At 69.8% G+C, this 228,557-nt stretch carries 210 protein-coding genes, 5 pseudogenes and 1 riboswitch (1 of these 216 cut by a window edge); of the genes and pseudogenes, 69 read left to right on the top strand and 146 right to left on the bottom strand.

Annotated elements, in window-relative coordinates; translation table 11 throughout:
- The 5 genes in view from HDA39_RS06115 to priA are tightly spaced (at most 39 nt apart) and all read right to left on the bottom strand, a layout consistent with a single transcriptional unit that may run on beyond the window.
- Positions 1-461 carry the 5' portion of a lysophospholipid acyltransferase family protein gene (locus HDA39_RS06115; protein WP_184794264.1) on the bottom strand. Its footprint begins 472 nt before the window's first position, so the window shows 461 of its 933 coding nt (coding positions 1-461); the start codon lies at positions 459-461; its stop codon lies beyond the left edge, outside the window.
- Positions 461-2,041, bottom strand: coding sequence for an NPN-dependent hydroxyacid isomerase, LarAH14/15/16 family (gene larAH / locus HDA39_RS06110; protein ID WP_184794263.1), 1,581 nt, complete (start codon positions 2,039-2,041; stop codon positions 461-463). The genes HDA39_RS06115 and larAH overlap by 1 nt, the downstream gene beginning before the upstream one ends.
- Positions 2,042-2,080: 39 nt before the next feature.
- A complete protein-coding gene (locus tag HDA39_RS06105) occupies positions 2,081-3,280 on the bottom strand; it encodes a zinc-dependent alcohol dehydrogenase (protein ID WP_184794262.1) in 1,200 nt (399 codons plus the stop codon).
- Complete coding sequence (locus HDA39_RS06100) at positions 3,277-5,580, bottom strand: HAD-IB family hydrolase (protein WP_184794261.1); 2,304 nt, start codon at positions 5,578-5,580, stop codon at positions 3,277-3,279. Before HDA39_RS06100 ends, HDA39_RS06105 begins: the two co-directional genes overlap by 4 nt.
- A complete protein-coding gene (gene priA, locus HDA39_RS06095) occupies positions 5,577-6,314 on the bottom strand; it encodes a bifunctional 1-(5-phosphoribosyl)-5-((5-phosphoribosylamino)methylideneamino)imidazole-4-carboxamide isomerase/phosphoribosylanthranilate isomerase PriA (protein WP_184794260.1) in 738 nt (245 codons plus the stop codon). The genes HDA39_RS06100 and priA overlap by 4 nt, the downstream gene beginning before the upstream one ends.
- A 211-nt stretch (positions 6,315-6,525) precedes the next feature.
- On the opposite strand from priA, the gene HDA39_RS06090 reads away from it, so the two are divergent.
- From HDA39_RS06090 to HDA39_RS06075, 4 genes are read left to right on the top strand one after another with little or no spacing between them, the layout of a single operon-like run.
- Entirely contained in the window at positions 6,526-7,017 is a 492-nt protein-coding gene (locus HDA39_RS06090; protein WP_184794259.1) for a TIGR03618 family F420-dependent PPOX class oxidoreductase, read from the top strand.
- Complete coding sequence (locus HDA39_RS06085; RefSeq protein ID WP_184794258.1) at positions 7,014-7,712, top strand: DsbA family oxidoreductase; 699 nt, start codon at positions 7,014-7,016, stop codon at positions 7,710-7,712. Before HDA39_RS06090 ends, HDA39_RS06085 begins: the two co-directional genes overlap by 4 nt.
- 2 nt (positions 7,713-7,714) lie before the next feature.
- Positions 7,715-8,416, top strand: coding sequence for an MBL fold metallo-hydrolase (locus tag HDA39_RS06080; protein ID WP_184794257.1), 702 nt, complete (start codon positions 7,715-7,717; stop codon positions 8,414-8,416).
- Between the two features lie 42 nt (positions 8,417-8,458).
- Positions 8,459-9,577 (top strand): cytochrome P450, encoded by a 1,119-nt coding sequence (locus tag HDA39_RS06075; protein WP_184794256.1) that lies wholly within the window; start codon positions 8,459-8,461, stop codon positions 9,575-9,577.
- 22 nt (positions 9,578-9,599) lie between these two features.
- Here HDA39_RS06075 and HDA39_RS06070 read toward each other — a convergent pair whose 3' ends face one another.
- The 4 genes from HDA39_RS06070 to HDA39_RS06055 form a co-directional block, all read right to left on the bottom strand.
- A complete protein-coding gene (locus HDA39_RS06070; protein ID WP_184794255.1) occupies positions 9,600-10,106 on the bottom strand; it encodes a hypothetical protein in 507 nt (168 codons plus the stop codon).
- 81 nt (positions 10,107-10,187) lie between these two features.
- Positions 10,188-10,940, bottom strand: coding sequence for a class I SAM-dependent methyltransferase (locus HDA39_RS06065; RefSeq protein WP_184794254.1), 753 nt, complete (start codon positions 10,938-10,940; stop codon positions 10,188-10,190).
- Between the two features lie 2 nt (positions 10,941-10,942).
- Positions 10,943-11,455, bottom strand: coding sequence for a hypothetical protein (locus HDA39_RS06060; RefSeq protein WP_184794253.1), 513 nt, complete (start codon positions 11,453-11,455; stop codon positions 10,943-10,945).
- A 58-nt stretch (positions 11,456-11,513) separates the two neighbouring features.
- On the bottom strand, positions 11,514-12,287 hold the full coding sequence (locus tag HDA39_RS06055; protein WP_184794252.1) for a TSUP family transporter: 774 nt from the start codon (positions 12,285-12,287) through the stop codon (positions 11,514-11,516).
- A gap of 123 nt (positions 12,288-12,410) precedes the next feature.
- Here HDA39_RS06055 and HDA39_RS06050 point away from each other — a divergent pair, with 123 nt between their 5' ends.
- The gene (locus HDA39_RS06050) at positions 12,411-12,800 is read left to right on the top strand and encodes a YciI family protein (RefSeq protein WP_184794251.1); all 390 of its coding nucleotides are present in this window, start codon (positions 12,411-12,413) and stop codon (positions 12,798-12,800) included.
- Entirely contained in the window at positions 12,793-14,145 is a 1,353-nt protein-coding gene (locus tag HDA39_RS06045) for an RNA polymerase sigma factor (RefSeq protein WP_337925644.1), read from the top strand. Before HDA39_RS06050 ends, HDA39_RS06045 begins: the two co-directional genes overlap by 8 nt.
- A gap of 86 nt (positions 14,146-14,231) precedes the next feature.
- Here HDA39_RS06045 and HDA39_RS06040 read toward each other — a convergent pair whose 3' ends face one another.
- Positions 14,232-15,584: an FAD-binding oxidoreductase gene (locus HDA39_RS06040; RefSeq protein ID WP_184794250.1), complete on the bottom strand. Its 1,353-nt coding sequence runs from the start codon at positions 15,582-15,584 to the stop codon at positions 14,232-14,234.
- 151 nt (positions 15,585-15,735) lie between these two features.
- Here HDA39_RS06040 and HDA39_RS06035 point away from each other — a divergent pair, with 151 nt between their 5' ends.
- Positions 15,736-16,539, top strand: coding sequence for a GNAT family protein (locus HDA39_RS06035; RefSeq protein WP_184794249.1), 804 nt, complete (start codon positions 15,736-15,738; stop codon positions 16,537-16,539).
- A gap of 11 nt (positions 16,540-16,550) precedes the next feature.
- On the opposite strand, the gene HDA39_RS06030 is transcribed toward HDA39_RS06035, so the two are convergent.
- From HDA39_RS06030 to HDA39_RS05980, 11 genes are all read right to left on the bottom strand, one after another.
- Positions 16,551-17,030: an HIT family protein gene (locus HDA39_RS06030; RefSeq protein ID WP_337925643.1), complete on the bottom strand. Its 480-nt coding sequence runs from the start codon at positions 17,028-17,030 to the stop codon at positions 16,551-16,553.
- A gap of 126 nt (positions 17,031-17,156) precedes the next feature.
- Positions 17,157-18,920: a proline--tRNA ligase gene (locus HDA39_RS06025; RefSeq protein WP_184794247.1), complete on the bottom strand. Its 1,764-nt coding sequence runs from the start codon at positions 18,918-18,920 to the stop codon at positions 17,157-17,159.
- Between the two features lie 99 nt (positions 18,921-19,019).
- Positions 19,020-19,391, bottom strand: a complete 372-nt coding sequence (locus HDA39_RS06020; RefSeq protein ID WP_184794246.1) for a DoxX family protein — start codon at positions 19,389-19,391, stop codon at positions 19,020-19,022.
- A gap of 27 nt (positions 19,392-19,418) precedes the next feature.
- Positions 19,419-20,741, bottom strand: coding sequence for a M14 family zinc carboxypeptidase (locus tag HDA39_RS06015; RefSeq protein WP_184794245.1), 1,323 nt, complete (start codon positions 20,739-20,741; stop codon positions 19,419-19,421).
- Between the two features lie 82 nt (positions 20,742-20,823).
- Entirely contained in the window at positions 20,824-21,648 is an 825-nt protein-coding gene (locus tag HDA39_RS06010) for a GNAT family N-acetyltransferase (RefSeq protein ID WP_184794244.1), read from the bottom strand.
- A 48-nt stretch (positions 21,649-21,696) separates the two neighbouring features.
- Positions 21,697-22,965 carry an MFS transporter gene (locus HDA39_RS06005; protein WP_184794243.1) on the bottom strand — a complete coding sequence of 423 codons (1,269 nt, stop codon included), beginning with the start codon at positions 22,963-22,965 and terminating at the stop codon, positions 21,697-21,699.
- Positions 22,955-23,431 carry a GNAT family N-acetyltransferase gene (locus tag HDA39_RS06000; protein WP_184794242.1) on the bottom strand — a complete coding sequence of 159 codons (477 nt, stop codon included), beginning with the start codon at positions 23,429-23,431 and terminating at the stop codon, positions 22,955-22,957. The genes HDA39_RS06005 and HDA39_RS06000 overlap by 11 nt, the downstream gene beginning before the upstream one ends.
- Positions 23,428-24,072 (bottom strand): VOC family protein, encoded by a 645-nt coding sequence (locus tag HDA39_RS05995; protein ID WP_184794241.1) that lies wholly within the window; start codon positions 24,070-24,072, stop codon positions 23,428-23,430. The genes HDA39_RS06000 and HDA39_RS05995 overlap by 4 nt, the downstream gene beginning before the upstream one ends.
- Positions 24,069-24,230: a ribbon-helix-helix domain-containing protein gene (locus HDA39_RS05990; protein ID WP_184794240.1), complete on the bottom strand. Its 162-nt coding sequence runs from the start codon at positions 24,228-24,230 to the stop codon at positions 24,069-24,071. The genes HDA39_RS05995 and HDA39_RS05990 overlap by 4 nt, the downstream gene beginning before the upstream one ends.
- Before the next feature lie 79 nt (positions 24,231-24,309).
- Positions 24,310-24,645, bottom strand: a complete 336-nt coding sequence (trxA, locus tag HDA39_RS05985; RefSeq protein ID WP_184794239.1) for a thioredoxin — start codon at positions 24,643-24,645, stop codon at positions 24,310-24,312.
- A complete protein-coding gene (locus HDA39_RS05980; RefSeq protein ID WP_184794238.1) occupies positions 24,626-25,009 on the bottom strand; it encodes a MerR family transcriptional regulator in 384 nt (127 codons plus the stop codon). The genes trxA and HDA39_RS05980 overlap by 20 nt, the downstream gene beginning before the upstream one ends.
- Positions 25,010-25,118: 109 nt before the next feature.
- Between HDA39_RS05980 and HDA39_RS05975 the strand changes: the two genes are divergently transcribed.
- Positions 25,119-25,649, top strand: coding sequence for an NUDIX domain-containing protein (locus tag HDA39_RS05975; RefSeq protein WP_184794237.1), 531 nt, complete (start codon positions 25,119-25,121; stop codon positions 25,647-25,649).
- Here HDA39_RS05975 and HDA39_RS05970 read toward each other — a convergent pair.
- Complete coding sequence (locus HDA39_RS05970) at positions 25,570-26,781, bottom strand: MFS transporter (RefSeq protein ID WP_184794236.1); 1,212 nt, start codon at positions 26,779-26,781, stop codon at positions 25,570-25,572. The genes HDA39_RS05975 and HDA39_RS05970 overlap by 80 nt on opposite strands.
- A gap of 70 nt (positions 26,782-26,851) precedes the next feature.
- On the opposite strand from HDA39_RS05970, the gene HDA39_RS43625 reads away from it, so the two are divergent.
- A complete protein-coding gene (locus HDA39_RS43625) occupies positions 26,852-27,943 on the top strand; it encodes a helix-turn-helix domain-containing protein (RefSeq protein ID WP_184794235.1) in 1,092 nt (363 codons plus the stop codon).
- Here the strand turns inward: HDA39_RS43625 and HDA39_RS05960 are convergent.
- Together HDA39_RS05960 and HDA39_RS05955 are read right to left on the bottom strand one after the other, a co-directional pair.
- On the bottom strand, positions 27,940-28,494 hold the full coding sequence (locus tag HDA39_RS05960) for a nucleosidase (RefSeq protein ID WP_184794234.1): 555 nt from the start codon (positions 28,492-28,494) through the stop codon (positions 27,940-27,942). The two genes, HDA39_RS43625 and HDA39_RS05960, sit on opposite strands and share 4 nt — an antisense overlap.
- A gap of 106 nt (positions 28,495-28,600) precedes the next feature.
- A pseudogene (locus tag HDA39_RS05955) lies at positions 28,601-29,383 on the bottom strand (IS481 family transposase); the annotation flags it as partial.
- A gap of 71 nt (positions 29,384-29,454) precedes the next feature.
- On the opposite strand from HDA39_RS05955, the gene HDA39_RS05950 reads away from it, so the two are divergent.
- Positions 29,455-30,653, top strand: a protein-coding gene (locus tag HDA39_RS05950; protein WP_184805606.1) for an IS3 family transposase whose coding sequence is annotated in 2 segments (ribosomal slippage) — positions 29,455-29,719 and positions 29,719-30,653 — 1,200 coding nt in all. Because the reading frame shifts where the segments join, the coding sequence is not laid out codon by codon here.
- A 42-nt stretch (positions 30,654-30,695) separates the two neighbouring features.
- Here HDA39_RS05950 and HDA39_RS05945 read toward each other — a convergent pair.
- The 5 genes and pseudogenes from HDA39_RS05945 to HDA39_RS05925 all read right to left on the bottom strand — a co-directional run.
- Positions 30,696-30,908: pseudogene (locus HDA39_RS05945) on the bottom strand (leucine zipper domain-containing protein); the annotation flags it as partial.
- A gap of 124 nt (positions 30,909-31,032) precedes the next feature.
- Entirely contained in the window at positions 31,033-32,184 is a 1,152-nt protein-coding gene (ispG, locus tag HDA39_RS05940; protein WP_184794232.1) for a flavodoxin-dependent (E)-4-hydroxy-3-methylbut-2-enyl-diphosphate synthase, read from the bottom strand.
- A 24-nt stretch (positions 32,185-32,208) separates the two neighbouring features.
- Positions 32,209-33,519, bottom strand: coding sequence for a M50 family metallopeptidase (locus HDA39_RS05935; protein ID WP_184794231.1), 1,311 nt, complete (start codon positions 33,517-33,519; stop codon positions 32,209-32,211).
- Positions 33,516-34,742: a 1-deoxy-D-xylulose-5-phosphate reductoisomerase gene (gene dxr / locus HDA39_RS05930; protein WP_184794230.1), complete on the bottom strand. Its 1,227-nt coding sequence runs from the start codon at positions 34,740-34,742 to the stop codon at positions 33,516-33,518. The genes HDA39_RS05935 and dxr overlap by 4 nt, the downstream gene beginning before the upstream one ends.
- A gap of 66 nt (positions 34,743-34,808) precedes the next feature.
- Positions 34,809-35,240, bottom strand: coding sequence for a hypothetical protein (locus HDA39_RS05925; RefSeq protein ID WP_184794229.1), 432 nt, complete (start codon positions 35,238-35,240; stop codon positions 34,809-34,811).
- Positions 35,241-35,372: 132 nt separating this feature from the next.
- Here HDA39_RS05925 and HDA39_RS05920 point away from each other — a divergent pair, with 132 nt between their 5' ends.
- The 4 genes from HDA39_RS05920 (at position 35,373) to HDA39_RS05905 (ending at position 40,349) form a co-directional block, all read left to right on the top strand.
- Positions 35,373-38,048, top strand: coding sequence for an ATP-binding protein (locus HDA39_RS05920; protein WP_184794228.1), 2,676 nt, complete (start codon positions 35,373-35,375; stop codon positions 38,046-38,048).
- Between the two features lie 43 nt (positions 38,049-38,091).
- Positions 38,092-38,670 (top strand): DUF1707 SHOCT-like domain-containing protein, encoded by a 579-nt coding sequence (locus HDA39_RS05915; RefSeq protein WP_184794227.1) that lies wholly within the window; start codon positions 38,092-38,094, stop codon positions 38,668-38,670.
- Between the two features lie 93 nt (positions 38,671-38,763).
- Positions 38,764-39,927, top strand: a complete 1,164-nt coding sequence (locus HDA39_RS05910) for an acyl-CoA dehydrogenase family protein (protein ID WP_184794226.1) — start codon at positions 38,764-38,766, stop codon at positions 39,925-39,927.
- 119 nt (positions 39,928-40,046) lie between these two features.
- The gene (locus tag HDA39_RS05905; protein ID WP_184794225.1) at positions 40,047-40,349 is read left to right on the top strand and encodes a hypothetical protein; all 303 of its coding nucleotides are present in this window, start codon (positions 40,047-40,049) and stop codon (positions 40,347-40,349) included.
- A gap of 45 nt (positions 40,350-40,394) precedes the next feature.
- Here the strand turns inward: HDA39_RS05905 and HDA39_RS05900 are convergent, their stop codons facing one another.
- From HDA39_RS05900 to recA, 7 genes are all read right to left on the bottom strand, one after another.
- Positions 40,395-40,889: a GNAT family N-acetyltransferase gene (locus HDA39_RS05900; protein WP_184794224.1), complete on the bottom strand. Its 495-nt coding sequence runs from the start codon at positions 40,887-40,889 to the stop codon at positions 40,395-40,397.
- Positions 40,890-40,928: 39 nt separating this feature from the next.
- The gene (gene rny / locus HDA39_RS05895) at positions 40,929-42,740 is read right to left on the bottom strand and encodes a ribonuclease Y (protein ID WP_184794223.1); all 1,812 of its coding nucleotides are present in this window, start codon (positions 42,738-42,740) and stop codon (positions 40,929-40,931) included.
- A 405-nt stretch (positions 42,741-43,145) separates the two neighbouring features.
- Positions 43,146-43,637: a hypothetical protein gene (locus HDA39_RS05890; protein ID WP_184794222.1), complete on the bottom strand. Its 492-nt coding sequence runs from the start codon at positions 43,635-43,637 to the stop codon at positions 43,146-43,148.
- A 223-nt stretch (positions 43,638-43,860) separates the two neighbouring features.
- Positions 43,861-44,493: an antitoxin gene (locus HDA39_RS05885; RefSeq protein ID WP_184794221.1), complete on the bottom strand. Its 633-nt coding sequence runs from the start codon at positions 44,491-44,493 to the stop codon at positions 43,861-43,863.
- Positions 44,494-44,705: 212 nt separating this feature from the next.
- The gene (locus HDA39_RS05880) at positions 44,706-45,200 is read right to left on the bottom strand and encodes an NUDIX domain-containing protein (protein WP_184794220.1); all 495 of its coding nucleotides are present in this window, start codon (positions 45,198-45,200) and stop codon (positions 44,706-44,708) included.
- A gap of 1,130 nt (positions 45,201-46,330) precedes the next feature.
- Complete coding sequence (locus HDA39_RS44070) at positions 46,331-48,685, bottom strand: RecX family transcriptional regulator (RefSeq protein WP_420488711.1); 2,355 nt, start codon at positions 48,683-48,685, stop codon at positions 46,331-46,333.
- Positions 48,672-49,745 (bottom strand): recombinase RecA, encoded by a 1,074-nt coding sequence (recA, locus tag HDA39_RS05870; RefSeq protein WP_184794219.1) that lies wholly within the window; start codon positions 49,743-49,745, stop codon positions 48,672-48,674. Before recA ends, HDA39_RS44070 begins: the two co-directional genes overlap by 14 nt.
- A gap of 243 nt (positions 49,746-49,988) precedes the next feature.
- On the opposite strand from recA, the gene HDA39_RS05865 reads away from it, so the two are divergent.
- The 3 genes from HDA39_RS05865 to HDA39_RS05855 all read left to right on the top strand — a co-directional run bounded on the left by HDA39_RS05865 (position 49,989) and on the right by HDA39_RS05855 (position 53,632).
- Positions 49,989-50,780, top strand: a complete 792-nt coding sequence (locus HDA39_RS05865) for a hypothetical protein (protein WP_184794218.1) — start codon at positions 49,989-49,991, stop codon at positions 50,778-50,780.
- 37 nt (positions 50,781-50,817) lie between these two features.
- Positions 50,818-51,384 carry a GrpB family protein gene (locus tag HDA39_RS05860; RefSeq protein ID WP_184794217.1) on the top strand — a complete coding sequence of 189 codons (567 nt, stop codon included), beginning with the start codon at positions 50,818-50,820 and terminating at the stop codon, positions 51,382-51,384.
- Between the two features lie 130 nt (positions 51,385-51,514).
- On the top strand, positions 51,515-53,632 hold the full coding sequence (locus tag HDA39_RS05855; protein WP_184794216.1) for an MMPL family transporter: 2,118 nt from the start codon (positions 51,515-51,517) through the stop codon (positions 53,630-53,632).
- A 21-nt stretch (positions 53,633-53,653) separates the two neighbouring features.
- Here HDA39_RS05855 and HDA39_RS05850 read toward each other — a convergent pair whose 3' ends face one another.
- Positions 53,654-53,848: a DUF3046 domain-containing protein gene (locus HDA39_RS05850; protein ID WP_184794215.1), complete on the bottom strand. Its 195-nt coding sequence runs from the start codon at positions 53,846-53,848 to the stop codon at positions 53,654-53,656.
- Positions 53,845-54,939: an LppM family (lipo)protein gene (locus HDA39_RS05845; protein ID WP_184794214.1), complete on the bottom strand. Its 1,095-nt coding sequence runs from the start codon at positions 54,937-54,939 to the stop codon at positions 53,845-53,847. Before HDA39_RS05845 ends, HDA39_RS05850 begins: the two co-directional genes overlap by 4 nt.
- 90 nt (positions 54,940-55,029) lie before the next feature.
- On the opposite strand from HDA39_RS05845, the gene HDA39_RS05840 reads away from it, so the two are divergent.
- The 3 genes from HDA39_RS05840 to HDA39_RS05830 all read left to right on the top strand — a co-directional run bounded on the left by HDA39_RS05840 (position 55,030) and on the right by HDA39_RS05830 (position 60,999).
- A complete protein-coding gene (locus HDA39_RS05840) occupies positions 55,030-59,601 on the top strand; it encodes an ATP-dependent helicase (RefSeq protein WP_184794213.1) in 4,572 nt (1,523 codons plus the stop codon).
- A gap of 10 nt (positions 59,602-59,611) precedes the next feature.
- Complete coding sequence (locus tag HDA39_RS05835) at positions 59,612-60,397, top strand: Fpg/Nei family DNA glycosylase (protein WP_184794212.1); 786 nt, start codon at positions 59,612-59,614, stop codon at positions 60,395-60,397.
- Between the two features lie 92 nt (positions 60,398-60,489).
- Positions 60,490-60,999: a DUF4262 domain-containing protein gene (locus HDA39_RS05830; RefSeq protein ID WP_184794211.1), complete on the top strand. Its 510-nt coding sequence runs from the start codon at positions 60,490-60,492 to the stop codon at positions 60,997-60,999.
- A gap of 8 nt (positions 61,000-61,007) precedes the next feature.
- Here HDA39_RS05830 and HDA39_RS05825 read toward each other — a convergent pair whose 3' ends face one another.
- The 8 genes from HDA39_RS05825 to HDA39_RS05790 all read right to left on the bottom strand — a co-directional run bounded on the left by HDA39_RS05825 (position 61,008) and on the right by HDA39_RS05790 (position 70,418).
- Positions 61,008-61,292: a helix-turn-helix domain-containing protein gene (locus tag HDA39_RS05825; RefSeq protein ID WP_184794210.1), complete on the bottom strand. Its 285-nt coding sequence runs from the start codon at positions 61,290-61,292 to the stop codon at positions 61,008-61,010.
- A gap of 163 nt (positions 61,293-61,455) precedes the next feature.
- Positions 61,456-62,031 (bottom strand): CinA family protein, encoded by a 576-nt coding sequence (locus tag HDA39_RS05820; RefSeq protein WP_184794209.1) that lies wholly within the window; start codon positions 62,029-62,031, stop codon positions 61,456-61,458.
- Positions 62,028-62,651, bottom strand: coding sequence for a CDP-diacylglycerol--glycerol-3-phosphate 3-phosphatidyltransferase (pgsA, locus tag HDA39_RS05815; RefSeq protein WP_184794208.1), 624 nt, complete (start codon positions 62,649-62,651; stop codon positions 62,028-62,030). Before pgsA ends, HDA39_RS05820 begins: the two co-directional genes overlap by 4 nt.
- A complete protein-coding gene (gene rimO, locus HDA39_RS05810; RefSeq protein ID WP_238355986.1) occupies positions 62,648-64,306 on the bottom strand; it encodes a 30S ribosomal protein S12 methylthiotransferase RimO in 1,659 nt (552 codons plus the stop codon). The genes pgsA and rimO overlap by 4 nt, the downstream gene beginning before the upstream one ends.
- An 81-nt stretch (positions 64,307-64,387) precedes the next feature.
- Positions 64,388-65,275 carry a phosphotransferase gene (locus tag HDA39_RS05805; protein WP_184794206.1) on the bottom strand — a complete coding sequence of 296 codons (888 nt, stop codon included), beginning with the start codon at positions 65,273-65,275 and terminating at the stop codon, positions 64,388-64,390.
- Positions 65,276-65,626: 351 nt separating this feature from the next.
- Positions 65,627-66,388, bottom strand: a complete 762-nt coding sequence (locus HDA39_RS05800; protein ID WP_184794205.1) for a RodZ domain-containing protein — start codon at positions 66,386-66,388, stop codon at positions 65,627-65,629.
- An 86-nt stretch (positions 66,389-66,474) separates the two neighbouring features.
- Positions 66,475-67,149 carry a hypothetical protein gene (locus HDA39_RS05795; RefSeq protein WP_337925642.1) on the bottom strand — a complete coding sequence of 225 codons (675 nt, stop codon included), beginning with the start codon at positions 67,147-67,149 and terminating at the stop codon, positions 66,475-66,477.
- 848 nt (positions 67,150-67,997) lie between these two features.
- The gene (locus HDA39_RS05790) at positions 67,998-70,418 is read right to left on the bottom strand and encodes an FtsK/SpoIIIE family DNA translocase (protein WP_184805600.1); all 2,421 of its coding nucleotides are present in this window, start codon (positions 70,416-70,418) and stop codon (positions 67,998-68,000) included.
- A gap of 884 nt (positions 70,419-71,302) precedes the next feature.
- On the opposite strand from HDA39_RS05790, the gene HDA39_RS05785 reads away from it, so the two are divergent.
- Positions 71,303-72,418 (top strand): hypothetical protein, encoded by a 1,116-nt coding sequence (locus HDA39_RS05785; protein WP_184794204.1) that lies wholly within the window; start codon positions 71,303-71,305, stop codon positions 72,416-72,418.
- Here HDA39_RS05785 and HDA39_RS05780 read toward each other — a convergent pair whose 3' ends face one another.
- From HDA39_RS05780 to HDA39_RS05770, 3 genes are all read right to left on the bottom strand, one after another.
- Positions 72,419-73,186 (bottom strand): DUF4184 family protein, encoded by a 768-nt coding sequence (locus HDA39_RS05780; protein ID WP_184794203.1) that lies wholly within the window; start codon positions 73,184-73,186, stop codon positions 72,419-72,421.
- 63 nt (positions 73,187-73,249) lie between these two features.
- Positions 73,250-73,765: a DinB family protein gene (locus tag HDA39_RS05775; RefSeq protein ID WP_184794202.1), complete on the bottom strand. Its 516-nt coding sequence runs from the start codon at positions 73,763-73,765 to the stop codon at positions 73,250-73,252.
- 25 nt (positions 73,766-73,790) lie between these two features.
- A complete protein-coding gene (locus HDA39_RS05770; RefSeq protein ID WP_184794201.1) occupies positions 73,791-74,507 on the bottom strand; it encodes a hypothetical protein in 717 nt (238 codons plus the stop codon).
- Positions 74,508-74,639: 132 nt separating this feature from the next.
- A riboswitch (SAM riboswitch) is annotated at positions 74,640-74,753 on the top strand.
- Positions 74,754-74,768: 15 nt separating this feature from the next.
- Between HDA39_RS05770 and HDA39_RS05765 the strand changes: the two genes are divergently transcribed.
- On the top strand, positions 74,769-76,133 hold the full coding sequence (locus HDA39_RS05765) for an aminotransferase class V-fold PLP-dependent enzyme (protein WP_184794200.1): 1,365 nt from the start codon (positions 74,769-74,771) through the stop codon (positions 76,131-76,133).
- 89 nt (positions 76,134-76,222) lie between these two features.
- On the opposite strand, the gene HDA39_RS05760 is transcribed toward HDA39_RS05765, so the two are convergent.
- A complete protein-coding gene (locus HDA39_RS05760) occupies positions 76,223-78,274 on the bottom strand; it encodes a prolyl oligopeptidase family serine peptidase (RefSeq protein WP_184794199.1) in 2,052 nt (683 codons plus the stop codon).
- A gap of 140 nt (positions 78,275-78,414) precedes the next feature.
- On the bottom strand, positions 78,415-79,944 hold the full coding sequence (locus tag HDA39_RS05755) for an alkaline phosphatase D family protein (RefSeq protein WP_184794198.1): 1,530 nt from the start codon (positions 79,942-79,944) through the stop codon (positions 78,415-78,417).
- A 135-nt stretch (positions 79,945-80,079) separates the two neighbouring features.
- Between HDA39_RS05755 and HDA39_RS05750 the strand changes: the two genes are divergently transcribed.
- Both HDA39_RS05750 and HDA39_RS05745 read left to right on the top strand, forming a co-directional pair.
- A complete protein-coding gene (locus HDA39_RS05750; RefSeq protein WP_184794197.1) occupies positions 80,080-80,781 on the top strand; it encodes a GAF and ANTAR domain-containing protein in 702 nt (233 codons plus the stop codon).
- Between the two features lie 190 nt (positions 80,782-80,971).
- On the top strand, positions 80,972-81,979 hold the full coding sequence (locus HDA39_RS05745; RefSeq protein WP_337926118.1) for a fatty acid desaturase family protein: 1,008 nt from the start codon (positions 80,972-80,974) through the stop codon (positions 81,977-81,979).
- Here HDA39_RS05745 and HDA39_RS05740 read toward each other — a convergent pair.
- The 3 genes from HDA39_RS05740 to dapA all read right to left on the bottom strand — a co-directional run bounded on the left by HDA39_RS05740 (position 81,972) and on the right by dapA (position 85,697).
- Positions 81,972-83,000, bottom strand: a complete 1,029-nt coding sequence (locus tag HDA39_RS05740) for a LacI family DNA-binding transcriptional regulator (protein WP_337925641.1) — start codon at positions 82,998-83,000, stop codon at positions 81,972-81,974. The two genes, HDA39_RS05745 and HDA39_RS05740, sit on opposite strands and share 8 nt — an antisense overlap.
- A gap of 103 nt (positions 83,001-83,103) precedes the next feature.
- A complete protein-coding gene (locus HDA39_RS05735; RefSeq protein WP_184794195.1) occupies positions 83,104-84,798 on the bottom strand; it encodes a ribonuclease J in 1,695 nt (564 codons plus the stop codon).
- Complete coding sequence (gene dapA / locus HDA39_RS05730) at positions 84,795-85,697, bottom strand: 4-hydroxy-tetrahydrodipicolinate synthase (RefSeq protein ID WP_184794194.1); 903 nt, start codon at positions 85,695-85,697, stop codon at positions 84,795-84,797. The genes HDA39_RS05735 and dapA overlap by 4 nt, the downstream gene beginning before the upstream one ends.
- 275 nt (positions 85,698-85,972) lie before the next feature.
- On the opposite strand from dapA, the gene HDA39_RS05725 reads away from it, so the two are divergent.
- Positions 85,973-86,506, top strand: a complete 534-nt coding sequence (locus HDA39_RS05725; RefSeq protein ID WP_184794193.1) for a hypothetical protein — start codon at positions 85,973-85,975, stop codon at positions 86,504-86,506.
- On the opposite strand, the gene HDA39_RS05720 is transcribed toward HDA39_RS05725, so the two are convergent.
- From HDA39_RS05720 to paaA, 7 genes are all read right to left on the bottom strand, one after another.
- Positions 86,503-87,228, bottom strand: a complete 726-nt coding sequence (locus HDA39_RS05720) for a leucine-rich repeat domain-containing protein (protein WP_184794192.1) — start codon at positions 87,226-87,228, stop codon at positions 86,503-86,505. The two genes, HDA39_RS05725 and HDA39_RS05720, sit on opposite strands and share 4 nt — an antisense overlap.
- Positions 87,225-88,031, bottom strand: a complete 807-nt coding sequence (locus HDA39_RS05715; RefSeq protein ID WP_184794191.1) for a metal-dependent hydrolase — start codon at positions 88,029-88,031, stop codon at positions 87,225-87,227. Before HDA39_RS05715 ends, HDA39_RS05720 begins: the two co-directional genes overlap by 4 nt.
- A gap of 75 nt (positions 88,032-88,106) precedes the next feature.
- Positions 88,107-89,192 (bottom strand): 1,2-phenylacetyl-CoA epoxidase subunit PaaE, encoded by a 1,086-nt coding sequence (paaE, locus tag HDA39_RS05710; protein WP_184794190.1) that lies wholly within the window; start codon positions 89,190-89,192, stop codon positions 88,107-88,109.
- On the bottom strand, positions 89,192-89,671 hold the full coding sequence (gene paaD, locus HDA39_RS05705) for a 1,2-phenylacetyl-CoA epoxidase subunit PaaD (RefSeq protein WP_184794189.1): 480 nt from the start codon (positions 89,669-89,671) through the stop codon (positions 89,192-89,194). The genes paaE and paaD overlap by 1 nt, the downstream gene beginning before the upstream one ends.
- A complete protein-coding gene (paaC, locus tag HDA39_RS05700) occupies positions 89,665-90,408 on the bottom strand; it encodes a 1,2-phenylacetyl-CoA epoxidase subunit PaaC (protein WP_184794188.1) in 744 nt (247 codons plus the stop codon). The genes paaD and paaC overlap by 7 nt, the downstream gene beginning before the upstream one ends.
- The gene (gene paaB / locus HDA39_RS05695) at positions 90,405-90,683 is read right to left on the bottom strand and encodes a 1,2-phenylacetyl-CoA epoxidase subunit PaaB (RefSeq protein WP_184794187.1); all 279 of its coding nucleotides are present in this window, start codon (positions 90,681-90,683) and stop codon (positions 90,405-90,407) included. Before paaB ends, paaC begins: the two co-directional genes overlap by 4 nt.
- On the bottom strand, positions 90,680-91,603 hold the full coding sequence (paaA, locus tag HDA39_RS05690) for a 1,2-phenylacetyl-CoA epoxidase subunit PaaA (RefSeq protein WP_238355983.1): 924 nt from the start codon (positions 91,601-91,603) through the stop codon (positions 90,680-90,682). The genes paaB and paaA overlap by 4 nt, the downstream gene beginning before the upstream one ends.
- 187 nt (positions 91,604-91,790) lie before the next feature.
- Here paaA and HDA39_RS05685 point away from each other — a divergent pair, with 187 nt between their 5' ends.
- Both HDA39_RS05685 and HDA39_RS05680 read left to right on the top strand, forming a co-directional pair.
- On the top strand, positions 91,791-93,008 hold the full coding sequence (locus HDA39_RS05685; protein WP_337925640.1) for a DUF418 domain-containing protein: 1,218 nt from the start codon (positions 91,791-91,793) through the stop codon (positions 93,006-93,008).
- Between the two features lie 236 nt (positions 93,009-93,244).
- Positions 93,245-93,853, top strand: a complete 609-nt coding sequence (locus tag HDA39_RS05680; RefSeq protein WP_184794185.1) for a GNAT family N-acetyltransferase — start codon at positions 93,245-93,247, stop codon at positions 93,851-93,853.
- Here the strand turns inward: HDA39_RS05680 and HDA39_RS05675 are convergent.
- Both HDA39_RS05675 and HDA39_RS05670 read right to left on the bottom strand, forming a co-directional pair.
- Positions 93,850-94,728 (bottom strand): phosphotransferase, encoded by an 879-nt coding sequence (locus HDA39_RS05675; protein ID WP_184794184.1) that lies wholly within the window; start codon positions 94,726-94,728, stop codon positions 93,850-93,852. The two genes, HDA39_RS05680 and HDA39_RS05675, sit on opposite strands and share 4 nt — an antisense overlap.
- A gap of 70 nt (positions 94,729-94,798) precedes the next feature.
- Positions 94,799-95,734, bottom strand: a complete 936-nt coding sequence (locus HDA39_RS05670) for a GlxA family transcriptional regulator (protein ID WP_337925639.1) — start codon at positions 95,732-95,734, stop codon at positions 94,799-94,801.
- 211 nt (positions 95,735-95,945) lie between these two features.
- Between HDA39_RS05670 and HDA39_RS05665 the strand changes: the two genes are divergently transcribed.
- A complete protein-coding gene (locus HDA39_RS05665) occupies positions 95,946-96,341 on the top strand; it encodes a cupin domain-containing protein (protein WP_184794182.1) in 396 nt (131 codons plus the stop codon).
- On the opposite strand, the gene HDA39_RS05660 is transcribed toward HDA39_RS05665, so the two are convergent.
- A complete protein-coding gene (locus tag HDA39_RS05660) occupies positions 96,342-97,337 on the bottom strand; it encodes a GlxA family transcriptional regulator (protein ID WP_184794181.1) in 996 nt (331 codons plus the stop codon).
- 70 nt (positions 97,338-97,407) lie between these two features.
- Here HDA39_RS05660 and HDA39_RS05655 point away from each other — a divergent pair, with 70 nt between their 5' ends.
- A complete protein-coding gene (locus HDA39_RS05655; protein ID WP_184794180.1) occupies positions 97,408-98,370 on the top strand; it encodes an NADP-dependent oxidoreductase in 963 nt (320 codons plus the stop codon).
- On the opposite strand, the gene HDA39_RS05650 is transcribed toward HDA39_RS05655, so the two are convergent.
- From HDA39_RS05650 to HDA39_RS05640, 3 genes are read right to left on the bottom strand one after another with little or no spacing between them, the layout of a single operon-like run.
- Positions 98,348-98,935 (bottom strand): DinB family protein, encoded by a 588-nt coding sequence (locus HDA39_RS05650; protein WP_184794179.1) that lies wholly within the window; start codon positions 98,933-98,935, stop codon positions 98,348-98,350. The genes HDA39_RS05655 and HDA39_RS05650 overlap by 23 nt on opposite strands.
- 31 nt (positions 98,936-98,966) lie before the next feature.
- A complete protein-coding gene (locus tag HDA39_RS43620; protein WP_184794178.1) occupies positions 98,967-99,941 on the bottom strand; it encodes a VOC family protein in 975 nt (324 codons plus the stop codon).
- A gap of 20 nt (positions 99,942-99,961) precedes the next feature.
- Entirely contained in the window at positions 99,962-100,252 is a 291-nt protein-coding gene (locus HDA39_RS05640) for a hypothetical protein (RefSeq protein WP_184794177.1), read from the bottom strand.
- 55 nt (positions 100,253-100,307) lie between these two features.
- On the opposite strand from HDA39_RS05640, the gene HDA39_RS05635 reads away from it, so the two are divergent.
- Both HDA39_RS05635 and HDA39_RS05630 read left to right on the top strand, forming a co-directional pair.
- Positions 100,308-100,934, top strand: a complete 627-nt coding sequence (locus HDA39_RS05635) for a TetR/AcrR family transcriptional regulator (protein WP_184794176.1) — start codon at positions 100,308-100,310, stop codon at positions 100,932-100,934.
- 93 nt (positions 100,935-101,027) lie between these two features.
- Positions 101,028-102,737 (top strand): alpha/beta hydrolase, encoded by a 1,710-nt coding sequence (locus HDA39_RS05630; protein ID WP_184794175.1) that lies wholly within the window; start codon positions 101,028-101,030, stop codon positions 102,735-102,737.
- A 470-nt stretch (positions 102,738-103,207) separates the two neighbouring features.
- Here HDA39_RS05630 and HDA39_RS05625 read toward each other — a convergent pair whose 3' ends face one another.
- The 15 genes from HDA39_RS05625 to HDA39_RS05555 form a co-directional block, all read right to left on the bottom strand.
- Positions 103,208-104,785: a pectate lyase family protein gene (locus tag HDA39_RS05625; RefSeq protein WP_184794174.1), complete on the bottom strand. Its 1,578-nt coding sequence runs from the start codon at positions 104,783-104,785 to the stop codon at positions 103,208-103,210.
- Positions 104,786-104,930: 145 nt separating this feature from the next.
- Complete coding sequence (locus HDA39_RS05620; protein ID WP_184794173.1) at positions 104,931-107,423, bottom strand: tetratricopeptide repeat protein; 2,493 nt, start codon at positions 107,421-107,423, stop codon at positions 104,931-104,933.
- A gap of 186 nt (positions 107,424-107,609) precedes the next feature.
- Positions 107,610-108,050, bottom strand: a complete 441-nt coding sequence (locus HDA39_RS05615) for a hypothetical protein (protein WP_184794172.1) — start codon at positions 108,048-108,050, stop codon at positions 107,610-107,612.
- A gap of 70 nt (positions 108,051-108,120) precedes the next feature.
- Positions 108,121-108,867 carry a 4-hydroxy-tetrahydrodipicolinate reductase gene (gene dapB / locus HDA39_RS05610; protein ID WP_202892884.1) on the bottom strand — a complete coding sequence of 249 codons (747 nt, stop codon included), beginning with the start codon at positions 108,865-108,867 and terminating at the stop codon, positions 108,121-108,123.
- A 54-nt stretch (positions 108,868-108,921) separates the two neighbouring features.
- Positions 108,922-109,362, bottom strand: coding sequence for a GNAT family N-acetyltransferase (locus HDA39_RS05605; protein WP_184794170.1), 441 nt, complete (start codon positions 109,360-109,362; stop codon positions 108,922-108,924).
- 4 nt (positions 109,363-109,366) lie between these two features.
- On the bottom strand, positions 109,367-110,374 hold the full coding sequence (locus tag HDA39_RS05600) for an ABC transporter ATP-binding protein (protein WP_184794169.1): 1,008 nt from the start codon (positions 110,372-110,374) through the stop codon (positions 109,367-109,369).
- Positions 110,371-111,369, bottom strand: coding sequence for an ABC transporter ATP-binding protein (locus tag HDA39_RS05595; protein WP_184794168.1), 999 nt, complete (start codon positions 111,367-111,369; stop codon positions 110,371-110,373). The genes HDA39_RS05600 and HDA39_RS05595 overlap by 4 nt, the downstream gene beginning before the upstream one ends.
- A complete protein-coding gene (locus tag HDA39_RS05590) occupies positions 111,366-112,262 on the bottom strand; it encodes an ABC transporter permease (RefSeq protein WP_184794167.1) in 897 nt (298 codons plus the stop codon). The genes HDA39_RS05595 and HDA39_RS05590 overlap by 4 nt, the downstream gene beginning before the upstream one ends.
- A complete protein-coding gene (locus tag HDA39_RS05585; protein ID WP_238355982.1) occupies positions 112,255-113,157 on the bottom strand; it encodes an ABC transporter permease in 903 nt (300 codons plus the stop codon). Before HDA39_RS05585 ends, HDA39_RS05590 begins: the two co-directional genes overlap by 8 nt.
- A 20-nt stretch (positions 113,158-113,177) precedes the next feature.
- Entirely contained in the window at positions 113,178-114,773 is a 1,596-nt protein-coding gene (locus HDA39_RS05580; protein ID WP_337925638.1) for a peptide ABC transporter substrate-binding protein, read from the bottom strand.
- Positions 114,774-115,022: 249 nt separating this feature from the next.
- On the bottom strand, positions 115,023-116,771 hold the full coding sequence (locus HDA39_RS05575) for an ATP-binding cassette domain-containing protein (protein WP_184794164.1): 1,749 nt from the start codon (positions 116,769-116,771) through the stop codon (positions 115,023-115,025).
- Positions 116,772-116,913: 142 nt separating this feature from the next.
- A complete protein-coding gene (locus tag HDA39_RS05570) occupies positions 116,914-118,227 on the bottom strand; it encodes an insulinase family protein (protein WP_184794163.1) in 1,314 nt (437 codons plus the stop codon).
- Entirely contained in the window at positions 118,224-120,458 is a 2,235-nt protein-coding gene (locus HDA39_RS05565; RefSeq protein WP_184794162.1) for a polyribonucleotide nucleotidyltransferase, read from the bottom strand. The genes HDA39_RS05570 and HDA39_RS05565 overlap by 4 nt, the downstream gene beginning before the upstream one ends.
- A 271-nt stretch (positions 120,459-120,729) precedes the next feature.
- Positions 120,730-121,002, bottom strand: coding sequence for a 30S ribosomal protein S15 (gene rpsO, locus HDA39_RS05560; RefSeq protein WP_012920573.1), 273 nt, complete (start codon positions 121,000-121,002; stop codon positions 120,730-120,732).
- Positions 121,003-121,123: 121 nt separating this feature from the next.
- Entirely contained in the window at positions 121,124-122,095 is a 972-nt protein-coding gene (locus tag HDA39_RS05555; RefSeq protein ID WP_184794161.1) for a bifunctional riboflavin kinase/FAD synthetase, read from the bottom strand.
- A gap of 116 nt (positions 122,096-122,211) precedes the next feature.
- Here HDA39_RS05555 and HDA39_RS05550 point away from each other — a divergent pair, with 116 nt between their 5' ends.
- Complete coding sequence (locus HDA39_RS05550) at positions 122,212-123,255, top strand: GDSL-type esterase/lipase family protein (protein ID WP_184794160.1); 1,044 nt, start codon at positions 122,212-122,214, stop codon at positions 123,253-123,255.
- 97 nt (positions 123,256-123,352) lie between these two features.
- The gene (locus tag HDA39_RS05545; protein WP_184794159.1) at positions 123,353-124,039 is read left to right on the top strand and encodes a DUF998 domain-containing protein; all 687 of its coding nucleotides are present in this window, start codon (positions 123,353-123,355) and stop codon (positions 124,037-124,039) included.
- Here the strand turns inward: HDA39_RS05545 and HDA39_RS05540 are convergent.
- The 6 genes and pseudogenes from HDA39_RS05540 to HDA39_RS05515 all read right to left on the bottom strand — a co-directional run.
- Positions 123,954-124,694 (bottom strand): annotated as a pseudogene (locus HDA39_RS05540) (Sir2 family NAD-dependent protein deacetylase); the annotation flags it as partial. The gene HDA39_RS05545 and the pseudogene HDA39_RS05540 sit on opposite strands and share 86 nt — an antisense overlap.
- 79 nt (positions 124,695-124,773) lie before the next feature.
- On the bottom strand, positions 124,774-125,421 hold the full coding sequence (locus tag HDA39_RS05535; RefSeq protein ID WP_184794158.1) for a recombinase family protein: 648 nt from the start codon (positions 125,419-125,421) through the stop codon (positions 124,774-124,776).
- Positions 125,418-125,963, bottom strand: coding sequence for a hypothetical protein (locus HDA39_RS05530; RefSeq protein ID WP_184794157.1), 546 nt, complete (start codon positions 125,961-125,963; stop codon positions 125,418-125,420). The genes HDA39_RS05535 and HDA39_RS05530 overlap by 4 nt, the downstream gene beginning before the upstream one ends.
- Positions 125,960-126,199 carry a hypothetical protein gene (locus tag HDA39_RS05525; protein ID WP_238355981.1) on the bottom strand — a complete coding sequence of 80 codons (240 nt, stop codon included), beginning with the start codon at positions 126,197-126,199 and terminating at the stop codon, positions 125,960-125,962. The genes HDA39_RS05530 and HDA39_RS05525 overlap by 4 nt, the downstream gene beginning before the upstream one ends.
- Positions 126,196-126,546: a hypothetical protein gene (locus tag HDA39_RS05520; RefSeq protein ID WP_184794155.1), complete on the bottom strand. Its 351-nt coding sequence runs from the start codon at positions 126,544-126,546 to the stop codon at positions 126,196-126,198. The genes HDA39_RS05525 and HDA39_RS05520 overlap by 4 nt, the downstream gene beginning before the upstream one ends.
- Before the next feature lie 309 nt (positions 126,547-126,855).
- Positions 126,856-127,071 (bottom strand): hypothetical protein, encoded by a 216-nt coding sequence (locus tag HDA39_RS05515; protein WP_184794154.1) that lies wholly within the window; start codon positions 127,069-127,071, stop codon positions 126,856-126,858.
- 92 nt (positions 127,072-127,163) lie between these two features.
- On the opposite strand from HDA39_RS05515, the gene HDA39_RS05510 reads away from it, so the two are divergent.
- Positions 127,164-128,303 (top strand): NsdA family TPR-like regulatory protein, encoded by a 1,140-nt coding sequence (locus tag HDA39_RS05510; protein WP_184794153.1) that lies wholly within the window; start codon positions 127,164-127,166, stop codon positions 128,301-128,303.
- Positions 128,304-128,363: 60 nt separating this feature from the next.
- Here HDA39_RS05510 and HDA39_RS05505 read toward each other — a convergent pair whose 3' ends face one another.
- The 8 genes from HDA39_RS05505 to HDA39_RS05470 all read right to left on the bottom strand — a co-directional run bounded on the left by HDA39_RS05505 (position 128,364) and on the right by HDA39_RS05470 (position 134,446).
- Positions 128,364-128,939: a hypothetical protein gene (locus HDA39_RS05505; protein ID WP_184794152.1), complete on the bottom strand. Its 576-nt coding sequence runs from the start codon at positions 128,937-128,939 to the stop codon at positions 128,364-128,366.
- A 157-nt stretch (positions 128,940-129,096) separates the two neighbouring features.
- The gene (locus HDA39_RS05500) at positions 129,097-129,759 is read right to left on the bottom strand and encodes a hypothetical protein (RefSeq protein ID WP_184794151.1); all 663 of its coding nucleotides are present in this window, start codon (positions 129,757-129,759) and stop codon (positions 129,097-129,099) included.
- Entirely contained in the window at positions 129,756-130,052 is a 297-nt protein-coding gene (locus HDA39_RS05495) for a hypothetical protein (RefSeq protein ID WP_184794150.1), read from the bottom strand. The genes HDA39_RS05500 and HDA39_RS05495 overlap by 4 nt, the downstream gene beginning before the upstream one ends.
- 327 nt (positions 130,053-130,379) lie before the next feature.
- On the bottom strand, positions 130,380-131,177 hold the full coding sequence (locus tag HDA39_RS05490; RefSeq protein WP_184794149.1) for a helix-turn-helix domain-containing protein: 798 nt from the start codon (positions 131,175-131,177) through the stop codon (positions 130,380-130,382).
- A 78-nt stretch (positions 131,178-131,255) separates the two neighbouring features.
- Positions 131,256-131,567 (bottom strand): helix-turn-helix domain-containing protein, encoded by a 312-nt coding sequence (locus tag HDA39_RS05485; protein WP_184794148.1) that lies wholly within the window; start codon positions 131,565-131,567, stop codon positions 131,256-131,258.
- A 118-nt stretch (positions 131,568-131,685) separates the two neighbouring features.
- Positions 131,686-133,239: a recombinase family protein gene (locus tag HDA39_RS05480; protein WP_184794147.1), complete on the bottom strand. Its 1,554-nt coding sequence runs from the start codon at positions 133,237-133,239 to the stop codon at positions 131,686-131,688.
- A 215-nt stretch (positions 133,240-133,454) separates the two neighbouring features.
- On the bottom strand, positions 133,455-134,072 hold the full coding sequence (locus HDA39_RS05475) for a transcriptional regulator (RefSeq protein ID WP_184794146.1): 618 nt from the start codon (positions 134,070-134,072) through the stop codon (positions 133,455-133,457).
- The gene (locus HDA39_RS05470; protein ID WP_184794145.1) at positions 134,069-134,446 is read right to left on the bottom strand and encodes a DNA-binding protein; all 378 of its coding nucleotides are present in this window, start codon (positions 134,444-134,446) and stop codon (positions 134,069-134,071) included. Before HDA39_RS05470 ends, HDA39_RS05475 begins: the two co-directional genes overlap by 4 nt.
- A 40-nt stretch (positions 134,447-134,486) precedes the next feature.
- Here HDA39_RS05470 and HDA39_RS05465 point away from each other — a divergent pair, with 40 nt between their 5' ends.
- Positions 134,487-134,801 carry a PEP-utilizing enzyme gene (locus tag HDA39_RS05465; protein WP_184794144.1) on the top strand — a complete coding sequence of 105 codons (315 nt, stop codon included), beginning with the start codon at positions 134,487-134,489 and terminating at the stop codon, positions 134,799-134,801.
- An 87-nt stretch (positions 134,802-134,888) separates the two neighbouring features.
- On the opposite strand, the gene truB is transcribed toward HDA39_RS05465, so the two are convergent.
- The 6 genes from truB to rimP form a co-directional block, all read right to left on the bottom strand.
- Positions 134,889-135,791, bottom strand: coding sequence for a tRNA pseudouridine(55) synthase TruB (gene truB / locus HDA39_RS05460; RefSeq protein WP_184794143.1), 903 nt, complete (start codon positions 135,789-135,791; stop codon positions 134,889-134,891).
- A complete protein-coding gene (gene rbfA, locus HDA39_RS05455) occupies positions 135,775-136,209 on the bottom strand; it encodes a 30S ribosome-binding factor RbfA (RefSeq protein WP_184794142.1) in 435 nt (144 codons plus the stop codon). The genes truB and rbfA overlap by 17 nt, the downstream gene beginning before the upstream one ends.
- 119 nt (positions 136,210-136,328) lie before the next feature.
- Positions 136,329-139,583 (bottom strand): translation initiation factor IF-2, encoded by a 3,255-nt coding sequence (gene infB / locus HDA39_RS05450; RefSeq protein ID WP_184794141.1) that lies wholly within the window; start codon positions 139,581-139,583, stop codon positions 136,329-136,331.
- 176 nt (positions 139,584-139,759) lie between these two features.
- Positions 139,760-140,038 (bottom strand): DUF448 domain-containing protein, encoded by a 279-nt coding sequence (locus tag HDA39_RS05445; protein WP_184794140.1) that lies wholly within the window; start codon positions 140,036-140,038, stop codon positions 139,760-139,762.
- Positions 140,039-140,082: 44 nt separating this feature from the next.
- Positions 140,083-141,075, bottom strand: coding sequence for a transcription termination factor NusA (gene nusA / locus HDA39_RS05440; RefSeq protein WP_184794139.1), 993 nt, complete (start codon positions 141,073-141,075; stop codon positions 140,083-140,085).
- A complete protein-coding gene (gene rimP / locus HDA39_RS05435; protein WP_184794138.1) occupies positions 141,075-141,626 on the bottom strand; it encodes a ribosome maturation factor RimP in 552 nt (183 codons plus the stop codon). The genes nusA and rimP overlap by 1 nt, the downstream gene beginning before the upstream one ends.
- A gap of 133 nt (positions 141,627-141,759) precedes the next feature.
- Here rimP and HDA39_RS05430 point away from each other — a divergent pair, with 133 nt between their 5' ends.
- From HDA39_RS05430 to HDA39_RS05385, 10 genes are all read left to right on the top strand, one after another.
- Entirely contained in the window at positions 141,760-142,299 is a 540-nt protein-coding gene (locus HDA39_RS05430) for a cell division protein FtsK (protein ID WP_184794137.1), read from the top strand.
- The gene (locus tag HDA39_RS05425) at positions 142,296-142,706 is read left to right on the top strand and encodes a DUF4439 domain-containing protein (RefSeq protein ID WP_184794136.1); all 411 of its coding nucleotides are present in this window, start codon (positions 142,296-142,298) and stop codon (positions 142,704-142,706) included. The genes HDA39_RS05430 and HDA39_RS05425 overlap by 4 nt, the downstream gene beginning before the upstream one ends.
- Before the next feature lie 312 nt (positions 142,707-143,018).
- Entirely contained in the window at positions 143,019-143,417 is a 399-nt protein-coding gene (locus HDA39_RS05420; RefSeq protein WP_184794135.1) for a cupin domain-containing protein, read from the top strand.
- Complete coding sequence (locus HDA39_RS05415) at positions 143,410-144,774, top strand: class I tRNA ligase family protein (RefSeq protein WP_184794134.1); 1,365 nt, start codon at positions 143,410-143,412, stop codon at positions 144,772-144,774. Before HDA39_RS05420 ends, HDA39_RS05415 begins: the two co-directional genes overlap by 8 nt.
- Positions 144,775-144,777: 3 nt before the next feature.
- Positions 144,778-147,168 (top strand): FAD-dependent oxidoreductase, encoded by a 2,391-nt coding sequence (locus HDA39_RS05410; protein WP_184794133.1) that lies wholly within the window; start codon positions 144,778-144,780, stop codon positions 147,166-147,168.
- Positions 147,165-147,542: an avidin-fold protein gene (locus HDA39_RS05405; RefSeq protein WP_184794132.1), complete on the top strand. Its 378-nt coding sequence runs from the start codon at positions 147,165-147,167 to the stop codon at positions 147,540-147,542. The genes HDA39_RS05410 and HDA39_RS05405 overlap by 4 nt, the downstream gene beginning before the upstream one ends.
- Position 147,543: 1 nt before the next feature.
- Positions 147,544-148,809: an ATP-grasp domain-containing protein gene (locus HDA39_RS05400; protein ID WP_184794131.1), complete on the top strand. Its 1,266-nt coding sequence runs from the start codon at positions 147,544-147,546 to the stop codon at positions 148,807-148,809.
- The gene (locus tag HDA39_RS05395) at positions 148,806-150,095 is read left to right on the top strand and encodes an MFS transporter (RefSeq protein WP_184794130.1); all 1,290 of its coding nucleotides are present in this window, start codon (positions 148,806-148,808) and stop codon (positions 150,093-150,095) included. Before HDA39_RS05400 ends, HDA39_RS05395 begins: the two co-directional genes overlap by 4 nt.
- 10 nt (positions 150,096-150,105) lie before the next feature.
- Positions 150,106-151,344 carry an ATP-grasp domain-containing protein gene (locus HDA39_RS05390; protein ID WP_184794129.1) on the top strand — a complete coding sequence of 413 codons (1,239 nt, stop codon included), beginning with the start codon at positions 150,106-150,108 and terminating at the stop codon, positions 151,342-151,344.
- Between the two features lie 109 nt (positions 151,345-151,453).
- Positions 151,454-152,092, top strand: a complete 639-nt coding sequence (locus HDA39_RS05385; protein ID WP_184794128.1) for a lysoplasmalogenase family protein — start codon at positions 151,454-151,456, stop codon at positions 152,090-152,092.
- On the opposite strand, the gene HDA39_RS05380 is transcribed toward HDA39_RS05385, so the two are convergent.
- The 11 genes from HDA39_RS05380 to hisD form a co-directional block, all read right to left on the bottom strand.
- The gene (locus HDA39_RS05380; protein ID WP_184794127.1) at positions 152,056-153,453 is read right to left on the bottom strand and encodes an alkaline phosphatase PhoX; all 1,398 of its coding nucleotides are present in this window, start codon (positions 153,451-153,453) and stop codon (positions 152,056-152,058) included. The two genes, HDA39_RS05385 and HDA39_RS05380, sit on opposite strands and share 37 nt — an antisense overlap.
- Before the next feature lie 108 nt (positions 153,454-153,561).
- Positions 153,562-154,866: an ABC transporter substrate-binding protein gene (locus HDA39_RS05375; protein WP_184794126.1), complete on the bottom strand. Its 1,305-nt coding sequence runs from the start codon at positions 154,864-154,866 to the stop codon at positions 153,562-153,564.
- A gap of 40 nt (positions 154,867-154,906) precedes the next feature.
- Complete coding sequence (locus HDA39_RS05370; protein WP_184794125.1) at positions 154,907-156,013, bottom strand: branched-chain amino acid ABC transporter permease; 1,107 nt, start codon at positions 156,011-156,013, stop codon at positions 154,907-154,909.
- Positions 156,010-156,897 carry a branched-chain amino acid ABC transporter permease gene (locus HDA39_RS05365; protein WP_184794124.1) on the bottom strand — a complete coding sequence of 296 codons (888 nt, stop codon included), beginning with the start codon at positions 156,895-156,897 and terminating at the stop codon, positions 156,010-156,012. Before HDA39_RS05365 ends, HDA39_RS05370 begins: the two co-directional genes overlap by 4 nt.
- Complete coding sequence (locus tag HDA39_RS05360) at positions 156,894-158,726, bottom strand: AMP-dependent synthetase/ligase (protein WP_184794123.1); 1,833 nt, start codon at positions 158,724-158,726, stop codon at positions 156,894-156,896. The genes HDA39_RS05365 and HDA39_RS05360 overlap by 4 nt, the downstream gene beginning before the upstream one ends.
- On the bottom strand, positions 158,723-159,544 hold the full coding sequence (locus HDA39_RS05355) for an ABC transporter ATP-binding protein (protein WP_337925637.1): 822 nt from the start codon (positions 159,542-159,544) through the stop codon (positions 158,723-158,725). The genes HDA39_RS05360 and HDA39_RS05355 overlap by 4 nt, the downstream gene beginning before the upstream one ends.
- Positions 159,541-160,326: an ATP-binding cassette domain-containing protein gene (locus HDA39_RS05350; protein WP_184794121.1), complete on the bottom strand. Its 786-nt coding sequence runs from the start codon at positions 160,324-160,326 to the stop codon at positions 159,541-159,543. Before HDA39_RS05350 ends, HDA39_RS05355 begins: the two co-directional genes overlap by 4 nt.
- 289 nt (positions 160,327-160,615) lie before the next feature.
- Positions 160,616-161,257, bottom strand: a complete 642-nt coding sequence (gene hisH, locus HDA39_RS05345; protein ID WP_184794120.1) for an imidazole glycerol phosphate synthase subunit HisH — start codon at positions 161,255-161,257, stop codon at positions 160,616-160,618.
- 121 nt (positions 161,258-161,378) lie between these two features.
- Complete coding sequence (gene hisB, locus HDA39_RS05340) at positions 161,379-161,978, bottom strand: imidazoleglycerol-phosphate dehydratase HisB (protein WP_184794119.1); 600 nt, start codon at positions 161,976-161,978, stop codon at positions 161,379-161,381.
- A 76-nt stretch (positions 161,979-162,054) separates the two neighbouring features.
- Positions 162,055-163,173 (bottom strand): histidinol-phosphate transaminase, encoded by a 1,119-nt coding sequence (locus HDA39_RS05335; RefSeq protein WP_184794118.1) that lies wholly within the window; start codon positions 163,171-163,173, stop codon positions 162,055-162,057.
- Positions 163,173-164,561: a histidinol dehydrogenase gene (hisD, locus tag HDA39_RS05330; RefSeq protein WP_202892882.1), complete on the bottom strand. Its 1,389-nt coding sequence runs from the start codon at positions 164,559-164,561 to the stop codon at positions 163,173-163,175. Before hisD ends, HDA39_RS05335 begins: the two co-directional genes overlap by 1 nt.
- A gap of 77 nt (positions 164,562-164,638) precedes the next feature.
- On the opposite strand from hisD, the gene HDA39_RS05325 reads away from it, so the two are divergent.
- The 3 genes from HDA39_RS05325 to HDA39_RS05315 are packed head-to-tail and all read left to right on the top strand — an operon-like array spanning position 164,639 to position 165,892.
- Positions 164,639-165,307: an LON peptidase substrate-binding domain-containing protein gene (locus tag HDA39_RS05325; protein WP_184794117.1), complete on the top strand. Its 669-nt coding sequence runs from the start codon at positions 164,639-164,641 to the stop codon at positions 165,305-165,307.
- A 43-nt stretch (positions 165,308-165,350) separates the two neighbouring features.
- Positions 165,351-165,587, top strand: coding sequence for a ribbon-helix-helix domain-containing protein (locus tag HDA39_RS05320; protein ID WP_184794116.1), 237 nt, complete (start codon positions 165,351-165,353; stop codon positions 165,585-165,587).
- The gene (locus HDA39_RS05315; RefSeq protein ID WP_184794115.1) at positions 165,587-165,892 is read left to right on the top strand and encodes a type II toxin-antitoxin system PemK/MazF family toxin; all 306 of its coding nucleotides are present in this window, start codon (positions 165,587-165,589) and stop codon (positions 165,890-165,892) included. The genes HDA39_RS05320 and HDA39_RS05315 overlap by 1 nt, the downstream gene beginning before the upstream one ends.
- 1,840 nt (positions 165,893-167,732) lie before the next feature.
- On the opposite strand, the gene ilvD is transcribed toward HDA39_RS05315, so the two are convergent.
- Entirely contained in the window at positions 167,733-169,583 is a 1,851-nt protein-coding gene (gene ilvD / locus HDA39_RS05310) for a dihydroxy-acid dehydratase (RefSeq protein ID WP_184794114.1), read from the bottom strand.
- Positions 169,584-169,785: 202 nt separating this feature from the next.
- Here ilvD and HDA39_RS43615 point away from each other — a divergent pair, with 202 nt between their 5' ends.
- Genes HDA39_RS43615 through HDA39_RS05280 form a run of 6 tightly spaced genes read left to right on the top strand, consistent with a single transcriptional unit; the run spans position 169,786 to position 175,428 of the window.
- On the top strand, positions 169,786-170,832 hold the full coding sequence (locus HDA39_RS43615) for a methyltransferase domain-containing protein (RefSeq protein ID WP_184794113.1): 1,047 nt from the start codon (positions 169,786-169,788) through the stop codon (positions 170,830-170,832).
- A gap of 38 nt (positions 170,833-170,870) precedes the next feature.
- Entirely contained in the window at positions 170,871-171,713 is an 843-nt protein-coding gene (locus tag HDA39_RS05300; protein WP_184794112.1) for an AraC family transcriptional regulator, read from the top strand.
- Complete coding sequence (locus tag HDA39_RS05295; RefSeq protein ID WP_184794111.1) at positions 171,710-172,132, top strand: VOC family protein; 423 nt, start codon at positions 171,710-171,712, stop codon at positions 172,130-172,132. The genes HDA39_RS05300 and HDA39_RS05295 overlap by 4 nt, the downstream gene beginning before the upstream one ends.
- A gap of 47 nt (positions 172,133-172,179) precedes the next feature.
- A complete protein-coding gene (recQ, locus tag HDA39_RS05290) occupies positions 172,180-174,018 on the top strand; it encodes a DNA helicase RecQ (RefSeq protein WP_184794110.1) in 1,839 nt (612 codons plus the stop codon).
- Positions 174,019-174,072: 54 nt separating this feature from the next.
- On the top strand, positions 174,073-174,267 hold the full coding sequence (locus HDA39_RS05285) for a hypothetical protein (protein ID WP_184794109.1): 195 nt from the start codon (positions 174,073-174,075) through the stop codon (positions 174,265-174,267).
- 60 nt (positions 174,268-174,327) lie between these two features.
- The gene (locus tag HDA39_RS05280) at positions 174,328-175,428 is read left to right on the top strand and encodes a hypothetical protein (RefSeq protein ID WP_184794108.1); all 1,101 of its coding nucleotides are present in this window, start codon (positions 174,328-174,330) and stop codon (positions 175,426-175,428) included.
- Between the two features lie 415 nt (positions 175,429-175,843).
- Here the strand turns inward: HDA39_RS05280 and HDA39_RS05275 are convergent, their stop codons facing one another.
- Together HDA39_RS05275 and HDA39_RS05270 are read right to left on the bottom strand one after the other, a co-directional pair.
- Positions 175,844-176,215: a VOC family protein gene (locus HDA39_RS05275; RefSeq protein ID WP_184794107.1), complete on the bottom strand. Its 372-nt coding sequence runs from the start codon at positions 176,213-176,215 to the stop codon at positions 175,844-175,846.
- Between the two features lie 47 nt (positions 176,216-176,262).
- Positions 176,263-177,093: a helix-turn-helix transcriptional regulator gene (locus HDA39_RS05270; protein ID WP_184794106.1), complete on the bottom strand. Its 831-nt coding sequence runs from the start codon at positions 177,091-177,093 to the stop codon at positions 176,263-176,265.
- 78 nt (positions 177,094-177,171) lie between these two features.
- On the opposite strand from HDA39_RS05270, the gene HDA39_RS05265 reads away from it, so the two are divergent.
- Both HDA39_RS05265 and HDA39_RS05260 read left to right on the top strand, forming a co-directional pair.
- On the top strand, positions 177,172-178,359 hold the full coding sequence (locus HDA39_RS05265; RefSeq protein ID WP_184794105.1) for an MFS transporter: 1,188 nt from the start codon (positions 177,172-177,174) through the stop codon (positions 178,357-178,359).
- A 4-nt stretch (positions 178,360-178,363) separates the two neighbouring features.
- On the top strand, positions 178,364-179,146 hold the full coding sequence (locus tag HDA39_RS05260) for an alpha/beta fold hydrolase (RefSeq protein ID WP_337925636.1): 783 nt from the start codon (positions 178,364-178,366) through the stop codon (positions 179,144-179,146).
- On the opposite strand, the gene HDA39_RS05255 is transcribed toward HDA39_RS05260, so the two are convergent.
- The 3 genes from HDA39_RS05255 to dnaE form a co-directional block, all read right to left on the bottom strand.
- Complete coding sequence (locus tag HDA39_RS05255) at positions 179,121-180,935, bottom strand: DUF3352 domain-containing protein (RefSeq protein ID WP_184794103.1); 1,815 nt, start codon at positions 180,933-180,935, stop codon at positions 179,121-179,123. The genes HDA39_RS05260 and HDA39_RS05255 overlap by 26 nt on opposite strands.
- Before the next feature lie 46 nt (positions 180,936-180,981).
- Positions 180,982-181,488: a hypothetical protein gene (locus tag HDA39_RS05250; protein WP_238355979.1), complete on the bottom strand. Its 507-nt coding sequence runs from the start codon at positions 181,486-181,488 to the stop codon at positions 180,982-180,984.
- Between the two features lie 469 nt (positions 181,489-181,957).
- Positions 181,958-185,506 carry a DNA polymerase III subunit alpha gene (dnaE, locus tag HDA39_RS05245; protein WP_184794102.1) on the bottom strand — a complete coding sequence of 1,183 codons (3,549 nt, stop codon included), beginning with the start codon at positions 185,504-185,506 and terminating at the stop codon, positions 181,958-181,960.
- 168 nt (positions 185,507-185,674) lie between these two features.
- Here dnaE and HDA39_RS05240 point away from each other — a divergent pair, with 168 nt between their 5' ends.
- Both HDA39_RS05240 and HDA39_RS05235 read left to right on the top strand, forming a co-directional pair.
- The gene (locus tag HDA39_RS05240; protein ID WP_184794101.1) at positions 185,675-186,298 is read left to right on the top strand and encodes a DJ-1/PfpI family protein; all 624 of its coding nucleotides are present in this window, start codon (positions 185,675-185,677) and stop codon (positions 186,296-186,298) included.
- Between the two features lie 3 nt (positions 186,299-186,301).
- Positions 186,302-186,736, top strand: coding sequence for a MarR family transcriptional regulator (locus tag HDA39_RS05235; protein ID WP_184794100.1), 435 nt, complete (start codon positions 186,302-186,304; stop codon positions 186,734-186,736).
- On the opposite strand, the gene HDA39_RS05230 is transcribed toward HDA39_RS05235, so the two are convergent.
- Entirely contained in the window at positions 186,733-187,083 is a 351-nt protein-coding gene (locus tag HDA39_RS05230) for a RidA family protein (protein ID WP_238356422.1), read from the bottom strand. The genes HDA39_RS05235 and HDA39_RS05230 overlap by 4 nt on opposite strands.
- Positions 187,084-187,196: 113 nt before the next feature.
- On the opposite strand from HDA39_RS05230, the gene HDA39_RS05225 reads away from it, so the two are divergent.
- Positions 187,197-187,799, top strand: a complete 603-nt coding sequence (locus HDA39_RS05225; protein ID WP_184794099.1) for a TetR/AcrR family transcriptional regulator — start codon at positions 187,197-187,199, stop codon at positions 187,797-187,799.
- On the opposite strand, the gene HDA39_RS43050 is transcribed toward HDA39_RS05225, so the two are convergent.
- Genes HDA39_RS43050 through HDA39_RS05205 form a run of 4 tightly spaced genes read right to left on the bottom strand, consistent with a single transcriptional unit; the run spans position 187,796 to position 190,528 of the window.
- Complete coding sequence (locus HDA39_RS43050; RefSeq protein ID WP_184794098.1) at positions 187,796-188,401, bottom strand: Type 1 glutamine amidotransferase-like domain-containing protein; 606 nt, start codon at positions 188,399-188,401, stop codon at positions 187,796-187,798. The genes HDA39_RS05225 and HDA39_RS43050 overlap by 4 nt on opposite strands.
- On the bottom strand, positions 188,398-189,306 hold the full coding sequence (locus HDA39_RS05215) for an RluA family pseudouridine synthase (RefSeq protein WP_184805584.1): 909 nt from the start codon (positions 189,304-189,306) through the stop codon (positions 188,398-188,400). Before HDA39_RS05215 ends, HDA39_RS43050 begins: the two co-directional genes overlap by 4 nt.
- A 17-nt stretch (positions 189,307-189,323) precedes the next feature.
- Entirely contained in the window at positions 189,324-190,103 is a 780-nt protein-coding gene (gene lspA / locus HDA39_RS05210) for a signal peptidase II (protein WP_184794097.1), read from the bottom strand.
- Positions 190,076-190,528: a TraR/DksA family transcriptional regulator gene (locus HDA39_RS05205; RefSeq protein ID WP_184794096.1), complete on the bottom strand. Its 453-nt coding sequence runs from the start codon at positions 190,526-190,528 to the stop codon at positions 190,076-190,078. Before HDA39_RS05205 ends, lspA begins: the two co-directional genes overlap by 28 nt.
- 548 nt (positions 190,529-191,076) lie before the next feature.
- Between HDA39_RS05205 and ileS the strand changes: the two genes are divergently transcribed.
- Complete coding sequence (gene ileS, locus HDA39_RS05200; RefSeq protein ID WP_184794095.1) at positions 191,077-194,229, top strand: isoleucine--tRNA ligase; 3,153 nt, start codon at positions 191,077-191,079, stop codon at positions 194,227-194,229.
- 292 nt (positions 194,230-194,521) lie between these two features.
- Here the strand turns inward: ileS and HDA39_RS05195 are convergent, their stop codons facing one another.
- From HDA39_RS05195 to HDA39_RS05170, 6 genes are all read right to left on the bottom strand, one after another.
- Positions 194,522-195,286 (bottom strand): DivIVA domain-containing protein, encoded by a 765-nt coding sequence (locus HDA39_RS05195; protein WP_184794094.1) that lies wholly within the window; start codon positions 195,284-195,286, stop codon positions 194,522-194,524.
- 208 nt (positions 195,287-195,494) lie between these two features.
- Entirely contained in the window at positions 195,495-195,800 is a 306-nt protein-coding gene (locus HDA39_RS05190; protein ID WP_184794093.1) for a YggT family protein, read from the bottom strand.
- A 43-nt stretch (positions 195,801-195,843) separates the two neighbouring features.
- Positions 195,844-196,416, bottom strand: a complete 573-nt coding sequence (locus HDA39_RS05185; RefSeq protein WP_184794092.1) for a cell division protein SepF — start codon at positions 196,414-196,416, stop codon at positions 195,844-195,846.
- Positions 196,417-196,485: 69 nt separating this feature from the next.
- Complete coding sequence (locus HDA39_RS05180) at positions 196,486-197,226, bottom strand: YggS family pyridoxal phosphate-dependent enzyme (RefSeq protein WP_184794091.1); 741 nt, start codon at positions 197,224-197,226, stop codon at positions 196,486-196,488.
- Positions 197,223-197,954: a peptidoglycan editing factor PgeF gene (gene pgeF / locus HDA39_RS05175; RefSeq protein ID WP_184794090.1), complete on the bottom strand. Its 732-nt coding sequence runs from the start codon at positions 197,952-197,954 to the stop codon at positions 197,223-197,225. The genes HDA39_RS05180 and pgeF overlap by 4 nt, the downstream gene beginning before the upstream one ends.
- Before the next feature lie 103 nt (positions 197,955-198,057).
- Positions 198,058-199,020, bottom strand: a complete 963-nt coding sequence (locus tag HDA39_RS05170; RefSeq protein WP_184794089.1) for a S41 family peptidase — start codon at positions 199,018-199,020, stop codon at positions 198,058-198,060.
- Between the two features lie 58 nt (positions 199,021-199,078).
- On the opposite strand from HDA39_RS05170, the gene HDA39_RS05165 reads away from it, so the two are divergent.
- Positions 199,079-199,567 (top strand): ArsR/SmtB family transcription factor, encoded by a 489-nt coding sequence (locus HDA39_RS05165; RefSeq protein ID WP_184794088.1) that lies wholly within the window; start codon positions 199,079-199,081, stop codon positions 199,565-199,567.
- 859 nt (positions 199,568-200,426) lie between these two features.
- Here HDA39_RS05165 and ftsZ read toward each other — a convergent pair.
- The 13 genes and pseudogenes from ftsZ to mraZ all read right to left on the bottom strand — a co-directional run.
- A pseudogene (ftsZ, locus tag HDA39_RS42120) lies at positions 200,427-201,422 on the bottom strand (cell division protein FtsZ); the annotation flags it as partial.
- Between the two features lie 223 nt (positions 201,423-201,645).
- Complete coding sequence (locus HDA39_RS05155) at positions 201,646-202,386, bottom strand: cell division protein FtsQ/DivIB (RefSeq protein WP_184794086.1); 741 nt, start codon at positions 202,384-202,386, stop codon at positions 201,646-201,648.
- A gap of 19 nt (positions 202,387-202,405) precedes the next feature.
- Positions 202,406-203,845, bottom strand: coding sequence for a UDP-N-acetylmuramate--L-alanine ligase (gene murC / locus HDA39_RS05150; protein ID WP_184794085.1), 1,440 nt, complete (start codon positions 203,843-203,845; stop codon positions 202,406-202,408).
- On the bottom strand, positions 203,842-204,930 hold the full coding sequence (gene murG, locus HDA39_RS05145; RefSeq protein WP_184794084.1) for an undecaprenyldiphospho-muramoylpentapeptide beta-N-acetylglucosaminyltransferase: 1,089 nt from the start codon (positions 204,928-204,930) through the stop codon (positions 203,842-203,844). Before murG ends, murC begins: the two co-directional genes overlap by 4 nt.
- A 5-nt stretch (positions 204,931-204,935) precedes the next feature.
- Positions 204,936-206,225: a putative lipid II flippase FtsW gene (ftsW, locus tag HDA39_RS05140; protein ID WP_184794083.1), complete on the bottom strand. Its 1,290-nt coding sequence runs from the start codon at positions 206,223-206,225 to the stop codon at positions 204,936-204,938.
- A pseudogene (gene murD, locus HDA39_RS05135) lies at positions 206,222-207,680 on the bottom strand (UDP-N-acetylmuramoyl-L-alanine--D-glutamate ligase). The gene ftsW and the pseudogene murD overlap by 4 nt, the downstream one beginning before the upstream one ends.
- Positions 207,677-208,753 (bottom strand): phospho-N-acetylmuramoyl-pentapeptide-transferase, encoded by a 1,077-nt coding sequence (gene mraY, locus HDA39_RS05130; protein ID WP_184794081.1) that lies wholly within the window; start codon positions 208,751-208,753, stop codon positions 207,677-207,679. Before mraY ends, murD begins: the two are co-directional and overlap by 4 nt.
- Positions 208,750-210,144, bottom strand: coding sequence for a UDP-N-acetylmuramoyl-tripeptide--D-alanyl-D-alanine ligase (locus tag HDA39_RS05125; protein WP_184794080.1), 1,395 nt, complete (start codon positions 210,142-210,144; stop codon positions 208,750-208,752). Before HDA39_RS05125 ends, mraY begins: the two co-directional genes overlap by 4 nt.
- A complete protein-coding gene (locus HDA39_RS05120) occupies positions 210,141-211,667 on the bottom strand; it encodes a UDP-N-acetylmuramoyl-L-alanyl-D-glutamate--2,6-diaminopimelate ligase (protein WP_460658508.1) in 1,527 nt (508 codons plus the stop codon). Before HDA39_RS05120 ends, HDA39_RS05125 begins: the two co-directional genes overlap by 4 nt.
- Positions 211,668-211,720: 53 nt before the next feature.
- Positions 211,721-213,517 (bottom strand): peptidoglycan D,D-transpeptidase FtsI family protein, encoded by a 1,797-nt coding sequence (locus tag HDA39_RS05115; RefSeq protein ID WP_337925635.1) that lies wholly within the window; start codon positions 213,515-213,517, stop codon positions 211,721-211,723.
- Positions 213,518-213,920: 403 nt separating this feature from the next.
- A complete protein-coding gene (gene ftsL, locus HDA39_RS05110) occupies positions 213,921-214,541 on the bottom strand; it encodes a cell division protein FtsL (protein WP_184794079.1) in 621 nt (206 codons plus the stop codon).
- Positions 214,541-215,515 (bottom strand): 16S rRNA (cytosine(1402)-N(4))-methyltransferase RsmH, encoded by a 975-nt coding sequence (rsmH, locus tag HDA39_RS05105; RefSeq protein ID WP_184794078.1) that lies wholly within the window; start codon positions 215,513-215,515, stop codon positions 214,541-214,543. Before rsmH ends, ftsL begins: the two co-directional genes overlap by 1 nt.
- A 332-nt stretch (positions 215,516-215,847) precedes the next feature.
- Positions 215,848-216,279, bottom strand: coding sequence for a division/cell wall cluster transcriptional repressor MraZ (gene mraZ, locus HDA39_RS05100; RefSeq protein ID WP_184794077.1), 432 nt, complete (start codon positions 216,277-216,279; stop codon positions 215,848-215,850).
- A 339-nt stretch (positions 216,280-216,618) separates the two neighbouring features.
- Here mraZ and HDA39_RS05095 point away from each other — a divergent pair, with 339 nt between their 5' ends.
- Genes HDA39_RS05095 through HDA39_RS05085 form a run of 3 tightly spaced genes read left to right on the top strand, consistent with a single transcriptional unit; the run spans position 216,619 to position 221,207 of the window.
- On the top strand, positions 216,619-217,557 hold the full coding sequence (locus HDA39_RS05095) for an AAA family ATPase (RefSeq protein ID WP_420488794.1): 939 nt from the start codon (positions 216,619-216,621) through the stop codon (positions 217,555-217,557).
- A 3-nt stretch (positions 217,558-217,560) separates the two neighbouring features.
- A complete protein-coding gene (locus tag HDA39_RS05090) occupies positions 217,561-218,847 on the top strand; it encodes a DUF58 domain-containing protein (RefSeq protein WP_184794076.1) in 1,287 nt (428 codons plus the stop codon).
- A complete protein-coding gene (locus HDA39_RS05085; RefSeq protein ID WP_184794075.1) occupies positions 218,844-221,207 on the top strand; it encodes a transglutaminase TgpA family protein in 2,364 nt (787 codons plus the stop codon). Before HDA39_RS05090 ends, HDA39_RS05085 begins: the two co-directional genes overlap by 4 nt.
- Positions 221,208-221,596: 389 nt before the next feature.
- Here the strand turns inward: HDA39_RS05085 and HDA39_RS05080 are convergent, their stop codons facing one another.
- Together HDA39_RS05080 and HDA39_RS05075 are read right to left on the bottom strand one after the other, a co-directional pair.
- Positions 221,597-222,124 (bottom strand): DUF6458 family protein, encoded by a 528-nt coding sequence (locus HDA39_RS05080; protein WP_184794074.1) that lies wholly within the window; start codon positions 222,122-222,124, stop codon positions 221,597-221,599.
- A gap of 158 nt (positions 222,125-222,282) precedes the next feature.
- Positions 222,283-222,759, bottom strand: coding sequence for a DUF3040 domain-containing protein (locus HDA39_RS05075; protein ID WP_337925634.1), 477 nt, complete (start codon positions 222,757-222,759; stop codon positions 222,283-222,285).
- 169 nt (positions 222,760-222,928) lie between these two features.
- Between HDA39_RS05075 and HDA39_RS05070 the strand changes: the two genes are divergently transcribed.
- The 4 genes from HDA39_RS05070 to HDA39_RS05055 all read left to right on the top strand — a co-directional run bounded on the left by HDA39_RS05070 (position 222,929) and on the right by HDA39_RS05055 (position 226,596).
- Positions 222,929-223,579, top strand: a complete 651-nt coding sequence (locus HDA39_RS05070) for a TetR/AcrR family transcriptional regulator (protein ID WP_184794073.1) — start codon at positions 222,929-222,931, stop codon at positions 223,577-223,579.
- 333 nt (positions 223,580-223,912) lie between these two features.
- Positions 223,913-225,151: a cytochrome P450 gene (locus tag HDA39_RS05065; protein ID WP_184794072.1), complete on the top strand. Its 1,239-nt coding sequence runs from the start codon at positions 223,913-223,915 to the stop codon at positions 225,149-225,151.
- A 25-nt stretch (positions 225,152-225,176) separates the two neighbouring features.
- Entirely contained in the window at positions 225,177-226,388 is a 1,212-nt protein-coding gene (locus HDA39_RS05060) for a cytochrome P450 (protein WP_184794071.1), read from the top strand.
- 13 nt (positions 226,389-226,401) lie between these two features.
- Positions 226,402-226,596 (top strand): ferredoxin, encoded by a 195-nt coding sequence (locus HDA39_RS05055; protein ID WP_184794070.1) that lies wholly within the window; start codon positions 226,402-226,404, stop codon positions 226,594-226,596.
- A 536-nt stretch (positions 226,597-227,132) separates the two neighbouring features.
- Here HDA39_RS05055 and HDA39_RS05050 read toward each other — a convergent pair.
- Entirely contained in the window at positions 227,133-227,558 is a 426-nt protein-coding gene (locus HDA39_RS05050; protein WP_184794069.1) for a Rid family hydrolase, read from the bottom strand.
- A gap of 145 nt (positions 227,559-227,703) precedes the next feature.
- On the opposite strand from HDA39_RS05050, the gene HDA39_RS05045 reads away from it, so the two are divergent.
- The gene (locus tag HDA39_RS05045) at positions 227,704-228,183 is read left to right on the top strand and encodes a MarR family winged helix-turn-helix transcriptional regulator (protein WP_184794068.1); all 480 of its coding nucleotides are present in this window, start codon (positions 227,704-227,706) and stop codon (positions 228,181-228,183) included.
- The last annotated feature ends 374 nt before the right edge of the window (positions 228,184-228,557 follow it).

Here is a 228,557-nt window from a genome sequence, read left to right as displayed (position 1 = left end):
CCGCCGCGGCGCTCGATCGGGAACGTGTTGAACACGATCGCCGACGCGGTCGCGCGCCACCAGGTGTCGAAGAAGTAGTCCGCGGCCGCCGCGACGGCGGTCTTGCGGCGCATCCCGTCCGGCAGCGTGCAGAGCACCAGCGGGGTGTCCAGGTGCGACGAGTGGTTGGCCACGATCAGCGCCGGGCCGTCCAGCTTGGTCAGCGAGTCCAGGCCGCTGACCTGCGGGTTCACCTCGAACCGCAGGACCGAGTTGAGCGCGCCCTTCTGCAGCACCTCGCGGACCGCGATCGCGGCCGGCGTCCGGGCCCACTTGGTCGGGAAGACCGTGGACTCCTTCGGGATCACGTACGGCTCGGCCGAGCGCGGGACCTGCGTGCGCCGTCCCCACCGCCAGCCGCGCGCGACCTGCTTGACGTCGCGGGCGGTGTCCCGCCCGAACTTCACCAGGTTCGTCCCCATCAGCGAACGTCCGCGAGCAGGTGCGGCGGGTTGTGCAGGTAGGTGATCGACGGCGACCGGCCGACCGAGTGGCTGACCATCTCCAGCGCGTCCTGCAGCGTCGAGGCGGACCGGAAGCCCATCCGCTCGACGGTCTTGCGGTTCGCGCCGACCCAGACGATGTCGCCGCAGTGGTCGAGGGCGTGGCTGATCCAGTACCACATGTAGAACGGGTGTACGCCGTGGTACGCGTACGACGTCCGGTACAGGTGGATGTACCACGGGTCCTCGGCGTACTGCTTCTCGAACTTCGCCTCGATGGTGGCCGGGTCGGTCGACTCCGACAGCACCTCCTCGAAGAAGTCCACGTACGACGGGTGGTGCAGCTGGCTGAACTCGTAGTCGACCGGGTGGTACAGGATCACCGCGCCGTCCTTGCGGACGATCGGGTTGCCCCGGTAGGAGTTGAAGTAGTAGCCCAGGCCCATGCAGGCGGCCAGGATCGGGTTCATCACCGAGTTCACGTTGTACGGGCCGACGAACGGCACGCCCATGATCGCGACGTCGGACTGGCCCTGCACCTCGACCAGGTGCTGCTTGTGCACGTTCTCGATGGTCTTGTCGTGCACCGGCTCGATCTTGCCGGCGTGGATCCCGGTCAGCCCGTAGTTCGCCCGGACGTCCTGGAAGATCTTGCGCCGGGCCTTGGCCGGGGCCAGCGCGAGGCCGCGCTTGGCGCCGAGCATCGAGGCCTGGTCCTTGATCGACCACTCCCACTCGCGCTTCTGCAGGAACTCCAGCGGCCCGCCGAAGATGTCGTTGTTGAGCGTGGTCTCGATCTGGAAGACCTTGACGTGCTCGGTGAGGATCTCGCCCATCCGCCAGGCCGAGTGGTGCATCTTCGAGGCCTTGTGGTCCATGAACGACCGCGAGTGGATCATCGTGTGGCTGTTGTGGTGGTGCTTCAGCGACTTGTACGACGCCAGCCCGATCGACGTCGACTTGTGGCCGCCGTCCATCGCCACCAGGTTCACGTTCACGTAGACCAGCAGGTCGGACTCGGCCGCCCGCTTGGAGATCTCGACGTCCTCGCCGTGCCGGGTCTGCCCCAGGTGGGTCAGGTTCTCGGCGTCCTCGGCGTCGAAGTTGTACAGCTTGCCGTCGGGGAAGAACGACCGGAAGACCCGCTCGCCGACGATGTCGCGCAGCTCGTTCGGGGTGAGCCGGCGGTGCAGCGCGTTGGCCGAGATCAGCTCGACGTCGTCGACGCCGGCGTCGGCGGCCATCGTCAGCACGGCCTCGATGATGCGCTGGCGGATGTCGGGCTTCTTCATCGGCGGCAGCGGCAGCGAGATGTCGTCGAACGCGATCGTCAGCCGCATCCCGGGCCGCAGCAGCTCCGGCAGCGGCTCGGACTCCAGCGGGTGCAGCAGCGCGTTCTGGATCGCTTCCTCGACGTCGCGCACCGGCGGCAGCGCCTCCGGCGGGTACACCACCCGGGTGCCGAGCGGGAACCGCTCCAGCAGGAAGCCCTCACCGTTGTGCACGAGCAGCGGCGGCGTCCGGTCGTCCACCTCAAGCACAAACCCTGGCCGAGACATGTCAGAACCTCTCTCGTCGTACGTTCAGCAGCGGAGCCGTCATGAGGCCCTCACATCGAAGGCCACCTTCACGGTGCCCAGGCGGCCGGCGGACTGGGCGTGGTCCAACGCCTCACGCCACCGGTAGAGCGGGTACCGCGCGCCGACCACGCCGTCCAGCGGCGCCTTCGCGGCGATCTCCAGCGCGGTCTCGAAGGCGGGCCGGTCGTTCGGCTCCTCCCGCGAGGACGCGTACGTGCCGGTCAGCTCCAGCTCGCGGAACCACACCGGCGACAGGTCCGCACCCGTCGACGGCATCCCGGCCAGGACCACCCGGCCACCGGCCTTGGTGACCCGCAGCACGGTGTCGATCGAGTCCTTGCTGCCGACCGCGTCGACGGCGATGTCGACGCCGCCGAGCAGGAACTCCTTGGCGTTCAGCTCCGGCTTGAGCCGGAAGGCGCCCGTTGCCCGGCGTACGCCGCGGAAGACCTCGTCGGGCGCGACCACGTCGCTCGCGCCGAAGGCCTTCGCCAGCTCACGCTGCTTGGGATGCTTGGCGACGACCGTGATCCGGCCGGCCTGCGTCAGCTCGCGCAGCGCGAGGGTCGCGAACAGCCCGACCGCTCCGGCTCCGCTGACCAGGACCGACTGCCCCGGCTCGACCTTGGCGCGCAGGGCGGTGTGCACCGCACCCGCGAGCGGCTCGGTCAGGACGGCGCGCTCGTCCGACAGACCGTCCGGTACGGCGTACAGCTGGCTGCGGTGGGCGACCATCACGTTGCCCCAGCCACCGCCGGTGTCCTGGCAGAAGCCGGTCTGCAGACCCGGCGCGACGTGGCCGACGGTGATCCGGTCGCAGCGGTTGGTACGACCCGCGACGCAGCTCTCGCACGGCTCGACGCCACGGGCGGCACAGGTGAGCACGGAGTCCATCACCACGCGGGTGCCCTTGGGCAGGTCCTCGCAGTCCTCCAGCAGCTCGCCGACGATCTCGTGACCGGGCACGAACGGCATCGACACCAGCGCCGAGAAGTACAGCTTGGTGTGACCGGTGACCATGCCGAGGTCGGAGCCGCAGATACCCGACAGGATCGGCCGGATCCGGGCCCAGCCGTCGCGGTCGGCCTTCGGCTCGTTGATCGTGACGAGGCGCAGCGGCGCGGCCGGGCCGGTGAGCACGCCGGGGATCCGGCTGCCGACCGCCTTGGCCGCCAGGAACTTGGCCGGCGAGCGGTACATCTCGAGGGCGAGCATCATCGGGCGTTCACCCCAGGGATCTCCAGTCGGGAGGAAGTGGTGGGTGTCTTCCAGTCCACGATCTGCCAGCGCGCGGCCCGGGCGGCCCGGAACAGCGAGACGTCCGGCGAGACCGCGACCGGGTTGCCGACGGCGGCCAGCATCGGCAGGTCGGAGTGGCTGTCGGCGTAGGCGTACGACTTGGACAGGTCGATGTTCGTCCCGCGGGCGCGGTGCTTGATCCAGGCCGCCCGGGACTCGCCGACCAGCGGCGGGCCGGACAGGTACCCGGTGCAGCGGCCGCGGTCGTCGACGGCCAGCTCGGCCGCGACGATCTCGTCGAACAGCGGCTCGAGCGGCCGGGTCAGCGGCCGGACCGCGCCGGTGATCAGGATCGTCTTGTGCCCGGCCGCGCGGTGCTCGCGGATCCGCCGGACGGCGTCACCGCTGAGTCGCTCCAGCACGTGCTCGGCGAGCACCTCGTCGACGATCTGGTTCAGCTCTTCCAGGTCGGCGCCCTCGTACCGGCGGTAGATGGTCCGCAGGAACGTGCCGCGGTCCTTGCGCTCGGCCGAGATCAGCTTCGGCAGCTTGCGCAGCATCGCGCCGAGCTCGCCGACCCGCTGGTGGCTGTCCAGCTCGGGCAGCCGCATCCACAGGTAGGTCTCGATCACGTTCGACGACAGCAGCGTGCCGTCCATGTCGAAGGCCGCGATGATCTCGGCGTCCTCCGACGGCTGGACCTTCTTCAGGACGCCGGCGTTCTCGGCCAGCGCCTTGTTGCGCTTCTTCCGTACGACGTCCAGCCGGCGCATCGACTCGGTCACGCTCGGGCAGTGCAGTTCCTGCAAGTAGTACTGCCAGTCGACGACCGAGGTGTCGCAGGCGAACTTCTCCTGGTCGTCACCCTCGAGGGCGTTGTGCAGGGCGAGCACGTTGTCGTCGATGAACTGCAGCTCGGCCTGCGCGTACTCGGAGTACAGGTCCATGTAGCGGCGCAGGAAGTCGAGCCGGCGCTTCTGCACGTCGAGCTCGCGCGCGTACTTGCGGACCCGCTCGCTGCGCGGAACCGTGGTGATGATCTTGTCGGCGATCGTGTGCGCCTTCTCGCCGTAGCGCAGCATGGATTCGACCGAGTCGCCGCCGGGGAACTTCCAGACCGGCAGCCGGACCGCGCCGCGCTCGCCCAGGTCGAAGGGGTGCTTGGAGAAGTAGGCACGCACGCCGGCGTACAGCTGCTCGAAGGTCAGCGGGTTCCGGGCGCCGGAGCTGACGTGGTAGTACTCCGGCTTGCTCAGCTCGGGCTCGGTCGCCATCACCGCGCAGATCGCGCCGACGACGTGGTCGACCGGGATGATCTCGACGACGGAGTCGGGGCTGGCCGGGAACTCGGGCAGCTCGCCGCGGCCGTAGGCCAGGATCAGCGGCTCGGCCATCTTGAAGCCCTCGATCCAGCCCGGGTGCGGGCTCTGCACCGCGGACTCGATGATGGCCGGCCGGACGATCGAGGTCGGCAGCTTGGCGGCGAACTCCTCGACCACACGCTCGCCGAGTGCCTTGGTGAAGGTGTAGCAGTCGGTCCAGCCGAGGCTGCGGGCCCGCTCGGTGCCGGTCTCGACCAGCTTCTTCGCAACCCACTCGTTGCGGCGCCGCTCGGTGTCGGCGGCGGCGGTCAGGTGACCGGCGCGGCGGTGCAGCTTCTCGGAGTCCTTGCGGAACTTGGTCAGCATCGCGGCCGAGCGCGACATGCCCTCGATCCGGGACTTCATCTCCATCCCGGCCGCGGCCTCGCTGCGCCAGTCGACGGTGTGCTCGACCGGGGCCTCCGGGATCGCACCCCGCCGACGGCCGGCCGTGTACGCCGTGGAGATGTGCACGTAGTGGATCGAGTGGCCGTCGGCGGCCCGGCTCTCGTCGATCCGCTCGAGCAGGCTCTTGGTGCCGAGCACGTTGGTGGTGAACGCCTCGTGGATCGGCGGGTCGAAGCTGACGTCGCCGGCGCAGTGCACGACGATGTCGAGATCGGTCGGCAGTTCCGGGACGTCGGACAGATCGCCCTCGACGACCTGGACCCGGGCCGCGGTCAGCGCCTCGGCGTCGGCGTACGGGGTGCCCTCGCCGTAGAACGGCTTGAAGATGTCCTTACGCAGCAGCTGCGCCATCCGGTCGGTGCCCTTGAGCGAGCCCTTCGGCCGGATGATCGCGACCACGGTCGTGCCCGGCAGATCGCCGATCATGCGGTGCAGCAGTGCCTCACCGACGAACCCGGTCACACCGGTGACCAGGACCTTCTTGCCGTCCAGCTTGTCGGCAAGCCTCACTTGTCGCCTCCACGGGTGAGTTCGAGTGCCTCGGTCAGGGTGAACGCGCCGGCGTACAGGGCCTTGCCGACGATGACGCCCTCGACGCCGTCCTTCACGAGCGTGCTCAGTGCTTTCAGGTCGTCCAGGCTCGAGACGCCGCCGGAGGCGACGATCGGCCGGTCGGTGCGCGCGCACAGGTCGCGGTAGAGGTCCAGGTTCGGGCCCTGGAGCATGCCGTCCTTGGTCACGTCGGTGACGACGTACCGCTCGCAGCCGGCCTTCTCCAGGCGGTCGAGCACCTCGTAGAGGTCGCCGCCCTCCTTGGTCCAGCCGCGCGCGGCCAGCGTCCGGCCACGGACGTCCAGGCCGATCGCGACGCGGTCGCCGTACTGCGCGATGATCCGGTCGCACCACTCCGGGTTCTCCAGCGCGGCCGTGCCGATGTTGACCCGGCGGGCGCCGGTGGCCAGCGCCGCTTCCAGGGAGTCGTCGTCGCGGATCCCGCCGGACAGCTCCACCTGGACGTCGAGCTTGCCGGTGACGTCGGCGAGCAGTTCGCGGTTGCTGCCGCGACCGAACGCGGCGTCGAGGTCGACCAGGTGGATCCAGTCGGCGCCGGCCTCCTGCCACGCCAGCGCGGCGGACAGCGGGTCGCCGTACGAGGTCTCGCTGCCGGCCGCGCCCTGCACCAGCCGAACCGCCTGCCCGTCCGCCACGTCGACGGCAGGCAGCAGCACCAGGTTCTCAGACATGGCCCACACCCTAGATGCCCAAGGTTCTGGTTTCGTAACCCGCTGCCCCGCTGAGTCGTTGAGATCCGATCTGTCTCAGCAATACCAGTACGCCGAGTGGTATCAGCTCGTTCCGGCGATCGCGAAGCCCTGTCTTGACAATTCGGACCGCGGTCCGGATATTCTCCTTCCCTGAGAGCGGACCATGGTCCGATTCCGCCGAGGAGAGCTGATGACACGATCCGAAACGACCGCCGAAGGACTGGAGCTGGTCCGGGCCTATGGGTCCGCCGAGCACTGGCTCGCCGTCCTGGTGACGCTGCGCGCGTCGGTGGAACCGGCGACCAGCCTGGTGAACGCCGGCCTCCTCCCGCATCCGGTGACCGGCCGCCCGGTCGTCGCATTCGTTGCCCGAGGCAACACCGCGAAGCAGCGGAACCTGCGCCGGGACCCGCGCGCCACCCTGGTCTTCCGGGCCGGCTGGGAGTGGGTCTCCGTCGCGGGCGAGGCCGAGCTGGCCGGACCGGACGACCCTCTCGACGGAGTGGACAGCGAGGCCCTGCGCCGGCTGCTGCGCGACATCTACCACGCCGCGGGCGGCCGCCACGACGACCTCGACGAGTACGACCGGGAGATGGCGCGCGATCGGCGGACCGCCGTACTCGTGACTCCCCGGCGGTTCGGCACCAATCCGCGCGGCACCGAGCACCAGGAGCACGGATGACCACCACGAGCACCTCGGCCCGGCCCGCGACCGCGCCGCGCACGATCCAGATCTGGTCCGACCTGCTCTGCCCGTTCGCCCACGTCGCCGTCCACCGGTTGTGGCGGACCCGCACCGAGCTCGGGCTCGACGACGTGGTCCGGTTCGACCACCACGTCTTCCCGCTCGAGCTCTTCGACGGACCGCACCCGCGCCGGGGAACCGACACCGAAGCGGTCGGCCTCGGCCAGATCGAACCGGCGGCGGGCTTCCGGGTCTGGTCCGCGGCCGACGACCTCTACCCCCACACGGTGCTGCTCGCCGCCGAGGCCGTCCTGGCGGCGAAGGCGCAGAGCCTGTCCGCCGGCGAGCAGCTCGACCGGGCCCTGCGGATCGGCTTCTGGCTGCACAGCCGATCGATCAGCCATCGTGCGGTCGTGCTGGACCTCGCGACCGGCCTCGACCTCGATCACGCCCGGCTGACCACGGACCTGGACGACGGCACCTTCCGCCGTGCCGTGATGGACGACTTCGCCGTCAGCCAGGGCGACGAGATCACCGGCAGCCCGCACTTGTTCCTCCCCGACGGCTCGGCCGAACACAATCCGGGGATCACCGTTCACTGGGAAGGCCCCTGGGCAGCGGGCTACCCGGTCGTCGACCACGACCGCCCGGAGGTCTTCGCCGATCTCCTGGTCCGCGCCGCCGGGAACTGACCGTGGACCACGGCGTCGTACTGCGCAGAATCGTCACGGGTGCCCTGGCGACCAACACCTGGGTGGTTCACGCGAGCGACGGTTCGGACGCGGTGCTGGTCGACCCCGGCGACGAACCGGAGCGACTGGCCGCCGCCGTCCAGGACCTCAGGATCCGCGCGATCGTGCTGACCCACGCTCATTGGGACCACCACCTCGCTCTGCCGCTGCTCGCGCAACTGGTCGACGCTCCGGTGCTCGCTCACCGGGCCGCCGCTGAGGTTTGGGCCCACGAGCTACAGCAGGCTCGGGCGACCGGCCACTGGGATGCCGGTACGGCGACCGCGGACCTGCTGCCCAGCGGGAGGATCCAGCTCGACCCGGACCGCGAGCTCTGGACCGGCCGGATCGATCACGAGCTGGCCGACGGTGAGCTCGTCACAGCCGGCGAGCTCACCCTCCACGTACGGCACACCCCCGGCCACTCCCCCGACGGCATCACCCTCGCGATGCCCGGCCACCTGCTCACCGGCGACACCCTGTTTCCCGGTGGCCCGGGCCTGACCGGGTGGCCGCTGTCCGACTTCCCCACGATCATGACCTCGGTCGAGACCCTTCTCACCGGCTACGCCCCCACTACCTCGATCCATCCCGGCCACGGACCGTCGACGACGATCGCCGCCGAGGCTCCTTCCCTGCCGGACTGGCGGCGTCGCGGCTGGTGATCCGAACGAGTCGAGGTCAGGGCCGTCGTACGATCGAGGCCGATGGTGACCTTGGCGGAGTTGGAAGAGTCCCCGCACGCGGCGCTGGCGGCGGTGCGACCGGTCGGGTGGATGGACGCGCTCGACGGGTGGGTGGTCAGTGGGCGCGAGCTGGCCGTGCGGGTGCTGCGGGATCCCACGGTGTTCACCGTCGACGATCCGCGGTTCTCGACGGCGCAGGTGGTCGGGCCGTCGATGCTGTCGCTGGACGGTACGGCGCACTCGGCGCACCGGGCGCCGTTCGAGCACGCCTTCGGGCTGGCGGAGACGCGCGCCCGGTTCACCGAGCCGGTGAACGAGACGGTTTCGTCGCTGGTCGAGGCCTTTGTCCAGGACGGCGCGGCGGACCTGCGGCGCACTCTCGCCGGTCCGCTCTCCGTCGCGGTGGTGGCCTACTCGCTCGGGCTGCCGCCGGCGTCGGCCTCGACCGTGCTCGGCTGGTACGAGGCGATCTCGGACTCGGTGACCGGCGTCGCGGCCGGGCGGCGGGTGACCGCGGCCGGGGCCGAGGCGTTCGGGCGGCTGCACGCACATGTTGCCTCCGGCATCGAGTCGTCGGACTCGCTGGTCGCCGAGGCGGCGCACGCCGGGCTCGGCGTGGACGAGGTGGTGGCGAACGCGGCGGTACTGATGTTCGGCGGCATCGAGACCACCGAGGGCATGATCACCAACTGCCTGTGGCACCTGCTGACTTCTCGCGCGCAGCTCGACCAGGTGCTGGCCGACCCGTCGTTGCTGCCCAACGCGCTGGAGGAGTCGTTGCGGCTGGAGCCCGCGGCCGCTGTGGTCGACCGGTACGCGACCGAGGACATCGAGCTCGCCGGCTGCTCGATCCGTCGAGGGGACCTGGTCGTCGTCTCGCTGGCCGGCGCCGGTCGCGATCCTTCGGTCTTCGCGTCGCCGGACGAGTTCGACGTACGGCGTACGAACGCCCGGCGGCACCTGGCCTGGGCCAGTGGTCCGCACATCTGCCTCGGCATGCACCTGGCCCGGCTCGAGGCGCTCACCGCGCTGCGGGCCGCGTTGGCGTTGCCGGGGTTGCGGCTCGCGCCGTCGTCGCCTCCGCCGCGTGGGCTGGTCTTCCGCAAGCCTTCAGCGGTGAAGGCGCACTGGGACGTCTAGGGCTCCCTAGCGCTTGGTGCTGTCAGTGCTCTTGGTGCCAGTACGACGCGGTGGCCGAGGTCTGCTTGCGGATCACGTCCGGCGCCGGGGCGGCCGGCCAGAGCTGGAGCAGGTAGCGGTCGACGACCGGCTCGTCGTCGCTGACCACGTCGATCTCCTTGCCCTTGTCCATGTCGGCGGCGCAGTAGCGAGCCCGGTAGCTCACGACCGGCAGCTCGGTCTTCACGAACTGGCTCGAGTCGAGACCGTGCAGCAGCAGCGCCGGGCCCGCGGGCTCGAAGGACACCTCGACGATCTCCTCCCAGGTGTCGTCGAGCACGGGCTCCTCGTCCAGCCGCTCGACCCGGAGCCCTACTTCGCCGCTGTGCAGGCCGGTCGTCAGCAGCAACCGGCCGGGCTGGGCGGCGCCGAGCAGGCCGTTGACCTGGCCCCGGCGGGAGTCGTCGAAATCGGGCCAGTCCACCCCACCGGTCATCAGGTAGATCTGGCCGAACGTCAGGCCCATCCGCCCGTCGAAGATCGTCGTCATGTCGCGACCCTAGGTCGCCGGACGGACACGCAGTAGAGGATCTGCACGAACGGGCAAGGTGCCCGGCCGGGTTCGGGAGCGTCAGGCGACCCGGCGGAGCACCATCACCGTTGCCGGGATCACCGGTGTCGGCCGGTCCGGATCCGCTACGGCATCGCGGCGGAACTGCTCGAAGCCGGCGTCCATCTCGTCGGCCGGCAGGTGCTCGAACGTCGACAGCGCCCGCGTGCTCATCCGCTCGTACAGCGTCTCGAGGGTGCGCTGCCGCTCGGCCTCGACCACGCGCACCTCGTCGTCCGGAACGAGGTTCGCCGCCCGCGCCAGCCGCTCGGTCTCCTCGACCGTCCGGTACATCGCGGCGTCGACCGCTCGGGCCGACGGGAAGTACCGGTACCAGGGCAGGTCCGGCATCCGGTCGGCGAACTGGCTGCGCAGCAGCACGACGCCGCCGGGCCTCAGGACGCGATGCAGTTCGTGGAACGCCTGCTGCTGGTCGGTGAAGTGGTGGAAGGACAAGTACAGCAGCGCCACATCGCACGACGCGTCCGGCATCGGGATCGCCTCGGCGGATCCTTCGAGGTAGGTCACGCCGGGATGCGCCGGCGCCTGCTCGCGCATCCGGGCCGACGGCTCCACGCCGTACGCCGGTCCGCCGAACGTCTCGGCCAGCGCTCCCGTGAAGCGGCCGGTCCCCGAGCCGAGGTCGAGGACCGTCAGCGGGCGCTGCGGTGGGACGACTTCGGCGAACGCGTGCATCCAGGCGTCGATGGTCTCCTGGCCGATGGCCCGGCCGGCGGCGTAGACGCTGTGCAGGCGGTCGTCGTAATCGACCATGGCTAGTCCTTCCAGGCGTGGTGCCAGTACTCGGCGACTTCCGCGGTCTGCTTGAGGATCGCGTCGGGCTGCGGCGCGGCCGGCCAGAACTGGAGCAGGTAGCGGTCGATCGGCGCCTCGTCGTCCTTCACCGTGTCGGCCGCCGCGGCCGCGTCCATTCCGGTCGCGCAGTAGCGGACGCGGTAGTCGCCGATCGGCAGGTCGAGGAGGTGGACCGCTTCGCCGGCCCACTCGACCAGCGCGATCTCGTCCTCGACCGGGCGGAAGGACGCCTCGACGATCTCCTCCCAGGTGTCGTCGAGGGGCGGCTGGTCGGCGTACAGCTCGAGGGTGAAGTGGGTCTGCCCGGTGTGCAGGCCGGTGGTCAGGAACAGGGTTCCCGGCAGCGCGGCGCCGCAGAGTCCGTTGGCCTGGCCGTGGTTCGACTCCGCCGGGTCGCTCGCGAACGTCCCGCCGGACATCACGTAGATCTGGAAGTAGGAGACGTGCACCGGGCCGTCGTACAGGACCTTCATGCCGGAGACGGTAGTCCATCCGGAGCCGGTCCGGCGGCGCCGCCCGCGGATGGTTGCTTCAGGCAAAGATGTCGTAGCCGAGGCGGAGGATCAGGGCGCTGACCACGACCAGGAAGACGACCCGGACGAACTTGCTACCGCGGGCGACCGCCGTACGGGCTCCGAGCAGGCCGCCGACCATGTTGGCGGCGCCCATCGTCAGGCCTAGGCCCCACAGCGGGGCGCCGTGCGCGGCGAACACGGCGATCGCGCCGAGGTTCGTGGCGACGTTCGCGATCTTCGCCTTCGCGCTGGCGCGGAGGAAGTTGTAGCCGAGCAGGCCGACCAGCGCGAAGATCAGGAACGAACCGGTCCCGGGCCCGACCGCGCCGTCGTAGAAGCCGATCAGCAGGCCGACCGCGCCGGCGGCGACGTAGTGGCGCCGGCCGTCCCACCTGAGCGCGGTGCGGGCGCCGAGGGACGGTTTCAGCGCGGTGTAGATCGCGACGCCGATCAGCAGCACGAGCACGATCGGCTTGAACCAGCTCATCGGGATCTTCGTCGCGACCAGTGCCCCGCCGGCCGCGCCGAGGCCGGCCAGGATCGTCAACGGGATCACGGTCCGGCGGTCCGGGCGGACCTTCACCCCGAACGTGACCGCGCTGGTCGCCGTACCGCACAGCGAGGAGATCTTGTTGGTCGACAGGATCTGCGCGGGCGACGCGTTCGGCAGGCCGAGCAGCATCGCGGGGAGCTGGATCAGCCCGCCGCCGCCGACCACCGCGTCGATCCATCCGGCCGAGAAGGCCGCGACCACCAGGAACACGATCGTCCACAGGGAGATATCAGGCACAACGCCCCCGGAATGCACTCACGGTTCCATGATCAGGTCAGGACGTAGTACCGGTGAACCCTTACGTGACCGGCTCCACAGAAACCAGCGGACGTGGACCGCCTGGATCGCGACAATGGGGTGGTGAAGTTCTTGCTGCTGATCCACAACAATCCCGAGGCCCTGGAGGGCCTGACCGCCGAGCAGCGCCGCGCGCTGATCGGCGGCGACGACCTGGTCGACCGCATCGGCCGGCTGCGCTCCGCGGGCGAGCTGGTGCAGATCCTCGCGCTGGAGCTGCCGTCGGAGTCCAAGACCGTGCAGACCGTCGCCGGTACACCGGTGATCTCGGACCGCCCGTTCCTGGAGACCAAGGAGTTCCTCGCCGGTGCTCTGGTCGTCGAGGTCCCGTCGATCGACCGCGCCCTGGAGATCGCCGCCGACGTCCCGTACGCCGCCGTCCAGCGCATCGAGGTCCGCCCGATCCGCGACCTGGACGAAGCGGGCCTGGCGCAGCTGGACCCGGGTGAGTGATCCGGTACCTGTGATTCCCGGAGATCCCGACACCGCGCGCGATGCGACCCACTCCGCCGGAGCGGTCGCACCTGATGGGGAGCTCGAGGCGGCGATTCGGGCTGGGGCGCCGAAGGCGTTGGCGACGCTGGTGCGGCGGTACGGCGTGTTCGACCAGTGCGAGGACGCCGTCCAGGAGGCGCTGCTCGCGGCGTCCGCGCAGTGGCGCGAGCAAGGCGTACCCGTACAACCGGTTGGTTGGTTGATCAGCGTCGCTTCCCGTCGGCTGATGGACGGCTGGCGCCGCGACAACGCCCGGAGGCAGCGCGAGCTCACCGACTTCCTGCGCACCCCAGTCGTCGCCGAGACCGAGGACACCGACGACACCCTCCGCCTGCTGATCCTCTGCTGCCACCCAACCCTCAGCGCGGCCTCACAGATCGCACTGACCCTCCGCTCGGTCGGCGGCCTGACCACCGCCGAGGTCGCCGCCGCTTTGCTGGTCCCGGAGTCGACGGTCGCCCAGCGCATCAGCCGCGCCAAGCGCCTGATCAAGGAGGCCGGCGCCAGGTTCGAACTACCGACCGGCGACGAGTACGACGAACGCCTGCGCGCCGTCCTGCACGTCCTCTACCTGATCTTCAACGAAGGCCACACCGCCAGCTCCGGCCAGGACCTGCAACGCCTCGACCTGGCCGCCGAAGCGCTTCGCATCACCCGCATGCTCCACCAGTCCGTCGCCTCTGACCGCGACCCCGCCGACGCTCCCCCGGCCCAGCGCCACCCCGCTGCGCCAACAGGCGAGGTCGCCGGGCTGCTGGCGCTGATGGTCCTCACCCACGCACGCCGCGACGCCCGGACCGGCCCCGGCGGCGACCTCGTCCCGGCCGACCGCCAGGACCGCACCCGTTGGTACACCTCGGAGATCGCCGAAGGCACCACCCTCATCGAGGCAACCCTGCAGTCCGGCCGCGTCGGCCCGTACCAACTGGAAGCAGCAATCGCGGCCGTCCACAGCGAGGCCGACTCGGTCGAATCGACCGACTGGGAACAGATCGCCGGCCTCTACCGCATCCTCGCCGAGATCGACCCCGGCCCGATGGTCCGCCTCGGTCAGGCCGTGGCGGTCGCAATGACCGACGGCCCGGACGCCGGGATCGCGATCGTCGACGCCCTCGCCGACGACCGCCACCTCGGCGACCACCACCGCCGCCTGTCGGTCCTCGCCCACCTCCACGAACTCGCCGGCCGGTACGACGACGCCCGCGCCCAGTACGAGGCCGCCCTCGACCGCACCCGCAACACCGCCGAGCAGAACTACCTCCGCGACCGCCTCACCCACCTCCCCCCTGAATCACCCACCTAGGCCTTGACCACCGCGCTGTTCGACGACTGCTCCCTTGTTCGGCGACTGGCCCGATACATCGCGTCAGTGGTCGAACAACGCGTCAGTCAGGCGCTGCGCTCGGTCGGCGGCACCGTCAGCGCCGTACCGAAAACCCCCTGCGGATCCACCGCGTCCTTCAACGCCGCCAGCCGGTCCCGATGGGACTTCGGGAAGCACCGGTCGAGGTCGTCCGCCGTCGGATGCGACAGGAAGTTCCCGTACGCACGCTCCGGCGCCAGCCCCTTCCAGAGCTCCTCGAACTCGTCGACCTGACCGCCGTACATCTCAGTCGTGCCGAGCAGAACCGCGTTCACCATGAACCGCGCCCCGCGATGCGCGAACGCCGCCGCGTCCGCACCGACCGCGCCGTACGCACCCCCGAGCGCCCGAACGTCCACCGCCATCGCCGGCATCCGCCGACGGGCCTCGGCCAGCGTCTCCACCAGCTCAGGCGCCCACCGGTTGAACAGCCCGTTCCGCATCCGCAGCGTCCAGCCCGGCGGCATCTGCTCGGTGGTCAGGATGTCGCCGTACGGGATCTCCGCCACGGTGTCGGTGAGCACCGTGCCGAGAGCCCGCAGCGGCGCGAGCAACTGCTCGGCCTGCGCGAGATCACCCGAGACGCACACCATCACGGCGATCGGCGCCTGCCGGTCGGCGACCATCGTCGGCGGGAGCTGCACCGACGAGGACAACTCCACCGGCGCATCCGCCAGATACGCGGCCCAGCCGGTCACCACCTGCTCGAGCTGCGTCCACGGGAACAACAGACTCCCGAACAGCACCGTCGGCTGCTCCACCGCCACCACGTCGTACGACGTGACGACGCCCAGGCTCCCAGCGGAACCCCGAACACCCCAGAACAGCTCCGGCTCGTTCACCGCATCCACCCGGCGAGCGACTCCATCGGCGGTCACCACCTCGGCCCCGACCACGCTGTCGAGCGCCAGCCCGAGGCGCCGCACCATCCATCCGATCCCACCGCCACCGAGCAACCCGCCGACCCCCACCGCAGCCGTGTCACCCGACGAGATCGCCAGCCCCGAACTCCCCAGCTCCTTGGCCACTCGTCCCCAGGTTGCCCCGGTCCCGATCCGAACCGTCCGCCGATCCGGCAGCACCGACACCTCGTCCAGGAGGCCGACATCGATCACCAGTCCCCCGTCGTTCGTCCCGAACCCGGCCGGATGATGCCCGCCGCTCCGCACCGCCACCGGCAGCTGATGCTCCCCGGCGTACCGCAGCGCCGCCGCAATGTCCTCGGCACCCGCACACCGCACGACCACCGCCGGATACCCCTGCACGTTGAACGTCTTCCCCGCCACCTCGTACGCCGCATCGAGGTCCGTGAGCACCTCGCCTTGCACCGCCGCCCGCAGCCCGTCGACCCCGGACCGCGCTGCCGAACTTCCCGTCATGGTGTCCCACCCATTCAGTCCCCGGGCACCCCGTGATGGATGCCGCACCCCCTGATCGCAGCGACCCGACGATCCTCGACATCACTCGCAGAGAAATCTCCGGATATTTTCGTGCGACAGTGAATCGACGTCTGTCGAGGAGATGATCCGCATGAGCTCATCGATCCTGCCGCCGGAGGACGAACACCTCACGACCGGCTGGGAGCCGGAGGTCCCCGCCGACGATTCATTCGTCCGCCAGGCGGTCCTCGCCCACGCGTCCTGGGCCGTCGCGGCCGCCCGGCGGGCCGACCGTCCCTGGTACGACGGCGACACCTGGGCCGGCGGCATCCTCGGCGACCGCGGCCCGATCACCAACTGGATCGTCCCGAAACAACCGGTCGACCCCGCCGAAGTGATCGCATCCATCGACCGCGAACTCCCCCGCACCGTCCCGTACCTGTACGTCAGCGCCTGGCCGACCGGCGACCTCACGCCGTACGGCCTGGCCCTCGCAGGCCATCCCCCGCTGATGATGCGCTTCCCCGGTACGCCGATCACCCCGCCGACCACCGACCTCGAGATCCGCCAGGTCACCGACGATCCCACCCTCGCCGACGCCGAACGAGTCCTCATCGAGGGCTACCCACTCCCCGAACTCCAGCCGTACGAACCCGGTTCCCTCTACTCCCCGAGCTTCCTCGCCGACGACACGAGCGCCTGGGTGGCGTACGACGGCACCACCCCGCTCGCTACCTCAGTAGCCCACACCGCCCACGGCCTCACCGTCGTCGAGAACGTCGCCGTCCTCCCCCAAGCCCGAGGCCGAGGCGCCGGCGCCGCCATCACCTGGGCCGCCACCACCCATCATCCAACCCAACCGGCGACCCTCATCGCCAGCGACGCCGGCCAGCCCGTCTACCAACGCCTCACCTACCACCGCCTAGAACGCTGGACCGTCTGGGTCCGCCCCTGACGCAGCACCGATCAGACGCGCGGCTCCGTCAGCTGGTCATGCAAGTCGTCCAGCGCACCGCCGGCTTCTGTATCAGAGGTCCAGTCGTTCAGCCGGCGATCACCCGTCCACCGCGGGACGAGATGGAAGTGCAGGTGAAACACCTCCTGCCCAGCAGCAGCTCGGTTGGCCTGGAGGAGGCTCACCCCGTCAGCAGGCAAGCGCTCGAGGAGGAGCCGGGTCGTCCGCTGCAGAGCGGGACCGACCGCGGCGACGGCCTCGCCGGCGCCCTCAGCAGCCAGGTCGACCACGTGGACGCGCGGCACGACCAGCGTGTGCCCGCGGCGCAGCGGCCGGATGTCGAGGAACGCGATCGCGGAGTCGTCCTCGTACACCACCCGCGCCGGAAGACGACCCGTGGCGATCGCGCAGAAGGTGCAGACATCGTCGGCCGGCTGGCCGACGGGAGTCGGCTGGCCGACGGGAGTCGGCTGGCCGACGGGAGTCGGCACCAGGTTCACGCCCGAGACCGCGAGCCCACGGGCAACACCGGCTGGGCAACCATCGGGCTCCTTCCCTGGAAAGCACAGAAGCCCCTCGCCGGCTTCAGCGAGGGGGCTTCTGACGAGTGAAACAAACTAGCTGCGGACAGCCGCGACCAGGTGGGCGACGACCTCCGCGACCGGGACGTCGGTGCGTTCGCCCGAGCGGCGGTCCTTGACCTCGATGGTGCCGTCGGCGAGGCCCTTGCCGACCACGGCGATGGTGGGGACGCCGAGCAGTTCGGCGTCCTTGAACTTCACGCCCGGCGACACCTTCTCGCGGTCGTCGTACAGCACCGTGAGGCCCTGGGCCTCCAGCTCGGCGGCGATCTCGGCGGCCTTGGTGAAGACCTCGGCGTCCTTGCCGGTGGCGACCAGGTGGACGTCGGCGGGCGAGATCTCGCGCGGCCAGATCAGGCCGAGCTCGTCGTGGTTGCCCTCGGCGATCGCGGCGACGGCGCGGGTGACGCCGACGCCGTACGAGCCCATCGTGACCGTGACGAGCTTGCCGTTCTGGTCGAGCACCTTGAGGTCGAGCGCGTCGGCGTACTTCTGGCCGAGCTGGAAGATGTGTCCCATCTCGATCCCGCGGGCGGCCGACAGCGGACCCGAACCGTCCGGCGCGTCGTCGCCGTCGCGCACCTCGGCGGCCTGGATCGTGCCGTCGGCGGTGAAGTCGCGGCCGTGCACCAGGTTGATCACGTGGTACCCGGACTTGTCCGCGCCGGTGACCCACGCCGAGCCCTCGCCGACCCGCGGGTCGAGCAGGTACCGGATGCCGGAGCTGTTCTCCTGGCCGAGCACGCCCGGGCCGATGTACCCCTTGGCCAGCGCCGGGTTCTTGGCGAAGTCGCCGTCCTCGAACGCGGCCACCTCGGCCGGCTCGACCTGCGCGCCGAGGCGCTTCTCGTCGATCGCCCGGTCTCCCGGTACGCCGATCGCCAGCGGCTCGCGCGTCCCGTCCGGGTGCACCAGCATCACCAGCACGTTCTTCAACGTGTCCGCGGCCGTCCACTCCCGGCCGTCGGTGCGCGCGTGCTTCGCGTTCAGCGCGTCGACGAGCGTGTCGATGGTCGGCGTGTCCGGGGTGTCGACCACCTCGGACGCCGGTACGCCGGCGAAGTCCACCGCGGCGGTCTGCGGCACGACGACGGCCTCGACGTTGGCCGCGTACCCACCCGGGGAGCGGACGAAGGTGTCCTCGCCGTTCTCCGCGATCGCCAGGAACTCCTCCGAGGCCGACCCACCCATCGCGCCGGACATCGCCTGCACGATCACGTAGTCGAAGCCGAGCCGGTCGAAGATCGCGATGTACGCCTTGCGGTGCAGCTCGTACGACGCCTGCAGCCCGGCCTGGTCGATGTCGAAGGAGTAGGAGTCCTTCATCACGAACTCACGCCCGCGCAGCACGCCGGCCCGCGGCCGCGCCTCGTCGCGGTACTTGTTCTGGATCTGGTAGATCGACAGCGGCAGGTCCTTGTACGACGAGTAGAGGTCCTTCACCACCAGGGTGAACATCTCCTCGTGCGTCGGCCCGAGCAGCATGTCGGCGCCCTTGCGGTCCTTCAGCCGGAACAGGTTCGGCCCGTACTCGGTCCAGCGGCCGGTCGCCTCGTAGGGCTCGCGCGGCAGCAGCGCCGGGAAGACCAGTTCCTGCGCGCCGATCGCGTTCATCTCGTCGCGGACGATCTTCTCGACGTTGCGCAGCACCCGCAGGCCCAGCGGCAGCCAGGTGTAGATCCCGGGCGCGGTACGGCGGATGTAGCCGGCGCGGACGAGCAGCTTGTGGCTCGGGACCTCCGCGTCCGCCGGGTCCTCGCGAAGGGTGCGGAGGAACAACGACGACATACGCAGAATCACGGGAATCTCCAGGCAAGAACCAGTAGGACAGAAACTTCGGACACCAAGGAGGATATCCGTCTCCCGCATTCCGTCCGACCAGTTATCCCCAGGCGGGTCTCAGCCCACTTCGCGGGACGCCTTCAGCGCCGCCCGGATGAGCGGGATCTGCAGCGGCAGCCGCCCGAAGGCGATCGCCTTGGCGCGCCCGGATCCCTTCCGGTTCACGTCGAGCGCCATCTGCACGTTGGCCGGGAACACCGCCGCCAGCAGCGCCACGCTGGCCAGCCCGGCCGCCCGCCGCGTCCGCGGGTGGAGCAGCCCCGCGGCGCAGGCCAGTTCGGCCACCCCGGAGGCGTAGACCAGCTCCTTCTTGGCCGGCAACGCCTTCGGGACGATCCGTTCGAACGGTTTCGGCTTGACGAAGTGCAGCACGCCCATCACCGCGAACATGCCCGCCAGCCCCGTGGTGCTCCTGCTCCGTCGACTCATGGGCACACCTTATTACCTACGAGTACATTACGGCAGCGTGCCGTACGGCGTGGCCGCCGCCTTCGCGGCGTACAGGAACGCGCCCTTGTTCTTCGGCCAGAACGTCGAGTCCATGCACGAGTACGCCGGGAAGAACCCGCTGCAGCTCCCCGACCCGGCCCCGACCTCGAACGTGTACGACGGCACGCCGCGCGTCCCGTACAGCCAGTCGTCGGTCGCGCCCGGCGCGAAGTACCCGACCCCACCGTCCCCGGTCGACACCGGATACCCGTTGAACGCACCCATCTTATTGCCCAGAGCAACCAACGCCGCCCGGTTCGGCGCGGCCGTGTTGGTGTACCCGTACGGCGCCAGGATGTCGTTGCCGTAACTGTGCAGTGTCAGGAACACCCCGGTCGTGTCAGCAGCGGCCGGCGATCCGACGTCCCCCTTGGTGTCGCGGAACAGCTTGTCCAGCAGCCCCTGAACAGCAACGGTCTCCGGCTCGGACACCGCCTTCGTCCCCGGGTAGGTCTCGTCGCACGGCCCACCCTCCTGCGGATCCCACTGGAAGCTCGAGTTCCGGTTCAGGTCGATCCCGGCCGCCGCGGCCGGGCAACCGCCAGTGGTGTTGTTCACGTTCTTGCGCTGCATCACCGGCCGGCTCGGCGACGACGCCACGACGTCGACGCCGTCCGGGTTGGCCATCGGCACCACCCACAGCTCCCGCGTGTCCATCAACGACGTGATCTCCGCGTCCTTGCCGTACGACGACACCAGCAGGTCGATCCACTTGTACGCCAGCTCGCCGGTCGACAGTTCCCGCGCGTGGATCTGCGCGTGCAGCACGAACTTCGGCTTCTTGCCCGTACTGCTCAACGCGCAGTCGCCGGCCGCGAGCTTGGTGATGCACAGCGCCTGGATGTCGTGACCACCCTGGCCCTTCGTCTTCTTCCACGAGTCGCCGATGTCGTACAGCTTCACCAGGTCCGGGTGCGCCGACGCGACGGCCGCGTTGTGCTCCTCGTGCCCGGTCGACGTGTGATAGCCGCCGTAGAACGTGCCGGCGGCATCGACGCCCCGCGGGAGCGGCTGGTAGACGTCACCGATCTTGCCGAGCTCGACGCCACGCTCACGCAACTGCGACACCTCGGAAGGCGTCGCGACGACGACCGGGCGGGAGCCGTGGCCGTGACTGATGTCGTACCCGTCGCGGATCAGCCCGGCGACCGTCGTACCGGCCGGGAGCTTGAGCGAGTAGTACGCCGGCTCAGGAGCGGCGACCGGTGGGGCGGCGCTGCCCGAAGGGGCGACGACGACGGCAGCGGCGGCGAGTGCCAGGCAGGCCAGGGGGACAGTGATTTTCCGCATGGGGTTCCTTCCGCGGGGCGGGGCGGTTCGGAACAGCAAACCTCACCCGCGGTCGCCGTACCATCACAGCGAGCGCTCAGCCTCAGAACAGGATGGTCGCGAAGGTCTCGACGGTCCGGAAGCCGACCCGCTCGTACGCCGCCCGCGCGGGCGTGTTGAACGCGTTCACGTACAGCGTCACCACCGGCGCGATCTGCCGGGCCAGCTCGACCACGGCGGCCATCCCGGGCGCGGCCAGTCCCTGACCACGCCGCTCCGGATCGACCCAGACACCCTGGATCTGACAGACGCCCGAGCCGACCGAACCGACCTCGGCCTTGAACACGACCTTGCCGTCCTCGATCCGCGCGAACGCGCGCCCGGCGCGGATCAGCTCGGCCACGCGCGACCGGTAGAAGGTGCCGTCGGGTCCGGTCTGCGGCGGGACGCCGACCTCCTCGGTGTACATCGCGACGCAGGCCGGGTAGAGGATCCCGAGGTCGACCGGTTCGACCGCGCGGACCAGCGGATCGGGCTCGACCTGCGGCGGTCCGTCGATCACCATGAACGGCTGCTCGCCACGGATCTCGCGCGCCGGGCCCCAGTGCGGTTCGAGCGCCGTCCACAACTGGTCGACGGCGACGGCCGGTCCGAGGATCTGGAAACAGGTGCGCCCCCGACGCAGCGCGTACGCCGCGAAGGCGCGCAACGCGGCCTCTCCGGCGCCGACCGGAACCATGTTGCCGCCGGCATGGCACAGCGACTCGAGTACGCCCTTCTCGACGTATCCCCAGACCTCCGCCCCGCGGCGCGGATCGAGCCCGGACGCCTGCACGAGGCTGTCCACGAACACGTTCACGACAGGGTCGCGAGCGATGACGGCCCTCGCCGCTGAGAGGTCGCGAGGACCCAGAACCCGTACGCCCACGCGGAGAACCTAGCTGATTGTGGACGTTCTGGCGCGTAGCGGGTCGGTTCAGGCTTGCACCGGGTCGGCTCTGGATGCCAACTGCCGCAGGGGCGAGGTCCACGCGACCAGGACGCCGGTGAAGGCGAAGGCGCCGAGCACCAGCATCCCGGTGCGCACGCCGAGGTGGCTGCCGAGCAGACCACCGGCGACCGAGCCGAGCGTCCAGCCGACTCCCCACGACAGCATCCGGCCGGCGGTGTTGACGCGGCCGAGCAGGTGCTCGGGCGTGACCTGCTGGCGGTACGAGATCGAGTTGACGATCACCAGCACGTACGCCGAACCCCAGACCAGCAAGGCGATCGCGGCCAGCGGCCAGGTCGGCATCAACGGGGTCACCACCCCGAGCGCGGCCGAGGCCGGCAGCGCGTACAACGTGATCCCGGCGGGTTGCATCCGGCGCAGCAGCCGCGGCAGACCGGACGCCGCCGCGAGCGCACCGATCCCCCAGGCGCCGTACACGAGACCGAAGCGCAGGCCCGACGTACCGATGTGCAGGACACGATCGGTCCAGACCACCATCAGCGCCATGAAGCCACCGCCGGCGAAGGACTGGATGCTGCCGATGATCGTCATCGTGCGGACGCCGGGGTGCCGGACCAGGTACCGCACGCCCTCCGCGATGTCGGCGAACACCACCCGCGGCCGCATCGGCGCACGTCCGGCCCGTTGCTCCGACATCGCGCGGATGATGCCGCGGATCGCCAATGCCGACGCGGCGAAGCTCAACGCGTCGAGCGCGAGCAGGGTCGCCGGGTTGATCACCGCGAGCGCGAGGCCGGCCAGCGCCGGGACGAGCAGCTCGACCAGGCTGGACGCGGACCACACGGCCGCGTTCGCCTGCGCGACTTGAGCGCGCCCGACGAGGACCGGCAGGGCGCCGAAGTTGGCGCCGTCGAAGAAGGTGGCGACACCTTGGACGAGGAACGCGACCACCAGCACCTGCGCGACGGTCAATCCACCAAGCCAGTAAGCGATCGGCACGGAACTGATCAGCCCGGCGTTGACCAGATCCGCCGCCACCATGACGCGCTGGCGGTTCCATCGATCGGCCAGTGCGCCCGCGAACAACCCCGCCAGCAAGTACGGCGCGGCCTCGAGCGCGGTCACCAAGGCGGTCAGCAACGGCGATCCGCTCAACCGGTAGACAAGCACCGGCAGCGCGATCGCCGTCACCATCGACCCGGCCGTCGAGAGAACCCGGCCGAGCCAGTAGCGCCGGAAGTCCGGGTCGTCGCGCAGCCGGGCTGTAGCCGTCACCGGATCGTCAGAGGGCACGACTCATCCACATCAACTCGTCGCCGAGATCGCGGGACGGCGTCCGTGCCGCCGGGCCGAAGCCGTTGCGGCGGTAGAAGCCGATCGCCTTCTCGTTGCCTACCAGTACGTCGAGCAGCAGCTCGCTCGTCCCCGGCGGCAGCGCTGCGATCGCAGCGTCGAGCAGCGCCTTGCCGACACCGCTCCCCTGGTGATCGGGCAGCACGTAGAGCTTCCACATCACCCAGAAGCCTTCCTCCTGCCCGAGCCCGGTCATCCCGACGATCTCCCCCGCGGGACCTTCCGCAACCAGTGTGATGCCTCGCGCGATCCCCCGCTCGACCGCTTCGCGCGACCACCAGGCGGCCAGGCCGTCGGTGACGAACTCGGGCGACGCGAGGCCGTCGTACGCGACCGGCCAGGTCTTCAGCCCCACCTCGCGGACGGCGTCGACGTCGTCGAGGGTCGCCGGGCGGACGGCGATCATGCGTGCACCCGGACCGGCTGGCCGTCGGGGTCGGTGATCTCGATCGTGCCCTGAACCAGCTCGGCGGTGTACCCGGCTGCTTGCAGGCGGTCGGTCACGTCGGCCAACGGCTCAGTGGTGCGAAGCTCGAGCCGTACGGCGAAGTCGCCGGCCTGGTCGAAGGTGACGGGCTGCCGCACTCCGAGGAACTCCAGGAACGGCTTCCAATCCTCGACAGCACCGGAGAGATGTGGACTGACCGTCAGCCGGGGATCCGGCGGGGTCTGGTGGAGCTTGTAGCCGTACAGATCCTCGGAGCGCTCGTCGATCCAGATCACCAGCCCGCCGGGCGCGGTAACCGACAGGACCCGGCCGTACGCCTCGTCCCAGGTCGTCGCGTCCTCGTGGCCCGCGGCAACCAATCGTTCCTTCAGCCGATCGATGCCGTGGGTCTCGAACGACAGCCGGGTGTCACCGTGCTTGCCGCCGGTCGACGACGACTCCGCGTCGTGCAGCGCGACCATGCCGTCGCCCGCCACCAGGTCCACCCAGCTACCGTGCCTCCCTAGGATCCGCGGCGCCAGACCGAGCGTCTCCAGGAACCCCCGCATCGCCCCGACGTCCGCCGTGAACCGCAACGGCCGAATCACCACGTCGTTCATCCTCGCGCCTCCCCATGGTTGTCCAGGTACTCCGCCAGCGCCTGCTCGACCAGCGCGGACAGGCTGGCGCTCTCGTCGATCGCCTTGTGCTTGACCCGGCGAATCAGCTCGGGCGGCAGGTAGACGTTGAACTGCGCCTTCTTGGCATCTTCAGGCATGGATAGGATGCTAGCAAGCTATTCGACCGCGCACCAGTGGGCCCGCGACAGGCGGAGGACCTGCCGCGGGCCCCAGGGGTCAGACGGCCGTGGTGAGCAGTGCGTCGTCGAGGTTCTTCAGGAGCCAGGCCTTCGGGCGGGCGCCGACGACGGACCAGATCAGCTCGCCGTGGTGGAACAGCATCAGGGTCGGCATCGCCATCACCCGGTAGCGGGCGGGGATCTCCGGGTTCTCGTCGGCGTTGAGCTTGACCACGCTCAGCCGGTCGGCCCGCTCGACGGCGATCTGCTCCAGCACCGGCACGATCTGGTGGCACGGCGGGCACCACTGCGCCCAGAAATCCACCAGGACGGGCTTGCCGGCGTGCAGGACCAGCTCGTCGAAGTTGCCTTGGTCAACAACCTGCAGGGTCATGCGGTCTCCTTCTCCAGTTCTCGGCATCGGCGAGAAGGCCGGTGAGCTTGCCGCGCAGGTCGGTCAGCTCGGCGATCCGCCGATCCACCTCCGCGATCCGCAACCGGTACGCCGACAGCGACGCCGGGCACACGTCGGCCCGGTCGTTGCCGGCCCGCAGGCACTCGATGAACGGGTAGGTCTGCTCCGCGGTCAGCCCGAGACTCAGCAACGCCTTCACCTCGCGGACAATCACGACGTCCTCCGCGCTGTACCGGCGGTAGCCGTTCGGCTCCCGCTCGGGCTTCAGCAGTCCCTGCGCCTCGTAGTACCGCACCGCCTTGACCGTCACACCGGCCTCGGCCGCCAGGTCCCCGATCTGCATCCCGCCTCCTCGTCACCGACGCTAAACCCTGCCCCTGGGGTCAAGGTCAAGCCTACGGTCGCCGCAGCCTCTGGCAGCAGGCTCTCGCCGAGGCCCGAGAATGGTGCGCATGATGCTCGGGAGCTTTCGGCACGATCCGGATCTGGACCTGACGGGCCGGACGCTGCAGCGCACCGCCGTGCGGGGTGCGCTGTTTCGCGGGGACGAGCTGCTGATGCTCGGGTCGCGCCACGGTGATTACAAGTTCCCTGGCGGCGGGGTCGAGGCCGGCGAGGATCAGGCGGCGGCGTTGCAGCGGGAGTACGTCGAGGAGTGCGGGCTGGCCGGTGTCGAGGTCGGGTTGTCGTGCGGCAGCACGATCGAGTACCTGCGGCCGAACGAGCCGGAGTACCGGGTGTTCAAGATGACCTCGCACTACTTCTTCTGCTCGTCTCCTGCGTCGGGTTTCGCCGAGCAGCAGCTGGAGGGCTACGAGGCCGAGCTCGAGCTGACGCCTCGCTGGATCACCGTGGCCGACGCGCTGCGGGCCAACCGTGCCGTGCGGGAGCGAGGCGTCGGCGTCATGCGGTGGCTGGTGCGGGAGACAAAGGTGCTGGAGCATCTGCTGACTGCCGGGCCACCCGCGCCAGCGGCCGGGTGAGCGCCGCCGAAGCCAGCAGGGACAGTACGGCGAGGCCCGTCATCGCTGTGGCCGGGCCGACGAGGTCCGCTGTCGCACCGGCGATCACTGCGGTGACGCCGAACGTCGTCATGCGCAGGGCGGACTCCAGGCCCAGCACCTGACCGCGGAGCTCGACGGGAGTCGCATCGGTGAGCAGCTCCTGCTGAGCGAGCGAGGCGCCGTACCCGGTGCAGGCCACAGCGACGAGCGCAGCCAGTACGCCGAGCGGCAGGTGGAAGGCGAAGCCCAGGAACGGTGCGGCGAGCAGGAAGCGCAGGTACGCGCTCACCTTGCGCCGAGAGGTTCGGTTGAGGAAGCGGCCGACCACCAGGTCGCCGGTCATCATGCCGGCGGCACCTGCCGCCAGGAGCAGGCCGGCACCCGCACCGGCGTACGGGACGAAGAGGGCCTCGCAGCCGACGATCAGCCCGTTGGGGATGCACAGGGCGAGCAGGAGCGGGCGAGTGCTCGGCCGCTGCAGCAGGGCGCGGTTGCCGCGCCAGGTCTCGCGGAGGCTCGTCCGGGCGACCCTGCGCGGCGCGCGGTCCTGCAGGCCGAAGCGGAGGACCGGGATGGCCAGTGCGGCGAAGGCAGTTGCCAGCCAGAAGACCTGGTTGGGGTTGAAGACCTGGAGCAGCAGCCCGGCCGCGCCGAAGCCGGCGATCTGCATGGCGCCGACGGAGAGGTTCATCGCCGAGCGGCCGAGCACGAACTGGTCGGGCGCGACGACCTCGTTCAGCAGTCCCCAGCGGACGCCGGCGCCGATGCTCAGGCCGTACGCGACGGCCAGGGTGAGGATCACCCGGGCGGCCGACGAGAGCTCGAACGCCGCCTGGGCCGCGACGGCTGCCGTCGAGAGCATGGCGAGCAGGACCAGGATCCGCCGCGGGCGGGCGGTGTCGGCAGCGGACATCAGCGTGGACGCGCCGACCACCTGCGCCAGCGACGGGCCGAACATGACGAACGCGGTCAGCAACGCCGACCCGGTCTGGTTGTTCACCACGATGGCCAGGGTCAGGCTCGTCATCGTCGACGACGCGTTGCTCAGCGCGCTGCTCAGCCACAGGCTGCGGAACTCGGAGCGGCGGAAGATCTCGCGGTAGGTGCTCATGCGTTCAACCCTCGCGGTGCGACGGGTTCCGGCCTACAGTTTCGCCTGGAGCCGAAACCTCAGGAGGGTCGTGTCCGAGTTCCTCGTCGACGCCGACGTACTGGTGAACGCGCGCTTCGGCACCTCCCAGCTGACCGAGACGGTGTCGGCGCTGAAGATGCTCCGGCAGCCGTCCCAGCCCCGGTACCGGGCTTGGCGCGACTTGCATCTACCCGGTTGGGAGGCCGAGCTGGCCGCTCACCCGTTGGGCGCCGCCGTCATCGAGGCGTCGTTCGGACCTCGCTGGACCGCCGACTTCCTCACGGTCCCGCCACTCGCGCCCGACCTCACCTTCGAGGAGGAGATCGCCCCACTCGCCGCCACCACCGACGCCCACATCCGCGCCGACCTGCTGGTCACCCGCTCCCCCGACGAGTCCTCCTTCGCCGGCACCATCCGCAACGCCCGCGTACCTGTCGATCACGATGCCCGCCCACCCGCAGATTCAGGCACCACCGACACGAGCCGACCAGCACCGGACGTCCCCCCGCCCGACGGCCCAAGTCTGCTCCCCCGCTTGGTTGCCGAAGGCAATAACCTTGCGGCCGAAGTGGCCGGCCTCCTGCGCTGGATCTGGACGACGACGATCGAACCCGACTGGCCCCGGCGCTACCGCGTCCTCCAGGCCGACATCGTCTCCCGGACGTCGAGCCTGAGCGCGCGCGGCTGGTCCGGCGTCCTGCAGGGCCTCGGTCCGGACATCCGCTGGCTCGGCGACGGCCGCCTTCAGGTCAACCGCACGAACTTCCCGCCGACCGACGTCCGTGGGCACGACCTGATGTTCATCGCCACCCACGGCCTGCGCTCCAGCGTGACCTGGCGCCTGCCCGACCAGTTCGCGATCAACTACCCGGTCAGCGGGATCTTCGCCGCCGTCCAGCCACTCGCCGAACCGCTGGTCCGCCTCCTCGGCCGCAACCGTGCCCGAATCCTCGTCGAAGCCGCCGCCCCGGTCAGTACGACGTCGCTCGTCGCAACCACAGGCCTCTCGCTCGCCAGCGTCGCCGACCACCTCCGCGTCCTGTCCGACGCGGGCCTGCTCCACCGCCGCCGCTCCGGCCGCCAGGTCCTCTACTGGCAGACCACCACAGGCCGAGACATCAGCACGGGCCAGCCGGGCTAGGCGATCCCGGTCTCCTGCCGCACCCACTCCGCCAGGACCTTGGCAGCAGCATCGACCTGCGCAGGCCAGTCCAGCGCGCTGTCGTCGGCTGAGTCCGACACGTACTTCACCAACCGCACCGGTACGCCGAACTCCCGGCAGGCGAACACCACGCCGTACGCCTCCATGTCGACCAGGTGAGCCCGCTCGGCCAGCCGGCTCCGCACCACTGGATCGGTGACGAACACATCGCCGGAGGCCAGCACCGTCCCGTCGCCGCCCTCGATCGCCAGCGACTCCTTCGGGTCCAGCCCGATCGCCCGGACCGCGTCGGCGTTGACGTCGTGGTTGATCACCTCGCTGGGCAGGTACAGCCCGGCCAGCCCGTCGCGCAGGGCGCCCGTCGTACCGACGTTGAGGACGACGAGATCGGTGGCGTCCGTCGCCGCGAGCGCCTTCGCGGTGGCGACCGCGGCCGCCGTCTTGCCGACACCGGTCAGCACGACCGGAATCCCTTCGGGCACGTACTTCGCCTCGCCCGCGATCGCGCTGACCACCAGATACCGAGTCACGCCCCGAAGAGTACCGGCGCCGGGCAACGCGAAGGTGCCACGGACGGGACCGTGGCACCTTCACCACCAGCGTTCTGACTCCTCGGCCGCGCGGCCGGCGTACGGACTAGCTGTACTGCCCAGGCAGGTTGGTTAACCGGCTGATGGGTGGTTGGTTTCCGATGGCGGTGTGGAGTCGGTGGTGATTGTAGTAGTGGAGCCAGGGTGCGAGGGCTGAGTTGCGTTCTTGGTTGCTGGTGTAGAAGCGGTTGTAGGCCCAGCCGTCGGCGAGGGTGCGGTGGAAGCGTTCGATCTTGCCGTTGGTCTGGGGTCGGTAGGGCCGGGTTTTCTTGGGTGTGATGCCGAGTTCGGTGCAGGCGTCGTTCCAGGCGCGGGATCGGTAGGCCGAGCCGTTGTCGGACAGGACTCGTTCGGTAGTGATGCCGCGGGCGGCGAACCAGGCGACGGCTCGGTGCAGTACGCCGATCGCGGTGGCGGCTTTTTCGTCGGTGTGGATTTCGGCGTAGGCGACGCGGGAGTGGTCGTCGATGACGGTGTGGATGTGAGCTACTCCGACCAGCGCACGGTGGTTGTGTCCGCGTTGTCCGGTGCGGTGAGCTGTTGTGAGGCCGTTCTTCTTGCCTTGGGCTCGGCCGAGGTAGCGGTGGCCGCCGCCGTCGGGGATCTGACCGAACTTGGTGACATCGACGTGCAGCATCGCGCCCGGGTGCGGGTGTTCGTAGCGGCGGATCGGCTCGCCGGTGACGCGGTCGATGTGGCGTAACCGGTTGATCCGGCAGCGCACCAGTACGGCGTGAACGGTCGAGGATGCCATGGCCAGTCGGCCGGCGATCTGGACAGGGCCGAGCCGCATACGCCACCGCAACCGCACGATCTGTCGCACAGACGCCGGTGGTGAGGCGCCACGAACCTTCCGGACAGTGACCCAACTAAGATTGGGTTGTCTGGAAAGGGAAGATGTTGCCGCGTCCGAAAAAGAATTTCACTCCTGAGTATCGGGAGGAAGCCGTGAAGTCGGTGATCGAGACTTCACGTCCTGTCGCTCAGGTTGCCAGGGAGTTGGGCATCAACCCGGGAACCCTCAGTAACTGGGTGAGCGCCTATAAGCGTGACCATGCCGGCGAGGAACCGGCACTCAGTGTGAATGAGCGTGCCAGGCTCCGCGAGTTGGAGCGGGAGACGCGGGAACTCCGGATGGAGAACGAGTTCCTGAAAAAAGCCGCAGCATACTTCGCCAAGGATCATCGTTGAGCGACAAGTTCGAGTTCATCGACGCGGAATATGCAGACAGTCTGACCGGGAAGAACGAAGACGCGCCGTCGATTGTGAAGATGTGCCGATGGCTCGGGGTGAAGCGATCCAGTTTCAACGATTGGCGCAGCCGGCCGGCGTCGGCGACCGTGAAGCGCCAAGGCGAACTCAAGTTGATCATCGCCAAGTCATTCGAGGAGTCCGACGAGACCTACGGATACCGGCGCGTGCATGCTGACCTGATCGCGTGGGGCGTCGGCTGCGGGCTGGAGTTGGTGCGCAAACTCATGCGGGAACTGGGCCTGGAGCCGTGCCAGCCGCGGCCGTGGCGGCACAGCCTGACTGAGCAGGACGGCCAGGCCGGCCCGATCCCTGACCTGGTCGCGCGAGACTTCACCGCCGACGGGCCCGGCGTCAAGATGGTCGGTGACATCACCTATGTATCGACTTGGGAAGGCTGGTTGTATCTGGCGACTGTGATCGATTGCCACACCAAAGCCGTGATCGGGTGGGCGATGGGCGACAACTACAAGACCCCACTCATCGAAGCAGCCATCGAAATGGCTGCCCGGAATCAGGAGCTCTCCGACGGCGCGATCTTCCACTCCGACCGGGGAAGTAATTACACATCCGCCCAGTTCGCCGAGACATTGAAGAATAACAACATTCGTCAATCAGTCGGCCGGACTGGCATCTGCTACGACAATGCGATGGCGGAATCGTTCTTCGGAGCACTGAAGAACGAACGCACCCACCGCACCGAATACCCGACCCGGGAACAAGCACGCCGCGATATTGCCCGATACATCGAATTACGCTACAATACCAAACGTCGCCACTCGGGGCTCGGCTACAAGACCCCGCAGCAAGTCCACGAAGATTACCTCGAATTACAGTCTGCAGCGTGAACTAACCGTTAAAAGGCTGTCCGGAAAACGCGTGGCACCTCATGGTGTCTTGGCCGGACTGTGATGCGGTCGCGATGACCGGTCGGACATCGCGGTCGGACCCGCGGCGGCATAGCGGCTGGACCAGCGGTTCGCGGTCGGCCACGACACCTGGAACATCTTGGCGGCCATCGAAACCGACCAGCCCTCATCCACAACCAGACGCGCCAGCCGCAGGCGCGCGCGAGGGGTCAATGCAGCGTTAGCGTGGGACACGAAGGCCTCCTGGCCGTGAAGCGGTTACTCGACATCTCCACTTCACGCCGGGAGGCCTTCACCCATCAATCACATTCACAACGTGTCATCACAAAACTTCAACCAACCTGCCTGGGCAGTACAACTAGCCGACGGTGACCGTCGGCTCGCCGCCGTCGACGGACTCGCCCATCTCCTCGGCGATCCGCAGCGCTTCCTCGATCAGGGTCTCGACGATCTGCGACTCGGGAACGGTCTTGATCACCTCGCCCTTGACGAAGATCTGGCCCTTGCCGTTGCCGGAGGCAACACCGAGGTCGGCCTCACGCGCCTCGCCCGGACCGTTCACCACGCAGCCCATCACGGCAACCCGCAGCGGCACCTCCATGCCCTCGAGCCCGGCGGTGACCTGCTCGGCCAGCGTGTACACGTCGACCTGGGCGCGCCCGCAGGACGGGCAGGAGACGATCTCGAGCTTGCGCTCGCGCAGGTTCAGCGACTGCAGGATCTGCAGGCCGACCTTGACCTCCTCGACCGGCGGCGCGGACAGCGAGACGCGGATCGTGTCACCGATCCCCTTGGACAGCAGCGCGCCGAAGGCGACCGACGACTTGATCGTGCCCTGGAACGCCGGGCCGGCCTCGGTGACGCCGAGGTGCAGCGGCCAGTCGCCGCGCTCGGACAGCAGCTCGTAGGCCTTCACCATCACGACCGGGTCGTTGTGCTTGACCGAGATCTTGAAGTCGTGGAAGTCGTGCTCCTCGAACAGCGAGGCCTCCCAGACCGCGGACTCGACCAGCGCCTCCGGCGTGGCCTTGCCGTACTTCTCCAGCAGCCGCGGGTCCAGCGAGCCGGCGTTCACGCCGATCCGGATCGAGGTGCCGTGGTCCTTGGCGGCCTTGGCGATCTCCTTGACCTGGTCGTCGAACTTGCGGATGTTGCCCGGGTTGACCCGGACCGCCGCGCAGCCGGCCTCGATCGCCGCGAACACGTACTTGGGCTGGAAGTGGATGTCGGCGATCACCGGGAGCTGCGAGTGCTTGGCGATCTCCGGCAGGGCCTCGGCGTCGTCCTGCGAGGGGCAGGCGACCCGGACGATGTCGCAGCCGGCCGCGGTCAGTTCCGCGATCTGCTGCAGCGTGGTGTTGACGTCCGACGTCAGGGTCGTCGTCATCGACTGCACCGACACCGGCGCGTCGCCACCGACCAGCACCTTGCCCACCTTGATCTGGCGGGTCTTGCGGCGGGGGGCGAGGGTCGGCGGAGGCAGCGCGGGCATGCCCAGGGAGATGCTCATGTGTCCTTTAACCGTTGAGAAGGGTTATCCGTTGAAGAGCCGGATCGGGTTGACGATGTCGGCGATGACGAGCAGCACGCCCATCACCACGATCACGCTGGCCGCGACGTAGGCGATCGGCAGCAGCTTGGCGACGTCGACGTAGCCCGGGTCGGGCCGGCCGAGCAGCTTCGCGAAGCCGCGCTTGACGCCCTCCCAGATCGCGCCGAGCATGTGCCCGCCGTCCAGCGGCAGCAGCGGGATGAAGTTGAACAGGGCCAGGAACAGGTTCAGCGAGGCGAGCAGCGAGATCAGGAACGCGATCCGCGCGCCGCCGGTCAGGTCCTGGTTGGCCGCGACCTCGCCGGCCACCCGGCTGGCGCCGACGACGCTCATCGGGCTGTCCTGGTCGCGGTCGCCGCCGACGATCGACTTGGCCACCCCGACCAGCTTCTCGGGGAAGTTGCCGAGCGCCTTGACGGTGGCCACCGTCAGCTCGCCCATCTTGTCGACCACGAAGCCGAAGTCCTGCCGCTCGACCTTCTGCTCCGGCGAGACGCCGAGGAAGCCGACCTGGACGAACTTGTCGGAGTTCACGTCGTCGCGGACCTGGTTGATGATCGTGCTGGTGGTCAGCTCGGTCCGGGCCCCGTCGCGCTCGACGACGATCGTGGCCGGCTTGTCGGTGTTGGCGCGGATCAGCGGGGTCAACTGGTCCCAGCTGTCGATCGCCGTCCCGTTGAAGGCGACGATCTTGTCGCCGACCTGGAAGCCCGCCACCTTGGCCGGCGACTTCTGGTCGCCGTCCTGGCACTTGCGGTCGGCCGAGGCCTGGGAGGCCGGGATCACACAGTCGGTCACGGTCGCGACCGTGGTCTGCGCGACGTTCGCGCCGTACAGCATGAACAGGCCGCCGAACAGGACGAACGCGATCACGACGTTGACCAGCGGGCCCGACGCCATCACGATCAGCTTCTTCCACCACACCTTCTGGTAGAACAGCCGCCCGTCGTCGCTGGCCTCGATCGTCTCGTACTCCGCGGAGCGCGCGTTCTCGACCATCGACTGGATCGGCCCGGTGTTGGCCTTGCGGACCTTGGTCGGGTCCTGGCCCTTGGCCGGCGGCATCATGCCGATGATCCGGACGAACCCGCCGGCCGGGATCGCCTTGATCCCGTACTCGGTCTCGCCGCGCTTGACCGACCAGATCGTCCGGCCGAAGCCGACGAAGAACTGCGTCACCTTCATCCCGAACAACTTGGCCGGGACCATGTGACCGACCTCATGCAGGCCGACCGAGACGAGAATGCCCACGACGAACAGAACCACGCCGATGAGGGTCAGTAGAGCGGTCATGCCTGTGTGGTCTCCTGGCCGTTGTCGTTGCCGCCGACGGTCAGCTCGCGAGCCCGGGTCCGCGCCCAGGCGTCCGCGGCGAGCACGTCGTCGATGGACAGTTCCTCGTACGAGGGTACGTCGTGCTCGGTCACCACCCGGGCGACGGTGTCGACGATCGCCAGGAACGGCAGCCGGCCGTCCCGGAACGCCTGCACGCAGACCTCGTTCGCCGCGTTGAACACCGCCGGGGCGGTACCGCCCCGGGTCCCGGCCTCGCGGGCCAGCTGGACCGAGGGGAACGCCTCACCGTCGAGCGGCAGGAACTCCCAGCTGCTCGCCGTGGCGAAGTCCCATGGCGGCGATGCGTCCGGTATCCGGTCGGGCCAGCCGAGGCCGAGCGCGATCGGGACCGTCATCGTCGGCAGGCCGACCTGGGCGATCGTGGCGCCGTCGGTGAACTCGACCATCGAGTGCACCGCCTGCTGCGGGTGCACGACGACGTCGACCCGGTCGATCGGTACGCCGAAGAGCAGGTGCGCCTCGATCAGCTCGAGGCCCTTGTTGACCAGGGTGGCGGAGTTGATCGTGACGACCGGGCCCATCGCGAAGTTCGGGTGCGCCAGCGCCTGCTCGACGGTCACCTCGGCCAGCTCGGACCGGGCCTTGCCGAGGAACGGCCCGCCGCTCGCGGTGAGCACCAACCGGCGTACCTCGTCGCCACTGCCGCCGCGCAGGCACTGGGCGATCGCGCTGTGCTCGGAATCGACCGGCACGATCTGCCCCGGCTTGACCCGCCGGGTGACCAGCGGACCGCCGATGACCAGCGACTCCTTGTTGGCCAGGGCAAGCGTGTTGCCCGCGTCGAGCGCGGCCAGCGTCGGCCGCAGCCCGAGCGAACCGGTGATCCCGTTCAGCACGACGTCGCACGGCAGGGCGGCGAGCTCGCTGGACGCGTCCGGCCCGGTCAGGATCTTCGGGATCCGGAACTCGCCCTGCGCGTACCCCTTGCGCTGCGCCTCGGCGTAGAACGCGAGCTGCAGATCCTGCGCCACCGTCGCCTTGGCGACCGCCACCACGTCGACCTCGAACTCCAGCGCCTGCCGCGCCAGCAGGTCGACGTTGCCCCCACCCGCCGACAGCGCGCACACCCGGAACCGGTCTCGGTTACGCCCGATCAGCTCCAGGGCCTGAGTGCCGATGGAGCCGGTCGAGCCGAGAATGACGACGGTTCGCGGATTCACCCGGCCATTGTTTCAGGTCGGGCCCGCCGCCAGCGATTCGCCGTACGCCGTCCTGTGGACAACCCGTCACCGGGTGGCGTCGGCCAGTTGTCCCTCGGCCACCTCGGCGGTGCCGGAGCGGCGCCAGGTCAGCCAGCCCCGGCACAGGAAGTACGCCGCGAGCGTGGTCACCACCATGATCGTGTCGCTGACGGCGTTCCGGCTGGCGCCGTCGGTGTCGATCAGCACGAAGGCGAACACGGTCACGGCGATCTTCTGCGCCAGCACCAGCTCCCAGAGGCCGCGGAACTGCCGCGGCCGCCAGGCGAGCAGGGCCCACAGCCCGGCGAAGACCAGGTAGGCGGTCGTCACCCAGAACTCCATCTGGACCGTCGCGTCGGAGGCTTCGAGGACACGACCGATTCCGTAGGCGAAGGCGCCGACCGTGGCGACCGCGTCGAAGGCCAGCAGGGTGCGTCCGATCCGGTCCGCCCAGGGGGCGGGAGTGGCGACTGACATGGCACTGCCTTTCGTTGTGCACCGACCGGTGCGGTGAGGTTTTCGGCGCCTCGTCGAGACGTGCCACCACCTTCGCCCGGTGGGCCCTGCCATCGCCTCGGTGGAAACTACGTACATCGGTACCGTGGGCGCATGCTCCCGTCGCCGGCCCCGGCTCCGCTCACCGGCCGGCAAGAGCAGATCGGGTCGATCAAGGAGCTGATCGGCGCCGCGGCACAGAGCCGCGGCGGCGCACTCGTCCTGAGGGGCGAGGCGGGGATCGGCAAGAGCGCGTTGCTGGAGCACGCCCGGCAGACCGCGCCGGGCTTCCGGGTGATCCGGACCGCGGGGTCGGAGTTCGAGTCCGAACTGCCGTACGCCGCGCTGCACCAGCTGTGCCGGCCGTTGCTCTCGCCCGAAGGTCTGGGCGAGCTTCCGGCCCAGCACCGCGACGTCCTGCAGGTGGCGTTCGGGATCGCGATCGGTCAACCGGACTTCTTCCGGGTCGGTCTCGCCACGTTGGAACTCCTGGCGGTCGCGGCCCATGAGAGCCCCCTGCTGTGCCTGGTCGACGACGCGCACTGGCTCGATCCGGCGTCGCTCAAGGTGCTGACCTTCGTCGCCCGGCGGATCCCCGACGACTCCGTGGCCGTGCTGATCGCCGCCCGCACACCCGGTACGCCGGACGAGCTGGACACGCTGCCGGGGATCGAGCTCGGTGGCCTGGACGACGCCCAGGCGCGGTCCTTGCTGGCGGCGAACAGCCGGATCACGCTCGACGACCAGGTCCGCGACCGGCTGCTGGCCGAGGCGCGCGGCAACCCGCTGGCCCTGCTCCAACTCCCCCGGACCGACGGGTTCGCCGTACCGGACACGTCGTCGGTCCCGAGCCGGATCGAGCGGAGCTTCCAGGCCAGGCTGGCCGATCTGCCCGCCGGCGCGCGGTTGCTGCTGACCATCGCGAGCGCCGATCCGACCGGCGACCCCGCGCTCCTGTGGCCGGCCGCTCAACGCCTCGGCATCGACGTCCCCGCGGCCAGTACGACGGCGACCGTCTCGGGTCTGGCCGAGTTCGCGACGCGGGTACGGTTCTGCCACCCGTTGGCACGGTCGGCGGTCTATCTGGCCGCCGACGACACCCAGCGCCGGACAGCCCATCGGGTCCTGGCCGACGTCACGGACCCGGCGACAGACCCGGACCGGCACGCCTGGCACCGCGCCCGGGCCGGCGCCGGCCCCGACGAGGAGGTCGCCACCGAGCTGGAGCAGGCCGCGGCTCGCGCCCTGTCGCGCGGCGGAGTCATCGCCGCGGCCGACCTGATCGAGCGGTCGGCAGCGCTGTCGCTGGACCCGGCCAAGCGCATCGAGCGCACGCTGGCCGCCGTACAGGCCAAGCTCGACGCGGGAGTCCCGGACGCGGCCGCGGACCTGCTCGCCACGGTCGGGAACTCGGCGGCCCACGAGCCACGACTCGATCTCCTGCGCGGCCAGATCGCCTTCGCCCGTCGCGACGGCGGTGACGGGCCGATGTTCGTCATCCGGGCCGGCCAACGCCTGGCGACGCAGGACCCCGAGCAGTCCCGCCGGTGCTTCCTGGACGCGCTGGAGATGAGCCTGGCGGTCGGTCGTGCCCAGGGGGTGATGGGCAGAGTTCTGGAGGCTGCGGAGGCCGCTTCGACGGGTCGGCGTTCCCCGGACATCCTGGACGCGCTGACCGTGCTGACCACCGACGGGCATGCGGCCGCCGTACCGCTGATCCGGAAGATCCTCGAGGACGTCGCCGGGCCGCTGTGGACCGACCGGCCCGGGCTGACGGCGGTGCTCGCCGCCGAACTGTGGGACCTCGACACCCATGCGGCGCTGGTGACCTGGCTGATGAAGACCGGGCGTGCTTCGGGTTCGCCGCTCGTCCTGCGCCTCGGCCTGGCCCAGCTGGCATCCAACTCGGCGCTGACCGGCGACCTGGTCCGGGCGACGACCGCGATCGCCGAGGAGGAAGCGATCGCCGACGCGATCGGTGCTCCGCGGCTGGTCTACCACCGGCTGCACCTGGCCGCGATGCGCGGGCGCCGGGAAGAGGCGACCGAGCTGTTCGAGGCAGCCGCGGCCAGCGAGGAGCTGAGCGCCAACCTGCACTGGGCGGCCGCCGTACTGAACAACGGCCTGGCGGACTATCCGGCCGCCCTGGTCGCGGCGCGACTCGCTACCTCGCAGGACGAGATCGGCCTGGCCGGCTTCGCGCTCCCCGAACTGGTGGAGGCAGCCGTCCGCTGCGGCGAGGCTGCCGAAGCGGCCACCGCCCTGGAGGAGTTGACTGCCCGTACCGGGGCGAGTGGGACCGCCGTCGGCCTCGGCATTGCGGCGTACGCGCGCGGGCTGGTGACAGGAGTCGAGGAGCACTACCGCGAAGCGATCGACCGCCTGGAAGGCAGTCCGGCCCTCCCCTACCGTGCCCGTGCCCACCTCCTGTACGGCGAATGGCTGCGGCGCGAGGGCCGCCGGAAGGACTGCCGCGAGCACCTGGCCACGGCGTACGAACTGCTGAGCGGCGCGGGACTCGAGGCCTTCGCCCAGCGCGCCGCGGGGGAGCTTCGCGCCACTGGGGAGCGGGCGCGCCGGCGGACTGGCCACACGTACGACGAACTCACTCCGCAAGAGCTGCACATCGCTCGCCTGGTCAGCACCGGCGCGACCTCGAACGAGGTGGCCGCGCGCCTGTTCATCAGCCCGCGGACCGTCGACACCCACCTCGGCAACATCTACCGCAAGCTCGGCATCTCGTCGCGCCGCCAGCTGCGGGACCGGCCCGATCTCGTCGGCCCTTCCTGATCCCTCGAGGGCCGACGCCCTGCGCGGCGCTACCTTTGGACTTATGAGTCTGCAGCAGCCGCCACCTGAGCGCCGGGCCTCCGACCACGACCGCGAACGCGCCGCCTCGCTGGTGCAGGAAGCGCACAGTGACGGACGGCTCGATTTCGAGGAGCTCGACGAGCGGCTGAGCCAGATCTACTCGGCCAAGACCGAGGTGCAGCTGCGGACGGCGACGGCCGACCTGGCGCCGGCGACGCACGGCAGCAACGCGGCCGAACTGACCATCCGGGCCAAACACAGCGCGCAGAAGCGCGAAGGCCCTTGGCAGGTGCCGGAGCGGGTGATCGCGGTGGCGGAGCACGCGTCCGTCAAACTGGACTTCACCGACGCGTTGGTCCGATGGTCGGAGGTGCACGTGCACGCCCAGGCCAAGCACAGCTCCGTGGTGATGGTCGTGCCAGTGGGCTGGAGCATCGACCTGGACGAGGTCGAGGTCGTCCACGGCACCGCCGTGAACAAGGCCACCGCGCCGCGCTCCGGCGGTGTCCGGTTGCACGTGACCGGGCAGGCCAAGCACGGCAGCATCGTCGTACGGCATCCGCGCAAGCGGTACTGGTGGTGGCCGTTCTACAGCAAGTGAGGCGTTCTCCAGCCTGAGAGGTGAGGCAATCCACAACCAGCTGTGGGGTTCGCCGCAGGGACGACCGGCGCGGGTTGCGGATAGTTTGACGGCATGACCGTTTCCCTGGATCTCGTCGACGTCGACTCGCTGCTCACCGAGGAAGAGCTCGCCATCCGGGCGACCACCCGCCGGTTCGCCGACGAGCGCCTCCGGCCGTCGCTGCCCGAGTGGTTCGAGTCGGCGACGATCCCCGCGCGCGACCTGGCCAAGGAGCTCGGCGCGCTCGGGCTGCTCGGCATGCACCTCACCGGGTACGGGTGCGCCGGGCTGGGACCTGTCGCGTACGGGCTGGCCTGCCTGGAGATCGAGGCGGCCGACTCGGGGATGCGCTCGCTGGTGTCGGTGCAGGGCTCGCTGGCGATGTACGCGATCTGGAAGTACGGCAGCGAGGAGCAGAAGACCGAGTGGCTGCCGCGGATGGCGGCCGGTGAGGCGATCGGCTGCTTCGGGCTGACCGAGCCGGACTTCGGCTCCAACCCGGGCGGGATGCGGACCAACGCGCGACGCGACAGCGACGACTGGATCCTGAACGGGTCGAAGATGTGGATCACCAACGGTTCGGTGGCCGACGTCGCGGTGGTCTGGGCCCGGACCGACGACGGGGTGCGCGGCTTCGCCGTACCGACGGACACGCCGGGATTCTCCGCGCCCGAGATCACCCGCAAGCTGTCGCTGCGCGCCTCGGTGACGTCCGAGCTGATCCTGACCGACGTCCGGCTGCCGGCGTCGGCGATGCTGCCGGAGGCGCGCGGGCTGTCGGGTCCGCTCGGCTGCCTCAACGAGGCGCGGTTCGGGATCATCTTCGGCGCGATGGGCGCCGCCCGGGACTGTCTCGAGACGGCCGTCTCGTACGCCGGTGAGCGGCAGGTGTTCGACAAACCGCTGTCTGGGTACCAGTTGACGCAGGCGAAACTGGCCGACATGGCCGTCGAGCTGAACAAGGGCGTCCTGCTCGCGGTGCACCTCGGCCGGCTGAAGGAGAAGGGCACGTTGCGGCCCGAGCAGGTCAGCGTCGGTAAGCTCAACAACGTCCGCGAGGCGATCGCGATCGCCCGCGAGTGCCGCACGATCCTGGCCGCGAACGGGATCAGCGGGGAGTACCCGGTGCTGCGGCACGCCAACAACCTCGAGTCCGTGCTCACCTACGAGGGCACGTCCGAGGTGCACCAGCTCGTGATCGGCCAGGCGCTGACCGGGCAGTCGGCCTTCCGCTGACGGGCGGTGCATGGCAACTGGACCAGATGGGTACCAGGAGTGAGCAGAGGCAACGCAACGTCACCCTCATCCCCCGCCCAAGTGATCGGCCGCGCGCGGCCGGGAGACGGAGGCACAGGATGCGCATCGGCGTCGGAATCACCTTGGTCACGGCTGGCGCGATCATCGCGTTCGCGGTCCGCGACACCTCGGGCCCGATCAACTTCACCGTGGTCGGCGTCATCATCATGCTGGCCGGCCTCGCCGGGATGTGGCTGTCGTACCGGGTCGCGAACCGCAACCACCCCGAGCACGACGACGCGGCGATCATCAAACCCCGCGTCGAGGAGCAGTACCGCACCGACCCGCACGCTTACCCGCTCGAGCACGAGATCGACGTGACCCCGAGCGAGTACAAGGAGCGCCCGACCGAGCACCGCTGATCGTTCGGCGTACCGGGGACGTCTGGTTCAGCTCGTGTACGGCAACTACCGAGGCAGCGGTTTCAGCAGGTAGTCGCAGGGATCCCGGTGGGTGACGAGAACGGTGCCGTCGGCATCCACCTCGGTCCACTCGTCGATCACCCGAAACTGCGTGGGCTGGTACCCGAGCCGCGCGTACAGCCGCGCGGCACCCGGGTTCTCCAGCCCGACCCCGAGCCCGATCGCGTCTCGTCGCCAGGCGCGGGCAAGCTCCTCGGACGCCGCGATCAGCGCCGATCCGACGCCTGCGCCCTGGACGAAGGCGTGCAGCCCGTTGATCTCCGCCACATCGTGAGCCGCCGCGACCTCGGCGTACTTCGACGTCCGCAGCAGGCTGGTCTGCCCGACGATCCCGCCCTCGTCGTGGGCCAGCAGGAACACCGCATCATCCTGCTCCTGCTCGACCCACCGGCTCTCCAGGTGCGCCCGCCGAGCAGGCGAAGCGGCGACGTCGAGCAGCCGTTCGACGTCCTGGCGCGTTGCGGGTCTGATCTCGAGCACGCCACGACCGTAGCCAACGCCGCAGCCCGTTTCCACCGGTTACTTGGCGACCTCGGTCGCGCGGGACTCGCGGACGACGGTGACGCGGATCTGGCCAGGGTAGGTGAGTTCCTCCTCGACCTGCTTGGCGATGTCGCGCGCCATCACCTGGGCGGCGATGTCGTCGACCGCGTCCGGCAGCACCATCACGCGGATCTCGCGACCGGCCTGCATCGCGAACACCTTCTCGACGCCGTCGTGGTGCATCGCGATCTCCTCGAGCCGCTCGAGCCGCTGCACGTACGCCTCCAGCGACTCGCGCCGCGCGCCCGGCCGGCCACCGCTGACCGCGTCCGCCGCCTGGGTCAGCACCGCCTCGACGGTCCGGACCTCGACCTCGTTGTGGTGCGCCTCGATGCAGTGCACGACGTCGTCGTTCTCGCCGTACTTGCGTGCGAGGTCGGCGCCGACGATCGCGTGGCTGCCCTCGGATTCGTGCGTGAGCGCCTTGCCGACGTCGTGCAGGAACGCGCCGCGCTTGCACAGCTGCGGGTCCAGCCCGAGCTCGGCCGCCATCATCGACGCGATGTGCGCGGACTCGATCAGGTGCTTGAGCACGTTCTGCCCGTACGACGTCCGGTAGCGCAGCAGCCCCATCGTGCGCACCAGTTCCGGGTGCAGGTCGGTGATCCCGACCTCGGCCATCGCGTCCTCGGCCGCGCGCAGGCACAGCTCGGCGACCTCGCCCTTGCTGCGCTCGTAGATCTCCTCGATCCGGCTCGGGTGGATCCGGCCATCCAGCACCAGCGAGTCCAGGGTCAGCCGCGCGGTCTCCCGCCGTACCGGGTCGAAGCAGGACAGCAGTACCGCCTCGGGGGTGTCGTCGATGATCAGGTTGACGCCGGTGGTCTGCTCGAACGAGCGGATGTTGCGGCCCTCGCGGCCGATGATCCGGCCCTTCATGTCGTCGCTGGGCAGGTGCACGACCGAGACGACCGACTCGCTGGTCTGCTCGGACGCGAGCCGCTGGACCGCGCCGGTGATGATCTTGCGAGCCTTGATCTCGCCCTCGTCCTGGGCCTGGCGCTCGATGTCGCGCACGATCGTGTGCGCGTGCCGCTTCGCCTCGGCCTCGAGCGCGGCGACGAGCTCGGTCTTGGCCTGCTCGCTGGTCAGGTTCGCGACACCTTCGAGAATCCGCCGGCGCTCGTCCTCCAGATCCCGGATCTCGGCCCGCTGCCGGTCGAGCTCAGCGAGCTGACCGGTGAGCTCGTTCTGGCGTTCCTCGATCCCGCGCAGCTGCTCGTCGAGCCGCTCTTCGCGCTCGGTCAACCGGTGCTCGCGCCGCTCCATCTCGAGCCGCTGCTCCCGCAGGTCGTCGCGGATCGACTGCGCCTCGGTCTCGGCCTCCCGCCGTACGACGGACGCCCGCTGCTCGGCCTCCCGCCGGATCTCCGACGCGCGGTCCTCGGACTGGCGGCGCACCTCGTCGGCGCGCTGCTCGATCTCCTTCGCACGCCCCTCGGTCTGACGCCGCAGCTCCTCGGCCTGCTGCTCGGCCTGGCGGCGGACCTCCTCGGTCCGTTGCTCGGACTCCTTCGCGCGGGCCCTGATCACCGCGACCTCGTCCTCGGCCTCGCGCCGGATCCGGTCACCGACCGACTTCGCCTCGGCGACCGCGGTCGCGGCCTCCAGCTTCGCGTTCGCCTCCGCGGCGGCCACCTCGGCGCCCTTGCGCCGGGTCAACGTCACCCCGATCCAGCCCAGCAACCCGACCACGAGGAGACCGACGACCACCAGCCCGACGGACGTCGCCGTCAGCGTCGCGGCGTACGAGATCACGGCGTACGGCCCGGCCGAAAGCTGCGGCATCGGCGTCTCCCCTCATCGAGTCACGCTCGGGCGTGACCAGCTCTTGTCGAAGGGATCACCACACAGCGGCCCGAACGCCAGAAGACGGTACGCCGGAACGCGCCAACCGGGATTCCGCCGTCGGCCGAGTGCGCCGATCGCGATGCTCCCCGGTGGGCGCCGGGTCCGTTCCTATGCGGCGACAAACTGTGTGCCCGTCACCGGCAAGCTCGCAAGAGCTCTGGTCTCGTGTCCCCGGACCACGCCTGCGCGCACTCCGGCCCTCGGCCAACCGGCCGACCTCTGCTATGTCATCAACCGTCCGGGTGGACAGTCCCCTTACTGATTCCGAGGCTAAGCGCGCCTATCCACAGGGTCAAGACGGACACACTCCCACCACGACCTGATCCCCATCGGCCGTTCTGCTCACCCCGCGACAAAGTCGCGCGCCACCCCGACCACAGCCACGACCACTCCGACCAAGGCCAGCACCGCCATCAGCCGGTCGTACCCAGATCGCCGCTCCTTGGCCGACGCCATCGCGACCGCCGGGGTCCGTGGCTGGGGCTCAGCCCGGGTCGCCACCAGACCACCAAAGGTGTCCCGCGGCCACATGAAGGTCGGCAGTCCGGCAAAGCCTGCGCCTCGGACCAATCGCGGCAAGCCACGCTTGTAGCCCACGTGGTACCTGCAGGTCCCCGCCACTCCGCGAACCATCCAGCCGCACGGCCGGTGGGCTGTCGTCTCCACCCGGCATCTCGTCAGCCGGATCGCCGTACCGTAGAACGCCGCAATCGCGCCGATGACGATCGCCTCGGACCAGTAGCGTTCGGCGGCCATCCACACGATCAGGACGCTCAGGAGGAGTCCCCACGCCTGGAAGGGCGGTCTCCCGCCACGCCGCCGCCGTCGCCGCATGCCACCCCCTCAATGGGAGTCACAGTCTAGATTCGCTCGACTACTCTCCGCGACAGTCCGCGTGTCCGCTGATTCTTGGGCCCAGCAACTAGATCGTGCGAACGGCCGCACCCGCCAAAACGCCGGCACCCCGGCCCGGAGGCGCGTACGCCGTCCATGGACCGGGGTGCGGAGTCATTGTCCCGCCGGGTACGACGCACCCGGGGGCGTGCTGGGCCGTCGGCTATCTGGGCCCGGGGAGGCCGCCGTCCGACGTACCGGTCGCCGTACCGCCGGTCTCAGCGCCCTCGGTCCGCGAACCGGCCGAACTCGCGTCGCTCTCGCTCACATCTGGCGTTTGTCCACCGACAACCCCGCCGTCCGGGTCGCTGTTGCTGGAGTCGGCAGCATCCGAGTCGGGCGCGCCGGCATCGCTCGACGCGGAGTCGGTGGCGCTCGGGCCGGTGGCGCTCGAGTCGGTGGTGCTCGAGTTGGTGGCGCTCGAGTCGGTGGTGCTCGAGTTGGTGGCGCTCGAGTCGGTGGTGCTGGATTCGGCGGTGGAGTCCGTGTTGCTCGCGTCGCCCGCACTGGAATCAGCAGCGTCAGGCACCCGCGCATCCGGCGTCTGGGTCGGCGCGTCCGGCGCCCCGTCGTTCGGCCCGGTCGGCGGCGTACCCGCGGTCTGGTCGCCGGCCTGCTGCGAGTCGACATAGCCGCCGACCTTCTGCTGCACCGAGTCGACCTTCTCCGCGTACTTCCCGCCGGTCTGCTTGTCGATCAGGTCGCCGGCCTTCTCCACACCTGCCTTGATCTTGTCCGGGTTCTGCTTGACGACGTTCCGGAGCCAGTTCTTCGCCTGTTCCTGGAAATCGTTCATTGCACCCTCCAAAGAGGTGTCAGGGGCGGATCTCAACGAAAAATCCCAGCCTACGACCAGCGCCAAGCCGGTCTCTCCTTCGGATGACACACCCGTCACCGACACCCGTCAACATCCCTCGCCGTCCACCCCCCGCATTGCAACCCATCCCTCCACCACCCTTCAACCCCCGAAATCCCGCCCAGAACCGCCGAAAATCCCATCCCCAGCGCTCACCGCGCCTGGAACTGCCCGCTCTCCAGGTACGCCCGGTAAAGCCCCAGCACCACCTCGGTCTGCGGCTGCAACTCCCCCGGCGCCTCATCCACCGCCCAGAACCCCGCCTCACTCACCTCCTCCGGCTCCGCCCGCAGCTCCCCCTCCCAGATCCGAGCCTCGAAACACAACGCGAAACAGTGCATCCGATCCCCGTTCGGATACGTGATCTCGTGCACCTCCGGCTCGGACAACGATGCGAACGGCACCAATTCCTCCTCCCGCACCCGCAACCCCGCCTCCTCGAACAACTCCCGCGCCGCAGTCCCCCGAAAACTCAACCCCGGCTCCGCCGCCCCCGCCGGAATCTCCCACAACCCCGAATCCCGCCGCCGCTGAAACAACACCCGCTCCCCCTCCCCAACCACCACCACCTGAGCCCCCGGCATCAACAAGAGGTCACTCCCCACCCACCGCCGCAACCGCCACGTATAAGACCCCACGTATCCCATCCCCCCAGTCTGCAGCCCCACGAGCGAGCACTGCCCCTCCATCACGCCCCAGACCTACCGAGTGCGGGCACGACCTGCCCATCGGCCTCGCGCCAAACTGTTGCCACGGGCCACCGCCAACCCCAGTGACAACGCAATCCGTCACCCCGCAAGGCCGGCCCGCCCACGAAGTCGCCGTCGTCGCAGGACTGGCGATCTGGCCCGTTCCATCAACGGCACCAGCTGGCACCCGCATCCCGTTCGCCCCCAGCATCAGCGCCCCCCCCCCCCCCCACCGCTCACCGCTCACGGCTGACGTGGTCGGCGGCCGTGGTCTGCAATACCGGTCCGCCACGCCAGCGCCGAAGGGCGCGTCGTACCGACGAGCTACCACGCTCCCCCAGTCCACGGCACCGCCAAGTCCCTGGTCGAACTGCCGGTGCCGTTCACCGGCACCGGTCCGCGGTACCGGTCCAACACGCCGGTCCGCAGCACCTGTCCGCCACGTCGGTCCACCACGCCGGTCCACCGCGCCGGTCCACCACGCCGGTCCACGGCACCGGTCCGCGACGCCGGTCCACGGCACCGGTCCACGGCACCGGTCTGCAGTCTCGGTCCGCGGTACCCGCTCCGCCACGCCAGTGCGCGAGTCCAGTGCGCGACGCCGGTCTGCGGGCTCGGTCCGCGGCACCGGTCCGCGACGCCAGTCCGCAGCACCGGTCCGCGACGGCAGTCCATGGCACCGGTCCGCCACGCCAGTGCGCGACTCCAGTGCGCGACTCCAGTGCGCGACGCCGGTCTGCGGGCTCGGTCCGCGGCACCGGTCCGCGGCACCGGTCCGCATGCGGCGATCGAGCCCGCGAGTACGGCATGCGGACCGCGCTATCCAAAGGACGACCTCCGGGCAGAGTTGAACTCCCACAGCCGAACAGCCGACGAACGCGGCGACTGAGCAGGGCTCGATCGTCATCGACACGTCCTCGACCGCCTTGAAGTCGCGTGCTCACCGATGGCGCGCTGGGAGGCCGGTGGTGCAACATCGTGGCCGGGTGTCGACCCGGTCGAGCAGGCTGCGGGTGGGGCACTCGGAGCTGAACAGGTCGCCGCGGGAGGAGGAGAGCACCTCTGGGTGACCAGTCCGGGCTTGCGGGCTACTCGGCTTCGAGGCCCGAGTCGTTGAGGAGAGGAAGTTCCTCGTCGGAGGCGGCCAGTTCTTGTTTGACCACGGTCATGGCGAGGCCACCGGGATAGCCCTTGCGGGCGAGCATGCCGATCAGGCGGCGCATGGCGACCTGCCGGTCGAGCGAACGCATCGAGCGGAGCTTCTTGCGCACCAACTCCCGGGCGGTCTCTTCTTCCTGGCTCGAGTCGAGCTCTTCCAACGCATCGCGGGCCAACTCGTCGTCCACACCTCGGCGGCGCAACTCCTGGGCAAGGGCTCGCTTGCCGAGTCCGCGGCCTCGGTGCCTGGACTCGACCCAGGCGGTGGCGAACGCGGCGTCGTTGATCAGCCCGACCTCGGTGAACCGGTCGAGCACCTCATCGGCGACTTCGTCCGCGATCTCCCGATCAGCCAGTACGTCGGCCAACTCGGCCCGCGTCCGCGGTTGTCCCGTGAGCTTGTCCAACAGGATGGTCCGCGCCACTTGGTGCGGATCAGCATCGCGATCCAACGCCGGATCCGACGACGAACCAGGTTCGTCGCCCTCCCGCGAACCTCGCTTCGGACGCCCACCGAACCCCCGACTAGGCCGCCGCCCAGAACGTCCGCCCCGCGACGACCGCCCACTGGACTGCTGCTCTATACCCCTGCGCCCCACCGAGGGATCCACATCCCCAAGCCCTACCGACGAATCTGCAGAACCATGTCCCGCCAACGAAGATCCCACCGGATCCGCCAACGCACTCGCGTCTCCTGCACCGGTCGCGGCCCGCCCAGCAACCGCCGTACCGGCGGCATTCCCACGGCCCGCTGAAGCAACTCCTGCGGGATCCGCCGGCACGCCGCCGTCACCAGCAGCCACCTCGGCAGCTACTCGTCCAGCAGCCGTTTGACTGGCCGGATCCCCACGATCCGCCGAAGGATCGCCTGCCGAATCCGCCGAGGCATTGCCGTCGCCAACTGCCTCCTCAGCAACTACCCGTCCGCCAGCAGCCGTCCGACCGCCCGCAATCCCAAGACCCGCCGACGTATCTCCTGCCGAGTCTGCCGACCCCTCGACGTCACTAGCAGCCGCCTCAGCAACTTCCCGTCCGCCAGCGGCCGTCCGCCCAGCAGCCGTTCGACCGGCAGCATCCCCACGATCCGCCGAAGGATCGCCTGCCGAATCCGGCGACACCTCGCCGTCACCAGCAGCCGTTCGACCGGCTGCAATCCCACGATCCGCCGAAGCAACTCCCGCAGGATCCGCCTGCGCGCTGCCGTCAGCCGTCTCGGCGACTGTCCGACCGCCAGCGGCCGTCCGACCGGAGCGCCGATCCGAGGAGCGCACAGCACCCGGCGCATCCGCGGCCGATGCCGATGCCGATGGATCAGCTGCCGTGCGTCGATTTCGCGCCGCACGCACATCCGTGCCGACTTCGCCGCCGGACCCAGCGTCCTGGGCGGAAACGTTCGTCCTCGACTCATCGGCGGAAGCATCCGCGCCGGTCGCCGGCTGATTCGTCTGCCGGCCGGCCCTCGCCGTACCGCGTGCTGCGCGTCCCGCAGTCGTGCTGGGCCTCGCGCCCTTGGACCTGGCGCGGGTGTTTTTGGAGCCCGCGGCATCAAGTTGGTCCCACGGGTCAACCCCATCCGCTGCCGCCTGAGGTTTGGCGGAGCTGGTGTCGAGCGTGTCCCACGGGTCCGGCTCGTCGGAGTCCTGGCCCTGGCGGCCGGATGTCGGCGGTACCAGCGAATCCCACGGGTCGGGTTCCTCGGCCGCTGAAGCTTGGCGGGCTTTCTTGCGCCGGGCTTCGTCTTCGAGGGTGTCCCACGGGTCAGGAAGCTCGGGCGCGGTCGCACGGATGCCGGAAACGGCGCCGGAGCGGCCCTCGTCTTCCGCCCAGGTGGCGTCGTCCTCGTCGACAGCTCGCCGTACTGCGGACGATCGCCGCCGCCCCTCCGAGCTGCCGGGGCGAGACGCCGAGCCCCGACTGCCGGGACCCGACGACTTCGCCGGGCCGTCCAGCGAGGTCGTTGCCGCACCCCCGCGCCTTGCAGCGGAACCCCGACCAGCTTGCCGAGCCGGCGCTGCCTGGGCGGAGTCCTCCACCCAGGAGTCCTCCGCCCGAGAGGCGTCCGCTGGTGCGGGCCGGCCGTTAGCTCCAGCGTCTTCCCGTGCCTGAGAAGCATCAGCCGACGCAGGACCCGGCGAAGGAGAGCTGGACTCCCCCGCGGTGCTGTCGGCACCGTCGGGGGTCCAGAGGGTAGAGCCGGTTGGCCCGTCGGCGAGGAGCCGGCGGGCCAACGCCAGTCGCTCGGCCTGGGTCAGGCCGGTGGCGGGCTGGGGATCAGAAGTCGACATCGACCTCGACCGGCGGAGTCGCGTCGGCGGCGACCTTGTCCTGGCCGATGCCCATCTTCTCCTTGATCTTCTTCTCCAGCTCGTTGGCCAGGTCGGGGTTGTCGCGCAGGAAGTTGCGCGCGTTCTCCCGGCCCTGACCGAGCTGGTCGCTCTCGTAGGTGAACCAGGCGCCGGCCTTGCGGACGAAGCCCTGCTCGACACCGAGGTCCAGCAGGCTGCCCTCGCGGCTGATGCCCTGGCCGTAGATGATGTCGAACTCGGCCTGCTTGAACGGCGGGGCCACCTTGTTCTTCACGACCTTGACCCGGGTCCGGTTGCCGACGAAGTCGGTACCGTCCTTCAGCGACTCGATCCGGCGGACGTCCAGCCGCACCGAGGCGTAGAACTTCAGCGCCTTACCACCGGTCGTGGTCTCCGGGGAGCCGAACATCACGCCGATCTTCTCGCGCAGCTGGTTGATGAAGATCGCGGTGGTGTTGGTCCCGCTGACCGCACCGGTCATCTTGCGCAGCGCCTGGCTCATCAGCCGGGCCTGCAGACCGACGTGGCTGTCACCCATCTCGCCCTCGATCTCGGCCCGGGGCACCAGTGCGGCCACCGAGTCGATCACGACGATGTCGATCGCGCCGGAGCGGATCAGCATGTCGGCGATCTCCAGCGCCTGCTCACCGGAGTCGGGCTGGGAGACCAGCAGGGCGTCGGTGTCCACGCCGAGCTTCGCGGCGTAGTCCGGGTCGAGCGCGTGCTCGGCGTCGATGAAGGCGGCGATGCCGCCGGCCTTCTGGGCGTTGGCCACGGCGTGCAGCGCGACCGTCGTCTTACCCGACGACTCCGGACCGTAGATCTCCACCACGCGACCGCGCGGCAGACCACCGATCCCGAGTGCGATGTCGAGCGCGATCGACCCGGTCGGGATGACCTCGATCGGCGCCTTGCCCTGCTCACCCAGCCGCATCACGGAGCCCTTGCCGCACTGCCGCTCGATCTGCGTCAGCGCGGTCGCCAGCGCCTTCTCGCGATCCGCCGCGGCCCGCTCCGCACTCGCTGCTGCACCAGCCATCTGACTGCCACCTGACCCATCTAGTCGTTTCGGGCCGCTGTCCCAGCCGCCCGGAGGAATTTCGTTGTCGTCAGAGAAGGTATGGGTTTCCACCGACAATTTCCGGAGCCGTCCTGAATCTGTGGACAACCCGGGCCTGGCCCGGCGAATCCCGCACGCCACAAACTAACCCGAACAGGTGTTCGAACTGCAACTGACACGCCGACAACTCCCGAGAACCCGGCTGCACCTACCCTGACCAGGGTGACCGACCGTCCCGACATCCCCGACTCCGCCGTCGTCCTCGCGCTCAGCCGGGTCGAGTTCGGCATCGACTCGGTGCTCGACGCACTGCGCACCCAGGACCCGTTCGGCATCCGCACCACCCTGACCGAGTACTCCGCCCAGGAGCAACCCAACCTGGCCGAGAAGGCGCTCATCCTGGCCATCGACCGGCTGCTCAAGATGAAGGTCCCCGGGCACACCGAGTGGCCGACGCTCCCGCTGGCCGCCCGCTGCGACTGGTGGGTCGAACGCCTCGGCGGGTTCGCCGCCGTCGTCGCGGGACTCCCCCGGCTCAGCGGTGCGGCCGCCGACGCCCTGCCGATCAAGGACACGCTCGGCGCCGCCGTACAGGCGATGGTGATCGGTGCGGTCTGTCGCGAGTACGGCGTGGAGGCGCACGCCGACCGGACGGCGGTGATCGCTCGGGTCCTGACCAACCGGCCGATCACACCGGACGACGTACTCCGGTACGACGACCCGACCGAGGCCGGCCAGGACGTGGCCAAGCAGCTGGGTCTCGGCGACGAGTCGGAGGAGCGCGGCCTTCGCCACGGAGTCCGGCTCGTGTGGCGGATCTCCAAGCTGTTCGGTGGACTCGGTGAGGTCTTCGAGGACCGCCCGCGCGGCAGCCTCGGCGCGCGGGCCATCGGCAAGCTGCCGGGCGTCGGTCTTGTCGGCGGCTTCTTCGACGAGCGCAAGGGCATCCGCAAGGCCGCGTACGCCGCCGCCGACCTGCTCACCAACAGCTCGTTCAGGGTCAAGCCGGTCTGACCTGTGCGAGCAGCGCCCGCACTGGAATGATCAGGGCATGAGCTCGTCGATCACCATCGTTCGTCCGGACCCCACCTGGGCCGCGCAGTTCGAGAAGACGGCCGAAGCCGTACGCCGGATCGTCGGCGACACCGTGACCCGCGTCGACCACATCGGCTCGACCGCCGTGCCCGGTCTGGCCTCGAAGGACGTGCTCGACATCCAGGCCACGGTCGCCGGTGAGCCGCAACTGGACGACGCCGCCCAGCTGCTGGTCGGCGCCGACTGGGAGCTCAGGCCGCCGCGCCGCGACCACCCGGTACCGGGCCTGCCGGCCGAGGAACTGCAGTGGGTCAAGCGGCTGGTCGTCGAGCCGATGTACCGCCGCCGGGTGAACCTGCACATCCGTGTGGAGGGCCACGCCAACCAGAGGTACGCGCTGCTCTTCCGCGACTACCTACGGGCTCACCCCGACACGGCGGCGGCGTACGGCAACTTCAAGCAACGGGCAGCGGCCCTCCCGTTCGACAACGTGGGCGACTACGCGGACCTCAAGGATCCCGTCTGCGACCTGATCTACCTTCCTGCCGAGGAGTGGGCGGCCCGAACCGGCTGGGCGTCGTAGCGTGATCGCAGTACTACTCCGGGCTCGTTGACGCCTCCTACGGCAGCGAGGACGCTGAATCCGGGGGTGCCGTCGTCGTTGACCCGGCGTACGGCGGGCGGGCGGTTTCCCCCAGGAGGCGTGATCGCGGATGAGCGGAATCGGCCGGCTCGCGGCGTTGCCGTGCGGCAAGGTGTCCAAGTGGATCGTGCTGGTGCTGTGGATCGCCGCGATCGCGATGTCCTTCGGCCCGGCCGGCAAACTGACCGGTGCGCAGGATAACGACGCCGTGTCCTGGCTGCCAGGCAATGCGGAGTCCACCGAGGTGCTGCAGGCAACTGCCCGGTTCTCGTCGCCGGACGAGATCCCGGCCGTCCTGGTCTACGAGCGCTCGTCCGGCCTGACCCCTGCTGACCAGCAGGCCGTCGCGGCCGACGTCACGGCGTACGGCGAGCTGGAGGGCGTCGACCGGGAAGTGGTCGGCCCGATCCCGTCGGAGGACGGCCAGGCGCTGCAGGTGATCGTGCCGATCAACGCGGGCTCCGGTGGCTGGGAGGTCATCGGTGAGCGGGCCGCTGACCTCCGCCAGATCGCAGCCGACCGCCCTGACGGACTGAGCTTCCACATCACCGGGCCTGGCGGGACAGCTGCTGACTCGCAGGAGGCGTTCGAGGGCATCGACGGCAAGCTGCTCTACTCGGCGGGCGCGGTGGTCATCGTGATCCTGCTGCTGACCTACCGCAGTCCGGTGCTCTGGCTACTCCCCCTGCTCTCTGCCGGGACCGCCCTGTTCGCCGCACAGGCTGTGGTCTACCTCCTGGCGACCAGAGCCGACCTGACTGTGAACGCGCAGAGTGCAGGAATCCTTACAGTGCTGGTGTTCGGCGCCGGTACGGACTACGCCCTGCTGCTGGTCGCGCGCTATAGGGAAGAGCTCCGCCGCCATCAGGACCGCCACGAGGCCATGGTGTTCGCTCTGCAGCGCTCCGGCCCCGCGATCGTTGCCTCTGGCTCCACTGTGGTCGCCGGCATGCTCTGCTTGCTGCTGGCATCGATGAACTCGACCAGCGGGCTCGGTCCGGTCGCCGCGGTCGGCATCGTCATCGCCCTGCTCGCCATGCTGACCCTCCTGCCGGCTCTGCTCGTCATCTGCGGCCGCTGGGTCTTCTGGCCGCTGCGGCCGACGTACGGGTCCGACGACCACACCGAGACCAGCGTCTGGGGCCGGATCGGTCGCCGGATCTCTGTGAGGCCGCGGCTGACCTGGATCACCACCACTGTCCTGCTGGCCGCCGCAGCACTCGGCATGCTGTCGCTGAATCCGGACGGGCTCTCCAACGAGGAGTCCTTCACCGGCACGCCGGACTCGGTCATCGGCGAGCGGATCGTTGCCGCGCACTTCCCTGCCGGTGCCGGCAACCCGCTGGTCGTTGTCAGCAACGCCGATCAGGCCGCTGCCGTCAGTGCTGCCCTGAAGACCACACCTGGTGTCGCAGCGGTGGCCGAGCCGCAGGCGGCGGCCGGACTGGCCTACATCGAGGGGACTCTGCAGGACCCAGCAGACAGCCAGGCCGCGAAGGACACCGTCGACCGCGCGCGAGCCGCCGTCCACGCGGTGCCGGACGCCGATGCGCTGGTGGGTGGCGGTACGGCGATCCTGCTGGACACCCAGCGGGCTGCCGCGCACGACAACAAGGTGATCATCCCCGTCGTACTGGCTGTGGTGCTGCTGATCCTGGCGTTGCTCTTGCGGTCGCTGCTGGCCCCTGTACTGCTCGTGGCGACGGTCGTGCTGTCGTTCGGGGCCGCACTCGGGATCAGCTCGCTGGTCTTCCACCACGTGCTCGGCTTCGAGGGGGCGGACACGTCGCTGCCGCTGTTCGTGTTCGTCTTCCTGGTGGCGCTGGGCATCGACTACAACATCTTCCTGATGACCCGGGTGCACGAGGAGGCCAAGCAGCACGGGACCCGTCGTGGTGCCCTGATCGGAGTCGCGGCGACCGGTGGGGTGATCACGTCGGCCGGACTGGTGCTGGCGGGGACGTTCGCCGTACTGGCGACGCTGCCGCTGGTGGCGTTCGCGGAGATCGGGATCGCGGTGGCGCTCGGCGTGCTGCTGGACACGATCGTGGTCCGGTCGGTACTGGTGACCGCGCTCAACCTCGACATCGGCCGGCACCTGTGGTGGCCGAGCAAGCTGGCCCAGCAGCGTGATCCGGAGCCGGAGACCGTACGGCCCGAGCCGGAGACGACTCTGGCGAGCAGCTAGGTCTGCTGCCCGCCAGAGTTGTCAGCGTTCGCTGGGTGGTAGCTGGAGGTGTGCCCAGACGGCCCGCCAGACCGTCTTGGCGTGTTCACCTTGGGCGAGTGCTTCGGCGACCGTGCGGCCGCCGAGGCCGCTGATCACCTGCGTCTCGGCCCAGGTCCTCGAGTACGACGCGCCGAGCGCTTGGTCCATCCGATCCCAGAACTCGGTAAGCCTCATGCCCGCCCGTCGTCCTGCGGCGGGCGGCCCCAACCGCCCTGCTGCGGGGGCTGCCCCTGCTGGGGCGGCTGACCCTGCTGCGGAGGCTGGCCTTGCTGTGGCGGCTGCTGGCCCTGCTGCGGGGGCTGGTTCCAGCCGCCCTGCTGCGGAGGCTGCTGCTGGTTCGGCGGCTGACCCCAACCCTGTCCACCCTGCTGCGGCGGAGGCTGCTGACCGCCACCCCACTGACCAGGCTGACCCTGCTGCGGCTGACCGGGGTACTGCGGCTGGCCCGGGTACTGCTGACCAGGAGGCCCGTACTGCGGACCCTGCTGACCAGGCTGGCCGTACTGACCGGGCTGCTGCCCGTACTGACCGCCAGGGCCCTGCGGACCGCCGTACTGCGGCCCCTGCGGTCCCCACTGCTGCGGCTGGCCCGGGTACTGCCCGTACTGCCCACCGCCTGGGAACTGCTGCTTCTTGCGTCCGCGCAGGATGAAGAACACCACCGCGGCCGCGACCAGGAGCACCAGCACGACGATCAGGATGATCGCCCAGACCGGGAACGCGCTGCCGGCCTCGGAGGTCAGCGAGACCTTGCCGAGCTTGTCCAGGCTGTCGTACGTCGCCGTCCGGCCGCTGATCTGCGCGCCGTCGTCGTGCTCGAGGATCTTGCCCGGCATGGTGATCTTGAACTTGATCACCGGCTGCACGCTGTCCGGGATCTGGTTGCCCAGGTTGGTGTCCTTCACGCTGACGACGAACTTGTCGCCGTCCTTGCGGAAGCCGACCCCGCCGGCCGTCGACGTGCCCATGTCGCTGAACGGGACATTGTCGAAGGTGCAGTCCGAGCCGACGTACTTGTCGTCCTCGTACGGCTTGCAGTTGACGCCCGCGGTCTCGCTCTTCTTGATCTCGCCCTCGACCTGCTTACGGATGGCGTCGAGCGACTGCCCGCTGGACTCGACCAGCTGCTTGTCGACACCGATCTTCATGGTCCCCGACACCGTCTCGTCGGAGTTCACCTTCAGGTCGGCGTCGAGGTTCACGCACCCGGTCAGGCCGACCAGGCACGCCCCTACGACGAGCGCCATGCGCAAGCGGTTCTTCATGACACCGATCATTCCAGACCAAGGGGACAGAACGCGCCGGGGCGGGTACCTGAGGCGCCGGACCGGAAACTGTCGGAGGGACCCGGCAAGATGGGGAACGTGCAGAAGTCCACCGCGTTGAGCCGTTTCTCGCCCGCGACCCGGGCGTGGTTCGGCGACGTCTTCGAAGCGGCCACCCCGGCCCAGCTCAAGGCGTGGGACGCGATCACCGCGGGCCGGGACGCGCTGGTCGTCGCGCCCACGGGGTCGGGCAAGACGCTGGCCGCCTTTCTCTGGGCGCTGGACCGGTTGGCCACCACTCCCCCGCCGGACGACCCCAAGCTGCGCTGCCGGGTGCTCTACGTCTCACCGCTGAAGGCTCTCGCGGTCGATGTCGAGCGCAACCTGCGCGCCCCGCTGATCGGCATCCGGGAGACCGCGCGACGGCTCGGCGAGGCGCCGGTCGACGTCGAGGTGGCCGTGCGTTCCGGCGACACGCCGACCAGCGAGCGGCAGCGGTTCGCGCGCCGGCCTTCCGACGTACTGATCACGACGCCTGAGTCGCTGTTCCTGATGATGACCTCGCAGGCGCGCGAGTCGCTGCGCGGCGTCGAGACGGTGATCGTCGACGAGGTGCACGCGGTCGCGGGGACGAAGCGCGGCGCGCACATGGCGCTCACGCTGGAGCGGCTGGACGCGCTGCTGCCCAAGCCGGCCCAGCGGATCGGGCTGTCGGCGACGGTCCGGCCGGTCGACGAGGTCGCCCGGTTCCTCGGCGGCGAGCGGCCGGTGACGGTCGTCCAGCCCAAGTTCACCAAGCAGTGGGACCTGAGCGTCGTCGTACCGGTCGAGGACATGGCCGAGCTGGCCAGCACCGAGATCGAGACGTCGGGCTCGGCCGCCGGTCCGCCTCAGCACGCCTCGATCTGGCCGCACGTCGAGGAGCACGTCTTCGACCTGATCTCCTCGCACAGCTCGACGATCGTCTTCTCGAACTCGCGCCGCCTGGCCGAGCGCCTCACGGCCCGGCTCAACGAGATCGCCGCCGAGCGCGCCGAGCTGGAGCTGGCGGACACCGGTTCGCCCGCGCAGGTGATGGCGCAGTCCGGAGCGTCCTTCGCCGCGCCGCCCTTGATCGCGCGGGCGCACCACGGCTCGGTGAGCAAGGAGCAACGCGCGCTGATCGAGGCTGACCTGAAGTCCGGGCGGCTGCCGTGCGTGGTCGCGACGAGCAGTCTGGAGCTCGGCATCGACATGGGCGCCGTCGACCTGGTGATCCAGGTCGAGGCGCCGCCGTCGGTCGCCAGCGGGCTGCAGCGGGTCGGACGGGCCGGTCACCAGGTCGGCGCGACGTCCCGTGGCGTGCTGTTCCCGAAGTTCCGCGGCGACCTGGTCGACACGGCCGTCGTGGTGCAGCGGATGCGCGACGGGCTGATCGAGAGCCTGCACATCCCGGCGAACCCGCTCGATGTGCTCGCCCAGCAGATCGTCTCCATCGTCGCTCTCGACACGATCGACGTCGACGAGCTCTACACGCTTGTACGCCGGTGCGCGCCGTTCGCGACGCTGCCGCGTTCGGCGTACGACGGAGTGCTGGACATGCTGTCCGGGCGGTACCCGTCGGACGAGTTCGCCGAGCTGCGGCCCCGGATCGTGTTCGACCGGGTCAGCGGGGAGATCTCCGGCCGGCCGGGCGCGCAGCGGCTCGCCGTGACCAGCGGCGGCACGATCCCGGACCGCGGGCTGTTCGGCGTCTTCCTGGTCGGCGAGTCGACCAACCACCGGGTCGGCGAGCTGGACGAAGAGATGGTCTACGAGTCGCGCGTGGGCGATGTGTTCACACTCGGCGCGTCCAGCTGGCGAATCGAGGACATCACGCACGACCGGGTGCTGGTCTCGCCGGCGCCGGGCCAGCCCGGTCGGCTGCCGTTCTGGAAGGGTGACGCAGTCGGACGACCTGCCGAGCTCGGCGCGGCGACCGGCGCGTTCGTTCGAACGATGGCTGCGCTCTCGCCGGTGAAGGCGATCAAACGCGCTCGCGACGCGGGTCTGGACGAGTACGCGGCGAACAACCTGGTCGCGTACCTCGGCGAGCAACGCGAAGCGACCAGCCGGGTGCCGAACGACGTAACGATCCTGGTCGAGCGGTTCCGCGACGAGCTGGGCGACTGGCGGGTCTGCATCCACTCGCCGTACGGCGGGCAGGTGCACGGTCCGTGGGCGCTGGCGATCGCCGCGCGGCTGCGCGAGCGGTACGGGATGGACGCGCAGTCGGTCTCGGGCGACGACGGGATCGTGCTGCGGCTGCCGGAGACCGACGAGCCGCCGCCGGGGGCCGAGCTGGTGCTGTTCGACCCGGCCGAGATCGAGGATCTGGTGACGGCGGAGGTCGGCGGATCGGCCTTGTTCGCGGCCCGCTTCCGCGAGTGCGCCGCGCGGGCGCTGCTGCTGCCGCGACGCAATCCTGGGAAGCGATCGCCGCTGTGGCAGCAGCGCCAGCGGTCGGCTCAGCTGCTCAGCGTCGCCAGCAAGTACGGGTCGTTCCCGATCGTGCTGGAGACGCTGCGCGAGGTGCTGCAGGACGTCTACGACCTGAACGCGCTGAAGGATCTGCTGACCGGGATCGGTGAGCGGCGGATCTCCGTGGTCGAGGTGGAGACCACGGAGGCGTCGCCGTTCGCGAAGTCGCTGCTGTTCGGGTACGTGGGCGCCTTCATGTACGAGGGTGACGCGCCGCTGGCGGAGAAGCGGGCCGCCGCGCTCGCGCTCGATCAGAGTCTGCTGTCCGAGTTGCTCGGCCGCACCGAGCTGCGTGAGCTGCTCGATGCCGAGGTCGTGCTGCGGACCGAGGCCGAGTTGCAGCGGCTGGCGGAGGATCGCAGGGCGCGCGATGCGGAGGGGCTGTTCGACGTACTGCGGTTGGTTGGGCCGCTGTCGGTTCACGAGGCCGGACAGCGTTGTGTCGACGGGTCGGACGCCGAGGCCTGGTTGACGGATCTCGCGGCGGCTCGGCGGGTGGTTCGGGTTCGGATCGCGGGCGAGCATCGGTGGGCCGTGGTCGAGGATGTTGCTCGACTGCGCGATGCACTCGGCGTGCCGGTGCCGCCTGGAGTCGCGGAGGCGCATGCCGAGTCGGTCGCGGACCCGCTGGGCGACCTGGTGTCGCGCTACGCGCGGACGCACGGGCCGTTCCGGGCTGTGGATCTGGCGACGCATCTTGGGACGGGCGTCGCAGTCGTGACGGATGCGCTGCGAAGACTCGGTGCCGCGGGTCGCGTTGTCGAGGGCGAGTTCCTGCCTGGCGGCCTCGCGATGGAGTGGTGCGACAGCGAGATCCTTCGGATGCTGCGGCGGCGCTCTCTGGCTGCGCTGCGCAAGGAGGTCGAGCCGGTCGAGCCTGCCGCGTTGGCGCGGTTCCTCCCTGCTTGGCAGGGCATCACGAGCAGTCGCGGACGTGGGTACGACGTACTGCTGGGCGCGATCGAGCAGCTGGCTGGATGCGCTGTGCCTGGGTCGGCGCTGGAGTCGATCGTGCTGCCGGCGCGAGTGCCGGGCTATCAGCCGTCGATGCTGGATGAGCTGACCGCGACCGGTGAGGTGATCTGGGCGGGGTCCGGTTCGTTGCCGGGGACGGACGGCTGGGTTTCGCTGCACCTGGCGGACAACTGCGATCTGACGTTGCCGGATCCGGACTCCACGCTCGAGGTGGGCGAGACGCATCAGGCGGTGCTCGACGCGCTGGCCGGTGGGGGTGCGTTCTTCTTCCGTCAGCTCAGCGATGCGGTCGGCGCGGCGAGTGGCGTGGTCGATGACGAGACGATGGTCGGGGTCCTCTGGGATCTCGTCTGGGCTGGGTACCTGACGAACGATACCTTGGCGCCGGTGCGCTCGTTGGTCGGCGGCGGTCGCGGGAGTCATCGGACCCGACGGGCGACGCCGCGTGCGCGACCTGGGCGGGCGCCGCGGCCTGGGCGACCGGCGATGCCTGCCCGCAGTGGTCCGCCGACAGCCGGCGGGCGATGGTCGTTGCTGCCGGAGCGCAGTGAGGACGCGACGCGCAGGGCGCATGCGGCGGCCGAGACGCTCCTGGATCGCTACGGGATCGTCACGCGGGGCTCGGTGATCACCGAGCGGACTCCGGGCGGATTCGCGGCCGTGTACAAGGTTCTGAGCGCCTTCGAGGAGTCAGGGCGGTGCCGGCGTGGGTACTTCGTGGCTGGGCTGGGAGCGGCGCAGTTCGCGCTTCCTGGCGCGGTCGATCGGCTGCGAGCGCTGGCGGACGGCGCGCCTGGCGGTGGACGGGAGGATTCGGCCGCACGGGCCGTCGTACTGGCTGCTTCGGATCCTGCGAACCCGTACGGCGCTGCCCTCCCCTGGCCCGAACGGGAGAACGCCGGCGGACATCGGCCGGGCCGGAAGGCCGGCGCGCTGGTCATGCTCGTCGACGGGAAGCTGATCGTGTACGTCGAGCGCGGCGGGCGGACCGTCCTGAGCTTCACCGAGGATCCGGAGCTGCTGCAGCCGGCCGTTGACGCGCTCGCGCTCGCGATTCGGGACGGGCATCTGGGCAAGCTGAGCGTCGAGACCGCCGACGGCGAACAGGTGCGCCACACAGCCTTCGGGGACGCACTGGCCAAGGCGGGCTTCCACGCGACGCCGCGCGGGCTGCGGCTGCGCGTCTGAGGCTGCTGGCATGCCCGAAGGAGACACTGTCTGGCGCGCGACCAAGCGGCTCGACCAAGCGCTGGCCGGGAAGGTGCTGACGAAGACCGACTTCCGGGTGCCAACGCTGGCGACCACCGACTTGAGCGGCCGGACGATGATCAAGGTAGTGCCTCGCGGCAAGCATCTGCTGATGCGGCTCTCCGGCGAAACGACGATCCACAGCCATTTCCGGATGGACGGGAGCTGGCATCTCTACCGGCCCGGCGAGCGGTGGAAAGGCGGGCCTGACCACCAGGTTCGGGCGGTGCTGGAGACCGAGTCCTGGACCGCGGTGGGGTACCGGCTGCCGGTCCTGGAGTTGGTGGCGACCTCCGCGGAGGAGACCGTGGTCGGGCATCTCGGGCCGGATCTGCTGTCGCCGTCGTTCGACCGGGCGGTGGCGCTGGCCAACCTGGCGGCCGATCCCGAGCGGACGATCAGCGAGGCGTTGCTCGACCAGCGGAACCTGGCCGGCATCGGGAACTTCTACCGCACCGAGGTCTGCTTCCTGCTCGGGCTGCATCCTTGGCGTCCGGTCTCGACGGTCGAGGTCGGGGCTGCGGTCGACCTGAGCCGACGGCTGATGAAGGCGAATCTGGTTCACGCGGCGCAGGTCACCACCGGGGTTGATCGGCCGGGGCAGCGCAGTTGGGTTTTCGAGCGGCCAGGGAAGCCGTGCCGGCGGTGCCGCACGCTCATCCGGACAGCTCCGATCGGCGAACCGCCGCGGGCGCGGGTCAGCTACTGGTGCCCGCGCTGCCAGCCCGAGAACTGACCTGTGGACAACCCCGGCGACCGAACCGGAAACGGATACCTTCTCTGACAAGACGAGATCGAACATATGTTCGACTCGGAGAGGAGAAGGTCATGACGGAGATCTGCTACCGGCGCCCGGACGACGCGTACCCGCGGCAGGTGGCGCAACTGGTCCGCGACCAAGGCTGGGTCGTCGAGCACGATGCCAGGCCGGAATGGCCGGCTCCGGTCACGTCGACGATCGGTCTGTGCCGGCGCGCGCATCCGGAGTTCATGGTGTTCGGTTGCGACGCCCCGACGGGACTCGCGCTGCTGGAGCCGCTGGCGTTGGCCGTCCAGGACGGGCACCGTCTCCTCGACTGCGACCAGCCGAACCGCTTCTATCCCGGTGCCGAGCGCATCGAATTGATCTACTTCCCGCTCACGACGTCGTATCTGCCGACCGTCAACCAACTCTTCAGGCGCAACGGAACCGCACCGATCCCGGCTCAACTGCTGCTCAGGACCGACCTTCTGGAGGGGCCACTGACTGTAGCCCCGAGGCCTGTCAGGAAGACGACGTACCTGGTCAGCGAGTTCAACGCCCGCCACCACGCCGCCAAGGCGGGTGACGAGTCATGACGACCCGATCAGGCCGCGACGACCTCGGGCTCGATCGTCGTGTGCGCCAGCACCAGAGCCTCTTCGCGGGCCAGGTCCTCGCTCACCTCGGCGAAGATCATCGAGAGCGGTACGTCGAGGGCCGTGCAGATTGCTGCCAGCAACTCGCTCGAGGCTTCCTTCTGACCGCGCTCCACCTCGGAGAGGTAGCCCAGGCTCACCCGGGCCTCGGCGGACACCTCGCGCAGAGTGCGCCCCTGGCGCAGCCGCTTACGCCGCAGTACGTCGCCCAGCAGGCCACGAACCAGCACCATGAGGTTTCTCCCTTCCGCCTGTCGGACCGAATCTACTCGCACCGTAGCTCGGCCGTGGGAACCAACGGTACCCGTTGCCGGGTCACTACTGTTCGCAACGTCCAGCTTCGGTGCGCCGCTCCAGTCTGCCCTACCTCTGCCCATGCTGGTCCCAACACCCCGATCAGCCGAGATCTTCCGTCATCAAGTCGGCCCCGAGCCGCAGGACGGCCTCGACACTCCCCCAGCGGATGGCCGCACGATCTCCGGTCAGCGACAGCTTCCGGACCTCGACCTTGTGGGGTCCGGCCGCCGCGACGTACACCGTGCCGGCCTCGATCCCGGCCTGCGGATCCGGTCCGGCCACACCTGTCGTGGCAAGGCCGTAGGTGGCCCCCAGCCGCTCCCGGACGCCCGCCGCCAGCGCATGGGCCGTATCGGCGTGCACGGGCCCGACAGCGGCCAGCAGGTCCTCGGGAACGCCCGCGAGGGTCGCCTTCAGTTCGGTGGCGTAGACGATCACGCCGCCGCGGTAGACGGCAGAGATCCCCGCTACGTCGGTCAGCGTGGCGCCGACCAGACCGCCGGTCAGCGACTCCGCGGTGGCAACGGTGGCTTCGCGTTCCTTCAGGAGGTCCACGAAGCGGTCGAGCGCCGCGTCGAGGCTGCTGGGTTCGTGCGAAGCGGTGTGCCTGCCAGGGGCCGAGTTGGAGGACGGCGTGTTTGCGCCACCTTCGACGCCGGGCGTGTCGGCCGTCATGGAAGGGGACGTTTGGCGGCCGCGCGCAGACGGAGCGCCCGGCCGACGTAGTCGAGACCGGTCACGATCGTCACGATCACGGCCGCGGCCATGAAGGCGACAGCGGTCCAGTGCAGGACCGCCACCGAGTGCCAAGGAAGGAGGTAGAGACCGAGTGCGATCGCCTGCAGGACCGTTTTCAGCTTGCCGCCGCGGCTGGCCGGCATCACCCCGTGCCGAATCACCCAGAACCGGAGCGCGGTCACCCCCCACTCGCGGACCATCACCACGACGGTGACCCACCACGGCAGGTCGCCGAGCAGGGACAGTCCGATGAACGCGGCACCGGTGAGCGCCTTGTCCGCGATCGGGTCGGCGATCTTGCCGAAGTTCGTGACCATGTTCCAGCGGCGGGCGATGTCGCCGTCGAACCGGTCGGTGACGATCGCGACCACGAAGGCGGCCGTCGCCAGCAGCCGGTTCCCGTCGTCGGCCCCACCGTCGCGCAGCAGCAGCCAGACGAACAACGGCACCAGGACGAGCCGCAGCACCGTCAGCGCGTTCGCCACGTTCCAGGCGCTCGGCGCGCTGATCGGACCGGTGGCCGCGTGCGGCACCGGATTCGTCGGCGGGTTCGTCACGCGGTCAGATTAGCTGCCTGGACGACTTCCTGCGGCTGCACGTGCGCGGCGTACTGCGCGACGAGGTCGACTCCTTCGCTCGCCACCACGGTGGCGACGACGAGATCTCCTAGCGCCAGACCGTCGGGCAGATCGGTCAGCGTGGTGGAGCCGTCGACCTCGGGGCCCTGGTGGGCGGCACGGCCTTCGGCGGTGTCGCCGTCCAGGGATTCCACCAGCACCTCGAGCGTCTCACCGATCCGCGCCTCGGCGCGGGCCGAGGTCAGGTCCTCGGCCAGCCTGGTGACGCGGTCGAGCCGGGCCGCGATGGTGTCCTCGTCCAGCTTGCCGTCGTAGGTCTCGGCCTCGGTGCCGTCCTCGTCGGAATACCCGAACACCCCGATCGCGTCGAGCCCGGCGCGGGAAAGGAAGTCGCAGAGAATGTCCACGTCCTCCTCGGTCTCCCCCGGGAACCCGACGATCACGTTGCTCCGGATGCCCGCGGTCGGCGCCTGGGCACGGACCTGCTCGATCAGCTCGAGGAACCGCTCCGCGTCACCGAACCGGCGCATCCGGCGCAGCAACGGGCCGGACGCGTGCTGGAACGACAGGTCGAAGTACGGCACGACGCCAGGCGTCGACGTCATCGCGCTGATCAGGGTCGGGCGCATCTCGGCCGGCTGCAGGTACGAAACGCGGACCCGCGTCAGACCCGGCACCGCCGCGATCTCGCCGACGAGCGTCTCCAGCAGCCGCAGGTCGCCCAGATCCTTGCCGTACGACGTCGAGTTCTCCGAGACGAGGAAGACCTCGCGGACGCCGTTCTCGGCGAGCCAGTGGGCTTCGCCGAGCACCTCGGTCGGACGCCGCGACACGAACGCGCCACGGAACGCCGGGATCGCGCAGAAGGCGCAACGTCGGTCGCAGCCCGACGCCAGCTTCAGCGGCGCCATCGGGCCGCCGTCCAGCCGCCGTCGCATCACGCGCGGTCCGCTGGCCGGCGCGCTCATGAGGTCCGGCGCGTCGATGGTCAATTCAGCGGGGTCGGACGGCTTGACCGCGCGCCCCTTCAGCTCGGCCGTCGCGCCGGCCGCCAGAGCGTCGACATCGCCGTTCGTGGGCTTCAGAGAGGCGGGGATATGAGAGGCGTGCGCTCCCGCGGCAGCGTGCACGGAGACCGCGCTGCCGTTGTCAGATGCCGCGTCGCCGTGGCCAGGGACTGCGACGCCCTGGGCGCCGGCGCGGTCGGCCGGCGCGAGCGGCAGCAGCTTGCGGCGGTCCCGCGGGACGTGCGACTGGTGCTTGGTCCCGGACAGGATCGAGCGCAGCTTGTCGGAGATGTCCGCGTAGTCGTCGAAGCCGAGCACCGCGTCGGTCTCCGGCAGCGCCTCGGCCAACTGCTCGCCGTAACGCTCAGCCAGGCATCCGACCGCGACGACCGCCTGGGTCCGGCCCGAGTCCTTGTAGTCGGACGCGGCCAGCAACGTGTCGACCGAGTCCTTCTTGGCCGCCTCGACGAATCCGCAGGTGTTCACCACCACGGTGTCCGCCTCGGACGCGTCCTCCACCAGCCGGAACCCGCCGGCTTCCAACCGACCGGCCAGTTCTTCGGAGTCCACATCATTACGAGCACAGCCCAGCGTGACCAGGGCGACAGTCGTGGGGTTCGTAGTCATCACCCCGAGTATGACTGCTGCCACCCCAACGCCCATAACCAACCACCTCGCCGACAGCCGACGCGCGTGCTGGTCGTCCGCTCAAAGGCCGCCGCAGAACGGCCGGAACCGAGCAAGGTCGTCGTCCAGCCTGGCCAGACGATCGAAGCCCCACATCTGCACGCCTGGGCGGTCGACCTCGCCCAGGACACGGGCGGTCAGGTCGCCCAGTGCGCGGGACAGGAGTGTGCACTCGAGATGATCGAGGCTCAGGTCCCGCGCGCCGTACTCGGTGAGGTAGTCCTCCAGCTGTCGAGTTTCCGCCGCGACCCAGAGGTCGTGCTCGCGGGGAGCCAGCACCGCCTGATCCCAGTCGAGGATCGCGGCGAGCTGGTCATCGCTGTCCACGAGCAGATTGAGGGTGATGAAGTCGGTGTGACAGAGGACGCGACGGGCAGGTACCTGATCCGCGCGCTGTACGGCGTTGTGCAGGCGGTCGATCGCCGCGGCGATCTCGTCTCTGCGATCCGCTATCCACGGGTGATCCAGGTTTGCTGCCAGCAGTTGAACGTAGGACTCGTCGAGCGTGCCGACCGGCAGCGTGAGACCACCGCTCGCCGGTTGGGTGTCGTGGACCCGACGAAGCGCGCGAGCCGACAAGCGCCAGTCGTCATCGGTGGCGGGGCGACCGTGGACGAAGGGAAAGACGGCGTACGGTCGTCCGTTCCAGGTCGCGTGAAGACTGCCCGACAACGTCGGCACGGCAGCCGGCACCGGGAGACCGAGCGCCTGGAGCTCGCCAAGGATCGCCAGCCTGCCCGGTGCTGCGGTTGGCGAGATCTCGTCCCGCCAGACCTTGATGAACCAGGTGTCGTCGGCGACCCAGCACTCACTCTCGAATCCGCCCGCGTGCGGGGTGAATACGGAAGCTCTGATGCCGTAATCCCGCGTGAGGTCACCCGAGCTGGGCCCTTCTCCTTCCGCTGCCACGCCAGAAGGCTGGCACGGACCAGTCAGCGAACGCGAAGGATTAACGCTGGCCGGCTGTCTGAGCAGATCCTCGTCTGCTGCAGCTGGGCGGCAGACGTGCTGAGCGTACGACGGTTTACCGCCATGTCGCTCGGCCCCGAGACGGGCGACCACGAACCGGGCGGCCACGAGCCGGGCGATCAAGTCGGCGCTACGCGATCCGGACCGCCTCCAGGTCGCGCGATGCTCGCCCGGTCGAGCTTCGTCAGCAGCGTCCGGTCGCCGCACGCCGCGGCCAGCGCCACCGCCGTTGTTCCGCCGCCTCATCGCTGGTTCCCGTCACACGGGGCGGGAGTGCGGGGCCGACTGCGGTTACGGGGCCTTTTGGATGGTGCCGGTGGGGGTGATGGTGAAGCGTCTGGTGGTGGGGACGGCCTTCTTGCCGTTGATGGTGACGGTGAGGTTCTTGAGGGCGCCGGCCGAGACTCGGATGGAGCCGGGGTAGGTCACCGTCTGGGTGGAGCCGGTGCCGAGGCGGCCCTGGAAGAGAACCTCGCCGTAGTAGTTGCGAAGGGTTACGTAGGTGCCCTCGCCGGTGGATTTGAGGACCACTACGACCTTGGTGGCGGGCTTCGGCTTGGCGGGGGTGCTGGGCTTCGGGGGCGGCGGCTTCGTCGCACTCGGTTTGGGGGCGACAGGCGTGGTGACGGCCGGGGTGGGGCTGGCGCTGCGGGAGGCGTTCGCCTCGACGTCGCTGGGGAGGGTGAACAGGCGGACCATGCCCCAGCCCATCAGGCCGACCAGGATCGCGCCGACAACGACCGCCCAGCGGGGGCGGACCGGGTGCAGGCGGGGTTTGCGGGGCTCGATGCGTTCGTCGCGGCGGGCGCGATCGGGTTCGCTCGGCGGGTAGGCCTCATCGAACGCCGCGAGCAGCGGCGCCGGGTCGGCCTTGACCACGCGGGCGATCGAACGGATGTGGCCGCGGGCGTAGAAGTTTCCGCCGCACCGGGAGAAGTCGTCGTCCTCCATCGCGACCAGCAGACCTGTTCTGATCCGGGTGGCCGCGCTCAGCTGCTCGATGGACAGGTCCGCCCGTTCGCGGGCCGCCGTGAGCTCGCTGCCGATGGTCACGTTCCCACCGCCTCTCCACCGCCCGTGTACTTACCGATCCGCCGACATCAAGTCAACGGCCTTGGCCCGACGGGGTCACGGCAGAGTCAGATTTGTTCCCTGACCGGACATCTCGCGTCCGCCAGCATGTGCAGAGCCTGTACCACTTCCCCGTTCGACGGCCGTGCCGTCAACCCGAACGGTACCGCGAGAGAGGTCCCGGTCAGGCGACGGTTGGCGTCAGTGGTCCTGCGCGTCGCGGCCGGCATGGCTGCCAGCATCGGTCCGGGGTCGAGGAGGTGGACCGCGATCCGGCCGTCGTCGAGCGGGTGCCGGCGACGCAGGACGGTGACCTCCTCGATCTCTTCCCAGCGGGTGCCGATCCACTCGGAGCCGATCCGCAGGCGGATCCCGACGCGGTCGGCAACCAGCATGTCCCCGACGGTCAGGGCGCGGGCGCAGATCACCGCGAGGGCGGCGAAGGCGGCCGCGGCGAACCATCGGAGGACGCCTGTCGGTGAGGTCGATGCCGAGGTGGCGAAACCGATGGCCACCAGCACGGCGCCGACGGCGATGCCGCCGTGAACCTTTTGCGAGGAGCGGACCGTGAACTCCTGAAGCAACTCGTCGGGCTCGACGTCGAACTCCTCGACGTCGAACTGCGTGTCGTGCACCGATTCCTCGCCCTCGTACGCCGGGTCGTTGCCCGGACCGTCCAACTGCTCGTGCTGCACCGGTTCCGCCGACCGGGCGTCGACCGGAGTTTCGTTGCGTACCTGCACCGGACCTCCTCGCGAGCCGCTCGATGCTTGTGCACCGACCAAGGTGAGGCTCGGAGCCTCGCTGACCGCAAAGCCGGCCGGGACTTCAACAGAAGAGGAAGTCCGCCGGGTGTCACGTGGTGCGGAAACCTGGGCTCCTTGCCGGGTGCGGCTTGGCGTGGAGACCTGGGTGTCCGTGGCCGGGGAACCTCGGCGCGAGCTGCGCCGGGACGGCGAGAGGTTCGCCTCGACCGGCACCGGCCGCAGAGGAGCCGGTGAGCCGAAGACGGTCGCAGGCACGGGGTTGAGGGCGGCGTCGGAGGCGGCGACGCCCTCGGCCGTTTGAGAGCCTGGCCGGCCGTCGGCACGCGGAGAGCCCGACCGGGTGTCGGCACGCGCGGACGCCTGCTCGGTGCTGCGGGCCGTGGACGCCTGCTGGGCGGCGCGGTCCGGAGAAGTCTGCTGGGCGGCGCGGTCCGGAGAAGTCTGCTGGGTGCTGCTGGCCGTGGAAGCCTGCTGGGCGGCGGGCTCCGCGGAAGCCTGCTGGGCGCTGCGGCCCGTGGGCAGTTGCTGAGCGCCACGGCTCGCGGGCCCCTGCTCAGCGCCACGGCTCGCGGGCGGCTGATCGCTGCTTCGGCTGGCGGAGGGGTGTTGGGTGGCTCGGGTTGACGGGCCTGGGCGGACTCCGCGGCGGGGTGGGGCTTCGGTGGGGGTGTGGGTCGGCGGTGCCGGGGTGGTGGTGCTGCGCTTGGGGGCCTGGGGAATGGGCTGGGCGCTGCGGGCTTGGGGGTGGGTGGTGGGGAGTTCCGGGGCGGCGGGGGTGGTGGGGTCGGACGGCTCACGGGGGATGGTGGTTGGGGCCGGCACGGTCACTCTCCTCGCAGGGTGGCGACGAAGTCCTCTAGGTCATCGGGTTTGACCAGGACGTCTCGGGCCTTGGAGCCCTCGCTCGGCCCGACCACTCCCCGGCTCTCCAGGATGTCCATCAGGCGGCCCGCCTTGGCGAAACCGACCCGGAGCTTGCGCTGCAGCATCGACGTGGAACCGAACTGGGTGGAGACGATCAGCTCGGCGGCCTGGACGACCAGGTCGAGGTCGTCGCCGATCTCGTCGTCGAGGTCCTTGCTCGGACCGGCCACGGCCGTGACGTCCTCGCGGTACGTCGGCTGCAGCTGCTCCTTGCAGTGCTCCACGACGGCCTGGATCTCGTGCTCGGTGACCCAGGCGCCCTGGATCCGCATCGGCTTGCTCGCGCCCATCGGCAGGAACAGACCGTCACCCTGGCCGACCAGCTTCTCCGCGCCGGGCTGGTCCAGGATGACCCGGCTGTCGGCCAGCGACGAGGTCGCGAAGGCCAGCCGGGACGGCACGTTGGCCTTGATCAGACCGGTCACGACGTCCACCGACGGGCGCTGGGTCGCCAGCACCAGGTGAATACCGGCCGCGCGGGCCAGCTGGGTGATGCGGACGATCGAGTCCTCGACGTCGCGCGGGGCGACCATCATCAGGTCGGCGAGCTCGTCGACGATCACCAGCAGGTACGGGTACGGCGTGAGGACGCGCTCGCTGCCCGGCGGTGGCTTCACCTTGCCGGCGCGGACCGCCTTGTTGAAGTCGTCGACGTGCCGGTACCCGAAGGCCGCGAGGTCGTCGTACCGCATGTCCATCTCGCGGACGACCCACTGCAGCGCCTCGGCGGCCTTCTTGGCGTTGGTGATGATCGGCGTGATCAGGTGCGGGATGCCCTCGTAGCTGTTCAGCTCGACCCGCTTGGGGTCGACCAGGATCATCCGCACCTCGTCGGGCGTGGACCGCATCAGGACCGAGGTGATCAGCGAGTTCACGAACACCGACTTGCCGGAGCCGGTCGCACCGGCGACCAGCAGGTGCGGCATCTTGGCCATGTTCGCGACCACGAAGCCGCCCTCGACGTCCTTGCCCAGGCCGGCCACCATCGGGTGGTGGTCGTTGCGCGCGCTCGCCGAGCGGATCACATCGCCGAGGCTGACGATCTCCTTGTCGGTGTTCGGGATCTCGATACCGATCGCGGACTTGCCGGGGATCGGGGACAGGATCCGTACGTCGGCCGAGGCGACGGCGTACGCGATGTTCTTCGACAGCGCGGTGACCTTCTCGACCTTCACCGCGGAGCCGAGCTCGACCTCGTACCGGGTGACGGTCGGGCCGCGGGTGTAGCCGGTGACCTGGGCGTCGATGCCGAACTGGTCGAACACCTCGGTGAGCCGATCGACGACCGCGTCGGAGGCCTTGGTCCGGGCCTTGTGCACCGAACCGGGCTTCAGCATCTGGCCGTCGGGCAGCGTGTACGTGATGTCGCCAGACAGGCTGAGCTGCTCGACGCGCTGCGGCAGGGGCGTGTGGGGCGGCGGCTCGGGTGCGGAGTCGCCCTTGCCCGACTTCGCCGGGGCGGCGGCCGCGGCGGTCGAGGCGGCGATCGGATCCGCGGCGTCGCCGTCGACGTCGTACGGGTCCTCTTCGACCGGCGGCTTGGACTTGCGGCCGCGTTTGGAGAGCTCGCGGCCCTCGAGCACCGGCGAGTCGTACGGCTTGATCGTCGGGTCGCCGTCGTCGTCGAGCGCGGCCTTGGCGCGGCGCTCCTTGCGGGTCAGCCGCACGGTGTCGTCGGTGGCCGGCTGCGCGGAGGGCGCGTCGGCGGGGATCTCGGTCCGGCCGAGCAGTACGTCGAACGCGGCGCGGACGCGGAGCGGGATGGCGTAGATCGGCGTGCCGGTGACCACCAGGGCGCCGAAGATCGCGAGCAGGACCAGCAGCGGCGAGGCGACGTACGACGTCAGCAGGTCGGACAGCAGCGAGGAGACGACGTACCCGATCGCGCCGCCGGCTTCCTGCAGCGGCAGGTCGCCGTCCTGGCTCGGCCGCGGGATGCCGTGGGCGATGTGGACCAGGCCGAGGATGCCGAGGGCGATCGCCGTCCAGCCGATCACCTGGCGACCGGCCGGGCCGTTGCGGTCCGGGTGGCGCAGGGTGCGCAGCGCGATGAACAGGAGCATCAGCGGGACGGCCCAGCCGAGCATGCCGACGCTGCCGCTGACCACCGTGCGGATCCCGTCGCCGACCGCGCCGGGCAGGGTCCACCAGATCGCGGCCGCGACGATCACGGCCAGACCGATCAGGCCGAGGCCGGCGCCGTCGCGGCGGTGCGCGGGGTCGAGGTCGCGGGCGCCTTTGCCGACACCGCGGACGATGCTGCCGAGCAGGTGCGCGAAGCCGAGCCACAGCTTCACCAGCCCGCGGCCGACGGCGATCATCGCGGCCGCGAACGGCCCCGCTCCCCCGCCGGATTTGGGCGTACTGGTCCGCGCGGCGGTGCTACCACCGCGCTTCGCGCTCTGCCCACGCTTCTGGGCGCCTGACGGACGGGAGCGTCCACCGGCCGCCGAACGCGCCGTACTCGGGCGCTTGGCTGCCGACTTCTGCGCCCGCGCCGGGGAAGACGTGCGGGTCGCCATGTCTAGCAGGCTACCCCGAGGACCACTCGAGTCACACGTGTCACACGCCGGTCACGCTGCCCCATCCGTCGCGTCACAGCGTGGGCCTCCGCCCAGGCGGGGGGAGAGAGGAGGGAGCCCGGCGCCCTACCGCGCAAGCGGCTGCGCCCCTGCCGGCCGATGTCCCGCCGCGAAAGCGGCTGCACCGCCTTCTGGCCGCTGCACCGCTGGGCCTTCCCAGCCGCTGCCCCGCGGTGTGGGCGGCTGTGCGCCTCCCAGCCGGTGTCCCGCGCGAGAAGCCTGCGCCGCCTCCCCGGCCGCCGCGCCGCCGCGCAAGAAACTGCACCGCTGCACCGCCTCTCAGCCGGTGTGCCGCCGCGCAGGAGGTTGCCCCGCGACGCCGCTTCCCACCCACTGCCCCGCTGTGCGAGCGGCTGCGCCCTCCCAGCCCCCGCCTCGCTAGAAGCCGCGTCGCTGCGCCCGCTCCCGGCCGGTGTCCCGCCGCGCGGCGGGACGCCCCTACCGGCCACTGAACCGCCCCGCCGCGCACCCGGTTGTGCCGCTGGGCCACAGCTCGGTCGGTGTAGCGTCGTTTGTCGGGGCTGATCACGCCCAGTTCCCGATGAAAGGCGAGCTGAGGCCAACCAAAAGGGCGCGGCCGGCATCCGACCTACTGGGGTCGAGACGAAGGTGGGCGTACCGAGGTGAAGAACGTGCGAGTCCGGCTGATCGTGTTGGTGGCCGGGCTGACGGTGGCTGCGGTGACGGCCGGGGCGACGTTGGCGGTTCGGAGGGTTCCGCATGACAGTCTCGACGCGGCCGGACCGCTGAGTGGGACGCCGTCGGCGGCGGCCTCGGGGACGGCGTCGGTTCCCGCTGATGTGAAGGTCGATCTCGCCAAGCTCCCTCAAGGGCAGGGGCCGCAGATGGCTTTTCTGGTTGACCGGGTTGTCCGCGGTGGGACCGGGCCGGTGGCCAGTGTTCCGGGCAAGCAGCCGATCGAGCAGGTGGTTCGGTTCGGTGGTGGTCTGCTCACGATTCTTTCCACCGGCGACGTGACGACCGAGCTCCGGAGGATCGAGCCGTACGCCGAGGCGTTCAGCCCCGGTCGGGTTGCCGGTGTGAGCAGCCTGGTGGCGTCGGCCGAGGAGGACCTCGCCGCGTACGCCGTGGACGGCCAGAGCGCGGTCTACTGGCTCGACTCGCGGGACACCGAGCTGGTTCAGCGGTCGCTGAAGCGGCCCGAGTACGGGCGTACGCAGGTGCTGGCCGTGCGTGGCGACCTCGTCTACTTCAGTGCCGAGGGCAAGGGGTACCCGGCGCCGGAGACGTACTACCGGTGGGACTCCAAGTCCGGGAAGGTGACGGCGGTGACGACCGTCCGCGGGTTCGAAGGACTCAACACGGCCGGCACCGCGGCGGCCGACTTCATCAGTGGCGCGGCCCAGACCTTCTGCAGTGCGGTCACCGAGCTCGACACCGGGAAGCGCAAGTTCCGGACCTGCAAGTACTCGCTGGACGGGTTCACTCCCGACGACCAGACCGTCGTGGCCAGCGAGGACTTCCGCGGCGGCGGCGCCGAGGCCTTCACTGCCGCGCTGGACGCGAACAACGGCCACGTACGGCGGCAGTGGGTCGGTGTCCAGTTCGTGATGGCCGTGGCCGAGGACGACGACCACATCCTGATGGTGGTCGACACCGGCGAGGACACTCCGGTCGGGATCATCCGGTGCAGCATCGGGGATGGGACCTGCGAGACGGCGCTACCTAGAGACCGGTACGGCCGCGGCAACGTGCAGCTGCTCGGCGCCCGGACCTGATCAGGTACGCCGAAGCCTGAGCACCTGCCAGACGAGCACGTACAGGACCAGCGCCGCGACGGCACCGGACGCCAGACCGCTGAGCGCGAACCGTACGACGGCCTCACCGACCAGGTCGTCGGAGTCGGCGGCAGCACGACGTACCGAGACGACGGCGAAGGCCAGCGCGAGAATGCAGGCCGCGGCCAGTACGCCGTACCGGGCAGCCGGTGCGAGCCCGTCCCCCACCGGCCGAGCGGTCGTGCGGCGCCACCAGAAGACCAGGTAGATGGCGATGGCCAGTACGCCGCCGATGCTGCTGACGTACTGGAGCACCCGGTTGACGTCCCACGCCGGTGTGATCGAAGTACTCAGGAACGACCAGTGCTGGACGAAGTAGCCGTCGCCGTGGGTGAAGGAGTCCCACACCACGTGGGTCAGGCCGCCGAGGAACAGCGACACGACGGTCCACAGCACGCTCGGCCGCTCAGCAACAGCGAATCGGCCGGCCAGCGACGGCGGAGCCAGGGCCACCAGCGGACGCCGGAGGATCAGCTGGTAGACCAGCAGGGCCAGGAGCGCCAGCAGCGGGTCCAGCCAGAACGCCGAGCTGAACTCGTGGGTGAGAGTCAGCGTCAGGTTCCCGTTGATGTGCCGCGTGGCGAAGGTGTAGAGCGGCCCGATGTACAGCAGATCGGGCGCGAGCGCGCCGGCCACCAGCGCCGACGGCACGAACGGATGCCGCAGCAGCGGGAGGACGGCGGCCGGGTGGGCGAGCGGGAAAGGCACGGCCGCAGCGTAAGTGCTTAGGGGCTCGGAGCAACTGTCGGGGTCGCCGTGACGAGCCCCGGCTCAGGCCCCGGTGACCCCGTCCAGGTGCTCCCGCAGGAGGTCGGCGTGCCCGCAGTGGCGGGCGTACTCCCCGATCAGGTGGATGTAGATCATCCGCAGCGAGGACTCCTCCCCCGAGAACGTGAACCGATCGTCCAGCGACCGCCCGGCGGCCGCCTCGTCGGACAGCTTCCACTCCTCGATCAGGGCCTCGTACGACGCCTGCGCGTCGGCCGCGTCGATCAGCTCGAAGTCCGCGTCCTTGCCGAGCGCCGGGTCGAAGACCGGCGACGCCGGTACGTCGGCGAAGTGGATCCGGAACCAGATCCGCTCGACCTTCCGCGCGTGCCGGATCAGCCCGAGCAGCGACAGCGTCGACGGCGGAGCACTCCGCTCGGCCAGCTGCTCACCACGAAGACCCGCGCACTTGTAGAGCAGGGTGTGACGGTAGAAGTCCAGGTAGCCGGCGAGCAGCTCGCGCTCGGGAGCCACGAGCGATCCGGTCGGCCGGTCGACGGCAGGGGCGGTCCAGGTCATCCGCGCATCCTCCCCCGCCGGCACCTCAGTCCGCATCCAGATATCTGAGGCCCTGCTTCAGGTAAGTCCGAGGATTCGTGTCGAGCCGCGAGGCCCAGGCCGGATCGGTCTCGCCGCGCAGCCACGCGTACCGCGCCAGCGCGTACCCGTACATCGCCTCGGTCAGGTACCCGAGCCGGCTGGTCCGCCACCCGGTCGTCGACCGGCTGTACTCGAAAGCGGCATTCGCGCTGAACACACCGAAGCCGAAGAAGACCGTGAACAGATCGGTCATCGGCTCGTCGTCGCGCAGATCCGGATCGCGCCGCCCCTCGCCCAGCAGCCGCTCGTGCCCCAACTCGTGCGCGATCGTCGCCACCAGCGCGACCGGCTCCCGCGCCTTGGCCATCTCGACCGTGATCACCGACACACCCTCACGCCGCCGCCAGTGCGCCGCGGCTCCACGCGACCGCATCTCCACCGGCAGCCCGTCGATCAGGTCGTCCATCGCGTCGTCCGGCTCGAGCTCCAGCACCACCCGCTCGACCGGTACGCCGACCAGCCCCGCGACGGTCGCGTAGACGGCGCGCACATCCGCCTCGGACCCGGCGTACCCAGGCGGGAAGAACGACGCCGAAGGCAGCACCACCGGACGCTCCAGCACGTTGGATCCGAACGACTCGACGAGCCAGTCGAGCGACTCCTCGATCCACACCTGCTCCTCGGCCCGGACCGGGCATTTCGGCCGTCCCCACCAAGCCATCCGACACCACCCCCTGCCCCTCAGATGCCCCAGACCCGCCGCGAGGTTCCCATCTCACGATATGGCGGAGAATCTCAAAATCCGGGATAGCTGCTAGCGCATCCACCGGTCCGTTGCTTATCGTCGTCGGCAGGTCATGAGAGCCAGCGACAAGCCCCGGCTAGCTGGACGGCAACCCTCCACCGCGGTGGGGTGCCCCGGGTGAGGACCAGGCCGTGCGGACACCCCGTTCGGCAAGTGCGGACATCCGGGAGCAGCAGCATGTCGATCCTCTCCATCCTCGAGCCGGCCAACACCACGGCGACCCGCCAGGCCGTCACCCGGCTCACCACCGGCAGCATCCCCGCCACCGTCGGCGCCGACCTCCTGGTCCCGCTGGCCGACGGCCGGGTCACCGACTACGCGAACTTCGACCACGGCGCCAGCGCGCCCTGTCTGGAGTCGGTACGCCGTGCGGTCGAGGCCGCGCTGCCGTCGTACGCGTCGGTGCACCGCGGCAACGGGTACGCCTCCCGGATCACCACGCAGTGGTACGAGCGGGCCCGCGCCGAGGTGCACTCGTTCGTCGGCGCTCGCGAGGACGACCAGGTGATCTTCACCCGGCAGACCACCGACGCGCTCAACCTGCTCGCCAAGGCGCTGCCCGCCGACGCGACCGTGATCGTCTTCGAGTCCGAGCACCACGCCGCCCTCCTCCCCTGGCCGGCCGAGCGGACCGTCCGGCTCGCGGCTCCGTCCACCACCACCGGTGCGGTCACTGCTGTCGCCGACGCACTGCGCCAAGCGCCCGAGGGCCCGCGGCTGGTCGTCGTGACTGGTGCGAGCAACGTGACCGGCGAGATCTTCCCGATCGCTGAGCTGGCCGCCGTGGCCCGTGCGCACGGCGCCCGGATCTGTCTGGACGCCGCGCAGCTCGCACCGCACCGTGAGGTCGACATCGCCGAGCTGGACGTCGACTGGGTCGCCCTTTCCGGCCACAAGCTCTACGCCCCGTACGGCGCCGGCGCGCTGATCGGCCGGGCCGACTGGCTCAACGCGGCCGACCCCTACCTGTACGGCGGCGGCGCGACCGCCTCCGTCACCACCGAGGCCACGGTCTGGAACGAAGGCCCGGCCCGGCACGAGGGTGGCTCCCCCAACGTCATCGGCGCGATCGCCCTGGCCGCCGCGTGCGCCGCGATCAGCCAGCACCGCGAGGCGATCGAGCAGCACGAGCGCAGCTTGCTCGCGCGGCTGCGCACCGGCCTGGCGCAGATCGCCGGCGTCACGACGTACGACATCTTCGGCGCCGACGCCGACCGCGTGGGCACGGTCTGCTTCACCGTCGCCGGGATCAGCTCGACCATCACGAGCGCGGCGCTCTCGGCCGAGTACGGCATCGGCGTCCGCGACGGGAAGTTCTGCGCGCACCCGCTGGTCGGCCACCTGCTGCAGGACTCGCCGGAGCACGGTACGGCGGTGCGCGCGAGCCTCGGCCTCGGCACGAGCCGCGAGCACGTCGACCGCCTGGTCAGCGCGGTCCGCACGCTCGCGACCAAGGGCCTGAGCCGCAGCTACGAGGAGTCCGCGCACGGCTGCCAGCCGGCCGACGACCCGCGCGACCTCGAGGCCCCGCAGATCTGGTGAACCTCCACCACTCACCAACCCGCCGACGAAGGCCGATCCACCGCTCGGCGAGGCCATCGAAGGCGACCCAGCCAGCGGGTTGGTGAGTGCTACAGCTCCGGTGAAAGACCTGTGTGGTGAGCGGCGAACGCCAGCAGGTCGGCCCACTCCGAGGCGACCATGGCGGCGGGTTTCCCGAATCCGTGGCCGGTGTCGACCTCGATCCTGGTCAGCACCGGAGCGTCCCCCGCCTGCGCGTGCTGCAGCGCGGCGATGAACTTGTGGCTGTGCAGCGGCACCACCCGGTCGTCGTGGTCACCGGTGACCACGAGCGTCGCCGGGTACGTCGTACCGTCCCGCAGGTTGTGCAGGGGTGAGTAGGCCAGCAGGTCCTCGAACTGGGCCGGGTCGTCGGGCAGACCGTAGTCCGACGCCCAGCCTGCTCCCACGGTGAACAGGTGGAAGCGCAGCATGTCCAGTACGCCGACGCCCGGCAGTGCGACGGCGAAGAGGTCCGGCCGCTGCGCCATCACCGCTCCGACCAGCAGGCCGCCGTTGCTGCGTCCGTGGATCGCCAGCTGTGCCGGTGTGGTCACTCCACTGGAGAACAGGTGCTCGGCAACCGCGATGAAGTCGTCGAACACGTTCTGCTTGTTCGCCAGCCGCCCGGCGTCGTGCCACTCGCTGCCGAACTCGCCGCCGCCCCGCAGGTTGGTGACCACCAGCACTCCCCCAGCCGCCAGCCAGGCCGCCCAGCCCGGCCGGTAGTCGGCGAACACCGGGATGCGGAAGCCGCCGTACCCCCACTGCAGCGTCGGCCGCGGCGCATCGAACCCAAGGTCGCTACGGCTGATCAAGTAGTAGGGCACCGAACGGCCCGGCTCCACGCGGCGCTCCACGACAACAGCAGGAGGCGTGTAGGTCGCCCCCGCCGGGACCAGCTCGGGCAGTGCTCGCGCGGCCCCGTCGAGCACGAGATAAGCAACAGTCGGCTCGACAGAGGTCGAGAACCCGACGAACACCTCGTCAGACTTCACCGAAGAATTCAGCCCCACCAACCCACCAGCACCCACCTCGACCACCCGCGCGTCCCCACCGGAGACGTCGTACAGCGTCACCACCGGCTGCGCGTCGACCAGCGACACCGTCACCAGCCCACCAGCGGTCCCCCGCACCTCAACGAGCGTCGCCGCACTCTCCGGAATCACGTCCACGAACGACCCGGACAGATCACTCGACACCACCCGCCCGCGCGGCGCGTCCCGATCGGTCCGCAGGATCAGCCGGTCGCCGGACATCCGCACGAACAGCGCCTCGAAGGCGAACTCGTCGATCACCTTCACCGGCTCACCGAGCCCGCCGTCGACCAGCGGGTAAAGCCACAGCCGGGTCCGCGGGTCGGTCCCCTCGAAGATGTGCAGGACGACGTACCGGTCGTCCTCGGTGACGTCGACGTCGAAGTACAACCGTTCGTTCGGCAGCCGCAGGACCAGCTCGTCCTCGCTCTGCGGCGTGCCGATCCGGTGCAGCTTGAGCTCGCCGGCGCCGAGCGCCCGCGTCTCCGTCCCCTCGCTGCGACCGCCCGACGGGTAGTGCACGTACAAGTACGCCGAGGAGTCCGGCAGCCAGGTCGCCTCGCTGAACTTGGCCTCGCTCACCACGTCGTCGACCGGCGACCCGGTGGCGATGTCGAGCAGCCGGAACGTGATCCAGTCGCTGCCGCTCTCGTTGATGCCGTACGCGAAGTACTTGCCGTCCGGGCTGACCGTGAAGGTGCCGAGCGAGTCGGTGCCGTCGTCGGACAGCGTGTTCGGGTCGATCAGCACCCGGCCGCCGGCGAGCAGCTCGTCGAGCGACTCCGCGACGTACACCACGTCCTGCGCCTGGGTGCCGTCGTTGCGGCCGACGAAGTACCAGCCGGCCTTGCGCACCGGAACGCCGGCCCGCGGCCGCGCCAGGATCGCGCTCATCGTCTCCTGGAACCACGGCCGTTCGCCGTACGACGACAGCTCGGCCTCGGTGAACGCGTTCTGCCGCGTCACCCACTCCTTGGTCCCGGCCGAGTCCGGGTCCTCCAGCCAGCGGTACGGATCGGCGATCGGTTGGCCGTTCAAGGTCTCGACGACGTCGTCGCGGCGGCTCGACGGGTAAGCGGCGGTCATGCGGTCAAACCTAGCCCGCCGCCCGCGGCAACCGCCGACGGTTTTCCCTAGCAACCGTCCCACCCGATCCGGACCGCCGGCTGGCGGCACCCCGCGCAGGCGCCGGGCCCCGGATCGGGTGGAACGTCCCCAGAGGTGGCCTAGTGGCGACGCGCCGGCGGCAGGTCCTTGCGCCAGAGCACCTTGCCGTACAGGTCCCGCAGCGAGACCGTGAACACCTCGCTGCGCGGGTCGATCTCGACGTGCCCGAAGAACTGGTTGCCGCCGCTCGGCGGCTGGTTCGGGAAGTCGGCCGCCTTGACGAACTCCAGCTGCGGCCCGAACGTCGGGTCCAGCGCGTTCGGCCCGAAGGTGCCGGCGTTGACCGGCCCGGCGACGATCTCCCAGAACGGGTCGAAGTCGGTGAACGTCGCTTTCGCCGGGTCGTAGCGGTGCGCGGCGCAGTAGTGCACGTCCGCGGTCAGCCAGACCGTGTTCTTCACCTTGCGACGCTTGAACTGGCTCAGCACCCACGCGATCTCGTGCTCCCGACCACCGGGCGCGCCGGCGACGCCGTTCGCGACGGCCTCGATCAGGTCGCCGTCCGGAACCAGTACGCCGAGCGGCATGTCGCTCGCGATCACCTTCCAGGCCGCCTTCGACGACGCCACCTCGCGGACCAGCCAGGCGGCCTGCTCGGCGCCCAGCATCGCGACCGGACCGGTCTCGCCCGGCGCCGGGTTCGCGCCGCGGTAGGTCCGCATGTCCAGGCAGAACACGTCGAGCAGCGGGCCGTGGCTGACCTTGCGGTAGATCCGCTCCTGGCCGCCCTGGTGCGCGATCGGCAGGTACTCCAGGAACGCCTTCTTGGCGCGCCGGGCGAGCACGTTCACCCGCTTCTCGGTGTACCGGTCGTCGGTCAGGATCTCGCCGGGGTACCAGTTGTTCACGGTCTCGTGGTCGTCCCACTGGCTGACGATCGGTACGTCGGCGTACAGGTCGCGGACGTTGTGGTCGAGCAGGTTGTACTTGTACCGGCCGCGGTACTCCGCCAGCGTCTCGGCGACCTTCGCGACCTCCTCGGTCACCACGTTCTTCCAGACCGTGCCGTCGGCCAGCGTCACCGACGCCTCGATCGGCCCGTCGGCGTAGATGTTGTCGCCGGAGTGCAGGAAGAAGTCCGGGTCGGTGCGGTGCATCGCGCGGTAGGCGACCATGCCGCCGAAGTCCGGGTTGATGCCCCAGCCCTGGCCGACGGTGTCGCCGGTCCAGACGAAGCTGACGCCGCGGTTGCGGCCCGGCGTACTGAACGATCCCTCGAGGCTCTCGCCGCGACGGCCGTACGCGTCCTCGAAGGACACCCGGTAGTCGTAGCGCTGGCCCGGCCGCAGGCCCTTCAGCGGCAGCTGGGCGGTGAAGTCGTCGTCCGGCCCGGTCACCGGGCCCCGCAGCCGGATCGCCCGGTCGAACCGGCCGTGGCTGGTCAGGTCGACGACGAGGCGCGACCGGCGGTCGGTGCGCGACCACACGACGGCGGAGTTCGCGGTGACGTCCCCGCTCATCAGGCCCGACGGGAGGGCCGGGCGGTCCCGGCGGACGACGGACGGTACGGCGGAAGCGACACCCGGTACGGCGAGCGAGGCGCCCGCCACGGAGGATGCGGCCAAGAGCTGGCGGCGGCTCAGGTTCATGGGTCCGAAGGTGCTCCTCGCGGGTGACCGCCGTGTGACCGCGAGGCGAACTGACTGACAACTCAGCGACGCTGGTCCGGGGCTTGTGGCAGGCCCGATGATGGAGGCACCGACCGGAGAAGGGACGATCAGCGCATGAGCAGGGAACGCCGCCTCGCGCAGATCTTCGTCCTCCTCGCCGACACCCTGGTCGACGAGTTCGACCTGGTCGACTTCCTGGGCGTGCTCGCCGAGGTCAGCGTCGAGCTGCTCGCGGTCGACGCGGCCGGGCTGATGCTGGCCGACGACCACGGCGTACTGCATGTGATGGCCTCGTCGGACGACCGGGCCGAGGTGCTCGAGCTGGTCGAGCAGCAGCACGAGGAAGGGCCCTGCCTGGAGTGCTTCCGGACCGGGCAGGCGGTGATCGACGCCGACATCAGCCGCTGGCCGGAGCTCGCGAGCTCCGGCGGCTACCTGTCGGCCCACGCCCTGCCGCTGCGCCTGCGCGGCCAGGTGATCGGGGTGATGAACCTCTACCGCTGCGACCCGGCGCCGCTCGGCCAGGAGGACGCCGCCCTCGGGCAGGCGCTCGCCGACATGGCGACCATCGGCCTGCTGCACGAGCGCGAGATGCGCGGGTACGTCGAGCTGACCAGCCAGCTCCAGCACGCGCTGGACAGCCGCGTGCAGATCGAGCAGGCCAAGGGCATGCTCGCCGAACGGGCCGGTCTGACCCTGGCCGCCGCCTTCACCGCGATGCGCTCCTACGCCCGCGGCAGCGGCCAGGGCCTGACCACGGTCGCACAGGGAGTGTTGGAAGGATCACTCAGGACGTCCACGCTGCTGGCCCATTAGTTGCGTGTCGCCTCGGGGCGTGGTTCCGTTGAGCCTAGACAGCCACTTACTCGTGGCGCTGCCCCGGACCCGGTAGCGCATCGACTGATGCACTCCAGGGAACGAGGCGTTTTCTTTGTCGCAGACCGTCATTGACGATTCGACTCCTCAGCAGCGCTACACCAGCCTGTACAGCGACCTGTTGCACACTGTGCGCGACCTGGGTCTGCTGCGCCGCCGGTACGCCTACTACTGGACCCGGATCGGTTTGGTACTGCTTTCGCTCGGCGGGATCATCACCGGATTCATCCTGCTCGGCAACTCCTGGTTCCAGCTCCTGATGGCGGCCGCGCTGGCGCTGGTGCTGACCCAGGTCGCCTTCCTGAGTCACGACAGCGCCCACCGGCAGATCTTCGACTCCGCCGCCTGGAACGACTGGACCGCACGCGTCCTGGCCGGCGGGATCGCCGGGATGAGCATCAGCTGGTGGCGCAACAAGCACAGCAAGCACCACAACGCCCCGAACCAGATCAGCAAGGACCCTGACATCGGCCCCGGCGTCCTGGCTTTCAGCCCCGAGTACGCCGAGTCGCGCACCGGCTTCGCCAAGTGGTTCACCGACCGGCAGGGCTGGCTGTTCTTCCCGCTGCTGACCCTCGAGGGCATCAGCCTGCACGTCTCGAGCCTGCAGCACCAGTTGCGCAAGGGCGCGACCAGGATGGAGCGCATCGAGGCCGCGGTCGTCGTGTCCCGCCTCGGCGGCTACGTCACCGTCCTGTTCCTGCTGCTCCCGCCCGGCAAGGCCGCGGCCTTCCTCGGCCTGCAGCTGGCCCTGTTCGGCGTCTTCCTCGGTGCGTCGTTCGCCCCGAACCACAAGGGCATGCCGCTGGTGCCCGCCACGATGAAGGTCGACTTCCTGCGCCGCCAGGTGCTGATGTCGCGCAACATCCGCGGCGGTATCGTCGTCGACTTCCTGCTCGGCGGCCTGAACTACCAGATCGAGCACCACCTGTTCCCGAGCATGCCGCGGCCGACCCTGCGCCGGGTGCGTCCGATCGTGCGCGAGTACTGCGCGAAGCACAAGGTGAAGTACACCGAGGTCGGGCTGTTCGAGTCCTACGGGATCGTCATCGACTACCTGAACAACGTCGGCCTGCGCGCCCGCGACCCGTTCCAGTGCCCGCTGACCGCGGCCATGCGCGCACCCGCTACTAACTAGGCGGGATCTCGCCCGATCCGCGGATCGTGAGCTTGACCGGGACGCGCACCGTGCGTCCCGGTCGGTGCGGTTCGGGCAGCCGTTCAGTCATCAGCTGGATGGCTGTCCGGGCCATCACGTCGGCCGACTGGGCCACCGCGGTCAGGCCCGGGCTGAGCAGATCGCCCAGCGCCAGGTCGTCGAAGGAGACCAGGGCGACCCGGTCCCGGCGGCCGGCCATGCCGCGGAGGACCTCGGCGGTGGTCATGTTGTTGGCCGACAGCAGCGCGGTCGCGGCCTCCGGCCGATCCAGTACGGCGGACAGCGTGATCCCGATGCCCTCGGTGGTCGGCTCGGACAGGTGGACCAGGTCCTCGTCGACCTCGATCCGGTGCCGGGCCATCGCCGCGCGGTAGGCCACGACGCGTTCGCGGGCGGTGAAGATCCGCTCGTCGTCACCGAGGTACGCGATCCGGCGGTGGCCCTGCCGGACCAGGTGGTCGATCGCCTGGTCGATGCCGCCGGCGTTGTCGGCCAGGACGGCGTCCGCCTCGATGCCGTGCGCGGGCCGGTCGATCGTCACGACCGCCATCCCGGCGTCGACGTGCGGGGCCAGGTACTCCTGGGTCTCCCCGATCGGCGCCATGATCAGCGCGTCCGGGCGCCGGGCCACGAACTCCAGGCAGACGTCCCGCTCGCGTTCGGGGTCCTCGTCGGTCAGGCCGATCATCACGACCGAGCCGCTGGAGCGCGCCCACAGCTCGACCGCGCGGCCGAGCGAGGCGAAGAACGGGTCACCGATGTCGCGGATCACCACGGCGATCGTGCCGGTCCGGCCGCGGCGCAGCATCCGGGCCGACTCGTTCGGCGTGTAGTTCAGGTCCTTGATCGCGGCCTGGACCTTGGCGGTCAGCTCGGGGCTGACGTTCGGCTCCTCGTTCACCACCCGGGAGACGGTCTTCAGCGCGACGCCGGCCCGCGCGGCGACCTCTTTCATGGTGGGCCGGCGCTGCCCCGCTCCGTTGACACCGGTGATACTCACAGGCGTCCTCGCTTCGCTGCGGGCGCCTGTGAGTATTTACTGCTCTGCTGATTGGTTCGTTCGCTTCGCTCACTCACACGCCCACCCCTCAGATAAGAAGCCCTTAGCTTTCCACGACGACGGGGATGATCATCGGCCGGCGACGGTGCGTGTCGCTGACCCACTTGCCGACCACGCGGCGGATCACCTGCTGCAACTGGTACATGTCGTCCACCCCGCTCCCGATCGCCTTCTCGATCTCCGCCTCGATCTTCGGCTTCAGGTCGTCGAAGACGGTGTCGTCCTCGGCGAAGCCCCGGGCCTGGATCTCCGGCCCGGCCGTCAGTTTGCCGGTCACGGAGTCCATCACGGCGATCACCGAGATGAAACCCTCGTCGCCGAGGATCCGCCGGTCCTTCAGCGAGGTCTCGGTGATGTCGCCGACCGTCGACCCGTCGACGAACACGTACCCGCACTCGACCTTGCCCGCGACGACCGCCCGGCCCTCGACCAGGTCGACGACCACGCCGTCCTCGACGACCACGACGTTCTCCGCCGGTACGCCGGTCTGCCGCGCCAGCTCCGCGTTCGCGTGCAGGTGCCGGATCTCGCCGTGCACCGGCATCACGTTGCGCGGCTTGACGATGTTGTAGCAGTAGAGCAGCTCACCGGCCGACGCGTGCCCGGACACGTGCACCAGCGCGTTGCCCTTGTGGATCACGTTCGCGCCGTGCCGGGTCAGGCCGTTGATCACCCGGTAGACCGAGTTCTCGTTGCCGGGGATCAGGGAGGACGCCAGGACGACGGTGTCGCCGGGCTGGATGTGCACGACGTGGTGGTCGTTGGCCGCGATCCGCGACAGCGCCGACATCGGCTCGCCCTGCGAACCGGTCGACACGAGGACGACCTGCTCCGGCGGGTAGTCGTCCAGCTCGCGCATGTCGATCAGGGTGTCGCCGGGCACCTTCAGGAAGCCGAGGTCCCGGGCGACGGCCATGTTGCGGACCATCGAGCGGCCGACGTACGCGACCTTGCGGCGGTGCTTGACCGCCGCGTCCATCACCTGCTGGACGCGGTGCACGTGGCTGGCGAAGCAGGCGACGATGATGCGCTGGTTCTTCGCGTTGGTGAAGACGCCGTCGAGCACCGGCGCGATGTCGCGCTCGTGGGTGGTGAACCCGGGCACCTCGGAGTTGGTGGAGTCGACGCAGAACAGGTCGACGCCCTCGTCACCGAGGCGGGCGAACGCGTTCAGGTCGGTGATGCGGTGGTCCAGCGGCAGCTGGTCCATCTTGAAGTCGCCGGTGTGCAGCACCAGGCCGGCCGGTGTCCGGATCGCCACGGCCAGCGCGTCCGGGATGGAGTGGTTGACCGCGACGAACTCGCACTCGAACGGCCCGAGCCGGACCGTCTCGCCCTCGGCCACGACCTGCTGCGGCACGTTGCGGTGCCGGTGCTCCTTGAGCTTGCCCTCCAGCAGCGCCAGCGTCAGCTGGGACCCGAGCACCGGGATGTCGCCGCGCTCGCGCAGCAGGTACGGCAGGCCGCCGATGTGGTCCTCGTGGCCGTGCGTCAGAACGACCGCCACGATGTCGTCCAAACGCTCCCGGATCGGCTGGAAGTCCGGGAGGATCAGGTCGACACCGGGCTGGTTCTCGTCCGGGAAGAGCACGCCGCAGTCGACGATCAGCAGCTTGCCGTCGTACTCGAAGACGGTCATGTTGCGACCGACCTCGCCGAGGCCGCCGAGCGGGATCACCCGCAGGGCGCCGGGGGCCAGTGGTTCGGGGGCGGACAGGTCGGGGTGGGGATGACTCATGCAACCAGTCCTGACGTCCTGAGATCCGTGGTCAGCGCATCGACCTGCGCGGGGGTGGCCTCGATCAGCGGAAGCCGTACGGCGGCGTGCTCGATCACGCCGAGCAGCTGGAGCGCCGCCTTCACCATGATCGCGCCCTGGGTCCGGGTCATGATCGCCTCGACGGCCGGGATCAGCCGCCGGTCGATCGCGCGGGCGGCAACCAGGTCCTGTGCGACGACGGCGTCGATCAGCTGCCGGTACTGCGGGCTGGCGGCGTGCGCGACGACGCTCGCGATCCCGACCGCACCGATCGACAGCCAGGCGAGGTTGAGCTCGTCGGCGCCGCAGTAGTACGCGAGGTCGGTGTTCGCGAGCACCTTGGTGGCCGCCGCGACGTCGCCCTTGGCGTCCTTGACCGCGACGATCCGCGGGTGGTCGGCCAGCGCGATCAGCGTCTCGGTCTTCACCTCGACCCCGGCCCGGCCGGGAATGTCGTACAGCAGGTTCGGCAGGCCGGTCGCGTCGGCGACGGCGGTGAAGTGGGCCTTCAGGCCTTCCTGCGGGGGCTTGTTGTAGTACGGCGTGACGACGAGCAGGCCGTGCGCGCCGGCGGCTTCGGCCGCCTTGGCCAGCTCGATCGTGTGGGCGGTGTCGTTGGTGCCGACCCCGGCGATCACCTGCGCGCGGTCGCCGACGGCTTCCAGGACGGCGCGGACCAACTGGTCCTTCTCGGCGTCGGAGGTGGTCGGCGCTTCGCCGGTCGTACCGTTGATGATCAGCGCGTCGTTGCCCTGGTCGGCCAGGTAGCCGGCGACCTTCTGCGCAGCGTCGACATCGAGCGAGCCGTCCGGCCGGAACGGGGTGATCATCGCGGTGGTCAGCCGGCCGAAAGGCGGCGACGTTGCTGCTGAGGACATGGGGGTCAGATTACCGCTCCGAACGCCTCAGGAAATGAGTAGGCCTGGTGGCTGTCCGCTCGGGGGTCCGGGCAGCCACCAGGCTCACTCGTCCTATCGGGCCGCGCCCAGCAGTCGTTACAGCTTCCGGCCAGAAATTCAGAAAAAGTTTCTGTGCGCACCTGGTGTGACGAGACGACTACTTTCCGTCGACCGGACAGGGGTTTTCAGCGGCACAAGCATGTCAGCGTCAGCGTACTGCCACGCTGGATCGACCAGGAGATAGCGTTCTCTCCGTGTCGAACCCGTTGAACGCAACCCGCCCTGCCGCCGCGGCCTCGCTGACCCTGGTGGTCCGCACGATGCTGATGGCCGTTCCGCTGCTGGTGCTCGTGCTCTGGTTCGTGCTCGCCGAGGACGGGCTCGGCCCGTTCCCCGCGGTCTGGGCGCCGCTGGTCGTCCTGGCCGCCGCCGTCGGGGCCTACGCGATCTGCGAACTGGTCGGCTTCCGCACCGCTCCCCTCCCGTACGGCGGCCGCCCGGCCGACGTACAGGCCGAGTCGTGGCGGCGTTTCACCTCGTCGACCTTCGTCCGCTTCGCGCTGTGCGAGGCGACCTTCCTGGTCTCGATCGCGCTGGGCTTCGTCGCCGACAGCTTCTGGGTCGTGCTGGTCGGCGCGGTGCTGGCGATCCCGCTGATCGTGCTGGAGGTCCTCCCCGGCACGCGGAACCAGCAGCGGTTCGCCGCCGCGCTCGAAGCCGGCGGCGCGCCGTCGTACTTGCTGGGTCGTCCGCAGGACCTGGCCGATCGCCCGCAGGACTACCGCTAGGCAGCAGTCCGGTAGACCAGGCAGCCGCGGCGTTCCAGCGCGTGCACCCACTCGGGGACGACCGGTAGGTCCAGCCAGCGCAGGTCGAGCTTCTCGAGCACCGGGAACGCGTCAGGTCCGAGGTCGGGCAACCAGGTGATCCGGTTGGCTCGCAGGTCCAGGTGCCGCAGTCGCGGCAACCGACTCAGCGCCACCGGGAACTCCGTCAGCGCCGTACCGCGCAGACTCATCACGCGCAGCTCGGTCAGCTGGTCGAACGTCCCCGGCACACCGGCCAGTGGGTTCCGGTCGAGGTGCAACTCGCGCAGCGAGCTCAGCTCGCCGTACGAGTCCGGCAGCACGGTCAGCTGGTTCCCGTAGAGCCGCAGCTCGACGAGTTCGCGCAAGCGCCCCAGGGATTCCGGTACGACGGGCAGGTTGTTGTCGGTCGCCCCGAGGTACCGCAGCGAGCCCAACTCACCCAGCGAATCGGGCAGGGCCCGGACGGCGAGATCGCTGACGTACAGGAACTCCAGGCTGGTCAGCTGCCCGAGTGAGTCCGGCAGCGCGCCTAGCGGCTGGTGACTGAGGTCGAGGATCCGCAGCTCGCGGAAGTCGCCGAGCCAGTCGGGCAGCCCCGTCAGCTGGTTGTCGTGGAGGTACAGCTCGCGCAGCCCGGTGTGCTCCTGGAGCGGCGGCACCTCGCTCAGCGCCTGGCCGCCGAGGTTCATCGTGCGCTTCATCCGCCCGCGATCCAGACCGAGGTCGTCGACCAGATCGTCGCGGCGAGATCGGCGGCGACGGCCAGTGCACCTGGCAGCAGCAGGAACGAGCCGACGACGAGCGCCGGCGCGATCAGCAGGTTCTCCACCGGGCCGTTGGTGCGGAAGCGCAGCAGCTTCGGCAGACGGATCTCGTACCAGGTCTCGCCCCGGATCGGCAGCGGCCACAGCCACGGGCAACCGGATCGCGTCAGGCTGTCGCCGAGGCAGTGCACGAACATGCCGAGGGCAACGGCCACGCCGATCCAGCTGCCGATCCCGTCCAGCCCGCCGCGCAGCGCCTCGACCGCCGACGTACCGGGCAGCCAGCCGCCGATGATCGTCCAGCCGCCGGCCGCGATCACGACCAGCAGCACCCAGTCCCCCAGGACGTCGGCCGCGAGGACCAGTCCGAGCAACGCGATCGCGAGAACCGTCCGCCACCCGCCGGCCGCACCGGCGCTCGACGTCGCGAAGCCGAGCAGGACGGCCGCGACCACCGTGTGGCTGAAGTGCCGGTGCTGACCCGTGCTGTCCTCGTCGCGCGGTCCCTTGGTCAGCGAGTAGAGCAACGCGGAGAACGCCCGGATCACGTTCGACACGAACCCCGTCAACGGGCCGAGCAGCCGCGACGCGCTCGCGCCCGGGTGATCGAGGTCGGGCAGCAGCGCGTACCCCGCGGTCGCGGCCGCGAACGGCACCACCTCGGCCACCGAGGTCAGACCTACCACCGGCGCGACGGCCAGCCCCGCGCACCAGCCGGACAACGCATGCGAACGCCCCATCACGGCGCCCCACCCCCTCTGTCGTGAGCCGCCGATTCTTTCAGCGCCCACCGACAGAACCGGGGACCGCAACGCTCAGGCGTCGAAGTCGAGTGTGACCTTCGCGGACGTCGGGTGCGATTGACAGGTGAGCACGTACCCGGCCCGGATCTCGTCCGGTTCGAGCGCCCAGTTCGTGTCCATCCGGACCGTGCCGTCGACGACCTTCGCGCGGCACGTCCCGCACACGCCGCCCTTGCAGGCGAACGGCGCGTCGGACCGTACGGCGAGCGTCGCGTCGAGCACCGCCTTCGCGTGCTCGCCGAGCGGGAACGTCGAGCGCCGTCCGTCGAGGATCACGGTCACCTCGGCCGCGTCCTCGTCGACCACGGTCTCCTCGACCCGTGCGACCGGAGCCTCGTCGCCGACGTGGAACAGCTCGGCGTGCACCTGTTCGCGCGCGACGCCCTGCTCCAGCAGCAGCTCCTGCGCGCCGACGACCATCGCGTACGGCCCGCAGAGGAACCACTCGTCGACGGTCTTGGCCGGCAGGATCGTGTCGAGCATCCGGCGCAACCGGTCGCTGTCGATCCGGCCGCTGAACAGCTCGACCTCGGTCGACTCGCGCGACAGGACGTGCACCAGGTGCAGGCGTTCGGCGTACCGGTCCTTGAGGTCGGCCAGCTCGTCGGCGAACATCACCGAGCCCGCAGTGCGGTTGCCGTACAGCAACGTGACGCGGCTCAGCGGCTCGACCTGCAGGATCGTCGCCACCAGGGACAGCACCGGCGTGATCCCGCTGCCGGCCGCGACGAACGCGTAGTGCTTGTCGTGCACCGGGTCGAGCGTCGTCCCGAACCGGCCGAGCGGCGTCATCACGTCGATGGTGTCGCCGGGCTTCAGCACGTTCGCGGCGTACGACGAGAAGTCGCCGCCGGGGATCTTCTTCACGCCGATCCGCAGCACGCCGGAGCCGGCCGGCGAGCAGATCGAGTAGCTGCGCCGGACGTCCTCGCCGGTCCGCCGTACGGTCAGGTGCTGGCCGGCGGTGAACTCGTACTCGCTGGCCAGCTCGGCCGGGACGGTGAAGGTGATCGCGACCGAGTCGTCGGTGATCGCGTCGATCGCCTGGACGGTCAGCGGGTGGAAGGTCGCGCGGCGACGGGGCTGCACAGTACTCATCAGATCGCCTTGAAGTGATCGAAGGGTTCGCGGCAGGAGTTGCACCGCCACAGCGACTTGCAGGACGTGGACCCGAAGCGGCTCAGCTCGGAGGTGTCGGGCGATCCACAGAGCGGACAGCGGATCGTCAGTGACACGCTGACCGGTCCACCGACCGCACGCGTCCCGGTCGGCGGGGCGATCCCGTACTCGGTCAGCTTCGCCTTGCCCGACTCGCTCATCCAGTCCGTCGTCCAGGCCGGCGACAGCACGGTCTCGACGCGGCCCTTCAGGTGCAGCGAGTCCAGCGTCAGCTCGACCTCGTGCCGGATCAGGTCCATCGCCGGGCAGCCCGAGTACGTCGGGGTGATCGTCACGACCACCTCGTCGCCCTCGTGCCGGACGTCACGCAGTACGCCGAGGTCGGCGATCGTCAGCACCGGCACCTCGGGATCGGCCACCTCGCCGACGGCGTCCCAGATCGCCGTGTCGGTCACCATGTCGCCCCCGGGTGCGAACGCGCGACGTGCTGCAGCTCGGCGAGCAGGTAGCCCAGGTGCTCGGTGTGCTTGCCGTCGCGACCACCGGTGTGCTGGTACGGCGACGTGGGCCGCTCGCAGGTCGACTCGTCGATGACGCGCGTCACCCGGCGGACCCACTCCTCCTCGAGCGTCGACGCGTCGACGGCCACGCCCGGCAGCCGCCGTACGAGGTCGTCGGTCTCGAACAGCTCGGCCATGTAGGGCCACAGCGCGTCGAGCCCGGCCTGCATGCGCCGGTGACTTTCCTCGGTCCCGTCGCCGAGCCGCAGCACCCACTGGGTCGCGTGATCGACGTGGTAGGCGACCTCCTTGACCGCCTTGCCGGCCACGCCCGCGAGCGTCTCGTCGGTCGAGGTGAGCAGCTGCTCGTACAGAAGGTGCTGGTACGTCGCGAAGTACAGCAGCCGCGCCATCGCGTGCCCGAAGTCGCCGTTCGGGAGCTCGCAGAGCTGCAGGTTCACGAAGTCGCGCTCGTCGCGGAAGTAGGCGAGGTCGTCCTCGGTCCGGCCGGCGCCCTCCACCTGCCCGGCGTACTGGAGCAGCGAGCGGGCCTGGCCGAGCTGATCGAGCCCGATGTTGCCGAGGGCAACGTCCTCCTCGAGCTGCGGGGCGGCCGCGATCCACTCTGCGGTGCGCTGCGCCGCGATCAGCGCGTCGTCACCGAGCCGGAGCGTGTAGGCGAAGAGGTCGCTCACAGGTGGTCGACGCCTTCCGGGACGGTGTAGAACGTCGGGTGCCGGTAGACCTTGTCACCCGCCGGGTCGAAGAACTCGTCCTTCTCGTCCGGGCTGGACGCGGTGATGTCGGCGGCGGGCACGACCCAGATCGAGACACCCTCCTGACGGCGGGTGTAGACGTCGCGGGCGTTGCGCAGGGCCATCGTCGCGTCGGGCGCGTGCAGGCTGCCGACGTGCGTGTGCGACAGGCCGCGGCGCGACCGGACGAAGACCTCCCAGAGCGGCTCGATCATGCGGCGTTCTCCTTCTGTGCTTTCTTGTCCGCGTACGCCGCGGCCGCCTCACGGACCCAGGCGCCGTCCTCGTGCGCCTTGACCCGGTGGGCCAGGCGCTCCTGGTTGCACGGACCGTTGCCCTTGACAACCTCGTACAGCTCGGCGAAGTCCGGCTCGGTGAAGCGGTAGTGACCGGTCTCCTCGTTCAGGCGCAGGCCGTCGTCGGGAACCCGCAGACCCAGTACGTCGGCCTGCGGCACGGTCATGTCGACGAACCGCTGCCGCAGCTCGTCGTTGCTGTGCCGCTTGATCCCCCAGGCCATCGACTGCTCGGAGTGCGTCGAACTGGCGTCCGGCGGGCCGAACATCATCAGGCTCGGCCACCACCAGCGGTCGAGCGCGTCCTGCGCCATCGCCTTCTGGCCCTCGGTGCCGTTGCACAGCGTGTGCAGGATCTCGAAGCCCTGCCGCTGGTGGAACGACTCCTCCTTGCAGACCCGGACCATCGCCCGCGCGTACGGCCCGTACGAGCAGCGGCACAGCGGGACCTGGTTGACGATCGCGGCGCCGTCGACCAGCCAGCCGATCGCGCCGATGTCGGCCCAGGTCAGCGTCGGGTAGTTGAAGATGCTGGAGTACTTCTGCCGGCCGCTGTGCAGCAGGTCGAGCAGGTCGGCCCGGTCGACGCCGAGCGTCTCGGCGGCGGCGTACAGGTAGAGACCGTGGCCGGCCTCGTCCTGGACCTTGGCCATCAGGATCGCCTTGCGGCGCAGCGAGGGCGCGCGGCTGATCCAGTTGCCCTCGGGCTGCATGCCGATGATCTCGGAGTGCGCGTGCTGGGCGATCTGCCGGATCAGGGTCTTGCGGTACCCCTCCGGCATCGCGTCCCGCGGCTCGATCCGGCCGTCGGCGTCGATGGTGGCCTGGAAGCTGTCCATGCTCGTCAGCATAGCCCAGTTGTGACACTTGTTCGCCACTTCGGACGAAAAGTGTCACAAGAGCGGACGGGGTGGTGGTAGCACCACCTCTTCTGGGGTGTCAGGCCGCTGGGAGCACGCCGTGCGCGGCGGCAGGATTCAGGTAACAGTTCAAAGCCTGCACAGTTTCCTGGAAGGACGTCCCGCCGTGGCACCCACAGCGACTCCCCCGGCCGTCGATCACCGCGGCCCCGTCACCGGGCGGGAACGCGCACTCGCCCCCGACCTGATCCGCGGCGCGATGCTGCTGCTGATCGCCCTGGCCAACGCCGCCAACGTCGCCTTCGCCGGCGCGCCTGGCGTGAACGGCAGTCCGCACGGTCTCGAGCGGATCTTCAACCTCCTCAAGCTGACGCTCGTCGACGCCCGGGCGTACCCGGTCTTCGGCGTGATGTTCGGGTACGGGCTGGTCCAGCTCGCCCGGCGGCAGCGGAACTCCGGCGCTTCGGTGGGCGCCGTGCGTTCGATCCTGCTGAAGCGGCACCTGTGGATGATCGTCTTCGGCGTGGTGCACGCGACCTTGCTGTACTTCGGTGACTTCCTCGGCGCCTACGGCATCATCGGCGTCGCCTGCACCTTGCTGCTGCTGAACCGGGGCGACAAGTTCCACCGGATCATCGTGGTCATCTGGGCGCTGCAGCTGGTCTACGTGGTCGTCACGGGTGCGATTGCCCTGATCGCCGCACTGAACTCGTCCGGCCCGGCCGCGACGATCGTCAACAGCCCGAACCCGTCGCTCGCCGCCGACAGCTGGGGCTCGGCTCTGGTCGACCGGCTGCACGAGTACCCGGCGCACACCGCGTTCGTCACCGGGCTGATCGTGGTTGTCTGGCTGGGCATGTGGGCCGCGCGCCGGCAGATCCTGGAGCGCCCGGAAGCCCACAAGACCCTGCTGACCCGCGTCGCGGTCGTCGGCCTCAGCGTGACCGTCCTCGGCGGGCTGCCGCTCGGCCTGGTCGGCGCCGGCTGGCTGCACGTCGATGGGGACGCTCTGGGTACCTTCGAGTTCCTGGCCCAGATCAGCGGGCAGTTCGGCGGACCCGGGTACGTCGCCCTCTTCGGCCTGATCGTCGCCAAGCTCCTGAAAACCCGCCGCACCGACCAGCTCGGCACCCCACTCACCGCGATCTCCGCCCTAGGCCAGCGCTCGATGAGCGGCTACCTCTTCCAGTCGATCTGCTGGACCCTCCTGCTCGCGCCGTACGGACCCCACCTCGCCAACCACCTGGGCAGCCCCGCCCTCGCCGCCGCCACCAGCGCCGTCGCGGTCTGGACCATCTCAGTCATCGCCGCCTACGCCATGAAACAAAACACCTACCGAGGCCCCGCCGAAACCCTCCTCCGCCGCCTGGTCTACGGCCGCTAACCCCCAGCCGACCCACCTACCCACTCCGACGAACGCCCGCCGGCCCCTCCGCCAGCGGGCGTTCGCCACGCCCACCTCAAGCCCACCCCCACCTCGCGACCACCCGTACGCCCCTCTCATATCTCTTCCCGGCCGCAGCAACCTCAGCCCCCACCAACCTCCCCGGCCGCATCACCACCAACCCTCCAGGGGCACCTCCCCTCTTCTCCTCTGAAGTCCTTTGGGAGGATGGACAGATGAGCAGCGAGTTCGGCGTACCAGAACCAGAAAACCTGGCAGCAATGCACGGAGATTCGCCGATCGCGGAGACCAGCGTGCGCCTCGCCCTCCCCGCCGAGGCGAACGCGATCGGCGAGGTCCAGGTAGCAGCCTGGCGCCGCGCGTACGACGGCCTCCTCCCGCCCGACGTACTGCTCGACCTCAGCCCCGCCCAGTTCGCCGCCCAGTGGCGCGCCGCGCTCCTGGCCCCCGGCGAGGCCCGCAACCGCGTCATGGTCGCCCTCGCCGGCCGCGACCTGGTCGGCTTCGCCGCGATCACCCCCTCGGACGACCCCGACGGCGACCCCCGCCACGACGCCCTGATCGCCGAGCTCGCGGTCGACCCCGAAGCCACCCGCGCCGGCCACGGCTCCCGCCTCCTCAACGCGGTCGTCGACACCGTCCGCGCCGACGGCTTCACCCGCATCACCGTCTGGGTCAACGCCACCGACGACGTCCTCCGCGCCTTCTACACCGAGTCCGGCTGGGCCCCCGACGGCGCCCACCGCGAACTCGACCTGTACGGCGACGCCTCCGTCCGCATCAAACAAATCCGCCTCCACGCCGCCCCCGGCACCGACGACTAACCCCACCGCCGCTGCAGCCACTCCACGGTCGCCCGCCCCGACCGCACCTGCCGTGGACGGATCCACGCACTCGCCTCGTCAGCCGGCCGGCTCCCCGCATGCCGCCAGTACGACGCCAACGCCACCAGGAACGCATCCACCGCGGCTTGATCAGCCGCTGCCCCACGCGCCGTCTGCCGGAACAGCACCTCCGCATCGAGCGCCCCGATCGACGACTCCAGCAACAGACACACCGCATCAACCCACCCCGGCCCCCGGCAGGACCGACCCCAGTCGAGCACCCAGACCCGCCCGTCGTCGCCCAGCCGCAGGTTGTCGTGCCGAAGGTCGAAGTGCAGCAGCTGATCCCCGGCAACCAGCCGCTCCCACTCCCCCTCGACCTGAGCCAACCGCCTGAGATTGAGGCGCTCCCACGCCGACAGTTGCCCGACACTCAACCGATCCCGTACGCCGTACTCCGCAAGCACCCACCAGGTGCTGCACCGCCCCCGCATCCGATCGACCACCGTCGGCAGCACACCCGTCGCCGTTGCCTCAAGGCGATCGGTAGTGGCGAGGACCCGACGAAGATCGGCTTCAGGCCAGGGCTCAGTCGGCTCTCGCCCCGGCGCGACGTCGAAGGCGAGGACGAGGTGGCCGGCGTACTCGGCCGTCCATCGCAAGCGGGGCGAGTGCGGGCTGGTCACCGACGCCTCGACTCGGCAGTCGGCCAGCCATGGGGACGAGAGTGGGACGGCCTTGAGGAAGTACTGGTCGTTGGTCGTCCGAACGATTCCTTTGATGCCGCCAGAGCCGCCTGACGCCGGCTCGAAGGCGAGCACCGGTTCGCCGCTGCGCCGCTCGAGGTCGGCTCGGATGTTCGCCCAGTCGTCCACCACTCCAGCCAACCCCGGCCCGCACCCGCGGCGCCAACTGTTTATGAAGCGCCGGCGGGGCGGCTGATTGTCAGGCGAGCGTGAAGCGACGCCGGTACGTCGTCGGGGTCAAACCCGTGGTGCGTTTGAGTTGGAGGCGGAGGTTGGTGGCGGTACCCAGGCCGGACTGGCGGGCGATGCGGTCGAGTCCCGGGGTACCGCGTTCGAGGAGGCGGCAGGCCAGGGCGACTCGTTCGGTGGTGAGCCAAGCCAGTGGGGTTGTGCCGAGTTCGGACTGGAAGCGGCGGTGGAGGGTGGCGGGGCTGACTGCTGCTCGGTCGGCTAGGTCGGTGATGGTCAGCGGGTCGGCGAGATGGGAGCGAGCCCAGGCGAGGAGCGGTGCGAGGGAAGTGTCTGCGACGGCAGGGACGGGCTGGTCGATGAACTGGCGTTGGCCGCCGTCGCGGTGGGCTGTGAAGACGAGGCGCCGGCTGACGGCGTTCGCGATCTCGGCGCCGTGGTCGGTGCGGATCAGGTGCAGGCCGAGATCCAGGGCCGCGGCACTCCCGGCCGCCGTGTAGACGTTGCCGTCAGCAACGAAGAGGACGTCGGGCTGGAGACCCACCGCAGGAAACCTGCGCTCGAACGACGCCGCCCAGCGCCAGTGCGTGGTCGCCCGCCGGCCGTCCAGTACGCCGGCCGCCGCCAGCGTGAAGGCGCCGGTGCAGAAGCTGACCAACCGGGCGCCGCGCGCGGCAGCACGTCGTACGGCGTCCAGAACCGCGGGCGAGACCGGCTCCTCAGGGTCGGGCCGGTTGGGGACGATCACCGTGTCGGCGGTGTCGACCTCGCTCAGGTCGCCGACGCCGCTCAGCGTGAAGAACCCCAGATGCATCGGCACCTCGGGCGACGGCGTACAGAGCGCGAGTTCGTACCACGGCACGCCGAGCTCAGGTCGCCGCAGTCCGAACAACTCGGTCGCCACCCCGAGCTCGAACGGGTTGGACCCCGCGTCGACGATCACCACGACCCGATGCACAGGGGGCGCCGGGTCCGCGGAGGGCGACCGCGCGGAGGCCGTCAGGCGGGACGCTCGACGGCCCGCGTCCTCCGGCGCGCCGCCGCGCTCGCCTCCGTGACGGTCGGCCGGCGGACGATCGCGGTGTTGCGAGGATTCTTTCGGCACACGCCATTTCTAGCACTCACCCCACACCCGGCGTACCGCTGAGGCTGGACCCATGAACGAACCAGTCGACCTGCACGCCGTCCTGAAGACCTTCGACGACCTCTGGAGCCCGCGGATCGCGGCCCGGCTGAACGACTACGACGTCCGGGTGACGAAGGTGGCCGGCTCCTACATCTGGCACCTGCACGAGACCACCGACGAGCTGTTCCTGGTGCTCGACGGCGAGCTCGGTATCGCCCTCCGCGACCCGGACGAGCGCACCGTCACGCTCTCCCCCGGCTCGGTCTTCGTCGTGCCCCGCGGCGTCGAGCACCGCCCGTTCTCCGACGGCGGCGCGTCGATCGTCGTGATCGAGCCCGCCGGTATCCCCACCACCGGCGACCGCCATGAGCCGATCCCTGACCACATCCGGACCCACACAGGGATCCCACTGACGAAGAATCCGTGACTACGCCTCCGCCAGCTCTTCGCTGCGGAACATCCGCCGATAGGTCGTAGGCGACACCCCAGCGGTTTCGCGCAGCTGCTGGCGCAGGTTCGTCCCCGTGCCCAGCCCGGCGCGGTCGGCGATCTGGTCGACGGTCAGCTCCGTGTCCTCCAGCAACTGGCGGGCATAGTCGAGCCGCTGCATCGCCAGCCAGCTCCCGGGGCTCACCCCGGTCTCGGCGCGAAATCGCCGGGTGAAGGTCCGGACACTCATCCGCGCGTGCTCGGCAAGCTCGACGAGGCTGAGCGGCCGGCCGAGCTGCTCGACCGCCCACGCGCGGGTGCCCGCCGTACCGCCGTCTCGTGCGGGCGGGATCGGGCGGCGGACGTACTGCGCCTGGCCGCCGTCCCGTCGAGGCGGTACGACGCAAGCGCGGGCCACCGAACTGGCGACGGCGCTCCCGTGGTCACGGCGTACGACGTGGAGACACAAGTCGATCCCCGCGGCCGCGCCGGCGGAGGTCAGCACGTCGCCGTCGTCGATGTAGAGCACTATCGGATCGACCGCGACAGCGGGGAACAGCTGCTGGAGTTGCTCGGCCCCGGCCCAGTGCGTCGCAGCCGGCCGGCCATCGAGCAGACCGGCCGCGGCCAGCACGAACGCGCCCGTGCAGATCGCCAGCAGTCGCGTCCCTGGGCGGATCTGCTCGAGCGCACGCAGTACAGCAGGATCGAGCTGACCCGCGGAGTCGAGGATCTTCTGGAGCTGATGCGAGGGCGGGATCACGACGGAGTCGGCGGTGGCGAGCACCGAGGCGTCGTACTGGACGGTGATCGAGTAGCCGTCGACGGTCTCCACGGGAGCGCCGTCGAGCGTGCAGGTGAGCACGTCGTACAGCGGATCGTCAGCGGCGAAGGCGCCGCCGAAGATCCGCGCCGGGATGGCGAGCTCGAAGGGGACGACGCCGGGCAGCGCGAGTACGGCGACGCGGTGCGGGCGGGCCGGGCGAACAGACATGGCCCGATAGTTTCACATGATGTCCATCAGGCCAGTGGGCACGGGGGCGGCGCCGCGAAAGACTCGGGGCATGACAGCGAACGAGAAGACGATGCGGGCCGTGGTCGCCAAAGGCGCCGGCGGGCCCGAGGTCCTGCACCTGGAGGAAGTCCGGCGGCCGAGCCCCGGGGCGACCGAGATCCTGGTCCGGGTGCATGCGGCGGCGATCAACCCGACGGACTGGAAGGGCCGCGCGGAGGGCGGGCGCGGGAGCGATCCGGTGATCCTGGGGTTCGACGTGGCCGGCGTCGTCGAGGAGGTCGGCGTCGGCGTGACCTGGGTGCAGGTGGGCGACGAGGTGCTGGGGATGCCGAAGTTCCCGGTGCTGCCGGGCGCGTACGCCGAGTACGTCGTTGCCCCGTCGCGGCAGTTCGTCCGCAAGCCGGAGGCGCTGAGCTTCGAGCAGGCCGCCGGCCTGCCGCTCGCCGCACTGACCGCTTGGCAAGGCCTTGTCGAGACCGGCGGGCTGCGCTCGGGGCAGCGCGTGCTGGTGCATGCGGCCGCGGGCGGGGTGGGTCACCTGGCGGTGCAGATCGCGAAGAGCTTCGGCGCGTACGTTATCGGTACGGCGAGCGCGGCCAAGCACGAGTTCGTCCGATCGCTCGGGGCCGACGAGGTCATCGACTACCGCACCGCCGACTTCGCCGACGTACTGCGGGCGCAGCCGGTCGACCTGGTCTTCGACCCGATCTCGGGTGACACCGGTCGGCGGTCGCTCGACGTACTGAAGGACGACGGTTCGTACGTGTCCATCCTCCCGGTCGACGAGCCGACCGCACAGGAGGGCAGGCGGCGGGGGATCCGCGCCGAGTTCACGCTGGTCGAGCCCGACCGCCGCGCGCTCACCGCGATCACCGACCTCGTTGCCCAAGGCAAGCTCCGGGTCGAGATCGACTCGGTCTTCCCACTGGCCGAGGCCGCCGCGGCCCACCGCCGCGGCGAGACCAACCAGGCCACCGGCAAGATCGTCCTCAGCGTGGCCCCGGCGAACTGATCCCGGCCGCCCTCGAGCCGCGGGCGCGGTACAGGTCTCTGAGCAGCGAGATCTCGGCGCCGTGGTGGATGGTCTCGCGGTTGAGGTGCGTGATCAGCGCGAGCATCGAGTCCTCGGCGTACGGGCCGCCCTTGGGACCCAGCGGCCGGGCGAGCCCTTCCTCGTCCAGCGAGCGGATGCCGTCGTGCCACCGCGCGTACCAGTGATCCAGAAACGCCAAGCCCTCGGCAGCGGTCAGCGGAAGCTCCGCCGGCATCTGCCGAGGGTCGAACATGCCCGCGTCCGCCGGGGTCGTCCCGTCGTTGAAGAACGTGTTCGCCCGGATCGCGAAGCACCCGACCGCGATGTGCACCAGCCGCCAGGCGATCGTCGTCACCGGCGGCGGCTCCGGCGCCGGGTCCTCGATGTCGAACACCACCCGCCCGGCGCCGTCCCGCCGTACCGACCAACTCGGCTGTGCCGGCTCCCACAGGTACTCCTCGTCGCTCAACCCCTCGAGCCGAGGCCGCAGATGCACGTCCCAGTAGAACTCCAACTGCCCGATCAGTTGTTCGCCAGTTCCCATTGTCCGACCCTAGATCCGACCGCCGACAGAACTACTCCCCCGTCATACACAGACAGAACGGATGCCCCGCCGGATCGGCGTACACGGGACAGCTCCCACCCTGCGGCGGCACCTTCACCGCTCCCAGCCGCAGAGCGAGCCGCTCCCGCTCCTCCCGGTCGTCGAAGAAGACGTCAAGATGCAGCTGCGCCGGAAACTCCGGATCCGGCCACCGTGGCGGCTGGTAGTCCTCCACTCGCTGCAGCGCGATCATCGGCGGCCGCCGGTCCGGCCGGGCGATCACGATCCGGTCCGCCGTCTCCTCGACCCGCTCCGGCATCCCCAGCAGGCCGGACCAGAAATCCGCCAGCACCAAGGGATCCGGGCAGTCGATCACCACCCGCGCCAACTCCCGGGCCTCACCGGGATAGAGACAGAACGGATGTCCCGCCGGATCCGCGTACACCCGGAAGTCCCCTGAGTCCCGCAGCTTCGTCGCGCCGGCAGCCAGTACGTCGGCCTCAGCAGCCTCCAGGTCGGGAACGGCAACGTCGAGATGCAACTGCTGCGGGTACGCCGGATCAGGCCACCGCGGCGCAGCACCGAACCCGTCACCGAAGCTGAGCGGCGCCTCGACCAGCCGCTCCCAGAACGCCCGAAGCTCGTCCTGCTGCTCGCCGGAACACCCGATGCAGATCCCGAACCTCCAGTCCCGGAGCTCCGCGGCGACATCCAGCCCGACGAGCCCCTCCGCGTCCAGCAGCACGGTCACGAAGGCCTCGCCACCGTCACCTTCGAGCCGAAAGCGAGCCATCTCGTCGTGCACCTTCCACCCCGCGACCAGGCGGCGACCGGACCCGGCCGCCGCCTGCAGACGCGCGGCCCAGACGTCCCGCATCCACGGCCCCGGCTCCCAGCCCGCAAGCCGCGACGACCGAGCCGCGGCAACGCCCTCGACGTCGTCCCGTTCCAGCGCCTCGACCACAAGCCGCGCCCGCTCCACCAGATCAGCCGAGTTGTCCACCATGCCGAACAACTCAACCAGCCCTACCGCTCGTCCACCAGGTCGTAGCGCTCGACCTGCGCGTCCCGTACGACGGCGAACGCGGCCTGGGCCTCAGGGAGGGCGGGGGCCGTGGCCGCGACCCGGTCGAGGGTCTCGCCGGAGTCCCAGCGCCACACGTCCAGCCAGGTTTCCTCGTCGACGCGGGCCAGTTTGGTGTCGGTCAGTCCGTCGGTCGTCCGCCGGACCGCCTCGATCAGGGCGGCCCGGCGGACCAGCATCTCGTCCGCCCGGGCGGCGTCCACGGTCAGCCGAGTCAGTCGCAGAACACTCATCGCAAACTCCTTGTAGTTGAACTCTAGTAATTAACTCTAGAGATAGACTACAAACATGAGCCAGGTCAAGAAGGTCGACGGCAGAACCGAGAAGTCGCGGATCACCCGCGCCAAGGTGCTGGACGCGGCCGCCGAACTGTTCGTCCGGGACGGGTACGGCGCGACCGCCCTGCAGGACATCGCTCAGGCCGCCGGCGTCGCCGTCCAGACCATCTACTACGGCTTCGGCAACAAGCAGACCGTGCTGAAGCAGGTGGTCGACCGCTCGATCGCCGGCGACGACGAACCGGTCGCGACGATGGACCGGCCGTGGTTCCGAGAGGCGCAAGCGAGCACGACGGCCGACCAGCACCTCCGAGCCCACGTCGTCGGCACCACGGAGGTGCTCAGCAGGGTCGCCCCGATCATGAAGATGCTCGAAGCGGCAGCCGCTTCGGACGCCGCCGTCGCCGATCTCTGGCCGAACGCAGACCCCCGCCTCATCGTCCAGAACGAGACAGCGCGAAGCCTGCTCACCAAGCCCGGCGCCCAGAAGAGCGTCACCACCGGGCACGCCGCCGACATCCTGTACGCCGTACTCAGCACCGAGCTCTACCTCCTCCTCGTCACCACCCGCGGCTGGACGAGCGAGCAGTTCGCCGACTGGGCCTACGACGTCCTCAGGCCGCAGCTCTGCACGTAGCAGACGGCCGGCCGTCGACGGGCCGGGGGTGGTGTTCGACCGCGGACCGTTGACGTGACAGATTGCGACGGTCCCGTCACGCATGGAGGATGTATGAAGTTCCGTACCCTGGCCACGCTCGGCCTCGGTATCAGTGTTCCCGCCCTGCTCGTCGTCCCTGGCTCCGGCGCGACCGCCGCCATCGAGCCGGCGCCGGTGGTGAAGAGACCCGGCTACGTCGCCAACCGCTACCTTGACCAGAAGCCTGTCTGGAAGACCTGCGGCGATCCCGCGCTCCGCGTCAGCTGCGCGAAGATCACCGCGCCCCGCGACTGGTGGCACCAGGGCAACAAGGCGGATGACATCCAGATCGCGGTCAGCAAGGTCGCACCGGTCAAGGGCAAGCCCAGCCGCGTCGTCTTCGGCAACCCGGGCGGACCGGGCGGCGCCGGCCTCGGCATGGCGCCGTTCCTGGCCGGCCGGGCCGCGCTCGCGAAGGACCACCTGGCCGTCGGCTTCGACCCGCGTGGCACCGGCGACAGCTCCAACGTCAGCTGCCAGGGCGCGCCCGGCTACACGATGGACGCCCGCGACCGCGACCCCGCGAACCTGGACCTGATCGCCGAGGCCACCGAGCTCACCCGCCCGTACTGCGACCAGCAGTCCCGCGGCCTGCTCCCGTACGTCGACACCGCGCAGACCGTGCAGGACATGGACCTGATCCGGCACCTGCTCGGCTACGCCACGATCGACTACGTCGGCTACTCGGCCGGCACCTGGCTCGGCGCGTACTACCAGACCTTCTTCCCCGAGCACGTCGGCCGCTTCGTGCTCGACTCGAACACCGACTTCACCCGCCCGTGGATCAACACCTTCGAGGCCCAGCCGCAGGCCTTCGAGCGCCGCTTCCGCGAGGACTTCGCGCCCTGGGCGGCCAGGTACGACCGCGAGCTGAAACTCGGTAACACTCCGCGACTGGTGATCCGTACCTACGACAAGCTGCGCGCGGAGCTGAAGAAACAACCGGCGGTCGAGGAATACCTCGACGGTTCGGTCAAGATCACCTACGACCAGAACACCCTCGACAACCTCGTCGTCGGCGATATGTATACAAAAGCGGACTTCTTCAGCCTCGCCACCGATCTCGCCTTTCTCCGCGACCTGTCCAAGGCCCAGACCGCCGGCGGTCCACGGGCCGCGCAACGCAAGGTCGACGCCCTGTCGGTCGAGCGCCAGCGCCAGCTCGTCCGGCGCGCGACGAAGCCGGCCATCGGCCTCAGCCCGTTCGGCCGGCCGTTCGCGGACGACGCCCAGCAGGCGACCTTCACCGCCGTCACCTGCAACGACAGCGAGTGGCCACAGGGCCGCGAGTACGGCGACATCCTGTCCGCCCGGCTCGGCCCGCACTACCCGCTGCTCGGCTGGGGCATGAACGAGAACCCCTGTCTGTCCTGGGATCGCCCGCGGCGCACGCTGCCGACCCCCACCGGCGCCGGGCTGCCGACGACGCTGATGGTCCAGTCGGTGCACGACCCCGCGACCAACCTGTCGCTGGCCCAGTCCGCCCATCGCCGGTACGCCGGTTCGCGGCTGATCACGATCGCCCGCGAAGGCGACCACGGCATCTACGGCGGCGTGAACAAGTGCGCCGACCAGCTGGTCGACGCGTTCCTCAGCTCCGGCCGCGCGCCGGCCAAGGACACCACCTGCCAGGGCGAGGGGTTGCCCGGACCGACGATGACTCCCCCGGAAGGCGCGGAAGGAACACCACTGCACCGGATCGCGGGAATGACCCGCGACCTTTCCGGCTATCTGCACGAATAACGCCACTCGCCCCGGCAAATCACCGCAATTTCCGGCACGGACCGCCAGCTTTCCGTCACAATCCGCGAAATCCGGACCGGGCTTTCGTTGTCAGAACCGCTTTGTCAGGGCGATGTCAGGGTTGCGTCCCTGTGCGACGCAGCGTGACCGCGACAACCTTGAGTCAACGCGGGAAACCCGAAGGCCGACCGGGAGGGCTCGACCGGAGGGGGACACCGCCGACGTGGCTTCGGCCGGCTGTGAGGGTGGGGGGACTGCCTGGGGGGTCAGACAGAGAACCACAGCCGGCCGGGCTTCGTACGTGCGGCGTCCGTCCCGTGTTGCGAGTCCCTCGCGGGGTACCTTCGATCCCCCAGGTCGTGGTGCCTCGCGAGGCCAGGTGTCGGAGACGGCGGGGCGGTCGTCTCCGATCCACCGGCCCGGGTGGTGCGCCCTGGTGGACGCACCAGCCGGGATCCGGCTGTCACACCTCAGCGCTGCCGGTCCAGGTACTGCGCCTGGTAGAGCGACCGCGGGAACAACCCCGGCCGGTTCGCTCCCTCGATGTATCCGGCGGGCTGCTCGAACGGCCCGTCCCCGGTGATCACACCCCGGCACCCGATCGCGTAGTTCTGCGCCGTCGGCGGTTTCTGTACGACGAGTTGCGCGGCCCCGGTATCGCAGTTCCAGCCCACCGAGTGCGACGTCGCCCATCCGTGACCGGTCCCGTAGTCGCCGCGGTTGTAGATCCCGAGCACCAGGTCGACCTTCGGCTCGCGGTCGACGAAGTTGTCCCACAGCAGCCCCTGGCTCCACCGCCGGTGCCCCTCGCTCGACGCGAGCGCACCGACCGACGTACCGCGCAGGAACACGATCCCCGACGCGCTGCTCGCGCCGTTCGAGATGAACGCGTGCCGCGCCTTCGTCGCGTGACAGTCCACGAACAGCACCTGCTGCGAGAACGCCTCGCAGTTGAAGTTGTAGCGCAGCCCGCCGGTCACGACCGACGCCGGATCGAGCGCGCTGCAGTCCCGCACGGTCACCCGCGTCGCCTCGGTGGTCTCGACGCCGGCCTTCGCGAAGTGCAGGAACGTGCTGTCCCGCACCCAGGCGTCCTCGACCTGCCGGACCTTGACCGCGACCCACGCGTGCGCCTCGTCGACATCCGGATCACCCGCGAACTGGATGTCGATCCGCAGCTTCTCCACGCCGACCTCGGTCACCAGCCCGGCCCGGTCCCAGACGTACAGGTACGACTGCGCGCGATCGCGCCGCAGGTGCTCGAACACCGGCACGTCGACAGTGACCGTGGTCCCGCGGATCCCGGTGATCCGGCGGTTGTAGGTGATCGGCTGGCTGTCGACGGTCCAGCCCGCGTCGGTCGCCGTCCCGCCGTGGTCGACCGCGGCCAGCCAGGCCTCGGTGCACGGATGGATCATGACGATGTTGTCGCCGCGCCGCAGCCCGCTCGCGTCGGCGACCTCGAACGAGCGCGCCCCGACCTTCACCCAGTCCGAGGTGATGTCGGTCCGCGTCCCGGGCACCTCACCGCGCCAACCACCCGCCGGTCCTCCACCACCCAGTACGACGACGTCGCGCGCCACCGGCGTGTTGCCGGTCGCCTGGATGATCGTGTCCCGGCGCGGGTCGGCGCCGTCACCAGAACCGCGCAGCACCACCCCGGACCGGTTCACCCGGAGCGTGCCGGCCACCGGATAATTGCCTGGAGCAAGCAGTACGGCGCCGCGGCGCGCGAGCGGCAGGGCGCCGACCTCGTCCAGGGCAGCCTGGAGGTGGGCGGTGTTGTCACCCTCGACCGGTCGCACGGTCTTGACGGTCCGGACGTGCGGGATCGGGCGGTCGCCGTGGTGGTAGCCGGCATGGCTGAAGTCGGGGATGCGGTTGCCTTCGCCGTCCTCGCGGTAGACCAGGCGGTAGCGCGCGTCGTACCGGACCAGGTCGGACTGCCAGAGGCCGGTCGCCTCGGCGCTGCGGGTTCCCAGCGCCACTCCCCCGACGATGGCGCCTCCGGCGCCGAGCACGCTGCGCCGGCTGAACTGTCTCGTCATCGAACACCTTCCTGATGGGCGGATCAGGAGGCACAGTCTGAGGTCATCCACAGAAGCTTGGCAAGCGTTTGCCGAGTCGCTGGAACAAAATCCCGTCGGGTGGAACTACTTGAGAGAAACTGGCGAGGTGCGGATCGACGACAGGCTAGAGCCGGGTCGAGCGGTCCGGGGCTGCTGATGGGCCTGGGTAGCCGTCGGCGACCGCCGACAGCGGGGTCGCCCGGCCCGCGGCCCAGGCCGCGCGGAACGCTCGCCGGTCGAGCGTCTCCTCGATCGCGCGCCGGGTGGCCGCGCGGTCGGCCTTCTCGATCTCCGGGATCGGCGCTCCGATCACCTCACGGATCCCGTCGGCCGCGCCGAGCAGGAACGCGGCGTACTCCGTGCGCTTCCGCTCCTGCGCGACTGTTGCCAGCTCCTCCAGCACACTCGCCGACCGCCAGCGGTCCCCCAGGTCGCGATGCTCGGCCAGGCTCTCGTCGAGCAGATGAACCGCCCGCTCGGTCAGGCCGCGCCGCCGTTCCACGATGCCGAGCTGGTTGAGCGACCAGGCGACGCCCTCGCGATAGCCGAGTCGTTGCGACAGCGCCAGGCTCTCCTGCAGCAGTTCCTCGGCCTCGACCAGCTTGCCGCCGTACTGCGCGATCGTGCCGAGGCTGATCAGCGACCAGGCCAGCCCTTCGCCGTCGCCGACCGTCCGGAAGCTGTCCCGCGCCCGCTTGCAGCGCCGGGCCGCGATCTCGAGGTCGCCGCGCAGCCAGGCGACGAAGCCGAGCTGGTTGTGCGCCCACGCCATCCCGGCACGATCGCCGAGACTCTCGAACAGGTCGTAGCTCTGGCAGTGCAGGTTCTCGGCGGTCAGGTAGTCGCCCCGCTCGCGCGCGACCCCGCCGAGCCGCTGCATCACCAGCGCCGTACCGGCGGTGTCGTCGAGCTTCTTGTACTGCGCGAGCGACGACTCCAGGCGCGCGGTCGCGACGTCGTACTCGCACTGGAGGAAGGCCAGCATGCCCGCGCCGAGCTCTGCTTTCGCCTTCGCGGCCTGCAGCTCGGGCTCGCCGTCGACCAGGGCGAGCGCGCGTTCCAGCCAGCCGCCGCCTTCGGCGTAGTGACCGCGCAGGTAGCAGAACAGCCAGAGCCCGCCGGCCAGCCGGATCGCCTCGGCGCTCGACTCCGTCCGCAGCGACCAGCTCATCGCGGCGCGCAGGTTGTCCAGCTCGCCTTCGAGACGGTCGAGCCAGGCGCCCTGGTTCGCGCCGCGCAGGTTGGTCTCGGCCTCCTCGGCCAGGCTGAGGTAGAACGTCGCGTGGTTGCGCGCGACCTCCTCGGCCCGCCCGCTCGCCGCGAGCCGGTCGGCGGCGTACTCGCGGATCACCGCGAGCATGTCGTACCGCCCGATCCCGCCGTCGCGGCTGACCCGGATCAGCGACTTGTCGACCAGGCGACTGATCAGGTCGAGCGTCTCGGCGCGCTCCCGCGGACCGGGCGTCGTCGTACCGGTCAGAACGGCGGCGGCCGCGTTGAGCGTCCAGCCGCCGACGAAGACCGACAGCTCGGCGAACAGTTCGCGCTCCGGCGCGGTCAGCAGCTCGTAGCTCCAGCCGATCGCACCCTCCAGCGACTGCTGCCGCGGTCCCGCCGTACTGGCACCGCCGGCCAGGATGCCGAACGACGTCTCCAGCTCGGTCGCCAGCTCCTCGACGGTCAGCACGTTGGTCCGGGCCGCGGCCAGCTCGATCGCGAGCGGCATGCCCTCCAGCCGGCGGACCACCCTCGCCACCTGCTCGATCTGCTCCCGCGGTGCGTTGCCGCGGGCCGTGGCCCGGTCGACGAACAACCGGACGGCCGGCGACGCGTCGGGCTGCTGCTCCAGCTCCGGCAGGGCCAGCGGCGGTACGACGTACACGCTCTCGCCGGGAACCCGGAGCAGCTCGCGACTGGTCGCGAGGATCGACAGGTTCGGGCAGGACTCCAGCAGGACGCCGCAGACCTGCGCCGCGTCGGCGACGACGTGCTCGCAGTTGTCCAGGACGAGCAGGATCTTGCGCCGCCCGACCAGCTCGGCGATCTCGTCGACCAGGCGCGCGCCGTCGAGCGGGTGCAGCCCGGTCGCGGTCGCGACGGTCGGGGCGACCGCGGCCGGATCGGCGATCGGCGCCAGCGGCACCCAGCACACGCCGTCCTCGAACTTGTGCCCGATCCCACCGGCCAGCGCGAGCGCGAGCTGGGTCTTGCCGACACCGCCCGGCCCACTCAGCGTGAGCAGCCGGGTCACCCGCTCGCCTACCAGACGGCCGGTCTCGGTCAGCTCGGTGGAACGGCCGATCAGCTGGTTCGCCGGGACCGGCGGGGGCCGCAGCGTCGAGCGCGGGCTGTCGCCGTCGCGTCGGGCCGCCGCTGCGAGCTGGGCCCGATCGGGCGCGCCGAGCTGGAGAGCGTCCCCGAGCAACCTCAGCGTGTGCGGCCTGGGCGCCCGGCGACGACCTCTTTCGAGGGCCGCGATCGCGTCGACACTCACCCCCGCGAGCTCCGCCAGCCCCTCCTGCGACAGCCCGGCCTCTCGCCGGTGCCGGCGCAACAGATCACCGAAACCCGTGGTGCGAACGTCGTCCGAGCCGCGGCGAGACCCGTCAGACGGCACAGGACGGCTCCACCCAGTCTCCGACCCGTACGCGGCGGTTACCGCGCACCCCCTGAAAATAGCCGCATCGCGGGTGGGTTGTCGCCCACTACAGCCAGTTCCCAGCCAACTCCCAGGTACCAGCCAGTTCAAACACCTGCTTGTTCTGTGCTTTTGGCCTCGCCTCCGGCTCGGCGGGTGCTCCGGTCACGTGTGGTCATAATGAGCGATGGCCGTGCGCATGGCGGCGCGGGCTCTGCGGCGGTCTCCCGCCGCGTCGTACGCCGTCGACAGCCGGAACCACGTGCGCCAATCGGCCGGTGCGGCCTCGACCTCGGACTGGTACTGCGCGAACGCGGCGTCCGCGGCCGAGCGCTCGATCCGGCCGGACGGGCGGCGCGGGAGGTCGTCGACCGGGAGGCCGCCTTCGAGGTCGAGCTCCTGGGCCAGCGCCTCCGTACGACGACCGAACTGCAGCTCCCGCCAGACCAGGTACAGCCCGACCAGCGGGATCACCAGCACGGCGATCCCCAGGCCGACCGCGATGGGGTCGCCGGTGCCGATCAGCAGCACGCCGCGCCAGCCGAGCAGCACGGCGTACGCGACGAAGACGACCGCGATCACGACCACGACCCGCTTGGCGGTCATCGGGCGACCGCTCCGCCGGCCGAGGCGCCAGGCCCCACCGTCCAACGAGGTGTTGTCATCACCCGACGACTCAGTCGAGCTCGAGGAAGTGCTCGAGGCCGATCGTCAGCCCCGGGGTGTCGACGATCCGCCGGACGCCGAGCAGCACGCCGGCCATGAACGACTCCCGGTGGATCGAGTCGTGCCGGATCGTCAGGTTCTCGCCGACGTTCCCGAGCAGGACCTCCTGGTGCGCGACCAGGCCGCGCAGCCGGATCCCGTGCACGTGGATCCCCTCGACCTCGGCGCCGCGGGCGCCGTCGAGCCCGGTCGTGGTGGCGTCCGGGATCGCGCCGGACCCGGCCTCGCGGCGGGCCGCGGCGATCAGTTCCGCCGTACGGCGGGCGGTGCCCGACGGCGCGTCGACCTTGTCCGGGTGGTGCAGCTCGACGATCTCGACCGACTCGTAGTACTTGGCCGCCTGCGCGGCGAACTGCATCATCAGCACCGCGCCGATCGAGAAGTTCGCGGCGATCAGCACGCCGGTCCCGGGGCTCTTCTCCAGCTGCCCGCGCAGCGTCGCCAGCCGCTCCTCGTCGAACCCGGTCGTCCCGACCACCGCGTTGATGCCGTTGGCGATGCACCAGGCCAGGTTGTCCATCACGACCTCGGGCCGGGTGAAGTCGACGACCACCTGAGCACCGGCCTTCGCCAGCTCCTCCAGCTCGTCCCCCTGATCAAGCCGGGCCACCAGCTCCAGCCCGTCCGCGCCCTCGACCGCCAGACACGTCTCGGCGCCCATCTTGCCCTTGGCCCCCAAAACCCCGACCTTGATCATCCGCACCCTTTCCACACCAGTCGTCCGGCCAAGGATCTCATTGGCCGTCGCGCGTCAGTTCAGCGACTTGGCGTAACACAGAGCCGTGGGCTCGTGGACGTACTTCCCGTACGCCGGGGCCGGCCGGTAGTTCAGCGACTCGTACAAGCGGATCGCCTCGGGCTGACGGCTCCCGGTGGCGAGCCGGAGCGAGCTCGCGCCGCGGTGCCGGGCCAGGGCCTCGGCCGAGCCGAGCAGCCAGCGGGCGATGCCCTGGCCGCGCTGGTCGGGGCGGACGTACATGCGTTTGATCTCGCCGACCCCGGCGACCACCGGCAGCAGACCGATGCAGCCGACCGCGTCACCCTTGTGGTCGGCAACCAAGAAGGACGTGGCGGGATCGACCGGGTGCGACGTACTCGCCGGGTAGCGGGTGAAGAGCTCCTTCAGCGCCAGGTCGAGCAGCAGCACCAGCCCCAGGTCGTCCCGCGGTCGCGGCTCGATCAGCACTCGCACGCGGTCAGGATGCCACGCCCGCGGCGAAACTCGCCTGCGCTTTTTCGGCGAAGTGGCACGCCACGTGCTGACTCGACTCGATCACCCGCAACTCCGGTACGTCGACCGAGCACTTCGCCTCGGCCTGCAGGCACCGCGTGTGGAACCGGCACCCGGACGGCGGCGACACCGGCGACGGCGGGTCGCCGGCGAGCACGATCCGCCGGCGTCCACCGGCCCGGGCCAGACCGGGCTCGGCCGACAGAAGCGCTTGTGTGTAAGGGTGCGCCGGTACGTCGTACACCTCGTGGTGCTGCCCCAGCTCGGCGACCTTGCCGAGGTACATCACGGCCACCCGGTCGGACACGTGCCGGACCACCGACAGGTCGTGCGCCACGAAGATGATGCTCAGCCCGAGCTCACGCTGCAGCCGCATCAGCAGGTTGACCACTTGCGCCTGGACGGAAAGGTCGAGCGCCGACACGGGTTCGTCGCAGAGCAGTACGTCGGGGTTGAGCGCGATCGCGCGCGCGATCCCGATCCGTTGCCGCTGGCCCCCGGAGAACTGGTGCGGGAACTTCGTCTCGTCCTCGGCCCGCAGACCGACCAGCTCCAGCAGTTCGCGGACCCGTTTGCGGATGTCCAGGCCCTTGGAGACGTCAGGGTGGACCTCAAGCGGCTCGGCGACGATCTCGCCGACGCGCATCCGCGGGTTCAGGCTCGAGTACGGGTCCTGGAAGACGACCTGGACGTTGCGTCGCCAGCGCCGCAGCGCGCGGCCCTTCAGCCCGGCGACGTCGACTCCGTCGTACCGGAGTTCACCCTCGGTCGGTTTCTCCAGGGCGGCCAGCAGCCGGACCAGCGTCGACTTGCCGCAGCCGGACTCGCCGACGATGCCGAGCGACTCGCCCTTGCGCAGTACGAGATCCACACCGTCGACCGCCCGGACCAGCGTCTTGGTCCCGAAGGACAACGCCGGACTGATGTCGTAGTGCTTCACCAGATTCGTTGCTACGAGCAACTCGTCGCTCATCCGACGGCCTCCTTCAACACAGTACGGCGGATGCAGGCCGCGTCGCGGCCGGGCGCGACGGTCAGCAGCGGTGGGACCTCGTGCGAGCACTCGTCGATCGCGATTTTGCATCGCGTCCGGAACGCGCAGCCGGACGGGATCGCGCGCAGCGACGGCGGCGTACCGGGAATCGTCGGCAACTCTTGGCCCTTGAGGTCCGCCGACGGCATCGAGCCGAGCAGTCCCTCGGTGTACGGGTGCATCGGCTGCTCGAGCGCGGCGGCCGTCGCGGCCCGCTCGACCACGTGGCCGGCGTACATCACCACGACGTTGTCGGCGACGTCCGCGACCACGCCGAGGTCGTGGGTGATCAGGACGACGCCCATGTCGCGCTCGGCCTGCAGCTCCGCGATCAGCTCCAGGATCTGCGCCTGCACGGTGACGTCGAGCGCCGTCGTCGGCTCGTCCGCGATCAGCACGTCGGGGTCGAGCGCGAGCGCCATCGCGAGCATCACACGCTGCCGCATGCCGCCGGAGAACTCGTGCGGGTAGTCGTTGACCCGCTTGGCCGCGGCCGGGATCCGCACCTGGTCGAGCATCCGCGCGGCCTGCTTCATCGCGTCGCTCCTGGACATCCCGCGGTGCACCCGGTAGCACTCGGCGATCTGCCGGCCGACCGACTGCACCGGGTTGAGCGCGGACAGCGAGTCCTGGAAGACCATCGTGATCCGGTCGCCGACGATCCTGCGGCGCTCCTTCACCGACATCGCGATCAGGTCCTCACCGCGGTACTTCGCCGTACCGGACACGATCCGCCCCGGCGGCATCTCCAGGATCCCGGTCAGTGCCTGCGTCGAGACCGACTTCCCCGACCCCGACTCCCCCAGGATCGCGAGCGTCTCCCCCGCATGCACCTCCCACGACACCCCGTCGACCGCCCGCACGGTCCCCTGCGGAGTGTCGAACTCGACACTCAGATCCTCCACCTGCAACAGCACTTCGCCCGTGCTCTTCATCGCATCAACTTCGGGTCGAGGGCGTCGCGGATCGAGTCGCCGATGATCATGAACGAGATCGTCATCGTCGAGATGAACAGCGCCGGCCAGATGAACAGGTGCGGGGTGTCGCGGTAGGAGGCCGCGACACCGAACTGCGATCCCCAGGAGATCGACGGTGGCTGCAGTCCCACCCCGAGGAAGGTCAAGGCCGCCTCGAGCCCGACCATGCCGCCGATGCCGAGCGTGGTCATCGCCAGCAGCGGTGCCATGGCGTTCGGGAACACGTGCCGGCGCAGAATCCGCAGCGGTGGTACGCCGACCGAACGCGCGGCCAGCACGTACTCCCGGTTGCGCACGGAGAACACCGTCGAGCGCATCAGCCGCATGCCGCCCGGCCAGCCGATCAGCAGGATGACGCCGACGATGATCCAGATGCTCCGGTTCGGCACCGAGTTCAGGATGACGATCAGCAGCACCAGACCGGGGACAGCGAACAGCACGTCGGCGGTGCGGGAGATCAGACCGTCGATGAATCCGGGGAAGTAGCCGGCGAGCAGACCGAACGTCCCGGCCAGCAGGAAGACCCCGAGACTCGCGACGATGCTGACCAGCACCGACGGGCGCGCGCCGTAGACGACGTTGGCGAAGTAGTCGCAGCCCTGGATGTCGAACCCGAACGGATGGCCGCCGGTCCGTGGCTGGCGGCTCTTGGCCAGTTCACACAAGCGTGGGTCCACCGACGTGAACAACCGCGGGAGTGCCGCCATCGTGAAGAACACCAGCAGGATCAGGGAGCACAGTACGAACTGCGGTTTGCGCAGCAGAGCCCGTAGCAGCTCCCGGTTCGACAGGGTCCGGCCGTCACCGAGGTCCTGCGTCTCCGCACCGACGACCGCTTGCACCTCAGACATTGCGCACCCGCGGGTCGAGGATGCCGTACAGGATGTCGACGGCGAGGTTGATCACGATGTAGGAGACGAACGCCAGGGTCGACAGCAGCACCACGACACCACCTTCCTTCAGCTTGATCGCCTGGAACATGAACTGACCGAGCCCCGGCAGGTTGAAGATCGACTCGGTGATGATCGCGCCGCCGAACATGCCCGCCAGGTCGAGCCCGATGAAGGTGACGACCGGCAGCAGAGCGTTGGGCAGGATGTGCCGCCACAGCACGCGCTGCTCCCCCAGCCCCTTGGCCCGGGCGGTCTTGACGAAGTCCGCGTTGACCGTCTCGACGATCGACGTGCGCATCAGCCGCGCCAGCCCGGCGAATCCGAGCAGGCCGATCACCAGCGCCGGCAGCAGGTACGAGCGAGGGAAACCCTCCAGCACACCGGAGACCGGGAACCACTTCAGCTGCACGCCGAACAGGAACTGTGCGGCGAAGTAGGCCACCAGCCCCGGCACCGCCAGCAGAACCAGGGTGATCAGCAGCAGCGAGCGGTCGACCAGTCCGTTGCGCCGGAACCCCGCGTAGATGCCGAACAGCAGACCGAGCGTCCACTGGAAGGCGTTCGCCAGCAGCGTCAGCTTCAGGGTCACCGGGATCCGCAGCTTCAGCTGGGCGGCGATGTCGCCGCCGGCGAACGTCGTACCGAAGTTGCCGGTCAGGATGTCCTTCATCGACAGCAGGTACTGGACGATGAACGGCTGGTCGAGGTGGAACTGCGCACGCTTCGCGGCCAGAACCGCGGCCGGGATGGGTTTGTCACCGGCCAGTTCCCGCAGGGGGTCTCCGGGCATCGCGAAGACGAGCGCGAAGACCCCCAGCGTGACGATCAGACCGATCGGGACGGCCGCCAGCATGCGACGGAGTACGAACCGGATCATTGGAACGTCGAGTAGAGCGCCTGGACTCCGGTGTACTTCGACACCCGGGGCTCGATCTTGGCCGAGTGCAGGTAGGCGTTCTGCTTGGCGTACAAGGGAATCAGCGGCATGTCCTCGAGGGCGATGTCCTCGGCCTGCTGGTACAGCTTGATCGCCTTGTCCTGGTCCGGCTCGGCGTCGCCCTTGGCCAGGATCTGGTCGAGCGCGGGGTTGGTGTAGCCGGAGAAGTTCGCGTCGCCGGAGGACTTGAACATCGGCGTCAGGTAGTCCTCGATCGACGGGTAGTCGTGACCCCACCCGGAGAACCGCAGGCCGTCGAGCTTGCGGGTGTCCGCGAGTTCGGTGATCTCGGATCCCTGCTTGCCGGTGTACTTGACCTCCAGCCCGAGGTTCTGGCGCAGCATGTTGCCGATCGCCTCGGCGAAGACCTGCCCGGTGGCCGAGGTGGTGCTGTAGCTGATGTTCACCGCGCCGGAGAACCCGCCGGCCTCTTGGAGCAGGGTCTTGGCTTTGGCCGCGTCGAAATCACAGTACTTGCAGGCGTTCTCGCGGTACCCGCTGATGTCCGGCGCGATCAGGCCACTGGCCGGAGTGGCCAGGCCGACCAGGTTCGACAGCGACTTGCGGTCGATCGCCATCGAGAACGCGTGCCGCAGCTTGGGATTCTTGTACCGGGCGTCCCAGGCCGGCAGGGTCAGGTAGTTCGCCCCCGAGCTCTCCGAGGTCACCCACTGATCGGGCGCGTCGGTCTTGAACGACTGGATCTTGGTGGACGGGACGTCGACGAAGTCGACCGTGCCGGCCAGGAACTCGTTGTACGCCGTGTCGGCGTTCGAGATGAAGCGGTAGGTGAGCGCGTCGGCCTCGGGGGCGTTCGGGCCCTTGTAGCCGTCCCACTTGACCAGCTTGATGTCGTCGCCGGGGTTCCAGGTGCCGTCCAGCTTGAACGGGCCGTTGCCGATCGGCTTGCGCTTGTACGCGTCGGGGTCCTTGCGGACCTCCTCCGGCAGCGGCGCCAGGCCGAGGTACTGCAGGGTCAGGCCGAACTGGGAGAACGGCACCTTGAGCTTCACCGAGAAGGTCAGGTCGTCGAGCTGCTTCAGGCCGCTGAGCGCCTTGACCGAGGTCGGCTTCGGCGTGGCGCCGTCCGGCGTCGGCGGGTTCAGCGCCTCGTAGCCCTCGACCTTGGAGAAGAACCCGTTGTTCTTCCACGCGGTCGAGCCCTGGGCGGTCAGGTTCCAGCTGTCGACGTAGTCCTTGGCGGTCAGCTTCTGGCCGTTCTGGAACGTGTTGCCCGGCTTCAGCTTGATCGTCCAGGTCTGGCTGGTCTTGTCCGGTGTGACCGAGTCGGCCAGCACGTTGACCGTCTTGCCCGTGCCCGGATCGGTCGCCACCAGTGGCGCGAACATCGCCTGCGCGATCTGGATCCCGGGGCTGCCGTTCTCGTTCAGCGGGTTGATGTACTCCAGCGGGTCGGCGGCGATCGCGATCACCGCACTCTTCGCGCCACCTCCCGCGCCGCCGTCCCCACTGCCGCTGTTGCCGTCACCGCAGGCGCCGAGCACCAGGGCGAGCCCCAGCGTGACCCCCACAACACCAGTCGTACGTCGCACGGTCGAACCAACTTCCTCGGCGGAGGGCCGCTAGGGCGGGCGGAATGTGGTCGCCATGTTGGCTGGTCGTTACTGCGCATGTCAACGTTGTCAGCAACAAAAACGGCTGACGTAACAAGGAAGTTACTCGGAGACACGGTCAGTGAAGACCTCAGAGCACCCGGCCACTTCACAGGCCTCCGCCTCGACCATAGCCCGCCCACCGACCCGAAGTCATCAGATGACAGCTCACTTTTTCATCTGGTCCCGAAACATCTCCGCGAACCGTCCGCCGTCCGCTGCGAGCAGTTCGTCGTACCGGCCCTCCTGGACCACGACGCCCTCGTCGAGCACGTAGATCCGGTCCAGCTCCCGCAGCGTCCAGGCCCGGTGCGACACCACGACGGTGATCCGCTCGTGCCGGGTCCGGCGCAGTTCGGAGAAGATCTCCCGCTCCGCCTCGGCGTCGATCGCCGAGGTCGGTTCGTCGAGGATCCAGACGCCGGCGCCGCGCAGGTAGATCCGGGCCAGCGCGAGGCGCTGCCACTGGCCGCCGGAGACTCCCGTTCCGCCCCACTGCTGACCGAGCTGGGTGCCGAGGCCGTCCGGCATCCGTCCGGTGAAGGTCTGCGCCTCGGCCGACTCCAGCGCACGTCGTACGGCGTCGTCGGTGACCGGGCCCGGCGCACCGAGCGCGACGATGTCCCGCAGGCCGAACTCGAACTTGCCGAACTCCTGCACCAGCAGGCCGAAGTGGCCGAGCCGCTCCGGCTCGGTCAGGGCGGCGGCGTCGCGGCCGTCGAGCAGCACGCGGCCGGTGGACGGCGTCAGCATCCCGACGAGCGTGTTGACCGCGGTCGTCTTCCCGGCGCCGTTGACGCCGACCAGCGCGATCATCTCGCCGCGCTCCGCCCGGATCGAGACGTCGCGCAGCGCCGGCCGATCGGCGCCGGGATAGGTGAAGCTCACGCTGTCGAGCTCGAGCGATCCGACGTCGCGGACCACGAGCTGCGGTGCGGCCGGCGGGACCGAGGCGACGAACCGCCGGTAGATCCGCGCCTGCGGGGACGCCGTGATGATCGTGCCGAACGCGTACCCACACAGGCGGATCGCGTTCAGGCCGGAGATCGTGCCGGCCACCGCGGCCGCGGTGCCGGCTCCTGATGCTCCACCCCGCACGAGTGCGACCAGCGCTCCGCCGAAGAGCGCAGCGGTCGCCAGAGCCGCCGCGAACTCCCACAGCATCGCCGAGCCGATCATCCGGTCCAGAACCTTGGTCGCCTCGGTCCGTCGCCCGGCGATCAACTCCGCGACTTTCCCGCCCGTGCCCAGCACCGCCAGTTCGGTCCCTGGGCGTTGCTGGACGAGTTGCTCGGTCGCGTACGCCGCCCGCCGGTCGGCAGTGGCGACCAGCGGCCACCCGCGGGCCTCCATCCGTGAGATACCGGTGAACGCGAGCACGGTCGGCACCAGCGCGGCGAGAACCAGAAGACCGGACACCGGGTTGATCTCCCACACCACGGCGCACAGCACCACCGAGGTCACACCGGCCCCGAGCACCTGCAAGGTCCTGCCCGCCACCACGTCCATCACGGCGGTGGCCGCCTGGCTGGCTTCCAGGTCCGTCGTCACATCGGCCCGGGCCAACCGGCTCGGCGCCAGCCGAGCGGCTGCGTGCGCGAGATCCACGCGGTACCGCAGCCGGAGCCGCAGAGCCATGCGCTGTGTCGCCGCCAGCCCGATTTGCCCGAGCGGGTACATCGCGCCGACCACCGCCGTCAGGCCCAGCAACGGCCCCCACGACGGCTGGCCGGCCGACAGACTGTCGACCAGTCGCTCGAGGAACACCACCTGCGCCGCGGGCAGCGCGGCCTGCGCGAGCAGCAGCGCCGCCGACACGGCCAGCCAGCCGCGCGCCCAGCGGGCGGCGTCCTCGAGTGATTCAGCAGCAGTACGAGCAGAGTCCCGGAGGGCTTCACGGGTCGACAGTCCGGACATGCAGGTCCTCTTTCATCGCAGGCCGAAGTCCCAGCCGGCTCAGCCGGCGGGACACGAAGGCCGCTAAGTGCGATGTGATTCTGTTCAGCGAATCCAGAGGCAGATAACGAGTGACGTATCGCTGGGAGCGACGATACGCCACTCAGAGGTCGAACTGGTGGGTGTCCTCGTCGAACGGGCCCATCACGGTGAGGGCCGGCGTCCCGGCGTACAGCTCGGTGGCGAGCTGGTGGACGTCGTCCAGGGTGACCGCGTCGATGCGGTCGAGGATCTCGTCGACGGTCGGCAGTTCGCCGTACACGAGCTCGGCCTTGGCGATCCGGGTCATCTTGGCCCCGGTGTCCTCCATGCCCATCACGACCGAGCCACGCATCTGGCCCTTGCCGCGGAGCAGCTCGTCGGGCGTGATGCCCCCGGCCGCGAGCGTGCTCAGCTCGGACCGGACGACCTCCAGCACCTCCGGCGCCTTCTTCGGCAGGCAGCCCGCGTAGACCCCGACCATGCCGGTGTCCGCGTACGCCGAACCGAAGGTGAACACCGAGTAGGCCAGGCCGCGCTTCTCGCGGACCTCCTGGAACAACCGCGACGACATCCCGCCGCCGACGATCCCGTGCAGTACGCCGGCGACGTACCGCCGCTCGTCGTTGCGCACGAGCCCCGGCATGCCGAGCACCAGGTGCGCCTGCTCGACGTCGCGGTGGTGGACCTGCACTCCCCCGTACGTCGGGAGGCGGCGCCCCGATCCCTTGCGCACCGGTGCGGGCTCGGCCTCGCCGGTCGCCCAGTGCCGCTCGAACGCCTTGCGGACCAGGCGAACGACGTCGGCGTGCTCCACGTTGCCGGCCACCGAGACGACGATGTTCTCCGGGCGGTAGCGGCGCCGGTACCAGCCGATCACCTGACGGCGGGTCAGCCCGGCGACCGACTCCGGCGTACCGGTGATGGAGCGGCCGAGCGGCGTCGGGCCCCACAGCTGCTCGGCGAACAGGTCGTGGATGTGGTCGGAGGTCTCGTCGGCGTGCATCGCGATCTCTTCGTCGATCACGTCCCGCTCGGACTCGACGTCGGCCGGCGTCAGCGTCGCCGAGGTGATCATGTCGCAGATCACGTCGACGGCCAGCGGGAGGTCGGAGTCCAGCACCCGCGCGTAGTAGCAGGTGTACTCCTTGCCGGTGAAGGCGTTCATCTCCCCACCGACGGCGTCCAGCGACGCGGAGATCTCCAGCGCGTCACGGCGCTCGGTGCCCTTGAACAGCAGGTGCTCGAGGAAGTGCGTGGCGCCGGACAGCTGCACCGGTTCGTCGCGCGAACCGACCCCGACCCACACGCCGAAGGTGACCGAGCGGAAGCCCGGTACGGACTGGGAGAGCACGCGGAGCCCGGAGGGCAGGACGGTCCGTTTGACGGGACCGCCCTGCTCCGGGCTCAGCAACGTGCTGGTGGTAGCTCGACTCACTCGGCGGCAGCGACCTCTGCGTCGTCGGCCTTCTCGTCAGCCTTGTCGCCCTCTTCGCCCTCGATGACGGGGATCAGCGACAGCTTGCCCCGGTCGTCGATCTCGGCGATCTCGACCTGCAGCTTCTGGCCGACGGACAGCAGGTCCTCGACCGCCTCGACGCGCTTGCCACCGGCCAGCGGGCGCAGCTTCGAGATGTGCAGCAGACCGTCCTTGCCCGGCAGCAGGCTGATGAACGCCCCGAAGTTGGTCGTCTTCACGACCGTGCCCAGGTAGCGCTCGCCCTTCTCCGGCATGGTCGGGTTGGCGATCGCGTTGATCATCGCGCGCGCCGCGTCGGCCGAGGGGCCGTCCGTCGCACCGATGTACACCGTGCCGTCGTCCTCGATGGAGATGTCGGCACCGGTCTCGTCGGTGATCTGGTTGATCATCTTGCCCTTCGGGCCGATGACCTCCCCGATCTTGTCGACAGGGACCTTCACCGAGATGACCCGCGGCGCGAACTCGCTCATCTCACCCGGCGCGTCGATGGCCTTCGACATCACGTCCAGGATGGTCAGGCGGGCTTCCTTGGCCTGGGTCAGCGCACCGGCCAGGACGCTGGCCGGGATGCCGTCCAGCTTGGTGTCCAGCTGCAGGGCGGTGACGAAGTCCTTCGTGCCGGCGACCTTGAAGTCCATGTCGCCGAACGCGTCCTCCGCGCCCAGGATGTCGGTCAGCGCGACGTACTCGGTCTCGCCGTTGACCTCACCGGAGATGAGGCCCATCGCGATGCCCGCGACCGGCGCCTTCAGCGGCACACCGGCCGACAGCAGCGACAGCGTCGAGGCGCAGACCGAACCCATCGAGGTGGAGCCGTTCGAGCCGAGCGCCTCGGAGACCTGGCGCAGCGCGTACGGGAAGTCCTCGCGCGACGGCAGCACCGGCACGAGGGCGCGCTCGGCGAGCGCACCGTGACCGATCTCGCGACGCTTGGGCGAACCCACCCGGCCGGTCTCACCGGTCGAGTACGGCGGGAAGTTGTAGTTGTGCATGTAGCGCTTGCGCGTCTCCGGCGACAGCGTGTCCAGCTGCTGCTCCATCCGGAGCATGTTCAGCGTGGTGACACCCATGATCTGGGTCTCGCCGCGCTCGAAGATCGCTGAGCCGTGCACCCGCGGCAGCACCTTGACCTGCGCCTTGAGCGGGCGGATGTCGGCCAGACCGCGACCGTCCATCCGGATCTTCTCGGTCAGCACGCGGTTGCGGACGAGCTTCTTGGTCAGCGAGCGGAAGGCCGCGGACAGCTCCTTCTCACGTCCCTCGAAGGACTCGGCCAGCTTGGCGACCACGGCGGCCTTGACGGCGTCGGTGGCGTCGTCGCGGTCGTGCTTGCCGGTGATCGCGAGGGCCTGGGTCAGCTCCTCGGTCGCCTCGGCCTCGACGGCGGCGAACGCGTCGTCCTGGTAGTCCGGGAAGACCGGGAACTCACCGGTCGGCTTGGACGCGGCGGCGGCCAGCGCGGCCTGCGCCTCGACCAGCGTCTTGATGAAGCCCTTCGAGGCCTCGAGGCCCTCGGCCACGATCTCCTCGGTCGGCGCCTGCTTGCCGGCGGCAACGGCGTCGAAGGTGCCCGGCGTGGACTCGGCCTCGACCATCATGATCGCGACGTCACCGGTGTCGGTGACGCGACCGGCGACCACCATGTCGAAGACGGCGTCCTCGAGCTCGGTGTGCGTCGGGAACGCGACCCACTGCTTGTCGATCAGCGCGACGCGGGTGGCGCCGATCGGGCCCGAGAACGGCAGCCCGGCGATCTGGGTGGACATCGACGCGGCGTTGATCGCCAGGACGTCGTACAGCTTGTCCGGGTTCAGCGCCAGGACGGTGATGACGACCTGGATCTCGTTACGCAGGCCGGAGACGAACGACGGCCGCAGCGGGCGGTCGATCAGCCGGCAGGTCAGGATGGCTTCCTCGGAGGGGCGACCCTCGCGACGGAAGAACGAGCCCGGGATGCGGCCGGCGGCGTACATCCGCTCCTCGACGTCCACCGTCAGCGGGAAGAAGTCGAACTGGTCCTTGGGCTTCTTGCTGGCCGTGGTGGCCGAGAGCACCATCGTGTCGCCGTCGAGGTAGGCGGCGGCCGAGCCGGCCGCCTGCTGGGCCAGACGGCCCGTCTCGAAGCGGATGGTGCGGGTGCCGAAGCTGCCGTTGTCGATCACGGCTTCGGCGTACTGTGCGCCCTCCATGGGCGCGTTGGTGGATCCCGACACGGGATACCCCTCTCTCACTCTGAGACGACGTGAGGCGCGGGCTCCGGGGGTGTGCCGGTCTTCGATCGAGGCCCGCGGGACGGTCCGTCCCGAAGGCCACTACCGAGGACCGGTCGTCGTCCCGGTACGCGGGTCGCGTCGTCTCGTTGTCGTTTTAGCTATTCAGTTTGTTCCATGCCCTTTCGAACACTTGGGCACGGATACGCGAGAAGCGGCCACCGGGGTGCGGTGGCCGCTTCTCACGACGTCATCGGCGCAGACCCAGCCGCTCGATCAGGGACCGGTAGCGGTTGATGTCCTTCTTCGCCAGGTAGTTCAGCAGCCGGCGGCGCTGACCGACCAGGAGCAGCAGGCCACGACGGCTGTGGTGGTCGTGCTTGTGCTCCTTCAGGTGCTCGGTCAGGTCGGCGATGCGGTGCGTGAGCAGCGCGACCTGGACCTCGGGGGAACCGGTGTCGCCCTCGGTCAGGGCGTACTCGCCGATGATCTTCTTCTTCGCCTCAGGATTGGCAGACGACACTATTGATCCTCTCGATGTCCGTTGCGCGGCGCACCGGGGCTTTTGTCACCCGGGCACTCTCGATCCGCGGCCGTTCAGACGGCAGCAGCCAGGGTATCAGCCTGTGGACAGGCCGCCCTAATCACCCTGGGGTGTCCCCCGTCAGCAGGCGCCGCGCCTGGTCGACGTCGGTCTTCATCTGGACCAGCAGCGCCTCGATCGTGTCGAAGCGGATCTGCGAGCCACGCAGCCGGGCCACGAAGTCCACCGCGACCCGCGAGCCGTACAGCTCCAGGTCGTCGCGGTCCAGCACGTACGACTCGACCCGGCGGTCGATCCCGTCGAACGTCGGGTTGCTGCCGACGCTGATCGCGGCCGGGAAGGCATCGCCGTACGCCGGAGCGCCGGGCGCCGGCTCGAGCACGCGCAGCCATCCGGCGTACACGCCGTCGAGCGGGATCGCGGACCCGGACTCGGCCGGGATGTTCGCGGTCGGGTAGCCGAGCTCGCGGCCGCGCTTGTCGCCCTCGACCACCGTGCCGACGACCCGCAACGGGCGGCCCAGCGCGACCGCGACCTTCTCGACGTCGCCGGCCGCGATCAGCTCCCGGACGTACGTCGACGACCAGGGCTGGCCCTCACCGCGCAGCGCGAGGCCCTCGACCTCGAACCCGGCCGCGGCCCCCGCCTCGACCAGGGTGTCGACGTGCCCGGCCGCCTTGTGGCCGAACCGGAAGTTCTCGCCGACGACGACGGCCTGGACGTGCAGGGTGCCGACCAGGACGCGGTCGATGAACTCCTGGGGCGACCAGTTCGACGTCTCCTTGTCGAACGGCAGGATGAGCACCGCGTCGGCCCCGGCGTCGCCGAGCAGCTTGGCCCGCTCCTCCGGCTCGCTGATCGTCGCGGGCGCCTTGTCGGGGCGCAGCACGGCCATCGGGTGCGGGTCGAAGGTGAGCGCGACCACCGGCAGACCACCGAGCTGCTCGGCCCGCGCGCGGGCGTGCGCCAGCACCTCCTGGTGGCCGCGGTGCACGCCGTCGAAGTTGCCGATGGTGACGACCGACGGACCGTAGTCAGGGCCCACTTCGTCCAAACCGTGCCAGACACGCATAGGCAGAAGGATTCCACGAAAGCTCCGGGCCTGTTGCACCAGGTCCCCGGTCACCCCTTGTAATCGGCCGGTGACTCAACTTACTGTGGGCCGCACTGTCACTTCCCGGAGGTCAAGTGAAGCTTTCCCGTGCAGTCGCCGTGTTCACCACGCTGGCCACCCTCGGCGCGGTGTCGGTCACCGGCCCCGCCCAGGCCACCGCGCCGGACCGGTCCCCGGTCACCCCGAAGGCGTCGTACAGCAAGTACGTCGCGCTCGGTGACTCCTACACCTCCGCACCGCTGGTGCCGCTGCCGGAGCTGCTCTCGCTGGGCTGCCTGCGCTCGACCAGCAACTACCCCAAGCTGCTCGCGGGCATGCTGCACATCTACCGCTTCACCGACGTCAGCTGCGGCGGCGCCGACACCACCCACATGACCACGCCGCAGAGCACGCCGCTGGGCGTCGCCGCGCCGCAGTTCGACGCGCTGACACCGGACACCGACCTGGTCACGCTCGGGATCGGCGGCAACGACTTCGGCGTGTTCGGCCGCATCATCGACACCTGCCCGAAGCTGCGCGACAGCGACCCCGCGGGCGCGCCCTGCAAGGAGCGCTTCACCGTCGACGGCGTCGACACCCTGAAGGCCGACATCGCCAAGACCCAGGGCCGGATCACCGAGGTCGCCAAGGCGATCAAGGTGCGCTCGCCGAAGGCGACCGTGGTCCTGATCGGGTACCCGAAGATCGCGCCGGAGAAGGGCACCTGCCCGGACATCCTGCCGTTCGCCGACGGCGACTACGGCTATCTGTACTCGATCGAGCAGGAGCTCAACAAGGCGGTCTCGAACGCCGCGAAGGCGGCCGGGGCGCAGTACCTCGACACCTTCGGGCCGTCGACCGGCCACGACGCCTGCGCCCCCGACGGCCAGGCGTGGATCCAGGGCAAGGACGTCAACCTGCTGCGGGCGTTCAACTACCACCCGCGGTTCGAGGGTCAGGCCGGCGTCGCGTCGCTGACCTACAAGAAGCTGTCCGGCGCACCGGAGACGGTGACGGCGGACGAACAGGCCAGGTTCGCGCGGCAGGCCCGCGAGCTGAGCAGCAAGGCCGCGAAGACCAGCCTGCCGGAGGCCTACCGGGCCCACGTGGACCGCCTACGGACCGGCGCGCAACGCTGACCCTTTCCAATCCGTACGGCGGACGCCGGGCCGGCCCACTTCACGCGTGGACCGGCCCGGCGCTTTTCTGGTCCCCCGTGCGGGGTACGGGGTTCGCATGAGACCTGAGGGATCGCTCCTGGCCGGCCGCGCGATCTGGCTGGTCGTCCCGCCGGCCTACTTCGGCCTGCAGTTGGCCGTCGTCGCCGCCTGGCCCGTGCCGTACGAGTTCCTGCACCACACGGTCAGCGACCTGGGCTGGACGACCTGCACCACCGAGCAGCGGCCGGGCGGAGTCCTTCGGTCGTGCTCGCCCCGCCACGCCTGGTTCAACTCCGGCGGGATCGTGCTCTACCTGCTGCTCGCGCTCGGCGCGGTCCTACTGCGCGGCCTGTCCACCCGCCCGCGCTGGTTCGTCGCGCTCTGGGCCGTGATCGCGGTCTTCGGGATCGCGACCTCGCTGGTCCCGGGGGACGTCTCGATCGAGCTCCACTCGCTGCTCGCCGTACCGCTGTTCCTGGCGACACTCGCCGTGCTGGTCCTCAGCGCGGCGACGATGCGCGGAACCTTCGCGGGCCGTGCCGCGGCCGTCACGGCGGTGATCTCGGTGATCGGGCTGGCCGGGCTGGTCCTGGCGCTCGGCGGCCGGGGGCCGGTCGGGCTGATGGAACGGCTGGCCGCGGAGACGGTCTATCTGTGGGTGTTCACCGTCGCCGTCGTCAGCCGAGGGCGGTCGTCAGCTCGGTCAGCGCCTCACCCAGTGGAAGGTCGATCCGGTGGGTCGCGAGCGGGTCTCCCCTGGTGATGCCGTGGTTGATGATCAGCACCGCCTTGCCGGCCTTCGCGGCGTACCGGACGAAGCGGAAGCCTGACATCACGGTCAGGGACGAGCCCAGGACCAGCATCGACGCGGCCTCGTCGATCAGCCGGTAGCAGCGGTCGACGCGCGGTTTCGGCACGTTCTCGCCGAAGAAGACCACGTCCGGCTTGAGCAGCGGCGACCCACAGGCGCGGCACGCCACCAGGCCGAACTCGCGGACCGTCTCCTCGGGCAGGTCGACGTCACCGTCCGGATTGATCCGCAGGGCCTCTCCCTCGAAGTCCGGGTTGGCGACGCGGAACCGGCGGTCGAGCTCCTCGCGCGGGCTGGTGTCGCCGCAGGCCAGGCAGATCACGCGATCCAGGTTCCCGTGCAGCTCGATCACGTCGCGCGCGCCGGCCGCCTGGTGCAGGCCGTCGACGTTCTGCGTGATCACGCCGCTCAGGTAGCCGCGCGCCTGCAGGGTCGCGACGGCGCGGTGGCCGTCGTTGGGGTCGGCCCGCGCGATGGTCCGCCAGCCGAGGTGGCTCCGCGCCCAGTACCGCTGCCGTCCCGCCTCGCTGCCGACGAAGTCGCCGTACGTCATCGGGGTGTGCGTCCGCAGACTCCCGGTCGCGCCCCGGTAGTCCGGGATCCCCGACTCGGTTGAGAGAGCCCTCGATGCCCAGAGTTCTCAGGGCCGCCCGCCTGCAGTGTGGGAGGGGTAGCTGTACGCGCCGTCACAGCAGGCCCGCCAACCGGTCGTTGGCCCGGGCCTGCAGCACGCTCCGGATCGTAGACGCGTACCAGGTCGCGCACCCGGTCGACGTTGGCACCTGCTCGGCGGTCAGCAACTCCGCGATCGCTGTCATCGCCCGGCCCGAGCAGTGCAGCGCCTCGATCCGCTCCTGGACCTCGACCGGGAGGCGTGACCGGCTGCCGAACCGCTTCCCGTTCGCCTTCATCGCCGCCATCGCGTCCCGGGTGCGGTCACCGATCAACCGCCGCTCCATCCGCGCGAAGCCCGCAAGGATCGTCGCGACGAACTCGCCCTGCGGTGTCGAGAGATCGAGGCCCAGGTCCAGCGCGATGATCGACCAGCCCTCACGCTGCGACCGCTCCATCAGGGTCGCGAAGTCGACCAGCGACCGGCTCACCCGGTCGACCTTGCTGGTCACCAGCACGTCCCCGCGCGCGATCTCCGACAGCAGCCGCGTCATGTCCGGCCGCTCCAGGTCCTTGCCGGACTCGCCGCCGTCCACGTACCACTCGACCTCGCCCCAGTCCCGGTACGCCGCCTCGCGGGTGATCGCGTCCCGCTGCGCTGCCAGGCCCGCGCCTGAGTCGGCCTGCTCGACCGTCGACACCCTCGTGTACGCCCGGATCATGAGTGACCGCCGCGGGGATGGTGCTGGTCGGCGCCGGACGCCCCGGAGACGGTCGAACCGGCGTCGCCGGGGATGGCGGTGTGTCCCGGCACGGGGAAGTCCAGAACGCTCGCGTTGTCTTCCAGTCCGCTGACGCCCAGCTCCGGCACCGTCAGCCCGTGATGCTCGCCGAACCACGCCGCAGCCCAGCGCCGGTGACAGGTCGAGACCCACTCCGCGACGGTGACTCCGCGCCCGGCCGGGGGACGGGTGCACCAGCACAGCAGCACCAACGGCCGCCCGGGGTACGCCGTACTGAGCTGGTCCAATCGGGTCTCGATCACCGCTGCCTGCTGGTGCAGCCTGCTCCAGTACGCGGCGCGCTGTTCATCGATCGGCCGGTCGTCCATCTTCCCGAAGATCCCGAACGGCGCGAGCGCACCGATCCACGCGATGTCGGGGTACGCCGGGTGCGGGCCGACGCTGGTCCGGACCGGCACGCCCATGCCGGGCTCGTACTCCGCGTAGGAGCAGGTCGCGAGCCTCCAACCGCCGGGGATCATCGGTTCTGCTCCGGGTCGTCGTGACGCTCCCAGGCAGTGCCGTCGTCCGGCAGCTCGATAACCGCGTCTGCGAACTCGATCCATCCGCGCCTGTCCTTGCGGACCTCGCGCGGCTCAGGCTCCGGCTCCAGCAACTGCCGGATCGCGTGCACCACGTAGTCCGCGTTGTACGGGCCCGCCATGATCTCGCGGATCGCCTGCATCAGCTCTTCGTCGCTGCGGGCCGGGGCCATCACTGGTCGCTCCCGATCCGGATGCCACGCTGTGCGGCGAGCCGACGCCCGCAGGCCATCGCGGTCTTCTCGTTCTCGTGCAGGTACCTCGTGTGCGGGCACTCCAGCAGCTCGGTGCTCTCGCTGCCGTCGGCGTTCGTCGTCAGGACCCGCACGACCGGCCTGTAGTACGGCACCGGCACCGACTCGCTGTCGACCAGCGCGTACGGCTGCGGAAGCTCCTTCGGCTCGGTCTTCGGTGCCGCTGCGGGCACCTTCGGGTTCGGCACCTGCGGGTTCGGGTTCGCCGGTGCCGCCTCGGTCGCTGCCTTGCTGGCGGTGGTCCGGGGTTTGCGTAGGCTGTTGCTCATGGTCTCGGTCCTCTCTGAAGGTCCGTGATCTAGGCCCTCGGCCGGTGCTCGAACACCGCCGGGGGCCGCTCTAATCGCCCGTATTCGGGCAATTTGTGCTACATCAAAATTCTATGTCACCGCACTTCCGCTAGCCATTGTTGGCGTCCTTTATCGCGCGGTTTCGACATGTATTTCTGACCGTTTTCCACTCACTAATTCGCGGAACGCGCAGCGACCCCGATCCCCTCGTCAGGGTCCGGGGCCGGGACAGTTAGTGGAAGGCGGGGCGGGCGCGGATGCAGGGGTCGGCACGCACGCCCCGCCGATCTAGAGGCCGTTGTCCAGCCACTCCGCGCCAGTGTCGTCGCGGTGCTCGCCGACGTGACGGCCAACGACGCAGCGGTGCCGGTTGGCCGGGTTCACCGAATCGCACGCCTGGTGCAGGATCGGCCAGCCGTGGGCGTCGCGCTCCAGCTCGGGCGAGTCTTCGTCCGGCCGCCCGACCCACTCGACGCCTGTCCGCTGCCCCGTGTCTGCTCTCATGCCTGAAGCTTGTGGCTCACCGTGCGCGAGCGGTACTACCGCCGTGGTGACTACGCTGGACAGTCACCAGTCACCACGAGAGGTCACCAGCCGTGTTCGAGTTCGGCGTGCGTGCCCGCGAGTTGCTGCACGTTCGCGGCCTGTCCCTCCGGGCTGCCGCGCGCTCTCTGTACGTCGACCACGCCTACCTGTCGCGGGTCCTGTCCGGTCGACAGAAGCCGTCAGCGGACCTTGTCGAGCGCCTGGACGAACTCCTGCGCGCGGACGGTGTGCTGCTCGCCCTGATGCCTGACCCGGAGCCAGCCGACGAGGTCGAGCGGATCTCCGGTGCTCTCGGCAACCGGTACCGCCCCGACGACGCCGTAGCCGACTGGGTGGCCCGCTGCCTGGTTGAACACCGCCTGGTCGAGGACCGGATCGGGGGCGCCGCGATCCTGCCGGTGGTCAAGGCTCAGCTCGCCACCGTCGACCAGCTGCGCGGCGACGCCGACGGGCACGTACGGGACCGGCTGCTCCAGCTCGGCTCGGAGTACGGCCAGTTTCTCGGCTGGGTCTACGAAGATGCCCGCGACTTCACCAACGCCACCCGCTGGTACGACCTCACCGGCGAACTGGCGATCGAGGCAGGCAATCCGAACATGGCCGCAACGGTCCGGTCGATGAAGGCGCACGCCGCGTGGCTCCAGAACGACGGCTTCCGCACCGTCCGGCTGGCCGAAGCGGCGCTCTGGCACGACGGCCGCGTCGCCCCGGGGGTCGATGCGCTCAGCCTCGCCCAACTCGCCCGCGGACACGCGATGCAGAACGACCCCGACGCCGCGCACCGGGCCCTCGACCGGGCACGCGAACGCTGGGACGCCTCAGCCGCCGACCCCGACAGCGAACCACCCTGGGTCTACTTCTCCGGCCCGACCTGGTACCTACACCAGCAGGCTCTCGTTGAGATCGAGCTGGGCCGAGGTGATGCAGCGGTGAGTCTCCTGGACGACGCGGTGAAGGCGCTGCCCGAGAGCTATCACCGCGACCGGGTCCGGTTCCTTGCGTTCAAGGCGCGCGCCCTGGTGCTCACCGGCGAGCTGGCTGCTGCCGCTGACCTGGCCGAAGGGCTCGCACCCGACGCTGTCGCTCTGAACGGGTCCGCGGTGCACGACCTCCGTGGGGTCGCCACAACGATCAGCGGCCAGCTCCCGGTACGAGGCAGAGAACTGGCCGCCGTGCTGAAGGCTGGCTGAGCCGACTTACTCAGCAGACGGTCACTGAGAGTGCCTACCGTGAGGGGTGGGTAGCTGTACCTACTCCTCCGGATCGATCGCCCGCGGCACACCGGCGTGCAGCAGGCGCGCCAGAGCCGCTTCCTGCTCCGGCGGTAGCCCGAACACATCGGCCAGGCTCTCCGCCGGGCCCTGCTGCGGCCGGTCGCCCTCCGACGTACCGGGCAGATCGGAGCCGTTCGCGGCCCGCTCCACTCGAACCGCAGACTCAAACCAGCGCGCGGCTTCGGAAGACGACAACCCGCTCGGGCTCTGGGTCATCAGCCACTCGACCACCTTCGACTGCGCGAGCCGCGCCATCCGCCGATGCCTGTCGTGCATCTCGCGTCGGAACCGCACCTGATCCTTCAGGTCGGCTTCAGCCATGAACAGGTCGTACTCGTACGCCCGGTATCCCCACGACCACTCGGCGGACCACCGGAACGCGGAGCCGCCCTGATCGCTCACCTTCCGCTCGGTGCTGTCGCGGAACTTCACGAACGCCGCGTACGCCCGGCTCGACTCTCCAGGCTGCCGGTCGAACGGCCGCTGATCGGCATTCAGATGGCGAGCGTTCTTGCCCGTCGGTTCGGTGCTCTCCGCACTGCCTGACGTCACGGGTTCCTCCAGGTTCAGGGGGCGAAGGCTGGGTTGTGGCTGGGACCGGCTGGACGGGCCGCATTCGGCCAATCAGGGGTCGACGGGGAGTGGGGTGGGTGGAGCAGCCGGGCGCCCGCGGAGCGGTGGCAGACGCGGACGCCCGGCACGCAGCGCGTCAGCGTGTCAAGCCGCCGACGCGTTGCGGTTCAGGTGGGAGCGGGGGCTCCCATGCGGTGGCCGTCGAGCCTCCCCAGCTCCCCGTCTGGCCGAGCTTCCTCTCCGGCTGGACAGCGAGCAGGTCCCGGCCGGACACAGCGGCATCGACCAGACCCGCCACGTCCACGCTCCGGATCGGCTCCAGCTCCCGGCGCCCCTTCCGCGGGTCCTTGGCATCCAACTCGTTCTGAGCGGTCGCCATGGTGTGCACCGCGACCTGCAGCGACCGCACCTCGGTCAGGATCCGCGACAGGGCCTCCACGTGCTCGCGGACCGTCGAGATCGCGTCGTCGTACCGTGCCCGGGCCACCTGGACCAGCTCTTCCCGCAGCGCCGCCACCGTCCGGAAACGCTCCATGTCCAGCATCGCCCGCTCCGTGCGGAACCGGTCGAGCCGGGCGTCACAATCCTCCGTCGGCGAATCGGCCGGCCGCTGGCCCTCGAACCGGCGACCAGACTGCACCGCGGCTTCCTTCGCGGCCTCGTACGCCTCGACCTCCTGCCGGTGAGCCTCGACCTCGTGTGCCATCCACTCCCGGTACGCAGCCTCGGCCGCGTCGATCTTGGCGCGCCGTTCCTCGATCTCCACGACCGCGGGGTGCTCATCGATCAGCGTCTTCACTCCGCCAACCCCGCCTTCCGGAGCGCGCGGTCGACGGCCTTGTCGACCAGCGCGTCGACATCGATCTCGTCCTCCGCGGTCTGCTCGCTCGCTCCTTCGATCTTGGGTCCACCGGTGATGTGGTCGATGCGGGCGCGGTCCAACTCGTCGCCCCGCAGCCGGTACGCCGCCAACCGCCCGCGGTCCATCGGTGTCAGCTTCCGGCGGCCGCCCTCCATCGTCGCGATGAACGCCCGCTCGTCCTCCGTCAGCTGTCGGCCGCCGAAGCTCCGCACGTCTGGGGTGTAGACCATCTGCCCGCTCCTTACTCGTAGTTGATGCGGCCTCGAACAGCCGCTCTCGTCGTTGCGTCTGGCATCGGCTTGACCTGGCTTCTGGCCACAGATCCGGCGATCATCACGCCCGCCAGCCGTCCTCCGGTTACTCGGTTGCTCAGGTCGTACGTCACGCACCCAGTCCCATCGCTCGTTGTGTCCGGCCGCGGTGATACCGCGACAGCGCTTCGATTCGCCGACAGGCCCGGCAGCGCCGCCACGAGTGGTCCGGCCCCTCGAACCGGAGGTTCCGGCCGCTGAGGCAATGTCCATGGCCGCAGTGCTGGTGCGCGTGCTCGGCAGCCATCACGACGCCACCGCCAACGACCTCTTCGCCTGTTCGATCGCTGCGCGCACACGACCAGCCATCATCGGGCCGGGCTTCGGGACATGGTCGGGTGTGTTCCAGTCCTCCAGCAGGTACAGCGCCAGCTCTCTCACGTCCACTGGCTCCGTGGCCAGCAACACGTACAGGCCCACCTTCTCCGCCCGCGTCAGCTTCACACCTGCCCGCGCGCATGCTGTCTCGACGCCTTCGACGGCGTCGGTCCCGATCGTGCTCTCCGCGCGTTCGCGCTCGTGCCGCCGCTCGGCCTCTTCCTCCGTCTCGCTGATCATCAGCGACTCGGCCGTCGGCGTCTCCTGCTTCGTCGGCTTGCCCTTGCGTCGCAGCGCGCTCGGCAACGCCGAGCCATCTGCAGCGCGAGCTGCAGCCGTAGTTACTGGTTCTCGTTCCCGTGGTTCTCGTTCGTCGGTCCCTGTGACTGAGGGGGTCGGTCCCTGTGACCGGGGGGCTCGCAGTCCCGCGCCGTACAGGTCGAGCCGGTAGCGGTTCGACGTCTGCGCGCCGTTCTCGCGGCTGCGGGACTGCCACACCACCAACCCCAACTCCTGCAGCCGCTTCAGAGCGCGCTGGACGGTCGACACCGAACATCCGGCCTCCTCCGCGATCGTTGCGTGCGACGGGAACGATCCGCCCTCGGCGTCCGTCCGCCATGACAGCGCCACGTACACGGCGATCTCGTTCGCCTTCAACTTGCCCCGGAGGTGACGCGGGACGATTCCAAACCCCGCGCTGTCCGTGGTCCCTGCTACCTTGGTCATCGACTGCTCCTTCGTGTCCGCGCTGGTCGGTCATCAGGACCCCGGCTCCACCCGAGCCGGGGTTCTTCACGTCTCGGGTCAGGACGCCATCTGCTCCGATCGGTCGCGGAACAACTCGTCCTCGGGCAGTTCCAGGAACGCCGACATCCGCCGCTTGAACTTCGGGCCCGGCACCATGCGGCCGTTCAACACGGCGCCGACGTAGTTCCGGTCGTAGTCGGTCTGGGCGGCTGCGTGCCGGATTGTGATGCCGCGCAGAACCAGAACGGCCTTCGCGGGCTGGACGCCTCGCGGTGTTGCGATCACTTCCACCACCTCCATAGCGGGTACTTCTTCTCCGAGTCGCCTTCGCGAGCCGGGTTTTTCCTCCGCCAGGGGGTTGTGCTGCATTGCCTATCTTAGCCGCAGAAGCCGTCTGGGGCGCAGTTTGCGTCTGACACAAACCGGCCCGGATCCCTTGCGACTGAAGGGATCCGGGCCAGCCAGTGTCAAGAGTTGGCGTCGCGTTTCACGCCTCCACGGTGGCCCGCCAACGCAGCCGATTCACGTCACGCCACACGATCTTGACGGACGACTCGTCGAACCGGTTACCGCGCATCTTCGTCGGGTGGATCACGATCCGCTGGACGTACATCCGGATCGCTGACCGCTGCTCCTCGATCGCCTGCGACTTGTTCGGGTCGTCGTTCGGCAGCAGCGACGCCGACTCGGCGAGCATCTCGGACATGTCGAAGCTGGCCCACCGGACACCGGTCTCGAACTCCAGCATGTCCAGGCGCTCGGCCTTCAGCGTCTGCAACTGCGCATCGAGGGTGGCCGTCATCCGGGCCAGCCGTGCAGCGTCGCCGCCGTGCTGGAGGAACTGATCCTCCAGGTTGCTCAGCTGCCGCTCGACGCGCTCGATCTCAACGGACAGGTCGGCGCGCTCGGCCCGCTCCCACGATGTCACCTCGATCGGGTTCTCGTCAGCGCGCTTGATCACCGCCGCCAAGACGATCCGGTCCACGTGGTCACGGTTCCGCGACACGTGCCCGCGGTGCCGGTACGCGTACGCCCCGCCCGTCTGCTGATCGGGCAGCAACCGTTGACCACACCCCTCAAACCCGCAGCGGAGAAGCGTCCCGGACAGCAGGTGGCGCCGCTCCCCCGTCCACGCATCCGAAACCTGCCGACGGGCCGCGATCGCAGCCTGCAGCCGGTCGAAGACGTCCGGCTCCAGGATCGGTTCCCACTGCGCCTTGACCGGCTGCCCATCCGGGCCGAGCACCACCTTGCCGCGGTGCTCCACCCGCCCAGCGTGCCGCTCGTTCGACAGCACATCCGACAGCTTCCGCACGTCCCACGGAATCACCGGCGGCAACTGCAGCGGCCCCGCGTCCGGGTCGGACTTCCGCTGTTCGGCCAACTCCTGCTCGGCTTTTCGGAGCCGGTCGGTCCACCCCGCCGTCCGGATACCTCGGCGGTTCAGGTCTTTGGCCACCGACGTCAGCGACTCGCCGTCGATGAGCCGTGCCGCAGCATCCCGGATGATCTCCGCCTCTTCCAAGACGTGCTGAGTCCTGGTCGAGTCCCACCCGAACGGTCGCGACCCGCCGTTCGCATTCCGGCCAGCGTTCACCGACTGCAGCGCCTTCCGCTCCAACCGATCCCGCAGGTTCTCAATCTCGATCGCCGCCAGCACGCCCCACAACATCGCGTTCGACCGGCCGGTCGGCGTCGTCAGGTCCAGCTCGCCGGACACCGTCGTCACCAGCACGTTCCGCCGCTTCGCCACGTCCCACAGCCGCACCATGTCATCCAGACGACGCATCAACCGGTCGACCTTGAACGCGAGGACCGCCTGCACCTGCCCTGACTCCATGCCCTTCAGCAGCCGCTCGAACAGCGGACGCGGGCTCTTCACGGCAGAGACATCGTTCTCGTTCAGGATCCACGCGTCGTCGATCTCCCAGCCCTTCGCGGCCGCCATGTCCCGGCACGCCTGAAGCTGCCGCGCGACTCCCAGTCCTTCACCCTGGCTGTCGCGCGAGATCCGCACGTACACCGCCGCTTTGATCGGCACCCTGACCACCTCCCCCGGCCGCCGACTGCGGCTCTCTACCTAGTGTGGGGGGTCCGGCTTCTCTTAGTCGAGATCCCCGCGCCGGACAGCACGACCGCCCCGCCCGCGGCCACCGCGTCGATCACCGGCGCGAGGTCCGCCGTACCGGGTGCAAGCGCCAGCACCTCAGGACCAGGGGTCCAGCTCAACGTAGGTCGGGAACGCACCCCTCCAGCCTACTGACCGCGCTCGACCCCAAGCGTGGCGATCAGGTCCTCGTGCAGCTCGAACCAGACCGTGTGACAGGAGTCCTTGCCCGACCCGTCCACCCACGTGTGGTCGCGTGGCACCCGACCGAGCGCGCCGGCGAAGCGCTGGTCGTACCCACCCATCCGATCCAGTACGCCGGACAACCGCGCAACCAGCTCGTCCAGGCGCAGGCTCAACGCGGTCAGCGTCTTCACGACGCGGGCGTCCCACGCCGGATCGGTGTGGTCGTTGAACGCCATCGGATCGTCCGGCGACGGCCGCAGCTGCCACTCCGTGCACGCCTGCTGGAGCCGCGCGTTGAGCGGCAGGAACTCCTGATAGACCTCACGCAGTACGGCGTCGCCCACTTCCTGGCGCTCGACGGCCAGCCGCCGCTCGTTCTCCGCGCGTCCGGCCGGCGTGAGCGACCAACCGCCCGTCCCGGCGAACTCGCTCCACGTCACCCAGCCGTAGGCCTGGTAGTCGAGCAGGAACTCCCGCGCCACGGCCGGATCGAGCGCGAACCTCGCGGCGATGGTCCGCTCCTCGCCCATCCCCTTCAGCCGTACGGCGTGCAGTACGAGCAGGTCCGGCGACGACTTCATGCGTCGCCCTGACGCGCGGTGAGCCGGTCGAGGCGCTGCTGGCAGGCCTGTGGCGAGTTCAGCCCGAGGGCCTGGGCCATCTGCGCCCAGGTCAGGCCGAGACCGCGGGCCGCGAACAGCAGCCCGGTCTCCAACTGGTCGATCTCCGCCCGGGCCGCCGGCATCAGCTTCAGTGCGGCGAGCGCGTCCTCCTGGTCGGCGCCCTTCCACAGGAAGAACTGGATCAGGTCCACGGCCGACGGCGGCACCGGACCCGGCTGCCACGGGCGCCGGTCGAGCGCGTCGGCACCCAGGTCGAGAAGCTGCTGCCGCGCCTGGCGTTCCCGCTCGGCGTCGGCGTGATCGTTGCTTTGCACCCCCGAACGGTCCATCATCAACAGATCGTTGTCAACATTCTGTTGAAGGAGTGGTGCAGTGCTGCACGGAAGACCCGCCAGCGCCGGTACGGCGTCCGGCCCGGCCCGGATCGTCCGGGGTCCCGAGGACTTCGGCCGCGTCCGCCGCGGCGACGTCCTCGTCTGCCGCTTCACCGACCCGACCTGGACGCCGCTGTTCGGCGTCGTCGCGGCCGTCGTCACCGAGGTCGGCGGTCAGCTGTCCCACGCCGCCATCGTCGCCCGCGAACAGCGGATCCCCGCGGTCCTCGGCGTCACCGATGCGACCAGCGTCCTCACGGACGGATCCCGCACGACCGTCGACGGGACCGCCGGAACCGTCCGCCACGACTGATCCCGTATGCGACGACTGCTCCGTTGTACCGGGGCAGTCGTCGAAATCCGCGTCAGTCGTCGACAACGGAAGCAGCCGGGCGCGAGGTCAGCCGACGAAGACCGCACTCGGCTTGGCGAGCGGGCCGTGCGGCGCGTACAGCGCCAGGAAGGTCCCGTCCGGCGCGAACATCGCCGTCTCGCCCTCGGTCAGCTTCAGACCGGCCAGCGGCCGCCCGGTGCGGATCGCGACCTCTTGGTCGGCGTCCGCGTCGAAGCGCGGGAACGTCTCCGCCGCCACCTCGGCGATCGGCAGCAGCACGAACTTGTCCCCCAGCGCTTCCAGCGTGTGCGCCGCGGACAGGTCGAACCCACCCACCCGCGTACGCCGCAACGCCGTCAGGTGCCCACCGACGCCCAGTTGGGCCCCGAGATCGCGCGCCAGCGCGCGGATGTACGTCCCGCTCGAGCAGTCCACGGAGATGTCGATCTCGAGGCCCTGCTCGACCCGCCGGACCGCCAGGACGTCGTACCGGCTGATCGTGACGCTGCGGGCCTTGAGTTCGATCTCCTCGCCGGCCCGGACCCGCTCGTAGGCGCGTTTGCCGTCGACCTTGATCGCGGACACCTTCGACGGGATCTGCGAGATCTCACCGCGGTAGTCCTCGACCGCCACCGCGATCGCCTCGTCGCTCACCGCGGCCACCGCCTCGGGGGACGCCGTGGTGACTAGCGACCCCTCGGCGTCGTCGGTGGTCGTGGTCGACCCGAGCAGCAGCGTCGCGTCGTACGACTTGTCGGCCAGCTGCAGGTGCCCGAGCAACCGGGTCGCCCGGTTGACCCCGACCACCAGGACCCCGGTGGCCATCGGGTCGAGCGTGCCGGCGTGCCCGACCTTGCGGGTGCCGGCCAGCCGCCGGACGCGGGCGACCACGGTGTGCGAGGTCAGCCCGGCCGGCTTGTCGACGACAACGATGCCGTCGGCAACGATCGGTTCACTCGTCGTCGTCATCGTCCTCGCGGTGCTTGTACGGGTCGGCGTCACCGGCCGGCTTGGCACCCGCGGCGGACTTGGCCACCTCGGCGTCGGCCTGCCGGGCCTTGGCCAGCAGCTCCTCGATCTGGCCGGCGTTCTCCGGGATCGCGTCCAGGAAGAACGCCAGGCTCGGCGTCCGCCGTAGTCCCAGTGCCTTGCCGACCTCGCTGCGGATCAGCCCGCGGGCCGACTCCAGCGCGGCCGCCGTGGACGCCCGCTCCTGCTCGTCGCCGTACACCGTGTAGAAGACGCTGGCCTCGCCGAGGTCGGCGGTCAGCTTGGCGTCCGTCACCGTCACGAAGCCCAGCCGCGGGTCCTTGACCCGGCGCTCGAGCAGTTCCGCGACCAGGACCTGGATCCGGTCGGCCAGCTGCTTCGCCCTTGCTTCACCCATCCGGGCTCACTCCCTCATTCATGCGTAACGTCCGGAGCGGCGGCTGTGACACCGCCGCTCCGGACGTTACTCCGCGAACCTGCCGCCGGGATCGATGGATCCCGGCGTACGGCCCTGTGTCAGCTGCGCGGCTTCTCGCGCAGTTCGAACGACTCGACGATGTCGCCGATCTTGATGTCGTTGAAGTTGTTGACCGTCAGACCACACTCGAAGCCCTCGCGGACCTCGGACGCGTCGTCCTTGAACCTCTTCAGCGACGACAGCTCGCCGTTGTCGACGATCACCGCACCGTCGCGGATCAGCCGGATCTTGCCGTTGCGGCGGACCAGCCCACTGGTCACCCAGCAACCGGCGATGTTTCCGACCTTCGAGGAGCGGAAGATCTCGCGGATCTCCGCCTGGCCCAGCACGACCTCTTCGTAGATCGGCTTGAGCATGCCCTTCAGGGCCGCCTCGATGTCGTCGATCGCGGAGTAGATCACCGAGTAGTACCGGATGTCGACGCCCTCGCGGTCGGCGACGTCGCCGGCCTTGCCCGCCGGCCGCACGTTGAAGCCGATGATGACGGCGTTGGAGGCCATCGCCAGGTTGATGTCGTTCTCGTTGATCGCACCGACGCCGCGGTCGATGACGCGCAGGTTGACCTCGTCGTCGACCTCGATCCGGACCAGGGCGTCTTCCAGCGCCTCGACCGAACCGGACACGTCGCCCTTCAGGATGAGCAGCAGTTCCTGCGTCTCGCCCTTCTCCATCGAGGCCATGAAGTCCTCGAGGGTACGACGCGCGCGCCGCTTGGCGTTGGCCGCCGCACGAGCCCGGGCCTCACGCTTCTCGGCGATCTGGCGAGCCATCCGGTCGTCGTCGACGACCAGGAACTTGTCACCGGCGCCCGGCACCGCGGTCAGACCGAGGACCAGGACCGGACGCGCCGGCGTGGCCTCCTCGACCGCGTTGCCGTGCTCGTCCAGCATCAGCCGCACGCGGCCGTACGCCGGACCGGCCACCATCGAGTCGCCGACCCGCAGCGTTCCGCGCTGCACCAGCACGGTCGCCACCGGACCACGGCCCTTGTCGAGGTTGGCCTCGATCGCGATGCCCTGGGCCGGCATGTTCGGGTTGGCCCGCAGGTCGAGCGCCGCGTCCGCGGTCAGCACGACACTTTCGAGCAGCCCGTCGATGTTGATCCGGGACTTCGCCGAGACGTCGACGAACATCGTGTCGCCGCCGTACTCCTCGGGGACCAGGCCGTACTCGGTCAGCTGACCGCGCACCTTGGTCGGGTCCGCGCTCGGGACGTCGATCTTGTTGACCGCGACCACGATCGGCACACCGGCCGCGCGGGCGTGGTTCAGCGCCTCGATCGTCTGCGGCATCACGCCGTCGTCGGCCGCGACCACCAGGATGACGATGTCGGTGGCCTGCGCACCACGAGCACGCATGGCGGTGAACGCCTCGTGACCCGGGGTGTCGACGAAGGTGATGGCGCGCTCGACGCCGTCGACCTCGGTGGTGACCTGGTAGGCACCGATGTGCTGGGTGATGCCACCGGCCTCCTTGGCGACCACGTTCGCCTCGCGGACCGCGTCCAGCAGCTTGGTCTTACCGTGGTCGACGTGACCCATCACGGTCACGACCGGCGGCCGCTTGACCAGGTCGGTCTCGTCGCCCTCGTTGGTGCCGAAGTCGATGTCGAACGACTGCAGCAGCTCGCGGTCCTCGTCCTCCGGCGACACGATCTGGACGTCGTACTCCAGCTCGGTGGCCAGCAGCTGCAGGGTCTCCTCGTTGACCGACTGGGTCGCGGTCACCATCTCACCGAGGTGGAACAGCACCTGCACCAGCGACGCCGGATCCGCGCCGACCTTCTCGGCGAAGTCCGTCAGCGAGGCACCGCGGGCGAGCTTGACGACCTCGCCGTTACCGTGCCGGACGCGAACGCCACCGACGGCCGGAGCCTGCATGTTGTCGAATTCCTGGCGCTTGGCGCGCTTGGACTTGCGACCACGACGAGCCGGACCACCCGGACGCCCGAAGGCACCCTGTGTCCCGCCCCGGCCCCGGTTGCCCGGTCCCGGACGACCGCCGCCACCACCGGGGGGACCGCTCGGGCCACCACCGGGACGGAAACCGCCACCGCCGCCACCGCCGCCACCGCGCGGACCGGCGCTCGGTCCACCCGGACCGCCACCGCCACCGGGACGGCCACGGCCGCCACCGCCGCCACCCGCCGGAGCGGACGGACGGCCGGTGAAGGTCCCGGCGGACGACTTCGGCATCATCGCCGGGTTCGGCCGGGGAGCACCCGGTACGCCGCCCGACCGCGGACGGTCGTTGCCGCCACCGCTGCGGGCCTGCGGCGGGCGCGGGGGCATGCCGGCCGGGCTCGCGCCCGCCGGTGCCTGCGAACCGCCACCACCCTGACCCGGGCGGGCGCCACCGCGCTGCATGCCCTGGGTCGAGCTGAACGGGTTGTTGCCCGGACGCGGGGCACCCGGACGGGGACCGCCGGATCCACCGGCCGCGGGTCCACCCGGACGACCGCCACCGGGACGCGGAGCGCCACCCGGACGGGGAGCACCACCGGGACGCGGCGCGGAGCTCGAGCCACCCGGACGGGGAGCCGAACCCGGGCGCGGACCGGAGCCCGGCGTACCGGGACGGGGTGCCGGACGGGAGTCCTCACGCGGCGCGCGAGCGGCCGGAGCCTCGGCGGCCGCCGGACGCTCCTGCGCCGGGGCCGACTGGGTCGGCTGGCCGGCGGCAGCCTGCTCGGCAGGTGCCTGAGCGTCGGTCGCTGCCGGCGCACTGGCCTGACCCGTGCTCGCGGCCGGGGCCTCGAACGCGGGGGTGGCCGCCGGAGCGGGCTCGGTCCGCGGACCAGGCCGCGGGCCGGGACGAGGACCAGGGCGCGCCGCACCGCCCGGTGCGGGCGTCGCCGGGGAGGCGGCGCGCGCGGCGGGCTCGGCCGCCTTGGCCGGAGCCTCGGTGACCGGAGCGGCCGGAGCCTCAGCCGCGGGGGCGGAGACCTCGGGAGCCTTCGGTGCTGCCGGGGCCGGAGCGGCCTCGGCGGCCGGCGCGGTGGCGCGCTCGGCGGGTGCCGCGGGGGCAGGGGTTGCCTTCGGCGCGGCGGGCTCCGCAGGGGTGACCGGAGCGGTCGCCTGCGGCGCTGCGGACGTGCTGGCGGCGGCCTTCTTGGCCGCACGCTTCTTCGGCGGGTTCTTCTCGAACTCCTCCGCCAATCTGCGGACTACGGGTGCCTCGATCGTCGAAGACGCCGATCGGACGAACTCTCCCATGTCGTTCAGCCTGGTCAGGACGACCTTGCTGGTAACTCCGAGCTCTTTCGCGAGCTCGTAGACCCGGACCTTTGCCACTACTCTCCCTCTGGTCCGAGCCTGGGGGCGCGGACCGTTAGTTGACGTACATGCTCATCGCATTGCACTCATCGTTCGACACTCATCGAGTGGTCATGAGTCGATGACCCGCCTTCATGTCGTCGCGGCTCATGCCGCGGGCGGCCGGGCGGCCGCACTTGGTGGTGCTCTTGGTGCTACTGCTTCTCGACCTGTGCCCTGACGAGGCTCAGATCAAGCGGTCCCGGGACCTTGAAGGCCCTGGGAAACGCTTTGCGCCGCTCGGCGAGGTCGAGACACCCGGTCACCGGGTGCAAGTGCGCCCCACGGCCGGGTGCTCGATGCGCGGGATCCGGGAGGACACGTCCTCCGGACACCGTCATCCGCAGCAAGCCGGTCGGACTGTCCCGTTTCCGACACCCGATGCAAGTGCGCTCCCGAACCTTCTCAGGGCGCGCCTCTGCAGTCTCTGTCACAGTTCCTCAGGGTGTGGTGACGACTCAGTCGACCGACCGAGAAGTCAGTCTACCTTCTCGTCCCCACGAGTCACATCGGTATCCGGCCGGATGTCGATCCGCCACCCGGTGAGCCGGGCGGCCAGGCGGGCGTTCTGCCCCTCCTTGCCGATCGCCAGCGACAGCTGGTAGTCCGGTACGACGACCCGCGCGGCGCGCGCGGCCGCGTCGACGACCTCCACCGAGGAGACCTGCGCCGGTGACAGCGCGTTCCCGACGAAGGTCGCCGGGTCGTCGCTGTGGTCGATGATGTCGATCTTCTCACCGTGCAGCTCGTGCATGATGTTGCGCACCCGCTGGCCCATCGGGCCGATGCAGGCGCCCTTGCCGTTCACCGAGGGGTTCAGCGTGCGGACCGCGATCTTGGTCCGGTGGCCGGCCTCCCGGGCGATCGCGGTGATCTCGACGGTGCCGTCGGCGATCTCCGGCACCTCCAGCGCGAACAGCTTCTTGACCAGGTTCGGGTGCGTGCGCGAGACGGTGATCTGCGGGCCCTTGAACCCCTTGCGGACCCCGACCACGTAGACCCGCAGCCGCGAACCGTGCTCGTACTTCTCCCCCGGCACCTGCTCCGGGGCCGGCAGCACGGCCTCGATCTTGCCCAGGTCGACCATCACCGACCGCGGGTCGCGGCCCTGCTGGACGATGCCGGACACGATGTCGCCCTCCTTGCCGGAGAACTCGCCGTAGCGCACCTCGTCCTCGGCGTCGCGCAGCCGCTGCAGGATCACCTGCTTGGCGGTGGTCGCCGCGATCCGGCCGAAGTCGGCCGGGGTGTCGTCGAACTCGCGGACGAGGTTGCCCTCGTCGTCCAGCTCGCGGGCCATCACCAGGACGTGCCCGGTCTTGCGGTCCAGCTCCGCGCGGGCGTGCTGCTGGGCGCCCTCGGTCCGGTGGTACGCGACCAGCAGGGCCTGCTCGATCGCCTCCACCACGACGTCGAAGGCGATGTCCTTCTCGCGTTCCAGCGAGCGCAGGACGGCCATGTCGATGTCCATCAGTTCTCCTCCACCGTGCCGTCAGCAGCGCCGGCGTCGTCTTCTTCGTGGTCTTCCGGGACTTCTTCTTCGTCTTTGCCGGCCGGCCGGTTGAACTCGATCTGGACCTTGGCCTTGACCACGTCGGCGAACTTCACCGTGCGGGTGCGGCCCTTGACGTCCAGCTCGGCGGTCTCGTCGGTCACCGAGGTGACCCGTCCGGTGACCTTGTCACCGCTGTCCAGCGTGACCGCGACCAGGCGGGTCAGGTTGCGCCGCCAGTGCCGCGGCTGCGTGAGCGGCCGGTCGACGCCGGGGCTGGAGACCTCCAGGGTGTACGCGCCGCCGCCCATGATGTCGTCGGCGTCCAGCGCCTTGGAGATCGCGCGGGTGACGTCGGCGACGTCGTCCAGGCTGATCCCGCCGTCGCGGTCGACCAGCACCCGCAGCAGCCGGCGCTTGCCGGCCGGCGCGATCTCGGCGTCCTCCAGGTCGCAGCCGAACTGCGCGACGATCGGCCGGAGGAAGTTCTCGAGGCTCGTGGTGTCCGTGTGGTCAGTCTTTCGGCTCACAGGTAAACCTGCCTCTCTCCAGTTGTGCACCCGTTCTGCCCCGATCCGCAGGGCAGTAGCCCACCTTATCCGGCCCGCGAGGTTGTCCTGACCAACGGCTCGACCGGACTGGGGAGCCGATAAGGTTTCGGCCATGCCGGAGGCCCCCATCCACTTGTCCCGCCGCGCCGCCCTGGTGGTGGCGGGTGCCGTCGTACTGGTCAGTGGGTGCGACGACGACAAGCCGGCCACCGGTACGCCGGGAGCCTCGGGAGGTCCGGACGGGACGGTCCAGCCGCCCGAGGCGAGCACCGACCCGAAGGTCGTCGCCGCGCTGACCGCCGCGGCCACCCAGATCGCGCAACTCGCGCTGCGGGTGAGCGCCGCCGGCCAGGCCCTGCCCGCCCTGCGCGGTCAGCTGGCCCTCGCCTTCCAGAGCCACGCCGCGCACGCCGCCAAGCTCAAGGAGCTGAGCGGTACGGCGCCGCCGCAGCCCGGCAAGCTCCCGCCGCTGCCGAAGGCGTCGGCCGCCGTACTGGCTGATCTCGCCGCCCGGGAGCAGAAGCTGTCGGTCGCCCACGCCACCGCGGCCGGCAAGCTCGCCGGCCCGCCTGCCCGGGTCCTCGCGATGATCGCCGCCTCCGAGAGCCAGCTCGCCGCGACCCTGACCCCGAAGAAGAAGGCGAGCGCGTGACCGAGCTCGAAGCCCTCCAAGCGGCGATCGCCGGTGAGCACGCGGCCCTGTACGGCGTGGGCGTGGCCGGCGGGAAGCTCAGCGGTGCCCGGTTCAGAGCGGCGACCACGCTCTACGAGCGGCACCGGTCCCGTCGCGACCAGCTCGCCGAGCTGCTGATCGAGGGCGGCCTGACCCCGGCCGCGGCCGCACCGGCGTACGACCTGCCGCAGCCGGTGACCACCGCGGCCACGGCGGTCGCCCTCGTGCTCGGCCTCGAACGCCGGCTGACGGCCGTGTACGGCGACCTGGTCGAGGCCGCCGAGCAGGACCGGACCCGGACCTTCGCGATCCAGGCGCTGATCGCGACGTCGCGTGAGCAGCTGGCCTGGGGCGGCAGGCCGGCCGCCTTCCCCGGGCAGGTCTGACCAAGTTCAACCAACCGATCGCTTTGCGTGCCTGAACCGGCACGGAATGCGGTCGGCGGATGTGCGCAACGAATGATTTCCGGTGCGGTTACGCCTTTTAGGGAATTCGTTGCGTACTCCCCTTTACTCCGAGCGTGACCTTCCCTATATTTTCGGCCACGGAGACTGGGGGGTCGCCGGGTTTCGCCCACGTCGTACGCCGCCGCGTGCTGCTGGGCGCTCATCCAAGGCTGAATACGCGTCTTGTCCGTACCTTCATTTCCGCACACTTCTCGAGCCGCGCGCACACGCGGCTACGGAGGGTAGTGAAGCATGCGTACATTCGATGTGGTCACCGGCGAGAGCCTCTTCGTGAACGATCTTCGCGTGGTCCGCTGGGAGCAGTACGGCCTCGGGTCCACGCTGCCGTTCCAGGCGATGTGGTACTCGGTGCCCCCGGGCGACGAGAGCCCGATCGACCAGCACCCCGAGCTCGAACTGTCGATCGTCGTGGCCGGTACGGCGCACGTCCTGGTCGGCGGCACCGAGACCGTGGTCCCGCACGGCAACGCCTTCCTGCTGGACAGCAAGGAAGCGCACGTCGTCCAGAACCGGTCGGCCGACGAGGCCCTGATGGTCTTCAGCGCCTACTGGTACCCCGAGGCCGCCACCGGCGCGGCCGCCGCGCTGGCCGCCAGACCGGCCGAGACCGTGGCAGTCGGCCATGACTGATCCGGTCGCAGAACCAGTCACCGTCTACACCTTTCCCCAGCCCACCGTGAACGGGCCGCTGCACGTCGGCCACCTGTCCGGTCCCTACGTCGCGGCCGACATCGCCGCCCGGGCCGCGCGGGCCCGGGGCGAGCACGTCGTCGTCACCAGCGGGCTGGACGTCCACCAGAACTACGTCCTGACCCGGGCCGAGCTCGAGGGCGTCGAGGTCGGCGTGATGATGGCCGACTTCCGCGCCGGCATGCAGGAGACCTACCAGCAGGCGCGCATCGGCTACGACCGCTTCAGCGACCCGCTGTCCGACGGGTACGCGCCGGTCATCCGCGACCTGGTGAACCACCTCGTCACGAGCGGCGCGGCACCGCTGCGCGAAGTGACGCTGTACGCCTGCGCGGACTGCGACCGGACCTTGCACGAGTCCTACCTGAGCGGGCTCTGCGGCGGCTGTCACTCGCCGGCCGCCGGTGGCGCGTGCGAGGTGTGCGGTGGCTTCACCCAGGTCGACACCATGGTCGATCCGGTCTGCGGCCGCTGTGGTGGAGCGCCTCGCCCGTTCCAGGCGAACGTGCCCGTCCTGCGGATGGAGGACTACCGCGAAGCCCTGACCTCGGTCTGGCTGAGGGCGCAACTGCCACCCGCCGTACGGGCTCTGATCGGCCGGCAGCTGGCGACCGGGCTGCCGGAGATCGCGCTGGCCTACCCGACCAACTGGGGTATCGAGGGCGACCGGGCGCTGACCGGCCTGCGGATCGGGGCGTACACGGAGGTCGCGCTGGCCGACCTCGCGAACATCGCCCGGGCCGTCGACCCGGTGGCCACCGACCTGCCCGGGTACCTGGCCGCGCTCGGCCGGGTGGACTCGCTGTGGCACTTCCTCGGTCTCGACAACGCCTACTGGTACGCGGTCTACTGGCAGGCCCTGTGGGCGGCCTGCGGAATGACCGAGCTGCCGCTTTCCGGTCTGGTCGTGAACGAGTTCTACACCCTGGACGGCGCGAAGTTCTCGACCAGCCGCAATCATGCGATCTGGGCGAACGAACTGCTGCACAAGGAAGACCCGTCAATCGTTCGTTTGTATCTCGCCTGGGACCGCCCGGACCGCTACCGCAGCGATTTCACCTGGCATTCTTTTCAGGCCTTCGCCGACCGGGTGAAACCATTGCTGGCCGACGGAGCCGATGCTCCGGTAACGCTCGATCCGGCCCTTGCCGCGCGGGAGGTGGCCCGTGGTGAGGCCGCCCTGCGCCCGGTGGGATTCGACCCGGCGCTTGCCGCGCGCAGCCTGATCGGTCTACTCGAGGCGGGCGTCCGGGACACCGGTCACCTGCTGACGGCGCTGACCGGGATCGGTGAGTAGCCGATGCGGATCTGCGTGATCGGAGCCGGCATCGCCGGCACGTTGCTCGCCTGGCGGCTCCGGTCCTCCCCGGCGGTCGAGGTCGACCTCGTCACCGGCGTACCGGGACCGGACGCCACAGCTGCGTCCGGTGGCGGTGTCCGCGGCTTCGAGACCCATCCGGAGCAGCGCAGGCTCGCGGTCGAGAGTCTGGCCGAGTTGTTCGAGACGCCCGGCCTGCTGGACCAGGCCGGTTACACCGAGACCGGTTCGACGTACCTGATGACCGGGTACGACGGGCTGGAGGACGCCGTCGCCGAGGTGGAGCACGTGCACCCCGGTTCCACCGAGGTCGTCGACGGGAGCACGCTGCGCCGCCTCGGCTGGCACGGGCTCCCGGACGGGACGGTCGGCGTACTGGAGAAGCGGGCCGGGTTCATCCGGCCCGACCAACTGCGGGCCCTGGTGATCGACCAGCTGGCCCGCTCGGAGAACAGCAGGGTCGTCACCGGCCCTGTGCTCGGGCTGGTTCCGCACCCCGACGGCTCGGTCACCTGCCGCACACCCGGCGGCAGTGACCGGTACGACGTCGTCGTGGTGGCGGCCGGCCCGTGGACGCCCGGGCTGCTCACCGGCAATGCCTTGCCGGCCGACCAGTACCGGACGAAGGCGATCCAGGTCGCCGTGCACCGCGTGGCGGGAGCCCTCCCGACCATGTTCGTCGACGAGACCAGCGACCTGTACGGGCGCCCGACGGCAGACGGCGGTCTGCTGCTGGGCGTCGACACGCACCGCTGGTCCGTCCCGCCCGGCAGCAGCGCACCGATCCACGACCTGACGGCCCAGGCCGTCCGGCTCGCCGGTGAGCGGCTGCCACACCTTCGGCTCTCGGAGACCGCGCACACGGTCACCAACGCCGACTGCTACGCCGATCCGCCGGTCCTGACCCTCTGGTCGGTACTCGGCAGCACCCATCGGCTCTTCACCTTCACCGGTGGGTCCGGCGGCAGCGTGAAAACCGCGCTGGCCGCCAGCCGGACGGCAGCGAACACGCTGCTCGGCACCGGTACGAACACGCGCACCACCACTTCGCGGACGGAGAACAAGCGCATGACCATCATGGAACCAGGCACCAGACGAGCCACCGACACCACCAGCCTGACCCGGTACCACACGATCGGGATCGGAGCCGGGCCGTCGAACCTCTCGCTGGCCGCCCTCTACAAGAACGTCACCACGGAGAAGCTGGCCCTGTTCGACTCCCGGCCGGTGGCCGGCTGGCACACGCCTCTGCTCTACCCGGGCGTCCGGATGCAGACCGGATGGATGAAGGACCTGGTGTCCCTGGTCGACCCCCGGCACGAACTGACGTTCCTGAACTACCTGGTCACTTCCGGGCGGCTCTACGCGCTGATCAACTCCCAGTTCGACTCGCTCCCCCGGATCGAGTACGAGCGCTACCTGGCCTGGGCCACCGAGCGCCTGGGCGTGGTGAACTTCAGCTCGCGGGTGGACTCGATCGCGATCACCGACGACGGCTTCGAGGTGTCCGTCGACGGTACGCCGGTCGCGGTCTCCGAGCACCTGGTCCTCGGTCTGGGCACCCGGCCGGTCTGGCCGGAGTACGTCCGCAACCTGCCGTCCGGACGGGCCTTCATCGCCGACGAGCTCGGCGTCCGGATGCCTGATCTCGAGCCGCACAAGGCCGACCCGATCGCGGTCGTCGGCGGCGGCCAGACCGGGCTCGAGTGCGTACTGCGCCTGCTCGGCTCGGGCTTCACCGACATCCGGTGGCTCGGCCGCAACCAGTGGTTCCGAAGCATCGACGACTCCCCGATGGCCAACGAGCTGTACCGCCCGTCGCACATCGAGTTCCTGCAGGGCCTGAACCGCAGCAAGCGGCGCGAGATGATCGTCGACTCCCGCTACAGCGGCGACGCGATCACTCCTGGTGGGCTCCGGGCGCTCTACCAGGGCAACTACGACGGCCTGCTGACGCTGGGCCGGTTCCCCGTCACCCTGCTGCCGGGCCGCGACGTGATGTCGTCCGAGCTGCTCGCCGACGGCCTGCTGCGGCTGAACTGCTCGACCACGGTCACCCCCGAGCACCACGACGTACGGCACGTCGTGGTCGCCGCCGGCCGCGAGCACGTGCAGGCGCCGTTCAGCGACGACCTGCGCGAGCGGATTGACTACGACGACGACGGCGAGATGCTGGTCGAGCCGGACTACTCGGTGCGCTGGAAGGGCATGAACGGCCACCGGATCTACTCGTTCAACGCCAGCCGGTACAGCCACGGCCTGACCAACGCCGGCCTGACCCAGCTGCCGGTCCGGGCCGCGATCGTGCTGAACTCGATGTTCGACCGGGAGATCTACCCGATCTCCGACGAGCTGTGCGCGGTGCAGTGGTGACCGCCGCGGCTTCCGAGCACCCGGTGGTCCCGGACGTCGACGGCGTCTGGTTCCGGCTGGTGGTCGACGACCCGGCCGGCGGCGCGCCGTACGGGCAGTACCACCGCGACAACGACCTGGTCTGGGCCGAGTTCTACGCCGGCGGCACGCTGCGCAGCGGCCGGCTGGTCGGGCACCTGGAGGACGACGGCTCGATCCGGGCCGCGTACTGCCTGCTCACCGCGGCCGGTGAGGTGGTCAGCGGCGAGTGCGTGAGCATCCCCGAGTTCGATGCCCGGGGCAACATCCGGATCGCCGACCACTTCCGCCGCAGCGACGGCAGCAGCGGTGTCACCTACATCGAGCAGATCCCTGCTCCGGTCCGGGAGGCCTGAGATGAACCCCAGCAACGAACGCCCGCACCTGCTCGTGGTGGCGACCGGGATGCGCCTGTTCCGCGAGTACATCCTGCGCTCGGTCGCGCCGCAGTACCGGATCCACATGTTCCTGCACGCGGAGCCGACCTGGGAGAAGGAGTACATCGAGGCCTGGACCGTGCTCGAGACCACGCTCGACGCCGAGGCGCTGGTCGCCGCGGCCCGCAAGCTCGACGCCGAGCAGCCGATCGACGGTGTGCTCTGCTGGGACGAGGCGCGGATCCTGCAGACCGCCCACGTCGCCGAGGCGCTCGGCCTGCCGGGCGGTGACGTGGCGATGATCAACCGGTGCCGTGACAAGCACCTGACCCGTACGGCGCTCGCCGCGCAGGGCGTCCCGCAGCCGGAGTCCGTGCTCGTGGACACCGTCGACGAGGCGCTCGTCACCGCCGACAAGCTCGGCTACCCGGTGATCCTCAAGCCGCGCGCGCTGGCCGCCAGCCTCGGCGTGGTGAAGGTGAACTCGGCCGAGGAGCTCAGCGCGAACTGGGCCTTCGCGCACGACACGACCGTTCCGGAGGCGCCGCACTACGACGTCAAGGTGCTGGTCGAGGAGTTCGCCGACGGCTACGAGATCAGCATCGACGCGGCCGTGTTCCAGGGCCAGGTGACACCGTTCTGCCTGGCCCGCAAGGAGATCGGCTACCCGCCGTACGCCGAGGAGATCGGGCACTTCGTCGACGCGGCCGACCCGCTGCTGGCCGACGAGCACCTGTTCCAGGTGCTGGCCGACGCGCACGCCGCGATCGAGTTCACCGACGGGGTCACGCACACCGAGATCATGATGACCGCCGACGGGCCGAAGGTGATCGAGATCAACGCCCGGATCGGCGGCGACATGATCCCGTACCTCGGGCTGCAGGCGACCGGCGCCGACCCGGGGCTGGCGGCGGCCGCCGTCGCGACCGGGCGCTCCCCGGAGCTGGTCCCGGACCGGACGATGGTCGGCGGGGTGCGGTTCTTCTACGTCGACGAGAACGACACCGTGCTGGACTCGGTCGCCTTCGAGGAGGCCGATCTGCCGGCGACGATCGACCAGCTGGTCCCGCTGATGGAGGCCGGCCAGACCACCAGTCCCCCGCCGGAAGGCACCCTGTGGGGCCGGATCGCGTACGCGACCGTGGTGGCGACGTCGACGGACGACTGCCGGGCCGGGCTGGACGCCGCCGAGAAGGCGCTGCGCTGGTCGGGCAAGGTCAAGGAGCCAGAGGAGCCGACGTCATGACCGAGACCACGGAGGACACCGGCGTCTGGGTGACCATCCGGGAGGCGCCGGTCGCGGTCAAGGCCCTGCTGATCGGCAACTTCGTCAACAAGCTCGGCTGGTTCCTGCAGGTCTTCCTGGTGCTCTTCCTGACCACCTCGAAGGGCTTCACCGACGTCCAGGCCGGTACGGCGCTCGGCGTGTACGGCGGTGGCACGGTCGTCGGTCTGATCATCGGCGGCTCGCTGTCGGACAAGATCGGGCCCCGGGCCGCCGTACTGATCAGCATGTTCGGCATGGCCGGGTTCGTGCTGGCGATCGCGTACGTGCCGAGCTACACGGCCGTTCTGATCGTGGTCGCGCTGGCCGGTGCGGTCGGGCAGTTCTACCGGCCCGCGTCGGCGGCGTTGCTGACCGAACTGACCCCGAAGCACCGCCAGGTGATGATCTTCGCGGTCTACCGGTTGACGATGAACGTCGGCGCCACGGCCGCACCGCTCGTCGGTGCGGCGCTGGTGGCCGTCTCGTGGGACCTGCTGTTCATCGGTGAGGCCCTGGCCGCGCTGGCGTACGCGGCAGTCGCGATCATCGCGCTGCCGAAGCGGCGGTCCACGGCCGCGGCGGACGACGGCGCGGTGCAGGACGTACCGGCCGAACCCGCTGCCGCCGGCAACTACCTGACCGTGCTGCGGGACTACAAGTACGTGCTGTTCCTGGTCTGCATGTTCATCAACGCCGCGATCTACATGCAGTACCTGGCGGTACTTCCGCTGCACATGAAGGCCGACGGGTTGTCGACGTGGTGGTTCAGCGCGGTCGTCGCGCTGAACGGGTTCATCGTCATCACCTGCGAGCTGCTGGTCACCAAGGTGGTCCAGCACTGGGCACCCAAGCTCGTCGTGATCGCGGGCTTCGTCCTGCTCGGCGGCGGTCTGGCGTTCTACGCGCTCCCCGGCGGAGTGGCGATCTTCGTGATCGGCACGCTGCTGTGGACGCTGGCCGAGATCATCGCCGGTCCGACCATGTTCGCCTATCCCGGCATGGCCGCGCCGCCGCAACTGCTCGGCCGGTACGTCGGGTCGGCGCACGCCATGTTCGGCCTGGGCTCCGCGCTCGGCCCGTTCCTGGGGGTGTGGATCTGGAACAACTCCGGGACCGACGTGTGGCTGTACTGCGGACTCGCCGGCCTGATCGGCATCGTCCTGGCGTCCATCGGGATGCCCGGCAAGCCCCTCGCCGCCACCGAGGAACCAGCAGTGGACATGACCCCGGCCACCGAGCCGCTGCCGAGCGAGACTTCGTCGTAGGAGAACCCTGATGTCCAAATACACGATCATCGTGGACCCCTTGTCCACCGGGCAGGAATATCCTGCCGCCTTCAAGGAGGCCGGGCAGACTCCGGTCGCCGTACTGAGTGGGCTCGTGCCGCCGCCGGCGTTCACGGGAAGCTGGCACCCGGAGGAGTTCGAGCACATCCACTACTTCACCGGGGACGTCGCCGCGCTGGCCGAGGAGCTTCGGCAGTACGAGCCGGAGTACCTGTTCCCCGGTGCCGAGAGCGGGACCGAGCTGTGCGACCAGCTGATCGAGATCCTGGTCCCGGGCACCGGCAACGTGCCGGAGCTCGCGTCCGCGCGGCGGGACAAGTGGGACATGGCCGAGGCCCTGCGCCTCGCGGGCGTGCCCCGGCTGCGGCAGATCCGGACCGCCGACCCGGTCGAGGCGGAGCGCTGGCTGAAGGAGAACGACCTGCTCGGACGGCGGCTGGTGATCAAGCCGCCGAAGAGCGCCGCCGGTGACGAGGTGTACGTCGTCTTCGAGGACGGCGACTGGCGCGAGCGGTTCGACCGGGTGCTCGGGCGGACCAACAAGATGGGCCTGGTCAACGACGCCGTCCTGATCCAGGAGTACGCCGAAGGCACCGAGTACCTGGTCGACAGCTACACCGTCGACGGCAAGCACTCACTGGTCGACGTCTGTCGCTACACGAAGATCAGCCGCGGCGACAAGATCGGCATCTACCACCGGATCGACTTCCTCGCCGAGGACGACCCGGAGGTCCAGGCGCTCTGGCCGTACACCCAGCAGGTGCTGGACGCGGTCGGCATCCGGATCGGGTGCGGGCACGCCGAGGTGATGATGACCGCGGACGGCCCCCGGCTGATCGAGGTCGCGGCCCGGCCCGCCGGTGGCGGTCACCAGATGGTCAGCGAGCTGGCCACCGGTGACAACCACATCAAGCGGACCGTCGCGCACCGGGTGCGCGGCGAGGTGCGGGACGGGTTCGACCTGGTTCAGCATCTGCGCGGGATCTTCGTCTCGGCGTACCGGGACGGGTACTTCCGCAACCGCGAGGTCTTCGACGGCATCGAGTCGCTGAAGTCGTTCCACTGGATGAAGATCCTGCACGACGAGGACGCGGTCGTCCCGGAGACGGTCGACCTGTTCACCTGCCTGGCCTGGGTGATCCTGATCCACAGCGACGCCCAGACCCTCGACGACGACTACCGCCGCGTGCTGGAGATGGAGGCCGCGATCGTCATCGACGAACCCTGACAGACCCGCTCAGCCCGACCCCCCAGTCACTCGGCTGAGCAGCCCGGGCACGGATCCTCCGTGCCCGGGCTTTCTGTTCTGTTCATCTCGAGTCGGCACACTCGACCGCATGAGCCTGAGCAAGCTGATCGCCGGAAGGAAGCACTCAGCTGTTTACTGGACCGCTTCGGTGGTGCACGTAGCAGCGGTCGCCTTCGACGTGAAGATCCTCCGGCAGGCCAGCAAAGCCACTCTCATGCCCTTGCTCCTCGCCTGGTCGCGCACCCGCGAAGCCCCTCCACTGCTCCAGGCGGCCTTGCTCGCGTCGGCCGCCGGCGATCTCCTGCTGGAGACCGAGCTCCAGTCAGCCGGCATCGCCGCCTTCGCCGCGGCCCACGCCTGCTACCTGGCGCTCATGCTCCCGGAATCCACCCAGCGCTCGTGGCGCGTCCTCGCGGCGTACGGCGCGCTCTGGGCCGCGCTCGTCGCGGTCCTCTCGCGCGGGCTCGGCTCCCAGCGCGTCCCGGTCGCGGCGTACGCGTTGTTGCTCACGGCAACCGCTGTGGTCTCCCGCTGGCACAACCCGCGCAGCGGCGCCGGCGGCGCGCTGTTCCTGGTCTCGGACGCGCTGATCGCACTCCGGCTGGCCGGGCACGACTTCCCGGGCCGGAGCGCGCTCACGATGGCGACGTACGCCGGAGGCCAGTACCTGCTGACCTCCGGCGTCACGAATCAGCGCCTGCGCCGCCAGGGGCCCGTGATCGCGTAGGTGATCCCGGGCGTGTAGACGTTGAAGAACATCGTCCGGCCGTCGGCGGAGAAGCCCGCGCCGGCCAGCTCGCCGTACTCCGGCTCTTCCGGCGTCCCGTTGTTCACCCGGTTCCGCGCGAACTTGAAGACCTCGCCGTCCTCCGTGGTGCCGAGGATGTGCTGCTCGCCGAGGCCGTCCTCGCACATCATCAGCCCGCCGTACGGCGACATCGTGATGTTGTCCGGGGCATCGAACTCGGGGTCGTCCGAGCCGGGCGACGGGCGGGTGAAGATCACCATCAGCCGCAGCGTCCGGCGCCGCGGGTCGTAGCGCCAGACCTGTCCGTCGTGGTCGACCTTCGGGCCGAGCTCGGTCCGCGCGAACGACGAGACGAAGTACACGCAGCGGTCCAGCGAACCCCACCAGCAGCCTTCGAGCTTGTACCCGCCGGTGATCGGCTTGGCGTAGTCCTGGGCCCGGACCGACTCCGACGTCGCCAGCGGGTCGGGCACCTTGACCCACCGCACGCCGCGGAACTCCGTGCCCGGCTCCTGCACCACCGACAGGTCCGGCAGGTCCGGGATGTGCATCGCCTGCAGCTCACCACCGGCCCGCAGGCTGCCCCAGCCGCCGCGCGGACGGTTCGGGAGGAAGCGGTAGAACCCGCCGAGCGGCGCGACGAAGGCGTCCTCGGTCTCGTACACGATGCCGGTCGACGGGTCGATCGCGACGGCTTCGTGCTGGAACCGGCCCATCTGCTTCAGCGGCGTCGGGTGCACGTTGCGGCGGTCGTCGTACGGGTCGACCTCGAAGATGAAGCCGTGGTCCTTGGTGTAGCCGCTCTCGCCGGCCTTGAGCTCGGTCTCCTCGCAGGTCAGCCAGGTGCGCCACGGGGTGATGCCGCCGGAGCAGTTGATCGCCGTACCGCCGAGGCTGGTGAACTCCTTGGTGGAGTGGTTGTGCCGGTCGACCACCAGCGTGCTGGTGCCGCCGAAGCCCATCGGGTCGTAGGTCCGCTCCGGCGGCGCCTTCACGCCGATCGTCGCGGTCGGGCTGCACTCGTGGTTGCGGACCAGCCGGTTGCCGCCGTGCCGGTCCGGGAAGGTCCCCATCCCGTCGAACCGGCTCGGCGTCTTCAGCCCGTCCTTGCGGACGGCGCCTTCCCGCGAGAGCACCTGGTAGCTGAACCCGCGGGGCAGGTCGAGCATCCCCTTGGGGTCCTCGATCAACGGCCCGTACCCGATCTTCGGCCCGGACGTGCCCAGCGCCGGCTGAGCGGTGTAGAGCGCGTCGACGGACCCCACCACACTGACCGCGACTCCGGCCGCGGCCGCTCGGGCGACGAACTGACGCCTGGACAGGGGATTTGTTGCGGTCACGGCGGGCCTCCTTGTGCGTACAAGCAGTTGTCGCCAGTGAACGTACGGTAAACAACAACCCAACAGCAAGAGAACGAGTGTCAGGCACTCACCGTGACCGCAGTGAATCTACTGGTAGCAGGGCTTGGTGAAGTCGTAGTCGGCAGCAGTCTTGCCGGTGAAGAAGTCCTTCTCCACGGCCACGCCCGTCGGTGAGGGCGCGTCGACCTTGGAGATCAGGCTCTGCCGGAAGACGCGGTCGTTGGGCTCGCCGCCGTACTTGCCGGCTTCGGCGGGCAGCATGCCTTCGTAGTCGACCGTGGTGAGCGACTTGACCGCGGCCAGCAGGCCGGGGCGGGTCAGGTCCTTGCTCTCGACGGCCTTCTCCAGCGCGGCCTTCATCGGGTACGACCAGACCCAGCCGGCCGTGTAGCCGTCACTCGGCGCGGCCTTGAACGCGGCGTCGCCGACCGACTCGCGAAGCGCCTTGTGCCCAGGCGTGTCCGTGCCGTACGGCGCCCACGGGCCGGACTGCAGGTACAGCGCCGTCAGCGCCGGCGCCGCCGGGCTCTTCAGCAACGCCGGGTTCCAGGTCGGGCTGACCCCGATGAACTTGCCCTTGAAGCCGGCCTGCGCGGCACCGCCGACGATCGTGGCGGCCTCGGTCGGACCGGTCGCGAGAACGACCACGTCCGGCTTCGCGGCCACCAGCTTGGTGATCGCGGCGCCCTGGTTCTCCTGCCCGGCCGCCGTCGGGATGTCGGTGAACGTCAGCCCGTTCCCGGTCGCCGCGAGCTTCGCCCCGGCCGCGGCGTCGTCGCCGTAGTCGCCCGGGAAGTGCACGGCGGCGACGGACTTCGCCTTCAGCGTCTCCACGCCGTAGTCGACCGAGTTCATCGACTCGAAGCAGTAGTTCGTCCCGGACTCCAGGATCACGTCCTCGAACGCCCACGCCGACGTCCACGAGGCCGGTACGGCGATCACGTTGCTCGACTTCAGATCGGCCAGGATCGCCGCGGTCGGAGGCGAGCCGAGGGTCTGCGCGAGCCCGAGCACGTTCGGCTTGATCTCGGCGTACACCTCGTTGTGGACCTGCGGGTTGTACTTGTTGTCCTTGGTGTACTTGACCACGTCGACCTCGTAGCCACCGATCCCGCCGGCCGCGTTGACGCGCTTCCAGAACGCCTTCTGCCCCTCGGTCACCGGGACCCCGAGCGCCTTGAACGGCCCTTCGGTCAGGTCCGAGATGACGCCGAGGTAGATGCAGCCCTTGGCCTGGTCGACCGCGCTCGGGCACGGTTCCTTGGTCACCCCGACGTCGAACTTGACGCCCTCGCTGCCTTCCTGCGTCTCGGGTGCGTCGTTGCGGCACCCGGCAACGGCCAGTACGGCGGCCACCAGACCCACCGCGACCGTCCTGCGACTTCTGTTCATCGCTCTTCCTCCTCAGCCTCCCCAGCTCCGCCCTGGCGGGTCAGTGCGAGAACGGCCACGACTTCCAGTAGGTGCGGATGCGGATCCAGATCCCGAACAGCCCTCGCGGTTCGAAGATCAGGAAGCCGATGATCAACAGGCCGTAGAGGATCGCCTCGACCTGGAAGACCGTGATGCCCCCGGCGGTGGAACTGCTGCTGACGAACGGCAGCACCGCCGGCAGTTCGCGGGTGACCCGCGGCAACAGCGTGATGAACAGCGCGCCCAGCACCGATCCCGAGATGGTCGCCACGCCGCCGACCAGGATCATCGCGATGTACTGCACCGACAGCGCGAGGTTGAACGACCCCGGCTCGACGAAACCGATCATCACGTACAGCAGCGCCCCCGCGACCCCGGCGTAGAACGACGACACCGCGAAGGCGACCATCTTGTACCGGGTCACGTCGACCCCGATCACCTCGGCGGCCAGGTCCCGGTCGCGGACCGCGGCCAGCGCCCGGCCGATCCGCGAGCGGACCAGGTTCCGGGCCAGCACACCGAAGATCACCAGCAGCACGAACATCAACAGGTACAGCTTCTGCGCCTTGGTGAAGAACGCCCCGTCGACGGCGAACTGCAAGCCGAACAGCTCCGGTACGGCGGCCGGCCGCCCGACGCCCACTCCCCCGGTCAGCTCCCGCCAGTGCTTGAACAAGTGCTCCCCGATGAACACCAGCCCGAGCGTCACCACCGCCAGGTACAACCCCCTGAGGCGCGCGGCCAACGGCGCGACGATCAACCCGGCCAGCCCGGCGACCAGCCCGGCCGCCAGCAACCAGATCGGCAACGACGTGATCCCGAACCCGATCAGCCGGGTGCTGTCCGGATCCCCCGACAGCGCCGCTGCCGTGTAGGCCCCGATCGCCAGGAAGAACGCGTGCCCGAGCGACACCTGCCCGGCGTACCCGGTGACGAGGTTGAGCCCGATCGCGCCGATCGCCGCGACAAAAGCAGTCGCCAGTACGACGAGCAGATCGTCCTCGAGCATGAACGGCAGGGTGATCGCGGCGAGGGCGAGGACCAGCGTCCACCACCGCTTGCCCGGCGTGTTGAGCAACGCCATGTCCTGCCCGTACGCGGTGTAGAGCAGTGGGCGCCCTCTCATATCCGCTCCACCTCTCGCGTTCCGAAGAGTCCGTACGGTCTGACCAGGAGGACGAGCAGCATCAGCAGGTACGGCACCACGAGGAAGAAGTCGCCACCGAAGACCGGGCTGACCGAGCCGCCGTAGTTGCCGACCAGCGCCTCGACCACGCCGATGGACAGGCCCGCGACGACCGCGCCACCGAGCGAGTCGAGGCCGCCGAGGATGATCACCGGCAACGCCTTGAGCGCGGTCAGCCAGAGGTTCTGCTCCAGCCCGATGCCGGTCGAGAGGAACACTCCGGCGAGCCCGGCCAGCATCGCCGCCAGCGCCCAGGACAACGAGAACACGCCGCCGACCGAGACGCCCTGGGCCTGCGCGACCTCCTGGTCCGACGACGCGGCGCGCATCGCGAGGCCGGTCCGGGACCAGCGGTAGAAGGCGAACAGGGCCGCGACGACGACCAAGGTGGTGACGAGGGTGGCGAGGTGCCGCTGGTCGATCGTCACGCTGCCGACCTTCAGTTGCTTCAGGCCCCAAGGGTCGCCCATCTGGCGAATGTCCACGCCGATGAACGAGTTGACCACCGTACGGATCACCACGTCGACGCCGAGCGTGATGATCGCGATCACGAACACCGGCTTGCCGATCATCGGCCGCAGCGCCACGCGTTCGACGCCGACGCCGAGCAACCCGGTCAGCAGCAACGCGAGCACGACCGCCAGGAAGAAGTTCATCTGCAGCACGAGATGGCTGACCAGCACGCCGCCGGCCATCATGAACGCCGGCTGGGCGAAGCTGATCACCCGCATCGACTTGTAGACGATCACGAACCCGAGCGCCAGCAGGGCGTAGATCGAACCGTTGCCGAGACCACGGACCACCGTCGCGACGAGGTCGTTCACCGGGCACCTCCGCGGTACATCGACTCGACCAGTTCGCCGTACGCCGAGGTGACGGCGCCGCGCTTCACCTTCTGCGTCGCGGTCAGCTCGCCGTCCTCGTGCTCGAGCAGCTTCGGCAGCAGCCGGAACGTCTTCACCTGCTCGACCGTCGCGAACCGCTCGTTGACCTCGTCGACCACACCCTGCACGAGCTTCAGAACCTCGGGCTTGGAGCTCAGGTCCCGGTACGTCGAGTAGGGCAGTCTCTCCTGCTGGGCCCAGTGGCCGACCGTGTCCGGCTCGATCCCGATCAAGGCGGTCAGGTACTTGCGCCCGTCGCCGATCACCACCGCCTCCTTGAGGTACGGCGACGCCTTCAGCGCGTTCTCGATCTCCGACGGCGCGATGTTCTTGCCGCCCGCGGTGATGATCAGGTCCTTCATCCGGTCGGTGATCCGCAGGTGCGTCCCGTCGACCCACTCGCCGACGTCGCCGGTGTGCAGCCAGCCGTCCGGGTCGAGCATCCGCGCGGTCGCCTCGGGGTCGTGCCAGTAGCCGGCGAACGTCCCGTCGTGCCGGGTCAGGATCTCGCCGCTGATCTCGTCGATCCTCAGTTCGACTCCCTCGTGGCGTTCGCCGACCGTGCCGAGCTTGACCCGGCCCGGACGGTTGGCGGTGGCCACGGCCGAGTTCTCGGTCATCCCGTACACCTCGTGCATCGGCAGGCCCAGGCCCATGAAGAACCGCAGCACCTCGGGCGCGATCGGCGCGGCACCGGAGGCGGCGTACCGGACCTTGCGCAGGCCGACGCGGTCGAGCAGTGCGCGGTAGCAGATCAGGTACCCGATGGCGTGGACTGCTTTGGAGGCAGGGGTGTGCTTGCCGCCGTTGGCCGCTTTGACGGTGCCGATCCAGTCCGCCTGCTCGAGCCAGAAGGTGCCGACGGACCGCTTGAGCAGGCCGGCGGACGAGATCCGGATCTGGATGCCGGCGGCGATCTTCTCCCAGATGCGCGGGACGCCGAACAGGATGCTCGGCTGGACCTCGTGCAGGTTGGTGGCGACGGTCTCGATCGACTCGGCGAAGTGGACGCAGACACCGGCGCCCGCGCCGAACCAGCAGCTGAAAACGCGCTCGGCGACGTGGCAGAGCGGGAGGTACGAGAGAACGCTGTCCTTCGACGACGGCGGCGGGGCGGTGAAGCCGCCTTGCTCGACCAGCTCGCGGATGGCGTAGTCGACGTTCGCCACGGTCAGCATCACGCCTTTGGGCGGGCCGGTGGTGCCTGAGGTGTAGACCAGCGTGGCGACGTCGTCGGGCTGAGTCTGGTCCATTCTTTCCGCTACGGCGGTTGGGTTCTCGGTCCGATGCTCGTGGCCGAGGGCAAGGAAGTCGGGCCAGGCGAGCAGCCGCGGGTCGTCGTACCGGTGTCTGATGCCGCGGGGTTCGAGGTAGACGATGTGCTCCAGCTCGGGCAGCTCGTCGGCGACGGCCAGCGCTTTGTCGACCTGCTCCTGGTCCTCGGCGATCAGGACGCGGGAGCCGGAATGGCGGAGCAGGTAGGCGACCTCGGCCGTCGGGTTCGTCGGGTAGAGCCCGACCGTGACCGCCCGTACGGCGACCGCGCCGACGTCGGTGTAGAGCCACTCCCGGCGGTTCTCGGAGTGGATCGCGACCCGGTCGCCGGGCTCGATGCCAAGAGCAAGCAACGCGTGACCCACCAACGTTGCCGTGTCCCAGTAGCCGGCCCAACTGACTTGTTGCCAGAGCCCGAGATCCTTTTCTCTCAAAGCGATCAGGTCGGGTGTGCTCTCGGCTCTCTGGCGCACCCGAGTGGCGATCGTCCTCATGGCACGATCCTGTGCTCTTCGCCCAGGTAAGCGCGCACCACGTCGGGGTCGGCCGCGACCTCGCGCGGGCGGCCGGTGCGGATCGGGCGGCCGAAGTCGACCACCATGATCCGGTCGGCCAGATCCATCACCAGGCCCATGTCGTGCTCGACCATCACCATCGGCAGGCCCAGCTCGTCGCGGATGTCGAGGATGAACCGGGCCATGTCCTCGGTCTCCTCCAGGTTCATCCCGGCGACCGGCTCGTCCAGCAGCAGAAGCTTCGGCTCGGCGGCGAGCGCCCGGCCGAGCTCGACCCGCTTCTGCACGCCGTACGGGAGCAGGCCGACCGGCATCCGCCGCCACTGCGCGAGCTCGAGGAAGTCGACGATCTCCTCGACGGCCTTGCGGTTGGCCAGCTCGTTGCGGCGCGCCTTGCCGAGCCACGCGAAGGCCGCGAGCACGCCGTACGGGTTGTGGTGGTGGCGCCCGAGCATCAGGTTGTCGAGCACCGTGAGGTTGGAGAACAGCTCGATGTTCTGGAAGGTCCGCGCGATGCCGAGCCGCGCGATCGCGTGCGGTTTGCGGCCGATCAGCTCCTCGTCGCCGAAGCGCACCGAGCCGCGCTGCGGCCGGTAGACGCCGGAGAGCACGTTGAAGATCGAGGTCTTCCCCGCGCCGTTCGGGCCGATCACCGCGAACAGCTCGCCGGGGTCGACGGTGAAGCTGACGCCGTTCAGCGCGGTCACGCCGGAGAACTCCAGCAGCACGTCGTCGAAGCTGAGCACCGGTCGGGTGGTCGCGGCGGTGTCGTCCGGCCGGGTCTCGGTGGCGGTCACGACAGCCACCTCTTCCGCCGGCGGTAGTGCTTCACGTCGCGGAACGACCGGGACGAGCCCTCGGCGCCGAGTCCGAGGTAGAACTCGCGGACGTCGCCGTCGGCCAGCAGGTCCGCGGCCGGCTTGTCCATCACCATCGCGCCGTTCTCCAGCACGTAGCCGTGCTCGGCGATCGCGAGCGCCATCGCGGCGTTCTGCTCGACCAGCAGCACCGTCGTCCCGGCGCGGTTGATGTCGACGATCACGTCCCGGATCTGCTGGACGATCATCGGCGCCAGGCCGAGACTCGGTTCGTCCATCAGCAGGTACTTCGGGTCGGACATCAGCGCGCGCCCGATCGCCAGCATCTGCTGCTCGCCGCCGGACAGGTAGCCGGCCACCTTGCGGCGCCGGTCGGCCAGCACCGGGAACAGGTCGTAGGTCCGGTCCAGGTTGGTCTTCAGCGCGCGCGGCTTGACGTGTCCACCGATCCGCAGGTTCTCCTCGACGGTCAGCTCGGTGAAGATCCGGCGGCCTTCCATCACCTGTTTGATGCCCAGGGCAGCGATCCTGCTGGGCCCGAGACCGTGCACCGGTTCGCCGTCCAGCGTGATGGTTCCGCGGCTGATCTTTCCGTCGTGCAGGTCGAGCAGGCCGGACAACGCGCGCAGCAGCGTGGACTTGCCGGCGCCGTTCGCGCCCAGCAGCGCGACGATCTTGCCCTGGGGCACCTCGAGGCTGACGCCGCGCAGCACCAGCATCACATCGTCGTAGACGACCTCGAGATTCTTCGCTGCCAGCACGTCCGGCCTCCTGGATCCCCGAAGGTTCCCACCGTCCTGGCGAGTGAGTGTGACAGCACCGATGTCATCTACGGAAGAGGTCCGGCCCGGAAATCGGACGCGGATTACCGAACCGTGATCGGCGCAGGCTGACGCCGAACGCCCTGGTCAGGAGTGAACCAGGGCGACGCCGTGGTACGGCGATGTACCTCGGCGAACGTCCGAAGAATCCACATGCGTCCGAAGAACCCGAGGCTATAGCGCACTCTTCTTCGGACGCATCGCACTTCTTCGGACGCTGGCGGCTCGCTCAGAGCGAGCGGACCCAGTTGGCCAGCAGCTCGGCTCCCGCGTCACCCGACTTCTCCGGGTGGAACTGGGTCGCCGTCAGCGGCCCGTTCTCGACCGCGGCGACGAACCGGTCCTCGCCGTACGTCGACCAGGTGACCTTCGGAGTGACCGACTCGCGGGTGTCCTTCAACGCCCACTCGCGCACGCCGTACGAGTGCACGAAGTAGAACCGCTCCTTGTCGATCCCCTCGAACAGCGTGCTGCCGCCCGGGACGTCGACCGTGTTCCAGCCCATGTGCGGGACCGGCTCCTGGTGCTTCGGCTGCAGCCGCTCGACCGTGCCCGGCCACTGCTCGCAGCCCTCGGTCTCGACGCCGTGCTCGATGCCCTTAGCGAACAGGATCTGCATGCCGACGCAGATCCCGAGCACCGGGCGCCCGCCGGTCAGCCGGCGGTCCACGACGACATCGCCGCGGACCGACTTCAGCCCCGTCATACAGGCCTCGAACGCCCCGACCCCAGGAACCAGCAGACCGTCCGCGTCGAGCGCCTGCTGGTAGTCGGCGGTGACGGTGACGTCCGCGCCGACGCGCTGCAGGGCGCGTTCACCGGACCGGATGTTGCCCGAGCCGTAGTCGAGCAGGACGACCTTCTTGCTCACAGGGCCGTCCTCACAGGTCCCCCACCGGGCGCCGTGCTCACCGGGCCATCCTCACAGGTCGCCCCACCAGTCGCCGTGCTCACAGGGCCGTCCTCACAGGTCCCTCCGCCAGTCGCCGTGCTCACAGGGCGCCTTTGGTGGAAGGGATCCCGGGCTGCCGCGGGTCCAGCTCGGCGGCCGCGCGCAGTGCTCGCGCGAACGCCTTGAACTGCGCCTCGACGATGTGGTGCGGGTCGCGCCCGGACAACACGCGGACGTGGATGCAGATCGCCGCGTTGAACGCGAGCGTCTCGAACACGTGCTGGGTCAGCGATCCGGCGTAGTCGCCGCCGATGATCGCGTAGACCTGGCCGTCGGGCTCGCCGGTGTGCACGCAGTACGGCCGGCCGGACAGGTCGACCGTGCAGTGCACGAGCGCCTCGTCCAGCGGCACGGTCGCGTCACCGAACCGGCGGATGCCCTTCTTGTCACCGAGCGCTTCCTTCAGCGCCTGGCCGATGCCGATCGCGGTGTCCTCGACGGTGTGGTGCGCGTCGATCTCCAGGTCGCCGACCGTGTTCACGTGCAGGTCGAGCAGCGCGTGCTTGGCCAGCGCGTTGAGCATGTGGTCGTAGAAGCCGACCCCGGTGGAGATGTCGGCGCGCCCGGTGCCGTCGAGGTCGAGCTCGACCAGCACCTTCGACTCACTCGTCTCCCGGTCGATGCGGGCAGTGCGACTCATCCACGTCCTCGCTTCGCTCCGGGCGCGGATGAGGCTCGGTCCACGCTGTCCTGTTCGATGAGCTCGCTGCGCTCACTCATGATTGCCTTCCGATGTCGGACTTGAGCACCTTCTCCAGGGACGCGCGGAACGCGGCCATCTCGGCGGCGGCACCGATCGAGACCCGCAGCCAGCCGTCCGGGCCGGTCTCGCGGATCAGTACGCCGTCGTCGAGCAACGCCTGCCAGACCGCGTGCCGGTCGGTGAACGTGCCGAACAGGACGAAGTTCGCGTCCGAGTCGACCGCCTTGAGGCCCTGCGCCCGCAGCCAGTCGACCGTCTCGTCCCGCTCCACGCGCAACTGCTCGACCCGGCCGAGCAGCTCGTCGGAGTGCCGCAACGCGGCCCGCGCGACCGCCTGGGTGACGGCAGACAGGTGGTACGGCAGCCGGACGATCCGCAGCGCGTCGACCAGTTGCTTGCTCGCGGCAAGGTAACCGACCCGGGCCCCCGCCAGCGCGAACGCCTTCGAGGTGGTCCGGGCGACGGCCAGGTTCGGGTACGCCGGGAGCAGGCTGGTCGCGCTCGGCGTACCGGCCCGGCGGAACTCGGCGTACGCCTCGTCGACGACCAGGACGGCCCCGATCGACGCCGTCCGGCCGGCGACCGCCTCGACCAGCTGGATCGGCAGCGCCGTACCGGTCGGGTTGTTGGGTGAGGCCAGCAGCACGACCGACGGGCGGTGCCGCGAGATCGCGGCCAGCGCCTTGCTCTGGTCGAGCGTGAAGTCGTGCGACCGGCGGCCGACCACCCAACCGGTGTTGGTGTCGCGGGCGTACTCCGGGTACATCGAGTACGTCGGCGCGAACGACAGCGCGGTCCGGCCCGGGCCGCCGAAGGCCTGCAGGAGGTGCAGCATGACCTCGTTGGACCCGTTGGCGGCCCAGATCTGCTCGGCGGTCAGGTGCGCGCCGGACTCGCGGCCCAGGTACGCGGCCAGGTCGGCGCGCAGGGCCAGGAAGTCGCGGTCGGGGTACCGGTTCAGACCGCGCGCGGCCTCGGCGACCGACGCGGTGATGTCGGCGACGACGGCGTCACTCGGCGGGTACGGGTTCTCGTTGACGTTGAGCAGGAACGGTACGTCGAGCTGCGGTGCGCCGTACGGCTCGAAGGCTTTCAGCTCGTCACGCAGCGGAAGCCCGTCGAAGCGCGCCATCAGCTGTCACCTGCGGACGCTGCGGCGTTGTCGGCGGACGCCGCGCCGTTGTCGGCGGACGCCGCGGCCGGCTCGGGGAAGCGTGCGGACACGGCTGCCCCGTGGGCCGGGAGGTCCTCGGCGTTGGCCAGGGCGACCACGTGACCGGCGACCTCCTGCAGCGCGTCGCGGCTGTAGTTCACGACGTGCATCGCCTTCAGGAAGCTGCGCACGGACAGACCGGACGAGTGGCACGCGCATCCAGCGGTGGGCAGCACGTGGTTCGACCCCGCGCAGTAGTCACCCAGCGATACCGGCGACCACCCACCGACGAAGATCGCGCCGGCGTTGTTGATCAGCGCGGCCCGCTCCTCGGCGTCCTCGGTCTGGACCTCCAAGTGCTCAGCGGCGTACGCATCAACCAGCACAGTCCCCTGGTCAAGGTCGTCGACCAGCACGATGGCGGACTGCTGCCCACCCAGCGCCTCGGTCACCCGCTCGGCGTGCTTGGTCTTGGCAACCTGCACCGGCAATTCAGCCTCCACCGCAGCCGCCAGCGACTCGCTCGGCGTCACCAGGACACTGGCCGCCATCGGGTCGTGCTCGGCCTGGCTGATCAGATCCGCGGCAACGTGCACCGGGTCGGCCGTGTCGTCAGCCAGTACGGCGATCTCGGTCGGCCCGGCCTCGGAGTCGATCCCGACCTGCCCGAGCAGAAAGCGCTTCGCGGCAACGACATAGATGTTGCCCGGACCCGTGATCAGGTTGACCTTGCGGCATCCGTCGAACCCGTACGCGAACCCGGCGATCGCCTGCGCGCCGCCCATCGCGTACACCTCGTCGATCCCGAGCATCGCGCACACCGCGAGCACCGTCGGGTGCGGCAGCCCCCCGAACTCCTTCTGCGGGGGCGATGCGACAGCGAGCGAGGGCACCCCGGCGACCTGAGCCGGTACGACGTTCATCACGACGCTGGAAGCCAGCGGCGCACGCCCGCCCGGCACGTACAGCCCGACGCGCTGCACCGGCACGAGCCGCTGCGTGACCCGCCCACCCGGCGCGGGCTCGGACGCGACGTCGCCGCCGAGCTCGTCCTGGCTGACCTCGCGCACCCGGCGGATCGACTCCTCGAAGGCGCTGCGCACCGTCGGGTCGAGCTCCTCCAGCGCGGTCTTCAGCGCCTCGGCCGGGACCCGCAGGTCGTCGACGCGGACCTGGTCGAACTTCTCGCCGTACTCCCTGATCGCCTCGAGACCACGATGCCGGACGTCCAGACAGATCGGTCGGACGACGTCGAGAGCCTTCTCGACGTCGAACACGGCTCGGGGCACCAGGGCGTGAACTTCGGCAGGGAGATCGTTGAGCTCTCCGGCCGCCACTCGGCCCCGCAGGTCGACGCGGCGAATCATGGGCCCAGTCTAGTGGTCACACCAGTTGTGCCGTGGTTCGGCGTACGGACTGTGGATGGTTGCCCTAGGCTCGACGTATGGACTCTCGGCTGCCGCTGCTCACCGTCGAGACGGTGATCTTTCCGGGGCTGGTGCTCCCACTGCCGATCACGGACGCCCAGGGGCGATCGGTGATCCGCGACCTGGTCGAGAACGGCGGCGAGATGGTCTGCGGCGCGATCGCGGTCCGGGACGGGTACGAACTGGGCGACCGGGTCTTCCGCTCGCTGTACGGCACCGGCTGCGCGGCCACCATCTCCGAGATCACCATCGACGCGGACGACGACGGCCCGGTCGAGGTCACGCTGACCGGCAACCGCCGCTTCAAGGTCGACGAGCTGGACAGCGGCGGCGACTACCTGGTCGCGGACGTCGAGTGGCTGGACGAGGAGCTCGGCGACGACCCGCTCGGTACGGCGACGATCGCCGTCGAACGCTTCCGCCGCTACGCCGCCGCGGTCACCGAGATCTCCCGCCCCGGCCTGCACATCGGCTCGCTGCCCGACGACCCCAGCACCCTGTCGTACCTGATGTCGGCGGCCACCACCCTGCTCACCCCCGAACGCCAGAAACTGCTCGAGGCCCCCGACACCACCACCCGCCTGGCCCACCTGATCGGCCTCCTCGACGCCGAGCTCACCGCGATCAAGGCGATCCCCTCCCTGCCCGACACGGACATGTCCTGGTCCACCATGAACCCGAACTGAGCGGTCCATACCGGGCTGAATCCCACGGTGGTATCGTCGTGGTATGAGCAAACAGATCACCGTCCGCCTGCCGGACGAGCTGGTCGACTTCATGGACCGGCTCGTCGACGCCAACCTGGCCCCCTCCCGCGCCTCGGTAGTAGCCCGGGCGATGGAACGCGAGCGCCGCCGCGACCTGGCCGCCCGCGACCTCGCCCTGCTCACCGAGTACGGCGAACCCTCCGACCTCGACGGCCTGGCCGCAACCGCCGGCGGAACCGTACTCACCGACCTCGACTGATGCGCCCCATCCACATCGCCCGCCTCGACAAGCCCCGCCCCGTCGTCGTCCTCACCCGCGAACTGATCCGCCCCCGCCTCACCAACGTGACCGTCGCCCCCATCACCAGCACCATCCGAGGCCTCTCAACGGAAGTACTCGTCGGCCCCCAGAACGGCCTCGACCACCCCAGCGCCATCAGCTGCGACAACATCCAAACCATCCCCAAACTCCAGTTGGGCCGCCTGATCGGCTACGTCCTCCCCGACCAAGAGCCTTCCCTCACCGAAGCCATCACCCTGGCCTTCGACCTGGAGCTTCTGTAATCCCCGGCGCTCGCCTTCGAGCTGTCGCGCCTCCACGCTGAATCCCCGCACTCCCGTGCATGCACCCCACCGCCGTCCCGCTGAATCCCCGCGTGACCTAAGCGTGCCGCCCCAAGCTGAGTCCTCGCGTGACCTACGCGTGCCCCTCACCCCCCCCCGCTGGGTTCTCGCGCGAACTACCCGCACCCTCACACCCCGCCGCGCTGAGTCCTCACGTGAACTACCCACACGCCCACCGGACCCCATGACTCCCCGGACGCCCACCGCGCCGAATGCGCGCGAACCCGCAAGGCCACGACCACACCGACCCACGCGAACCCCACTCCCCCGCGCGCTGAGTCCTCGCGCAGATCACACCTGAGACCGGCACCGCCCACCTCAAACCCACCACCAACCCAGCCCACCAAACCGCCACCACCTGACGCCGCCACCCGCCGCTGGCAACCCCGTGCAACCAAGCCCACCGCTCTCCCACCAGCCCCACACTCGTCGCAAGCGATCCTCGCGGAGTGCGGCCCGCACGGTGGCGCCCGCCCGGCAGCCCTCACGCGCTGCTGCTCACCCGGGGCGCATCCGGGCCGCTGCTCACCCGGTGGTGTTGCCCGCGTGGTGGTGTCCGCGTGGTGGTGTCCGTGCTGTGCTGCCCGCGGAGTGGCGCCCGCCCGGCGGTGCTCACGAGGTGCTGCCCACGTGCCACTGCTCACGCGGTACCGCTCGCCCGGTGTTGCTGCCCGCGCGGTGGTCCTCGCGCCGTGGGTGCTCGCGCCGTGCGGCTCGCGCGGTGGCGCCCGATGGTGTACCGGGTGGTGCTGTCCGCGTGCTGCTGCTCACGCGGTACCGCTTCACAGGGTGGTTGCCCGCGCGGTACTGCTCGCTCGGTGGTGCTCGCAGTGGTCCTCGCGCGCTGCCGCCCGCGCGGTGGTCTCCGCCCGGCGTTGCCCGAGTGGTGCCGCTCGAGCTTGCTCCTCGCGAAGCGGTGCCCGGGCGGTAGCGCCCACCCGGTCGTCGTCGCGCGCTGCTGCTCACCCGGTGGTGCTTACGGCGTGGTGCTGCCCGCGCGGCGGTGTTTGCGGGGTGGTGGTGCCGCGAGGTGTGCCCGGCTGCTGGTGGTGCAGCCCGGTGGTGCCCGCGCGGCGGCGCTAAGTGCCCGGGTTGTGCAGGGTGCTGCTTACCCGGTGGTGCTGCTCGCGGGGTGATTCTCGCGCCGTGCTGTCCACGCGGTGGTGCCCGCCCGGCGGTGCTCGCGGAGTGCTCCCCGCGTGGTGCTCGCGGCGCTTATCCTCGCGGGGCCTGCTCGCGCGCTGGTGACCGCGGAGTGGTGCTCGCACGGTGGCGCCCGCGTGGGTGGCGCCCGCCCGGTGCTCCCTCGCCCGGTGCTGCACCCGCGGTGCGGCGCGCCCGGTGGTGCTAACGGGTGCTGCCCGCGCCGGTGCCACCCGCCCGGTGGTGCTCACGGGGTGGTGCTCGCACGGTGGCCCCCGCCCGGCGGTGCTTCGGGGCGTGCCGCTCGCGCGCGGTGGTCCTCGCCCGATGGTCCCGCCGCTCGCCGGGTGATGCCCGCGTGCTGCTGCACCCGCGGTGCTGCCCACGCCGTGGCGCTCGCACCCGTGGTGCCCGCGGGGTGGTCCTCGCGAGTGGTGCCCGCCCGGAGCGGCCCGCGCTGCCCCCTGGGTGGTGTTCGCGGGGTGGTGCACGCGCGGTGGTGCACGCGCGGTGGTGCACGCGCGGTGGTGCACGCGCGGTGGTGCACGCGCGGTGGTGCACGCGCGGTGGTGCACGCGCGGTGGTGCACGCGCGGTGGTGCACGCGCGCCCGGCCGGGGGCCGGGCGCGCGAGGGGGTCAGGCGAGTTTGGTGACGTCTCGGACTGCGCCCTTGTCGGCGCTGGTGGCCATGGCGGCGTAGGCGCGGAGGGCTTGGGAGACCTTGCGGTCGCGGGACTTGGGGGCGTAGATGCCGTTGAGGGCCACGCGGCGGGCGTCCAGTTCGGTCTCGTCGACCAGGAGGTCGATCGAGCGGTTGGGGATGTCGATGCGGATCTGGTCGCCGTCCTGGACCAGCGCGATGGTGCCGCCGGAGGCTGCTTCGGGTGACGCGTGGCCGATCGACAGGCCCGACGTACCGCCCGAGAAGCGGCCGTCGGTGACCAGTGCGCAGACCTTGCCGAGGCCGCGGCCCTTCAGGAACGACGTGGGGTAGAGCATCTCCTGCATCCCGGGCCCGCCCTTCGGGCCCTCGTACCGGATCACGACGACGTCGCCGGGCTGGACCTGTTTGGCGAGGATCTTCTCGACGGCTTCCTCCTGCGACTCGCAGACCACGGCCGGGCCCTGGAACGTCCAGATCGACTCGTCGACGCCGGCGGTCTTCACGACGCAGCCGTCCTCGGCCAGGTTGCCCTTCAGCACCGCCAGGCCACCATCGGTCGAGTACGCGTGCGCGCTGTCGCGGATGCATCCGCCGGCCGCGTCGGTGTCCAGCGTGTCCCAACGCTCCGACTGCGAGAACGCGGTCGCCGACCGCACGCACCCGGGCGCGGCGTGCCACATCTCGACGGCCTCCGCGGACGGCGAACCGCCGCGCAGGTCCCACGTCTTCAGCCACTCGTCGATCGAGTCGCTGTGCACGGTGTGGATGTCCTCGTTCAGCAGACCACCCCGGTACAGCTCACCGAGGATCGCCGGGATACCGCCGGCCCGGTGCACGTCCTCCATGTAGTACGTGCCCCCCGGCGCGACGTTCGGCGCGACCTTCGCGAGGCACGGCACCCGCCGGGAGACGGCGTTGATGTCGTCCAGCCCGAAGTCGACCTCGGCCTCCTGCGCCGCGGCCAGCAGGTGCAGGATCGTGTTGGTGGAGCCGCCCATCGCGATGTCGAGCGCCATCGCGTTCTCGAACGCGGCGCGGGACGCGATGTTGCGCGGCAGCACGTTCTCGTCGTCGGTGTCGTAGTACCGCTTGGTGATCTCGACGACCGTGCGCCCGGCGTTCTCGTACAGGGCCTTGCGGGCGGTGTGGGTGGCCAGGACCGAGCCGTTGCCGGGCAGGGACAGGCCGATCGCCTCGGTCAGGCAGTTCATCGAGTTCGCGGTGAACATGCCCGAGCAGGACCCGCAGGTCGGGCAGGCGTTCTCCTCGATCCGCTGGATGTCGGCGTCGGAGACGTTCTCGTTGACCGCCTCGGACATCGCGTCGATCAGGTCCAGCTTGCGCACGGTGCCGTCGACCAGCGTCGCCCGGCCGGCCTCCATCGGTCCGCCGGAGACGAACACGGTCGGGATGTTCAGCCGCAGCGCGGCCATCAGCATGCCCGGGGTGATCTTGTCGCAGTTGGAGATGCAGATCAGCGCGTCGGCGCAGTGTGCCTCGACCATGTACTCGACCGAGTCGGCGATCAGGTCGCGCGACGGGAGGCTGTAGAGCATGCCGCCGTGGCCCATCGCGATGCCGTCGTCGACGGCGATCGTGTTGAACTCGCGCGCGATGCCACCGGCCGCGTGAATCGCTTCGGACACGATCCGGCCCACCGGCTGGAGGTGGGTGTGCCCCGGCACGAACTCGGTGAAGCTGTTCGCCACGGCGATGATCGGTTTGCCGAAGTCCTCCCGCGCTACCCCGGAGGCCTGCATGAGCGCGCGGGCGCCCGCCATGTTGCGACCGTGGGTGACAGTACGGGACCTCAATGCAGGCACGACGGTATCTCCTCGCTTCTCGGACTGCTCACCTAGCATGTTGCCACTCCCGTCCCGAATGCCGAAACGCCGGTCCCACATCCCGGCAGCTCACCCGGCCACGTCCTGGTTCCAACGGGATGTTCGCGTCGCGTACGACGGGAAGTCGCCACGCCCCAGGGCGAGTGTCCGAACGTCGCGCGCCGTCCTGCATCTTGTCCCTGTGAGCACACTTGACGACGCCGTACCGGTAGCCACCACCGGATCAGACCCGATGGAGCGGCTCGCGCTCTCCCGCGCCGCGCGAGACCAGGTGGAGACCTGGGCGAACGGTGCCCAGGCGCTGGCCCTGCTGACGTCCCTGCGGGACCGTGGGTGGACGCAGTTCCTCCTCGAACGCCGCGAGCTCGCCGCGCTCGCCGACTTCTCCGGCCTGCCGCCGGACCGGCTGACCGACGTCCTCGCCGTTCTCGAGGCGCACGGGATCGTGGAACAGTTGGACGGGCACGTACAGCTGAGCGCATCCTTCGAGGCGCTCGCCGCCGCGGATGCCTGGATCGGATTGGACGACCTGCTCGATCGCTCCGAACTGATGACACGGCTGACCCGTACGGCGGCCGAGGAGCCCGGACCGCTGCCGCTGACCGAGCCGGACGCGCTCGTGGTCGCTCGCGCGGCGGGTGGCGCGGCAGGCGCCGTGACGAAGGCGCTGTACGAGCAGATCTTCGTCCCGCAGTTGCCCGAGCTGTCCGCCGCGATCAAGGCCGGCCCGTGGCTCGACGCCGGCTGCGGAGTCGCCTGCGCGACGCTGACGCTGGCCTCCCTGTACCCGGAGATGGAGGCCGTCGCGATCGAGCTGGTCCCGACGGTCGCCGCTGAGACCGTACGACGGGCGGAGGCGTTCGGCGTGACGGATCGGATCGACATCCGGGTGATGGATGCGCGGGAGCTGGACGAAGCGGACAGGTTCAGCGGTGCGTTCTGGGCGCAGCCGTTCTTCCCCGAGCAGACCCGAGCGGAGACGCTCGCCATGCTGCTGCGGGTGCTGCAGCCAGGCGGCGTACTGCTGATGCAGGAGATGGAGCCCGAACCGGACGAGGCCGATCGACCGGCGTACAGCCTCCGGAAGCTGGTCGCGCACGGCTGGGGTGTGCCGTTCGGCCGGACCGCCAAGCAGTTGGCCGACGAGGCGAAGACCGCGGGTTTCGAGATCGAACGTCTGGCCCGCACCGACTTCGGCCGCCTGGTCATCGCCCGCCGCCCAGTCTGAGGGGAGCTTTTGTCGGGTCCGCGATCTAGCCTGGGGCGATGGAGGACTTCGAGCTGCAGGCGCACCGGGTGCATCCCGCGCTGCGCCCGTACCTCGACGACCTGATCGGCTACGACTACCGCGGGGAGCCGCCCGAGCTGCACCGCGGGCTGCCCTCCCGGTCGCTGACTGTGGTGATCACGCTGGACGAGCCGCTGGGCATCGCCTGGCCGGACGCGCCGACGCAGAAGTTCGAGACCCTCGCCGGTGGACTCCACTCGACAGCCGTGCGGATCGGCCAGTCCCCCAACCGGGCCGGGCTCCAGCTTGCGCTCACGCCGGCCGGCAGCCGCGCGCTGCTCGGTCTCCCACCGAGCGAGCTGGCCTCGATCGTGGTCCCGCTCGACGACGTACTCGGCCGGCCCGCCCGCGAGCTCAGCGAGCAACTGCGCGAGACACCCAGCTGGGCGCAGCGCTTCGCCATGGTGGAGCAACTGCTGCTCGAGGCCTGGCGCAACGAGCCTGTCCCCCAGCCCCGCGCCGAGATCTGCTGGGCCTGGCAACGGCTCGCACAGACCAGCGGCGGCGTCGGCGTACAGGACCTGGCGACCGAGGTCGGCTGGGGCCGGCGTCACCTGACCGAACGTTTCCGTCAGGAGTACGGACTCGCGCCCAAGGTCGCTGCCCGCGTGATGCGTTTCGAGCAAGCCGTCCAGCGGCTGAAGCACGCGCCGCGGACCAAACTCGCAGATCTGGCCGCCGATCTCGGCTACGCCGACCAGGCGCACCTGTCCCGGGAGTGGAACGCGCTCGCCGGCTGCTCGCCGCGGCAGTGGATCGCCGAGGAACTCCCATACGTTCAAGACGAACCTCTCGTGGAGAAGGCAGAGTCGTGGACATGAACACAACACAGAGCACTGGGCGGATCGGCGTCTGGCCGACGCTGATCTACCGCGACGGACAGGCCGCACTGAAGTTCCTCACCGAAGGGCTGGGGTTCACGCTGGTCGCCTCCTACCCCGGGGTCGCCGAGGGATCGATCGCGCACGCCGAACTGCTGTGGCCGCACGGTGGTGGGGTGATGGTCAGCTCGGTCGACCGCAACGCCGAACCCAATGAGTTCGACCGCTTCGTCGGCCAGGCACAGGGAAGTTATCTCGTTCACGACGATCCGGATTCCCTTTATCCACAGGTGATCGCGGCCGGTGCGAAGGTGCTGCGCGAGATGCGCGAGGAGGACTACGGATCGCGCGGGTTCGCCGTCACCGATCCCGAGGGCAACGTCTGGAGCGTCGGGACGTACGCCGGCGAGACCAAGTAATCCACAGGGTCCCCCCGCGAACCTCGCGACCTCCGTAGAATCGCCGCGTGGCCGAAACGACACCGGAACTGCCAGACTCCGAAGCCCTGCAGGTCCTGCACAGGGTGTTCGGGTACGACGCGTTCCGCGGGGAGCAACGCGACATCATCGAGACCGTCGTCGGTGGTGGGGACGCGCTCGTCCTGATGCCGACCGGCGGCGGCAAGTCACTGTGCTACCAGATCCCCGCGCTGGTCAGATCCGGCGTCGGGGTGGTGATCTCGCCGCTGATCGCGCTGATGCAGGACCAGGTCGACGCGCTCACCGCGCTCGGCGTACGGGCCGGCTTCCTGAACTCGACGCAGGACTTCGAGCAGCGTCGCGAGGTCGAGCAGGCTTTCCTGGCCGGCGACCTCGACCTGCTCTACCTGGCGCCCGAGCGGCTGCGGGTCGACGCGACGGTCCGGCTGCTCGACCAGGGCAAGATCTCGTTGTTCGCGATCGACGAAGCGCACTGCGTGTCCCAGTGGGGGCACGACTTCCGCCCCGACTACCTGATGCTGTCGGAGCTGCACGAGCGCTGGCCGGACGTTCCGCGGATCGCGCTGACCGCGACGGCGACCGAGGCAACGCACGCCGAGATCGCCACCCGGCTGAACCTGACCGAGGCGCGGCACTTCGTCGCCAGCTTCGACCGGCCCAACATCCAGTACCGGATCGTCGGCAAGGACAGCCCGCAGCGCCAGCTGCTCGACCTGCTGCGCACCGAGCACGCCGGCGACGCGGGCATCGTCTACTGCCTGTCGCGTAACAGCGTCGAGAAGACCGCCACTTTTCTGACCCAGAACGGGATCGAGGCCGTGCCGTACCACGCCGGTCTGGACAGCCGGACGCGTGCGAAGAACCAGTCCCGCTTCCTGCGCGAGGACGGCCTGGTCGTGGTCGCGACGATCGCGTTCGGGATGGGCATCGACAAACCCGACGTACGGTTCGTCGCGCACCTGGACCTGCCGAAGTCGGTCGAGGGGTACTACCAGGAGACCGGACGCGCGGGTCGCGACGGTCTGCCGTCGACCGCCTGGCTCGCGTACGGGCTGCAGGACGTCGTGCAGCAGCGCAAGATGATCGACACGTCCGAAGGCGACGCGGCGCACCGGCGCCGGCTCGGTTCACACCTCGACGCGATGCTCGCGCTGTGCGAGACCGTGCAGTGCCGGCGGGTCCAGCTGCTCGCGTACTTCGGCCAGCAGGGCGAGCCGTGCGGCAACTGCGACACCTGTCTGGTCCCGCCGGAGTCGTGGGACGGCACGATCCCGGCGCAGAAGCTGCTCTCCACGGTGTACCGGCTGCAGCACGAGCGGAACCAGAAGTTCGGCGCCGGCCAGGTGATCGACATCCTGCTCGGCAAGACGACCGAGAAGATCAAGCAGTTCCGGCACGACGACCTGAGCGTCTTCGGCATCGGGACCGAGCTGAAGGACACCGAGTGGCGTGGGGTGATCCGGCAACTGCTGGCCCAGCGGCTGCTCACTGTCGAAGGTGACTACGGCACGCTGCTGCTGACGGCCGAGAGCGCCGAGGTGCTCGGTCGGCGCCGCGACGTGATGATGCGGCGCGAACCCGAGCGGGTCGGGCGGTCGAAGTCGTCGGGCGGCGGGAGCAAGAAGAAGGTCGTCGACCTGCCCGCCGAGGCGGCGCCGGTGTTCGAGCGGCTGCGCGCCTGGCGGGGCGCGACGGCGAAGGAGCAGGGCGTACCGGCGTACGTGATCTTCCACGATGCGACGCTGCGGCAGATCGCGACCGATCTGCCGGGCTCGTTGACGGAGCTGGGCAAGATCAGCGGCGTCGGCGAGAACAAGCTGGCCAAGTACGGCGAGGGGGTGCTGGAGGCGCTGGCTGCGGAGTAGCTGGGCGGGCGGGCTCGCGGGTTGAGCGGCAGGGATCGCTGTGCGGCGTCTGGTGTGCGTAGTGGCACCGAGGTCGTCGGCGACCTGTGCATCGCGCTGTTCGGGTTGTGCTCGGTGCTGTCGATCCCTGATCTTGTCGGTCAGCGGCTCGTCGGAGGTAACGCGTTTCCGCGGCCCGGCGGCTCGTCGATCGGCGGTCGGCGGCTCGTCGCTCGGCGGGTCGGCGGCTCGGCGGGTCGGCGGGGGTAACGCGTTGGGGAGGTCGGCGCGTCGTACGGGGTGGAGACTCCGACGACGAAGGGCTTTGCCTTGCTGACCTCTGTGCTGACCGGGTTGCTGCTCACGACAACCGTGGCGGGTGCTGCCGCGCCGGCGCCGATCGACTGGACCGAGACGCCGACCGAGCTGGGGACCGCGGTGCTCTACACGACCGAGCGTGCCGATGGCGCGCAGTGGAGTGTGGGGATCTCGCTCGAGCAGGACGGTGAGGCGTTGCGGTTCCACCCGCTCGCGGCGTACTGGGACGGGAAGGCTTGGCGTCGTACGGAGAGTTCCGTGGCGGACGGTCGGTTGGACGATCTGCTCGTTCGCTCGCGGAGCGACGTGTGGGCGGTAGGCGCGACCGAGGACCCGGAGAACGGCGACCGGGCGTTGCTGCAGCGCTGGAACGGGATGGCGTGGAGCCGGGTGAAGAATCCGGTCGAGCCGGTGGCCGGCTCCTCGCAGTACACGGCTGTGACGGCCGCTGGAGCAGGGGTGCTGGTCGGCGAGGCTGCGACTGATGCGGACGGGAACTACCAGACCGCCGTACGCCGGTACGCCGGCGGGAAGTGGACGGCGCTGCCGAGTGCGGGCTTGCAGCACATCATCTATCTCGATGACCTCGAGCAGGTTTCGCCGCAGGACGTGTGGGCGGCGGGCATCGGTGGGATGGCCCGGTACGACGGGAAGGCGTGGCGGGAGGTGAAGCTGCCGATCGACATGCCGACCGATCGGCAGTTCGAGATCGCGCAGCTGGTGGTGCGCGCGGCGGACGACATCTGGGCGGTGGGTGAGAAGCCGAGCGAGGAGTTCTGGCGGCAGCCGCTGGCGCTGCACTTCGACGGGAAGAAGTGGACCGAGGTCGCGGCGCCGGTGCGGACGGGGCAGTTCCACGACCTGGAGTTCGTCGACGGGCGTCCGGTGGCTGTTGGCGGGGATCCCACCACGCAGGAGCCGATCGTGGCTGAGCTGTCGGGCAACGCTTTTGTCGAGACGACCGCTCCCCCCGGTGCTGGGTATCTGCACGGGTCGACCGTGGTCGGGCGCTGCTTGTGGGCGGTGGGTGTGGCTGCTCCCGGTGGGACTGTTGAGCAGCCGTACGCCGCCGTGGGCACTCACCGGTCGAGCACTCCGAAGGCCTGCCGCTGAAGGGCACAAGGGGCCTGGGTGGATCGGGACGCAGGCGGCCTGGGGCGGATCGGGACGCGGGCGGCCTGGGGCGGATCGGGACGCGGGCGGCCTGGGGGTGGATCGGGACGCAGGGGGCCTGGGGCGCCGGACGCGGAGCGGGCGAGGGCGACGCCCACCACTGATCAATCCACCGATTCCGGGCTCGGTCGCTCGCTGCTGAGCGTGGGACCGGGCGGGCGCTGGAGGTTGGACAGTGGTGGGCATCGGCGGACTCGGGGGACTGTGGGCGCGAAGCCGCTCCCTTGAGTTCAAGGGAGCGGCGGAGCCGGCTCGGTGGGAACGGTGATCGGACCGAGGCTGAGGGCGAGCGCGGTGACCGGGCCGGCCGGAGTCGGTGCGGGTGCGGAGTCGGTGCGGCGCGGGTGCAGGTGGATCAGCCCTCGACCAGGTAGAGGGTGTTTCCGTCCGGGTCGTGCAAGGTGAACATGGGCGGGACTCCGGGCCAGCTGAGTAGGGCGTCGACGGCGACTGACTGGGCGGTCAGGGCCGCGTGGGCGGCTGCGGCGTTGGGGGTGGTGAGGCGGATGCCGGTGTCAGCGCCTGTGGGGGTTTGGTCGGTGGTGGGGATCAGGGCGAGGGTTGTGGTGGCGCCGGGTGGGGCGACGACGATCCAGCGGCCGTTGAGTTGGGGGAGCTCGGCGTCGAAGTGGAGGTCGAAGCCGAGGGTGTCGACGTAGAAGGCGACGGCTCGGTCCTGGGCGGTGACCGGGACGGCGATGGTGCTGATGGCAGTGATGTGGTTCATTGCGGGTCCTCTCGGGTGGTGGTGACACCCGGAGGTAGAAGCCGGGGTCAGGATTTCGACATCGGCGCGTGAAGAAGTTCGGCGGGGACCGAGTAGACGACGAGCCACTGGTGCGGCTCGTCGAGCAGGGCGGTGACTTCGTAGCCGATGGTGATGCGGCCCAGCTGCGGGTGATCGAGGTGCTTGTCGCCGGAGACGCGTTCGCGAACGTCGCGGCGGGCCCAGCGGGTGGCGAACTCGGGGCAGGTCTCGAGCAGTTCGTCGACGAGGGCCCGGACGGCGGGGTCGTCGACGAGGTGACCGGCGGCGGAGCGGAGGTGGGCGACGGTGTCGTCGGCGACCTCGGGCCAGTTGCTGAACAGGGTGCGCGCGGACGGGTCCTGGAAGATGTACCGCGCGTTGTTCGAGCCGGGTCCCGGGCGCTCCCCCGGCTCGGGCAGGCGACCGGGGAAGAGGCGAGTCGCCGAGCGGTTCCAGGCGAGGACGTCGCCGGTGCGGCCGAGCACCACCACCGCGGTCGGAGGCGCGAAGAGGCTCATCAGTCGGAGCGCCGAGCGCGAGACCCGCTCGGTCGCCGGCGCCGATGGCGCCTCCCGTTGCCCGCCGAGAGCTTTGAGATGGCGTGTCTCGTCCTCGGTCAGGTCGAGGGTACGAGCCAACGCATCCAGTACGCCGTACGACGGGTGCCGCGCGTGCCCTTGCTCGAGCCGGATGTAGTAGCCGACGCTCAGTCCGGTGAGCTCGGCGACCTCCTCGCGGCGCAGTCCCGGCGTACGCCGTGGTGTGTCGGGGAGCCCGGCCGCGGCAGGCGCCAGGCGGTTGCGGCGCTCGCGGAGGAAGGCGCCGAGTTCGCGCGACCGGCCGGCGTACCGCGACATGCTGGTCCTCCTGACTGTCCCTGACAGGTGCACCCGGCAACCTTTCCGTGGCGGCCGGCAACGACCACGGTAGTAGCCGTGGATGCCATCACGCCCCGGCCGGCGCTCGCTACGGGAGTCGCCGCCGCTTCCTTCTTCCTGATCACTCTGAACGCCTCACTGGTGACGGTCGCGCTGCCGTCGATCGGGCGAGAGCTCGGCGCCGACGACGCGCTCGCCTGGATCCTCAGCGGCTACTCGCTGGTGTTCGCGGTCTGCCTGCTGCCGGCCGGCGTGTGGTCCGACCGGGTCGGCGCCCGTCGCGCGTTCGCGATCGGGATGACGGGGTTCGTGGCGACGTCGATGGTCTGCGCCGACGCGAGCGACCTCACCGTGCTGCTGGCCGCGCGAGCTGTGCAGGGAGCGGCGGCCGCGGCGGTGCTGCCGTCGGGTCTGGCGTTGCTGACCGCGGCGACCTCAGATCCAGTACGCCGTACGCGCGCCGTCGGGCGATGGTCCGCAGCCGGCGCAGTCGCCCTGGTCGTCGGCTCTCCGGTCGGCGGGGCGATCACCACCACGTTCGGCTGGTCCGCCACATTCTGGTTGAACGTCGCCGTCGGGCTGCCGATCCTGGTCGCCACGTGCGCGGTCCCAACCGGTCAGCGATCGGTACGGCGCACTGGCCGGCTGTCGATCGGCCCGGGAGCGGTGGTGAGCACCGTGACCGGGTTCGCGGTGAACTTCTCGTCGTACGGCGTGATCTTCGTGGTCACCCTGTTCGTCCAGCAGCTGCTGGAGAAGTCGGCCTGGGTCAGTGGACTCGTCTTCGTCCCGATGACCGCCCTGATCATCCCGGCGAACCTGCTGGCCGGCCGGCTGACGACACGGTACGGCGCCGGGCGGGTGTTGCTGGTCGGGCAAGGGCTGATGCTGGCCGGACTGCTCGGCCTGTGTTCGGTCGACGAGCAGGTCTCGCTCTGGGCACTGATCGCGTGGCTGCTGCCGATCGGAGCCGGGGCCGGACTCGTCGCGCCCGCGATGACCACGATGATGCTGGACGGCATCGCGGCGGCGCGGGCGGGATTCGGCGCCGGGCTGCTCAACGCGAGCCGGCAGGTCGGGAGCGGCACGGCGGCCGCGCTGTTCGGGGCCCTGCTCGGTACGGCGCACTTCCTGGCCGGGTTCCGGGTCAGTCTGGTCGTCGCGGCGGCGGTGGTTGCCGTCAGCACCTTCTTGGGGGTGTCCCTGGCAGGTGTACCCAGCCGGCGCGTGGTGCGGGGAGACTGAGACCGTGAAACTTCAGTACGAGGACTCCGGCGGGAGCGGGCTCCCGGTCCTGGCTCTGCACGGCACGTTCGGGCGGGGAAAGACCTTCGCGGCGATCGCCGAGCGGCTGGCGCCCGAGTACCGGGTGATCGCGCCGGACCTGCGCGGGCACGGGCTGACGGGAGCGGCCGAGGACAGCTCAGGCTTCGGGCGTGAGGCCTTCGTCGCCGATGTGGCGGAGCTCGCCGAAGATCTCAACCTCGCTCCGGCACTGGTGATCGGACACTCGCTGGGTGGCGTGACGGCGTTCCAGTTGGCAGCCAGGCGGCCAGACCTGGTGGCGGGCGTCGTAGTCGAGGACGTCGGCGCCGTCACGGAAGAGTTGCCCCAGCCGGTACTCGACGTCACCGGATGGCCGACGCGCTTCCCTGATCGCCCAGCAGCGGAGGCGTTCTTCGCCGCGACCCCGGAGCCCAGCTACTTCCTCGAGAGCGTGGTCCAGCGGGACGGTGGCTGGGAGTTGCTGTTCGACCTCGACGACATGATGGCCGCGCAGCACGGCAACACCGGCGTCTGGTGGGACGACTGGACCGCCGTACGGCAACCCATGTTGTTGCTGAGAGCAACAGACAGCTTTCTGCTCAGCGAGGAGCTGGCGGCCGAGATGGTACGACGTCGCCCGGCGACCACGCGGGTCGAGTTCGACGGCACCGGGCACTGGATCCATCGCAAAGACCCGGACCGTTACAGCTCAACGGTCCGGGCCTTTGGGCAGAGCCTGACTACTTGGCGACCACCCGGAGGGTGAAGTCGGCCTGGCCGCCGTCGGTGTGGCGGATGGTGACGCCGGCCGAGCGGAGCGCGGCGGCGTCCTTGTTCGTCTTGAGCTCCTCGGTCAGCGCGCCGATACCGTCGAAGTCGACGTACGCCGCGAGCACCGCGCCCTTCGGGTCCGGGATCGCCTGCTTGAAGCTCTCCGACTCACCGAGGTTGCCGCCCTTGAGGACCTTCTCGGCGTAGCCCTTGTCGGTGGAGATCACCAGCGTGTCGTCGTCCTGGGCCTTCTCGACCGGGATGTTCAGCTCGCTGCGCTCACGGACCAGGCGCATCACCTTGTCCGCCACCACAGCGGCCTTGGCCGGGTCGGTCTCGGACCGGACGGCGATCTGCGGGCCGTTCTCGCCGTTGTCCCGGTCGATCGCGACCGCGAAGTTCTTGCCCAGCAGCGTTTTCAGGTCGTCCGGCAGGACGAGCCCGTACTGGTCGGTGAAGCCCGAGGTCAGCTCCTCCAGATCGATGCCGCTGGACTTCTTCATCTGCTCCCACGCGGTGTCGACCAGGTCCGAACCACCCGACACGGCCATCCCACCCGCCGAGCTCTCCGGCAGCTTCGCGAGCAGGTCGCCCGCATCGGCCGCGCCGGTCTTCACGGTCTGGTCGCTGCGGACCACGCCCTTCAGCTCGACGTAGCTCGCGTCGAACCGCAGCGCCGCGGCCATCGAGCCGGCCGGTAGCGCCTTGCGCTGCTCCTCGGTCAGCTTGCTGTTGCCGAGCAGTGCCAGTCCGGCGGTGTCGGCCCAGAACGACGCGAAGCCCTGCTCGCCGAGCGCGGCCATGTCGCCGTCGAACTTGGAGTTCTTGCTCAGCGGGCTGTCCTTGGCCGTCGAAGCAGCCGAGTCGACCACGGCCTGGTTGTCGCCGAGCAGCACGTAGCCGTCGGTGAAGACACGGCCCGGCTTCTCCTTCTCCTTGGCGAACAGCTTGTCCAGGCCGGCGTTGGCCTTGTCCTCGCTCTTCACCTGGACCGCGACCACGACGTCCGGCGTCTTGCTGTCACCGGACGGCGGCAGCGCGGCCAGTCCGGCCCGGTCCCCCAGCCACGGCTTGACGTCCTTCTCGAAGTCGACGTCGGCGAGCTCGTCGCCGGCTTCCTTCTTCAGCAGGTCGAACAGCTTCTGCCGCAGGTCGTCGTTGTCGCTGGTGAGTCCGATCCGCTCCTTCGCGGACGGGAACTTCATCAGGTACCGCAGTGCGGCGACGCGCTGACCGGCCGACGGATTCAGGTCGATGCGGGCGTAGGCGACCGCGGTCCCGGGCAGCACCTCGGCCGGCTGACCGCCGCCACCGTTGAGCCGCGCGTAGGCGAACAGGCCTCCGCCACCGAGCACGGCGAGCACCGCCACGACGGCGACGAGCGGGATCCACTTGTTGCGGCGCTTCGGCGGCTCGGGCTGCCACTGCTGGGCCTGGCCGAAGCCCGGCCCGTACGGCGGCTGGCCACCGTCACCCTGCGGACCGCCGTACTGCGGCTGTCCGTACGGCGGCTGCTGGCCCTGGTAGCCCTGCTGCGGCTGCCCGTACTGCGGCTGGCCCTGGTAACCCGGCTGCCCCTGGTACGGCGGTTGGCCCTGGTACGGCGGTTGCCCGCCCTGCTGCGGCGGCTGGCCACCGCCCTGCGGCCAGAGGCCTTGGTTGCCCTGAGCACCGAATTGGTGACTCTGGGTGCCAGGAGCGGGGTACGGGCCGTTCGGGCCCGGTTGGCCGCCGGTTGCACCGGGCTGGTGCGGGTTGACCGGCGGATTGGTCTGGTCGGACATCGTGCCCCCTCGCGTCACCGGTGAGATGCCACCGGGCCGGAACAGGCTATTTCACCTGCGCCGATGATTCTGACGCGGAAGATACCGATGTGGTTGCAACTGGTTCCGCGCGCCAGGTCAGCGCGGCGATGATCGCGGCCGCGAGGGCGGCGCCGACGAGCCAGGCCGCGAGCGGGGTCCAGGTGTGCAGCTCGAGCGGCGCGGCGAGCAGGTCGCCGGGCTTGGCCGCCTGGAGACGTGGGTCGAGCGGGTCGTGGCCGAGCAGCATGCCGACGCCCCAGGCGACGGCCGAGCCGACCACCGAGCCGACGCAGACGACGGCGACTGCCCACGGTCCGTAGTCGCGCAACCACCAGAACAGCGCGGCGCCGAGCACGAGCGCGGTGAGGAAGCCGATCGCGACGAACATGCCGTCCGGGCCGAACACCCGGGTCATCTGCTCCTCGCCGAGGGCGCCGCCGTTCTCGTCGATCGTGTACTGCGCGAGCGGTGCGTACTGCTGCCACGCCCACCCGGCGATCGCCCCGGCCACCAGGAACACGGCGACGGTCACCGCGATCGCCCGGCTCCAGGGAAGTTTCGGCGCCGGCTGCCGAGGAGCCCCGAACGACCCTCCGAACGCTTGCGGCGCATACGGCCCGCTGCCCCCGGAGTACACCGGCCCGGACGAAACCGAGCCGTGCCCCTGGGTGGAGTGAGAGGCGTGCCCCGAGGCGGCCTCCGAAGACGCCCAGCCCTGCCCGCCGTACGCCGGCGAGCCCGGCTGCCCGGTCTGCCCGGGGCCTGACTCCCCCGGAGCCGCCTGCCCGGCGTACCCCGCTTGCCCGGCCCGCCCCGGACCCGACTGCCCCGGACCCGCTTGCCCGGCGTACCCCGGCGAACCTGCCTGCCCCAGAGCGCTCGGCTCGGGCTGCCCGGTGGACCAAGGCCCCTGGGGGTTCGGCTGGGTGGGGTCGGGTGGTAGTGGCTGACTCACGGGGCCAGTGTGACGTACCGGGTCAATGCTTTCGCTCACCGGTGCCTCAGCCGGCCAGGCAGGACGGGCCGAGCAGGGCTTTCAGGTCCGCCATCAGCGAGGACGTCGGGGTGACCCGGAACCGGTCGCCGATCCGCATCACCGTCGTCTTCTGCCGGGCCTGCAGGCGCAGCTGCACCTCGGTCATGCCGGGGTGCGACTGCAGCACGTCGCGCAGCTGGTCGACCACCGGCTGGGTGCAGCGGTTGACCGGCATCGTGATGACCACCGGGCCGCTCGGGCCCTGGGTCAGGTCCGGCACGGTGACCTCGTCACCGCTCAGCTCGAGCCGGTCCTCACGGCGCCGGACCCGGCCCTTCATCAAGATGATCGCGTCGTTGGTCAGCAGGTGCGCGTGCAGCTGGTACGCCGAGGAGAACATCATCACTTCGATCGAACCTTCGAGGTCCTCGATCGTGACGATCGCGTAGATGTCGCCGCGCTTGTTGACCTTGCGCTGGACGGCCGTGACCAGACCGCCGATCGTCACCCGGCTGCCGTCGGGCCGGTCCTCGTCCGCGAGCAGCTGACCGATCGTGGAGTCGGTGCCGTTGGTGAGCACGTGCTCGACGCCGAACAGCGGGTGGTCGGACACGTACAGCCCCAGCATGTCGCGCTCGTGCGCCAGCTTGGTCGCCTTGTCCCACTCCTCGATCTCGGGCACCCGGACCGTCAGCCGGCTGTTGCCGTCGCCGGAGTCGGCCTCGTCGTCGCCCATCGAGAACAGGTCGAACTGGCCGTGCGCCTCGTTGCGCTTGAGGTCGATCGCCTCGTCGACGGCCTGCTCGTGCACCGCGACGACCGCGCGCCGGGCGTGGTTCATCGAGTCGAACGAGCCGGCCTTGGCCAGCGACTCGATCACGCGCTTGTTGCAGACCGGCAGCGGCACCTTGTCGATGAAGTCGACGAAGTCGGTGAACCGGCCCTCGGACTCGCGCGCGCCGACGATCTCGGCCACCACGTTGACGCCGACGTTGCGGATCCCGGACAGCCCGAAGCGGATGTCGGTGCCGACCGGGGTGAAGTCGGAGTCGGACTCGTTGACGTCCGGCGGCAGCACCTTGATGCCCATCCGGCGGCACTCGTTCAGGTAGATGGCCATCTTGTCCTTGTCGTCCTTGACGGACGTCAGCACCGCGGCCATGTACTCGGCGGGGTAGTTCGCCTTCAGGTAGGCGGTCCAGTACGAGACCAGCCCGTACGCCGCCGAGTGCGCCTTGTTGAACGCGTAGTCGGAGAACGGGACCAGGACGTCCCACAGCGCCTTGATCGACTGCGCCGAGAAGCCGTTGGCCTTCATGCCCTCGGAGAAGCCGACGTACTCCGCGTCGAGCACCTCGCGCTTCTTCTTGCCCATCGCCCGGCGGAGCAGGTCCGCCTTGCCGAGCGTGTAACCGCCCAGCTGCTGGGCGATCGCCATCACCTGCTCCTGGTACACGATCAGGCCGTACGTCGTCCCGAGGATCGGCTCCAGCGCGACCGCGAGCTCGTCGTGCGGGTAGCTGATCTCCTGCTGCTTGTTCTTGCGCAGCGCGTAGTTGGTGTGCGAGTTCGCGCCCATCGGGCCGGGACGGTACAGCGCGCCGACCGCGGAGATGTCCTCGAAGTTGTCCGGCTTCATCAGCCGCAGCAGCGCCCGCATCGGGCCGCCGTCGAACTGGAACACGCCGAGCGTGTCACCGCGGCCGAGCAGCTCGAAGGTCGCCTTGTCGTCGAGGCTGCGGCCGAGCGCGTCCAGGTCCAGCGTGATACCGCGGCTGGCCTCCACGTTCTTGACCGCGTCGTCCATGATCGTCAGGTTGCGCAGGCCGAGGAAGTCCATCTTGACCAGGCCGAGCGTCTCGCAGCTCGGGTAGTCGAACTGGGTGATCACCTGGCCGTCCTGGTCGCGGCGCATGATCGGGATCAGGTCGATCAGCGGTTCCGAGGACATGATCACGCCGGCCGCGTGCACACCCCACTGGCGCTTCAGGTTCTCCAGGCCGCGGGCGGTGTCGACGATCTTGCGGACGTCCTGGTCGGACTCGTACAGCTGGCGGAACTCGCCGGCCTCGGAGTAGCGCTTGTGCTGCGGGTCGAAGATGCCCGACAGCGGCACGTCCTTGCCCATCACCGCCGGCGGCATCGCCTTGGTGATCCGGTCGCCCATCGCGAACGGGTAGTCCAGCACCCGGCCGGCGTCCTTGATCGCCTGCTTGGCCTTGATCGTGCCGTACGTGACGATCATCGCGACCCGGTCGTCGCCGTACTTCTCGGTGACGTAGCGGATCACCTCGGGGCGGCGGCGGTCGTCGAAGTCGATGTCGAAGTCGGGCATCGACATCCGCTCCGGGTTGAGGAAGCGCTCGAAGATCAGGCCGTGCTGCAGCGGGTCGAGGTCGGTGATCCGCATCGCGTACGCACACATCGAACCGGCACCGGATCCACGGCCGGGACCGACCCGGATGCCGTGCTCCTTGGCCCAGTTGATGAAGTCGGCGACGACGAGGAAGTAGCCGGCGTACCCCTTCGAGGTGATGACCTCGATCTCGTACTCGGCCTGCTTGCGGACGTGGTCCGGGACGCCTTCGGGGTAGCGCTTGTGCAGGCCGGTCTCGACCTCGGCGATGAACCAGGACTCCTCGTTGTGGCCGTCCGGGCAGGGGAAGCGCGGCATGAACCGGCCTTCGCCCTCGGTGAAGGTGACGTCGCACTGCTCGGCGATCAGCAGCGTGTTGTCACAGGCCCCGGGAAGGTCGCGGAACGTCTCGCGCATCTGCGCCGGCGTCTTCAGGTAGAACTCGTCGCCGTCGAACTTGAACCGGTTCGGGTCCGACAGGGTCGAGGCGGACTGGACGCAGAGCAGCGCAGCGTGCGCGGTGGCGTCTTCCTGGCGGGTGTAGTGCAGGTCGTTCGTCGCGACGAGCGGCAGGTTGAGTTCTTTGGCCAGCCGGAGCAGCTCCCGTTGGGTCTGCCGCTCGATCTCGATGCCGTGGTCCATCACCTCGCAGTAGAAGTTCTCCGCGCCGAAGATGTCGCGGAACTCCGAGGCGGCCTCGAGGGCCTCCTTGTACTGCCCGAGCCGCAGCCGGGTCTGCACCTCGCCACCGACGCACCCGGTCGTCCCGATCAGGCCCTGGCCGTAGGTCTGCAGGAGCTCCCGGTCCATCCGGGGCTTGAAGTAGTACCCCTCGAGGCTCGCGAGCGAGGCCATCTTGAACAGGTTGTGCATGCCGCCGGTGTTCTTCGCCAGCAGGGTCATGTGCGTGTAGGAACCGCCACCGGACACGTCGTCGCGGCTGCTGCCGGCGTCACCCCACTTGACCCGCCGGCGCTCGGTGCGGTGGGTCTGCGGAGTCAGGTAGGCCTCGACGCCGATGATCGGCTTGACGTCGTACTTCTTCGCGGTCTTCCAGAACTCGTACGCACCGAAGACGTAGCCGTGGTCGGTGGTCGCGAGCGCCGGCATACCGGCCTCGCTGGTGGCCTTGAACAACTCGTCGATCCGCGCGGCGCCGTCCAGCATGGAGTACTCAGTGTGGTTGTGCAGGTGCACGAAACTGTCGCTGGACGCCATGTCTGCGCAGACCTCCCAGGGCGTTGGTGAGCGGAACGAAGACAGCTTAGGCAGGTCGCTCGGACAGTTTTCGGCGACCCGCCTACGACCACCCGGCCAGGCCCGGAATCGCCCGGTATCCGGTCAGGTCCTATTGACAACATGTTGTCGTTTTGACAAGCTGTTGTCATGACCGAGAACAGCCTCACCACCGTCCACGTCGCCGTCTACGACACGCTCGCCGACTGGGAGATCGGGTTCCTCACCGCCCACGTCAACAGCCCGGCCTGGCACAAGAGTCCGGGCCGGTTCCGGATTCGCACGGTCGGCGCGAGCGCCGCGCCGGTCACCACGATGGGCGGGCTGCGGGTGCTGCCCGACCTCACGCTCGACGAGCTGAGCCCGGGCGACAGCGCGATGCTGGTACTGCCGGGCAACGAGTTCTTCCCCACCGAGGCGTTCCACCCGTACGCCGCGAAGGCGCGCGAGTTCCGGGCGGCCGGCGTACCGGTGGCGGCGATCTGTGGCGCGACCGGCGGGCTCGCACTCGCGGGGATGCTCGACGAGCACGAGCACACCAGCAACGCAAAGGAGTTCCTCGAGGGGCTCGGGTACGGCGGCGACGCGCTCTACCGCGACGAGCCGGCCGTCAATGACGGCGGACTGATCACGGCCGGCGCGCAGGCGCCGATCGAGTTCGCCAGGGCGGTCTTCGCCGAACTAGGGATCTACGAGCCGGGCGTGCTCGACTCCTGGTACAAGCTGTACGGCGAGAAGAACCCGGCCGGGTTCTACGAGCTGATGGGTGCATGACAGGTGACTCGTGACCAGGAGCTGCTCGGTGCGGCGGCGCTGACGACGTTCAAGCTCAACGGCCAGTTCCTGGAGCTGGCCGAGAGCTTGGCCAAGCCGGTCGGGCTGACGGCGACCTGGTGGCAGGTGCTCGGCGCCGTCCTCCAGACGCCGCTACCGGTCGCGTCGATCGCCCGCGAGATGGGCATCACCCGGCAGGCCGTCCAGCGCACTGCCGACGTACTGGTGGAGCGCGGACTCGCGGAGTACCGGGACAATCCGGCGCACCGGCGGGCCAAGCTGGTCGCGGTCACCAGCGAAGGGCTGGACGCCGTACGGGCGATCAGCCCTGAGCAGGCCAAGCAGGCGAAGCGTCTGAGCAGTGTGCTCGGGCAGGAGGAGTTCGCCCGGGCTGTCGAGGCGCTGACGACGCTGTCGAAGGCGCTGGACCAGCTCTAGTCGAGCACGGCGGTCGCCTCGACCTCGACGAGCAGGTCGGGCTCACCCAGCGCGGCGACGCTGAGCAGGGTGATCGGCTTGAGCGGGTCGACGCCCAGCTTGGCCGCCGCACGCGCGACCCCCTCCCCCAGCTGCGGGAACTTCTCGGGACTCCAGTCGACGACGTAGATCGTCAGCTTGGCCACGTCGTCGAACGAGCCGCCGATCTCGGTCAGCGCGTTGCCGATGTTGAGGTAGGCCTGCTCGACCTGGGCCGCGAAGTCGCCCGTCCCGACCGGACGGCCTTCGCGGTCCCGGGCGACCTGCCCGGCGAGGAAGACGAGTCGCGAACCGGTGGCGACGGACAGCTGCCGGTAGACGTCCGGCTTGGCCAGGCAGTCGGGGTGATCAGCGTGACGCTCATGGCGGGCTCCTTCGGTGGGATTTCTCGTACCATAACCGTGTTATGTATAGTTGGGCCATGGCGAGAACGAAAGATCCGGCCGTCCGGTCGCTGCTGATCGAGCGCGCGGCCCAGATGCTCCGGGCGCGGGAGCCGATCACGCTGCGGTCGCTGGTGGGCGGCACCGGGGTGTCGACGATGGCGGTCTACACGTACTTCGACGGCATCGACGGGCTCTGGAAGGCGGTCCGGCAGGAGGGCTTCACGCGACTGACGGGCGTGCTGGCGCAGCTCGGGCCGACGGACGACGCGGTCCGGGACCTGGCCGCTCTCGGAGCGGCGTACGTCGCGAACGCCGAGGCGAACCCGGATCTGTACCGGGTGATGTTCGACGCCTCGGTCGAGCTGGAGGATCCGGCGGGCGCCGACGCCGGGCTGCAGCCGCTGGTCGAGGCTGTCGCTCGCGCGACCGCTGACGGGCGGTTCACCCCCGGGACCGAGTCGTTGGCGGTGGCGACGCAGGCCTGGGTCATCGGGCACGGGCTGGCGTCGCTGGTGATCAACGGGCCGCTGCCGCGGGAGGCGCTGGGGTACGCCGTACCGATGCTGACCGCGCTGTTCACCCAGGCCGGTGACGAGCCTGACCGCTGCCGGGCGTCGGTGAGTACGGGCTGGGGCTAGACCAGCTCGCGCGAGGAGCCATCGATGACGAGCGCCTGGCCGTCGCGGAGGGTGACGTACGGTACGGCGGTGCGGTCGTACAGCTCCCGGACCTGCTCGATCAGCTCGGTCTCTGGGTGGCCGGGTGAGTTCACGTGCGGGACGAAGGCCTCATCGAGTACGCCGAGGCCGTCCCACAGGACGTCGTCGACCGCCGAGGCGTCGTCGCACAGCTCCAGGCCGCGCAGGCTCGGGGCGAGGACACAACAGCCGGCGCTGTAGCCGGCGTACACGATCTGCTCGGAGCGGATCAGGTCCGGGAGGAGCTGGTCGAGGCCGCTGCGGGCCATGGCTTCGCGCAGGACGAAGACGTTGCCACCACGCACCCACAGACCATCGAACTCCTGGAAATCAGGTAGGCCGTTCCTCAGATCGACTTCTGTCGGGCGCAGGCCCAGCTCGACCAGCCAACGGTGTTCGGCGCGGACCTTCTCCTCGCGGAGGATCGGCTCCTCGGTGTCGATGGCGTTGCAGATCACCGCGATCCGGCCCCGCGCGGGCAGCATCGCGACCCACCGCTCCGGATGGTCGCCCAGCCGGAACGACGACAGGTAGAGCTTCACTGGGTGTCGACGAGCCGGTCCAGGGCCTGGTCCAGGTCGTCGGGGTACTCCGAGGTGAACTCGACGTACTCCCCCGAGCCCGGGTGGGTGAAGCCGAGCCGCATCGCGTGCAGCCACTGGCGCTTCAGCTGCAGGCGGTCGGCGAGCACCGGGTCGGCGCCGTACGTGACGTCGCCGCAGCACGGGTGGCCGATCGCGGCCATGTGGACGCGGATCTGGTGCGTCCGGCCGGTCTCCAGCGTGATCTCCAGCAGCGTGCCGTACCGGAAGGCCTCGAGCGTCTCGTAGTGCGTGACGCTCGGCTTGCCACCGGCCACGACGCCGAACTTGTAGTCGTGGTGCGGGTGCCGGTCGATCGGCGCGTCGACGGTGCCGGTGAACGGGTCCGGGTGCCCCTGGACCAGCGCGTGGTAGATCTTCTTCACCGTGCGCTCCTTGAAGGCGCGCTTGAGCACGGTGTAGCTGTACTCGGTCTTGGCGACCACCATCAGCCCCGACGTCCCGACGTCGAGCCGGTGCACGATGCCCTTGCGCTCGGCCGCGCCGCTGGTGGAGATGCTGAAGCCCGCGCCGGCCAGGTGCCCGATCACGGTCGGGCCGGTCCAGCCCGGGGACGGGTGCGCCGCGACACCGACCGGCTTGTCGACCACGACGATCTCGTCGTCGTCGTGCACGATCCGGAGGTTGTCGACGGTCTCCGGTACGACGCTCACCTCGCCCGGGGGCGCCGGCAGCTCGACGTCGAGCATCACGCCGGCGGTGACCCGGGCCGACTTCAGCGCCTTCGCGCCGTCGACCTGGACCAGACCGGACTCGATCAGCTCGGCGGCCTTGGTCCGGGAGACGCCGAACAGCCGCGACAGCGCGGCGTCCAGCCGCTCGCCGGCCAGGCCGTCCGGGACCATCACGGTCCGGGAGTCGCTCACTTGCCGCTCACGTCCTTGGTGCCGTCGAGCTTGATGCCGCGCAGGGTCTGGATCACCAGCAGGATCGCGGCCGAGGTGACGGCCATGTCGGCGACGTTGAAGATCGCCCAGTGCGGGGTCTGCAGGAAGTCGACCACGTGACCGTGGAACGGCGACGGCTGGCGGAAGATCCGGTCGGTGATGTTGCCGACCGCGCCGCCGAACAGCAGCCCGAAGGCGACCGCCCAGCCGGCCGACCCGAGTCGGCGCGAGAGCCAGATCACGCCGACCGCGACGATGATCTGGATCGTCGAGATCACCGGGGTGAAGTCGGAGCCGAGGCTGAACGCCGCGCCGGGGTTGCGGATCAGGTTGAACTTGAGCAGCTCGCCGATCACGTTCACGGGCTCGCCGGGGGTGAGATGCCGCAGCGCGAGCACCTTGGTGAGCTGGTCGAGCCCGAGGATCAGCAGGCCGACGACGGCGAAAACCGCGGTGAGTCGCCAGGACCGGGGCTTGACCGGAGCTGCCTCGGTGGCAACTACTTGGTCGGTCTCGGCCGGATCGGCGGCAGATCCCTGGTCGGTTTCGGCCGGTACGGCGGGCGCCGGGTCCGCGCCGGACTCGGGCGCCGGGTCCGCGGCGATCCGAGAGCCGGGCTCGGGCGCCGACGGGCCGTCCGGAGACGACGGCGAACCGGCCGACGAGGTGTCGGCCGGTTCGGTCAGGTCTTCGGCGTCCCCTGACGGGTGGGACGACTGGTCTTGGTTCAGCGGCGTTCTTCGCGTTCTTTGCATGACACGCACAGTGTCGCACGCGGGAACGCCTGCAGCCGTCCCTTGCCGATCGCCTTGCCGCAGCTCTCGCAGACGCCGTACGTGCCGTCGTCGATCTTGGCCAGCGCCCGCTCGATCTGGTCCAGCATCTCGCTGGCGTTCCGGGCCAGCGACATCTCGTGGTCGCGCTCGAGCGTGGTCGACCCGACGTCGGCCTGGTCGTTGCCGGCCCCGTCGCCGCCGTCGCGGAGCAGGCCGACGATCTCCTGCTCGGCGTCGCGGATCTCCTTCTTGAGGTGCAGCACGTCGGCCTCGAGCTCACCGCGCAGCTCGGTCAGCTCGGCCGCCGTCCACGGGTTCTCCCCGTCGCGGACGGTCAGGTTCTCGGCTTTCTTGGGCGACTTGGCCGGCGCCGTTGCCGGGGTCCTGTTCTCGTTGGTCTTCATGGCCACCCTCTTCGTCGGAGCTTTCCTGGCAGGGGTTTTCGCGGCCTTCTTGGCCGGCTCTTTGGCGGTCGCGGCACTCTTCTCGGCCGCGGCGGTGCGTTTACCGGGGGCGGACTTCTTTGCCGATGTAGCCATGACTCGACTACCCCCTGCCTTCGTCGGAGACTGAAGCGGACTGGTCGCAAGACAGTAGGTCAAGCTGACGCCGAGCGCCAGCCTGACGCGCAGACTGAGAAGACACGGTAGCCGGTTCTTCCAAGCGACTCGATGTTCTGCGCGTTGCGGCCGGATCACGGGCCGGAACCGACTAAAGATTAGTCGCCCGCTGGTGTGAAGTCGTACAATTTTTTCCGCCACCGCAAGGCGCTGATGGGGCCATCACCCCGGAGCCGCCGGAAGAACGGTCTCACGACTCACTAGACCCGGCAGCGGAGCGAAACGAAGTGGATGACGTTGAGTCATCAAGAAGGGTGGTACCGCGGAGTACGGCGACGTCGCCGTACGTCGTCCCTTCGTCCGGCAGCAGCTCGACGAAGGACGGCCAGACAATGGCGGACGACACCCCGACCACCCCGTGGCAGCAGGTACCGGCCCAGGTGGACCTCACCGCGATCGAGCACGACGTGCTCCGGACGTGGGACGAGCAGGACACCTTCGCCAAGTCCCTGGCCCAGAGCGCCGGGGGCGCGCCGTGGACCTTCTTCGAGGGCCCGCCGACCGCGAACGGCATGCCCGGCACCCACCACATCGAGGCCCGGGTCTTCAAGGACCTCTTCCCGCGGTACCGGACCATGAAGGGCTTCTCGGTCGAGCGCAAGGCCGGCTGGGACTGCCACGGCCTGCCGGTCGAGGTCGCGGTGGAGAAGGAGCTCGGTTTCAGCGGCAAGAACGACATCGAGGCGTACGGCATCGCCGAGTTCAACGCCAAGTGCCGCGAGTCCGTGCTGCGCAACGTCGACGCGTTCACCGAGCTGACCAGCCGGATGGGCTACTGGGTCGACATGGAGCACCCGTACAAGACGATGGACCCGCAGTACGTCGAGTCCGTCTGGTGGTCGCTCAAGCAGATCTACGACAAGGGCCTGCTGGTCGAGGACTACCGGATCACGCCGTACTGCCCGCGCTGCGGCACCGGCCTGTCGGACCACGAGCTGGCCCAGGGCTACGAGACCGTCGTCGACCCGTCGGTCTACGTCCGCTTCCCGCTGACCTCCGGTCCGCTGGCCGGTCAGGCGTCGCTGCTGGTCTGGACCACGACCCCGTGGACCCTGGTCTCCAACACCGCCGTCGCCGTGCACCCGGACGTCGACTACGTCGTCGCGACCGACGGCACCGAGTCCCTGGTCGTCGCGGAGCCGCTGCTCGGCTCGCTCGGCGAGGGCTGGACGGTGACCAACACGTACGCCGGCCGCGAGCTGGAGCGCTGGACCTACCAGCGGCCGTTCGAGCTGGTCGCGTTCGACGAGCCGGCCCACTACGTCGTACTGGCCGAGTACGTCACCACCGAGGACGGCACCGGTCTGGTCCACCAGTCCCCTGCCTTCGGCGCCGACGACCTCCTGGTCGCCAAGGCGTACGACCTGCCGGTGGTGAAGCCGGTCGGTCCGGACGGCCGCTTCGACGCGGACCTGCCGCTGGTCGGTGGCCAGTTCTTCAAGAAGGCCGACCAGGACCTGGTCAAGGACCTCGACGCCCGGGGCGTGCTGTTCCGCCATCTGCCGTACGAGCACCCGTACCCGCACTGCTGGCGCTGCCACACGCCGGTCATGTACTACGCGCTGCCGTCCTGGTACATCCGCACCACGCAGGTCAAGGACGCGCTGCTGCGCGAGAACGAGAAGACCAATTGGTTCCCCGAGTCGGTCAAGTGGGGCCGGTACGGCGACTGGCTGCGCAACAACATCGACTGGTCTGTCTCCCGCTCCCGCTACTGGGGTACGCCGCTGCCGATCTGGCGCTGCGCCGAGGAGCACCTGGTCTGCGTCGGCTCGCTGGCCGAGCTCGGCGAGCTGGCCGGCCGCGACCTGAGCAGCACCGACCCGCACCGCCCATACGTCGACGACATCACCTTCGCCTGCCCGACCTGCGGCGGTGAGTCGCACCGGGTCGCCGAGGTGATCGACGCCTGGTACGACTCGGGCTCGATGCCGTTCGCCCAGTGGGGCTACCCGTGGGTGGACGGCTCGAAGGAGAAGTTCGAGAAGGCCTACCCGGCCGACTTCATCTCCGAGGCGATCGACCAGACCCGCGGCTGGTTCTACACGCTGATGGCGATCGGCACGCTGGTGTTCGACGAGTCGTCGTACCGCAACGTGGTTTGCCTGGGGCTCATCCTGGCCGAGGACGGCCGGAAGATGTCCAAGCACCTGGGCAACATCCTCGAGCCGATCCCGCTGATGGACGACCACGGCGCGGACGCGGTGCGCTGGTTCATGGCCGCCTCCGGCTCGCCGTGGAAGGCGCGCGGCATCGGGCCGAACGTGCTGAACGAGATCGTTCGCAAGGTGTTGCTGACGTACTGGAACACGGCCGCCTTCCACGCGCTGTACGCGCGGCTGGCCGACTGGGACCCGTCCGACGTCCCGCCGGTCGCCGAGCGCTCGGTGCTGGACCGCTGGCTGGTCAGCGAGACGCACCGGCTGGTCCGCGACGCCGACGAGGCCTACGCCGGGTACGACACGCAGAAGCTGGGCGCGCTGATCAGCTCGTTCGTCGACACGCTGTCGAACTGGTACGTACGGCGTTCGCGGCGCCGCTTCTGGGCCGGTGACACCGGCGCGCTGGCGACGCTGCACGAGACGCTCGACGTGCTGACCCGGCTGATGGCGCCGCTGACGCCGTTCCTGACCGAGCGGGTCTGGCAGGACGTGTTCCGGCCGGTCACGCCGGGGCTGCCGGAGTCGGTGCACCTGTCGACGTTCCCGGCGTACGACGCCGCGCTGATCGACGACACCCTGGCGACCCACGTGTCGATGGCCAAGCGGGTCGTCGAGCTGGGCCGGTCGGCGCGGGCCGAGGCGAAGGTCCGGACCCGGCAGCCGCTCAGCCGTGCGCTGGTCGGGTCGGCGGCGATCGCGGACCTGTCCGGCGAACTGCTGCGCGAGATCGCCGAGGAGCTGAACGTCGGCACGGTCGAGCCGCTGTCGTCGGCCGGTGCCGACCTGGTCGAGCACTCGGCCAAGGGCAACTTCCGGGAGCTGGGCAAGCGGTTCGCCAAGCAGACGCCGGTGGTGGCCAAGGCGATCGCCGCGGCCGACGCGGCCGCGCTGGCCACGGCGCTGAAGGCGTCCGGTACGGCGACCGTGCAGGTCGAGGGCGAGCCGGTCGAGGTGAGCGCCGACGAGGTGCTGATCTCGGAGCGGCCGCGCGAGGGCTGGTCGGTGGTCAACGAGCAGGGCGAGACCGTCGCGCTGGACCTGGAGGTCACGCCGGAGCTGAAGCAGGCCGGCCTGGCCCGCGAGGTGGTCCGGACCCTGCAGGAGGCCCGCAAGAACGCCGGCCTGGAGGTGTCGGACCGGATCAGCGTCTGGCTCAACGCCACCGACTCCGAACTGGCCGATGCCCTCGGCAAGCACGCGGACGACGTCGCCCGCGAGGTGCTCGCCACCGCGGTGGTCCAATCGGCGCCCGAGGCAACCGACGGCCTCAGCACCGGGACCGACGAGGACCTCGGTCTGACCTACTGGTTGACCAAGGCCTGAACTGCACCTGCCTGTCGCCCCGGCTGCGCCGGGGCGACAGGCAGGTAGGGGAAAAACAGAGGGGAGCCGGGGAGCCGGCAGATCGTGCGAACGCAGCGGGGCCCGGCCTGGATTCAGGCTCGGGCCCCGCTGCGTTGGTGCTTCCGGACTTTGGTAAAGACTGCGTTCAGTTCAACACTCGGACCGGATTCTGACGCTGAGTCACCGCGGCGGCGCGGTCAGTCAGAAGTTCCCGGACATGACGAAGAGGCGGTGCCGCCGGAAAGCACCGCCTCCTCACCCGAGGTGTTGTTTACACGCCGTGACCGTGAGCCTGCGCGCGGGCCTCCGGGCGGAAGCCGTTGCGCGGGCTGAGCGTGTCGTCGCCGTTGCCGAGCGCCTTGAGCTGCTCGGTGAAGTACGTCTTCAGGCGGCTGCGGTACTCGCGCTCGTAGGCGTGCAGGTCGTCGATCGTGCGCTCGAGCTGGCCCTTCTGCTTCTCCAGGGTCCCCAGCATCTGCGCGCGTCGCTCGGCGATCTCGCCGTCGAGCTTCTCGGCGCGGGCGCGGGCCTCACCGGTCATCCGGTCGGCCTTGCCGCGGGCCTCGTTCTCCAGCCGCTCGGCCTTGGCGCGGGCCTCACCGATGATCTTGTCGGCGGTGTCCTTCGCCTCCTGGACCAGGTCGTCGGAGTGCTTGGTGGCCATCTCGAGCAGCCGTACGGCGGAGCTGGACGCGTCGCCGACGGTCCCTGCTGCCGCAGCAGCCCCCGCGGCCGCTACAGCGGGAGCGACGACTGGGGGCTTCTCCTCCGGCTTCTCGACCACGACCGGAGCGGGCTTGGGCTGTTGCACGACGGGCGGGAGAGCGGCGGTCTGGTCGACCGGCCGTTCCTGACCCGCACCAGCGCGCTGGGCCGCCGCCAGCTTCGCGCGCAGCTCCTCGTTCTCGGCAAGAAGGCGCTCGAGCTCGGCCTCCACCTCGTCGAGGAAGGAGTCGACCTCAGTGACGTCGTAACCCTCCCGCAATCGGACGGGCGTGAACTGCTTCGAGCGGACGTCATCCGGCGTCAGCGGCATCTTTCACCTCGTTTGTCTGTGTCTTGGCGGAGTCTGGGGCGCAAACCCCGGCGACTCAGTAGATCACGTTATCGCTTCGTTGTGTTCTGGCGGAATCCGGGCCGGGCGACAACTTGACCCTCGCCGGCTTGCTCGGTCTGCTTCTACCCCTCCTGCCGCTTCCTCAAGCTGCCCCGCGACGGTCCGGCCGGGGTACGTTCCCGGCCGCTCACAGGGACCGGATCGCGGTGTTGTTGACCGACATCGCCAGCGAGACGAGCACGAACAACATCAGCATGGACAGGTCGATCCGGATCCCGCCCGCCCCGATCGGGGGCAGGATGCGGCGCAGGGGCCGCAGGAACGGGTCCGTCACGGAGTAGACCAGTTCGAACAGCAGCAGCAGCGGGCCCTTGGGGTGCCACTGGGGCGCGAACATGACGATCAAACTGAGTACGAACCGCGCCACCAGGAGCAGGAAGAAGGCGAGCAGTACCCAGCTGAGAACACTGAGGACGAGCGCTAGAGCAACCATGTCGTCAATGAGTGTAGAAGACCGGGGAAGTCACGGGAGCCCACTAGCTCTGGTTGTAGAACCCGTCCGCGGCGATCTTCTCCTTCTCCTCCGCGGCGACCGTCACGTTCGGCGGGCAGACCAGGAACACCTTGGTGGTGATCCGTTCGATCGAGCCACGGCAGCAGAAGATCAGCCCGGCGGCGAAGTCGACCAGCCGCTTGGCGTCGGCGTGGTCCATCTCGGTCAGGTTCATGATGACGGGCGTACCGTCACGGAAGTGCTCACCGATGACGCGCGCCTCGTTGTAGCTGCGCGGGTGCACGGTGGTGATGCGGGCCAACTCGGTAACCTCCGGGGAAGGTGAGACTCCACGCCGATCTGGAAACTTGCTGACCGTCGCGCCCTGCTCCTCGCGGTCGCGCGGGTCACGACCGTCGCGGACCTCGCGACTGTCGCGCGGGTCACGCGCGTCCCGGGACTCGCGGACCGGTTCGGTCTCGTGGGACTCCCCGTCGACGACGTCGTCCTCGTACTCGTCGTAGTCGTCGTACTCGTCGTCGTAGCGCGCGTTGTAGCGCTCGCCGTCCTCGACCAAGCCGAGGTACACACCCATCTTGCGCAGCGCGCCGCTCATGGCCCTCCAGCCCTTCGAATCCGGTCCTCCGACAAGTGAGCAGACCTCGCGATCCACTCGATGTCGACACTAGCCCAGTGGGGGACGCGTTCCGAGTAATGCACGCCCGAGCCGGACGTGTGTCGCTCCCTGCCTGATCGCCGCCTCCAGGTCACCGGTCATCCCGGCCGAGATCCAGCCGGCGCCGGCGTGTTCGGAGCGTAGCCGCGACGACACCGCACGGAGCGCGGCGAAGGCCTCGTCGGGGTCGGATCCCAACGGTGCAACGGCCATCACCCCACCGAGTTCCAGCCCGTCGGCGCCGGCGACAGCACCCGCAAGGTCCGGCACGTCGCCCGGCGCGACCCCGCCGCGGCTCATCCCCGTCTCGGCGCCCTCAGGCCCGTACGACGCGAGGCTCACCTGCAGCAGACACCGCACAGTTTTCTCTTCGGCCACCGCGGCCTTCGACAGCGCGCCGACCAGCGAGAGCCGGTCGACGGAGTGCACGACCTGGGCGAGCCGCACGACCGAGCGGGCCTTGTTCGACTGGAGCTGCCCGACGAAGTGCCAGGTGAGCCCCGGCGCGTCGGGCGCCTTCTGCTTCAGCTCCTGCTCGCGGTTCTCCCCCGTGTCGGTGACGCCGAGCGCGGCGAGCGTCCGGACGTCCTCGAGCGGGAACGTCTTGGTGATCGCGACCAGTGTGACCGAGTCCTCAGGGCGTCCGGCGCCCGCGCAGGCCGCGCGGATCCGCTCGCGGACCTGCGCGACGTTGCCCCGCAGCTCGTCCTCGCGGGTCGTTCGCCCAGCCCGGTCTTCCTCGCCGGTCATTCGCCGAGCCTGATCAGCCCGGCGAGGCGGCCGCTGACCTGGCCCTCGCGCCGGTACGAGTAGAGGTCCTCGGACTCGATCGTGCAGCGTGTCCGGTCGACCACTTCGACGCCGAGCTCGGTCAGCTGCGCGGTCACCCCGGCGGCGACATCGATCGACGGCGTACCCCAACTCGTCTCCGCGTACGACGCCGGAACGCGCTCGGCCACCTCGGCCCGCATCTCCGCCGGCACCTCGTAGCAGTTGCCGCAGGCGTACGGGCCGAGTACGGCGGTGATCGACTCGGCGCCGAGCCCACGCATCGCGTCGACCGTGGCCGGCACCACCCCGGCGTACAGGCCGCGGCGGCCGGAGTGGGCGGCGCCGATCACGCCGTTGACCGGGTCGGCGAGCAGGACGGGCAGGCAGTCGGCCGCGCGGACCGCGAGCAGGACGTCGGTCCGGGTCGTGACGAGGGCGTCGGCCTTGGGGTTCGGGCTGACCGGGAGCTCGTCCTCCGGCCGGACCACGTGGACGTCGCGGCCGTGCACTTGGCTGACCCGGACGACTGCCTCCGGGGTCAGGTCGAACGCGGCTGCGACCCGGCGGAAGTTCTCGGCGATCGCCTCGGCCTCGTCACCTGCCGCGCTGCCGAGATTCAGTTCGCCGTACGGCGGAAGGCTGGCTCCCCCGTAGCGATCGGTGAAGGCGAAGCGAGCACTACCGAGAACCTCGTCGTAACCGAACACGCCTGAAGGCTACCCAGCTGACCGGCCCGGCCCCGCACCCGCCACCCCGGCCTCCCCACCGCACCGCATCCCCGCCGCAGCACATCCCGGCGCATCTGGTGGGTCAGCCCACCAAACTGGCCCGGGCCTCGTCGAGGAGCGGGAGGCGTTCGGGTGTGGCGGGGAGCGCGAGGACGTGGTCGACGGCTTCGCGGTAGGCGATGTCATACGCGTCGGTCGCGGGGACCTCGAGGTCGGGGGTGATGCCGGTGCCTTCCCAGTTGGTGCCGGAGACCGGGTTGAGCGCGCGGTGGAGCGGGACGGTCGCTTCCAGGTGGGAGTGGAGTTTGAAGCCCTGCCGCGGGTGGGCGCCGCCGCCGGTGCGTTCGCCGACGACCTTCGCCCGGCCGAGCTGCTGCAGGTCGTAGGTGAGTTCTTCGCCGCCGGAGAAGGTGGATCCGCTGGTCAGGACCCAGATCGGTTTGGTGCCGCCGAAGCGGGGGCCGGGAACGTGGGAGGTCCAGAACTGGCGGACCGTGCCGGTGGCGGGGGTGACCAGATCGTTCAGGTGCACCGGTTCGCCGTCGAACAGGTGGCTGCAGACCAGCGCGACCTGGTCGGGCGATCCGCCGAGGCAGCCGCGGAGGTCGAGGATGAGCGCATCTGTTGCCGAGAGCAACGACATCGCGGCGATCAGGGCGGCGCCGGCGTGGGACGGGTCGTAGAGCAGGGGCTTGATCTCGAGCAGCCCGATGTTGCCGGGCAGCCGCTCGACGCGCGCCATCCCGCCGGCGTCGAGGTGGGCGCGGGTCGCCCAGTAGTTCTCCTCCTCGACCGGATCGGTCTCGTCGGGGACCTCGCCGTGGTGGAACTTGAGGCGCAGATGCTTGTCCTGGTTGCCGATCTGGAGGTCGGTGGTGACCTGGACGGACAGCTGCTCGGGGTCGGTCAGTACGTCGTACCGGCCTTCGGCGGCGGCCTTGGTCAGGCGGTCGGCGATCTCGCGGCCGACGTCGGGGAACACGTAGTGCTCGCTCACGAGGGCGGCCAGGCGGTCCACGATGGTTCGGATCTCGTCGCTGTGCATGGCCAGGAGTGAAGCACGCGGATTGACAAAGCGTCAAGGAACCTTGACGCTTGATCTCATGGACGAAGAGCTGGAAGTCTCCACGGCCGCGCAGTTCAAGGCGCTCGGCCACCCACTGCGGCACCGGCTGCTCTTCGCCCTGGGGCTGGAGGCCGCGACGACCAGTCAGCTGGCGGTCACGCTCGGCACCGGGAAGGGCAACATCGCGCACCACCTCGGCGTACTGCGGGAGGCCGGGATGGTCGAGGTGACCGAAACCCGCCAGGTCCGCGGCGGGACCGAGCAGTACTACCGCCGCAGTGCTCACCGGTTCACCTTCACCGGCGAGGGTGCCCGCGAGAACAACGCCATCGCGTTGCAGGCGGTAGCCGCCGACCTGCAGACCGCCGAGGAACCGATGCTCAACATCCGCAACATCCGCCTGACCAAGCCCCAGGCCGAGGAACTGACCGCTCAGCTGGACAAGATCATCACGACCTTGAAAGACGCAGGCCCAGGCGAACCCCGCCACGGCGTGGTGGTGTCGGTCTACAAGCCACAGACCTGAAGCCTCAGCCGCGCCAAAGGCGGCGGGCGGAAGCCTCGCGGCGGCGGGCGGAGCCCAGCAGGTCTGGGCGGGCGGCGGCCTCGCCGGCGGCGGGCGGAGCCCAGCCGTTCCGGGGGCGACCGCCCTCCTTCCCCCCACCAAAGCGAACGCCCCGGCCGGAGGCCGGGGCGTTCGGGGGTGCTGGTGGTTACTTCAGGAAGTCGGGGATGTCGAGGTCTTCCTCGGGGTCCGGCTTGCGGGTGGGGCGGGTGGGTGGGGTCTGGGCCGGCGTCGGGTTGGACGACGGGGTCGAGTACGGCGCCGGGTTGGACTGGGCCGGCGGCGGGGTGCGGACCGGCTCGCCGGGCTGGGGGCGGGCCGAGTGGGTGGTGCCGGCGCCGGGGCGGTTCTCGGTGTTGGCCGGGACCGGGACGGTGTCGTCGGACGGCGGCGTACCGAACTGGCCCTGGGTGACCTGGGCTTCCTCGGCCGGCGGCTGGTTCGAGCCCGGGGCCGGGTTGCTGCTGCTGAACGGGACCGTGCCCGGGACCTGCGGCGGCGTGGGCTGCGACTGCGGCTGCTGACCCTGCGAAGACTGGCCCTGCGAAGACTGGCCCTGGGAAGACTGGCCCTGCGCGGGCTGACCCTGCGAGGCCTGAGCACCCTGGCCCTGCGACGCGGCGTTCGTGCCGACCCCACCCGGCGAGTACCCGGGAGGGTTGTTGTCGGTGCCCGGCTGGTGCATCTGCGCCGAGAAGCTCTCCTGGCGCGGAGCGGCGAAGCCGTCCTGGCGCGGCGGCGGGAAGCCGGTGCTGTCCTGGCGCGGCGGCGTCGAGAAGCCGTTGTCCTGGCGGGCGGGCGGGGCCTCGGCGCTGCCGGCGCGGTTCTGCGGGCGGGCGCTGTTCATCGCCTGCTCGCGGCGCTTCGGCATGCCGCCGTCGAAGCCGGCCGCGATCACCGTCACCCGGACCTCGTCGCCGAGCGCGTCGTCGATCACCGCGCCGAAGATGATGTTCGCGTCGGTGTGCGCCGACTCCGAGACCAGCTGCGCGGCCTCGTTGATCTCGAACAGCCCGAGGTCCGAACCACCCGCGATCGACAGCAGGACGCCGTGCGCACCCTCGATGCTTGCCTCGAGCAACGGTGAGGAGATCGCCGCCTCGGCCGCCGCCACCGCGCGGTCCTCGCCGCGGGACGAGCCGATGCCCATCAGCGCGGAGCCGGCGTTCGACATCACGGCCTTGACGTCGGCGAAGTCCACGTTGATCAGGCCGGGCGTCGTGATCAGGTCGGTGATCCCGGAAACACCCTGCAGCAGCACCTGGTCGGCCTGCTTGAAGGCGTCCAGCACGGACACGGCCCGGTCGGAGATGGTGAGCAGCCGGTCGTTCGGGATCACGATCAGGGTGTCGACCTCTTCGCGCAGGGCGGCGATGCCGTCCTCCGCCTGGGTCGCCCGCCGCTTGCCCTCGAAGGAGAACGGCCGGGTAACCACGCCGATCGTCAGCGCGCCGAGCGAGCGGGCGATCCGGGACACCACCGGCGCGCCACCGGTGCCGGTCCCGCCGCCCTCACCCGCAGTGACGAAGACCATGTCGGCGCCCTTGAGCGCCTCCTCGATCTCCTCCGCGTGGTCCTCGGCGGCCTTCTGCCCGATGGCGGGGTTCGCGCCCGCACCGAGTCCGCGGGTCTCCTCGCGGCCGATGTCGAGCTTGACGTCCGCGTCGCTCATCAGCAGCGCCTGCGCATCGGTGTTGATGGCGATGAACTCAACGCCCTTCAGACCGTGCTCGATCATCCGGTTGACGGCGTTCACGCCGCCTCCGCCGATACCGACGACCTTGATGAGTGCCAAATAGTTCTGCGGTGCCGCCACGTCCGCGCCTCTCGCCTCGTTCTGTCCCGTTGTGACCAGTTGGCCGTCTATCCAGCCGTCCCCGGCCGTGTTCCAGCGAAAGTTCCAGCGAAAAGACTGAACCTCAAGTGGATGCTTAGAGTTATCTCGACTTTATCGATTGCGTCGCACGCTACGGGACGCGTTCTGCCAATGTCCACGCGCCTCGCCGCCCGTCCCGTGATGTGGTTCGGGATGTGACGCGTTACCTCTTTTCCCCTTTGGTGACAGGGAGATCGGGCGCGGACACGTCGTACACCTTGGCCTGCCGGCGCATCAGCACGCTGAGTACCTCGGCCTTTCGCGCGCTGTCATCGGACCCGCCCCAGACAACCTTCACCCCGGACCCGAGGTTGAGCGTGATCGAGTCCGGCGAGGCCGCCGAGATCGACCGTACCTCGGACCGCAGTGCGACCGGCAATGCGGCTGACACAGTCACGATCGACTTGATCGTCACGTCCCGCCGCTCCCCGACCACGAGCGCCTCCGGCAGCCCGTCCGGCCGCGCGGGCACGGTCTTGAACGCCTTCCCGGTGGCGTCGACCAGCTCGAACTGCTTGCCGTCCGTGACCACGACGACCGGCACCCGCTCGGTGACGACGATCTCCAACTGGTTCGGCCACGCGCGCGTCACCTGCGCGTCGGCGACCGACTGGATGCCGCGCACCCGTTCGGCGATCACGTTCAGGTCGACCTTGGCCAGCGGAGTGCCCAGCGGCGCCTCGGCGACCTGGGTGACCGTTGCCACCGGCACCGTGTCGGCGCCGGTCACCCGGACGCCGTCGACGGCCAGCGCAGACGAGAAGTAGAACAGCCAGACGGTGATCGCGGACAGCAGCACCACCGCGCCGCCGACCGCCCAGGGCAGCCAGCCCTTCCAGCGCACCAGCCGCTGCCGGCGCGCGAACCGCTGCTGGGCCCGGGCCAGATCAGCGTCCTGACTCATGCTGTGCCAGTCTCCGGAATCACTCGATCAGCGCGGCGTTGTGCGCCGCCCGTTCGGCCAGCAGCCCGACCACCTCGGGCCCGATCAGCGTCACGTCACCCGCGCCGAGCGTGACCACGAGGTCGCCTGGCAACGCGAGATCGGCGACCACCCGCGGTACGGCGGACCAGGACGGCTCGAACCGCACCTGCTCCGGCTTCAGCGGCACGTGGTTGGCGATCAGGGCACCGGTGACGCCGGGCTCCGGGTCCTCCCGGGCCGCGAAGATGTCCATCACGACGACCTCGTCGGCCAGCGCGAGCGCCTCGGAGAACTCGGCGGCGAAGATCCGTGTCCGGCTGAACAGGTGCGGCTGGAAGCACGCGATCACGCGCCCCTCCCCCGCCACCTGCCGGGCCGCGATCAGGTCGACGGTCAGCTCGGTCGGGTGGTGCGCGTAGGAGTCGAAGACCCGTACGCCGTCCTCGGCGCCCTTGAACTCGAACCGCCGTCCGGTCCCGGTGAACGACGCCAGTCCCTCGGCCAGGTCGGCCGCGGAGAACCCCAGACCGAGCCCGACGGTCAGCGCGGCGGCCGCGTTCAGCGCGTTGTGCTTGCCGGCCTGCTGCAGGTTCACGACCGGGAGCTTGCGCCCGCGGAAGATCGGCGCGAACGACTGGACGGCACCGGTCGCGGTGATCTCGGTGACGCGCAGGTCGGCGTCCTCGGCCTCGCCGTACGTCCGGACGTCGATGCCACGCTCCCGCGCGAACGAGACCAGCCGGCGAGCACCCGCGTCGTCGAAGCAGACGACCATGAACCCGCCCGGCCGCACCCGGCCGCAGAAGTCCTCGAACGCCTTGAAGTAGCTGGCCTCGTCGCCGTAGTTGTCCAGGTGGTCGGGCTCGACCGACGTGACGATCGACACCTCGGGGCTGTAGGTCAGGAACGACTTGTCCGACTCGTCGGCCTCGGCGACGAACAGGTCGCCGGTGCCGTCGTGCGCGTTCGAGCCCGACTCGTTCAGGTTCCCGCCGATCGCGTACGACGGATCGGCCGCGCAGTGCTGCAGCGCGACGGTCAGCATCGACGTGGTCGTGGTCTTGCCGTGCGTCCCGGCGACCGCGATCGTCCGCCGGCCGACCATCACCGACGCGAGCGCGGCGGCGCGCGGCAGGATCGGGATCCCGGCCGCCCGGGCCGCGACGACCTCGGGGTTGGTCTCGCGGATCGCGGTGGAGACCACGACGGTGTCGACGGCGGCGACGTGCTCGGCGGCGTGGCCGACCCAGCAGGTCGCGCCGAGCGCGCGCAGCGCGGCGAGCACCTTGCCGTCCTTGGCGTCGGACCCGGAGACCTCGATGCCGCGCGACGCCATGATCCGGGCGATGCCGGACATGCCGGCGCCGCCGATGCCGACGAAGTGCACCCGGCCCAGCTTCTCGGCGGGCAGGAGAGTGTCAGGAGCGGTGACGATCACGAAGCAGACCTCACCACATCGAGCACGATCTGCGCCAACCGGTCGTCGGCGTCGGTCCGGATCACGCCTTGGGCTGCTGTGGACATGGCTGTCAGACGCGCCCGGTCGTGCAGAAGTTGCGGCACGGTCGCGCGAACCCACTCCGGCGTGACGGCCGCGTTCTCGACCAGCAGTCCGCCGCCCACATCGACCACGGGCTTGGCGTTCAGCCGCTGCTCACCGTTACCGTGCGGCAACGGAACGTAGATCGCCGGCAGTCCGACGCCGGACACCTCGGTCACCGTGTTCGAGCCCGAGCGGCAGACCACCAGGTCGGCGGCGGCGTAGGCCAGGTCCATCCGGTCGACGTACGACAGGACGCGGTACGGCAGGGGGCCGGTCTGCTCGACCTCGAGGGTGTTCTTCGGCCCGATCGCGTGCAGGACCTGGATCCCGGCGGCCTGCAGGTCGGCGGCCGCGCCGGCGAACGCGTTGTTCAGCTGCTGCGCGCCCTGCGAACCACCCGTGACGAACAACGTCGGCGCCGACGGGTTCAGCCCGAAGAACTCCAGCGCCTCGGCCCGCAGAGCGGCCCGGTCCATGGTCGAGATCGCGCGGCGGATCGGCAGGCCGACGTACCGGCCGTGCGGGATGTCGGTGCCGGGGAACGAGGTGATCACGTTCTCGGTGCAGTAGCGGGCGGCGAACTTGTTCGCGATGCCGGGGACCGCGTTGCCTTCGTGCACGACGATCGGCGTCTTGCGCCGCCAGGCGGCGACGTACGCCGGGGTCGACACGTAGCCGCCGAAGCCGACCAGGACATCGGCCTTGGCCTCGTCGAGGACCTTGCGGGCGGCGCTGACCGAGGTCAGCATCTTGCCCGGTACGGCGAACAGCGCCGGCGTGGGTTTGCGCGGCAGCGGCACCGGCGGAATCAGTTCGAGGCGGTACCCGGCCTCGGGCACCACCCGGGTCTCGAGCCCCCGCTCGGTTCCGAGTGCGATGATCTCGACGGTCGGATCGATCCGGCGCAGGGCGTCGGCGGTCGCGATCAGGGGTGAGGTGTGACCGGCGGTTCCCCCACCGGCCAGAACGATGCTCGGCACAGCTTTCAACGCTCCCGCGTGTTCTCACGGCCGCTCGGGCCAGGTGTGCGCCGCGCCGACATCCACCCGAACAACGGCCGCCGGTGCTCCTTCAGGGCGGCCTGCGCGCCGGGCTCGGCCTTCGCGAAGGACAGCAGCATGCCGACCGCGATCAGCGTCGGCAGCAGTGCGGACCCACCGTACGACAAAAGCGGGAGCGGGATCCCCACGATCGGGAGCAGGCCGATCACCGCGCCCAGGTTGACCAGTGTCTGGGCCATGATCCAGACCGTGATGCCGGACGCGCAGTAGCGGATGAACGGCTCGGTGGACCGGGTCGCGATCCGGATCCCGGCGTAGGCCAGGGTGAGGAACAGCGCGAGCACGGTCAGTGAGCCGATCAGCCCGAGCTCCTCACCGATCACCGCGAAGATGAAGTCGGTGTGCGCCTCGGGCAGGTTGCCCCACTTCTGCCGGCTGTTGCCGATCCCGACGCCCCACCAGCCACCGGTGGAGAGCGCGTACAGACCGTGGTAGGCCTGCCAGCCGACGTCGGTCGGGTCGGCGAACGGGTTCATGAAGTTGGTCAGCCGAGCCATCCGGTGCTCGGCGGTCTTGACGAAGTACGCCGCGATCGCGCCGACCACCACGATCGCCGCGACGAACAGCCGGGTCGGCGCGCCGACCACCCAGATCAGGCCGATCATGATCGCCATCAGCACCAGCGCGGTCCCGAGGTCACGCTGGCCGACGATCAGCGCGATCACCAGGCCGCAGACCGGCGCCATCGGGATCAGCAGGTGCTTCCACTGGGTGAGCAGCTTCTGCTTGCGGGCGTACAGGTCGCCGCACCACATCACCAGCGCCAGCTTGGCGAACTCGCTCGGCTGGATCTGCAGCGGGCCGCCGAACGACAGCCAGTTCGTGTTGCCGTTGACGTTCTTGCCCAGGCCGGGCACGTAGGTCAGCACCAGCAGGAACGTCGAGCCCAGCAGCGCGACGTACGCGAGCATCCGGAAGTGCCGCGGTGTCATCCGGGACGCGACGTACGCCATCGGCAGACCGACGCCGACCCAGATCAGCTGGCGGTAGAAGATCGTGTAGCTGTTGCCGTTCGTGCGCAGCGACAGCACGCTCGAGGCCGACAACACCATCAACAGGCCGAGCACCATCAGCAGGCCGGTCGCCCCGAGCACCAGGTGGTACGACGTGAGCGGCCGGTCCAGCACGTTCCGGATCGCGGCCATCAGTCCGGAGCCGGTACCGCCACCGCGCTCGGGCGACTTCTGCTCCGGCCGGTCAATGATCGACGTCATGCGCGATCACCTCCGGCGTCAGGAACCCAGACGGTTCACGGCTTCGGTGAAAGCGTCCCCGCGGGCTCCGTAGTTGGCGAACATGTCCCAAGAAGCGCAGCCCGGCGCCAGCAGCACGGTGTCACCCACCTGTGCCAGCTTGGTCGCCTCCCCCACCACGGTCTCCATGGCTCCAGTGTCCGTTGACCCGACCACGATCACCGGGACCTCAGGCGCGTGTCGGGCAAGTGCTTCCGCGATCACGGCCTTGTCCTGACCGAGCAGGACGACGCCGCGCAGTCGCTCGCGCGCCGCGACCACGAGCTCGTCGAAGGTCGCGCCCTTGGCCTGTCCGCCGGCGATCCAGACCACGTGCTCGTACGCGAGCAGCGACGCCTGCGCGGCGTGCGGGTTGGTCGCCTTGGAGTCGTCCACGTAGTTGACTCCGGCAACTTCTCCGACGTGCGCGATCCGGTGCGCGTCCGGCCGGAACCCGCGCAGCCCGTCGCGCACGGCAGCCGCCGGTACGCCGAACGACCGCGCCAGCGCGGCCGCGGCCAGCGCGTTGGCGACGTTGTGCGGGGCCGCCGGGGTGATGTCGGCCAGCGTCGCGAGCTCCAGCGCCGAGGTGGCGCGCTGCTCGACGAACGCGCGGTCGACCAGGTACTCGTCGACGAGCCCGACCATCGACAGGCCCGGCGTACCGAGGGTGAAACCGATCGCGCGGCAGCCCTCGACGACGTCGGCGTCCTCGACCAGCTTCTCGGTCGCGGAGTCGGCGACGTTGTAGACGCAGGCGACCTGGCAGTTGGTGTAGATCCGCCCCTTGTCTGCCGCGTAGGCAGCCAGTGAGCCGTGCCAGTCAAGATGATCTGGTGCCACATTCAGCACAGCAGCCGAGTGTGGGGACAGAGACGAAGAATAATGCAGTTGATAACTCGAGAGCTCGACGGCGATCACGTCGTACGGCTCGGGATCCATGACCGCTTCGAGCAGGGGCAGACCGACGTTTCCGGCCGCGACCGCGCGGTGCCCGGCGGCGGTCAGGATCGCGGTCAGCATCTGCACCGTCGTGGTCTTGCCGTTGGTCCCGGTGATGCACAGCCAGGGCGCCGCGTTGGCGGGGTCGCGCAGCCGCCAGGCCAGCTCGATCTCGCTCCAGATCGGTACGCCGCGCTCGGCCGCCGCGGTGTGCAACGGCGAGTGCGGCGCGATGCCCGGCGAGGTGACGACGATCTCGACGTCCGCGGGCAGCTCCGCCGTACTGCCCGGGCCGAGCTTGATCTCCGCGCCGAGCGTGCCGAGGATCTGCGCCTTCTCCTGCAGCTGCTCGTTGTCGCGGTCGTCCAGTACGACGACGTGCTCGGCGCCCGCCTGCAGCAGCGAGTCGGCGCACGCGTAACCCGCCGTACCGAAGCCCAGAACGACGAAGCGCGTGGTCGCCCAGCCGTCGTCGGCGCGTGTGGTCAGACTCATCCGGCAACCCATTCCGCGTAGAACAGCCCGAGCCCCGTGGCGACGCACAGACCCGAGATGATCCAGAAGCGGATCACCACGTTGACCTGTTCCCAGCCGAGCATCTCGAAGTGGTGCTGCAGCGGCGCCATCCGGAACAGCCGCTTGCCCACCCCGCCGGTGCGCTTGGTGATCTTGAACCAGCTGACCTGCAGGATCACCGACGCGGTGATGACGACGAACAGGCCGCCGAGCAGCAGCACCAGCAGCTCGGTCCGGGTCATCACACCGAAGCCGGCCACCGCGCCACCCAGCGACAGCGAACCGGTGTCGCCCATGAAGATCTTGGCCGGCGACGCGTTCCACCACAGGAAGCCGAACAGCGCGCCGGTGAGCGCGGCCGCGACCACAGCGAGGTCGAGCGGGTCGCGCACCTCGTAACACTTGGCGCCCGGTGCGGTCGCGCAGCTCTGGTTGGACTGCCAGATGCAGATCAGCGTGTAGGCGCCGAACACCATCATCGACGCGCCGGTGGCCAGGCCGTCCAGGCCGTCGGCCAGGTTCACGCCGTTCGACATGCCCGCGATCAGCAGCAGGATCCAGATCACCACCAGGACCGGCAGCAGGTGCAGCCACTGGATGTCGCGGATGAACGAGATGAACGGCGAGGCCGGGGTCTGCCCGCGCTCGTCGGCGAACTGCAGCGCGAGGACGGCGAAGACCACCGCGACCATCGTCTGGCCGGCCAGTTTCGCCTTGCTGCGCAGGCCGAGGCTGCGCTGGCGGAAGATCTTGATGAAGTCGTCCAGGAAGCCGACCGCACCCATCCCGGCGAACAGGAACAGCACCAGGATCGCCGAGGCGCTCGGCGGCTTCATCGTCAGCAGCTTCGCGGCGAAGTAGCCGACGATCGTCGCGATGATGAAGACCGTGCCGCCCATCGTCGGCGTGCCACGCTTGGTGTGGTGCGAGGTCGGGCCGTCGTCGCGGATCTCCTGGCCGTACCCGCGCTTGGACAGCAGGTTGATCGCCAGCCGGGTACCGAGCAGGGTCAGGACCATCGAGATCGCGCCCGCGAACAGGATCGAGATCACTGCGCGGCCTCCTGCAGGAGAGCCGTCGCCAGCCGGTCGAGCCCGACGTATCTGGACGCCTTCACGAGCACCACGTCACCCCGTTGCAGTTCCTTGCCCAGCAGCTCGAGCGCTTCGGCCGCGGTCTCGACGTACGCCGACTCGTTGCCCCACGATCCCTCGAGCGAGGCCCCGAGATGGATCGGGCGGGCGTCTTCGCCCACCGCGACCAGCCGGTTCACATCCAGCCGTACGGCGAGCCGCCCGACGCCGTCGTGCTCCTCGGTCGAGGTCTCCCCCAGCTCACCCATCGGCCCGAGCACCGCCCAGGTCCGGGCGCCGCGGGCCCGCCCGATCGCGACCAGCGCCTTGAGCGCGGCCCGCATCGAGTCGGGGTTGGCGTTGTACGCGTCGTTGATCACCGTCACGCCGTCGGCGCGCTCGGTGACCTCCATCCGCCACTTCGACACCGTGGTGGCCTCGTTCAGCCCGGCCGCGGCCTGCTCCGGCGTCAGCCCCGCAGCCAGTACGGCGGCCGTCGCGGCCAGCGCGTTCGCCACTTGGTGCTCGCCGATCAGCTGCAGCTGGATGTCGAAGGACTGTCCGTCGGCCTGCAGCGTGAAGCTCGGCCGGCCGTTCTCGTCGAGCTTCACACCGGTCGCCCGGACGTCGGCGTCCGGCGCCTCGCCGAACCGCCGTACGGTCTGCTCCGTGCGCGACGCCATCGCGGCGACCCGCGGGTCGTCGGCGTTCAGCACCGCGGTGCCACCGGCCACGACGTTGTCGATCATCTCGCCCTTGGCCTGCGCGATCGCGTCCTGGCTGCCGAACTCGCCGATGTGCGAGTGCCCGACGTTCAGCACCAGACCGACCGTCGGCGGCGTGATCCGGCACAGGTAGTTGATGTCGCCGACGTGCCGCGCGCCCATCTCGGCGACCAGGAACCGGGTGGTCCGGTCGGCCTGCAGCGCGGTCAGCGGGTGGCCGATCTCGTTGTTGAACGAGCCGACCGGCGCGACCGTCGGCCCGTACGGCGCGACCAGCTGCGCGATCAGGTCCTTGGTGCTCGTCTTGCCCTGCGAGCCGGTCAGGCCGATCACCGTCAGGTCGGGCAGCTGCGCCACGACGTACCGGGCCAGCTCACCGAGCGCGACCTGCGTGTCCGGTACGACGACGCAGGGACAGCCGTCGACCGGCCGGGTCGTCAGCGAGACCGTCACGCCCGCCGCGGTGACGGCCGGCACGAAGTCGTGGCCGTCGACACGTTCGCCGGGCAGCGCCACGAACAGACCGCCCGGGACCACCTCGCGCGAGTCCTTCGCCACCGAGCCGTCGACGACGGCCGCCGGATCGACGCCGGCGAGCTCACCGCCCACGGCCGTGGCGATGTCACCGCAACTGACAGGGATCACCGGGTCTCCTCCAACAACTCACGCACTGCCTGACGGTCGTCGAACGGGTGGATCACGCCGCCGACGTCCTGTCCTGTCTCGTGGCCCTTGCCGAGCACGACCACGGTGTCCCCCGGGCCGGCCAGCTCGATCGCGGTCCGGATCGCTTCCCGCCGGTCGCCGACCTCGCGCAGGTCCACGCCCGGTACGGCGTCGCGCGCGCCCTCGATCGCGGCGGCGCGGATCAGCGCCGGGTCCTCGCTGCGCGGGTTGTCGTCGGTGACGATCACCGCGTCCGCGGCGCGAGCCGCGGCGGCGCCCATCGCCGGGCGCTTCCACGGATCGCGGTCGCCGCCGCAGCCGACCACGGCGTACAGGCGGCCCTTGGTCGCGCCGCGGGCGGCCCGCAGGGCCAGCTCGACCGCGTCGGGCGTGTGCGCGAAGTCGACGATCACCGCCAGGCCGTCGCGCAGGAAGGTCTCCATCCGCCCCGGCACCCGCGCGTCGCGCAGGCCCTCGGCGATCTGCTCGGCCGGTACGTCGACCTGCCGCAGCATCGCGACCGCGAGCAGCGCGTTGGCCACGTTGAAGTCGCCGGGCAGGACGATCTCGATCGTCAGCTCCTCGCCCGGTCCCCGGATGTCGATCACCGTCGAGCCGTGCTCGGACTGGTGCGTCCCCGCGACCGTCCAGTCCGCGTCCCGCGTGGTCGACACGGTGACCAGCGGTACGACGGTCTGCGCGGCCAGCCGGCGGCCGTACTCGTCGTCGATGTTCACCACGGCCAGGTCGCAGCGCTCGGGAGTGAACAGCGACGCCTTCGCAGCGAAGTACTCCTCGAACGTCTTGTGGAAGTCGAGGTGGTCCTGGCTCAGGTTCGTGAACCCGGCGACCGCATAGCGGGCACCGTCGACGCGCCCCTTGGCCAGCGCGTGGCTGGAGACCTCCATCGCGCACCACGCGACGCCCTGCTCGCGCATCACCGCGAACAACGCCTGCAGGTCGGTCGCCTCCGGCGTGGTCATCGCGCTCTTCACGACCTGGTCGCCGATCCGCGTCTCGATCGTGCCGACCAGAGCGGCCGGGCCGAGCCTGCGCAGGACCGAGTCGAGCAGGAAGCTGGTGGTGGTCTTGCCGTTGGTCCCGGTGATGCCGAGCAGCCGCAGCTCACTGGTCGGTTCGCCGTACACCGTGGAGGCGACGGCGCCGAGCACAGCGCGCGGGTCGGGCACGACCAGCAGCGGCAGACCGGCGGTCAGCGCCCGCTCGACGCCCGCGGGATCAGTCAGTACGGCGACCGCGCCGCTCGCCTGAGCGCCGGCGACGAAGGCCGCGCCGTGCGTCGCGGCGCCCGGCAGCGCGGCGTACAGGTCACCGGGCCGGATCGAGCGGGAGTCGAGGGAGACACCGGTGACGGGGACCTCGGCGGAACCCGCCGGGACCTCCGCCCCAGCGGTTCTGGCCAGGTCGGCAAGGGCGACCGGTACGGTGTGCCGCGGCCTGATCGCGGCTACGGCGCCGCCTGCGGCGGAAGGGGTGGACACGGCCCCAGAGGCTACCGTTCCGGGGCGTGTGACACCTACCTGACCCTGGGTGATCACCAGGTGATGGGGATGACGGGCTGCTTCGCACCGGTCGGCGGGACCGCGTACTTCTGCAGCGCGTAGCTCATCACGTCTCGGAACACCGGACCTCCCTGGAAACCACCGCCCCGCCCGTTGGTGGGGTCCTGCAGTACGACGTACGTAACGAACCGCGGGTTGTCGGCCGGGGCGAATCCGGCGAAAGAGGTGGCCCACTTGCGGTAGCAGCCGCAGGCCGAGTCGACCTCCTGCGCCGTACCGGTCTTGCCCGCCACGCGGTAGCCGGCGATCGCGGCCAGCGGCGCCGTCCCGCCCTTGCCGGTGACGGCCTCCATCATCGTGGTGACCTGCTTGGCGGCCGACTCGCTGACCACGCGGCGCGGCGCGGCGGTCTGGTTGGGCGTCGCGTTGCCGTCGGCGCCGACCCAGTCCTTGATCAGCTTCGGCGGCATGTAGACCCCGCCGTTGGCCACCGCGTTCACCGCGGCCGCCATCTGCACGGCGTTGGCCGACAGGCCCTGGCCGAACGCGACGTTCGACCGGGTCAGCTCGCTCCACTCGTCGCCCGGCGGCATCAGGCCGCGGCTCTCGCCGGGGAAGCCGATCCCGGTCGGTTCGCCGAAGCCGAACTTCTTCAGGTAGTGCACGAAGTCACCGACCGGCATCTGCTGGGCGGCCATGATCGTGCCGACGTTCGACGACTTGGCGATCACGCCGGCCATCGTCAGGTTCAGCACGCCGTGGTCGAAGGCGTCCTTGATCGAGCGGCGCTGCACGGTGTAGACGCCGGGCACCTGCAGCTTGGTGTCCAGCGAGATCAGCCCGGCGTCGGCCAGCGCCGCCATCGTGACCACCTTCTGCACGCTGCCCGGCTCGTAGACCTGCTCGAGCGCACGGTTCTTCAGCGCGGCGGTCTTCACTGGCTTGTTCGGGTCGAAGCTCGGGTAGTTGGCCATCACCAGGATCTCGCCGGTCTTGACGTCGACCGTGACGACCGAGCCGGAGCTGGCCTTGTACTGCTTGACCGCCTGCTCGATCCGCCGCTCGGCGAACCACTGCAGGTCGGCGTCCAGGGTGAGCTGCGCGGACACGCCGGGCTTCGGCTCCTCGACGGTGTGGTCGGCGTTCGGGATCTTGTTGCCCCGGGCATCGACCTCGTACATCGCCTTGCCGTCCTGGCCGGACAGCTTGTCGTTCAGCCCGTACTCGAGCCCGGCCAGACCCTTGCCCTCGGCACCGACGATGCCGACCACGTTGGCCGCGATGGTGCCGTTGGGGTGACTGCGGACCGGGTCGGCCTCGGTGTAGAGGCCGGCCAGCAGCGGCTTCTTCTGCTCCTCGGGCAGCGCCTTGTTCTGCTCCTTGAGCGCCTTATTGCGTTCCTTGAGCTCGGCGGTGATCTGGTTCCAGGTCTGCGGGCTGACCTTGTTCGCGAGGATGACGTACCGGCCCTTGGCGGTCAGCTTCTTCATCAGCGTCGCGTAGTCGACCGACAGCCGCGAGGCCAGTACGCCGGCCAACTGGCTCGCGACCTTGCCCGTCTGGGTCGGGTCGGCGGTGATCGCGACCGCGTCCTCGGACACCGACAGCGGGACGCCGTTGCGGTCCAGGATCGAGCCACGGGAGGCGTGCAGGACGAACGGCTTGGTGTTCTCCTTGGTCGCGGCCAGCGCGTACCGGTCCGGGTCGACGCCCTGGAGAACGATCAGCCGCCCGGCGAACAGCGACAGCACCAGCGCCATCACGCCGAACGTCACCCGCAGCCGCAGCGCGGGACGCCCGAGCTTCAGCAGCCGCGGCGGCTTCTTCACCCGCGGCTTCCGCGGCGCCGGAGGCCGCCGCTTCTGCGCGGGACGCTTCCGGGGCGCCGCCGACTTCTTGGCGAGCGGCCGCCCGTCGGGGCCTACGCGTCGAGGAGCGGGTCGCCCTTCAGCGGTCTTCCGAGGACGGCCCGCGGCGGCCTTCTTGGCAGCACGCCGCGGCAGCTCCTGTCCGTCTCTCGTACGGCGTGGTTCTTCTGCTCTTCGACGTGGCTGGTCTTCACGCCTGCCCCTCTGCTCTTCCGGCGCCGGGCGGCGGGGACGCTGTGCAGCGGGGCGACCGCCCTCTGTACTGGAGCGACGGGACGACGGAGTCTTGCGGGGCGGGTTGCCCCGGCCCGGTTCACCACCGCGTTTGCGTGGTGGCTCGTCTCCCCGTCGTTCCGTCATCCGATCATCCCCCGGTCGGTGTGTTGGTCCCTGTGTCGGTGCTCGCCGGCGGCTTGGTGGCGGCCGGCGGCGTCACCGGCGTACTCGGCTTCACCGGAGTGCTCGGCTTCACCGGCGTGGTCGGCTTGATGGGCGTGGTCGGCTTGATGGGTGTGCTGGCGACCGGCGGCTTCGGTGTCACCGGAGCGGTCGGCAGCCCCGGGCCGAACATCGCCGCCCCGGTCCCCGCCTTGCCTTCGGCCGGTACGCCGAGCACGCGCCCGTCGGACAGCCGCAGGAACACCGGGTTCGGGTTCGGCACCATGCCCATCCGCAGCGACCGGTCGGCCAGGTTCTGCGGCGACTCCAGCGTGCGGACCTGCCGCTCCAACTGCTCCTGCTGGTCACGCAACTGGTCGGCCTGCTGGTTCAGCGCGGTGACCTGGAACGTGCCGCGCTGCAGCTCCGTGTTGAGCAGCAGCAGGCCGACCAGGCCGGCCGCCAGCAGCGACACCACGAAGATGACGAACGGCATCCGCGGCGGCCGGAACGGCGCGCCGTACACGATCCGTAGCTTCGGCTCCTGCTTCTTCGCCGGAGCTGCCGGGGTGACCCGTGCCTTGGACGGGCTGAAGACAGTACTCATCAAGCCACCAGCCCTTTCTCGCGGACTCTCGTTGCGGCCCGGACCCGGGCCGAGGCGGCCCGCGGGTTGGCCGCCACTTCGTCCTCGGTCGGCCGTTCGGCCCCGCGGGTGAGCAGTTTCAGGAACGGTTCGTGCCCGGCCGGGATCACCGGCAGGTCGTCCGGTACGTCGGACTTCGCACCCGCCGCCAGCGTCTGCTTGGTGATCCGGTCCTCGAGCGAGTGGTAGCTCATCACCACGATCCGCCCGTGCAGCGCCAGCGACGCCACCGCCGCCGGCAGCGCGCGCCGCAGCACCTCGAGCTCGCCGTTGACCTCGATCCGCAGCGCCTGGAAGGTCCGCTTGGCCGGGTGTCCCCCGGTCCGGCGGGCCGCCTGCGGGATCGCGTCGCGGACCAGCTCGGACAGCCGGGCGCTGTTAGTGAACGGCTCGGCCTCCCGGGCCCGGACGATCCGGTCGGCGATCTTGCGGGAGAACTTCTCCTCGCCGTACTGGAACAGGATCCGGGCCAGGTCGGCCGCGCTGTAGGTGTTCAGGATGTCGGCCGCCGTGGTCGGCGCGGTCGAGTCCATCCGCATGTCCAGCGGCGCGTCCTGCGCGTAGGCGAAGCCACGGTCGGCCTCGTCCAGCTGCATCGAGGAGACGCCGAGGTCGAACAGGATGCCGTCGATCGCGGGCACGTCGAGCTCGTCGAGGACGCGCGGCAGCTCGTCGTACACGGCGTGCACGAAGGTGGTGCGTCCGGCGTACGGCGCGAGCCGCTCGCCGGCCAGCCGCAGCGCGGCGGGGTCACGGTCGAGCCCGATCAGGTGGGCCTCCGGGCAGCGCTCCAGGAACGCCTCGGAGTGTCCACCGAGCCCGAGCGTGGCGTCGACGAGGACGGCACCAGGGTGCTGGAGGGCCGGGGCCAGGAGGGCGACGACCCGGTCGAGCATGACGGGGACGTGGCGGTCGGACGGCGTCGGGACGGTCATGGCGTCAGCCACCCGTTCCCTGCGCGTCGCGCTCGGCACCGTCCATCTCGACCCTTCCGATAGCCGCGGGAGCGACCCTGCCCCCGCGGGTTCCGTGTACTGCTACCTGCTGTGGGGGCGGTGGTGAAGCGTCGGGTGGAGGACTGTGTTGAACAGATCCGCGGAGGAACACCTGTCGTCCGGTCAGATCGCGGGTTCGCCTCCCGGGGAAGTACCTGTCGCCTTGGCACCGGGGAAGTGGCGCCAACACCCAGGTCGGAAGTCGGACCCGTGATCTCACCGGACGTCCGGTGTTCCCCTGTCCAGTTGTCGCAGCCCAGTTGTCGCACTGCTCAGAAGATCCCGGGCAGTACCTCCTCGGACAGGTCGGCGAACGCCTGCTCCTGTTCCGCGGAGTACCTGGTCCAGTTCTCCGTGTTCCAGATCTCCACCCTGTTCATCGCCCCGATGACGACACAGTCGCGATCCAGTCCCGCGTAATCGCGCAGCATCGGCGGGATGGTGACCCGGCCCTGCTTGTCCGGCACCTCGTTGGAGGCTCCGGCGAACAGCATCCGCAGGTAGTCCCGGGCACCCTTGTTGGTGATCGGAGCCTGCTTCAACTGCTCGGTCAGCTGCACGAACTCCGCCTCGGGCCACACGGACAGCGAACGCTCCTGCCCGCGGGTGATCACCAGACCCTCGGAAAGTTCGTCGCGGAACTTCGCCGGCAGGAACAACCGACCTTTGTCGTCGAGCTTGGGGAAGTGCGTTCCAAGGAACACGCTCCACCTCCCCGTTGCGGACTCTCCGTCTCAGGTCGAGCTGATTTCCACCAAATCAGTACCACTGCGCTCCACCTTACTCCACTTTGCCCCACCGTCAACCAAATCTGCCCCGTTTCGCTCCTCTCGTAGGCTGGGTGGGAAAGATCCACCCCGACAGGTGATGGATCAGCGACACCGGGTGAGGATTACTTTCATCGGTGCCGAAACAGCCGGTAACGAATTCCGCGCAGGGCTAGGCCCGACCCCTGGCCCGGGTCAGAATGAGTCGGCCAACAACCAATGGGAGGACTCAGGGTGAGCACCACCGCGACCAGCTCGGCCATGGACTTCGACGAGCTGACAGAGGTGGCGGGACGGGTCCGCCGAGCCATCGAGACAGTCATCGAAGGCAAACCCGATGTCGTCGAGACAGCAGTCACCGTGCTGCTCGCCGAAGGACATCTACTGATCGAGGACGTACCGGGCGTCGGCAAGACGATGCTGGCCAAGGCGTTGGCCCGCTCGATCGACTGCACCGTGCGCCGGATCCAGTTCACGCCCGACCTCCTGCCGTCGGACATCACCGGCGTGTCGGTCTTCAACCAGGAGGTCCGCGACTTCGAGTTCAAGCCGGGCGCGGTGTTCGCGAACATCGTGGTCGGCGACGAGATCAACCGGGCCTCGCCGAAGACCCAGGCCGCGCTGCTGGAGTCGATGGAGGAGCGCCAGGTCACCGTCGACACCACGACGTACCAGCTCGAGACGCCGTTCATGGTGATCGCGACGCAGAACCCGATCGAGATGGAGGGCACCTACCCACTGCCCGAGGCGCAGCGCGACCGCTTCATGGCGCGCGTCTCGATGGGGTACCCCGAGCCGGCCGCCGAACTGCGGATGCTCGACGGTCACTCGGCCACCGACCCGCTGAACAACCTGCAGCCGGTGACCGACAGCCAGCAGGTGCTGCGGCTGGTCAAGACCGTCCAGTCGGTGCACGTGTCGGAGTCCGTCAAGGAGTACGCCGTCGCCCTGGTCGGTGCGACCCGTCGTTCGCAGGAGCTGCGCCTCGGCGCCAGCCCCCGCGCGACGCTGCACCTGATCCGGGCCGCCCGGGCCGCCGCGGCACTGGACTCGCGCGAGTTCGTGCTGCCGGACGACCTGCAGGAGCTCGCCGTACCGGTCCTTGCTCACCGGGTGCTCCCGGCGGCCGAGGCCCACCTCGGTGGTCGCGGTGCGTCGGACATCATCACCGGGCTCGTCGCCTCCGTGCCGCTGCCCCGCACTCGCCGGGACTGAGGCATGAGGCAGGCACTGCGCGGACTCACCACCCGGGGGCGGGCGTTCGTCGCTGCCGGGATCACCGCGTCGCTGTGCGCTCTGCTGCTCGGCCAGAAGGACCTGCTGCGCGTCGGCATCCTCCTGGTCGCGCTGCCGGTCGTGGCCGCTCTGGTGGTCGGCCGCACCCGGCTGCGGCTGCAGGTCCGCCGCAGCCTCGCGCCGGCCCAGGTCACCGTCGGTACGCCGGCCACGGTCGAGCTCGCCCTGAGCAACGAAGGGCGCATGCCGGCCGGGCTGTTGCTGCTGGAGGACCGGATCCCCTACGTGCTCGGCCACCGGCCGCGGTTCGTGGTGGACCGCGTCAGCCCGAACTGGAAGCGCACCGTCACCTATCCGGTGAAGTCGGACGTGCGCGGGCTGTTCCAGGTCGGGCCGTTGATGCTGACGGTCGCCGACCCGTTCGGGCTGGTGGAGACGAGCCGGACCTTCGCGCGCAGCCAGTACCTGCTGGTCACGCCCCGGGTGCACAAGCTGCCCGAGGTGCGGCTCGGCTCGGACCGCGCGGGATCCGGCGAGAACCGGCCGCGCGCGATCGCGTCGGCCGGTGAGGAGGACGCGACCGTTCGCGAGTACCGCGACGGCGACGACCTCCGCCGGGTGCACTGGCGCTCGACGGCCCGTCGCGGGTCGCTGATGGTGCGCCGCGAGGAGCAGCCCTGGCAGAGCCGGTGCGCGATCTTCCTCGACGCCCGCACCATCTCGCACCACGGGCACGGCCCGTCGTCCAGTCTGGAGTGGTCGGTCAGCGCGGTCGCGTCGATCGGCGCCGACCGGATCCGGCGTGGCTACGTCACCACCCTGCTCGGCGGACCGACGACGCTGTCGGCGATCACCCACCGCACCTCGACCGCCGTACACCAGCCGCTCACCACGCAGCAGGTGCTGACCGAGTGCGCGACGGTGGAGGAGCACAAGTACGCCGAGATCGGCCCGCTGCTCACGGTCGACCGGCACGTCCAGGAGCCCAGCCTCGCGATCGCCGTCGTCGGTGCCTGCACGAGCGACGACATCACGGCGCTGAACCGCTGGCGGACCGGCCAGGCCACCGGCGTCGCGCTGCTGCTCGACGCGGTCAGCTGGGCCGTCGGCGTCGAGGGCACCGAGAAGGCGAACCGCCTGGCCGCCGCCACGGACGCCACCGAGTCCGAACTCCGCCGCAACGGCTGGCGCGTCGCCAGAGTCCGCCGCGGCGATCCCCTACCCACCGTGTGGTCCAGCCTGGGACTACGAAGCGGAAGGATCGCATGACCGGTCACGTGAGGATCTCGCTCGCTGCCTGGGCGGCGACGGTGCTCGGCGCGCTGGTGCTGACACCGGTGTTCTCCGGGCCGTTCCTGTTCATCAGTGCGTTCCTGTGCGCCGCCGTCACCGGCACCGGCATCCTGCTGCAGAACCTGCGCGCCCCGCGGTTCGTCGTACCGGTGGTGCAGTTGGTCGTGCTGGTCGAGATGCTGTCGTTCATCTTCCTGCGCGACACGCTGCGGTTCGGGCTGCTGCCGTGGAAGGAGACCGCGCTCGAGTTCAACCAGCAGATGGTGAACGCGATGAGCGCGATCAACCGCTTCAGCGCGCCGCTGCCGGCCGACGACCACCTGACCCTGTTCGCGGCGTCGGTGATCGCGGCCACCGGGCTGCTGATCCACCTGATCGCCGTACAGCTGCGTCAGGCCGCGTGGGCCGGGCTGCTGCTGCTCACCATGTACACGGTGCCCGCCGCGACCGTGCACGGCGGACTGCCGGCCCTGCTCTTCATCCCGCCGGCCGTCGGCTACATCGTGCTGCTGGCCGCGGAAGGCCGGACCAGACTGAGTCGCTGGGGGCGCCGGATCTCCGGCGTCTCGCACCTGGACGCGTCCGAACCGATCGAGGCCTCCGCGCTCGGCCAGGCCGGCCGCCGGATCGGCCTGAGCGTGATCGCCCTGGCCGCGCTGCTGCCGGCCCTGCTGCCGGCGCTGCCGGAAGGTGTCATCGGCAACGGTCTCGCCGGCGGCGGTACCGGCACCGGGATCGGCGCGTCGATCACGTCGACCGACCCGATGCTCGACATGGGCAAGAACCTCAAGCGCGGCGACAACGTCACCGCGCTGACCTACACCGGTGGCCCGCCGGGCGGGACGTACCTGCGGCTGACCGCGCTCGACCAGTTCGACGGCAACACCTGGCGGATCTCGCCGCGGGCCGAGGGCCAGAAGGTTCCCGACAACGACCTGCAGGCCCCGCCGGGCTTCAACGGCGACCTGAGCAAGGTGCCGACCACCGAGATGAAGATCGACGTGAGCCGGAACCTGCGGTCGCAGTTCGCGCCCGTGCCGTACCCGCTGCGCTCGATCTCGCTGAAGGACCGCTGGCGCTACGAGCCCTCGTCGCTGGACGTCGTGTCCACGAACGGCGGCGGTGGGGTGGCCGGCAAGAACTACCGGCTCAAGGCCTACCAGCTGCCGCTGACGCCGGAGCTGCTGCAGGCGACCCCGCCCGGTACCGAGCCGGACTCCTACACGAGCCAGATCCCGACCAGGAACATGGACGACATCCGGGAGCTGACCGAGAAGGTCGTCGCCGACGCGGGTGAGAACCGGTTCCAGCAGGCGGTCGCGCTGCAGAGCTTCTTCCGCGGTGGGGACTTCACCTACAGCACCGACACCGACAACAAGAGCGGGATGACGGCGCTGCGCAAGTTCCTGCTGCAGGACCGGGTCGGCTACTGCGAGCAGTTCGCCACCGGCATGGCGCTGATGGCGCGCGTGCTCGGCATCCCCTCGCGCGTCGGTATCGGCTTCCTGCCCGGCCAGCCCGGCAAGAACGGCCAGTACGTCGTACGGATGCACGACATGCACGCCTGGCCGGAGCTGTTCTTCCAGGGGCAGGGCTGGGTCCGCTTCGAGCCGACGCCCTCGGCGCGGGTCGCGAGCACCCCGAGCTGGACCGAGCCGGCCGAGCCGCTGCCGTCGACACCGACCGCCGCGCCGACGACCGCACCGACCACGCCGGGTTCCTCCACGGACCCGGAGCTCGAGCGCCCCGGCGACCGGAACCTGCCCGACGACAACGGTCTCGTCCCGGTGGACTCCGGCAACTGGTTCAGCAACGGCGGCGCCAAGGCGATCGGCATCGGCGTCGTCGTGATCTTCGTCCTCGGCATCCCGTGGCTGATCCGCTCACTCACCCGCCGCCGCCGCTTCGCGCGCCCACCCGGCCGCCTCGGCGTCGAGGGCCTGTGGGCGGAGATCCGCGACACCTCACGAGACCTCGGCCTCGATTGGTCCGACAGCTCCACACCGCGCCAGCTCGGCGACTGGATGGCGAGCAAACTCCCCGAGTCCGTCCATCCACAGGCCCACCGCCTGGCCCGCGGCCTCGAAGCAGTCCGCTACGCCGGCCTCGCCGACGCCGAAGTCGACCTGCGCACCGAGGCCGCCGACGTCCGCAAGGCCCTGTGGAGCCAAGCCAAACTCGTGCAACGCTGGCGAGCCCGCTTGCTGCCACCGTCCTGGCGCTGGTACCTCAACCGAGGCAGCACGGAGGCATCGGACTTGCTGGACGAGTTCGACCTACTGCTGGCCAGAATCCGCAGCACAGTCCTCCCCCGCCGAAGCCGCCCCGCGGACTGACACCCGACACCACCCACGAGCACCGCCGGCGCCGCGTGAACAGCCCACCCTCCCCACCACCAAGCGTTCACTTCCACCACCCGCCGGCGCAGCCGGCCAGGTCCGAGGCCGACGCTGCCCCGCCACCCTCCACGAGCACGGCCGTCGCCCCGTGGACCGCTCACCCCACCACCGACCGGCGCGCCTGCAAGCACACCGCACACCTCCACCACCCGCCGGCGCAGCCGGCCAGGTCCGGGACCGGCGTGCCCCCATCCTCCACGAGCACCACCGGCGCCCCGTGGACCCCTCACCCCCACCACCGACCGGCGCGCCTGCAAACTCGCCTCCCCCCATCGACCAACAGAACCCCCGGACCATCTGGTCCAGGGGTTCTGTTGGTGGAGATGTCAGTTGGTACGCCGGCGCGGCTGCTCCGGGAGGCCGCTGGCAGTGGGGTCCAGTTCGACAGTGCGGTCCCCAGTCGGAGGCTCCTCGACAGGCGCCTGCGTCGGCTGCTCCGGCGTACGCGGTTTGTCGACCGCCTGGACCGGATCGAAGTGCTCGCCAACGTCCGACTCAACCGGCTGCGGCGTGATCGGCTGCGGCCGTGCCTTCGCCGACTTTGCAGGCTTCGCCGACTTGGCAGACTTCGGCGCGCCCTCGGGGCGGTGCTCGATGCGGGTGTGGTGCTCGTCGTGCTCGTGGCTCGCCTCGACCGTGCGGTACTGCTCCTCGACCGCCGGGTCGATCGCATCGGTCGGCACCCGCCGACGGTCGTTGGTGATCTTGTACGACAACCAGATCCCCGCCGCGCCGGCCAGCATGATCACCACCCCGACGACGGTCAGGTTGACCGCCCCGGCGTCGTTGTCCCGGATCCCGAAGGCAAGGATCGCCCCGACGGCGATCAGGAAGATCCCGACTCCGATGCTCATGCTCGACTCCCAACGACGACCGTGGCGACCTGGCGACCGCCTGAACGCGTGCGGTCCACCGGTACCCACAGTGACCGGGAGTGATGTATCGAGCGGGCAAACCAGAACCACACCCGGCGCGCGGCGCGGGTGTGGTCGCAGAACCGGTCAGCGCGGGTTCAGAGGTCCTCGTCGCGCCGCCGGCGCCAGCGGTCTTCCATCCGCTCCATGAAGCTGCCGGACGAGTCGTGTCTGGTCCGGTGCTTCTTGCTGGTCGGCGGCGGGGGCGGCGGCAGGTCGTCACCGTCGCCGGCGTTGCTGATCCGCTTCATGCTCAGCGCCGCGACGTACAGACAGGCCACCATCACCACGAAACCGATGACGCCGATGATGGTGTTGGGAATGATCGCGCCGGTCATCAAAATCACGATGCCCAGCACGAATCCAACGCCGGCCAGAACTGCCCGGCGCTTGTAGTACAAGCGCACATTGGTTCCTCGCATGGCGGAGACGAACTTCGGGTCTTCCGCAGCGAGGGCACGTTCGAGCTGCTCGAACTGGCGCTGCTCTTCTTCCGAGAGGGGCACCGTCGATCCCTCCATGGTGAGCGCGATCTCGATAGGCCGAGTCCAGTCTAGGCCGCCGGTGCGGTCCACGAAACCCTGACCGCCTCTCCCGCGCGTCACGGTCCGGCAACCGCTCTCATTCAGCGGCCTCCGGAGGCCTTGTTCGCCGTACTCCGGACGCTTCCACACCTTCACGTTTAAGTCAGGCGCTTGACTTAAACGTACTCCCGGACGAAGCTGTACGCGGAGGTACCGACCCATGACCAACAGTGATCTCCAGTCCCGCACCGGCCGTTCGCAGGCGACCCGCACGCTGATCCTCACGACGGCCGAGCGCCTGTTCGCCGAGTACGGCGTCGCCGCGGTCTCGAGCCGGCAGATCTGCGAGGCGGCGGGTCAGGGCAACAACACCGCCGTCGGCTACCACTTCGGCACCAAGACCGATCTGGTCCGCGCGATCATCCACCGGCACACGACCCGGATCGACGAGCTCCGCGAGCAGATGGTCGCCGGCATCGACGACCGCGCCGACATCCGCGCCTGGGTCGGCTGCCTGGTCCACTCGTCCACCGACCACCTGGCCGAACTGGGCAACCCGACCTGGTACGCCCGCTTCAAGGCCCAACTCCTCACCGACCCGGCCCTGCGCGAGATCGCCGCCGACATCACGCTGTCCTCCCCCACCGCCCTGAAGATCCTCGACGGCCTGACCGACGTCCTGTCCGACCTCCCCCTACCGGCCCGGCTCGAACGCGGCGACATGACCAGCCGCCTAGTCGTCCAAATGTGCGCCGAATTCGAACGCGGCCTCGCCGCCGGCACCCCCATGCCCCGCCAAACCTGGCCCGACCTAGCAACCGGCCTCGTCGACGCCATCACCGGCATCTGGCAAGCCCCGGTCACCCCGTGACGGCCACCCCAGAACCACGGACCCCTGAGCCCGCCGGCCAGGACCCCACCCCTGCCTCGACTCCAACCGAGGCCCAGTCCTCACCGTCGCCCCCAGCCCACCCTCGACACCCCGCAATCCATCCCGCCCGCACCACCCCACCTCGTCCCCTCCCGCCTCCTCCGGCCGCAACGGCCAGCCGGCGGATCCTGCGCCGAGCCGCCTCTACAGCCCCGCACCACCCCACCCAGACCTCTTCTGCTTCCTCCGGCCGCAGCGGCCTCCCCCCTCCCCCCGGCCGCATCGCTGCCGGCCTGAACCACCGCCCCTGAACCTCCACCCGAAGGGAACCCGATGCAGCTCGACACCGGCCATCTCGACACAGCACCGCTCGACGGCGGCTCGCCGCAGTATCCGATGCCCAAGGCAACTGGTTGCCCGTTCGACCCACCGCCGGAGCTGAAGACCCTGCAGGCCACGGAGCCGCTGTCGAAGGTGACCCTGTGGGACGGCAGCACCTCATGGCTGGTCACCCACTTCGCCCACCAGCGCACGCTGCTCGCCGACGACCGGGTCAGCGCCGACCGAACCAAAGACGGCTTTCCCATCCTGCAGCCGAACACCCCCAGGACCGGCAGCCCAGTCGGCTTCATCTCGATGGACGATCCCGAGCACTCCCGGCTCCGGCGAATGGTGACCGCGCCGTTCATGATCAAGCGCGTCCGCGCCATGGAACCCGGCGTCCAGCAGATTGTCGACAACCTGATCGACCACCTGCTCGCCGGACCACAGCCGGCGGACCTGGTCGAAGAGTTCGCCCTGCCGGTGCCGTCGCTGGTGATCTGCCAACTGCTCGGCGTCCCGTACGCCGACCACGACTTCTTCCAGGTCAACAGCAAGGCGCTGATCCGGATCGAGACGCCGCTGGAAGAACGGATGGCCGCGCGCGAGCGCCTGACGTCGTACCTGGACGACCTCGTCGGCCGAAAGTTGACCGAGCCCGGCGACGACGTCCTGACCGAACTGGCCGCGCGCGTCACGACCGGCGAACTGACCCGCGAAGAGGCCGCTGGGATCGGCGTCCTGCTGCTGGTCGCCGGCCACGAGACGACCGCGAACATGATTGCCCTCGGCACCCTTGTCCTGCTCGAGCACCCCTACCAGTTCGCCGTCCTGCGCGACTCCGACGACCCGGCCGTCGTCAACAGCGCCGTCGAGGAACTGTTGCGCTACCTCAACATCACCCACCGTGGCCTGACCCGGGTCGCACTGGCAGACATCGAGGTCGGCGGCCGGACGATCAAGGCCGGCGACGGCCTGATCTTCCCCAACGACATCGCCAACCGCGATCCCGAGGTCTTCGACAACCCCGATGTCCTGGACGTCCGCCGCGACGCCAAGCGGCACGTCGGGTTCGGCTTCGGCGTCCACCAATGCCTCGGGCAACCACTCGCGCGGATGGAGCTGCGGGTTGTCTACAGCACGCTCTACCGGCGCATCCCGACGCTTCGCGCCGCCGTCCCGCTGGACCAGGTCGACTTCAAGCACGACGCGATCGTGTACGGCGTGCACAAGCTTCCCGTGACCTGGTGACTTCCGTGATGTCGAGAGGAGATTGATGACACTCGAGCAGACCGCACCCCTGGCCTACCCGATGCCGAAGGCAACTGGTTGCCCGTTCGACCCACCGCCGGACCTCAAGTCGCTGCAGGCCGAGGAGCGGCTGGCCAAGGTGGAGATCTGGGACGGCAGTACGCCGTGGCTGGTGACCCGGTTCGCCGACCAGCGAGCACTGCTGGCCGATCCGCGCGTCAGCGCCGACAGCACCCGGACCGGGTACCCGGACAGCATCCCGAACGTCTCGCGAGACCGGGACAGCTTCGCGTTCATCCAGATGGACGACCCGGAGCACGCCCGGCTGCGGCGGATGGTGACCGCGCCGTTCATGATCAAGCGCGTCCGTGCCATGCAGCCCGGCGTCCAGCAGATTGTCGACAATCTGATCGACCAACTGCTCGCCGGACCGCAACCCGCCGACCTGGTCGAGGCCATCGCGCTGCCCGTGCCGTCGCTGGTGATCTGCCAGCTGCTGGGCGTCCCGTACGACGACCACGACTTCTTCCAGGAGACCAGCCGGATGCTGATCCGCCTGGAGACGCCACCGGCAGAACGTAAAGCGGCCGCCGACCGGCTGATCGAGTACCTCGACGGCCTGATCGGCCGGAAGCTCGCCGAACCGGCGGACGACGTACTGACCGAGCTCGCGGACCGCGTCCGTACCGGCGAGCTCACCCGGCGCGAGGCAGCCGGTACGGGCATCCTGCTGCTGGTCGCCGGCCACGAGACGACCGCGAACATGATTGCCCTCGGCACCCTCGCACTGATGGAGCACCCCGAGCAGTTCGCCGTACTGCGCGACACCGACGACCCGAAGGTCGTCGCCCGGGCCGTCGAGGAACTGCTGCGGTACCTCAACATCACTCACCGAGGCCGCCGTCGCGTCGCCACCGAGGACTTCGAGTACGCCGGCCGGCAGATCCGCGCCGGCGACGGGCTGATCTTCCCCAACGACATCGCCAACCGCGACCCCGAGGCCTTCGCCGACCCCGACACCCTGGACGTCGAACGCGACGCCCGCCGCCACGTCGCCTTCGGGTTCGGCGTCCATCAGTGCCTCGGCCAGCCGCTGGCCCGGATGGAACTGCAGGTTGTCTACAGCACCCTCTACCGCCGCATCCCCACCCTCCGCCGCGCCGTCGACCTGGACCAGATCGACTTCAAGCACGACGCCCAGATCTACGGCGTCTACTCCCTGCCCGTCACCTGGTAGCAAAGGACATCCCATGAAGGTCACCGTCGACCAGGACACCTGCATCGCCTCCGGCCAGTGCGTCCTCACCACCTCCGAGGTCTTCGACCAACGAGACGACGACGGCATCGTCGTCCTGGTCACCTCTACCCCGCCCGAGTCCCTCTCCCCCGACGTCCACGAAGCAGCAGCCCTCTGCCCCGCCCGAGCCATCCAGGTAGCCGACTAGAAGCAGCACCGGCCGAAGTCGGCCGAGGAGACCAGGCCGACCACCATCCACGAGGCGGCACCGGGACCGACCAACCTTCCGCGCCGCCTCGTACCGGTCGCTCCGCTCTGCTCGCTCGAGCCATCGAGCGACTGCCGGCGCCGCCGGCCCTCCACCCACGGCAGTCCTCAACGCTGCACCGGCGCAGGCCGCACTTGAGGCGCCCAGCCGCGGGCATGCTCGGAACCTCCGCAGGCCGCGCTAGAGCGCCAGCCGCAGGCCCGGCTCCGAGCCTCCGCACGCCACCCTTCGAGTGCCAGCCGCAGGCCCGGCTGCGGACCTCCGCAGGCCGCGCTTCGAGCGCCGGCCGCGGGCCCGGCTGCCAACCTCCGCGCGCCGCACTTCGAGCGCCGGCCGTAGGCCGGCTCGAGCGGTTCACCACGTGTTCGACGGGCCGGAGGATGCTGACGAGCAGCGAGTGGTCGCTGGAGGAACCGGAGGGCGGATCGGCCACGCCGACCCTCTCGGCCACGGGCGGCCTGCGGCCCGTCGTTGGTTCAGTTCCCCGAGCCGACGATCGCGGTGACGCGGATCTCGATGCGCATGGCGGCAAGGCCGAGGACGGTGACGCCGGTTTCGGTCCAGATCGGAGCGCGGCCGCCGAGGCGGCGGCGGAACTGCTCGGCCATGACCGTGTTGTGGTCGGGGCCGATGACGTCCTCTCCGGGTGCGACCTTGTGGTACGAGTTGACGTGGATGACGTCCTTCCAGGTCGCGCCGACCGTCGCGAGCGTGCGCTCGACGTTGTCGAAGGCCTGGACGATCTCGTCCTCCAGCGCGTCGGGGATGACCAGGTCGTCGTCCACGCCGGCCTGTCCGGAGATCTCGACCCGGTCGTCGACACGGACGGCTCCGCTGTAGCCGAGGGCCTTGTTCAGCTTCTCGCCGTAGCCCGCAGCGACGCCGAAAGTCACGGTGCTCATGATGTTTCCTCTTCCTGTCCGTAGGGTGCGTTCCGTCGGTCATGACTTCATGCTTGAAGTAAGAGTAGCGCGCGATGACTTCAAGCACAAAGTGATGGCAGACTTCACCCGAGCGGGACGATCGACGAGCGGCACAGGAGAGCGGATGAGCGAACACCAGGACGACGACGAGCTGCGATGGCTTGACGAGCAGGAGAAGGCGGCGTGGACGGGGCTGATCTCCCTGGTCCTGCTGCTGCCCGGCAAGCTCGAGTCGCCGCTGCGGCAGGAACACGGCCTCACGCTGTTCGAGTACCTCGTGCTCAGCCACCTCTCCGAGGCACCGCAGCGCAAACTGCGCATGGGAGAGCTCGCCTTCCTCGCCAGCGGTTCGCTCTCCCGCCTGTCCAACGTCGTCAAACGCTGCGAACAGCGCGGCTGGATCGTCCGTACGCCGGACCCCGCCGACGGGCGCTACACGCTCGCCGAACTCACCGCCCCCGGCTTCGACCTCGTACAGCAGGCCGCCCCCACCCACCTGCGGTCTGTACGCCGTACTGTCCTCGACGCGCTCAACTCCACCGACCAGAAAGCGCTGGCCCGAATCGCAGAGAAGCTCCACATAGTCCCCGCCGACTTCGGCTGAACAGATCCCGCGCCGAGGGCGCAGCCACCCCCAGTTCCTCTGACAACCAGGGCTCGGCTGGCCGTGCACCACGCCGTCGGGCGGCGTCGGTCCAGCCACAAGATCAGGCTGCCGGATGCGAAGGCCAGCAAGCGGCCACCGTCGACACCCGCCGAGGCGCGCAGGTCATCGGTACCCGTACCGGTCCGAACCTGCACCACTCACTAACCACCGCCGGCGGCGTCTCCTGCGGCGTAATCCCCCGTCACCCACCCGGGCAATCGCCGGTTGGTGAGTGGTGCACGTCCGCCCAGCGTGACCCACCGGAGGTCGGGCATTCGAACGAAGGCTCTACACGCGCTGCACCAGGTGTTGCAGATCCATGGCCGGCGATT

Origin of the sequence: Kribbella italica (assembly GCF_014205135.1) — a bacterium.
In the GTDB taxonomy this organism is placed as follows: Bacteria; Actinomycetota; Actinomycetes; order Propionibacteriales; family Kribbellaceae; genus Kribbella; species Kribbella italica.
This window is presented reverse-complemented; position numbering and strand designations above follow the sequence as displayed.

Coding starts and splice junctions, on each gene's coding strand:
- HDA39_RS06060 (WP_184794253.1), bottom strand. CDS start 11,455: ATGAAGGTCCTGTACGACGGCCCGGTGCACGTCTCCTACTTCCAGATC.
- HDA39_RS06075 (WP_184794256.1), top strand. CDS start 8,459: ATGGTGACCTTGGCGGAGTTGGAAGAGTCCCCGCACGCGGCGCTGGCG.
- HDA39_RS05535 (WP_184794158.1), bottom strand. CDS start 125,421: ATGATCCGGGCGTACACGAGGGTGTCGACGGTCGAGCAGGCCGACTCA.
- HDA39_RS05970 (WP_184794236.1), bottom strand. CDS start 26,781: ATGAGCACCTACCGCGAGATCTTCCGCCGCTCCGAGTTCCGCAGCCTG.
- HDA39_RS05770 (WP_184794201.1), bottom strand. CDS start 74,507: ATGGCTTGGTGGGGACGGCCGAAATGCCCGGTCCGGGCCGAGGAGCAG.
- HDA39_RS05050 (WP_184794069.1), bottom strand. CDS start 227,558: ATGAGCACCGTGACTTTCGGCGTCGCTGCGGGCTACGGCGAGAAGCTG.
- HDA39_RS05270 (WP_184794106.1), bottom strand. CDS start 177,093: ATGTCGCGGTACGCCGGCCGGTCGCGCGAACTCGGCGCCTTCCTCCGC.
- priA (WP_184794260.1), bottom strand. CDS start 6,314: ATGTCTGAGAACCTGGTGCTGCTGCCTGCCGTCGACGTGGCGGACGGG.
- HDA39_RS05420 (WP_184794135.1), top strand. CDS start 143,019: ATGCGTACATTCGATGTGGTCACCGGCGAGAGCCTCTTCGTGAACGAT.
- paaD (WP_184794189.1), bottom strand. CDS start 89,671: ATGGTGACCGACACGGCGATCTGGGACGCCGTCGGCGAGGTGGCCGAT.
- recA (WP_184794219.1), bottom strand. CDS start 49,745: ATGGCTGGTGCAGCAGCGAGTGCGGAGCGGGCCGCGGCGGATCGCGAG.
- HDA39_RS05370 (WP_184794125.1), bottom strand. CDS start 156,013: ATGAGAGGGCGCCCACTGCTCTACACCGCGTACGGGCAGGACATGGCG.
- HDA39_RS05360 (WP_184794123.1), bottom strand. CDS start 158,726: ATGAGGACGATCGCCACTCGGGTGCGCCAGAGAGCCGAGAGCACACCC.
- HDA39_RS05385 (WP_184794128.1), top strand. CDS start 151,454: ATGAGCCTGAGCAAGCTGATCGCCGGAAGGAAGCACTCAGCTGTTTAC.
- HDA39_RS05735 (WP_184794195.1), bottom strand. CDS start 84,798: ATGAGTCATCCCCACCCCGACCTGTCCGCCCCCGAACCACTGGCCCCC.
- HDA39_RS05085 (WP_184794075.1), top strand. CDS start 218,844: ATGACCGGTCACGTGAGGATCTCGCTCGCTGCCTGGGCGGCGACGGTG.
- HDA39_RS05070 (WP_184794073.1), top strand. CDS start 222,929: ATGACCAACAGTGATCTCCAGTCCCGCACCGGCCGTTCGCAGGCGACC.
- HDA39_RS06085 (WP_184794258.1), top strand. CDS start 7,014: ATGACCACCACGAGCACCTCGGCCCGGCCCGCGACCGCGCCGCGCACG.
- HDA39_RS05225 (WP_184794099.1), top strand. CDS start 187,197: ATGGCGAGAACGAAAGATCCGGCCGTCCGGTCGCTGCTGATCGAGCGC.
- HDA39_RS05320 (WP_184794116.1), top strand. CDS start 165,351: ATGAGCAAACAGATCACCGTCCGCCTGCCGGACGAGCTGGTCGACTTC.
- paaE (WP_184794190.1), bottom strand. CDS start 89,192: ATGAGTACTGTGCAGCCCCGTCGCCGCGCGACCTTCCACCCGCTGACC.
- HDA39_RS06015 (WP_184794245.1), bottom strand. CDS start 20,741: ATGCGGAAAATCACTGTCCCCCTGGCCTGCCTGGCACTCGCCGCCGCT.
- HDA39_RS05630 (WP_184794175.1), top strand. CDS start 101,028: ATGAAGTTCCGTACCCTGGCCACGCTCGGCCTCGGTATCAGTGTTCCC.
- hisD (WP_202892882.1), bottom strand. CDS start 164,561: ATGATTCGCCGCGTCGACCTGCGGGGCCGAGTGGCGGCCGGAGAGCTC.
- ftsL (WP_184794079.1), bottom strand. CDS start 214,541: ATGAGTACTGTCTTCAGCCCGTCCAAGGCACGGGTCACCCCGGCAGCT.
- HDA39_RS05300 (WP_184794112.1), top strand. CDS start 170,871: ATGGAGGACTTCGAGCTGCAGGCGCACCGGGTGCATCCCGCGCTGCGC.
- HDA39_RS05375 (WP_184794126.1), bottom strand. CDS start 154,866: ATGAACAGAAGTCGCAGGACGGTCGCGGTGGGTCTGGTGGCCGCCGTA.
- HDA39_RS05615 (WP_184794172.1), bottom strand. CDS start 108,050: ATGACCGCCAAGCGGGTCGTGGTCGTGATCGCGGTCGTCTTCGTCGCG.
- HDA39_RS05920 (WP_184794228.1), top strand. CDS start 35,373: ATGCTCCCGTCGCCGGCCCCGGCTCCGCTCACCGGCCGGCAAGAGCAG.
- HDA39_RS05820 (WP_184794209.1), bottom strand. CDS start 62,031: ATGACGGCCGACACGCCCGGCGTCGAAGGTGGCGCAAACACGCCGTCC.
- HDA39_RS05490 (WP_184794149.1), bottom strand. CDS start 131,177: ATGACCAAGGTAGCAGGGACCACGGACAGCGCGGGGTTTGGAATCGTC.
- HDA39_RS06090 (WP_184794259.1), top strand. CDS start 6,526: ATGACACGATCCGAAACGACCGCCGAAGGACTGGAGCTGGTCCGGGCC.
- HDA39_RS05415 (WP_184794134.1), top strand. CDS start 143,410: ATGACTGATCCGGTCGCAGAACCAGTCACCGTCTACACCTTTCCCCAG.
- HDA39_RS05980 (WP_184794238.1), bottom strand. CDS start 25,009: ATGCAGATCGGGGACCTGGCGGCCGAGGCCGGTGTGACGGTCAAGGCG.
- HDA39_RS05720 (WP_184794192.1), bottom strand. CDS start 87,228: ATGAAGCGCACGATGAACCTCGGCGGCCAGGCGCTGAGCGAGGTGCCG.
- HDA39_RS05400 (WP_184794131.1), top strand. CDS start 147,544: ATGAACCCCAGCAACGAACGCCCGCACCTGCTCGTGGTGGCGACCGGG.
- rsmH (WP_184794078.1), bottom strand. CDS start 215,515: ATGACCGTCCCGACGCCGTCCGACCGCCACGTCCCCGTCATGCTCGAC.
- HDA39_RS05935 (WP_184794231.1), bottom strand. CDS start 33,519: ATGACCGCTCTACTGACCCTCATCGGCGTGGTTCTGTTCGTCGTGGGC.
- HDA39_RS05240 (WP_184794101.1), top strand. CDS start 185,675: ATGACCGAGAACAGCCTCACCACCGTCCACGTCGCCGTCTACGACACG.
- ileS (WP_184794095.1), top strand. CDS start 191,077: ATGGCGGACGACACCCCGACCACCCCGTGGCAGCAGGTACCGGCCCAG.
- HDA39_RS05765 (WP_184794200.1), top strand. CDS start 74,769: ATGTCGATCCTCTCCATCCTCGAGCCGGCCAACACCACGGCGACCCGC.
- ftsW (WP_184794083.1), bottom strand. CDS start 206,225: ATGACGTCGATCATTGACCGGCCGGAGCAGAAGTCGCCCGAGCGCGGT.
- HDA39_RS05275 (WP_184794107.1), bottom strand. CDS start 176,215: ATGAACCACATCACTGCCATCAGCACCATCGCCGTCCCGGTCACCGCC.
- HDA39_RS05655 (WP_184794180.1), top strand. CDS start 97,408: ATGACAGCGAACGAGAAGACGATGCGGGCCGTGGTCGCCAAAGGCGCC.
- HDA39_RS05090 (WP_184794076.1), top strand. CDS start 217,561: ATGAGGCAGGCACTGCGCGGACTCACCACCCGGGGGCGGGCGTTCGTC.
- HDA39_RS05060 (WP_184794071.1), top strand. CDS start 225,177: ATGACACTCGAGCAGACCGCACCCCTGGCCTACCCGATGCCGAAGGCA.
- HDA39_RS05760 (WP_184794199.1), bottom strand. CDS start 78,274: ATGACCGCCGCTTACCCGTCGAGCCGCCGCGACGACGTCGTCGAGACC.
- HDA39_RS05775 (WP_184794202.1), bottom strand. CDS start 73,765: ATGACCTGGACCGCCCCTGCCGTCGACCGGCCGACCGGATCGCTCGTG.
- rny (WP_184794223.1), bottom strand. CDS start 42,740: ATGCCGCAGCTTTCGGCCGGGCCGTACGCCGTGATCTCGTACGCCGCG.
- HDA39_RS05790 (WP_184805600.1), bottom strand. CDS start 70,418: ATGATCGCCGTCGGCCGCGGGCTGGTGAAGCTGTGGCTCGGCTTCGCG.
- HDA39_RS05640 (WP_184794177.1), bottom strand. CDS start 100,252: ATGAGTGTTCTGCGACTGACTCGGCTGACCGTGGACGCCGCCCGGGCG.
- HDA39_RS05635 (WP_184794176.1), top strand. CDS start 100,308: ATGAGCCAGGTCAAGAAGGTCGACGGCAGAACCGAGAAGTCGCGGATC.
- HDA39_RS05315 (WP_184794115.1), top strand. CDS start 165,587: ATGCGCCCCATCCACATCGCCCGCCTCGACAAGCCCCGCCCCGTCGTC.
- HDA39_RS05475 (WP_184794146.1), bottom strand. CDS start 134,072: ATGAAGTCGTCGCCGGACCTGCTCGTACTGCACGCCGTACGGCTGAAG.
- truB (WP_184794143.1), bottom strand. CDS start 135,791: ATGACGACGACGAGTGAACCGATCGTTGCCGACGGCATCGTTGTCGTC.
- HDA39_RS05880 (WP_184794220.1), bottom strand. CDS start 45,200: ATGGGATACGTGGGGTCTTATACGTGGCGGTTGCGGCGGTGGGTGGGG.
- HDA39_RS05990 (WP_184794240.1), bottom strand. CDS start 24,230: ATGCCTGAAGATGCCAAGAAGGCGCAGTTCAACGTCTACCTGCCGCCC.
- trxA (WP_184794239.1), bottom strand. CDS start 24,645: ATGACCCTGCAGGTTGTTGACCAAGGCAACTTCGACGAGCTGGTCCTG.
- HDA39_RS05395 (WP_184794130.1), top strand. CDS start 148,806: ATGACCGAGACCACGGAGGACACCGGCGTCTGGGTGACCATCCGGGAG.
- HDA39_RS05205 (WP_184794096.1), bottom strand. CDS start 190,528: ATGAAGACCAACGAGAACAGGACCCCGGCAACGGCGCCGGCCAAGTCG.
- HDA39_RS05910 (WP_184794226.1), top strand. CDS start 38,764: ATGACCGTTTCCCTGGATCTCGTCGACGTCGACTCGCTGCTCACCGAG.
- HDA39_RS05840 (WP_184794213.1), top strand. CDS start 55,030: ATGGGGAACGTGCAGAAGTCCACCGCGTTGAGCCGTTTCTCGCCCGCG.
- dapA (WP_184794194.1), bottom strand. CDS start 85,697: ATGTCCTCAGCAGCAACGTCGCCGCCTTTCGGCCGGCTGACCACCGCG.
- HDA39_RS05860 (WP_184794217.1), top strand. CDS start 50,818: ATGAGCTCGTCGATCACCATCGTTCGTCCGGACCCCACCTGGGCCGCG.
- HDA39_RS05830 (WP_184794211.1), top strand. CDS start 60,490: ATGACGGAGATCTGCTACCGGCGCCCGGACGACGCGTACCCGCGGCAG.
- HDA39_RS05975 (WP_184794237.1), top strand. CDS start 25,119: ATGATGCTCGGGAGCTTTCGGCACGATCCGGATCTGGACCTGACGGGC.
- lspA (WP_184794097.1), bottom strand. CDS start 190,103: ATGCAAAGAACGCGAAGAACGCCGCTGAACCAAGACCAGTCGTCCCAC.
- HDA39_RS05335 (WP_184794118.1), bottom strand. CDS start 163,173: ATGGCGCGCTTCGACGGGCTTCCGCTGCGTGACGAGCTGAAAGCCTTC.
- rbfA (WP_184794142.1), bottom strand. CDS start 136,209: ATGGGTGAAGCAAGGGCGAAGCAGCTGGCCGACCGGATCCAGGTCCTG.
- HDA39_RS05680 (WP_184794185.1), top strand. CDS start 93,245: ATGAGCAGCGAGTTCGGCGTACCAGAACCAGAAAACCTGGCAGCAATG.
- HDA39_RS05625 (WP_184794174.1), bottom strand. CDS start 104,785: ATGACGAGACAGTTCAGCCGGCGCAGCGTGCTCGGCGCCGGAGGCGCC.
- HDA39_RS05660 (WP_184794181.1), bottom strand. CDS start 97,337: ATGTCTGTTCGCCCGGCCCGCCCGCACCGCGTCGCCGTACTCGCGCTG.
- HDA39_RS05545 (WP_184794159.1), top strand. CDS start 123,353: ATGAGACCTGAGGGATCGCTCCTGGCCGGCCGCGCGATCTGGCTGGTC.
- HDA39_RS06070 (WP_184794255.1), bottom strand. CDS start 10,106: ATGACGACGATCTTCGACGGGCGGATGGGCCTGACGTTCGGCCAGATC.
- nusA (WP_184794139.1), bottom strand. CDS start 141,075: ATGGACATCGACATGGCCGTCCTGCGCTCGCTGGAACGCGAGAAGGAC.
- hisB (WP_184794119.1), bottom strand. CDS start 161,978: ATGAGTCGCACTGCCCGCATCGACCGGGAGACGAGTGAGTCGAAGGTG.
- HDA39_RS05470 (WP_184794145.1), bottom strand. CDS start 134,446: ATGATGGACCGTTCGGGGGTGCAAAGCAACGATCACGCCGACGCCGAG.
- HDA39_RS05430 (WP_184794137.1), top strand. CDS start 141,760: ATGCCGGAGGCCCCCATCCACTTGTCCCGCCGCGCCGCCCTGGTGGTG.
- HDA39_RS05180 (WP_184794091.1), bottom strand. CDS start 197,226: ATGACCGGCGAGGAAGACCGGGCTGGGCGAACGACCCGCGAGGACGAG.
- HDA39_RS05410 (WP_184794133.1), top strand. CDS start 144,778: ATGCGGATCTGCGTGATCGGAGCCGGCATCGCCGGCACGTTGCTCGCC.
- HDA39_RS05185 (WP_184794092.1), bottom strand. CDS start 196,416: ATGAGCGGCGCGCTGCGCAAGATGGGTGTGTACCTCGGCTTGGTCGAG.
- HDA39_RS05585 (WP_238355982.1), bottom strand. CDS start 113,157: ATGCTGGCGGCCGTCCCGATCGGTCTGATCGTCACGCTGGGGGTCTTC.
- HDA39_RS05080 (WP_184794074.1), bottom strand. CDS start 222,124: ATGAGCATCGGAGTCGGGATCTTCCTGATCGCCGTCGGGGCGATCCTT.
- HDA39_RS05890 (WP_184794222.1), bottom strand. CDS start 43,637: ATGCGGCGACGGCGGCGGCGTGGCGGGAGACCGCCCTTCCAGGCGTGG.
- dnaE (WP_184794102.1), bottom strand. CDS start 185,506: ATGGCGTCCAGCGACAGTTTCGTGCACCTGCACAACCACACTGAGTAC.
- HDA39_RS05595 (WP_184794168.1), bottom strand. CDS start 111,369: ATGAAGAGCACGGGCGAAGTGCTGTTGCAGGTGGAGGATCTGAGTGTC.
- HDA39_RS05530 (WP_184794157.1), bottom strand. CDS start 125,963: ATGATCCCCGGCGGTTGGAGGCTCGCGACCTGCTCCTACGCGGAGTAC.
- HDA39_RS06105 (WP_184794262.1), bottom strand. CDS start 3,280: ATGATGCTCGCCCTCGAGATGTACCGCTCGCCGGCCAAGTTCCTGGCG.
- HDA39_RS05485 (WP_184794148.1), bottom strand. CDS start 131,567: ATGCAGCACAACCCCCTGGCGGAGGAAAAACCCGGCTCGCGAAGGCGA.
- rimO (WP_238355986.1), bottom strand. CDS start 64,306: ATGACTACGAACCCCACGACTGTCGCCCTGGTCACGCTGGGCTGTGCT.
- HDA39_RS43620 (WP_184794178.1), bottom strand. CDS start 99,941: ATGGTGGACAACTCGGCTGATCTGGTGGAGCGGGCGCGGCTTGTGGTC.
- HDA39_RS05155 (WP_184794086.1), bottom strand. CDS start 202,386: ATGAGTCAGGACGCTGATCTGGCCCGGGCCCAGCAGCGGTTCGCGCGC.
- HDA39_RS05750 (WP_184794197.1), top strand. CDS start 80,080: ATGAGCAGGGAACGCCGCCTCGCGCAGATCTTCGTCCTCCTCGCCGAC.
- HDA39_RS05925 (WP_184794229.1), bottom strand. CDS start 35,240: ATGTCAGTCGCCACTCCCGCCCCCTGGGCGGACCGGATCGGACGCACC.
- HDA39_RS05995 (WP_184794241.1), bottom strand. CDS start 24,072: ATGAACGACGTGGTGATTCGGCCGTTGCGGTTCACGGCGGACGTCGGG.
- dapB (WP_202892884.1), bottom strand. CDS start 108,867: ATGATCAAGGTCGGGGTTTTGGGGGCCAAGGGCAAGATGGGCGCCGAG.
- HDA39_RS05575 (WP_184794164.1), bottom strand. CDS start 116,771: ATGTCCGGACTGTCGACCCGTGAAGCCCTCCGGGACTCTGCTCGTACT.
- HDA39_RS05855 (WP_184794216.1), top strand. CDS start 51,515: ATGAGCGGAATCGGCCGGCTCGCGGCGTTGCCGTGCGGCAAGGTGTCC.
- HDA39_RS05055 (WP_184794070.1), top strand. CDS start 226,402: ATGAAGGTCACCGTCGACCAGGACACCTGCATCGCCTCCGGCCAGTGC.
- ispG (WP_184794232.1), bottom strand. CDS start 32,184: ATGAGCATCTCCCTGGGCATGCCCGCGCTGCCTCCGCCGACCCTCGCC.
- HDA39_RS06040 (WP_184794250.1), bottom strand. CDS start 15,584: ATGACGGGAAGTTCGGCAGCGCGGTCCGGGGTCGACGGGCTGCGGGCG.
- HDA39_RS44070 (WP_420488711.1), bottom strand. CDS start 48,685: ATGTCGACTTCTGATCCCCAGCCCGCCACCGGCCTGACCCAGGCCGAG.
- HDA39_RS05065 (WP_184794072.1), top strand. CDS start 223,913: ATGCAGCTCGACACCGGCCATCTCGACACAGCACCGCTCGACGGCGGC.
- HDA39_RS05565 (WP_184794162.1), bottom strand. CDS start 120,458: ATGGAGGGCGCACAGTACGCCGAAGCCGTGATCGACAACGGCAGCTTC.
- HDA39_RS05600 (WP_184794169.1), bottom strand. CDS start 110,374: ATGAGCGACGAGTTGCTCGTAGCAACGAATCTGGTGAAGCACTACGAC.
- HDA39_RS05190 (WP_184794093.1), bottom strand. CDS start 195,800: ATGGTTGCTCTAGCGCTCGTCCTCAGTGTTCTCAGCTGGGTACTGCTC.
- HDA39_RS06035 (WP_184794249.1), top strand. CDS start 15,736: ATGAGCTCATCGATCCTGCCGCCGGAGGACGAACACCTCACGACCGGC.
- HDA39_RS05885 (WP_184794221.1), bottom strand. CDS start 44,493: ATGAACGATTTCCAGGAACAGGCGAAGAACTGGCTCCGGAACGTCGTC.
- HDA39_RS05495 (WP_184794150.1), bottom strand. CDS start 130,052: ATGGTCTACACCCCAGACGTGCGGAGCTTCGGCGGCCGACAGCTGACG.
- HDA39_RS05835 (WP_184794212.1), top strand. CDS start 59,612: ATGCCCGAAGGAGACACTGTCTGGCGCGCGACCAAGCGGCTCGACCAA.
- HDA39_RS05215 (WP_184805584.1), bottom strand. CDS start 189,306: ATGGTCCCGGACGGCCTGGCCGGCGAGCGGCTGGACGCCGCGCTGTCG.
- HDA39_RS05590 (WP_184794167.1), bottom strand. CDS start 112,262: ATGTCTGAGGTGCAAGCGGTCGTCGGTGCGGAGACGCAGGACCTCGGT.
- HDA39_RS05715 (WP_184794191.1), bottom strand. CDS start 88,031: ATGGGGCGTTCGCATGCGTTGTCCGGCTGGTGCGCGGGGCTGGCCGTC.
- HDA39_RS06065 (WP_184794254.1), bottom strand. CDS start 10,940: ATGGTCGATTACGACGACCGCCTGCACAGCGTCTACGCCGCCGGCCGG.
- HDA39_RS05850 (WP_184794215.1), bottom strand. CDS start 53,848: ATGAGGCTTACCGAGTTCTGGGATCGGATGGACCAAGCGCTCGGCGCG.
- HDA39_RS05520 (WP_184794155.1), bottom strand. CDS start 126,546: ATGAGCAACAGCCTACGCAAACCCCGGACCACCGCCAGCAAGGCAGCG.
- HDA39_RS05825 (WP_184794210.1), bottom strand. CDS start 61,292: ATGGTGCTGGTTCGTGGCCTGCTGGGCGACGTACTGCGGCGTAAGCGG.
- HDA39_RS05295 (WP_184794111.1), top strand. CDS start 171,710: ATGAACACAACACAGAGCACTGGGCGGATCGGCGTCTGGCCGACGCTG.
- HDA39_RS05045 (WP_184794068.1), top strand. CDS start 227,704: ATGAGCGAACACCAGGACGACGACGAGCTGCGATGGCTTGACGAGCAG.
- HDA39_RS05165 (WP_184794088.1), top strand. CDS start 199,079: ATGGACGAAGAGCTGGAAGTCTCCACGGCCGCGCAGTTCAAGGCGCTC.
- HDA39_RS05555 (WP_184794161.1), bottom strand. CDS start 122,095: ATGCGTGTCTGGCACGGTTTGGACGAAGTGGGCCCTGACTACGGTCCG.
- HDA39_RS05170 (WP_184794089.1), bottom strand. CDS start 199,020: ATGCACAGCGACGAGATCCGAACCATCGTGGACCGCCTGGCCGCCCTC.
- HDA39_RS05390 (WP_184794129.1), top strand. CDS start 150,106: ATGTCCAAATACACGATCATCGTGGACCCCTTGTCCACCGGGCAGGAA.
- HDA39_RS05665 (WP_184794182.1), top strand. CDS start 95,946: ATGAACGAACCAGTCGACCTGCACGCCGTCCTGAAGACCTTCGACGAC.
- larAH (WP_184794263.1), bottom strand. CDS start 2,041: ATGTCTCGGCCAGGGTTTGTGCTTGAGGTGGACGACCGGACGCCGCCG.
- HDA39_RS05650 (WP_184794179.1), bottom strand. CDS start 98,935: ATGGGAACTGGCGAACAACTGATCGGGCAGTTGGAGTTCTACTGGGAC.
- HDA39_RS05755 (WP_184794198.1), bottom strand. CDS start 79,944: ATGAACCTGAGCCGCCGCCAGCTCTTGGCCGCATCCTCCGTGGCGGGC.
- paaB (WP_184794187.1), bottom strand. CDS start 90,683: ATGATCGAGCCGCTCTGGGAGGTCTTCGTCCGGTCGCGCCGCGGCCTG.
- HDA39_RS05515 (WP_184794154.1), bottom strand. CDS start 127,071: ATGAGAGCAGACACGGGGCAGCGGACAGGCGTCGAGTGGGTCGGGCGG.
- HDA39_RS05845 (WP_184794214.1), bottom strand. CDS start 54,939: ATGAAGAACCGCTTGCGCATGGCGCTCGTCGTAGGGGCGTGCCTGGTC.
- HDA39_RS05325 (WP_184794117.1), top strand. CDS start 164,639: ATGGACTCTCGGCTGCCGCTGCTCACCGTCGAGACGGTGATCTTTCCG.
- HDA39_RS06000 (WP_184794242.1), bottom strand. CDS start 23,431: ATGATCGCCGTCCGCCCGGCGACCCTCGACGACGTCGACGCCGTCCGC.
- HDA39_RS06020 (WP_184794246.1), bottom strand. CDS start 19,391: ATGAGTCGACGGAGCAGGAGCACCACGGGGCTGGCGGGCATGTTCGCG.
- HDA39_RS05255 (WP_184794103.1), bottom strand. CDS start 180,935: ATGTCCGACCAGACCAATCCGCCGGTCAACCCGCACCAGCCCGGTGCA.
- paaA (WP_238355983.1), bottom strand. CDS start 91,603: ATGGACAGCTTCCAGGCCACCATCGACGCCGACGGCCGGATCGAGCCG.
- HDA39_RS05915 (WP_184794227.1), top strand. CDS start 38,092: ATGAGTCTGCAGCAGCCGCCACCTGAGCGCCGGGCCTCCGACCACGAC.
- HDA39_RS05195 (WP_184794094.1), bottom strand. CDS start 195,286: ATGCCGCTGACGCCGGATGACGTCCGCTCGAAGCAGTTCACGCCCGTC.
- HDA39_RS05905 (WP_184794225.1), top strand. CDS start 40,047: ATGCGCATCGGCGTCGGAATCACCTTGGTCACGGCTGGCGCGATCATC.